The sequence below is a fragment of the Novosphingobium sp. BL-S-24 genome (assembly GCF_055521575.1).
Window position 1 is genome coordinate 288,358 of sequence record NZ_CM145488.1, and the last position, 224,164, is coordinate 512,521.

219 protein-coding genes, 4 tRNA genes, 1 pseudogene and 2 riboswitches (2 of these 226 running past the window's edge) are annotated in these 224,164 nt (G+C 60.1%); of the genes and pseudogenes, 103 read left to right on the top strand and 121 right to left on the bottom strand.

Annotated elements, in window-relative coordinates:
* Together ACZ1JM_RS06485 and ACZ1JM_RS06490 are read left to right on the top strand one after the other, a co-directional pair.
* A protein-coding gene (locus tag ACZ1JM_RS06485) for a cryptochrome/photolyase family protein (RefSeq protein ID WP_465134022.1) crosses the window boundary here: on the top strand, positions 1-137 show its final stretch. Its footprint begins 1,243 nt before the window's first position; only the last 137 of its 1,380 coding nucleotides appear in the window; its start codon lies off the left edge, out of view; it ends in the stop codon at positions 135-137.
* Between the two features lie 54 nt (positions 138-191).
* On the top strand, positions 192-1,466 hold the full coding sequence (locus tag ACZ1JM_RS06490) for a class I SAM-dependent methyltransferase (protein ID WP_465134023.1): 1,275 nt from the start codon (positions 192-194) through the stop codon (positions 1,464-1,466).
* On the opposite strand, the gene ACZ1JM_RS06495 is transcribed toward ACZ1JM_RS06490, so the two are convergent.
* The 8 genes from ACZ1JM_RS06495 to ACZ1JM_RS06530 all read right to left on the bottom strand — a co-directional run bounded on the left by ACZ1JM_RS06495 (position 1,463) and on the right by ACZ1JM_RS06530 (position 9,678).
* Entirely contained in the window at positions 1,463-2,326 is an 864-nt protein-coding gene (locus tag ACZ1JM_RS06495) for a transcriptional regulator (protein ID WP_465134024.1), read from the bottom strand. The genes ACZ1JM_RS06490 and ACZ1JM_RS06495 overlap by 4 nt on opposite strands.
* Positions 2,323-3,462, bottom strand: a complete 1,140-nt coding sequence (locus tag ACZ1JM_RS06500; RefSeq protein ID WP_465134025.1) for a GNAT family N-acetyltransferase — start codon at positions 3,460-3,462, stop codon at positions 2,323-2,325. Before ACZ1JM_RS06500 ends, ACZ1JM_RS06495 begins: the two co-directional genes overlap by 4 nt.
* 158 nt (positions 3,463-3,620) lie before the next feature.
* Complete coding sequence (locus ACZ1JM_RS06505) at positions 3,621-5,720, bottom strand: sodium-translocating pyrophosphatase (RefSeq protein ID WP_465134026.1); 2,100 nt, start codon at positions 5,718-5,720, stop codon at positions 3,621-3,623.
* Between the two features lie 176 nt (positions 5,721-5,896).
* The gene (thiL, locus tag ACZ1JM_RS06510) at positions 5,897-6,856 is read right to left on the bottom strand and encodes a thiamine-phosphate kinase (protein ID WP_465134027.1); all 960 of its coding nucleotides are present in this window, start codon (positions 6,854-6,856) and stop codon (positions 5,897-5,899) included.
* Between the two features lie 42 nt (positions 6,857-6,898).
* Positions 6,899-7,345 carry a transcription antitermination factor NusB gene (gene nusB, locus ACZ1JM_RS06515; protein WP_465134028.1) on the bottom strand — a complete coding sequence of 149 codons (447 nt, stop codon included), beginning with the start codon at positions 7,343-7,345 and terminating at the stop codon, positions 6,899-6,901.
* On the bottom strand, positions 7,345-8,634 hold the full coding sequence (gene hisD / locus ACZ1JM_RS06520) for a histidinol dehydrogenase (protein ID WP_465134029.1): 1,290 nt from the start codon (positions 8,632-8,634) through the stop codon (positions 7,345-7,347). The genes nusB and hisD overlap by 1 nt, the downstream gene beginning before the upstream one ends.
* A complete protein-coding gene (gene hisG, locus ACZ1JM_RS06525) occupies positions 8,634-9,290 on the bottom strand; it encodes an ATP phosphoribosyltransferase (protein WP_465134030.1) in 657 nt (218 codons plus the stop codon). The genes hisD and hisG overlap by 1 nt, the downstream gene beginning before the upstream one ends.
* A 115-nt stretch (positions 9,291-9,405) precedes the next feature.
* A complete protein-coding gene (locus tag ACZ1JM_RS06530; RefSeq protein ID WP_465134031.1) occupies positions 9,406-9,678 on the bottom strand; it encodes a BolA family protein in 273 nt (90 codons plus the stop codon).
* 40 nt (positions 9,679-9,718) lie between these two features.
* Here ACZ1JM_RS06530 and ACZ1JM_RS06535 point away from each other — a divergent pair, with 40 nt between their 5' ends.
* On the top strand, positions 9,719-10,309 hold the full coding sequence (locus ACZ1JM_RS06535) for a J domain-containing protein (RefSeq protein WP_465134032.1): 591 nt from the start codon (positions 9,719-9,721) through the stop codon (positions 10,307-10,309).
* A gap of 33 nt (positions 10,310-10,342) precedes the next feature.
* On the opposite strand, the gene ACZ1JM_RS06540 is transcribed toward ACZ1JM_RS06535, so the two are convergent.
* From ACZ1JM_RS06540 to ACZ1JM_RS06580, 9 genes are all read right to left on the bottom strand, one after another.
* The gene (locus ACZ1JM_RS06540; RefSeq protein ID WP_465134033.1) at positions 10,343-10,792 is read right to left on the bottom strand and encodes an SRPBCC family protein; all 450 of its coding nucleotides are present in this window, start codon (positions 10,790-10,792) and stop codon (positions 10,343-10,345) included.
* A 25-nt stretch (positions 10,793-10,817) separates the two neighbouring features.
* Entirely contained in the window at positions 10,818-11,471 is a 654-nt protein-coding gene (locus ACZ1JM_RS06545) for a glutathione S-transferase family protein (RefSeq protein WP_465134034.1), read from the bottom strand.
* Positions 11,468-11,863, bottom strand: coding sequence for a VOC family protein (locus ACZ1JM_RS06550; protein ID WP_465134035.1), 396 nt, complete (start codon positions 11,861-11,863; stop codon positions 11,468-11,470). Before ACZ1JM_RS06550 ends, ACZ1JM_RS06545 begins: the two co-directional genes overlap by 4 nt.
* The gene (locus tag ACZ1JM_RS06555; protein ID WP_465134036.1) at positions 11,853-12,356 is read right to left on the bottom strand and encodes a VOC family protein; all 504 of its coding nucleotides are present in this window, start codon (positions 12,354-12,356) and stop codon (positions 11,853-11,855) included. The genes ACZ1JM_RS06550 and ACZ1JM_RS06555 overlap by 11 nt, the downstream gene beginning before the upstream one ends.
* Positions 12,353-12,979 carry a glutathione S-transferase family protein gene (locus ACZ1JM_RS06560; RefSeq protein ID WP_465134037.1) on the bottom strand — a complete coding sequence of 209 codons (627 nt, stop codon included), beginning with the start codon at positions 12,977-12,979 and terminating at the stop codon, positions 12,353-12,355. The genes ACZ1JM_RS06555 and ACZ1JM_RS06560 overlap by 4 nt, the downstream gene beginning before the upstream one ends.
* A 71-nt stretch (positions 12,980-13,050) precedes the next feature.
* The gene (locus ACZ1JM_RS06565) at positions 13,051-13,866 is read right to left on the bottom strand and encodes a VOC family protein (RefSeq protein ID WP_465134038.1); all 816 of its coding nucleotides are present in this window, start codon (positions 13,864-13,866) and stop codon (positions 13,051-13,053) included.
* Positions 13,867-13,869: 3 nt separating this feature from the next.
* Entirely contained in the window at positions 13,870-14,241 is a 372-nt protein-coding gene (locus tag ACZ1JM_RS06570; protein ID WP_465134039.1) for a DUF1428 domain-containing protein, read from the bottom strand.
* A 3-nt stretch (positions 14,242-14,244) separates the two neighbouring features.
* On the bottom strand, positions 14,245-14,925 hold the full coding sequence (locus ACZ1JM_RS06575; RefSeq protein ID WP_465134040.1) for a glutathione S-transferase family protein: 681 nt from the start codon (positions 14,923-14,925) through the stop codon (positions 14,245-14,247).
* 23 nt (positions 14,926-14,948) lie between these two features.
* Positions 14,949-15,377 (bottom strand): VOC family protein, encoded by a 429-nt coding sequence (locus ACZ1JM_RS06580; RefSeq protein ID WP_465134041.1) that lies wholly within the window; start codon positions 15,375-15,377, stop codon positions 14,949-14,951.
* A gap of 79 nt (positions 15,378-15,456) precedes the next feature.
* Between ACZ1JM_RS06580 and ACZ1JM_RS06585 the strand changes: the two genes are divergently transcribed.
* Both ACZ1JM_RS06585 and cobS read left to right on the top strand, forming a co-directional pair.
* Positions 15,457-16,173, top strand: coding sequence for a winged helix-turn-helix transcriptional regulator (locus ACZ1JM_RS06585; RefSeq protein ID WP_465134042.1), 717 nt, complete (start codon positions 15,457-15,459; stop codon positions 16,171-16,173).
* A 62-nt stretch (positions 16,174-16,235) separates the two neighbouring features.
* Entirely contained in the window at positions 16,236-17,228 is a 993-nt protein-coding gene (gene cobS / locus ACZ1JM_RS06590; protein ID WP_465134043.1) for a cobaltochelatase subunit CobS, read from the top strand.
* A 216-nt stretch (positions 17,229-17,444) separates the two neighbouring features.
* On the opposite strand, the gene truA is transcribed toward cobS, so the two are convergent.
* A complete protein-coding gene (gene truA / locus ACZ1JM_RS06595; RefSeq protein WP_465134044.1) occupies positions 17,445-18,191 on the bottom strand; it encodes a tRNA pseudouridine(38-40) synthase TruA in 747 nt (248 codons plus the stop codon).
* Positions 18,192-18,206: 15 nt separating this feature from the next.
* Positions 18,207-19,115, bottom strand: a complete 909-nt coding sequence (gene fmt / locus ACZ1JM_RS06600) for a methionyl-tRNA formyltransferase (protein ID WP_465134045.1) — start codon at positions 19,113-19,115, stop codon at positions 18,207-18,209.
* A 59-nt stretch (positions 19,116-19,174) separates the two neighbouring features.
* Between fmt and recR the strand changes: the two genes are divergently transcribed.
* The 3 genes from recR to ACZ1JM_RS06615 all read left to right on the top strand — a co-directional run bounded on the left by recR (position 19,175) and on the right by ACZ1JM_RS06615 (position 22,024).
* Positions 19,175-19,771, top strand: coding sequence for a recombination mediator RecR (recR, locus tag ACZ1JM_RS06605; RefSeq protein ID WP_465134046.1), 597 nt, complete (start codon positions 19,175-19,177; stop codon positions 19,769-19,771).
* Between the two features lie 77 nt (positions 19,772-19,848).
* Positions 19,849-20,418 (top strand): peptide deformylase, encoded by a 570-nt coding sequence (gene def, locus ACZ1JM_RS06610; protein ID WP_465134047.1) that lies wholly within the window; start codon positions 19,849-19,851, stop codon positions 20,416-20,418.
* A 76-nt stretch (positions 20,419-20,494) separates the two neighbouring features.
* On the top strand, positions 20,495-22,024 hold the full coding sequence (locus ACZ1JM_RS06615; protein WP_465134048.1) for a DNA recombination protein RmuC: 1,530 nt from the start codon (positions 20,495-20,497) through the stop codon (positions 22,022-22,024).
* 3 nt (positions 22,025-22,027) lie between these two features.
* Here ACZ1JM_RS06615 and ACZ1JM_RS06620 read toward each other — a convergent pair whose 3' ends face one another.
* Genes ACZ1JM_RS06620 through ACZ1JM_RS06650 form a run of 7 tightly spaced genes read right to left on the bottom strand, consistent with a single transcriptional unit; the run spans position 22,028 to position 27,405 of the window.
* Entirely contained in the window at positions 22,028-22,885 is an 858-nt protein-coding gene (locus ACZ1JM_RS06620; protein WP_465134049.1) for a TrmH family RNA methyltransferase, read from the bottom strand.
* Entirely contained in the window at positions 22,866-23,144 is a 279-nt protein-coding gene (locus tag ACZ1JM_RS06625; protein ID WP_465134050.1) for an HPr family phosphocarrier protein, read from the bottom strand. The genes ACZ1JM_RS06620 and ACZ1JM_RS06625 overlap by 20 nt, the downstream gene beginning before the upstream one ends.
* Positions 23,141-23,545, bottom strand: coding sequence for a PTS sugar transporter subunit IIA (locus ACZ1JM_RS06630; RefSeq protein WP_465134051.1), 405 nt, complete (start codon positions 23,543-23,545; stop codon positions 23,141-23,143). Before ACZ1JM_RS06630 ends, ACZ1JM_RS06625 begins: the two co-directional genes overlap by 4 nt.
* A 48-nt stretch (positions 23,546-23,593) precedes the next feature.
* A complete protein-coding gene (rapZ, locus tag ACZ1JM_RS06635; protein WP_465134998.1) occupies positions 23,594-24,547 on the bottom strand; it encodes an RNase adapter RapZ in 954 nt (317 codons plus the stop codon).
* A gap of 56 nt (positions 24,548-24,603) precedes the next feature.
* Positions 24,604-25,029, bottom strand: a complete 426-nt coding sequence (locus ACZ1JM_RS06640; RefSeq protein WP_465134052.1) for an HPr kinase/phosphorylase — start codon at positions 25,027-25,029, stop codon at positions 24,604-24,606.
* Positions 25,026-26,615: a sensor histidine kinase gene (locus tag ACZ1JM_RS06645; RefSeq protein WP_465134053.1), complete on the bottom strand. Its 1,590-nt coding sequence runs from the start codon at positions 26,613-26,615 to the stop codon at positions 25,026-25,028. The genes ACZ1JM_RS06640 and ACZ1JM_RS06645 overlap by 4 nt, the downstream gene beginning before the upstream one ends.
* Positions 26,608-27,405 carry a response regulator transcription factor gene (locus tag ACZ1JM_RS06650; protein ID WP_465134054.1) on the bottom strand — a complete coding sequence of 266 codons (798 nt, stop codon included), beginning with the start codon at positions 27,403-27,405 and terminating at the stop codon, positions 26,608-26,610. Before ACZ1JM_RS06650 ends, ACZ1JM_RS06645 begins: the two co-directional genes overlap by 8 nt.
* A gap of 248 nt (positions 27,406-27,653) precedes the next feature.
* On the opposite strand from ACZ1JM_RS06650, the gene ACZ1JM_RS06655 reads away from it, so the two are divergent.
* Both ACZ1JM_RS06655 and ACZ1JM_RS06660 read left to right on the top strand, forming a co-directional pair.
* Complete coding sequence (locus tag ACZ1JM_RS06655) at positions 27,654-29,255, top strand: phosphoenolpyruvate carboxykinase (RefSeq protein ID WP_465134055.1); 1,602 nt, start codon at positions 27,654-27,656, stop codon at positions 29,253-29,255.
* 271 nt (positions 29,256-29,526) lie between these two features.
* A complete protein-coding gene (locus ACZ1JM_RS06660; RefSeq protein ID WP_465134056.1) occupies positions 29,527-29,880 on the top strand; it encodes a hypothetical protein in 354 nt (117 codons plus the stop codon).
* A gap of 42 nt (positions 29,881-29,922) precedes the next feature.
* On the opposite strand, the gene ACZ1JM_RS06665 is transcribed toward ACZ1JM_RS06660, so the two are convergent.
* A complete protein-coding gene (locus ACZ1JM_RS06665) occupies positions 29,923-31,776 on the bottom strand; it encodes a DUF885 domain-containing protein (protein ID WP_465134057.1) in 1,854 nt (617 codons plus the stop codon).
* 78 nt (positions 31,777-31,854) lie between these two features.
* Here ACZ1JM_RS06665 and ACZ1JM_RS06670 point away from each other — a divergent pair, with 78 nt between their 5' ends.
* A complete protein-coding gene (locus ACZ1JM_RS06670; RefSeq protein WP_465134058.1) occupies positions 31,855-32,067 on the top strand; it encodes a hypothetical protein in 213 nt (70 codons plus the stop codon).
* A 36-nt stretch (positions 32,068-32,103) separates the two neighbouring features.
* Here the strand turns inward: ACZ1JM_RS06670 and ACZ1JM_RS06675 are convergent, their stop codons facing one another.
* Positions 32,104-32,760, bottom strand: a complete 657-nt coding sequence (locus tag ACZ1JM_RS06675; protein ID WP_465134059.1) for an alpha/beta hydrolase — start codon at positions 32,758-32,760, stop codon at positions 32,104-32,106.
* 179 nt (positions 32,761-32,939) lie between these two features.
* Between ACZ1JM_RS06675 and ACZ1JM_RS06680 the strand changes: the two genes are divergently transcribed.
* The 3 genes from ACZ1JM_RS06680 to ACZ1JM_RS06690 are packed head-to-tail and all read left to right on the top strand — an operon-like array spanning position 32,940 to position 35,354.
* A complete protein-coding gene (locus tag ACZ1JM_RS06680; RefSeq protein WP_465134999.1) occupies positions 32,940-33,944 on the top strand; it encodes a cysteine desulfurase family protein in 1,005 nt (334 codons plus the stop codon).
* Positions 33,941-35,020: a cysteine desulfurase family protein gene (locus tag ACZ1JM_RS06685; RefSeq protein ID WP_465134060.1), complete on the top strand. Its 1,080-nt coding sequence runs from the start codon at positions 33,941-33,943 to the stop codon at positions 35,018-35,020. The genes ACZ1JM_RS06680 and ACZ1JM_RS06685 overlap by 4 nt, the downstream gene beginning before the upstream one ends.
* 1 nt (position 35,021) lies before the next feature.
* Complete coding sequence (locus ACZ1JM_RS06690; RefSeq protein WP_465134061.1) at positions 35,022-35,354, top strand: 2Fe-2S iron-sulfur cluster-binding protein; 333 nt, start codon at positions 35,022-35,024, stop codon at positions 35,352-35,354.
* Positions 35,355-35,360: 6 nt separating this feature from the next.
* Here ACZ1JM_RS06690 and ACZ1JM_RS06695 read toward each other — a convergent pair whose 3' ends face one another.
* Entirely contained in the window at positions 35,361-35,900 is a 540-nt protein-coding gene (locus ACZ1JM_RS06695; protein WP_465134062.1) for a type 1 glutamine amidotransferase domain-containing protein, read from the bottom strand.
* A 102-nt stretch (positions 35,901-36,002) separates the two neighbouring features.
* Between ACZ1JM_RS06695 and parC the strand changes: the two genes are divergently transcribed.
* Positions 36,003-38,297 carry a DNA topoisomerase IV subunit A gene (parC, locus tag ACZ1JM_RS06700; protein WP_465134063.1) on the top strand — a complete coding sequence of 765 codons (2,295 nt, stop codon included), beginning with the start codon at positions 36,003-36,005 and terminating at the stop codon, positions 38,295-38,297.
* Positions 38,298-38,302: 5 nt separating this feature from the next.
* Here parC and ACZ1JM_RS06705 read toward each other — a convergent pair whose 3' ends face one another.
* The 7 genes from ACZ1JM_RS06705 to ACZ1JM_RS06735 form a co-directional block, all read right to left on the bottom strand.
* The gene (locus ACZ1JM_RS06705; RefSeq protein ID WP_465134064.1) at positions 38,303-38,953 is read right to left on the bottom strand and encodes a retropepsin-like aspartic protease family protein; all 651 of its coding nucleotides are present in this window, start codon (positions 38,951-38,953) and stop codon (positions 38,303-38,305) included.
* 41 nt (positions 38,954-38,994) lie between these two features.
* Positions 38,995-39,627, bottom strand: coding sequence for a retropepsin-like aspartic protease family protein (locus ACZ1JM_RS06710; protein WP_465134065.1), 633 nt, complete (start codon positions 39,625-39,627; stop codon positions 38,995-38,997).
* The gene (locus ACZ1JM_RS06715) at positions 39,624-40,799 is read right to left on the bottom strand and encodes a CCA tRNA nucleotidyltransferase (RefSeq protein ID WP_465134066.1); all 1,176 of its coding nucleotides are present in this window, start codon (positions 40,797-40,799) and stop codon (positions 39,624-39,626) included. Before ACZ1JM_RS06715 ends, ACZ1JM_RS06710 begins: the two co-directional genes overlap by 4 nt.
* Positions 40,792-41,397 (bottom strand): CoA pyrophosphatase, encoded by a 606-nt coding sequence (locus tag ACZ1JM_RS06720; RefSeq protein ID WP_465134067.1) that lies wholly within the window; start codon positions 41,395-41,397, stop codon positions 40,792-40,794. Before ACZ1JM_RS06720 ends, ACZ1JM_RS06715 begins: the two co-directional genes overlap by 8 nt.
* 16 nt (positions 41,398-41,413) lie before the next feature.
* A complete protein-coding gene (locus ACZ1JM_RS06725; RefSeq protein WP_465134068.1) occupies positions 41,414-41,965 on the bottom strand; it encodes a DUF1285 domain-containing protein in 552 nt (183 codons plus the stop codon).
* 61 nt (positions 41,966-42,026) lie between these two features.
* A complete protein-coding gene (locus ACZ1JM_RS06730; protein ID WP_465134069.1) occupies positions 42,027-42,551 on the bottom strand; it encodes a GNAT family N-acetyltransferase in 525 nt (174 codons plus the stop codon).
* 38 nt (positions 42,552-42,589) lie between these two features.
* Entirely contained in the window at positions 42,590-43,777 is a 1,188-nt protein-coding gene (locus ACZ1JM_RS06735; RefSeq protein WP_465134070.1) for a PQQ-dependent sugar dehydrogenase, read from the bottom strand.
* On the opposite strand from ACZ1JM_RS06735, the gene ACZ1JM_RS06740 reads away from it, so the two are divergent.
* The 4 genes from ACZ1JM_RS06740 (at position 43,776) to ACZ1JM_RS06755 (ending at position 47,457) form a co-directional block, all read left to right on the top strand.
* On the top strand, positions 43,776-44,396 hold the full coding sequence (locus ACZ1JM_RS06740) for a ribonuclease HII (RefSeq protein ID WP_465134071.1): 621 nt from the start codon (positions 43,776-43,778) through the stop codon (positions 44,394-44,396). The two genes, ACZ1JM_RS06735 and ACZ1JM_RS06740, sit on opposite strands and share 2 nt — an antisense overlap.
* Positions 44,397-44,602: 206 nt before the next feature.
* Positions 44,603-45,736 carry a DNA methyltransferase gene (locus tag ACZ1JM_RS06745; protein WP_465134072.1) on the top strand — a complete coding sequence of 378 codons (1,134 nt, stop codon included), beginning with the start codon at positions 44,603-44,605 and terminating at the stop codon, positions 45,734-45,736.
* 46 nt (positions 45,737-45,782) lie between these two features.
* Positions 45,783-46,898 carry a dihydropteroate synthase gene (folP, locus tag ACZ1JM_RS06750; protein WP_465134073.1) on the top strand — a complete coding sequence of 372 codons (1,116 nt, stop codon included), beginning with the start codon at positions 45,783-45,785 and terminating at the stop codon, positions 46,896-46,898.
* Between the two features lie 202 nt (positions 46,899-47,100).
* Complete coding sequence (locus ACZ1JM_RS06755) at positions 47,101-47,457, top strand: hypothetical protein (protein WP_465134074.1); 357 nt, start codon at positions 47,101-47,103, stop codon at positions 47,455-47,457.
* Positions 47,458-47,528: 71 nt separating this feature from the next.
* On the opposite strand, the gene ACZ1JM_RS06760 is transcribed toward ACZ1JM_RS06755, so the two are convergent.
* A complete protein-coding gene (locus ACZ1JM_RS06760; RefSeq protein WP_465134075.1) occupies positions 47,529-48,296 on the bottom strand; it encodes an SDR family NAD(P)-dependent oxidoreductase in 768 nt (255 codons plus the stop codon).
* 38 nt (positions 48,297-48,334) lie between these two features.
* Positions 48,335-49,756, bottom strand: coding sequence for a sigma-54-dependent transcriptional regulator (locus tag ACZ1JM_RS06765; protein WP_465134076.1), 1,422 nt, complete (start codon positions 49,754-49,756; stop codon positions 48,335-48,337).
* Between the two features lie 212 nt (positions 49,757-49,968).
* On the opposite strand from ACZ1JM_RS06765, the gene ACZ1JM_RS06770 reads away from it, so the two are divergent.
* The 11 genes from ACZ1JM_RS06770 to gcvPB all read left to right on the top strand — a co-directional run bounded on the left by ACZ1JM_RS06770 (position 49,969) and on the right by gcvPB (position 60,286).
* Entirely contained in the window at positions 49,969-50,094 is a 126-nt protein-coding gene (locus ACZ1JM_RS06770) for an aa3-type cytochrome c oxidase subunit IV (protein ID WP_465134077.1), read from the top strand.
* 15 nt (positions 50,095-50,109) lie between these two features.
* Complete coding sequence (locus ACZ1JM_RS06775) at positions 50,110-51,261, top strand: NAD(P) transhydrogenase subunit alpha (RefSeq protein ID WP_465134078.1); 1,152 nt, start codon at positions 50,110-50,112, stop codon at positions 51,259-51,261.
* 76 nt (positions 51,262-51,337) lie between these two features.
* Positions 51,338-51,643: an NAD(P) transhydrogenase subunit alpha part 2 gene (locus ACZ1JM_RS06780; RefSeq protein WP_465134079.1), complete on the top strand. Its 306-nt coding sequence runs from the start codon at positions 51,338-51,340 to the stop codon at positions 51,641-51,643.
* Positions 51,643-53,085, top strand: a complete 1,443-nt coding sequence (locus ACZ1JM_RS06785; RefSeq protein ID WP_465134080.1) for an NAD(P)(+) transhydrogenase (Re/Si-specific) subunit beta — start codon at positions 51,643-51,645, stop codon at positions 53,083-53,085. The genes ACZ1JM_RS06780 and ACZ1JM_RS06785 overlap by 1 nt, the downstream gene beginning before the upstream one ends.
* A gap of 9 nt (positions 53,086-53,094) precedes the next feature.
* Positions 53,095-53,409, top strand: a complete 315-nt coding sequence (locus tag ACZ1JM_RS06790; protein WP_465134081.1) for a hypothetical protein — start codon at positions 53,095-53,097, stop codon at positions 53,407-53,409.
* 44 nt (positions 53,410-53,453) lie between these two features.
* Positions 53,454-54,614 carry a deoxyguanosinetriphosphate triphosphohydrolase gene (locus ACZ1JM_RS06795; protein ID WP_465134082.1) on the top strand — a complete coding sequence of 387 codons (1,161 nt, stop codon included), beginning with the start codon at positions 53,454-53,456 and terminating at the stop codon, positions 54,612-54,614.
* Positions 54,615-54,623: 9 nt separating this feature from the next.
* Positions 54,624-55,400, top strand: a complete 777-nt coding sequence (locus ACZ1JM_RS06800) for an NAD(P)H-binding protein (RefSeq protein WP_465134083.1) — start codon at positions 54,624-54,626, stop codon at positions 55,398-55,400.
* Positions 55,397-55,493, top strand: a riboswitch (glycine riboswitch). Its footprint overlaps the gene before it by 4 nt.
* A gap of 1 nt (position 55,494) precedes the next feature.
* A riboswitch (glycine riboswitch) is annotated at positions 55,495-55,618 on the top strand.
* 34 nt (positions 55,619-55,652) lie between these two features.
* On the top strand, positions 55,653-56,822 hold the full coding sequence (gene gcvT / locus ACZ1JM_RS06805) for a glycine cleavage system aminomethyltransferase GcvT (RefSeq protein WP_465134084.1): 1,170 nt from the start codon (positions 55,653-55,655) through the stop codon (positions 56,820-56,822).
* Positions 56,823-56,833: 11 nt separating this feature from the next.
* The gene (gene gcvH / locus ACZ1JM_RS06810) at positions 56,834-57,205 is read left to right on the top strand and encodes a glycine cleavage system protein GcvH (RefSeq protein WP_465134085.1); all 372 of its coding nucleotides are present in this window, start codon (positions 56,834-56,836) and stop codon (positions 57,203-57,205) included.
* Positions 57,206-57,317: 112 nt separating this feature from the next.
* A complete protein-coding gene (gene gcvPA, locus ACZ1JM_RS06815) occupies positions 57,318-58,688 on the top strand; it encodes an aminomethyl-transferring glycine dehydrogenase subunit GcvPA (protein ID WP_465134086.1) in 1,371 nt (456 codons plus the stop codon).
* Positions 58,685-60,286, top strand: a complete 1,602-nt coding sequence (gene gcvPB, locus ACZ1JM_RS06820; RefSeq protein WP_465134087.1) for an aminomethyl-transferring glycine dehydrogenase subunit GcvPB — start codon at positions 58,685-58,687, stop codon at positions 60,284-60,286. Before gcvPA ends, gcvPB begins: the two co-directional genes overlap by 4 nt.
* Before the next feature lie 65 nt (positions 60,287-60,351).
* Here the strand turns inward: gcvPB and ACZ1JM_RS06825 are convergent, their stop codons facing one another.
* Positions 60,352-60,483, bottom strand: coding sequence for an entericidin A/B family lipoprotein (locus tag ACZ1JM_RS06825; RefSeq protein ID WP_465134088.1), 132 nt, complete (start codon positions 60,481-60,483; stop codon positions 60,352-60,354).
* Between the two features lie 207 nt (positions 60,484-60,690).
* Here ACZ1JM_RS06825 and ACZ1JM_RS06830 point away from each other — a divergent pair, with 207 nt between their 5' ends.
* Together ACZ1JM_RS06830 and ACZ1JM_RS06835 are read left to right on the top strand one after the other, a co-directional pair.
* Positions 60,691-60,897, top strand: coding sequence for a hypothetical protein (locus ACZ1JM_RS06830; RefSeq protein ID WP_465134089.1), 207 nt, complete (start codon positions 60,691-60,693; stop codon positions 60,895-60,897).
* Positions 60,898-61,035: 138 nt separating this feature from the next.
* The gene (locus tag ACZ1JM_RS06835; RefSeq protein ID WP_465134090.1) at positions 61,036-61,650 is read left to right on the top strand and encodes a YceI family protein; all 615 of its coding nucleotides are present in this window, start codon (positions 61,036-61,038) and stop codon (positions 61,648-61,650) included.
* Positions 61,651-61,720: 70 nt separating this feature from the next.
* Here the strand turns inward: ACZ1JM_RS06835 and ACZ1JM_RS06840 are convergent, their stop codons facing one another.
* Positions 61,721-64,303, bottom strand: coding sequence for a coiled-coil domain-containing protein (locus ACZ1JM_RS06840; RefSeq protein WP_465134091.1), 2,583 nt, complete (start codon positions 64,301-64,303; stop codon positions 61,721-61,723).
* Positions 64,304-64,441: 138 nt separating this feature from the next.
* On the opposite strand from ACZ1JM_RS06840, the gene ACZ1JM_RS06845 reads away from it, so the two are divergent.
* The 4 genes from ACZ1JM_RS06845 to ACZ1JM_RS06860 all read left to right on the top strand — a co-directional run bounded on the left by ACZ1JM_RS06845 (position 64,442) and on the right by ACZ1JM_RS06860 (position 68,371).
* On the top strand, positions 64,442-64,744 hold the full coding sequence (locus tag ACZ1JM_RS06845; protein WP_465134092.1) for an Hpt domain-containing protein: 303 nt from the start codon (positions 64,442-64,444) through the stop codon (positions 64,742-64,744).
* A gap of 89 nt (positions 64,745-64,833) precedes the next feature.
* Positions 64,834-66,015, top strand: a complete 1,182-nt coding sequence (locus ACZ1JM_RS06850; protein WP_465134093.1) for a hypothetical protein — start codon at positions 64,834-64,836, stop codon at positions 66,013-66,015.
* 35 nt (positions 66,016-66,050) lie between these two features.
* Positions 66,051-66,998: a hypothetical protein gene (locus ACZ1JM_RS06855; protein WP_465134094.1), complete on the top strand. Its 948-nt coding sequence runs from the start codon at positions 66,051-66,053 to the stop codon at positions 66,996-66,998.
* A complete protein-coding gene (locus tag ACZ1JM_RS06860) occupies positions 66,998-68,371 on the top strand; it encodes a sensor histidine kinase (protein ID WP_465134095.1) in 1,374 nt (457 codons plus the stop codon). The genes ACZ1JM_RS06855 and ACZ1JM_RS06860 overlap by 1 nt, the downstream gene beginning before the upstream one ends.
* A 354-nt stretch (positions 68,372-68,725) precedes the next feature.
* On the opposite strand, the gene ACZ1JM_RS06865 is transcribed toward ACZ1JM_RS06860, so the two are convergent.
* Both ACZ1JM_RS06865 and gltX read right to left on the bottom strand, forming a co-directional pair.
* Positions 68,726-70,009 carry a citrate synthase gene (locus tag ACZ1JM_RS06865; protein ID WP_465134096.1) on the bottom strand — a complete coding sequence of 428 codons (1,284 nt, stop codon included), beginning with the start codon at positions 70,007-70,009 and terminating at the stop codon, positions 68,726-68,728.
* 12 nt (positions 70,010-70,021) lie between these two features.
* On the bottom strand, positions 70,022-71,470 hold the full coding sequence (gene gltX, locus ACZ1JM_RS06870; protein WP_465134097.1) for a glutamate--tRNA ligase: 1,449 nt from the start codon (positions 71,468-71,470) through the stop codon (positions 70,022-70,024).
* A gap of 28 nt (positions 71,471-71,498) precedes the next feature.
* Here gltX and ACZ1JM_RS06875 point away from each other — a divergent pair, with 28 nt between their 5' ends.
* The gene (locus ACZ1JM_RS06875; protein ID WP_465134098.1) at positions 71,499-73,748 is read left to right on the top strand and encodes a ComEC/Rec2 family competence protein; all 2,250 of its coding nucleotides are present in this window, start codon (positions 71,499-71,501) and stop codon (positions 73,746-73,748) included.
* Here ACZ1JM_RS06875 and lexA read toward each other — a convergent pair.
* From lexA to ACZ1JM_RS06920, 9 genes are all read right to left on the bottom strand, one after another.
* Complete coding sequence (lexA, locus tag ACZ1JM_RS06880) at positions 73,742-74,431, bottom strand: transcriptional repressor LexA (RefSeq protein WP_465134099.1); 690 nt, start codon at positions 74,429-74,431, stop codon at positions 73,742-73,744. The two genes, ACZ1JM_RS06875 and lexA, sit on opposite strands and share 7 nt — an antisense overlap.
* 105 nt (positions 74,432-74,536) lie before the next feature.
* Positions 74,537-75,739: a molybdopterin molybdotransferase MoeA gene (locus ACZ1JM_RS06885; RefSeq protein ID WP_465135000.1), complete on the bottom strand. Its 1,203-nt coding sequence runs from the start codon at positions 75,737-75,739 to the stop codon at positions 74,537-74,539.
* 14 nt (positions 75,740-75,753) lie between these two features.
* On the bottom strand, positions 75,754-76,239 hold the full coding sequence (gene moaC / locus ACZ1JM_RS06890) for a cyclic pyranopterin monophosphate synthase MoaC (RefSeq protein WP_465134100.1): 486 nt from the start codon (positions 76,237-76,239) through the stop codon (positions 75,754-75,756).
* Between the two features lie 42 nt (positions 76,240-76,281).
* Entirely contained in the window at positions 76,282-77,070 is a 789-nt protein-coding gene (gene trpC, locus ACZ1JM_RS06895) for an indole-3-glycerol phosphate synthase TrpC (RefSeq protein WP_465134101.1), read from the bottom strand.
* A 10-nt stretch (positions 77,071-77,080) separates the two neighbouring features.
* Positions 77,081-78,073 (bottom strand): anthranilate phosphoribosyltransferase, encoded by a 993-nt coding sequence (gene trpD / locus ACZ1JM_RS06900; RefSeq protein ID WP_465134102.1) that lies wholly within the window; start codon positions 78,071-78,073, stop codon positions 77,081-77,083.
* Positions 78,070-78,681 carry an anthranilate synthase component II gene (locus ACZ1JM_RS06905; protein ID WP_465134103.1) on the bottom strand — a complete coding sequence of 204 codons (612 nt, stop codon included), beginning with the start codon at positions 78,679-78,681 and terminating at the stop codon, positions 78,070-78,072. Before ACZ1JM_RS06905 ends, trpD begins: the two co-directional genes overlap by 4 nt.
* Positions 78,678-79,202 carry a phosphodiester glycosidase family protein gene (locus ACZ1JM_RS06910; protein ID WP_465134104.1) on the bottom strand — a complete coding sequence of 175 codons (525 nt, stop codon included), beginning with the start codon at positions 79,200-79,202 and terminating at the stop codon, positions 78,678-78,680. The genes ACZ1JM_RS06905 and ACZ1JM_RS06910 overlap by 4 nt, the downstream gene beginning before the upstream one ends.
* Positions 79,203-79,572: 370 nt before the next feature.
* Positions 79,573-81,084, bottom strand: coding sequence for an anthranilate synthase component I (trpE, locus tag ACZ1JM_RS06915; protein ID WP_465134105.1), 1,512 nt, complete (start codon positions 81,082-81,084; stop codon positions 79,573-79,575).
* A gap of 23 nt (positions 81,085-81,107) precedes the next feature.
* Positions 81,108-83,138: a peptidylprolyl isomerase gene (locus tag ACZ1JM_RS06920; RefSeq protein WP_465134106.1), complete on the bottom strand. Its 2,031-nt coding sequence runs from the start codon at positions 83,136-83,138 to the stop codon at positions 81,108-81,110.
* 292 nt (positions 83,139-83,430) lie between these two features.
* On the opposite strand from ACZ1JM_RS06920, the gene tpiA reads away from it, so the two are divergent.
* From tpiA to ACZ1JM_RS06935, 3 genes are all read left to right on the top strand, one after another.
* Positions 83,431-84,186: a triose-phosphate isomerase gene (tpiA, locus tag ACZ1JM_RS06925; RefSeq protein ID WP_465134107.1), complete on the top strand. Its 756-nt coding sequence runs from the start codon at positions 83,431-83,433 to the stop codon at positions 84,184-84,186.
* A 133-nt stretch (positions 84,187-84,319) separates the two neighbouring features.
* Complete coding sequence (gene secG / locus ACZ1JM_RS06930) at positions 84,320-84,730, top strand: preprotein translocase subunit SecG (RefSeq protein ID WP_465134108.1); 411 nt, start codon at positions 84,320-84,322, stop codon at positions 84,728-84,730.
* A 151-nt stretch (positions 84,731-84,881) separates the two neighbouring features.
* Entirely contained in the window at positions 84,882-86,516 is a 1,635-nt protein-coding gene (locus tag ACZ1JM_RS06935; RefSeq protein WP_465134109.1) for a CTP synthase, read from the top strand.
* A gap of 67 nt (positions 86,517-86,583) precedes the next feature.
* Here ACZ1JM_RS06935 and ACZ1JM_RS06940 read toward each other — a convergent pair whose 3' ends face one another.
* Positions 86,584-87,057 carry an Hsp20 family protein gene (locus ACZ1JM_RS06940; protein WP_465135001.1) on the bottom strand — a complete coding sequence of 158 codons (474 nt, stop codon included), beginning with the start codon at positions 87,055-87,057 and terminating at the stop codon, positions 86,584-86,586.
* Positions 87,058-87,207: 150 nt separating this feature from the next.
* Here ACZ1JM_RS06940 and grxC point away from each other — a divergent pair, with 150 nt between their 5' ends.
* The 7 genes from grxC to ACZ1JM_RS06975 all read left to right on the top strand — a co-directional run bounded on the left by grxC (position 87,208) and on the right by ACZ1JM_RS06975 (position 92,617).
* Entirely contained in the window at positions 87,208-87,492 is a 285-nt protein-coding gene (gene grxC / locus ACZ1JM_RS06945) for a glutaredoxin 3 (RefSeq protein ID WP_465134110.1), read from the top strand.
* Between the two features lie 5 nt (positions 87,493-87,497).
* Positions 87,498-88,337 carry a carbon-nitrogen hydrolase family protein gene (locus ACZ1JM_RS06950; protein WP_465134111.1) on the top strand — a complete coding sequence of 280 codons (840 nt, stop codon included), beginning with the start codon at positions 87,498-87,500 and terminating at the stop codon, positions 88,335-88,337.
* A 7-nt stretch (positions 88,338-88,344) separates the two neighbouring features.
* Entirely contained in the window at positions 88,345-88,854 is a 510-nt protein-coding gene (locus tag ACZ1JM_RS06955) for a DUF1178 family protein (protein ID WP_465134112.1), read from the top strand.
* Positions 88,855-88,923: 69 nt separating this feature from the next.
* Positions 88,924-89,000 (top strand) — tRNA-Arg (locus ACZ1JM_RS06960).
* 298 nt (positions 89,001-89,298) lie between these two features.
* The gene (gene rsgA, locus ACZ1JM_RS06965; protein ID WP_465134113.1) at positions 89,299-90,117 is read left to right on the top strand and encodes a ribosome small subunit-dependent GTPase A; all 819 of its coding nucleotides are present in this window, start codon (positions 89,299-89,301) and stop codon (positions 90,115-90,117) included.
* A 1-nt stretch (position 90,118) separates the two neighbouring features.
* Positions 90,119-90,274, top strand: a complete 156-nt coding sequence (locus ACZ1JM_RS06970) for a hypothetical protein (protein ID WP_465134114.1) — start codon at positions 90,119-90,121, stop codon at positions 90,272-90,274.
* 531 nt (positions 90,275-90,805) lie between these two features.
* Complete coding sequence (locus ACZ1JM_RS06975) at positions 90,806-92,617, top strand: DEAD/DEAH box helicase (RefSeq protein ID WP_465134115.1); 1,812 nt, start codon at positions 90,806-90,808, stop codon at positions 92,615-92,617.
* A 12-nt stretch (positions 92,618-92,629) separates the two neighbouring features.
* On the opposite strand, the gene ACZ1JM_RS06980 is transcribed toward ACZ1JM_RS06975, so the two are convergent.
* Entirely contained in the window at positions 92,630-93,094 is a 465-nt protein-coding gene (locus tag ACZ1JM_RS06980) for a GreA/GreB family elongation factor (RefSeq protein WP_465134116.1), read from the bottom strand.
* A complete protein-coding gene (locus ACZ1JM_RS06985) occupies positions 93,091-94,971 on the bottom strand; it encodes an ABC-F family ATP-binding cassette domain-containing protein (RefSeq protein ID WP_465134117.1) in 1,881 nt (626 codons plus the stop codon). Before ACZ1JM_RS06985 ends, ACZ1JM_RS06980 begins: the two co-directional genes overlap by 4 nt.
* 253 nt (positions 94,972-95,224) lie before the next feature.
* Between ACZ1JM_RS06985 and ACZ1JM_RS06990 the strand changes: the two genes are divergently transcribed.
* The 5 genes from ACZ1JM_RS06990 to ACZ1JM_RS07010 all read left to right on the top strand — a co-directional run bounded on the left by ACZ1JM_RS06990 (position 95,225) and on the right by ACZ1JM_RS07010 (position 99,446).
* Positions 95,225-95,494, top strand: a complete 270-nt coding sequence (locus ACZ1JM_RS06990; RefSeq protein WP_465134118.1) for an FtsB family cell division protein — start codon at positions 95,225-95,227, stop codon at positions 95,492-95,494.
* Positions 95,495-95,661: 167 nt separating this feature from the next.
* On the top strand, positions 95,662-96,735 hold the full coding sequence (gene pdhA / locus ACZ1JM_RS06995; RefSeq protein ID WP_465135002.1) for a pyruvate dehydrogenase (acetyl-transferring) E1 component subunit alpha: 1,074 nt from the start codon (positions 95,662-95,664) through the stop codon (positions 96,733-96,735).
* Position 96,736: 1 nt separating this feature from the next.
* Entirely contained in the window at positions 96,737-98,152 is a 1,416-nt protein-coding gene (locus tag ACZ1JM_RS07000; protein ID WP_465134119.1) for a pyruvate dehydrogenase complex E1 component subunit beta, read from the top strand.
* A gap of 216 nt (positions 98,153-98,368) precedes the next feature.
* A complete protein-coding gene (locus ACZ1JM_RS07005) occupies positions 98,369-98,923 on the top strand; it encodes a hypothetical protein (protein WP_465134120.1) in 555 nt (184 codons plus the stop codon).
* Between the two features lie 67 nt (positions 98,924-98,990).
* Positions 98,991-99,446, top strand: coding sequence for an EF-hand domain-containing protein (locus tag ACZ1JM_RS07010; protein WP_465135003.1), 456 nt, complete (start codon positions 98,991-98,993; stop codon positions 99,444-99,446).
* Here the strand turns inward: ACZ1JM_RS07010 and trmFO are convergent, their stop codons facing one another.
* From trmFO to gyrA, 3 genes are all read right to left on the bottom strand, one after another.
* Entirely contained in the window at positions 99,447-100,787 is a 1,341-nt protein-coding gene (gene trmFO, locus ACZ1JM_RS07015; protein WP_465134121.1) for a methylenetetrahydrofolate--tRNA-(uracil(54)-C(5))-methyltransferase (FADH(2)-oxidizing) TrmFO, read from the bottom strand.
* A gap of 156 nt (positions 100,788-100,943) precedes the next feature.
* Positions 100,944-101,288, bottom strand: coding sequence for a DUF952 domain-containing protein (locus ACZ1JM_RS07020; RefSeq protein WP_465134122.1), 345 nt, complete (start codon positions 101,286-101,288; stop codon positions 100,944-100,946).
* Positions 101,285-104,044 (bottom strand): DNA gyrase subunit A, encoded by a 2,760-nt coding sequence (gyrA, locus tag ACZ1JM_RS07025; RefSeq protein WP_465134123.1) that lies wholly within the window; start codon positions 104,042-104,044, stop codon positions 101,285-101,287. Before gyrA ends, ACZ1JM_RS07020 begins: the two co-directional genes overlap by 4 nt.
* A gap of 296 nt (positions 104,045-104,340) precedes the next feature.
* On the opposite strand from gyrA, the gene ACZ1JM_RS07030 reads away from it, so the two are divergent.
* Positions 104,341-105,693 (top strand): hypothetical protein, encoded by a 1,353-nt coding sequence (locus tag ACZ1JM_RS07030; RefSeq protein ID WP_465134124.1) that lies wholly within the window; start codon positions 104,341-104,343, stop codon positions 105,691-105,693.
* A 65-nt stretch (positions 105,694-105,758) separates the two neighbouring features.
* Here the strand turns inward: ACZ1JM_RS07030 and ACZ1JM_RS07035 are convergent, their stop codons facing one another.
* Positions 105,759-106,427, bottom strand: coding sequence for a carbonic anhydrase (locus tag ACZ1JM_RS07035; protein ID WP_465134125.1), 669 nt, complete (start codon positions 106,425-106,427; stop codon positions 105,759-105,761).
* Positions 106,428-106,512: 85 nt separating this feature from the next.
* On the opposite strand from ACZ1JM_RS07035, the gene lipA reads away from it, so the two are divergent.
* The gene (gene lipA, locus ACZ1JM_RS07040; protein ID WP_465135004.1) at positions 106,513-107,469 is read left to right on the top strand and encodes a lipoyl synthase; all 957 of its coding nucleotides are present in this window, start codon (positions 106,513-106,515) and stop codon (positions 107,467-107,469) included.
* 4 nt (positions 107,470-107,473) lie between these two features.
* Positions 107,474-107,920 carry a type II toxin-antitoxin system RatA family toxin gene (locus ACZ1JM_RS07045; RefSeq protein WP_465134126.1) on the top strand — a complete coding sequence of 149 codons (447 nt, stop codon included), beginning with the start codon at positions 107,474-107,476 and terminating at the stop codon, positions 107,918-107,920.
* A 14-nt stretch (positions 107,921-107,934) separates the two neighbouring features.
* Here ACZ1JM_RS07045 and ACZ1JM_RS07050 read toward each other — a convergent pair whose 3' ends face one another.
* From ACZ1JM_RS07050 to ACZ1JM_RS07060, 3 genes are all read right to left on the bottom strand, one after another.
* Positions 107,935-108,435 (bottom strand): CinA family protein, encoded by a 501-nt coding sequence (locus ACZ1JM_RS07050; RefSeq protein ID WP_465134127.1) that lies wholly within the window; start codon positions 108,433-108,435, stop codon positions 107,935-107,937.
* 17 nt (positions 108,436-108,452) lie between these two features.
* Complete coding sequence (locus tag ACZ1JM_RS07055; RefSeq protein WP_465134128.1) at positions 108,453-108,668, bottom strand: hypothetical protein; 216 nt, start codon at positions 108,666-108,668, stop codon at positions 108,453-108,455.
* A gap of 337 nt (positions 108,669-109,005) precedes the next feature.
* Positions 109,006-110,166: a bifunctional 2-C-methyl-D-erythritol 4-phosphate cytidylyltransferase/2-C-methyl-D-erythritol 2,4-cyclodiphosphate synthase gene (locus ACZ1JM_RS07060; RefSeq protein WP_465134129.1), complete on the bottom strand. Its 1,161-nt coding sequence runs from the start codon at positions 110,164-110,166 to the stop codon at positions 109,006-109,008.
* A gap of 119 nt (positions 110,167-110,285) precedes the next feature.
* Between ACZ1JM_RS07060 and dusB the strand changes: the two genes are divergently transcribed.
* From dusB to hflX, 7 genes are all read left to right on the top strand, one after another.
* Positions 110,286-111,335, top strand: coding sequence for a tRNA dihydrouridine synthase DusB (dusB, locus tag ACZ1JM_RS07065; RefSeq protein ID WP_465134130.1), 1,050 nt, complete (start codon positions 110,286-110,288; stop codon positions 111,333-111,335).
* Positions 111,332-112,453 carry a two-component system sensor histidine kinase NtrB gene (locus ACZ1JM_RS07070; RefSeq protein ID WP_465134131.1) on the top strand — a complete coding sequence of 374 codons (1,122 nt, stop codon included), beginning with the start codon at positions 111,332-111,334 and terminating at the stop codon, positions 112,451-112,453. Before dusB ends, ACZ1JM_RS07070 begins: the two co-directional genes overlap by 4 nt.
* A complete protein-coding gene (locus ACZ1JM_RS07075) occupies positions 112,450-113,892 on the top strand; it encodes a sigma 54-interacting transcriptional regulator (RefSeq protein WP_465134132.1) in 1,443 nt (480 codons plus the stop codon). The genes ACZ1JM_RS07070 and ACZ1JM_RS07075 overlap by 4 nt, the downstream gene beginning before the upstream one ends.
* 123 nt (positions 113,893-114,015) lie before the next feature.
* A complete protein-coding gene (locus ACZ1JM_RS07080) occupies positions 114,016-116,196 on the top strand; it encodes a sensor histidine kinase (protein WP_465135005.1) in 2,181 nt (726 codons plus the stop codon).
* A gap of 64 nt (positions 116,197-116,260) precedes the next feature.
* Positions 116,261-117,664, top strand: a complete 1,404-nt coding sequence (gene ntrX / locus ACZ1JM_RS07085; protein WP_465134133.1) for a nitrogen assimilation response regulator NtrX — start codon at positions 116,261-116,263, stop codon at positions 117,662-117,664.
* Between the two features lie 173 nt (positions 117,665-117,837).
* Positions 117,838-118,428: an RNA chaperone Hfq gene (hfq, locus tag ACZ1JM_RS07090; protein WP_465134134.1), complete on the top strand. Its 591-nt coding sequence runs from the start codon at positions 117,838-117,840 to the stop codon at positions 118,426-118,428.
* A 31-nt stretch (positions 118,429-118,459) separates the two neighbouring features.
* Positions 118,460-119,851 (top strand): GTPase HflX, encoded by a 1,392-nt coding sequence (hflX, locus tag ACZ1JM_RS07095; protein ID WP_465134135.1) that lies wholly within the window; start codon positions 118,460-118,462, stop codon positions 119,849-119,851.
* An 11-nt stretch (positions 119,852-119,862) separates the two neighbouring features.
* On the opposite strand, the gene mazG is transcribed toward hflX, so the two are convergent.
* The 9 genes from mazG to ACZ1JM_RS07140 all read right to left on the bottom strand — a co-directional run bounded on the left by mazG (position 119,863) and on the right by ACZ1JM_RS07140 (position 128,898).
* Complete coding sequence (gene mazG, locus ACZ1JM_RS07100) at positions 119,863-120,606, bottom strand: nucleoside triphosphate pyrophosphohydrolase (protein WP_465134136.1); 744 nt, start codon at positions 120,604-120,606, stop codon at positions 119,863-119,865.
* 264 nt (positions 120,607-120,870) lie between these two features.
* Positions 120,871-121,653 (bottom strand): MBL fold metallo-hydrolase, encoded by a 783-nt coding sequence (locus tag ACZ1JM_RS07105; protein WP_465134137.1) that lies wholly within the window; start codon positions 121,651-121,653, stop codon positions 120,871-120,873.
* A complete protein-coding gene (locus tag ACZ1JM_RS07110) occupies positions 121,650-122,441 on the bottom strand; it encodes a TatD family hydrolase (RefSeq protein WP_465134138.1) in 792 nt (263 codons plus the stop codon). Before ACZ1JM_RS07110 ends, ACZ1JM_RS07105 begins: the two co-directional genes overlap by 4 nt.
* Positions 122,441-124,000, bottom strand: coding sequence for a methionine--tRNA ligase (gene metG, locus ACZ1JM_RS07115; RefSeq protein WP_465134139.1), 1,560 nt, complete (start codon positions 123,998-124,000; stop codon positions 122,441-122,443). Before metG ends, ACZ1JM_RS07110 begins: the two co-directional genes overlap by 1 nt.
* Before the next feature lie 75 nt (positions 124,001-124,075).
* Positions 124,076-125,050 carry an AAA family ATPase gene (locus ACZ1JM_RS07120; RefSeq protein WP_465134140.1) on the bottom strand — a complete coding sequence of 325 codons (975 nt, stop codon included), beginning with the start codon at positions 125,048-125,050 and terminating at the stop codon, positions 124,076-124,078.
* Positions 125,047-125,688 (bottom strand): dTMP kinase, encoded by a 642-nt coding sequence (gene tmk / locus ACZ1JM_RS07125; protein WP_465134141.1) that lies wholly within the window; start codon positions 125,686-125,688, stop codon positions 125,047-125,049. Before tmk ends, ACZ1JM_RS07120 begins: the two co-directional genes overlap by 4 nt.
* The gene (locus ACZ1JM_RS07130) at positions 125,685-126,749 is read right to left on the bottom strand and encodes a D-alanyl-D-alanine carboxypeptidase family protein (RefSeq protein ID WP_465134142.1); all 1,065 of its coding nucleotides are present in this window, start codon (positions 126,747-126,749) and stop codon (positions 125,685-125,687) included. Before ACZ1JM_RS07130 ends, tmk begins: the two co-directional genes overlap by 4 nt.
* A gap of 192 nt (positions 126,750-126,941) precedes the next feature.
* On the bottom strand, positions 126,942-127,958 hold the full coding sequence (locus tag ACZ1JM_RS07135) for an SPOR domain-containing protein (RefSeq protein WP_465134143.1): 1,017 nt from the start codon (positions 127,956-127,958) through the stop codon (positions 126,942-126,944).
* On the bottom strand, positions 127,942-128,898 hold the full coding sequence (locus tag ACZ1JM_RS07140) for a lytic murein transglycosylase (RefSeq protein ID WP_465134144.1): 957 nt from the start codon (positions 128,896-128,898) through the stop codon (positions 127,942-127,944). Before ACZ1JM_RS07140 ends, ACZ1JM_RS07135 begins: the two co-directional genes overlap by 17 nt.
* 234 nt (positions 128,899-129,132) lie before the next feature.
* Here ACZ1JM_RS07140 and ACZ1JM_RS07145 point away from each other — a divergent pair.
* Positions 129,133-129,222 (top strand) — tRNA-Ser (locus ACZ1JM_RS07145).
* Between the two features lie 101 nt (positions 129,223-129,323).
* Positions 129,324-129,641, top strand: a complete 318-nt coding sequence (locus tag ACZ1JM_RS07150) for a PilZ domain-containing protein (RefSeq protein WP_465134145.1) — start codon at positions 129,324-129,326, stop codon at positions 129,639-129,641.
* A gap of 184 nt (positions 129,642-129,825) precedes the next feature.
* Here ACZ1JM_RS07150 and lpdA read toward each other — a convergent pair whose 3' ends face one another.
* The 4 genes from lpdA to ACZ1JM_RS07170 are packed head-to-tail and all read right to left on the bottom strand — an operon-like array spanning position 129,826 to position 133,389.
* Entirely contained in the window at positions 129,826-131,238 is a 1,413-nt protein-coding gene (gene lpdA / locus ACZ1JM_RS07155; protein WP_465134146.1) for a dihydrolipoyl dehydrogenase, read from the bottom strand.
* Between the two features lie 4 nt (positions 131,239-131,242).
* Positions 131,243-131,623, bottom strand: a complete 381-nt coding sequence (locus ACZ1JM_RS07160) for an acyl-CoA thioesterase (RefSeq protein ID WP_465134147.1) — start codon at positions 131,621-131,623, stop codon at positions 131,243-131,245.
* Between the two features lies 1 nt (position 131,624).
* Positions 131,625-132,014: an acyl-CoA thioesterase gene (locus ACZ1JM_RS07165; RefSeq protein ID WP_465134148.1), complete on the bottom strand. Its 390-nt coding sequence runs from the start codon at positions 132,012-132,014 to the stop codon at positions 131,625-131,627.
* Between the two features lies 1 nt (position 132,015).
* The gene (locus ACZ1JM_RS07170) at positions 132,016-133,389 is read right to left on the bottom strand and encodes a pyruvate dehydrogenase complex dihydrolipoamide acetyltransferase (protein WP_465134149.1); all 1,374 of its coding nucleotides are present in this window, start codon (positions 133,387-133,389) and stop codon (positions 132,016-132,018) included.
* A gap of 162 nt (positions 133,390-133,551) precedes the next feature.
* On the opposite strand from ACZ1JM_RS07170, the gene ACZ1JM_RS07175 reads away from it, so the two are divergent.
* Positions 133,552-134,007, top strand: coding sequence for a universal stress protein (locus tag ACZ1JM_RS07175; protein WP_465134150.1), 456 nt, complete (start codon positions 133,552-133,554; stop codon positions 134,005-134,007).
* 10 nt (positions 134,008-134,017) lie between these two features.
* Here the strand turns inward: ACZ1JM_RS07175 and rnr are convergent, their stop codons facing one another.
* From rnr to radA, 8 genes are all read right to left on the bottom strand, one after another.
* Complete coding sequence (gene rnr / locus ACZ1JM_RS07180) at positions 134,018-136,291, bottom strand: ribonuclease R (protein WP_465134151.1); 2,274 nt, start codon at positions 136,289-136,291, stop codon at positions 134,018-134,020.
* A gap of 55 nt (positions 136,292-136,346) precedes the next feature.
* On the bottom strand, positions 136,347-136,931 hold the full coding sequence (locus ACZ1JM_RS07185) for a DUF805 domain-containing protein (RefSeq protein WP_465134152.1): 585 nt from the start codon (positions 136,929-136,931) through the stop codon (positions 136,347-136,349).
* A 15-nt stretch (positions 136,932-136,946) separates the two neighbouring features.
* Positions 136,947-138,506: a proline--tRNA ligase gene (gene proS / locus ACZ1JM_RS07190; protein WP_465134153.1), complete on the bottom strand. Its 1,560-nt coding sequence runs from the start codon at positions 138,504-138,506 to the stop codon at positions 136,947-136,949.
* Positions 138,507-138,567: 61 nt separating this feature from the next.
* Positions 138,568-139,005, bottom strand: a complete 438-nt coding sequence (locus ACZ1JM_RS07195; RefSeq protein WP_465134154.1) for an NUDIX hydrolase — start codon at positions 139,003-139,005, stop codon at positions 138,568-138,570.
* Positions 139,006-139,022: 17 nt separating this feature from the next.
* On the bottom strand, positions 139,023-139,586 hold the full coding sequence (gene phaR / locus ACZ1JM_RS07200) for a polyhydroxyalkanoate synthesis repressor PhaR (RefSeq protein ID WP_465134155.1): 564 nt from the start codon (positions 139,584-139,586) through the stop codon (positions 139,023-139,025).
* Between the two features lie 138 nt (positions 139,587-139,724).
* Positions 139,725-140,153, bottom strand: a complete 429-nt coding sequence (locus tag ACZ1JM_RS07205) for an iron-sulfur cluster assembly scaffold protein (protein WP_465134156.1) — start codon at positions 140,151-140,153, stop codon at positions 139,725-139,727.
* A gap of 7 nt (positions 140,154-140,160) precedes the next feature.
* The gene (locus ACZ1JM_RS07210; protein WP_465134157.1) at positions 140,161-140,688 is read right to left on the bottom strand and encodes a CvpA family protein; all 528 of its coding nucleotides are present in this window, start codon (positions 140,686-140,688) and stop codon (positions 140,161-140,163) included.
* 12 nt (positions 140,689-140,700) lie between these two features.
* The gene (radA, locus tag ACZ1JM_RS07215; RefSeq protein ID WP_465134158.1) at positions 140,701-142,068 is read right to left on the bottom strand and encodes a DNA repair protein RadA; all 1,368 of its coding nucleotides are present in this window, start codon (positions 142,066-142,068) and stop codon (positions 140,701-140,703) included.
* 88 nt (positions 142,069-142,156) lie between these two features.
* On the opposite strand from radA, the gene ACZ1JM_RS07220 reads away from it, so the two are divergent.
* Complete coding sequence (locus ACZ1JM_RS07220; RefSeq protein ID WP_465134159.1) at positions 142,157-144,499, top strand: patatin-like protein; 2,343 nt, start codon at positions 142,157-142,159, stop codon at positions 144,497-144,499.
* Between the two features lie 46 nt (positions 144,500-144,545).
* On the opposite strand, the gene dnaJ is transcribed toward ACZ1JM_RS07220, so the two are convergent.
* The gene (gene dnaJ / locus ACZ1JM_RS07225) at positions 144,546-145,670 is read right to left on the bottom strand and encodes a molecular chaperone DnaJ (RefSeq protein WP_465134160.1); all 1,125 of its coding nucleotides are present in this window, start codon (positions 145,668-145,670) and stop codon (positions 144,546-144,548) included.
* Between the two features lie 80 nt (positions 145,671-145,750).
* Positions 145,751-147,658: a molecular chaperone DnaK gene (dnaK, locus tag ACZ1JM_RS07230; protein WP_465134161.1), complete on the bottom strand. Its 1,908-nt coding sequence runs from the start codon at positions 147,656-147,658 to the stop codon at positions 145,751-145,753.
* Between the two features lie 185 nt (positions 147,659-147,843).
* On the opposite strand from dnaK, the gene ACZ1JM_RS07235 reads away from it, so the two are divergent.
* The 3 genes from ACZ1JM_RS07235 to ACZ1JM_RS07245 all read left to right on the top strand — a co-directional run bounded on the left by ACZ1JM_RS07235 (position 147,844) and on the right by ACZ1JM_RS07245 (position 150,958).
* Complete coding sequence (locus tag ACZ1JM_RS07235; protein WP_465134162.1) at positions 147,844-148,413, top strand: copper chaperone PCu(A)C; 570 nt, start codon at positions 147,844-147,846, stop codon at positions 148,411-148,413.
* Between the two features lie 317 nt (positions 148,414-148,730).
* On the top strand, positions 148,731-150,590 hold the full coding sequence (locus ACZ1JM_RS07240; protein WP_465134163.1) for a recombinase family protein: 1,860 nt from the start codon (positions 148,731-148,733) through the stop codon (positions 150,588-150,590).
* Between the two features lie 173 nt (positions 150,591-150,763).
* On the top strand, positions 150,764-150,958 hold the full coding sequence (locus ACZ1JM_RS07245; RefSeq protein ID WP_465134164.1) for a hypothetical protein: 195 nt from the start codon (positions 150,764-150,766) through the stop codon (positions 150,956-150,958).
* Between the two features lie 12 nt (positions 150,959-150,970).
* Here the strand turns inward: ACZ1JM_RS07245 and ACZ1JM_RS07250 are convergent, their stop codons facing one another.
* The 8 genes from ACZ1JM_RS07250 to ACZ1JM_RS07285 all read right to left on the bottom strand — a co-directional run bounded on the left by ACZ1JM_RS07250 (position 150,971) and on the right by ACZ1JM_RS07285 (position 160,758).
* On the bottom strand, positions 150,971-152,791 hold the full coding sequence (locus ACZ1JM_RS07250; RefSeq protein ID WP_465134165.1) for a DUF262 domain-containing protein: 1,821 nt from the start codon (positions 152,789-152,791) through the stop codon (positions 150,971-150,973).
* Positions 152,792-152,806: 15 nt separating this feature from the next.
* Positions 152,807-153,946 (bottom strand): GIY-YIG nuclease family protein, encoded by a 1,140-nt coding sequence (locus ACZ1JM_RS07255; RefSeq protein ID WP_465134166.1) that lies wholly within the window; start codon positions 153,944-153,946, stop codon positions 152,807-152,809.
* Positions 153,946-156,036 (bottom strand): DEAD/DEAH box helicase, encoded by a 2,091-nt coding sequence (locus ACZ1JM_RS07260; protein WP_465134167.1) that lies wholly within the window; start codon positions 156,034-156,036, stop codon positions 153,946-153,948. Before ACZ1JM_RS07260 ends, ACZ1JM_RS07255 begins: the two co-directional genes overlap by 1 nt.
* Positions 156,033-158,846 (bottom strand): class I SAM-dependent DNA methyltransferase, encoded by a 2,814-nt coding sequence (locus ACZ1JM_RS07265; RefSeq protein WP_465134168.1) that lies wholly within the window; start codon positions 158,844-158,846, stop codon positions 156,033-156,035. The genes ACZ1JM_RS07260 and ACZ1JM_RS07265 overlap by 4 nt, the downstream gene beginning before the upstream one ends.
* Before the next feature lie 112 nt (positions 158,847-158,958).
* Positions 158,959-159,138, bottom strand: a complete 180-nt coding sequence (locus tag ACZ1JM_RS07270; protein ID WP_465134169.1) for a hypothetical protein — start codon at positions 159,136-159,138, stop codon at positions 158,959-158,961.
* A complete protein-coding gene (locus ACZ1JM_RS07275) occupies positions 159,138-159,476 on the bottom strand; it encodes a DUF3768 domain-containing protein (RefSeq protein WP_465135006.1) in 339 nt (112 codons plus the stop codon). Before ACZ1JM_RS07275 ends, ACZ1JM_RS07270 begins: the two co-directional genes overlap by 1 nt.
* The gene (locus tag ACZ1JM_RS07280; protein ID WP_465134170.1) at positions 159,476-159,934 is read right to left on the bottom strand and encodes a hypothetical protein; all 459 of its coding nucleotides are present in this window, start codon (positions 159,932-159,934) and stop codon (positions 159,476-159,478) included. Before ACZ1JM_RS07280 ends, ACZ1JM_RS07275 begins: the two co-directional genes overlap by 1 nt.
* A gap of 347 nt (positions 159,935-160,281) precedes the next feature.
* Entirely contained in the window at positions 160,282-160,758 is a 477-nt protein-coding gene (locus ACZ1JM_RS07285; RefSeq protein ID WP_465134171.1) for a hypothetical protein, read from the bottom strand.
* A 115-nt stretch (positions 160,759-160,873) separates the two neighbouring features.
* Between ACZ1JM_RS07285 and ACZ1JM_RS07290 the strand changes: the two genes are divergently transcribed.
* On the top strand, positions 160,874-161,140 hold the full coding sequence (locus ACZ1JM_RS07290) for a DUF6626 family protein (RefSeq protein ID WP_465134172.1): 267 nt from the start codon (positions 160,874-160,876) through the stop codon (positions 161,138-161,140).
* 83 nt (positions 161,141-161,223) lie between these two features.
* Here the strand turns inward: ACZ1JM_RS07290 and ACZ1JM_RS07295 are convergent, their stop codons facing one another.
* Entirely contained in the window at positions 161,224-162,330 is a 1,107-nt protein-coding gene (locus tag ACZ1JM_RS07295) for a beta family protein (RefSeq protein ID WP_465134173.1), read from the bottom strand.
* Positions 162,331-162,355: 25 nt separating this feature from the next.
* Entirely contained in the window at positions 162,356-163,669 is a 1,314-nt protein-coding gene (locus tag ACZ1JM_RS07300; RefSeq protein WP_465134174.1) for an ImmA/IrrE family metallo-endopeptidase, read from the bottom strand.
* Between the two features lie 219 nt (positions 163,670-163,888).
* Between ACZ1JM_RS07300 and ACZ1JM_RS07305 the strand changes: the two genes are divergently transcribed.
* Positions 163,889-164,443, top strand: coding sequence for a recombinase family protein (locus ACZ1JM_RS07305; RefSeq protein ID WP_465134175.1), 555 nt, complete (start codon positions 163,889-163,891; stop codon positions 164,441-164,443).
* A 23-nt stretch (positions 164,444-164,466) separates the two neighbouring features.
* Here ACZ1JM_RS07305 and ACZ1JM_RS07310 read toward each other — a convergent pair whose 3' ends face one another.
* The 3 genes from ACZ1JM_RS07310 to ACZ1JM_RS07320 all read right to left on the bottom strand — a co-directional run bounded on the left by ACZ1JM_RS07310 (position 164,467) and on the right by ACZ1JM_RS07320 (position 168,092).
* Positions 164,467-165,729: a hypothetical protein gene (locus ACZ1JM_RS07310; RefSeq protein WP_465134176.1), complete on the bottom strand. Its 1,263-nt coding sequence runs from the start codon at positions 165,727-165,729 to the stop codon at positions 164,467-164,469.
* A 61-nt stretch (positions 165,730-165,790) separates the two neighbouring features.
* Positions 165,791-167,458 (bottom strand): hypothetical protein, encoded by a 1,668-nt coding sequence (locus tag ACZ1JM_RS07315; protein WP_465134177.1) that lies wholly within the window; start codon positions 167,456-167,458, stop codon positions 165,791-165,793.
* A gap of 286 nt (positions 167,459-167,744) precedes the next feature.
* Positions 167,745-168,092, bottom strand: a complete 348-nt coding sequence (locus ACZ1JM_RS07320) for a hypothetical protein (protein ID WP_465134178.1) — start codon at positions 168,090-168,092, stop codon at positions 167,745-167,747.
* A 128-nt stretch (positions 168,093-168,220) separates the two neighbouring features.
* Between ACZ1JM_RS07320 and ACZ1JM_RS07325 the strand changes: the two genes are divergently transcribed.
* Entirely contained in the window at positions 168,221-168,691 is a 471-nt protein-coding gene (locus ACZ1JM_RS07325; RefSeq protein ID WP_465134179.1) for a vgr related protein, read from the top strand.
* 29 nt (positions 168,692-168,720) lie between these two features.
* Here ACZ1JM_RS07325 and ACZ1JM_RS07330 read toward each other — a convergent pair whose 3' ends face one another.
* The 4 genes from ACZ1JM_RS07330 to hrcA all read right to left on the bottom strand — a co-directional run bounded on the left by ACZ1JM_RS07330 (position 168,721) and on the right by hrcA (position 171,045).
* Positions 168,721-168,894, bottom strand: a complete 174-nt coding sequence (locus ACZ1JM_RS07330) for a hypothetical protein (protein ID WP_465134180.1) — start codon at positions 168,892-168,894, stop codon at positions 168,721-168,723.
* 142 nt (positions 168,895-169,036) lie between these two features.
* Positions 169,037-169,300: a glycine zipper domain-containing protein gene (locus ACZ1JM_RS07335; protein ID WP_465134181.1), complete on the bottom strand. Its 264-nt coding sequence runs from the start codon at positions 169,298-169,300 to the stop codon at positions 169,037-169,039.
* 120 nt (positions 169,301-169,420) lie between these two features.
* Positions 169,421-169,984: a nucleotide exchange factor GrpE gene (grpE, locus tag ACZ1JM_RS07340; protein ID WP_465134182.1), complete on the bottom strand. Its 564-nt coding sequence runs from the start codon at positions 169,982-169,984 to the stop codon at positions 169,421-169,423.
* A gap of 17 nt (positions 169,985-170,001) precedes the next feature.
* Complete coding sequence (hrcA, locus tag ACZ1JM_RS07345; RefSeq protein ID WP_465134183.1) at positions 170,002-171,045, bottom strand: heat-inducible transcriptional repressor HrcA; 1,044 nt, start codon at positions 171,043-171,045, stop codon at positions 170,002-170,004.
* A gap of 86 nt (positions 171,046-171,131) precedes the next feature.
* On the opposite strand from hrcA, the gene rph reads away from it, so the two are divergent.
* Together rph and rdgB are read left to right on the top strand one after the other, a co-directional pair.
* On the top strand, positions 171,132-171,848 hold the full coding sequence (gene rph, locus ACZ1JM_RS07350) for a ribonuclease PH (RefSeq protein WP_465134184.1): 717 nt from the start codon (positions 171,132-171,134) through the stop codon (positions 171,846-171,848).
* Between the two features lie 33 nt (positions 171,849-171,881).
* Complete coding sequence (gene rdgB, locus ACZ1JM_RS07355; protein WP_465134185.1) at positions 171,882-172,508, top strand: RdgB/HAM1 family non-canonical purine NTP pyrophosphatase; 627 nt, start codon at positions 171,882-171,884, stop codon at positions 172,506-172,508.
* A 4-nt stretch (positions 172,509-172,512) separates the two neighbouring features.
* On the opposite strand, the gene ACZ1JM_RS07360 is transcribed toward rdgB, so the two are convergent.
* Complete coding sequence (locus tag ACZ1JM_RS07360) at positions 172,513-173,052, bottom strand: CAP domain-containing protein (RefSeq protein WP_465134186.1); 540 nt, start codon at positions 173,050-173,052, stop codon at positions 172,513-172,515.
* 46 nt (positions 173,053-173,098) lie between these two features.
* Here ACZ1JM_RS07360 and hemW point away from each other — a divergent pair, with 46 nt between their 5' ends.
* Positions 173,099-174,253, top strand: a complete 1,155-nt coding sequence (gene hemW, locus ACZ1JM_RS07365) for a radical SAM family heme chaperone HemW (RefSeq protein ID WP_465134187.1) — start codon at positions 173,099-173,101, stop codon at positions 174,251-174,253.
* 14 nt (positions 174,254-174,267) lie between these two features.
* Entirely contained in the window at positions 174,268-175,146 is an 879-nt protein-coding gene (locus ACZ1JM_RS07370) for a tyrosine recombinase XerC (protein WP_465135007.1), read from the top strand.
* A 1-nt stretch (position 175,147) separates the two neighbouring features.
* Here the strand turns inward: ACZ1JM_RS07370 and ACZ1JM_RS07375 are convergent, their stop codons facing one another.
* From ACZ1JM_RS07375 to rsmI, 4 genes are all read right to left on the bottom strand, one after another.
* The gene (locus tag ACZ1JM_RS07375; protein WP_465134188.1) at positions 175,148-175,759 is read right to left on the bottom strand and encodes a DedA family protein; all 612 of its coding nucleotides are present in this window, start codon (positions 175,757-175,759) and stop codon (positions 175,148-175,150) included.
* 18 nt (positions 175,760-175,777) lie between these two features.
* Entirely contained in the window at positions 175,778-176,749 is a 972-nt protein-coding gene (gene gshB / locus ACZ1JM_RS07380) for a glutathione synthase (protein ID WP_465134189.1), read from the bottom strand.
* A 111-nt stretch (positions 176,750-176,860) separates the two neighbouring features.
* Entirely contained in the window at positions 176,861-177,223 is a 363-nt protein-coding gene (locus ACZ1JM_RS07385) for a YraN family protein (RefSeq protein ID WP_465134190.1), read from the bottom strand.
* Complete coding sequence (rsmI, locus tag ACZ1JM_RS07390; protein WP_465134191.1) at positions 177,220-178,047, bottom strand: 16S rRNA (cytidine(1402)-2'-O)-methyltransferase; 828 nt, start codon at positions 178,045-178,047, stop codon at positions 177,220-177,222. Before rsmI ends, ACZ1JM_RS07385 begins: the two co-directional genes overlap by 4 nt.
* A 40-nt stretch (positions 178,048-178,087) precedes the next feature.
* On the opposite strand from rsmI, the gene ACZ1JM_RS07395 reads away from it, so the two are divergent.
* The 6 genes from ACZ1JM_RS07395 (at position 178,088) to ACZ1JM_RS07420 (ending at position 185,313) form a co-directional block, all read left to right on the top strand.
* Positions 178,088-179,287, top strand: coding sequence for a penicillin-binding protein activator (locus ACZ1JM_RS07395; protein WP_465134192.1), 1,200 nt, complete (start codon positions 178,088-178,090; stop codon positions 179,285-179,287).
* Positions 179,288-179,420: 133 nt separating this feature from the next.
* Entirely contained in the window at positions 179,421-181,430 is a 2,010-nt protein-coding gene (parE, locus tag ACZ1JM_RS07400; protein WP_465134193.1) for a DNA topoisomerase IV subunit B, read from the top strand.
* A 66-nt stretch (positions 181,431-181,496) separates the two neighbouring features.
* Complete coding sequence (locus ACZ1JM_RS07405) at positions 181,497-182,750, top strand: serine hydrolase (RefSeq protein WP_465134194.1); 1,254 nt, start codon at positions 181,497-181,499, stop codon at positions 182,748-182,750.
* Positions 182,751-182,833: 83 nt separating this feature from the next.
* Positions 182,834-183,679 carry an AAA family ATPase gene (locus ACZ1JM_RS07410; protein WP_465134195.1) on the top strand — a complete coding sequence of 282 codons (846 nt, stop codon included), beginning with the start codon at positions 182,834-182,836 and terminating at the stop codon, positions 183,677-183,679.
* Positions 183,680-183,719: 40 nt separating this feature from the next.
* The gene (locus ACZ1JM_RS07415) at positions 183,720-184,115 is read left to right on the top strand and encodes a GFA family protein (protein ID WP_465134196.1); all 396 of its coding nucleotides are present in this window, start codon (positions 183,720-183,722) and stop codon (positions 184,113-184,115) included.
* Between the two features lie 16 nt (positions 184,116-184,131).
* A complete protein-coding gene (locus tag ACZ1JM_RS07420; RefSeq protein ID WP_465134197.1) occupies positions 184,132-185,313 on the top strand; it encodes a vWA domain-containing protein in 1,182 nt (393 codons plus the stop codon).
* Positions 185,314-185,415: 102 nt separating this feature from the next.
* Here ACZ1JM_RS07420 and ACZ1JM_RS07425 read toward each other — a convergent pair whose 3' ends face one another.
* Both ACZ1JM_RS07425 and ACZ1JM_RS07430 read right to left on the bottom strand, forming a co-directional pair.
* Complete coding sequence (locus ACZ1JM_RS07425; RefSeq protein ID WP_465134198.1) at positions 185,416-186,615, bottom strand: exo-beta-N-acetylmuramidase NamZ family protein; 1,200 nt, start codon at positions 186,613-186,615, stop codon at positions 185,416-185,418.
* Positions 186,612-187,148, bottom strand: a complete 537-nt coding sequence (locus ACZ1JM_RS07430) for a DOMON-like domain-containing protein (protein ID WP_465134199.1) — start codon at positions 187,146-187,148, stop codon at positions 186,612-186,614. The genes ACZ1JM_RS07425 and ACZ1JM_RS07430 overlap by 4 nt, the downstream gene beginning before the upstream one ends.
* Positions 187,149-187,250: 102 nt before the next feature.
* Between ACZ1JM_RS07430 and tyrS the strand changes: the two genes are divergently transcribed.
* From tyrS to ACZ1JM_RS07455, 5 genes are all read left to right on the top strand, one after another.
* Positions 187,251-188,480 carry a tyrosine--tRNA ligase gene (gene tyrS / locus ACZ1JM_RS07435; RefSeq protein WP_465134200.1) on the top strand — a complete coding sequence of 410 codons (1,230 nt, stop codon included), beginning with the start codon at positions 187,251-187,253 and terminating at the stop codon, positions 188,478-188,480.
* Positions 188,481-188,583: 103 nt separating this feature from the next.
* Entirely contained in the window at positions 188,584-188,922 is a 339-nt protein-coding gene (locus ACZ1JM_RS07440; RefSeq protein ID WP_465134201.1) for a PilZ domain-containing protein, read from the top strand.
* Positions 188,923-189,043: 121 nt separating this feature from the next.
* A complete protein-coding gene (locus ACZ1JM_RS07445) occupies positions 189,044-190,330 on the top strand; it encodes an MFS transporter (protein WP_465134202.1) in 1,287 nt (428 codons plus the stop codon).
* The gene (gene cysK / locus ACZ1JM_RS07450; protein WP_465134203.1) at positions 190,327-191,244 is read left to right on the top strand and encodes a cysteine synthase A; all 918 of its coding nucleotides are present in this window, start codon (positions 190,327-190,329) and stop codon (positions 191,242-191,244) included. Before ACZ1JM_RS07445 ends, cysK begins: the two co-directional genes overlap by 4 nt.
* Positions 191,241-191,945, top strand: coding sequence for a dienelactone hydrolase family protein (locus ACZ1JM_RS07455; protein WP_465134204.1), 705 nt, complete (start codon positions 191,241-191,243; stop codon positions 191,943-191,945). Before cysK ends, ACZ1JM_RS07455 begins: the two co-directional genes overlap by 4 nt.
* Positions 191,946-191,971: 26 nt before the next feature.
* Here the strand turns inward: ACZ1JM_RS07455 and hisI are convergent, their stop codons facing one another.
* From hisI to ACZ1JM_RS07470, 3 genes and pseudogenes are all read right to left on the bottom strand, one after another.
* Positions 191,972-192,355, bottom strand: coding sequence for a phosphoribosyl-AMP cyclohydrolase (gene hisI / locus ACZ1JM_RS07460; RefSeq protein ID WP_465134205.1), 384 nt, complete (start codon positions 192,353-192,355; stop codon positions 191,972-191,974).
* 337 nt (positions 192,356-192,692) lie between these two features.
* On the bottom strand, positions 192,693-193,259 hold the full coding sequence (locus tag ACZ1JM_RS07465; RefSeq protein WP_465135008.1) for a ComF family protein: 567 nt from the start codon (positions 193,257-193,259) through the stop codon (positions 192,693-192,695).
* Positions 193,260-193,289: 30 nt separating this feature from the next.
* Positions 193,290-193,433 (bottom strand): annotated as a pseudogene (locus ACZ1JM_RS07470) (double zinc ribbon domain-containing protein); the annotation flags it as partial.
* A gap of 86 nt (positions 193,434-193,519) precedes the next feature.
* Here ACZ1JM_RS07470 and ACZ1JM_RS07475 point away from each other — a divergent pair.
* Positions 193,520-194,284 (top strand): methyltransferase domain-containing protein, encoded by a 765-nt coding sequence (locus tag ACZ1JM_RS07475; RefSeq protein ID WP_465134206.1) that lies wholly within the window; start codon positions 193,520-193,522, stop codon positions 194,282-194,284.
* 22 nt (positions 194,285-194,306) lie between these two features.
* Here ACZ1JM_RS07475 and ppdK read toward each other — a convergent pair whose 3' ends face one another.
* The 3 genes from ppdK to ACZ1JM_RS07490 form a co-directional block, all read right to left on the bottom strand.
* Positions 194,307-196,970 (bottom strand): pyruvate, phosphate dikinase, encoded by a 2,664-nt coding sequence (gene ppdK / locus ACZ1JM_RS07480; RefSeq protein ID WP_465134207.1) that lies wholly within the window; start codon positions 196,968-196,970, stop codon positions 194,307-194,309.
* Between the two features lie 63 nt (positions 196,971-197,033).
* Positions 197,034-199,337 carry a glycine--tRNA ligase subunit beta gene (glyS, locus tag ACZ1JM_RS07485; protein WP_465134208.1) on the bottom strand — a complete coding sequence of 768 codons (2,304 nt, stop codon included), beginning with the start codon at positions 199,335-199,337 and terminating at the stop codon, positions 197,034-197,036.
* Complete coding sequence (locus tag ACZ1JM_RS07490; RefSeq protein ID WP_465134209.1) at positions 199,334-200,248, bottom strand: glycine--tRNA ligase subunit alpha; 915 nt, start codon at positions 200,246-200,248, stop codon at positions 199,334-199,336. The genes glyS and ACZ1JM_RS07490 overlap by 4 nt, the downstream gene beginning before the upstream one ends.
* A 126-nt stretch (positions 200,249-200,374) precedes the next feature.
* On the opposite strand from ACZ1JM_RS07490, the gene ACZ1JM_RS07495 reads away from it, so the two are divergent.
* The 5 genes from ACZ1JM_RS07495 to ACZ1JM_RS07515 all read left to right on the top strand — a co-directional run bounded on the left by ACZ1JM_RS07495 (position 200,375) and on the right by ACZ1JM_RS07515 (position 204,113).
* Entirely contained in the window at positions 200,375-201,271 is an 897-nt protein-coding gene (locus tag ACZ1JM_RS07495) for a TraB/GumN family protein (RefSeq protein ID WP_465134210.1), read from the top strand.
* Between the two features lie 6 nt (positions 201,272-201,277).
* Positions 201,278-202,138, top strand: coding sequence for a TraB/GumN family protein (locus ACZ1JM_RS07500; RefSeq protein ID WP_465134211.1), 861 nt, complete (start codon positions 201,278-201,280; stop codon positions 202,136-202,138).
* A gap of 160 nt (positions 202,139-202,298) precedes the next feature.
* Positions 202,299-202,913, top strand: coding sequence for a 50S ribosomal protein L25/general stress protein Ctc (locus ACZ1JM_RS07505; RefSeq protein WP_465134212.1), 615 nt, complete (start codon positions 202,299-202,301; stop codon positions 202,911-202,913).
* Between the two features lie 89 nt (positions 202,914-203,002).
* On the top strand, positions 203,003-203,578 hold the full coding sequence (gene pth, locus ACZ1JM_RS07510) for an aminoacyl-tRNA hydrolase (protein WP_465134213.1): 576 nt from the start codon (positions 203,003-203,005) through the stop codon (positions 203,576-203,578).
* A gap of 139 nt (positions 203,579-203,717) precedes the next feature.
* Positions 203,718-204,113: a PEP-CTERM sorting domain-containing protein gene (locus ACZ1JM_RS07515; RefSeq protein WP_465134214.1), complete on the top strand. Its 396-nt coding sequence runs from the start codon at positions 203,718-203,720 to the stop codon at positions 204,111-204,113.
* Positions 204,114-204,175: 62 nt separating this feature from the next.
* On the opposite strand, the gene ACZ1JM_RS07520 is transcribed toward ACZ1JM_RS07515, so the two are convergent.
* Positions 204,176-205,699: a tetratricopeptide repeat protein gene (locus tag ACZ1JM_RS07520; RefSeq protein ID WP_465134215.1), complete on the bottom strand. Its 1,524-nt coding sequence runs from the start codon at positions 205,697-205,699 to the stop codon at positions 204,176-204,178.
* Positions 205,700-205,838: 139 nt separating this feature from the next.
* On the opposite strand from ACZ1JM_RS07520, the gene ychF reads away from it, so the two are divergent.
* Complete coding sequence (ychF, locus tag ACZ1JM_RS07525) at positions 205,839-206,939, top strand: redox-regulated ATPase YchF (RefSeq protein WP_465134216.1); 1,101 nt, start codon at positions 205,839-205,841, stop codon at positions 206,937-206,939.
* A gap of 46 nt (positions 206,940-206,985) precedes the next feature.
* Here the strand turns inward: ychF and ACZ1JM_RS07530 are convergent, their stop codons facing one another.
* Together ACZ1JM_RS07530 and mutL are read right to left on the bottom strand one after the other, a co-directional pair.
* Entirely contained in the window at positions 206,986-207,477 is a 492-nt protein-coding gene (locus ACZ1JM_RS07530; RefSeq protein WP_465134217.1) for a hypothetical protein, read from the bottom strand.
* Entirely contained in the window at positions 207,477-209,309 is a 1,833-nt protein-coding gene (gene mutL, locus ACZ1JM_RS07535) for a DNA mismatch repair endonuclease MutL (RefSeq protein WP_465134218.1), read from the bottom strand. The genes ACZ1JM_RS07530 and mutL overlap by 1 nt, the downstream gene beginning before the upstream one ends.
* Positions 209,310-209,545: 236 nt before the next feature.
* On the opposite strand from mutL, the gene ACZ1JM_RS07540 reads away from it, so the two are divergent.
* The 7 genes from ACZ1JM_RS07540 (at position 209,546) to ACZ1JM_RS07570 (ending at position 215,604) form a co-directional block, all read left to right on the top strand.
* Positions 209,546-210,592, top strand: coding sequence for a rod shape-determining protein (locus ACZ1JM_RS07540; RefSeq protein WP_465134219.1), 1,047 nt, complete (start codon positions 209,546-209,548; stop codon positions 210,590-210,592).
* Positions 210,593-210,706: 114 nt separating this feature from the next.
* Positions 210,707-211,591 (top strand): rod shape-determining protein MreC, encoded by an 885-nt coding sequence (locus tag ACZ1JM_RS07545; protein ID WP_465134220.1) that lies wholly within the window; start codon positions 210,707-210,709, stop codon positions 211,589-211,591.
* Between the two features lie 2 nt (positions 211,592-211,593).
* A complete protein-coding gene (locus ACZ1JM_RS07550; protein WP_465134221.1) occupies positions 211,594-212,142 on the top strand; it encodes a rod shape-determining protein MreD in 549 nt (182 codons plus the stop codon).
* A complete protein-coding gene (gene mrdA / locus ACZ1JM_RS07555) occupies positions 212,139-214,217 on the top strand; it encodes a penicillin-binding protein 2 (protein WP_465134222.1) in 2,079 nt (692 codons plus the stop codon). The genes ACZ1JM_RS07550 and mrdA overlap by 4 nt, the downstream gene beginning before the upstream one ends.
* Positions 214,214-215,326, top strand: coding sequence for a rod shape-determining protein RodA (gene rodA / locus ACZ1JM_RS07560; protein WP_465134223.1), 1,113 nt, complete (start codon positions 214,214-214,216; stop codon positions 215,324-215,326). Before mrdA ends, rodA begins: the two co-directional genes overlap by 4 nt.
* 102 nt (positions 215,327-215,428) lie before the next feature.
* A tRNA-Lys gene (locus ACZ1JM_RS07565) sits at positions 215,429-215,504 on the top strand.
* Between the two features lie 24 nt (positions 215,505-215,528).
* Positions 215,529-215,604, top strand: a tRNA-Lys gene (locus ACZ1JM_RS07570).
* Positions 215,605-215,669: 65 nt separating this feature from the next.
* Here ACZ1JM_RS07570 and ACZ1JM_RS07575 read toward each other — a convergent pair.
* The 4 genes from ACZ1JM_RS07575 to ACZ1JM_RS07590 all read right to left on the bottom strand — a co-directional run bounded on the left by ACZ1JM_RS07575 (position 215,670) and on the right by ACZ1JM_RS07590 (position 222,730).
* Positions 215,670-215,927: a PilZ domain-containing protein gene (locus ACZ1JM_RS07575; protein WP_465134224.1), complete on the bottom strand. Its 258-nt coding sequence runs from the start codon at positions 215,925-215,927 to the stop codon at positions 215,670-215,672.
* 136 nt (positions 215,928-216,063) lie between these two features.
* Positions 216,064-216,258: a hypothetical protein gene (locus tag ACZ1JM_RS07580; protein WP_465134225.1), complete on the bottom strand. Its 195-nt coding sequence runs from the start codon at positions 216,256-216,258 to the stop codon at positions 216,064-216,066.
* Positions 216,258-220,526 (bottom strand): translocation/assembly module TamB domain-containing protein, encoded by a 4,269-nt coding sequence (locus ACZ1JM_RS07585; protein ID WP_465134226.1) that lies wholly within the window; start codon positions 220,524-220,526, stop codon positions 216,258-216,260. The genes ACZ1JM_RS07580 and ACZ1JM_RS07585 overlap by 1 nt, the downstream gene beginning before the upstream one ends.
* Entirely contained in the window at positions 220,526-222,730 is a 2,205-nt protein-coding gene (locus tag ACZ1JM_RS07590) for an autotransporter assembly complex protein TamA (RefSeq protein ID WP_465135009.1), read from the bottom strand. The genes ACZ1JM_RS07585 and ACZ1JM_RS07590 overlap by 1 nt, the downstream gene beginning before the upstream one ends.
* Positions 222,731-223,026: 296 nt before the next feature.
* On the opposite strand from ACZ1JM_RS07590, the gene ACZ1JM_RS07595 reads away from it, so the two are divergent.
* Together ACZ1JM_RS07595 and ribB are read left to right on the top strand one after the other, a co-directional pair.
* Entirely contained in the window at positions 223,027-224,016 is a 990-nt protein-coding gene (locus ACZ1JM_RS07595) for a YihY/virulence factor BrkB family protein (protein WP_465134227.1), read from the top strand.
* A gap of 112 nt (positions 224,017-224,128) precedes the next feature.
* Positions 224,129-224,164 carry the beginning of a 3,4-dihydroxy-2-butanone-4-phosphate synthase gene (gene ribB, locus ACZ1JM_RS07600; protein ID WP_465134228.1) on the top strand. The gene runs 1,275 nt beyond the window's last position, so 36 of the gene's 1,311 nt are visible here — the first part of the coding sequence; it begins with the start codon at positions 224,129-224,131; the stop codon falls past the right edge of the window.

Genomic DNA, 224,164 nt, shown 5'->3' on the forward strand with positions numbered 1-224,164 from the left:
CGGACGCCGATATTCACGATCCGCCGCCCGACAAACGGCCAAAGGAATATCCGGAGCGCCGCATCGATCACCGTGATGCTCGGGAGCGGGCGCTCGATGCGTTCAAACAAGCCAAGGCTGCCGCTGGAAAAGCCTAGGAAAACGCGTTTCTGCCGATTGCCGACTTTCGCATTTCATCCCATATCGACGCCATGAATGCGCATGTGCCGGGCAGAGGCGGGGAACTTGTCGAAGGGGGACGCGCCATTGGCGTTGGTCCGCAGTGGCTCGCGCGCCTATGGTCGGGCGGGGTTCACCGGATCATCGATAGGATCGATCGCGGACTGGTGCGCGGATCGATCACGGCGACCCTACCCGGCGGCGAAACACGCATGCTTGGCGGGCGACAACCCGGGTTCGACGCTGTCGTCCATCTGAAGAGTTACCGCGCATTGCTGCGTCTGGCCACGTCCGGGTCGGTGGGCTGGTATCAGGCGTGGGAAGCGCACGAATGGGATAGTCCCGACCCGGTGCCGCTATTCGCCCTGTTCATGGACAACGCGGTGGCGCTCGGCAGCGTGGCTCGCGCCCACGGACCTTGGCGGGTGCTGGCGCGTCTGGTGCATGGTCTGAACCGCAACACGCGGGCGGGTTCGCTGCGGAACATTCACGCCCACTACGATCTTGGCAACGATTTCTACACCCAGTGGCTGGGCGATACGATGCTCTATTCCAGCGCGCTGTATGGCGGGCAAGGATCTGCTTCTGAGGAGAGCGATCTGGATCGCGCGCAAGCCGCGAAGGTGGCGGCGATGATCGACCGAATGGCGGTCCAACCCGGTGATCGAGTGCTTGAGATCGGATGTGGATGGGGCACGCTCGCCGCCAGGCTGGCTGAAACCAGGCACGTGCACGTCGATGCGATCAGCCTCTCGGACGAGCAACTGGCCTATGCCCGCGACCGCTGGGACGACGGGACGCGAGGGCTGGAGTTCCGCAAACAGGACTATCGCGATGTTTCAGGCCAGTATGACGCCATTGCCTCTGTCGAGATGGTGGAAGCCGTAGGACAAGCCTACTGGCCCGCCTTCTTCGATTGTCTGGCACAAAACCTGAAGTCCGGGGGCAGGGCGGCGATCCAGTTCATCTCGATTCACGATGACGTGTTCGATCGCTACGCCCGCAGCGCGGACTTCATCCAGACCTTCATCTTCCCCGGCGGGATGCTGGTGAGCGAGGCGCAGTTCCAGGCGCTGGCCGCCGAACGCGGACTGACGTGGGAGGACCGGCAGGGCTTCGGGCAGGACTATGCGCGAACGCTGCGACAATGGCGGACGAACTTCGATCTCGCAGTCGAAGAGGGACGCTTGCCGCAAGGCTTTGACGAACGGTTCGTCCGCCTTTGGCGCTATTACCTGATGTATTGCGAAGGCGGTTTTCTGGGCGGCGGCATCGACGTGGCGCAAGTGACCTTGGTGAAAGTCTAACCCGCGCCCAGCTTGCGCGCGATCCGCCAGGCCAGCGCCTTCGTGCGGTTGGCGGCAGGCCATCGTCCGGGCGGGGACGGCGTGACCCCCAACTTGCGCAGGAAGCCATTGAAAGCGCGTGCATCCGCCTCCGCAAAGCTCCATTCAGAGCGCCAGGTTATGGAGAGCGATACGGATGGCTCCGGCCCGTTCCGCACGAAATGCGGTGCCATCACCGGGACATAGACGGCTTCACCCGCGATCAGCGGGAACTCTCGCCCCCCTGCCAGAAGGTCATCCCGCCAGCGAAGTTCGCGTCCGCCGCCAGTGTGATAGGTTTCGTGCACTTCGTCCGGTGCGTAGGTCTCATCGCCCGCCGGAAATTGGGTCATGACCTTTGATCCGCGAACCTGCATCAGGATGTTGTGCTCAGGATCGAAGTGATACGGCGTTACGCCCCCCGCCGATGTGACGAACACGAAGCCCTGCGTCTTGAGCATCCGTCCGGTACGAGCCTCTATGTCCAGGCGAATCTCGGCGAGCAGGTCGGAAAGGAGAGCGGCGTAGGCGGGGTGCTGCTCGATATTCTTGAGGACCGCCCACGACCGGGTGGTTTCGATGTGGCGGATGGTTTCGCCGATAGGAATACCGGTTGGTTCGGGCTTACCATTGACGCCGATGGGCTGGTCCGCCGCATTGTATTCGATCGATGCAATGGGCAGCGCTTCTGCCAGCGCAGCAAGGGCGTCGAGCTCCAGCAGGGGGTGTACGCCCAGCGCGTGGGTTAGCTTGTGCGGCATTTCGGGGTAACTCGCGGCGAACGTGGCGCGGGCAGATGGAGGAAACACGTCGTTCGATAGCGAAGGGATGGGGACGTTCATGAGGTGGGTCCGGCAGGTTTCTCAGCGGGATTGCGGGCCATTTCTGCACCTACGAAACGGCGGAAAGCGGCCCGCCGCACACCCCCGCCGATCGCGACGGATAGCCTGACGACCGTGCGACGCTCGCGCCAGAGATGGTCGATCATCGGATGGTCCGCACTCGCGCAGCTGTCGGTCCACTCGATGCCCTGCCGCGCCAGCATCTGCAAATTCTCCCGCTGCAGCAAGACGCCGGGGGAAAAGCGCGCGTAGTCCTCATCGAACGCGGTCTTGTACGAATAGGCGCCGGGTGGCGTCAGGAAACTGGCCAGCATCGCGATCGGCCTGCCGTCGAGGGTAAGGGTCAATCGTTCCAATCGGCCAAGCTCGGCCGCTCCTTCAAGGCTCGCGGAGAACATCGCGGCGTTAGCCGGGTCGCAACCCAGCGCCGATCCCGCCTTCCCTTTCCATCCCGATCGTTCGAGCGCGAGGAAAGTATGGCACCAGTCCTCGATGCCTGTTGCATCGGTACGCCGCTCAACCGCAACAGTTCCCTCATCGGCCAATCGATTGGCCTGACGGCGCAGTTCCTTGCGTTTTTTCCCCGACAGCGATGTGTCGAGGTAGGCGTCCGGCGAAAGATCGGACGCGAGCATGGCCCGTTCCTCGGCGTGGACGATCTCGATCTGGCGCCCTGTCGCTCCGGCTACGCCAGCAAGGGCAGTGTGCATGGGGCCGTCCAGCACCATCGCCCGCAAGTGCATGAACATGGCAGCGCCCGGCTCGGCGTCCGCCCAACGCAATACGGCTTTCCAGAAAGGGGCCTCATGGCCCCGCGCGACCAGAGGCACGCCGCAAAACGCGTTGGCGTGCAGCCAGCTTGCGAGATGAGGGATCGGCCAGCGATAGTATCGGCCTGCGCGCACCACAGGCATGAGGCCTGCCAACCGGCCTTCATGCTCATAGCGCAGCATCATCACTCCAGCGGTATCCGGAAGATGACGCAGCGATGGCAGCAGGTACCAGCTTTCGAAAAAGGGATTGGGCTCACTCGCTCGACCCCCCAGGTCATCCCACGCCGCCACTTCGCTTTCCAGCGCGGTCCAGGGTACGCAAGTCAGGCGTCCGGCGATCTCGGCGATAGTGCTGGATGCCACTTGGGCGATTGTCCCGATTGCTGGCGGATTGCCGGTTTGCAATCGAGATAATAGTCATCCATCAAGGAAATGCTAATGAAGCCTGCCCGAGCAGTGCTCGGTCGGACCCGATGCCCCCCGACAAAACGTCAGGAAAGCATCGGCCCCGGCTTGGCAGATCAGCCGGCGGCGAGAGCGGCCAGAAGCAGCAGTGCCACGATATTGGTGATCTTGATCATCGGGTTGACGGCAGGACCGGCGGTATCCTTGTACGGATCGCCGACGGTGTCGCCCGTGACCGCCGCCTTATGGGCGTCCGATCCTTTGCCGCCGTGGTTGCCGTCTTCGATGTACTTCTTGGCGTTGTCCCACGCGCCTCCACCAGAGGTCATGGAAAGCGCCACGAACAGCCCACTGACGATCACGCCCAGCAACAGGGCGCCCAAGGCAGCGAACCCGTTGGCTTGGCCTCCGACCCATCCGATCACGTAGTACACTGCGATCGGGGCCAGCACCGGCAGCAGCGATGGCACGATCATTTCCTTGATTGCGGCCTTGGTGACGAGGTCGACCGTCCGGGCATAGTCCGGCTTCTGCTCGTATGTCATGATGCCCGGCTTTTCGCGGAATTGCGCACGCACGTCGAGCACGACATCGCCAGCCGCGCGGCCTACTGCCGTCATCCCCATCGCGCCGAAGAGATAGGGCAGCAGCGCGCCGAGCAGCAGCCCGACGATGACATACGGGTTTTCAAGGCTGAAATCGACATCCAGCTCAGGGAAGAACTCCCGCAAGTCCGTGGTGTAAGCGGCGAACAGGACCAGCGCGGCAAGCCCCGCCGATCCGATGGCATAGCCCTTCGTCACGGCCTTGGTAGTGTTGCCCACCGCGTCCAGAGCATCGGTCTTTTCGCGAACGGCATCGTCCAGACCGGCCATCTCGGCGATCCCGCCAGCATTGTCGGTGACGGGACCATAGGCATCGAGCGCCACGACCATCCCGGCCACCGCGAGCATGGCAGTCGCCGCATAGGCGATCCCCAGCAGTCCGGCGAGCTGGTAGGCGATGATGATGCCCGCAACGATCACGATCGTCGGCAGCGCGGTCGCCTCAAGGCTGATCGCGAGGCCCTGGATCACGTTGGTGCCGTGGCCGGTTTCCGAAGCCTTGGCGATGGACCGTACCGGACGATAGTTGGTGCCCGTGTAGTATTCGGTGATCCAGATGATCAGGCCGGTGATCACCAGGCCCAGCAGCGCGCACCAGAACAGGTCCATGCCGCTGAACGGAAGGTCGCCGATCGGCGCATCGATGTTGCCCTGCTGCACGAACCAGATGCACCCGTAGATCGCCGGGACGGACAGGACTGCGGTAACGAGGAAGCCCTTGTACATCGCGCCCATGATGTTTGTGCCCGAGCCTAGCCGGACGAAGTAGGTGCCGATGATGGAGGTCACGATGCACACCCCGCCGATGAGCAGCGGCAACGTCATCATTGCGAGGAGATAGGCGCCGAGCCCTTTTACCAGCAGCGCCGTCAGCACCATCGTCGCGCCCACGGTGACGACGTAGGTCTCGAACAAGTCGGCGGCCATGCCTGCGCAGTCGCCGACGTTGTCACCCACGTTGTCGGCGATGACGGCGGGGTTGCGAGGGTCGTCCTCGGGGATTCCGGCTTCCACCTTGCCCACCAGGTCCGCGCCAACGTCAGCCGCCTTGGTGAAGATGCCGCCCCCTAGCCGCGCGAAGATGGAGATGAGGGAGGCGCCGAACGCAAGAGCGGTCAGCGCTTCGACGACGGTGCGGTCCGTTCCGCCAACTTCGTGCCCGGCGATCGCGGTGAGATACCAGAAGAACACTGAAATCGCGAGGAGAGCGAGGCCCGCCACCAGCATGCCGGTGATCGCCCCGGCGCGAAACGCCAAGGTTAGCCCGTCCTGCAATCCGCGCTGCGCGGCGGCCGCCGTGCGAACGTTGGCGCGAACGGATATGTTCATCCCGACGAAGCCTGCCAGTCCAGACAGGATCGCCCCGATCACGAAGCCGCTGGCCGATACCAGCCCGAGAGTAACCGCGATGATGATTGCAACGATCACGCCGACGATGGCGATCGTGGAATATTGTCGTTTCAGATAAGCCTGCGCGCCTTCCTGAATGGCGGCGGAGATTTCCTGCATCTTGGCGTTGCCGGCCGGTGCACTGAGCACCTGTCTCGATGTGATGAAGCCATAGACTATGGCCAATAGTCCCAACACAATTGCGATCGTGATCAAGTTCACTGAACGCCCCCTTCCCAATGGGTTATTGTTATTTCGGCGAGTTTTTCCCGCTCGAAGGCAATAGGGCTATAGACAAGCCATGGGGCTGGCAAGCTGCTTGTCGGAATGGGGGCGCAGTATTGGGGAGTTAACTAAGTCTCTCCTAATACAGCCGAAGGGCAGTACAGTGTCGCGCGTCAGTGCTGGTAGCCCAATCGTTCGGGCAGGGGGAGGGGGCGGCCCTGATGTGAGAGGGCGATGCCGGTGCCTTTGGTAACTTTGCCGATGGCGCTTACCCTGCATCCATAAGCAATGGCGGCATGCTGGATCGCAGCGGTATTCGCGGCGGGCGCGGTGAACAGCAGCTCGTAGTCATCCCCCGCCGTCATGGCCGCAAGGCGGGCGTCTATGCCGCCGCCAGCGAGCGCGAGATGCGCGACCGACAGAGGCACCGCGTCGGCGTCGATCGCAATGCCGCAGTTGCTGGCGGACGCGATCCTGGCTGCATCTACCAGCAGGCCGTCCGACACGTCCATCATGGCGTTGACCAGGGACGCGAGCGCAACCCCCAGTTTTGGATGAGGCGTCGGGCGGCGGTAGCGTTCGATCACGGCGGCAAGATCGTCATGCTCGCCCCGAAGCGTATCGCGGGCGGCCTGCAAGCCCAGTCCAGCATCGCCGATTGCGCCGCTCACCCAGACAGTATCACCGATGCTCGCGGAGGTGCGCGACGGGACGGGACAGCCTTTCGGGCCGGTTCCCAAGGCCGTCAGCGAAAAGCTTCTCGGCGCGCCCTGCGGCATGCGAACGGTGTCCCCGCCGAGCAACGGAATTGCGAAGTGGCGGGAGGCATCGTCCATTCCCGCGAGGAAGGCGCGGTCCCAAGCGTCATCACCAAGCGCGTGAGAATAAAGGCAGCCGACCGGCGTCGCCCCTTTGGCCGACAGGTCGGACACGTTCACCGCGATCAGCTTCCACGCGACGTCCTGCGGCGGGTCAATGGGGAGGTAGTGCACGCCCTCCACCATCGTATCCATGGTCAGGACCAGCGTTTCCGAACCAAAGGGGAGGACTGCAGCGTCATCCGCCAGCGAACGGGCCGCCGGGTCGGTGGCTATCGCGCGCAGAGCCTCGATAAAGGCAAATTCACCGGTCATGCCGCGGTGATGCCCGCCAGCCTCCGCCAAGTCCAGCGCGGCTTAACGAACCGACTTCGCCACCGAATCCAGCACGCCGTTAAGGAACTTTGTTTCCCGCGCGTCGAAAAAGGCATGGGCCACGTCTAGGTACTCGGTGATCACCGCACCGGTAGGGACATCGGCGCGCGCCAGCAGTTCGTAGGCGCCAGCGCGCAGGATCTGCAGCATCGTCTTGTCCAACCGGCCAAGCGACCAACCTTCCGACAACTTCGCTGCCAGTATTTCGTCGATCTCGTCCCGGCGGGCAATGGCGCCTTTGACCACATCGTCGAAGAACGTGACGTCGGCCTTGGCATACTGGTCCTCGTCGATTTCCATGCCCAGGCGATGGCGGTGGAATTCATCGAGCAGGACGGGCAGCAGGGTGCCTTCCATATCGAACTGATAGAGCGCCTGCACGGCGGCGAGACGGGCGGCGGCGCGCGCCTGCTTTATATTCTTTGACATTATTGGCCGAGCCTTACGGATATGGAGCGCGCGTGCGCGGGAAGCCCTTCCGCATCGGCAAGGGCCACGGCAGCGGGGCCGATAACCTCCAACGCCGCCTGGTCGAGCTGGATGAAGCTGGTCCGCTTCATGAAATCAAGGACCGAGAGCCCGGACGAAAACCGCGCCCGGCGTCCGGTCGGCAGGACGTGGTTCGGTCCGGCGACATAGTCGCCTACCGCTTCCGGCGTCAGCCGTCCGAGGAACACCGATCCTGCATGGCGGATGGCACGCATCAGCCGTTCCGGATCCTCAGTCGCGATCTCGACATGTTCGGCCGCCAGCGCATTGGCCAGCGCCGGGGCTTCGTCCAGATTGGCGACAGTGATGATCACGCCGTTTTCGTTCCAGCTGGTGCGCGCGGTTTCCTGCGTCGCAAGGCTGGCAAGTTGCTGCTCCACCGCTTGCGCCACTGCATCGGCGAACGCGGCGTCATCGGTGATCAGGATCGATTGCGATGTGGGATCGTGCTCGGCCTGGCTCAGCAGGTCGGCGGCGATGCGGGTCGCGTCGTTCCGGCCATCGGCGATGACCAGGATCTCGCTTGGCCCCGCGACCATGTCGATGCCGACCACGCCGTAGAGCTGGCGCTTGGCTTCGGCGACCCACGCATTGCCGGGGCCGGTCACCACATCGACGGGCGCTATGCGATCGGTGCCATAGGCCAGCGCGGCGACGGCATGGGCACCGCCCACGCGCCACACCTCGTCCACCCCGGCAAGATGCGCGGCGGCAAGGACCAGCGGATTGACCACACCCTTTGGCGTCGGCGTGACGACCACAAGCCGCTCCACGCCTGCGACTTTCGCAGGGATCGCGTTCATCAGTAGCGACGACGGATACGCCGCGCGACCACCGGGGACGTAAAGCCCCGCCGCGTCTACGGCATTCCATGTCGCCCCAAGGCGCACACCCGCGGCGTCGGTATAGTCGCGATTTTCGGGCAATTGCGCCTGATGATATGCGCCGATGCGCTCTGCCGCGAGTTCCAGCGCGTCTCGTAAGTCTGAATCGAGCGCATCGAATGCCGCGCGGCACTGGTCGGCATCGATCCGCCAGCCGGTGACGTCAAGCTCATGGCCATCGAAGCGAGCGGTGTACTCGGCGAGCGCTGCATCCCCGCGCTGGCGCACGGACTGAAGGATTGCCGCCACGTCCGCCGCGACATCGACCGCGCTTTCCCGGCGGTCCGATACCACGCGGGCGAAGTCCCCGGCGAAACCGGGATCGCTGCTGGAAAGGCGCAGCATCAGGCGGCGACCTGCTCTTGCGAAACCAGCGCGCGAAAGGCCTCGACCAGCGCGGCCACTCGCTCATCGGTCTTGAGAGCGGCGCGATTGACGATAAGCCGCGCCGAAATATCGAGAATACGGCTCGTTTCCACCAGTCCGTTTTCCTGCAGCGTGCGCCCGGTGGAGACGAGATCGACGATCCGGCTCGACAGGCCAAGCGACGGTGCCAGCTCCATCGCGCCGTTCAGCTTCACGACCTCTGCCTGCACGCCCAGCTTTTCGAAATGGCGGCGGGTGAGGTTGGGATACTTGCTGGCGATCCGCAGGTGCGAGGGCAGGGGGCCACCCGTCTCTCCGACAGGTTCCGCAACCGACAACCGGCAGTGCCCGATGTTCAGGTCGACCGGGGCGTAAAGGTCCGAATAGGCGAATTCCTCCACCACATCCGAACCGACGATGCCGACCTGCGCCGCGCCATGGGCCACGAATGTCGCCACATCAAACGCGCGCACCCGGATAAGGCGCATGTCGCTGTTTTCGCACGCGAATGACAGGGCGCGCGACTTCTTGTCGTGAAACTCCGCCTCGGGCACCACGCCGGCATGTGCCATCAGCGGCAGTGCTTCGTCGAGGATACGGCCCTTGGGCACGGCGAAAGTCAGGGGTGTCGGCATGGTGGGCGCATTTAGGCGCGCATGGGGCAAAGGGCAACCATGCAGCGCCGCGAAAACGCGATCCGTTTTATCGAGATGTCGCCGGCCCCGATCCGAGCGGAGCCGACACACCAGTTTACTCGCCCGGCGCGCGTGCCTTTATCGCCACCGCGTGAACCCGATTTCCGGGAATGTCGCCCAGCGCGGCATTGACCATCCGCTGGCGTTGCAGGCGCGAGACGCCCGCGAACTGGTCACTCTCTATCAAGATGGTGAAGTGCGATTCGCCGCTGCCATCATCGCCGGTATGCCCGCTGTGGCTGGCGGAATCATTGACCACGTCAAGCGCGGTGGGTTGGAAGGCTGCGGTCAGCAACTGCCGCATTTCGATTGCAAGTGGTCCGGTCATGGGGTTCCATTTAGGCGATCATTGCCCCATCTAAAAGCCGGTGAGACAGCATAGATTTCATGGCAGGTTTGAATCGACCGGGCGGGAGTGCACCTGGCCGGGTTGCAGGGAAGCGGGCGAATTCCGCGCGCCGGGGGGCCGCCCCTCCGGTTTTGACGGGCCGGGCGACTACCGCTGGTTCTGCCTGGAGCACGTCCGCCAATTCAATTCCGGGTACGATTACTTCGACGGGATGGACACCGAGGAAATCCTGCGCGCGCAGTCTCCGCTGCACGGATGGGAGACTCAGACGCGGGCCTTTCGCCCAGACGCCGGAGTGGACGAATCGCCCCGCTGGACGGATTTTGCCGATCCGCTCGAAGCGATCCATGCCCGTGCCAAGGCGCACATCAATCGCCGCCGCGCGGACATGCGCCCCGAGAACGCACGGTTCACGCCGGGCGAAAGGCGTGCCCTTGAAGCGCTGGGGCTGGACAGTGATGTCGATCGCAAGACCATGCGCCTGAGATACACGCGGCTGCTGCGCCAGTACCACCCCGATCACAACGGCGGCGACCACGGCCATGCTGTCAAACTGCAGGCCGTGGTCGAGGCATACCAACTGTTGCGAAAAGCCGCGGCATTCGCTTGATCGGGCGCCTGATCAAGCGCCCGATCGCGCCGTTCAGCCCGCTTCCTTTTCACAGATCGCCGCAAGCTGCTCCGCGCAGGCGATCCAACCTTCGGTGAACCCCATCTCGTCGTGCTGCTTGCAGGTTTCCTCGGTCCAGTGGCGAGCGGTAGCGGTGTAGCGGGTGCCGTCGCCTTCGGGGGCGATTTCCCAAATTCCGATCATGAACGGGCCTGACGGCTGAAAGTCCTCAACGATGGCGTCGGTCGTAATGAACCGTCGGCCTTCCTCGAACGCGAGATAGATACCGTTCTGAGGCATGACTTCGCCGTCAGGGCCGTACATCGTCAGACGGCAGACGCCGCCCGGTCGGCGATCCTGCACATCCACTTCCGCGCGCCATGGGGTGGGACACCACCATTCGTTCTGGCGGTCCGCCAACACTTCCCAGACTTTCGAAGGCGGGGCGGCGATGTAGCGGGTGATCGACAGTTCGTTGGACATGGAACTCTCCTTGTTGGCGCGTAAGTCAGTCCCTGTCGGGCGCACCTAGTGGGAAATACTCGCGGTATGGCCGGGCCGCTTCGACGCAACGGGACACGGGCGGCAGGCTCAGAAGATGGGTACGCCACTCGCGCAGGCGGGGCAGGGCGTCGGGGATCGGGTGGACCCAGTCGGCATAGAATAGCGACGGCGCAGCCGCGCATTCGATCAAGGTGACACGGCCATCCGACGGATAGTGCTGCAGCCAGCCTTCCAGCCAAGCGTAGCTGCGATCCAGCCTTGACCGCGCCTCGGCAACACGGGCAGCGTCGGGATTATCGGCGTCGCGAATGTATTCGTTCACGACATCCTGCATCGGTGCCATCACGTAGTTGTCGAATACGCGGTCCAGCATGCGTACCATCGTGGCGGTATCAGCGTCCGAGGGGACAAGCATGTCCGGCTCGGCATGGTGGAGCGACAAGTATTCGATGATCGACGTGGCTTCGAACATCAGGACATCCCCGTCGCGCAGCACGGGAAACTTTCCCTGCGGACCGGCTGATTGCACCACAGCGACATTTTCCGGATGGTCCGGATCAGTAATGCGAAAGTCGAATTCAAGATCGGCGGCGTAGAGCGCGATCAACGCTTTCCAGGTATAGGACGAAAACGGATGGCCATAGAGCGCGAGTGTCATGAAGCCTCCTTTGGCCAGCCGCCGTACGGGACCGTCAGCGCTTCGAGCACGTGGCCGTTGGGGTCCTCGAAATAGAGGCCCCTGCCGCCATCGTTGCGGTTGATTTCGTTGGCGCGGGTGCGGGCGGGGTCGGACCAGTATGTAAGCCCGCGCTCGGTCAGGCGGGACAGGATGCCGTCGAACGTCGGCTCATCCACCAGCATCGCGTAATGCTGCGGCGATACCGCGCCTTCCTTGTCGGCAAAGTCCAGCGAAACACCATTGCCCAGCCGCACGACCCGGAAGCGGAACAGGTCCATCGGATCAGGAAGGCCGTAGATCGTCGCGAAGAAATCGGCCGACGCAATCCGGTCCCGGCACCACACGATGGTGTGATTTAGATCAACCGGCACGGTCACTTTCCCCTGCAAAGGCTGCTTCGATCGTCGCCACGTCGATCTTCCGCATGGTCATCATCGCTTCCATCGCGCGTTTGGCGGCAGCGCGGTCGGGGCTGGACAGGGCTTGGGTAAGGATGCGCGGGGTGATCTGCCAAGAGAGGCCCCACTTGTCTCGGCACCAGCCGCACGCGCTTTCCTCGCCTCCGTTCTGGACGATGGCGTTCCAGTAGCGGTCGGTCTCCTCCTGATCATCCGTTGCGACCTGGAAAGAGAACGCCTCGGAAGGGTGGAACTGATTTCCCCCATTCAGGCCCATGCACTCTATCCCCATTACGGTGAATTCGACGACCAGCACGTCGCCCGCCGATCCATCAGGATAGTCCGTAGGCGATCGCACGATCGATTTCACGGCGCTGTCGGGGAAGACGGACGCATAGAATTCAGCGGCATCCTGAGCGTCGCCTGCGTACCACAGGCAGATGCGGTTCTTGATGGGATCACTCATTTCTTGGCATCCTCGATCAGCTTGGCATCCACGGCCTTCGCGGCCTTGTAGCCAGGCCGGGCCTGGCAGCGCTCGGCATAGGCGACGAGCGAGGGGAGGGGCGGCAGGATCCCGAACGTCAGACCCCAATCCACCGAACTGCCCACGTATACATCCGCCATCGTGAACCGATCGCCGCAAACCCAGGTCGTGGCCTGCAGCTTCTCGTCCAAAGCATGCATGGTGCGGTCGAAGCTGCCCCAGCCCGCCATCATTTCCTGATCAGGCTTGGGTTCGAACTTGAGCGCGCGCGAGGTGATGCACTGCTCGATCGGACCGGATGCGAAGAACGTCCAGCGGTAGTAATCCGCCATGTCCGCATCGTTGGGCAACAGGCCCGCTTCCGGGTGCATCTCAGAGAGGTAGAGGCAGATCGCGGCGGCTTCGGTAACGACGCGGTCGCCGCCCTGGGCGTGGTGGACGATGGTCGGCACCTTGGCCATCGGATTGGTGGCGATGAAGTCCTTCGGCTTGTCCTTCCAGTCCACCAGCACCTGCCGGTAGTCCGCGTTGACTTCGTGGAGCGCCCAGCGTGCGATCTGACCGCGCGACATCGGGTTGGTGTAGAATGTGTAGTCGGCCATTCACTCTCTCCCTCAAGGACTCGCTTGGCGGAACATTGCGGGTACAAAGCCGCGCCGTCAATCCATGACGACTAGGCTTGGCGAGGCCCGACCAACCCGAAGAACGCGCCCTGTGGATCAAAGGCATGGACGCTGTACTCGCCGCCCGGGATCTGCTGCGGTTCGCCGTGGAGCTTGCCGCCGCCGCTGGTGATGGCGGCTATGGCTCGGTCGATGTCATCCACGCCGATGTAGTAGGACCAGCCTTCCACCGGCATGACATCCGCCTTGCGCATCACCGCGCCGATGCCGACACCGCCCACCTGCAGGAACCGGTAGTCCCCCAGGGCGCCCATCGGCATCGCGCCCTCCTGCGTCCATCCGAAGTGCCTGGCGTAGAAATCGACGGCGCCATCGTCATCGGGGGTGACCAGCTCGTTCCAGCGGATGGTTTGCGGTTGGTCGACTGTAAAGACGTCGCTGCTGGCATCGGGATTGTCCTCGGGCGGCTGCGGCGTCATCAGATAGAACGTCGCGCCGAAGGGATCGGCAACCATTGCAAAGCGCCCTACGCCGTCGAGTGTCTCGGCCGGCATATGGACTTGGCCTCCATCCGCGACGATCCGCTCCACCGCGGAATCGACGTTGGGCACGTAGATGTAGCCCAACCAACCCGGCTTTGCGCCCTGTCCGATCATCTCGTCGGTAAGGGCAAGCACCCCGCCGGTGTAGCCGCACGGTCCGCCGCCGCCATCGACTCGCTCGATCATGCGGTAGTCCATGCCTTCGCCGGGCATTTCGTTGGCGCCAAACCGCCAGCCCACGACATCGCCGTAGAACGTCCCCGCCGCTTCGGGATCGCTGGTCATCAGTTCATACCAGATGAAGCTGCCTGTCGGATTGGTCATGGCTTATGCTCCCAGGGTAACGACGGGTGTGAATCCGCCGTAGATCATGCGCATTCCATCGAACGGCATCGGGTTGGTTTCCGGGTTCATGCGGGGATCAGACTTCATCAGCTCCTCGATCTTGCCCATCGCCTTGTCGCGGGTTTCCTTGTCGGGCCATTCGATCCAGCTGAAGACGACGGCCTCGTCCTCGTTCGCCTGCACCGCGCGGAAGAAGTCGGTCTGCTTGCCGTGAGGCACATCGTCCTGCCAGCATTCCAGGATGCGAGTGGCTCCTTGTTCCATGAAGATGGAGTCGCCCAGCTCGGCATGCTTGATGAACTTGTCCTTGTTGGCCTTGGGAACGGCCAGCAGGAATCCGTCTACGTAGCTCATGATTCAGGCTCCTTCCTTCTGCTTGGTCGGCTTGTTTTCGGCAAATGGCGCGATTTGGCCTTCCAGCGCGCGACGGAATGCAGTGCGCTGCTCTGCCCGTTCCACATAGGCGGCGAGGGCAGGGTGCCGCGACAGGATTTCCTCTGGAAACGGCCGCAGGATCGATGCCATCGCAATGTCCGCGATCGAGAACGAGCCGGCCAGCCACTCAGACTTGCCCAGCGCGGTTTCCAGCCGCGCGAGCCGCACCGCAATTTCCTCGACCAGCGAGGGGCGACGCTGCTGCGCCCATTCTTCCTTCGCGTTGAATACATCGATCTTGGAAAATTCCATGAGATACGGCTCGATCGAACTGAACGCCGCGAGCATCCAGCTTAGCACCGTGGCCCGTTCCTGCGTGCCCACGGGGGGCAACTGCCCCGCTTTCTCAGCCAGATGGATCAGCGTGGCGCCGCTTTCGAAAATCCGCAGTTCACCGTCCCGCATGAAGGGAACCTGCCCCCACGGCTGATCGGCATAATACCACGCGGGCCGATCGATCGCGCTGATCAGCCGAACCTTGTACGAAAGCCCGAATTCCTCGCACGCCCAGCGCGGTCGCAAGTCGCGGACCTGGCCTTGCGCGAATTTCGGCACCCATTCGAAGGCCGTGATTTCGATCTCGGCGTTGTGATCGATCGGCATCGTCTCTGTCTCCCGAAGTCCGTTCAGACGGTTGTCGGCACTTCCATTTCGCCCGAGGCCGCCGCCGGATCCATCCACATCACTTCCCAGATATGACCGTCGGGGTCGGTGAAGCTGCGACTGGCCATGAAACCATAGTCCTGCGGCGGATTGATGTCGCTCGTGCCCGCGTTGGCTCCGGCGATGTCGGCCAGCTTGTTCACCTCATCACGGCTGTCGCAAGACAGGCAGAGCATCACTTCGCTCGATCCGCTGTCAGGGATCGGGCGGTTCGTGAACGTGCGCCATTTGTCGTGAGTGAGGACCATCACGTAGATTGATTCCGACCAGACCATGCAGGCTGCGGTATCATCGGTAAAGCGCGGCTCGTTGACGAAACCGAGAGAGGAATAGAACGACTTGGCGCGGTCCAGATCGGTGACGGGAAGGTTCACGAACAGCATGCGGGTCATGTGATCTCTCCTGAATATGGGCTTTGGTTGCGAATCGCCTCTTGCACAAACCTGCGACGAGCAGTAACTAAAAGCAACCATGAAGTTACAAAAAGAAACTAAGTCAGCGCAGGCCCTCTCGAAATCCGACCAACCACACGGTCGGTGGTATGGCGATGCCTGTGGTGCTGCGTTCGGAATGGAGCTTATCGGAGAACGATGGGCCTTGCCGATCGTGCGCGAAATGATGCTCGGTCCGCGACGCTTCGGAGAGATACGGGGCGAATTACCCGGTCTGAGCGCCAAGACATTGACCGAACGCCTCGAAACGCTGGAGAAGAATGGCATCGTCCGTCGCGAAACCTTGCCACCACCGGCATCGGCTCAGGTCTATGGACTGACGAGGTGGGGATATGCGCTCGAGCCTGTCATGCAGGAGCTTGGGCGTTGGGCGGTAAGCTCTACGCTCCACGATCCGACATTGCCGATAACCCCGGTGTCGTTGATGCTGTCCATGCGCACGATGATCCGGCCCGAACGGATAGGCGATCTTGCCATCACGATTGGCTTCGATGTGGGTGACAAACATTTCATCGGCAATCTGGGGGCCGGGGAGTTGAACATTCGCACGGCCCAACCGGATGACATGCCGCCGGATATCCGCTTCATCGCGGGGAGCGCTTCGGCCTACCTGCCGGTGTTCTACGGCAAGTGGTCGATCGAGGAGGCGGGAGGCCAGTTGCGGATCGAGGGTGACGAAGGTCTGGCCCAGCGGGTGATCGACCTGTTCAGCCTTCCTGCCAATTTGACCAGCTAAAGCGTTATCATTGCCAAAGCTTATTGCGATGCTGCGCCCCGTCCATTAGGCGGTAGCCTGCAATGACAGAATCCAAGACCATCACCGCCGAAAACCGCGACGCTACCGTGCTCGCTGCCCCCGACATCGAAGTGGACGTTCGTGAAACGTTCGGCATCGATATCGACATGAAGGTGCCCGCCTTTTCGGTGGCGGACGAACGCGTTCCTGACCTAGACGAGACGTACGTGTTCGAACCGGACACCACGTTGGCGATCCTTGCGGGCTTTGCCTACAATCGCCGCGTAATGGTTCAGGGCTATCACGGCACTGGCAAATCCACGCACATCGAACAGGTTGCCGCGCGTCTGAAATGGCCGTGCATCCGCATCAACCTGGACGCCCATATCAGCCGTATCGACCTTATCGGCCGTGACGCGATCGTGCTGCGCAACGGCATGCAGGTGACCGAATTCCGCGAAGGCTTGCTGCCCTGGGCGCTGCAGCATCCGGTCGCTCTGGTATTCGACGAATACGACGCGGGCCGCCCGGACGTGATGTTCGTGATCCAGCGCATCCTGGAAACCGAGGGCAAGCTGACGCTGCTCGATCAGAACCGCGTCATCCGCCCGGACCAGCATTTCCGCATGTTCGCTACCGCCAACACGGTGGGCCTTGGCGATACCTCCGGCCTTTATCACGGCACGCAGCAGATCAACCAGGGCCAGATGGACCGCTGGAACCTGGTCGTCGCGCTGAATTACCTGCCGGCGGACACCGAAACCTCGATCGTGTCCAAGAAAGTGCCGCAGGTCGATGCCGGCACGATCGCCAACATGGTCAAAGTCGCGGACTTCTCGCGCCAGGGCTTCATGAACGGCGATATCTCCACGGTGATGAGCCCGCGTACTGTCATCACCTGGGCACAGAACTCGGCGATCTTCAACGACGTCGGGTTCGCATTCCGCCTCTCGTTCCTCAACAAGTGCGACGAGACGGAGCGGATGCTGGTCGCGGAATACTACCAGCGCGTGTTCGGCAAGGATCTGCCGGAAAGCGTCGTCGGCAAAGCCTGACAGGCTCTATTTGGTAACGTGCTAATGGGCGCGGCTTCCGGTGCGGGAGCCGCGCCCTTTGCATCTGGTCGAACGGTTCCGATGATTTTCCTACATCGCCAGCCGGTGCTATGATGCCTGTGGCTCTTTCTTGCCATCATGCGTGCAGTCCCGGTTTGGCCCTATAAGCATGCCTCGCCCGCATGACTTTCATCAACTAGACCCCTGACAGACAGGTCATTCGTCGGGGTAGGTGGCCCTCACGAAATAAAGTCCATCCGGCGGCGCATTCAGTCCCAGCGCCTGCCGATCCTTCGCTGCCAGTGCGTTGCCGACCTGATCCTCGCTCCACCGGCCCATGCCGACCAGCGCCAGGCATCCGACCATGGAGCGGACCTGATGATGCAGGAAACTGCGCGCCTCCGCCTCGATCAGCACCATTTCACCCTCCCGGCGAACACTCAGCCGATCCAGCGATTTGAGCGGAGACGCAGACTGGCAGTGGGCGGAGCGAAACGTCGTAAAGTCATGCCGCCCCACCAGCGCCTGCGCCGCCCGGTGCATCGCCTCGGCGTCCAGCGGCTTGCCAACCTGCCACGCTTTGCCCCGCTCCAAGGTCAGAGGCGCACGGCGATTGGCAATTCGGTAGATGTAGGACCGCCCAACGCAGGAAAACCGGGCATGCCAGTCATCCGCAACCTCCATGCAATCCAGCACCGCTACAGGATCAGGCCGCAGCAGCGCATTCAGTGCCTCCATCAGCCGGAATGCAGGCAGCGGCTTGGCCACATCGATATGCGCTCGCATCCCGACGGCATGGACCCCCGCATCGGTTCGCCCGGCGGCATGCATAACCACTTTCTCGCCGGTCACCGCATAGGCAGCGTCCTCCACCGCCTGCTGCACCGAAGGCCCATGCGCCTGCCGCTGCAATCCCATGAAAGGACCGCCGTCAAATTCCAGAGTAAGCGCAAAACGGGTCATTCAGGCCACCTGCCTTCAAGCAAGCTTCACACCGGCCGCGATGGGCCGCCCACGCAATAGATCAGCCGCATCCATAACCGGCTTCCCCGCCCGCTGGATGCGTGTCACCCGGATAGCCCCCGAACCGCAGGCCACTGCCAGAGCATCATCAAGCGTAATGCCAGCCTCGCCAGCACCCTCTACAACCGATGCCGAAAGCACCTTGTAACGCTCCCCTTCAAGCTCGAAGAAAGCGCCGGGAGTCGGAGTGAACGCCCGAATTTGCCGCTCCACCTCGCTCGCCGTCTGCTGAAAATCGATCTTCGCCTCGGATTTTTCGATCTTCCGGGCATAGGTCACGCCGTCTTCCGGCTGCCGGACCGCGCGATGGACCGCCAGATCCCGCAAGGTGCCGATGAGCAGCTGCGCCCCTTTTTCCGCGAGTTCGGAAGTCAGTTCCCCGGCAGTCTTAGCCTCGATCGTCGTTCGCAACGTCGCCAGCATCGGGCCTGTGTCCAGCCCGGCCTCCATCTGCATGATGGTGATCCCGGTCGTCGGATCGCCAGCCAGAATAGCACGCTGAATCGGTGCGGCTCCCCTCCAGCGGGGCAATATCGAGGCATGGATGTTGAGACACCCCAACCGCGGCGCATCCAAAACCGCTTGCGGGAGGACCAGCCCATATGCCGCCACCACGGCGATATCGGCCTCGAGCGCTGCGAACGCGTCCTGCTCGTCCGGCCCTTTGAGGGAGATCGGATACCGAACTTCGATCCCCCGTGATTCTGCTTCACGCTGAACAGGGGAGGGGGTCAATTCCTTGCCCCTCCGCCCCCCCGGCCTGGGTGGCTGGGTGTACACCGCAATCACCTCGTGCCCCGCTTCGACGAGAGCAACTAGGGCCGGGACGGCAAAATCCGGCGTTCCCATAAAAATCACGCGCATATGTGGGGAACTCTCCGACGGGCTTTCTAAGGGCGAGGGCAGGCACTATCTCTCGATTCATGGCATCGCAAGAGATAGAGACGTTGACCGCCGCGTTGTCCCGGCTGCCCGGGCTTGGACCGCGCTCGGCACGACGCGCGGTGCTATGGCTGATAAAGCGACGGGAGACCGCGCTGGTGCAATTGGTCGACGCCTTGGGCAGCGTCCGAGAAACGCTGGTGGAATGTGACGTTTGCGGAAACATCGATACCGAGAATCCTTGCGGAATATGCACCGATGCAAGGCGGGATGCGCGCTCCATATGTGTGGTGGAGGAGGTGGCCGATCTCTGGGCGCTCGACCGGGCAAAATTGTTCACCGGCAAGTATCATGTCCTTGGAGGCCGACTGTCGGCATTGGACGGCGTTCGGCCCGAAGATCTGGCGATTGACAGCCTTTTAGGAAGGGTAGCCGGGGGCGGTATTGATGAGGTGCTGCTTGCTACCAATGCCACGCTCGAAGGTCAGACTACTGCACATTACGTAGCAGAACGATTGGAACAGTTTCCCGTCAGAACGACACAGTTGGCACATGGCCTACCCGTCGGCGGAGAATTGGACTATTTGGACGAAGGCACCCTCGCCCAAGCGATCCGGGCCAGACGGCCGCTAGGTTAGAGCGCACCACGTCTTTCGCTTGGATTGACCCTAAGCTGATTCTTGCGAAAATGGGCCAATGTGATTATCTGCTGGCTATGGCTATTCGCGAAATCCTAGAAACGCCCGACCCACGCCTCAAGCAGGTGTCATCTCGGGTAGAGACATTCGACGACGAACTGCGGACCCTCGTCGCAGATATGTTCGAGACTATGTATGATGCTCCTGGCATAGGGTTGGCAGCGATCCAGGTTGGCGTGCCCCTACGCGTACTGGTTATCGATCTTCAGCCGGAAGATCGTGATGCCGAGCCCGAGGTCTGCCATTCCCATGGTGATCATCATCATACTCACCAACCGACAAAGCTCGAACCGCGCATATTTATAAACCCCGAGATTCTTGATCCGTCCGACGATGTCATGGTGTACCAAGAGGGCTGCCTTTCAGTCCCAGAAATCTACGCTGATGTGGAGCGTCCCGCTCGGATAAGGGCGCGTTGGCAAGATCTTGATGGCATTGTGCATGAAGAGGAATTGGACGGTCTTTTCGCCATCTGCCTGCAGCATGAGATGGACCATCTGGAAGGCATTTTGTTCATCGACCATCTGTCACGTTTAAAAAAACAGATGGCGCTCAAAAAGTTGGAAAAGCTTCGCAAGGCTGCCTGAGTTTTGTTAGCGAGATGGAGAACCTAATGCGGGCTTCGAACTAGCGTTCTTCAAACGTTCCTGCTAGTCGAGCGACATGGAACTGTATGTCGCAATCTTGGTCGCTGTGGGATTTGGAACCTTTTTGGGATGGCTAGCTGGGTCCCGCGTGGCTGCTCATTGGCGGACCCAGTCGGAGACTAGGGAAAGAGAAGCCCGAGAAGTAGACGCCAAATTTTTAAGGGCGTTCGCCGACTTGGAAGCGGCACGTGAACGCGCAAGCCGGGCGGACGAATTGTCTGCAACTCTGGACCGATCCCGTCAGGAACATGCTGCCGCGTTGGACTCGCTTCGGAGCGAGCACCAGTCGGTGTTAGAACGGACTAGGATCTCGCTAACAGACGCGCTGAACAACACTCGCACCGAGCATGCGGCGATGCTTGATACGCTCCGGCGCGAACAACGCGAGTTGACGTCAGAACTGGCGACGCTGCGTGAAAAGTCCGCCAATTTCGAAGAGCAGAAACGACTGCTGCTGGAGGCGCAAAATGTGCTCGGCAAGGAATTCGAAAATGCTGGCGCCAAAGTGCTGGAAAGCGCGCAAAATGCATTCCTGAAAAGCGCAGGCGCCCGTTTTGAGCAGAGCGAGAAAAGCAACGCCGAAAGGATTGCAACGTTGCTCGCGCCGGTGGGCCAACGCCTGAAAAGTTATGAAGAGCAAGTTGCTGCACTAGAAGCCAGGCGGATGGATGCCTTCGGCCAATTGAACGGCCAGATTGAAGCATTGCGTGTCGGCCAGGAATTGGTGCGTGCCGAAGCCGTCCGGCTCGGCAATTCGTTGCGTAATGCGCCGAAAGCGCGAGGCCGCTGGGGTGAGCAGCAACTCAAAAATGTACTTGAACAATGCGGGCTGACCGAGCACACAGATTTTCAGACGGAATTGTCCATCAACACTGATGAAGGGCGCCTGCGTCCTGACGCGATAGTCCGTATACCCGGTAACAAGCAGTTGGTGATCGACGCCAAGGTATCATTGAACGCCTATCAAGACGCTTTTGACGCCGAAGACGAAACCATCCGGGCGGCATTTTTCGACGCACATGCCACTTCAATGCGCAACCATATCCAGTCGCTGGGTGCGAAAAGCTATCAGAGCCAATTCGAAAATGCTCCAGACTACGTCATCATGTTCGTTCCCGGTGAGCATTTCATAGCTGCCGCTCTGGAGCATGATTCCAGCCTGTGGGATTATGCCTTCGACCGTCGCGTCCTGTTGGCCAGTCCGACCAACTTGGTGGCCATTGCGCGAACGATCGCTCAGGTCTGGCAACAGGAAGGACTTGCCCGCGAAGCCCGGGAAATCGGCAAGCTCGGCAGCGACCTGTATGATAGTATCGCCAAGACGCAGGACGATCTTGGTAAAGTAGGTACGCACCTTGGGAGGGCAGTGAACAGCTTCAACGATTTTGTCAGGACATACGAAGGTAACGTGATGAGCAGAGCCCGCAGGCTGAGTGATAAGCACATTAAGATTGGAAAGCGGGAAATTTCCGAGGAAGTGACGTTGGTCGAATCTGCCCCCCGATTTGCGGAGGTAAATGTCGCCCGGCTCGACGAGCAAGACTGATATTCAGTCAGATTTTTTAAGATATGCCAAAGCCTCGTAGGCCAGTATTGCGCCGGCCACGGCGGCGTTCAAACTGTCTGCCATCCCGAGCATTGGAATGGTAACACGCAGATCGCACGCTTCTTCATACGCAGGCGGAAGCCCTTGAGACTCGTTTCCTACCATCAGGAAGCAGGGCGATGTGTAATTCGCCTGGCGATAGTCGGTTGGGTCACGCAACGACGCAGCAACTAATTGACCATTGCCGCCACGGAGCCAGATATGGAATTCGTCCCAACGGGCAAGGGCCACTCTTTGAGTAAAAATAGCTCCCATGCTGGCGCGGACTGCCTCCACGGAAAATGGATCCGCGCAATCGTCGAGCAGTATTAACCCGCCAGCCCCGACTGCATCACCAGTGCGTAGCATCGTTCCCAAGTTGCCAGGATCGCGCAACGCCTGCGCAACCAGCCAAATTGGGGCCGAAGTTCTATCTATTTCCGTTAGACTAGTGCCGAACTCTTTGAACACGCCTGCAACAGCCTGAGGGTTTTCCTTCCCGGTGACCTTTGCCAGTATATCCAGATCCATTTCAATCACTTCGCCCCCCGCAATGAGGACAGCTTGTTCAAGTGTTTCCAATAGCGGATGAGGTGCACGGCCAATAGCCATGATAAGAATTTCGGGTAGCAATCCGCACTCGCGAGCGTCGGTCAGCAGGCGCAAGCCTTCCGCTAGAAACCGCCCCTCACGTTTACGGTGCTTCTTATCCCTGAGGGATCGCAGAAACTTCACTAGTGGGTTTGAAAATCCGGTGATCGTTCGCCGTTGAGCGGAATCACGCCAGTCTTGCGAAGACACCTTATTCCTCGCCAAATCCATTGCGAACTAAATCCGTCAGTACCGCCAACGCTGTTTCTGCACCGTCCCCGGTGCATGAAATCTGGATTGTGTCACCCTTGGCAGCACCGAGCATCATCAAACCCAGAATTGAGCCGCCGGCGGCGCTGGTTCCGTCTTTGGAAACGTTTACACTTACCGTCTGCGGTAACTCGGCAACGTGATTGACAAACTTGGCGCTGGCGCGTGCATGCAAACCCCGTTTGTTGACGATCATGACCGTATCAATGACGTCTGTCATGCGTCCTGCCCCAGATATTCGCTCGCTATCGTTATGTAATTCCGACCTGCATCGCGCGCGGCAGACACCGCTTCTTTTACCGGCAGGCTAGCACGCGCCTTTGCTAGCCGGATGAGCATCGGCAGGTTGATACCGGCAATGACTTCCACCTTACCCGCCTGCATCAAGGATATCGCGAGATTTGACGGCGTTCCACCAAACAGATCTGTGAGGATAATTACGCCGAGACCGCTATCGACACGGGCAATAGCCTCGGCGATCTCGGATCGGCGGCGCTCCATGTCATCATTCGGACCGATGCAGATGGTTGATATATCGGTTTGCGTTCCGACTACGTGTTCCATCGCATGTACGAACTCCTCGGCAAGGTTGCCGTGGGTCACCAGAATCAAGCCGATCATGTCGGGAGTGCGCTCCGAAAATCCTGCGGGTGCACCCGGACGATTGTCTCATTTTTCACGCGGCAAGGCTCCTTCAAGAAGATCTGCCGTACGTGAGCCCAGGTTGCGGTGCAGCAATGTGGGCGAAAATCCCGCGCTACGCAAGGCCACAGCGATGTGCTCAGCCGTAAATACGGAACGATGCCGGCCGCCGGTACAGCCGAAAGCTATATGAACGTAAGCCTTGCCCTGCGTCCGGTACTGCGGGAGCAGGAAAAGCAGCAAGTCTTGGATCCGGCTAACAGCGCCATCGAAGGCGGGATCCATCTTAATATGGTTACCGACATCTTCGTTCAGCCCCGTCAATGGACGCAAGTTGATATCCCAATGCGGATTGCTCAGAAATCTCATATCAAAAATCAAATCTGCGATCGGCGGCATACCTCGAGCAAAACCAAAGCTTGATAACGTGACCGTCATTTCACCTGGATCGCTCGACGCAAAACGATCGCGGATAACCGATTGAAGATCGTTGGTGGTGTATTCCGTGGTATCAATCAGGAGATCCGCCCAACCACGCAACGGACTTAGCAACTCCCGTTCGGCGCGAATGCCAGCGGAAACCGGAGTATCGGATGCCAAAGCATGTCTTCTACGCGTCTCGTTATATCGACGTTCCAATTCGCGGCTTGTGCAATCCAAGAACAATGTACTGATGGTCACGTCTATTTGAGAGGCTAGGCGCGTCGCTAAAGAGATAATTAGCTGAGCATCAAACCCCTGCGTACGTGAATCGATCCCGATGGCAATCAATCGCTGCGTAGTTGATGCTGTGTCTGTTTCGGGATGAAGCAGTGGCTCCAAAAGTCGGATCGGCAGATTATCGATGATCTCCCAGCCCAAGTCCTCCAAAGCCCGCAGGGCAGTGGTCTTTCCCGCGCCGAGCATGCCTGTCACCAGCATCACATGCTGCTTTGGACGTGTTGCTTCGGATTTATCGATGCCTGTCGATTGAGTTCCCATATGACTGCGCATTTTGCGCTTCACTGGCAGGAAAGTGAAGCAGATAACTTCGTTGGTCAGGATAACCCATAGTGCGCTAACGCCAGTTCGACCTTGATAGGCAATACGCCAGAATTTGGCCATAGGCGTACCGATGGCAATTGGATCCCGAGAACGCCAATCATCTCAGCAGCATCAATGAAGCGATCAGCATCGCCATCCAATAGCACCAAGAGCGAGACGGGCGCCGCTTCGACATATTTGTATGGTAAAAGTCCGAGGTTCCGAACTTCCATAACTCCTTGAGTTCGCGGGTGAGGGCGCGCGATCAAACGCGATCCAACAACTTCCAGTAACACGGAATCATCGCCCACCAGATCAGCGCCTCTGTCTATCAACGCCATCGCCAAGCTGGATTTGCCGCTTCCTGATGCCCCCTCGATCAGAACTCCACGGCCTAAGAGCGAGACGCATGTCGATTGCCGCGCTCGCCCTGTCATCATCGGACGGGCTCAGATTGCCACGTCGGCAAAGAGATCGTCATCATTGCCCCTTGCTGGCCATCTTTTCGATCACCGGCTGTCAGTGTCCCGTAGTGCGCTTCGACGATGGTCCGGGCAATAGCCAAGCCCAGTCCGCTGTGTCTGCCGAACTCCTCACTTGAAGGACGAAAAGAATGAAATCGTTCGAAAATCTTTTCGCGTGAGGCCGCCGGAATTCCGGGCCCCTGATCGGATATCGCTACGTTGATCCGTCTAGCATCGCAATCCAACCCAATCGAGATGGCTCCATTCGGGGGGGAAAAGGAAACCGCATTATCCAGAAGGTTTTGCAGAACCCGCTCCAAACGCGGCACGTCGCCGGCGACGATCGTTGATTTGCCGGCACTGTTGTCGATGATCGAAACAACGCAAGTTCCGTTGACGCCACGTCGATTTCTTTCTCCGGCTAGGCCAGTCACCAACTCACCAATGTCGAATGGCTCAAACGTGGTGCGGCTGAGTTGCGCATCGATGCGGCTTGCATCCGCGATTTCCGTGACCAAGAAATCGATGCGCCTTACATCATCCTGCGCGATGTTGATAAGCTGTCGTCGTAGGTGGGGCTGATCCACGCGCTCCAAGCTTTCAAGGGCGCTCCGCAAGCTCGTAAGAGGATTTTTCAATTCGTGAGCAACATCTGCCGCAAAACTCTCGACATCGTCAATTCGCTGCCGAAGCGCGCTGCTCATATCCGAGATAGCGCGTGCCAAGAGGCCGATTTCATCACGCCGGTCCGGCAGACGAGGAACAATTACGCTCCTGTCACGCCCCAAACGAACGCGGACAGCAGCGCGAACTAGTTTCCGTAATGGGTCGACTATCGTGCGAGCAAGAAACAGAGAGAGCAGTACCGAAACCCCTAACGCCCCCCCGACGATAAACGCGAGGGTTTGACGCGCCATTCGGACATTCTCGGTGATGTCGCGAGCATTCCGAGTGATCACTATGGATGATCCATCCCTGCCTACCGGCGTGGCCGCTATAATTACCGGTGTTCTGTCGGGAGCGGATTTGTGGCTTATTCTGGTAGTACCACTGGCCAGTGACGCCGCGATTTCTGGCCATGCCGAGGCATTCGCATCCCCTGGGTCATCAAAATGCGGAATGGGCGGAGCGCCCAACATAAAATCCATGCCTCGGTCTAGCATCCTGGCAGCGTCCTGATACCAAGGTTCTGTGGTTGGGTCGATCAGGGCATACGACGCTGGGGCAAGCGCAAAGCTATCACCGACCATGCGACCTTGCGGATCGAACAGGCGTAGACGTAATTTTTGTTCAACTCCGATTCTCGCGATCAGAAACAGACGACCCTCAACGCTTTCGTCAGCTAAAGCGTCCGCGGTAATATCTGCCTCGCTTTCCGCAAGTCGATACCTTTCGGCAAGCAGTTCGCGACGATAGCTGTCGATGTAGAAAAGTGAGCCAGCGAGCAATGCCAAAGCAATAACGTTAACCGCCAAGATACGGGCAGTTAGCGAAATGCTCCAAGAGACCCTTAGTTTTAACTTCCATCCGGCCCGTGGCGTGCCCCGAAGTTCATCAGCCATCGGTAAAAGAATATCCGGCCCCATAAAGGGTGTCTATTGCAGAAAATTCTGGATCAACTGCACGAAACTTGCGGCGGAGACGCTTGATATGACTATCGATGGTTCGGTCATCCACGTACACGTCTTCGCTATAGGCAGCATCCATAAGCTGATTTCTGCTTTTAACTATGCCCGGTCTCGTTGCCAGCGCTTCTAATATAAGGAATTCCGTTACAGTTAGGGATACCAGCTGCTCTTTCCACGCAACTTGATGACGGGCCGGGTCAAGCATCAGATGACCACGCATGACTCGATCCGGCAGGTCAGACGCCGATGATATATCTGGTTCAGCCTTTGCCAGCTCACTTCGCCTTAGTATCGCCCGTATCCTAGCTATCAGCAATCGCTGGCTGAATGGCTTCGCAATGTAATCGTCTGCTCCTAGGGCAAGACCCAACGCTTCATCCGGTTCTTCGTCTTTTGATGTTAAAAAGATTACTGGCAGACGTGATCGTTCTCTGAGTTCCTGCAGCAAGGTAAGACCATTCATGCGCGGCATCTTAATATCAAAAATTGCCAAGTCGGGTGGGTTTTCAAGCAATGCTTTCAAGGCAGTTTCGCCATCCGCGTAGATTCGGGTCAAAAATCCCTCGGCTTGAAGGCTTATCGACAACGTGGCGAGTATGTTCCGATCGTCATCGACCAATGCGATTGAGTACTTCCCTTCAGAAGCTGGCTCATCGGGAACCCGGTACTCGGAAACCTGATTGTCTTCCACAGTAGGGCCCGTGTGCGATTCCGCATCAGCCATTGTGATGGTGGTCCCTTGTGCGATGTCGGACCTGCAGCCGTTAACGGGTCCGCCTCAGAATTACAATCGGATCAAACCAAAGCGAAAATACGACCAAGACTGGCACGCCTATCTGCTTGACGGTTCCAATTATTACCGTTTTGGCCGAAGGGAATACAGCCTTATAGTTACCGGGCCGATTCTTGCGCAAGAATCTCGAGGCGTCGACGGGAATACCCGGATCGACTAGGTGTTTTGGAGGAAATGAATTGACTACTTCGCTTGGCTACCCGCTCGAAAAACAGGGCATTGAGACGAAGGCACAGATCTTCGCTAACCTCGGCACGGCTCCCCTCGTCGAGCAGGCGGTCAAGAACGGCGAAGGCGTACTTTCGGTGGATGGACCGTTTGTCGTAGCGACCGGCAAGCACACTGGACGATCGGCAAAGGACAAATTCATCGTCAAGGACGCCGAGACCGAGGACACCGTTTGGTGGGGCAAGACAAACGTGCCCATGACACCAGAGCATTTCGCCGCGCTCAAGCAGGATTTCCTCGCTGAGCTAGCCACGAAGGATAAGCTGTACGTCGCGGACCTGTTCGGCGGATCGCAGCCCGAGCATCGCGTGAACGTGCGGGTCATCAACGAATTTGCATGGCACAATCTTTTCATCCGCACACTGCTGGTTCGTCCGACGAGCAATGAACTTGCGGATTTTGCGCCAGAATACACGATCATCGATCTTCCCAGCTTCCGCGCCGATCCCGAGCGTCACGGTTCGCGCACCGAGACGGTTGTGGCCGTAAATTTCTCCGAAAAGCTGATCCTCATCGGCGGCACGGCGTATGCCGGCGAGATGAAGAAGTCGGTCTTCGGCATCCTGAATTACCTGTTGCCGATGAAGGGCGTCATGCCGATGCACTGTTCGGCCAATATCGGTCCTGATGGCGACACTGCTGTATTCTTTGGCCTCTCAGGCACCGGTAAAACAACGCTCTCGGCAGATGCAAGCCGTACCCTTATCGGCGATGACGAGCATGGTTGGTCGGATACGGCGGTCTTCAACTTTGAGGGCGGCTGCTACGCGAAGGTGATCCGCCTTTCGGAAGAGGCCGAGCCTGAGATCTATGCCACTACGCGTCGCTTCGGGACGGTGCTTGAGAACGTCGTTATCGATCCTGTGACGCGCAAGATCGACCTGGATGACAACTCTCTGGCGGAGAACAGCCGGGGTTCCTATCCGATCGACTTCATCCCGAACTGCTCGGAAAAGAACCTTGGTCCGGTGCCGCAGAACATCATTTTCCTGACCGCCGATGCGTATGGCGTTCTGCCGCCTATCGCGCGTTTGACGCCGGATCAGGCGATGTACCACTTCCTGTCGGGCTACACCGCGCGTGTCGCGGGGACGGAGATCGGCGTCACCGAGCCTGAAGCGACATTTTCGACCTGCTTCGGCGCGCCGTTCATGCCGCGTCACCCTTCGATCTATGGCAACCTGCTGAAGGAGCGGATCGCCAAGGGCGGCGTGAAGTGCTGGCTGGTCAACACCGGTTGGTCGGGCGGCAAAGCCACGATGGACGGCATCAAGCGCATGCCGATCAAGGCCACGCGCGCTTTGTTGAATGCGGCATTGGATGGCAGCTTGAACGATGCGGAGTTCAAGGAAGATCCGAACTTTGGCTTCGAGGTTCCCGTTGCCGTGGCAGGTGTTGATTCCAAGCTGCTCGACCCACGCGGTGCCTGGGCCGATCCGGCAGAATATGACCGTACGGCGCAGACGCTGGTCAAGCAGTTCATCGACAACTTCGCGCAGTTTGAAGAGCATGTTGATGAAGGCGTACGCAAGGCGGCTCCAATCGCTGCCTGACCTTCATAATATTTTCTGAATGATTGGCTCCGGGGCATCGGCTCCGGAGCCTTTTTTGTTCGGGTCAGGTTTAGTTGAAGAAGTGCATGCGGGGAGGGTGCTTTGCAAAGGGATGCGGCACCCTGCGAATCGATGCTCAGATTTTGACGGACGTAGTGTGACAGCTTTGGCCCATGTAGGAAAATCGCCCACAGCCACCTCCTTTCACCATTGCCCTTTTGTTTCTGTTCAATCGTCCCCATTGTCAGGGCTTCCATCAAGGAGAACGGCAATGGGAATTTTCGACGGCATTCTGGGTAAAGTCAGCGAACACGCGGACATTGCCAATCTGGCGAACAAGCTTGGCCTTGATCAGGGCGTTGCCGAAAAGGCGATCGCTGCCCTTGGTATCGCGCACCAGCAGGAAGGCGACACCGCGCAACTCGCCGCCGAGCGCACCGGGCTTGATGTCGGCACGATCCAGCAGATCATTCAGCAGATCGGTGGCGAAGGTTCGCTGACCCAGTTCGCGAGCGTCATCGCGTCTGAGCCGGGCAAGGTCGCCGGGTTCTTCGACAAGGATGGTGACGGCAGCGTGATCGACGATCTGACCGGCATGGCCAAAGGCCTCTTCGGCAAGAATTGACCGGCACACCCCGGGCCACACGGTCCGGGGTCACCCGATAGATCAGCGCCGTTTCGTGGCGGTGATGTACGCCTCCACATTCTGCGCCAGCACGTCCAGCGGGACGTTGCCGCCATCGACCACCGCCTGATCGAAATCGCGCAAGTCGTACGCTTTGCCCAGCGCCGCCTGTGCCCGTGATCGTTGGCTGACGATCTGCGAATGCCCCATCTTGTAGCCGCAAGCCTGCCCGGGCCAGGAGCAATAGCGGTCTACTTCGTTGGCTACTTCCTCGCGCTTGTTGCCGTTCTTTTCCATGAAGAACCCTACACCCGCTTCCCGCGTCCAGCCCTTGGCATGCAGCCCGGTGTCCACGACCATCCGGCATGCCCGGAAAGCCAGTGACTGCAGATACCCCAGGCGACCGACGGCATCATCGTCATAGGCGCCCAGTTCGTCCGCCAATTGCTCGCCATAGAGCGCCCACCCTTCGGAATAGGCGTTGAACGCCAAAATAGAGCGGATCAGCGGCAGGCGGTTGGCATATTCGCCCTGCCAGACGTGGCCGGGGATGGCCTCGTGGTGCACCAGCGTCGGCAAATCATATTTGCGATGCAGGTCCGTGGAGCGAAGGTTGATCCACATCTTCCCCGGCACCGTACCGTCTTTTGAACCAGCGCCTCCATACGCCGTGGGCGCACCCGGTTCCTCCGAGAGCGGCAGGCGGCGAACTTCGACATTGCCCGGCACCAGTTGACGGAACGCGCGCGGCATCTGCTTTCGGATCCAGTCCACTCGCGTCTGGATGAACGCCAGAATTTCCGCACGTCCCGGATCGCCTTCCGGGAACATGAAGCGCTTGTCGTCTCCCAGCGCGGTCATCCGCTCTCCGACCGTCCCTTTGGTATAACCAAGGCCCTTGAGGATCGGGTCCATGCGGGCGTGGAGCGCGGCGAGTTCTTCCAGCCCGCGCTTGTGGATCTCCTCGGCCGGAACGCGGGTGGTGGTGCTGGCGCGCAAGGCCCAGGAGTAATACTCGGCACCGCCAGGCCGCTCCCGCATACCGGGATCGCTTTTCGCCAGTGTCCGCTGCCGCTTCAATTCCGCCAATTGCCGCTCAAGCGCCGGGACGACTTCGGCGGCCACAATCCGTCGGGCGTCGTTAGCCCACGTTCCCGTCATGCCCTTCGTTCGTCCAGCGATCGAGGTAACCAGGCCGCCGCCATCGGCCCGCGCTTCCGCGATCGTGCTGGTCATCTGGGCAATCGCGCGATCCAGCAGAAAATCGGGAGGAATGAGGCCGTTGTCCGTCGCTGCCTTGATCCGCTCCAGCTCGCCATCAAGCTGGGCATCGAACTGGCCTAACCGGGCGATGTACCCGTCGGCATCCTGCGGAGTCTTTACCGGGTGATCGGCATCGAGGAAGCGCGGCAGATCGAGGTATGCACCCACGTTCTGGATCACGACGTAGGGAGCATTGCGCCATCCGCCCACGGCCACGTCACCGTAAGGCAGGGCAAAGCCGTCGAGCGCGGTGGAAAAGGCGCTTTTGACGACGGCAACGCTGGTTCGCGTCGAGTGATCAAGGCCTTTGGGATTAAGCGCATTGACCGCCGTTAGGCCTTTTCGCAGGTCGGCAGCGTAAGCGTCGCGACCGTCTTGCGATCGGTCTTCCAGCTTTGCGCGCAGACCGGCGTGTTCGCCGACATCGACGCCAAGGGTAGTGGCTGTCTCAGGCACATGATCAAGGAGGGTCCACGCGATGCGATCCAGCGTGGCCGTTGCATCGTTGGCAGGGGTAGAAGCGGCAAAGGCGACGTTTGCCGGCAGGGCGATAGCGGCGGTTCCGGCGGCGAGGAGTTGCAGGGAATTGCGCCGGGACAAAGGGGCGCGCGGATCGAAGGACGTTTCTTGCATTGGCCAGACGATGGCCTTGCCGCTCGATAGTGTCAAACCACCCTCGCGCGACAGCATCGGCTGGGTTAGAGGGCGATCATGGATATCGCTCTCTCGCTCCTGGTGCTGACGGTCATTGCCCTGGTCCTTGGCTCGATCGTGTTGTTCCGGCGCGGCGGCTATCGCAAGCAGGCGCTGCTGATGCTGGTTCTCGCGGCCGTGATGATCGCCAATATCGCCATCTGGACCCTGCCGACATCGGGCGGTCGCTCCTTATCGAGCGAGGCGCAACGAAATCAGGCGCCGAAGTGACCTTCGACGCCTGAATGCTTTAGAGGGGTTGGCCGATTACTTGATCGGGCAATCGGGCGCGAGGCGCATGTCGAGGTAGTTGTCGACCGACTTCATGAGCTCACCCATCTCATTTTCGAAGAAATGGTTGGCGCGCGGAATCTCGTCGTGATGGATGGTGATGTGCTTTTGGGTGCGCAGCTTGTCGACCAGCTTCTGCACTGCGTTGGGCGTCACCACGGTATCGCCGGTTCCCTGCACGATAATGCCGGATGCCGGGCAGGGCGCCAGGAAGCTGAAATCATACATGTTGGCTGGCGGCGCGACGGAGATGAAGCCGCGGATCTCCGGGCGGCGCATCAGAAGCTGCATGCCGATCAGCGCGCCGAACGACGTGCCTGCGATCCAGGTGGTCGAAGCCTCCGGGTGGATGGACTGCACCCAATCAAGAGCGGCTGCCGCATCCGACAATTCGCCGATGCCGTTGTCGAAGCTGCCCTGGCTGCGGCCAACGCCCCGGAAGTTGAAGCGCAGTGTGGCGAACCCGCGCGCGACGAACGTCTTGTACAGGTGCTGGGTGATGCGATCGTTCATCGTGCCGCCCGCCTGCGGATGCGGGTGAAGGATCATCGCCACCGGGGCGCGGGGGCGCGGAGCGGGCTGAAAACGACCTTCGAGACGACCTTCGGGACCGGGAAAGATGACTGCGGGCATGTGCTTTTGCGGCCTGACTTGCTGAAACTGCCGCGCGTCGGAGCGTTGCCGACCATCGCGGGAGTGGAAAAGGGAAGGATCGCTATATAGAAAGATCGCTTACGAAAACAACGCCGCAGGTGACTGCGCCAATCGGGACCGCCACCATCGTCTATCTTGATCACGCCGCCACGACGCCGATGCTGCCTGCCGCGCGCGATGCATGGCTTGCCGGGGCGGCGATCTGGGCCAATCCCTCCAGCCCCCATGCGGCGGGCCGCGCGGCCCGGGCGGCGCTGGAGGACGCGCGGGCGCGGGTGAGATCGGCGCTCGGTTGGGATGGCGAAGTCCTGTTCACTTCAGGCGCAAGCGAGGCGCTGGCTATCGGACTGAGCCGGGCGAAGGCCGAGCGGCGGCTGATCTCCGCCGTAGAGCATGACGCCGTGTTCCGCGCCGCCCCCGATGCCGAGGTGGTGCCGGTGGAGGACGGGACCGTCGATGCGGAAGCGCTGACTCGACTGCTCGCATCTCCGGGAAGGACGGTGACGGCGGTACAGTCGATCAACTCTGAGACCGGGACGATCCTGCTTTGCGATGATGGCGTGGTGAATGCAGTTCGCTCGGCGGGGGGGCTTCTGCTGGCCGACTGCTCGCAATCGGCGGGCAAGGCGGCGCTTCCCGACGCCGATATGATCGTCCTGTCGGCTCACAAACTGGGTGGTCCGATCGGGATCGGGGCGCTGCTGGTGCGCGATTTCGCGATGCTGGAGCCGAGCGGAGGGCAAGAGCGGGGTTACCGGGCGGGGACGGAGAACCTGCCCGCCGCGATGGCTTTTGCGACGGCGCTAGAAAGCGGCGGCGCGGATGCCTGGGCGACCACCGAGGAGCAGCGCCTAGCTTTCGGTGAAAGGCTCGCCGCATCGGGGGAGGTTCTGCGTCCTGGCCGGCAATGCTCCCACATCTTCGCAGTAGCGGCCCTGACAACATCGGCTACCGCGATGCTGATCCGAATGGATGCGATGGGCTTCGCGATATCGGCGGGCAGCGCCTGCTCCTCCGGCACGCTGAAGCCAAGTCGGGTGCTGCAGAGCTTCGGCATAGCGCCCGACCTCGCCAAGCGCACCGTGCGGGTGTCGATCGGGTGGAGCACGACACCGCAGGAACTCGACGATTTCGCCGCCGCCTGGGCGAGCACCGCGGCATGATCTACCTTGATTATCAGGCAACCACGCCCCTTGCTCCCGAGGCGCGCGAGGCGATGCTGCCATGGCTGGGCGGGGCGGAGACTAGCGGTTTCGCCAACCCCCATAGCCCCCACCGCCCCGGCCGCGCTGCTGCTGCGGCAGTGGAGGTCGCCCGCGCTCAAGTCGCCCGACTGCTGCCATCGGGAGGACGCGTCATCTTCACCTCCGGCGCTACCGAGGCGATCAACCTGGCCATGGTCGGCAGCGGCGCGCGCTCCATTGCCGCCAGCGCGATAGAGCATGCCGCCGTGCTGGACACCGCCCGCGCCATTGACCCGTCCTGCTCGATTATCCCGGTCGATGGCGACGGTCTGATCGACCCCGAGATCGCGTTCGGCCGTGGTACCAACCTCGTCGCAGCTATGCAGGTAAACAACGAAATCGGCACGATCCAGCCAGTCGATCGCACCGCCGCGCAGGCGCACGAAGCGGGCGCATTGTTCCTGTGCGATGCCGTCCAGGGCGCAGGCAAGATCGCTCCTCCGTCCGGGGCCGACCTCGTCGCCATCAGCGCGCACAAGCTATACGGACCGAAGGGCATCGGCGCCTTATGGGTGCGCGATGGGCTGGATTTGCAGCCGCTGATCCGGGGCGGGGGGCAGGAGCAGGGCCTGCGTTCCGGTACGCTCAGCCCCATGCTCTGCGCCGGTTTCGGAGCAGCCGCCGCTCTCGCTGTCGAGCGGATGGAAGCCGATTTCTCCCATGTCGAGCAGCTTTGGAGCGTGGCGCGAACGATCCTGTCGCGCTGGCAACTGAACGGGTCGCCAACGCAGCGATGGCACGGAAACCTGAACCTGCGCCTTTCCGGCCTCGACGTCGCGCGGCTGATGTCAGACCTGCGCGGTATCGCGTTTTCGGCTGGATCGGCGTGCGCCAGTGGCTCTGGCAGGCCCAGTCATGTCCTGCGCGCGCTTGGCCTTTCTGATAGGGACGCCAAAAGTTCTATCCGTCTTGGATTTGGTCGATATACTGATCGACGGGAAATAGAGGATGCCTGCGCCCAAATCGAAGCCGCTGCGGCGGCGCAGGGAGTATAACGTGGTTAACGTCCAGTTCGTCAATACAGATGGATCACGGGTGACGGCACAAGCCGAAACCGGCGATCGTTTGCTGGAGGCCGGTCAGAATGCCGGCATGCCACTAGAAGGAACGTGCGAAGGGCAGATGGCCTGTTCCACCTGCCATGTGATCGTTTCGCCGGACTGGTTTGATAAGCTGCCCCCCGCCTCGAACGAGGAGGAGGACATGCTTGACCTCGCCGCCGGGGTGGGGCGCACCAGCCGTCTTTCCTGTCAGATTATGCTGACCGATGAAATGGACGGGCTTGCGGTGCGCATCCCGGGTATCGTCCGCGATATGCAGATCGGCTAAGCCGCCTTATTCGGCGGCGACGGCCTCCTTCACTGCTTCGACAACGGCTTTCGAGAACGCCGGAATATCATCAGGCTTGCGGCTGGTGATCAAATTGCCGTCGATCGCCACTTCCTTGTCGATAACGTCGGCACCCGCATTCCGCAGATCGGTGCGGATCGACGGCCAACTCGTGACGGTTTTTCCTTCGACCACGCCAGCTTCGACCAGCAGCCACGGCCCATGGCAAATGGCGCCGACCGGCTTGCCGGATTCGACGAATGTACGGACTAGCGAGACGGCCGTCTCGTTCATGCGAAGAACGTCCGGGTTGATCTGGCCGCCTGGAAGGACCAGCCCGTCGAAGTCATCGGCGTTTACCTGGTCGAGGGTCTGATCGACCTTTACGTTGTCGCCCCAGTCCTTTTCCTTCCATCCTTTGATCTCGCCACTTTCGGGGCTGGCGATAACCGTTTCGATGCCTGCTTGGTTGAGCGCATCGCGCGGTCCGATGAGTTCGGATTGTTCAAATCCATTGGTCGCGATGATGAGTACGCGCTGACCCATGTGATAATCTCCTGATAAGGGGGTTGTTCAGGGAATGATCGGCGGAAAAGTTAGGTTCCGAAGGTTCCACTCCGGCTATCGTGTTGCTAGTGCGTTCCAGCCATGGTGACCAGGACCGACGACGAATCCGACCCGTTCGACGCCATCGTCGACGCCCCCTTCGACGCTGCGCTGTCGGAGCGTTACCTTGTCTATGCGCTTTCCACGATCACGGCGCGCTCCCTGCCGGATTTGCGCGATGGCCTGAAGCCGGTACATCGCCGACTGCTTTGGGCCATGCGTCAGCTCAAGCTTGATCCGGGCAGTGCTTACAAGAAATCCGCCCGTGTGGTCGGCGATGTCATCGGTAAATACCACCCCCACGGCGATGCATCGGTCTACGACGCGATGGTCCGTCTGGCGCAGGATTTTTCCCTTCGCTACCCGCTGGTCCAGGGGCAGGGGAACTTCGGCAACATCGATGGCGATAACGCGGCGGCATATCGCTATACCGAAGCGCGTCTGACCAAGACCGCGATCCAGCTGATGGCCGGCCTCGATGAAGGCACGGTCGAATTCGTGCCGACGTACAATGGTGAGGAAAGCGAGCCGGAGATTTTCCCCGGCATCTTCCCGAACCTGCTGGCGAACGGGGCCACCGGGATTGCTGTCGGCATGGCGACGTCGATCCCCAGCCATAACGTGGCGGAAATCATCGACGCGACGCTGCTGCTGATCGACAACCCGCAGACCGAGCACGCCCAACTGATGGAAGTCTTCCACGGGCCTGACTTTGCGACAGGCGGCCTGGTGGTGGATAGCCCGGAGGCGATCAGCCACGCCTATGAAACCGGCAGGGGTTCGTTCCGGGTGCGGGGCCGGTTCTCGACCGGGCGCAAGACCGATGGATTGTGGGAAGATACCGGCGTCGAAAAGCTGGGCGCAGGGCAGTGGCAACTGGTCGTCACCGAAATTCCCTACATGCTGGCCAAGGGCAAGCTGATCGAGCAGATCGCCGCACTGATCGGCGATCGCAAGCTGCCCATCCTTGAAGATGTGCGCGACGAGAGCGACGAGGAAATCCGACTCGTTCTGGTGCCAAAGAGCCGGAACGTCGATCCGGAACTGCTCAAAGAAAGCCTTTATCGGCTGACCGACCTCGAAAGCCGGTTCAGTCTCAATCTTAACGTACTGGATTCCCATCGTACGCCCGGCGTGCTGGGCCTTAAACTGCTGCTGCAGGAATGGATCTACAGCCAGATCGACATCCTGTTGAGGCGCACGAACCACCGCCTTGAGAAGATCGCCGCGCGGCTCGAACTGGTCTCCGGTTACATCATCGCTTACCTCAATCTCGATCGCATTATCGAGATCATCCGTACTGAAGATGAACCCAAGCCCGTCATGATCGCGGAGTTCGAACTGACCGACCGTCAGGCCGAGGCGATCCTCAACATGCGCCTCCGCTCGCTGCGCAGGCTTGAAGAGATGGAGCTTCGCAAGGAGCACGCCGAACTCCTGAAAGAGCAGGAAGATCTCAACAAACTGCTCGAAAGCCCCGCTCGCCAGCGTACCCGGATCAAGCGCGATCTAGCCAATTTGCGCAAGGACTATGCCGAGGACACACCGCTCGGACGACGCCGGACAACTATTGCTCAAGCAGCCAAGACCGTGGAGTTCTCCTTCGACGCCATGATCGAGAAAGAGCCGTTGACGGTGATCCTGTCAGCGCGGGGATGGATACGTGCCGCTCGCGGCCACGTGGCGCTCGACGGCGATTTCAAATACAAGGAGGGCGACGGCCCGGCCTTCGCGTTTCACGCCCAGACCACCGACAAAATCCTCATCGCGCTGGATAACGGGCGTTTCTACACATTGGGCGCAGACAAGCTGCCCGGCGCGCGCGGCTTTGGCGAACCGATCAGAACGATGCTGGATATCGATACCGAAGCGCATATCGTGGCGGCCATGCCATATCGGCCGAAGGCGCAGCTTTTGCTGGCCTCCAACATCGGTCGGGGCTTTGCGGCGGAGACCGATGAACTGCTGGCCGAAACCCGCAAGGGGCGCGGCGTGATGACCACGAAGCCGGGGGTCCGGCTTGTAGTAGTGCGCGAAATTCCGCTGGAACATGATCATGTCGCGGTCGTCGGAGACAATCGCAAGCTTGTCATCTTCAGCCTTGAAGAACTGCCGGTGATGAGCAAGGGGCAGGGGGTAACTCTCCAGCGCTATCGCGATGGCGGCATGGCCGATGTCATCACGCTGAAACTGGAAGATGGCCTTTCATGGGCGATGGGAGGCGAGAGCGGTCGCACGCGCACCGAAAAGGACATGGCGCTGTGGAAAGTCGCAAGGGGGGCTGCGGGACGATTGCCTCCAAACGGCTTCCCGCGCGACAATAAATTCCAGAGCTGATCGGCTCAGGTCTCGGTCGTCACTGCCTGCGGGTGATGCGGCACCAGGATCAGCGTTTTGCCCTCGACCCGCCAACTGGCCAAGCGCGACAGCAGGTTCATGCCAATAACGTTGGTATCGCCGATACCGGGCGCGACCACCGCGTCCAGCTGACGCGCGACGACGCTGCCCATGCGCAGTTCGTCGATGGTCGCCAGTTGCGCCTCGACCGTACCGTTGGCCGTGCGCATCAGGACGGATCGGTTGAGCGGATTGGCCTTGAGATCGGCAGCGTGGGCCGTTGCTGGAGAAATCGCCGTCAGGGTCGCCCCGGTATCGACGAGGAAATCGCGCTTCACGCCATTGACCGTTGCCGAGATCCAGAAATGGCCGTCAGCCTGCATCGGCACGCGAGTTTCACCGCCTTCCACGCTTTGCCGCTCGATCCCTAGCTGAGGCAGGGCGAAGTCGGCCCCTGTCGTCAGCCGCGTGACTTGAGCGATCGTCAACAGCATCGCCGCCAACAGTCCCAGATTGCCGATGCCGCGAACGAAGCCGCCGAGCAGCGGCAGCGGCCCGCGCAGCATCCCGCCCACGATGCTGACGATAATGCCTGCCAAAGCGAGCGCCAACAGTGGCTGCCCTGCCAGAAAATTCAGGATTTCAGTCAGTTCCATGGCGATGCTCTATCATGGTTCAGCTTTCGCAATGCTGACTGTCAGGCCGGCTCGGGCGTCAGGATCAGGCGGCTGCCCTCCACCCGCCAACCGCCGAGGCGCGAGAGAAGGTTCATGCCGATCACATTGGTCTCAACTTCCCCGTCAGGTCCAATGGCAACCGGTAGAGCGTTGGCTCGAATACCGCCGAAGCTCAGCATATCGGCTTGCCCCATGCGCGCGACGATCGAGCCGTTGGCGGTTTCAAGGATCACCCCGGTGTCACCTTCCGCAGGACGCAAGCCCGCTCGTCGAGCCACGCGTTGCGATACCCCGGTGTAGGTGGCCCCGGTATCGATCAGGAAATCGACCGGCGTACCGTTGAGCTGGGCCTGGACCCAGAAATGCCCATCAGCCCTCATGGCGATGACGGTTTCCTTGCCGATGATCTCAGCCGGTCGGGTTCGGTTCAGCAACAGAGCCGCATCGGACCTGCCGTTTCGGCTCGCCAGTTCGGTGACGGTCAGCAGCAAAGCCGCCACCAGACCGAGATAAGCCACGTTGCGCAGCGCATGCCCGAGCTGAGGGCGGGTGACAGCGATCATGCCGGCCCCGACCGCAAGGAGAATTGCCGCGATCGTCAGGGCGAGCAAGGGCTGTTCGAACAGGAATGCACCCAGCTCGCCCGCGTTCATGAAGGCCGTTCCGCCGCCAGAATTTCATTCAGCAAAGCATCGGCGCGGTCCGCAGAAGGAAAACCTTCCGCCACCCAGGCATCCTCGACCTGCCGCAGGATTCGTGCCACGTCAGGTCCGGCCGCAACCCCTCGCGCCACGATCTGGCCACCTTTCAACGGAAACTGCGGAACATCCCAACCGTCCAGCAAACGTGTGTCGCCCCTTGCAATCAGCAGGCGATCGAGCGCCGCATCACGGCCTAGACGGTAGGCGAGAGCCCGCGCATCGCCCGGTGCTTCCTGACGAGCGGCGGCGACAGCAAGACGCTTCTTCTGGGCCGCTGAAAGTCGAAATCGAGAGGCCACCTGTTCGGCCAACGCAGGTTGGGAAGGCAAGAGAGCCGCAAGCCGACGGATCGGATCTGGTCCATGCCCTTGTGCTTTTTCTGTTTCGATCAGCGCGGCCAATTCGTTTGGATCTGCTTCTGGCAGCACGACCTGAAGCACGCCCAGTTCCGCCATGCGGCGAAGGGTGGGAGCAGGGTCGGGCAGGGCGAGGAGGTTCGTCATCTCCATCCCGATCCGTTCGCGCGACAGTCCCTTGAGCGTTGCCGCCAGATCAGCACACGCGGACTCCGCCTCGCTATCAGCGGGCACCGATCCAAACCGGGCTTGAAACCGGAAGTAGCGCAGGATCCTCAAGTGATCTTCGCGGATACGTTGTCGTGCGTCGCCGATGAAGCGAACGCGCCGTGCTTTCAAATCATTCAGCCCGCCGAACCAGTCAAAGATCTCGCCACTTCGCGCATCGGCGTAAAGGGCGTTGATCGTGAAATCCCGACGAGCCGCATCCTCGCGCCAATCGCTGGCGAAAGCCACCGTCGCGCGCCGTCCGTCCGTGGATACGTCATGGCGCAGCGTGGTGATTTCAACCGGCCCGCCTTCGAGCACGGCGGTCACCGTCCCGTGGTCTATCCCGGTGGGAACTGTGCGGATACCAGCAGCGGCAGCCTTTTCTATTACCTCCTCAGGTCGAAGGAGAGTTGCCATATCTATGTCCTTGACGGACAGTCCCAGCAACGTGTCCCGCACCGCGCCACCAACATAGCGGGCGTTTTCGACGCCGAGCGTATCGACCAACTCGGCCAGATCGGTCCTGTGCATCCATGGCGCTCTCAGCCGCTCAGCCATGCCAGCTTAGCCTTCCTGCCAGGGTTTCGATGATCATCGCGGTGATTCCCCAGATGACATGATCCTGACGGCCATCGTTCCAGATGATCTCAAGCACGCTGTGGGTACGGTTTTTGAACTGTCTGTCGCGCCGAGTATGATTGGCGGCATCAAGCACGAAATCGACCGGAACTTCGAACCACTGGGCGACTTCCGCCGGATTAGGCCGGATATCGAGGTCGGGCGGCACGACGCCGATCACGGGCGTTATTTCGTATCCGCTGCCCGTTCGATAGATATCCGTTTGCCCCACGACGCGGACGTAGCTGCGACGGATGCCCAGTTCCTCGTTAGCTTCGCGCAAAGCCGCCTCGATCGCTGTTTCGCCTACATCGATGCGACCGCCAGGAAAGGCGATCTGGCCGGGATGAGCACGCATGGTCGAAGGACGATGAAGGAGAAGCATCCCCGGACGCTCTCGCTCAGTAATCGCAATGAGCACGGCTGCCGGAATGAAATGCTCGATCGTTTCGATACGCGGATCGTGCCAAAGCCTTGGTGGCTGCTCAAAGTGCCCTTCTTCGAACAGGCCAGCAACTCGATCGAAAACACTGCTCATAAGGCCGGCTTGGCATTCATGCGGGGATCAGCGAAAATCGCTCTCCACGGCTTTCGACGAACAGCGTCTCAGAGCTGTCCTGAATCGAAATTTCAACCAGTTGCGTGTAAGTGCTGCGATTTAGTCGAGCCCGCGTGCCATGGCGGACGCTGACGTAGATAGCGGGAGTATCGGGGTCGCCCTCTGCCACGATCGGGTGATCGGTGCCGGCGATGACCATGTCGTCGGTATTGAGCCGGAATACCAGCGCACCCTCTTCACGCTTCACGTCAGTGGCCATGAAAGCCGCGTCGTCCACTTCGATGGACAGCTTCTGCGTCGGCGTGACCAGCCAATGCTGACCGGCATCATCTCTGAACAATAGAGATGCGAAAGCGCGCACCATGGCAGGACGTTTGATTTCTCCGCCTTGATGGTACCATCTGCCATCGGCGGCGATCCGCATTTCGCTTTCGCCGGTCTCGGCCGGCGACCATTGATCGACGGGCGGCAATTTGCGCGCGGCGACAAGGTCGGCCACTTGGGCCAGGGTCAGGTTGGCGAGTTCCGGGGGCGGTTCATAAGGCATGGCTATGCGATGCCAGATAGGGCCCCGGACGCCAAGTTCCAGTGTGGACTATTCGTCAGCGTTAGCGAAGCCAGGGTCCAAGGACACCGGATTTCGGCAATACAGCGGGGTTGGCGCAGCGCACGAGCAGACGATGACGCTCGAACGGGCCAGGGACTGCCCATTCACCCGTGTGCTCGTTCGAAAAAGCCCAGAAGCGGCCATAGTATTCCGGATCGCCGATCATCACCTGCGGAAGCGGTGCACGATCGTCGATACCCGCCATACTGGCCGACATAAGCGCCTTGCCATAGCCCATGCCCTGATGTTCCGGCAGAACCGCCACCGGCCCCACCATGATCATCGGATGAGCGCGCTGCGTCTCGTCGTTCAGGGCGACAGGCCAGCACTGGATCGTGCCGACCAGCATCTCGTTCCCGTCCAGCGCGGCAAAGCTCAGGGCGGGCAACCAGTCGGTCCCCTCGCGGACTTTATACGCCGTGCGCTTGTGACGATCCGTCCCGAACGCGGAGTCGAGGAGAGCTTCGACCAGCGCCGGATCGACGTTGTCCAAAGGAATGATGGTGGCTGTATCGGACGCGTTCATGGCGCGCGCCGATACGGGGCCGGGGCCCTAATGTCGATTCAATTCGCCTGTTTGGCGACTGCCGGGGTCAGCTTGAGGAGATGGCCCGAATTGCCTTCCGCTCCATCCTCGATCAGCCAGATCGAACCATCCGTTCCCTGGGTGATATCGCGGATGCGCTTGTCGAATGGGTAGCGGGCTTCTTCCGTGGCTTTATTGCCGTCGATGCGTACGCGGACCAGTCCAGACCCCACCATGGCGGTGATCAGCACCTGTCCCTTCCATTGAGGGAACTGGTTGCCCGTGTAGAAAATGAAATCGCCGGGCGCGATGACCGGGTTCCAGGTGATCGCTGGCTGGGCAAGGTCGGGACGGGTCGAATTGCGCGGGATCGGTTTGCCATCGTAGTGATCGCCGTCCGACACCATTGGCCAGCCGTAATTAGCTCCCGGCTTTACGAGGTTCAGTTCGTCTCCGCCCGCAGGTCCGTGCTCCAGATCCCATAGTTTGCCTTGAGGATCGAATGCCAGTCCCAGGACGTTACGGTGGCCATAGGACCATATCTGATCGGTAGGCGTTCCCTTGCCAGCGAACGGATTGCCGGGGGCGGGGGTGCCGTCAGGGAGCAGGCGAACGATCTTACCAAGGTTGGTCTTCATGTCCTGTGCGGGGGTAAATTTCTGACGCTCCCCGGAACTGACGAATAGGTATTTGCCATCGGGCGAGAATGCGAGGCGATGGGAGAAATGGCCGCGTCCGGTGACCTTGGGTGATTGGCGCCAGATGACTTTCAGATCGAAGAGCTGGCAAGTAAGCGCCTGCGAGCAAACCAGATCGGCTCGTCCAACAACCGCGCCGCGCGTGTCGCTTCCGCCCGCTTCGACCCAGCTGAGGTAAACGACACGCCGATCGAGCTTGGAACTGTTCTGGCCGGGGGCAAAAATGAAATCGCCAAGGCCGCCCTGACCGCCATAATCGACTTTCGGGACGCCGCTGACTTGGCCGATTTTGCCATCGGCGGTGCGGAAGCGGATGGTGCCTTTGCGCTCCGTCACGAAGACAGCGCCGGTGCCTTGATCAAGCGCAAGTGCCCAGGGTTTTTTGAATTGAGCCACGGTTTCCACCTTGAAGGGGGAAGGCCCTTGATGCCACTTGGATGCCTGGTTTTCCCCCGTAGCCGCGCTGCCGCAGCTTGCGAGGGCGACGGCGAGCGGCGATAATGCGAGCAGGAGATTACGTGCGTTCATGCCCAGCCCAATGCTTGCCAGCCTTACCGGTTCCCTCATCATCGGCGTCGATGAAGCCGGGCGCGGCCCGCTTGCCGGGCCAGTGGTGGCGGGGGCGGTTGTCCTATGCAAACCCCGTCCATCGGGACTGGACGATTCCAAGAAACTGTCGCGCATCCGACGGGGAGAACTGGAAGCGGTGATCAAGCGCCGATGCCGGTGGGCCGTCGGCGTCGTTGACGTGGACGAGATCGACCGGCTCAACATTTTCGGCGCGACCATGCTGGCTATGACGCGAGCCGTCCATGCCCTGTGCGAACAGTTGGGCGAGGAGCCCGCCGTGGTGCTGGTGGATGGCAACTTGACCCCGGCAGGTCGCCGCGAGGAATGGCGTTGGCCGGCGCGGCCCATCGTCGGCGGCGATGCGATAGAACCGTGTATCTCTGCCGCGTCCATCATCGCGAAGGAACATCGCGATCGCCTGATGCGCGACCTTGCCGCCGCCCATCCTCATTACGGCTGGGAGCGCAATGCCGGGTATGGAACAGCCGAACATCTCGATGCCCTGAGACGGCATGGAGCCACCCAGCACCATCGGCGCAGTTTCGCCCCGGTCGCTCAGTTGGAAATGCAGCTCTGACCCGAAAAAGTTCGGGGCGAGTCCGTGTGGCCACAGGCACCACATCTTGAGTCCACGCGATTCGCAGACCATCCACATCTTGTGACGGATTCCTTTTGTTCCACTTTCTCGAAGCTGGACGCCCACGGAATTCCTGCGAGTCGCCGCTTGACGGGATATCAGCAATGACTCACTGAGGAGCATATCCACAGTTATTCGGAGCGGTCATGGGGCAGATGCTGGTAAAGGAACGGTTGCGCGCGAAAGCGCCTGCGCCGACGCCCAAAGAACTCTTGCCACTAGGCCAGATCCTGACCGGCGACTGCATTGAAGCGATGCGGACGATACCTGACGCCAGTGTTGACATGGTCTTCGCCGATCCGCCGTATAACCTGCAATTGGGCGGGGACCTTGCGCGTCCCGATGGCAGCCACGTCGATGCGGTGACCAACGACTGGGACAAGTTCGCCAGCTTCGCGACATACGACCAATTTACCCGTGAGTGGCTGGCTGAAGCGCGCCGGGTGCTCAAGCCGGACGGGTCGATCTGGGTGATCGGATCGTATCACAACATCTTCCGCCTTGGTGCGATCATGCAGGACATGGGGTTCTGGATCCTGAACGACATCGTCTGGCGCAAGGCCAATCCGATGCCGAATTTCAAGGGCACGCGTTTCACCAACGCGCATGAGACGCTGATCTGGGCCTCAATGGGCGAGAAGGCGAAATACACCTTCAACTATCGCGCGATGAAAACGCTGAACGACGAGTTGCAGATGCGCTCCGACTGGGTGCTGCCGATCTGCAATGGAGCGGAGCGGTTGAAGAAGGATGGCCGCAAGGTCCACCCGACTCAGAAGCCGGAGGCGCTCCTCTACCGTGTCATGCTGGCGACTACCAATCAGGGCGATGTGGTGCTCGATCCGTTCTTTGGCACTGGAACGACCGGCGCGGTCGCCAAGCGTCTGGGGCGCGACTGGATCGGCTGCGAGCGGGAAAGCGATTACCGCGATGCCGCGCTTGAACGCATCGAAATGGCGCTGCCGCTGGATGAAAGCGCGCTGAAGACCATGCAGTCTAAGCGCACCGCGCCCAAGGTCGCTTTCGGAACGCTGGTGGAAACCGGTTGGATCAAGCCCGGCGCGCAATTGTGGGATAAGAAGCGCCGCTTCGTCGCCACTGTCCGCGCCGACGGCTCCCTTGCTACCGGGGATGTCAATGGTTCCATCCATAGCGTCGGGGCCACGATACAGGGTGCGCCCTCCTGCAACGGCTGGACGTTCTGGAACCTGGAACATGACGGCGAGGTCAAACCGCTCGACGCCATTCGCCAGCTCTACCTGCTCGCCACTGAACCTTAAGAGCAGCCTCTATCCTCAAACAGGGGGGAGCGGGAAACCGCCGGCCATGACCCGCAAGCTCTACATCCGTCCCATCGCCTTCGCCGATAGTCCTCAAAGCGAAGAGGGGGCTGCCGTGCGCCTGGGTGGCGCGATGGTGTGGGCGAGCCGCTTTGCGCTGATCATCCGTGAAAACGGCCGGATCCTTTCGCGGGACCGGGTGTCGGCCGACCAGATGACGTCAGCGCTAAGTCGCCTGCCTGCTAACCTGGGCGCGTCAGGCGAAGCGCAATGGTCCAATCTGCGCAAAACCCATGCTCCTTTGCAATGCGGGGCGAGGACCATTGGTCTCGATCAGCCCCAAGTGATGGGCATCCTCAACATGACGCCGGACAGTTTTTCCGACGGCGGGCAGTTCCTGGACGATGCCAGTGAAGCCTCCGCACACGCCAGCGCGATGCTGGAAGCGGGCGCTGCCATCATTGACGTGGGCGGTGAATCCACTCGTCCGGGCGCTGGTGCGGTTTGGGAAGGGGACGAGATCAAGCGGGTGGTCCCGATGGTATCCCGCCTTTCCACCATGGGCGCTGCCATCAGTCTGGATACCCGTCGCCCTGCCGTGATGGAAGCAGGCCTCAGCGCTGGGGCACATGTCATCAATGACGTTTCGGCGTTGCGCTACGATCCGCGCAGCCTGGACCTTGCTGCCGCATCGGGCGCGCCCGTCATTTTGATGCACGCGCCGGGCAAGCCGGACGATCTTCATTCGCCCGCCGTCTATGACGACGTTGCACTCGGTGTGTTTGATTGGTTGGAAGCGCGACGCGACACCGCGATCGCAGCCGGTATCGCGGCCGATCGAATTCTCCTCGATCCGGGGTTTGGCTTCGGGCTGACGCTGGCTCAGAACTTGGCACTCTTCAACGCACTGCCGATGTTCCATGCATTGGGGCAGCTGCTTGTAGTGGGCGTCAGCCGTAAGCGCATGATTGGCGCTTTGTCAAACGAGGCACCGGCGCACCAGCGGCTGGGCGGCTCAGTCGCTCTCGCGGTGAAAGCGATGGACGCGGGGGCCCATATCCTGCGCGTCCACGATGTGCCGGAGACAGTGCAGGCGATCCGGGTGTGGCGCGGACTGCGTGATGCAGCCCTCACTGACTTCGGCCAATCGCCGGAAAACTGATACAAATCTGCACATCCGCTTAACTGCGGAGCGATGAACACCAGCGGCGAAGGTATGTGATCCGTTGAACATAACGGCATCACATCGCGGTTACGCTTCGCTTCATCCAAACGGTTGAGGCCAATTCTACTTCGCTCCGTTTCATCTCTCGAACTGCCGAGGCAATTCCGCCCGGCATTGGACCGCGAAAGGGGATTGACCCATGAAGCAGACCAAGATCATCGCCGCCTCTGTGCTGGCTTTTGCCGCCATTCCCACCGTCGCTACCGCCATCGTGCCGGTCATGTACGAGGAACAGTTCGCCCGCGCTGAAGAGGACCGGATAATCCAGACTCCGATCGGCGGCGTCGAAACGAAGTACTGGTTTAACTATCGCGCCAACGTGAACGAATCTCAGAAGGAGTTGGCCAGCGATCTGCGCCATGCGACCGATACGGAAGACAAGCGCGATGCCTGGGACGAGTATGGTTCGGAACTGCGCCACGAGCGTGGCACGTATGTGAAGGAAATGGCGAAGCGCGGTTATCGCGTACCCAGCGTCCACATTGAAGGGCTCTAATCGAACACCGCTTCGGCGGGGCGAAGGCCGGGTCGTGCATAGGCATGGCCCGGCCTTCCTGCGTCAGTCGGTCACAACGAATAACCGCCATCGGAAACAAGGCAGGTGCCGGTGATGGTGGCTGCGGCGTCGGACAACAGGAACACGATCTGCTCGGCGATTTCGTCCGCTTTCGCATAGCGTCCTAGCGGCGTGGCCATCTTGCCCATCGCTTCGATCGCCGCCTCTCTGCTGCCGTGCTGGGTAACGAGGTCAGCAAACATCGGAACAGCATCCCAGATCGGCGTATCGACGCCGCCCGGTGCTACGGCATTCACACGGATGCCAAGCGGCGCTCCCTCTTTCGCGGCGACTTTTGCCAGTTGAATGACACCTGCCTTGCTGGCGCCATAGGCCGCAGTCCCCGGCTCAGCCTTCATGCCGCTGACCGAAGCGGTAAGCACGATGCTTCCACCCGACGGATCAGTCTGCATCGATCGCATGGCGTTTTGCAGGGACAAAAGCATCCCATCGAGATTGGTGGATAGAACGCGTCGCCAGTCCGCAAAGTCGATGTCGACGATCGACGCGGCGCTTGCGACCCCGGCATTGAGCACGGCGAGATCGAGCTTAGTGCTGGATTTGCCAATACGCGCCCACAATTCGGGATCGGCAACGTCGCCAGCATGCCGTGTCACAGGGACCGGCACATTCATGGCCTCAAGCGCAGCCGCGTCGATGTCCACCAAAACCAGTTCGCTGACACCGCCCTCAATCAGAAGCGCAACACACGCCGCGCCGATGCCCGAGGCGGCGCCGGTGACGAGGGCACGGCGGCCGGCAAAATCGTACGGCATCATCAACTCCATAGGCTACGTTGCCGATGGAAATGGACGCCTCAGGCGGCGTTGTCGATGCCGAGTTCGCTGAGCTTGCGGTAAAGCGTAGACCGGCCGATCCCCAATCTGCGCGCCACTTCCGTCATGCGACCGCGATAAAGCCCGATGGCGAGACGGATGACGTCGGCCTCGATTTCCTCGAGCGGCCGAAGATGCCCATCCGGGGTGTAAAGCATCACACCGGAGCTTTCCTGCATCGGATTGCTGGCCGTGGATGTACCTGTGCCCAGAATGTTGAGAAGCTGTGGAAAGTCTTCCGCCGTCAAAGCGTCGCTGTCACAGAAAACGGCGGCGCGGAACAGCACGGCCTGCAATTGGCGGACATTGCCGGGCCAGTCATAGGCAGCCAATAGCGCGAGAGCGCCGTCGGTCACGCCCAACTCCCGCAGACCCGGCTGCTCGCCAATGCGGGCAAGGAAGTACCGCGTCAGGGCAGGGAGGTCGCCCGTCCGCTCGCGCAAAGCCGGAAGGTGAACTTTGGTGGCGGACAGGGCTTCGTACAACTCGGGAAGAAACAGCCCCTGACTGACCATGTCGGCCAGCGGCAGGTTGCTGGCCGTGATAATCCGAACATCCACCCGGAATGAATGGCGAGCGCCAATCGGGCGGCAGTCGCCCTTTCGAACTGCCTCCAGCAGCCGCTCCTGAACCGACATCGGCAAGCTGTCGACCTCGTCCAGCGCAAGGGTAGCCCCATCACAATGCTGCAAGGCGCCGATCTGCCGGTCGAACGCTCCGGGGAACGCGCCTTTTTCGTGACCGAAGAGGACGGATTCCAGCGAGTTGGCGGGCATCCCGCTTACGTTGATGATACGCAGCGGCATCCGCGTGCGTGGGCTGGCCGCGTGCATCGCGCGGATGAGCATTTCCTTGCCCGAACCGCTCTCGCCCTCGATCAGCACCGGCGAATGGCCGCGCGCAGCCTTGGCCGCGACAGCCAGAGCCTTACGGAAATTCGGGGACGCGCCGATCATCGATTCGAAGTCGGGGTTCGACGGCATCTTCTCCGTCAGCGGAGCAAGCTCGTCCCGCGGCGCCTCTCGCGTGGTGGCGGACCGCAGCGCGTGCATCAGACGATCGGGTGCCACTGGCTTTACCAGATAGTCCGTGGCGCCCGCACGCATCGCTTCGACGGCCAGGAGCGGGGATGTGCTCGCCGTCAGCATCAGGATCGGCAGCGCGGGTCGCCGCGTTTTCAATTCGGCGATCAGGGCGCAAGCATCGTCACCCGGCACCCACTGGTCCAGAATGATGGCGGAGAGTTGCATCCCTTGCCGGGTGCCAAGAGTCGCAATGGCCGTCTCGGCATCGCGAACGATCAGCGTACGCCATCCTTCCCGAGAGGCGAGCGCCGAGATCAGCCGGCTTTGCGCTGGCTCATCGTCGATAAGCATAAGAAGGCGTTGATCGATGTCCGCCATGGCCGCTGCGTTGCTTCGCCCCCTTTGAATGGATGGTCAGACTTACGATCAATCGGTAAATACGTGATTAAGCCTCAGACAAAGACTGACGATTATGTCAATTCACGTCGGCGAGCTTTCATTACCTGACGCTATTCTTCGCACTTGAGCGCACGCCTTGGCCCGGCTAGAGCGGGTTTTGCAAATGTAATTCTGACAGGGGATGAGATTTCATGGCTTCGGGCAACGACATCAAGGCTGCGACTGCAACGTACAACTCCTTCATCAAGGCGGCGACGTGGGGTACGGCTTTCTGCGTCGTGGTCACGGCGCTTGTCGTCGGCCTCATCGCTTCCTGATCCCGGCTCCCTGAGTTGGCCAGCACCGGGGCACCCGCCGCAGTTCCTCGCATCGCCGTTCTGAAGGAGCGCGCCGCCGGGGAAACCCGCGTGGCGATCAGCGCTGAGACGGTGAAAAAGCTTGGCGCGTTGGGCGCGACGCTCGCGATCGAGAGCGGGGCGGGAAGTTCGGCAAGCATCTCCGACGACGATTATCGCGCCGCCGGGGCTGAAGTTGGCACGGCGGAGGCTTCCGTGGCCGGGGCTGATATCGTGTTTGGCGTGCAGGCTCCCGAACCGGGGGCGCTTTCCGGCGTGAAGCCGGGAGCTATGGTCATCGCGATGTTCGACCCGTTCGGCCGCCGCTCCACTATTGATGCCTATGCCGCCGCCGGGCTGGAAGCGGTTGCCATGGAATTCCTGCCGCGCATCACCCGTGCGCAGTCCATGGACGTGCTGTCGAGCCAGTCGAACCTTGCTGGCTATAAGGCCGTCCTTGCCGCAGCGAGCGCCTATGGCCGCGCGTTTCCGATGATGATGACGGCGGCCGGCACGATCAGCGCCGCCAAATGCTTCGTTATGGGTGTGGGGGTTGCCGGGCTTCAGGCCATCGCCACTGCGCGCCGCCTTGGTGCGCAAGTGTCGGCGACCGATGTGCGATCGGCTACCAAAGAGCAGATTCAATCGCTGGGCGCTAAACCAATCTTCGTGGAAAATGTCGCGGGGATCGAGGGCGAAGGCTCCGGCGGCTATGCCACAGAAATGAGTGAGGAATACCAGCGCGCTCAGGCGGAACTGGTGTCCAGCCATATCGCCAAGCAGGATATCGTCATCACCACCGCGCTGATCCCGGGACGGGCAGCTCCGCGCTTGGTGACCGACGCCCAGATCGCCACCATGAAGCGCGGCAGCGTGATCTTCGATCTTGCCGCGCCGCAAGGCGGCAATGTGGAAGGTACGATCGCAGACCAGGTGGTCGAACGCCATGGCGTAACAATCATCGGCTATTCGAACACCCCGGCCTACCTACCTGCGGACGCTTCCGCGCTGTATTCCCGTAACTTGCTGAACTTCGTATCTGCGTTCTGGGACAAGGAACGGGGCGGCCCAATCTTGGATGAAGAGATCGGCGATGCCGTTCGCCTGACGCGCGGCGGCCAGGTCGTCAATCCAAGGCTGCTGGGGTGATCCTTCCCCTCGACACACGCCATAGACATTTCACGGACGCGACCCGGCAACGCCTTGACCCAATCGGAGCCATCTGATGGATTTCGTTTCGATCCTCTCGATCTTCGTCATGGCCTGCTTCGTCGGGTATTATGTGGTTTGGTCGGTAACCCCGGCATTGCACACTCCGCTGATGGCAGTGACGAACGCGATTTCCTCGGTGATCATCGTCGGGGCACTGGTCGCAAGTGCCGCTCAGGGTAGCCCCGCCGCCAAATGGCTTGGTCTTGGTGCGGTAGTGTTGGCCAGCGTCAATATCTTCGGAGGCTTCGCCGTCACCGAGCGGATGCTGGCGATGTACAAGAAGAAAGACAAGCCTGCGGCGAAGGGAGGCAAATCCTGATGGAAGCCCCCGCCATTCATGTCGCAATGAACCCGTGGGTCGCCGTCGCCTACCTCGTCGCCGGAATCTGCTTTATCCTCGCGCTCCGCGGGTTGTCTTCGCCCGCCACGAGCCGGGCTGGCAATCGCTATGGCATGATCGGCATGGGCATCGCCGTGGCGACTACGCTGGTGACGCATGAGATCGCCAGCTTGCCTGAAATCCTTGTTGCCATCGCCATCGGTGGCGGTGTCGGCTTCGTGATCGCCCGTCGCATTCAGATGACCGCGATGCCGCAGCTGGTGGCTGCGTTTCACTCGCTCGTCGGCCTGGCTGCCGTGCTCGTCGCCGTCGCTGCCTTTCTCAATCCCGAGGCGTTCGACATTTTGGGCGCAGATGGCAATATCCTGACCGTTAGCCGGGTTGAGATGGCTCTTGGCGCGGCCATCGGCGCCATCACCTTTTCCGGATCGGTCATCGCCTTTGCCAAGTTGAACGGCAACATGAGTGGTTCGCCGATCATGCTTCCCGGTCGGCATGTCATCAACCTTGGCACGTTAATCGCTATCCTGGCGCTGACCGCCGCCTTTGCCGCTTCCGGCGCTGCTGGACCGGGCGAAAATTCCTTGTTCTGGGCTCTGGTCGGCCTGTCGTTCGTGATCGGGTTCCTGTTAATCATCCCGATCGGCGGCGCGGACATGCCGGTCGTCGTCTCCATGCTCAACAGCTATTCGGGCTGGGCGGCGGCGGCGATGGGCTTCACGCTGCACAATACCGCGATGATCATCACCGGTGCGCTGGTCGGATCGTCGGGCGCCATCCTGTCGTACATCATGTGCCGGGCAATGAACCGCAGCTTCCTGTCCGTCATCGCCGGCGGCTTCGGCGCGGAAGCATCTGCGGGCGGCGGCGGTGACGCGAAAGAACAGCGCCCATGGAAGCGCGGCTCTGCCGAAGACGCGGCGTTCCTAATGAAGGAAGCGGAAAGCGTCATCATCATTCCGGGGTACGGCATGGCGGTCGCCCAGGCCCAGCACGTCCTTCGGGAAATGGGCGACCAGCTGAAAAACCACGGCGTCAACGTCAAGTACGCGATCCATCCGGTCGCTGGTCGTATGCCCGGCCATATGAACGTCCTGCTCGCCGAAGCCAACGTGCCATACGATGAAGTCTTCGAACTGGAAGACATCAACGGCGAATTCGCCCAAGCCGATGTCGCGTTCATCATTGGCGCCAACGACGTCGTCAATCCCGCCGCCAAGACGGACAAATCATCACCCATCTACGGAATGCCGGTGTTCGACGTGGACAAGGCAAAAACCATCTTCTTCATCAAGCGGTCCATGGGCGGTCAGGGTTATGCCGGCGTCGATAACGACGTGTTCTACATGGACCAGACCATGATGCTGCTCGCCGACGCAAAGAAAATGGTCGAGGACATTAACAAGGCGCTGGCTGACTAACGTCGTCCGATGCGCCTGATCGGTTCCCTGCTTGTGCTTGCCGTGACGTGCGTGGCGCTGTGGTTCGGCGCCCACTGTTACGCTCAGGCGCGCGTTCATGCCGGTTTTGCCGAAGCGGGGATGACGGATGAAGCCGCAGCCTGCATGGGACGTCGCCTTTCCGAACGGCTGACGCTGCCTCAGCTCTACAAGCTGACCGCTTTGAAAGATCGCGCCAACGGAGCATCTGGCTGGGTGGATGCCGTGGAACAGATGGACGATCCGCGCATCGTCAAGGTGACAAGCACTTCTGCGCTCTTGTGCAGCACAGGTCTTGCCCGCTAGGGCGAGGCCGATTGCCATTCGTCGCACACGCGGAGATCGCGCGCTTGACCCTAGCTCCCTATGCTTCCGATCCGGCTCGCTCGCGCGGTCGCGAATTTCCCATCGAGAATGGCCTGGCTCGCGGTGCACGCAGTCCGTACCAGCGCGACCGCGACCGCATCATCCACTCGATCGCCTTCCGACGACTGCGCTACAAGACGCAGGTGTTCGTCGCCCCCGATGGCGATCACTATCGCGTCCGCCTCACTCACAGCCTGGAAGTCGCGCAGATCGCACGGGTCATCGCGCGTATCCTCGGTCTGGACGAGGACCTGACCGAAGCCTTGGCACTCGCTCATGACATCGGCCACCCCCCGTTCGGCCATGCCGGAGAGGACGCCCTCGATGCCGCCCTTCATAAAGCGGGGGGGTTCGACCATAACGCGCATACGCTGCGCACGCTGATGCGGATCGATAGTCCCTATTGCGAGCATGATGGTCTCAACCTGACATGGGAGACGCTGGAGGGGCTGGCAAAGCATAACGGCCCAGTAACCACTCCCTCTTGGGCACTGGCCGAACTGGATGCGGCCTACAGCCTTGATCTGACCACCCACGCATCGCTCGAAGCGCAAGTCGCGGCGCTGTCTGACGATATTGCCTACGACAATCATGACATCGATGACGGCTTGAGGGCAGGGTTCCTCGATCTGGACGAGGTTCTGGCGCAGCCTTTCGTCGCCAAGCATTGGGCGCAAGTCGAAAGCCGTTACCCTGGTGTGGCTCTGGAGCGGCAGCTTGCGGAACTGATCCGCAGCCAGATCGGGGTGATGGTCAACGATCTGGTCGCTCAGACCACGGCAAATCTCGTCGGCGTGGGAAGCATCGACGACGTGCGCCAGGCAGGTCGAGCGCTCGTAGCGTTCTCGCCTGAAATGGCTGAGGCAGAGCGGGCATTCAAACGCTTCATGTACGACAAGCTTTATCACCATCCCGAACAATTGGAGACGGCTCGGCGGGCACGGGCGGTCTTGGCCGAACTTTACGCCGCCTACTCGCAGGAGCCGGTGCTGATGGAGGAAAGCTGGATTGACCATATGCCTCGCTTCGAGCCGGATCGCAGCCGTCACATCGCGGATTACATTGCAGGCATGACGGACCGTTTCGCCACCGCCCGACATGCGGAAATTTACGGACGCACGCCCGAAGGCCTGAGCAATGTGTAGCGTGTAACCGTGGACGACGCTGCCACTCGGATATGCCTGGTCGGAGCGACCGGACTGGTCGGTTCCGCGCTTATCGCAAAAGCGGTGGGGCATGACGATCTGCGCATCATAGGCGTAGGTCGGCGTGAGGCGATGATCCCAAGCGGTGCGCGGATGGAAATGCTGGTGGGAGAGCCGATCGATTGGCCCGAACTGATAAAGGCCGCCCGCGCCGACGTTCTGATCTCGGCCCTCGGCACTACAATCAGGACGGCAGGAAGCCGCGATCTCTTTAGAGCAATCGATTACGACCTGATCCGGTTCAGCGCCGAGGCTGCGCGAGAAAGCGGTGTGGGCAGGATGATGGTCGTATCTTCGATTGGCGCCGATGTTCTCAGTCGCAATTTCTACCTAAGCGTAAAGGGGGAGACTGAAGCGGCGCTGTCTCGATTGGGTTTCAAGCGCCTTGACATCCTCCGGCCCGGGCTGCTGCGCGGCGAAAGAGCAGAACTTCGGCCCGGGGAGCGGGCGGGGCAGGTCCTCGCACCGCTGATTGATCCATTCCTCCGCAGCGACTTTCGCCGCTACCGGTCCATCTACGCCCACGAAGTAGCCGATGCGATGATCGCGCTAACCAAGCAGCAGCAAGAGGGGCGCTTCGTGCATGAACATGATGCGATGCGACGCCTGGCTGGGGTGGTGCGTCGCGAGGATGCAACACGTCGCGGCTTCGACAAAAGCGCGGAGCTTCCATCACCCGGCGTTGACTTGGCCAGCGGTCTGAACCAAGGCGAGACCACTCGCTGACACGCGCGGGAGAGACTTTTCCGATTCGTCGGGGAAGCGCCGAAGGAGCAACCGCCCCGGAATCTCTCAGGCACAAAGGACCGCGCGGCGTCGACAGCGATACTCTGGAAAGTGCCGTCCGCGTGCTTACGTGGTAGGCCGCCGAAGGTGTAACCCGGCCCGTCCCATTCGGGATGACGCAGGGGAAGCTCTCAGGCTTCCGTGACAGAGGGGGCACCTGATGGTGTACCATGCTGCGCGCGGAGTCATGTCTTGAGCGAATATCCCATTTCCGATGAAGATGACGGCGCGGAAGAACTCGCCCCCCTGAACCTGCCGCTCAACGCCTGGCATCGCGAGCGCGGTGGCCGGATGGTGGATTTCGCTGGCTACATGATGCCGGTTCAGTACGATGGCGCGGGCGGCGGCATCATGGCCGAGCACTTGTGGACCCGCGAAAATGCCGGTCTGTTCGACGTCAGCCACATGGGACAAGTTTTCATAACCAGTGACGAAGGGATGACGCCTGCCGTAGAAGCGGCCTTGGAAGCGGCTCTTCCCATAGATCTGTCCACGTTGAAGACCGGGTCAGTCCGCTACTCCCTGCTGCTTGACGACAACGGAGGAATTCTTGACGATTTGATGGTAACTCGCTGGAACAGCGGATTTTATCTGGTCGTCAATGGGGCAACTAAATGGGATGACATCGGCACTCTGCGCGAATTGCTTCCCGATGCTGTGACGCTCAACCACCTTGACGAGAATGCTCTCCTCGCTTTGCAGGGTCCGAAGGCTTTTGCGGTATTGGATCGTCACGCCAAGGGCGAAACGCCGCTGTCCGCGTTGACGTTCATGAAGGGTGGAGAGTTTACGCTCGCAGGAGTGGACGTCTGGATCAGCCGCTCAGGCTATACCGGAGAAGACGGGTTCGAGATCGCTCTGCCAGCAGAGTCAGCCGAAAAAGTCGCTCAATTGCTATGTGAAGAACCGGAGGTAAAGCCGGTCGGGCTCGGCGCGCGTGACTCCCTTCGCCTGGAGGCTGGCCTTCCATTGTACGGCCATGATCTGTCACCCGAGCAAAGCGTCGTCGATGCAGATTTGAAGTTCGCTGTAAACAAGCGCCGCCGTACGGAAGGCGGCTTTCCGGGCGCTGATCGTGTGCTGCAAGAATTGACCGAAGGCACAGCTCGCAGCCGTATCGGGCTGCTCATCGAAGGCCGCATGGCCGCGCGTGAAGGCGCCAGCGTCGTGAAAGGTGATCAGCAGGTTGGGGTCGTAACTTCGGGTGGTTTCTCACCTACCTTACAGCGACCAATCGCTATGGCGTATATCGATGCCGCTTGCGCTGTAGATGCTACCAAACTTTCTGTTGAGATGCGCGGCAAGAAGCTCGACGCCACGGTCACAACACTTCCTTTCGTCCCGCACCGCTATCACCGCTGAGGAGCCAATCCATGACCCGCTATTTTTCCCAGGATCACGAGTGGATCGAAATTGAAGGCGACATTGGCACGGTCGGTATCACTGACTACGCGCAAGGTCAGTTGGGAGACATCACCTTCGTTGATTTACCGGCAGAAGGGACAACCGTCGGCAAGGGGGACTCCGTGTCCGTCGTTGATTCAGTCAAGGCAGCGTCGGACGTGTACACACCGGTATCGGGTACCATTGCCGAAGTGAACGGCGCTTTGGCCGACGCGCCGGAACTGGTGAACTCTGACCCCGAAACAGGCGGATGGCTGTTTCGCGTCACGCTCACCGACACCGGCGAACTTGGCGCGCTCATGGATGAAGCGGCCTACAAGACCTACGTCGAGAGCCTCTGACGCCCCGCAAGGGCATTGAACGGATCCGATCAGTTGCCTGCCTCAATGCGGCGATCGGCCATCAACAATGCATGTATCGCCGGCAATTTTCGGTCTAAATGAGAGTTTTGTCATGCGCTACCTACCCCTAACCGGGTCCGATCGACAGTCCATGCTCGACACGATCGGCGCTGCCACCGTCGACGAGTTGTTCATCGATGTCCCTCCCGCTGCAAGGCTGGCTGGGCCAATCGAAGGTTTGCCAGCCCATGCCAGCGAGATGGCCGTGGAACGGCACATGGCAGCGCTGGCCGCCAAAAACATCAGTGCCGGATCCGTGCCATTTTTCCTTGGGGCGGGCGCGTATCGCCACCACGTTCCGGCCTCCGTCGATCATCTGATCCAGCGCGGTGAGTTCCTGACCGCCTACACGCCGTATCAACCCGAGATCGCGCAGGGGACGCTGCAGGTCCTGTTCGAGTTCCAGACGCAGGTTGCGCGCCTGTTTGGAACCGACATCGCCAACGCATCGATGTACGATGGGTCGACTGCGTGTTGGGAAGCGATTCTGATGGCGGCTCGCGTAACACGCAAAGGACGGGCCATTCTCTCGGGCGGGCTTCACCCGCATTATGCCGAAGTCGTGCGGACCATGGCGAAGTTCACTCAAGACGACATTGTCAGCCTTTCCGCTGAACTGAGCGCCGAGCCGGACGATGATTCAGTTATCGCTGCCATCGAAAACGACACGTCCTGTGTCGTCGTCCAGTACCCAGATGTTTTTGGGCGCATCCCTGATCTCGATGCCATTGCGCAAGCTGCGCATGCAAAGGGCGCTCTGCTCGTGGTCGTCGTGACTGAGCCGGTGGCGTTGGGACTGATCGAAGCTCCTGGCGCATTGGGAGCTGACATAGTCGTCGGGGAGGGGCAGTCACTAGGGGTCGGTCTCCAGTTCGGCGGCCCTTACCTTGGTTTGTTTGGGTGCCGTGAGAAGTTCGTCCGACAAATGCCCGGTCGTCTTTGTGGTCAGACGGTGGACGCAGACGGCAAGCGAGGCTTCGTGTTGACCCTGTCGACGCGCGAGCAACATATTCGCCGTGAAAAGGCGACTAGCAATATCTGCACAAATTCCGGTCTTTGCGCTTTGGCTTTCAGTATTCACCTGACGCTCCTTGGAGGTGAAGGCTTGGCCCGGCTTGCGAGAGTGAACCATGCCAAGGCCCAGCGGACGTTTGACCGGCTTTCGCAAATCCCAGGGGTATCGGTGCTCAATCGCGCGTATTTCAACGAGGCAACCGTGATCCTTCCACGTGATGCTCGCGACGTAGTTCGCGACTTAGCGGATCGAAAGGTGCTCGGCGGGGTATCGCTGGGAAGGTTGTTCCCGGTCGCCGATGGCTTGCAGAACGGCCTTCTGGTCGCTGCAACCGAAACGACCACGGACGAAGACATCGAAACGTTCGCGGTCGAACTGGAAGCCGTTCTGGAAGGAGCAGCATCATGAGCGAGATCAACGCAAGCGGATGGCGTCCCTCCGTAGGCACGGGTGCAAGTGAGGTAAAGCATCCTACCAATTCAGGCGATTACGGCCTCATGTTGGAAGAAGCCCTCAGCTTTGAATTGGGATCGTTCGACAAGTGTGGTGTCGACTTGGATGAGCCTACTGCGGAACCTGCGGCCGATTTGCGGAGGTTCCTCCGCAAATCGGCCCCGCAGCTTCCTGGTTTAACCGAGCCAGAAACGGTCCGGCATTACACACGGTTGTCTCGCCAGAACTATGCGATCGATCTTGGGCCATTTCCCTTGGGTTCGTGCACGATGAAGCACAATCCACGGTTGAACGAAAAAATGGCTCGTTTGCCTGGATTTGCTGACGTTCATCCGATGCAGCCGCAAAAGACAGTCGAAGGCGCGCTCGAAGTTATTGAGCAGCTGGCGCACTGGCTGATTACGCTCACCGGAATGTCTTCGGTCGCGATGAGCCCGAAGGCAGGTGCGCATGGGGAGCTTTGCGGATTGCTCTGTATTCGCGCCGCGCTCGATGCCCGTGGCGAAAAGCGGGATATCGTGCTTGTTCCCGAAAGCGCTCATGGCACCAATCCCGCCACTGCCGCTTTTGCGGGCTTCAAGGTGGAATCGATACCCGCGACGCCAGAAGGACGCGTTGATCTTGCGGCGCTGAAGGCCAAGCTCGGTCCGAACGTCGCCGGCGTGATGATCACGAACCCTAACACATGCGGTCTTTTTGAGCCGGATATGAAGGAGATCGGGGACGCGGTTCACGCGGCAGGCGGATATGTCTACTGCGATGGCGCCAACTTCAACGCCATTGTCGGCAAAGTTCGTCCGGGCGATCTTGGTGTCGATGCGATGCATATCAACTTGCACAAGACATTCTCCACCCCGCACGGTGGCGGCGGACCGGGGGCAGGGCCTGTCGTTCTCTCAGCAGCGCTTGCACCCTTTGCGCCCCTGCCATTCGTGACCCGAGGAGCCGATGGCGCCATTCATCTGGTCGAAGAAGAAAATGCCAGCGAGGGCCATGATCAGGCGTTCGGCCGCATGGTCGCGTTCCATGGCCAGATGGGCATGTTCACGCGGGCTTTAACTTATATTCTGAGCCATGGTGCCGACGGTCTTCGACAGGTTGCCGAGGATGCCGTTCTCAACGCCAATTACATTCTGCGCTCATGCGAAGACCTGTTGCCGGCCCCATTCGCAAAGAGCGGTCCGTGCATGCATGAAGCATTGTTCAGTGATGCGGGGCTGGCGGACGGCTTTACCACGCTGGATATTGCCAAGGGCCTGATCGATGAGGGCTTCCACCCGATGACCGTGTACTTTCCGCTCGTCGTAAAGGGCGCCATGCTCGTGGAGCCTACCGAAACCGAGAGCAAGGCGGGCCTCGACCGCTTTATTGCCTCGCTGCGCAGTCTGGCCCAACGCGCGAAAGTAGGGGACGAGAGCCTGCATTCTGCACCGCACTATGCCCCACGCCGCCGCCTTGATGAGACGTTGGCTGCTCGTAAACCCATACTTGCATGGCAGGGGAAAGCCGGCGAGCCGGGTACGCCATCTCTCAGCGAGATAGGCGGAAGCTGAAGCCCGTTATAGGGGAGATATGATGCAGGCGGACCACAGCAAGCGGTCCGCCTGAAAAGTCTGGCTTAGTTGATAACCTTTTCGCCAGCCTGACCAACCGACTCAACGTCACGGCCGGCACCCTTGACCGTGTTGCATGCCGAAGCAGAAAAAACGATGCCGCCAGCGACGAGAGCGAGAACGAGCTTCTTGACCATGTTCAAAGTTCCTTTTTGGTGCGGTCCGGGGACGCCCTGTCCGCGCCCCGGTGACAACACGCATAGGCCGCTGCGGTTCCCGTACCCTGTGCGTCAAAATGACCGCAATCAAAGGATGGGCCGTTGCTGTCTCGGAGGCCGTGAAGGGTGGGCTGCTTGGATCATACATAGCAAGGGAGCTCGGGCCTCTTCGCGCGCCACTTCCTGATGGAAGATCATGTTGTAGTTGCGCTGGTCGCGGGTAGTCTTGCCGCTATCGTGGCAGCGATGGCCTGGATCGCCGATCACCGCAGACATAACCGCAAGAAGATCGACAGCGTAGGCTTCATGCCGTGGACCGCGATCTTTTTCTGGTCGCTCATGGCAGCCGTGCTGCTGCTTGGCTGGACGGCGCGGTCAGTCTTTGGGAATTAGTGCCCGCGCCAATGGGTTCGGTCAGAACAGCCAAACCCTATTCCGAATATTTGAACATAAGTGTCGACATTATCTGTGTTTGCAGCGACCCTGAAACAGCTGACAAGACAGTCGGTTCAATTTTCCGGAGACTTATTGATGAAGCGCTTCCTTACTTCCGCCGCCATCGCAAGTTCCCTTTTGCTGCCTGCCCCGATTATAGCTCAGCAGGCCAGTTCCAACGCGACGCAAGTCCAAGCGGGACAGTATGCTATTGATACCGCGCATACGCTGGTTCGGTTTTCTGTCGATCATTTTGGTATCAGCGAATACTTCGGCACGCTCCCCGGCGCATCCGGCACTCTTACGCTCGATCCGAAGAACCTAGCGGCCGCAAAGCTTGACGTCTCCGTCCCGGTGGCGAGCGTCTCGACCACTAACAAAAAGTTGGACGAAGAATTGGTTTCGGCAGACTGGTTCGATGCCGCCAAATATCCCACCGTGCGTTTCGTCTCCACGAAAGTGACGAAGACGGGCGCTAACTCCGCTGACGTAACTGGCAACCTTACGCTGCATGGCGTCACCAAACCCGTGACCTTGAAAGCCAAATTCAAGGCTGGTGCGCTTAACCCGATGAAGAAAGTTTACTCGATCGGATTCAGCGCCAGCGGAGTTATCAAGCGGACCGAATTCGGAGTCAGCAAATACGCGCCGATGGTGAGCGACGAAACCAAGATCGACATCGTGGCTGCATTCGAAAAGCAGGGCAAGTAAGCCACGCCAGCCGAAACATGCAAAAAGCCGGCGCTAATCCCGCCGGCTTTTTCATGTAATTCGTATGCAATCAGCTGCGAAGACGCTCGATCCCTTGAGCAAGGGCGACGTAAAGCTTACCCATATCCGACGATAACAGCGTCACCCCTAGGGCATTCCCGTCGCGGGTGGAGAGAATCTGTCGCAGAATAGCTTCAAAATCATGGATATAACGACTTACATTCACCCGGAAGGCGTCGTCCTTCTCGAAGACTTGCTGGACTGCCTTCGCCTCGCCCGCGTCCAAGAGGCTCACGGCGCGACGAGTGAAAATTCCACGATCTCCGCGAAGATAAGCAGCCCAGGCGGTGTCAGCGATATCAGAAGACAACACCGTGGCGATATCGATCGCGTTTGAGTTCAGCGATTCAACGATAACCGCGAAACGACGCGAGAAATCGTTATCCAATTGCTCTTCGGAACGCACACGTGCTTCCGCAATCCGTGTTTCCAGATTGCCGACAAGTTCGTCCACCTTAGCCATCTGATCACGCAACTGACCAGTCGCCTCGCGCGTCACGCCAGACGAATGGGCGACTGCCTGTTCAAGCTGCCCAGAAATCTCAGCGACCTTCGTGCGCATCGCCTTATCAATGGCCGCCGCACTGTCGCTCGCCAATGTGTCGGCAACGCGCGTGATCCGATCGGCACTGTCTTCCTCAATCGCGGTGACAGCTTCGATCAAGCTGTTGTCCAAGGCTGTGATCGCATCGGAGAGGGCAGTCCCGGCCGTATCGGCCGCCGTCCGCGTGCGTCCGTCGATTTCCGTCACCATGTCGTTCAGGCGGCCGAGCAAGGTCGCATGCTCGCTTGTGCGTTCCGACAATCCGGCTTGTCCTTGTCGGATACTAACGATCAATGCGTCGAGGTTACGGCTCGAGGCATCGATGCGGTTGGCAAGCTCCTCACCGCTCGTTCCCGAATGACGAAGCTGTTCCAACAGCCCGTCAACGCCACCCTGTAGTCGGATGATGCGATCCTCGGAAATCGCCAGCGCTTCGGGAAGGTCATGATGGGTTTGCTTGGAGCTGGCCTGTATCAATTCAAGCAAACGCAGGCTGTCTGCGGTTAGCTTTTCGACATCGCCATCGGTAGCTGACAAGGTGGCACGTGCCGCGGTAAGTCTTTGCGTCAGCGTCGCAAGGCTTGTTTCAAGGCTCTTCTCGGAGTCACCGGTGGCTTGGGCGATCGTCGCAAGGCGGATCTCGTAGCGCGACAGTTCCTCGGTTACCGCCCCCGCACGTTCGGTCAAACCAGTTGCCTGGATGCGATGACGCTCCAGACGCTCCGCTATGGCGCCATCCAGTTCACCAAGCATATGCTCTATGCGAGCAATGGCATGGCGCTCCTGCTCCACCTGACGGGACTGACGCTCCTGCGCCTCCATGGCGAGCCGTTCGGCCCTAAGACCAATGGATTCGTCGATCTCTTGTGCTTCGGCAGCAATGTTCGCAAGACGACCGGCCAGCGCATCAATTGCGGTCTGCTGAACTGCCGCGATCTGCTCGCTCGTAATCATCTGATGGTCCACCAGTTCCGACAGCGAAGTGCGAAGGGCTTCACCCGCGCGATCTTCGGCATCGCGCAACGCCCGCGACACGACATCACTCTCATCCCGGAGCGATGCCAGACGCGCACGCAAAGACGTGATGCTTTCCGCTTCATGATGATCGAGTTGATGGCGGGTCTCTTCGATTTCCAGAGACAGAGCCTTGGCGCGGGTGCGAATGGAGGCGAGCGCTTCCACCTCGTGCTTGTCCAATTGCGTGCGGAAATCATCCCCGCGCCGTGCAAGCTCGGCGAAGCGGGTAGCCGCGATGGCTTCAAGGCTTTCGCACTGTTTCGTGAATCCATCCAGGGTATCGCCCACCTGCTCACGCAGCATGGTTACCTGACGCGTGCTTGCCGCCCCGAACTCATTCAATCTATTGAAGCCGGAGACCATATCCTCAAGCTGGGCGTGAGCGGTCCTGCCGGCGTTAGCGATATTGTTGGTCACGTCTTTGGCCGAACTGGCGATTACGGGAAGCTGGCCGCGCAGTTTTTCCATGTTTTCCAATGCAGCACCGCTCACCGTGCTGATGGTTTCGACCCGGGTGTTGTTTTCTCGTACAAGGGTTTGGAGGTGTTCAGCGTGATGCGACAGTTTCTCCACCGCGATACGGCCAAGCGTTTCCAAGTCCCGTGATTGAGAGGCAACAAATTCCCGGGCCAAACTCAATTCACGATTTACCGTCGTGAGTCGGGTTTCGAGGGTGGCCGACTCTTGTGAAAGTCCACGCGCGATATCGGCAAAGCGGCGGCCTTCCTGAGTACTGTTCCGCAATGCTAGCAGCCAGCAAATGCCAATCAACACGATCGGCATGCACCATTGAGCGACCAATTCCGGCACGTCGGAGAGGGCTACCCCTGCTTCTACCTTGCTGGCCGACGCGACCGCGAAAAGCGCGGTCCACGCCGCTGCAGTTACAACCGCGCCTATCCGTATGGTCCGATGTTGTGATCCGACACCCGATAGCGATTCGCTGTCCGGATCTGGCGCAACCCAAGCATCGTTCCAGCTCTCGGTGCTTTCGGAATTTTGAGTGATCTCAGGCGTGTCCTGATCTGGCACGGAAATTTTCGAGCCGGCTGCATCATCTGCGCCAGCACCGAAAGCGATGATCCTATTTTCCCCAACCATGTCGGCTGAATATCACGACCCACAAAGGTATAAACCCCACTTTAACTCATTGCCCACTATCTTGGAGAAATGGTGTATGAAGCAGGGGCCTTGGAAGTGAACCTCGCTGCAGCCGCAGGAGGTGATCCTGTGCTGATGGCTGAGTTGAGAGGGGCTTTTGTCGAAAGCCTTGCCCGACAAATCGATTTGCTCGAACGCTCACGCTGTGACGGCAACTGGGTGATCGCTGCGATGCGATTGAAGGGCCTTGCCGCGAGTTTTCATTCCGTAAGACTACTAACACTCGCTGATCAGGCCCTCGACGCCGCTCCTGGAGAACCCATGGCGATCCGTAAACTGAAGGCGTTTATGGCAGAGTTTTCGAACGGCTGATTTACTGCGGTTCCGCTTGGCACTGGCGCTTTGCTTGCCTACATCAGGGCAAGTGCTGGAGTTAGAGTTTGCGAATAGCATTGTTGTCCATGACGGAGCCGGCGGGTGCGGGGCAGCCGTTCCCGCGTGCCTTTCTGCGCGTGGCGGGAGCAAGCGTTGCCCAGCATCAACTTGGTCTTGCGATCGCCCTTGAATGTCAGCGGATCATTTGTCTGGCTCGCGGTGTTTCGCCGGAACTCATTTCGTTGCAGCACGATGCTGAAAATGCGGGTATGCAGTTCAATATCGCTACCGTGCCCAGCCAACTGGCTGGCCTCGTAACCGCAACTGACGAGTTGATCTGTATTTCCGAGGGTCTCTTCGCACATCCCGCCCAAGCGCTGGACCTTCTCGAAGGACGCGCTCCGGTCGTACTGGTTCAGCCTATCGAGGGCGCGGTTGCCGCCGGGTTCGAGCGGATCGACATCAACAGAGCCAGCGCCGGCGTGATGAGAGTACCTGGCCAGCTAGTTGAAAGACTGCACGAATTGCCGATCGATTGCGATGTCCTGTCCTCTCTGACACGCATCGCCTTGCAGATCGGTATCGCGATGAGGGAAGTTCCGGCCAGTGCGCTGGCCGGGTCAAGTTGGCGCATGATCCGCAATGAAGCAGAGGCTTACGCGCTAGAAGAGGAGTGGCTGCGACTTCGGCTGTCTGATCTGGGTGCTGCCTCACCGGGAAGGGTAGCTGCCCGTTTTGGTGTATTGAGCTTCGGCACTTCGCTGCTGCATGCGGGCAACGCAAGCAATATGGTCTCATTCGGGGTCCTAGCGGCCTTGGCTATCTCAGCCGGGCTGGGTTGGGCAGGGCTTATCTGGGCAGGTTTCCTTTTCGCTGCGATTGCCTGGATCTTGGTCGAGGGTAGCCGGATGCTTCGCTCGGCCGAACGCCATGCATTGGCGCAGCCGCATCCGGCCATCCCGCGCGCGGACGCAATGGTTTGGCTGGTGGATCTGGTTTTTGCTGGTCTGATCCTTATGGACATGCCGCGCTTCCCCGGCGAACCGGTGCTGGCTTGGCTGTGCATTCCCGCCATGCTGATACTGCTTCTCTTGCTGCTGCCAAAGATGGCGAGCGGCGTTGCATCGGGGTGGGTCACCGACAGGGCCCTGCTGGGTTTGCTGCTCACTATCGCATCGACTTTCGGGCAGATTTTGTTAGCGGTAAGGCTGCTTTCGTTAGCTATCGTGCTCGCAGCACTTTTGCTGCCTGCACATCGAAAAACCTAACTTCGAATTAACCAGATGCACGTTAGTTAGTGAATATGATCGATCACGCCGTCCCTTCGTCGAGCTGGGCAACCCTTGAGGCTACCCTCAGCGCACAGCTCGCGCGCAGCGACGCGGTGGCGGAAAGTGTACCGCCGATCTTGCGACATCTCTTCACGACAGGGGGCATTCAGGCGCTCGACGAAGAAATCCTGGTTCGCGTTCGCGCCATGCTCGGTGATCTCTCTGTCGAGTTGTTAAATTTGCTGGTCGGTGAAACCGATAGGATTCACGCGCATTCGGCTCAAGTGGAAGTTCTGGGCGGGGCCCTGCTGGATAATCCGGAGCTGCTCGCTCACCTCCATGCACTCGCACTGGAGTGGCAATTGACCGAGCGATTGCAAGCTGGGCAATTGATCGATCCGGTCATGCCGCCGTTGGTGAGAAATTTGTGCTGCAACGGATCTTTGCAGTCTCAGGCGTCGGCGTTCATCGCGTCGCAGGCGCAATGGTGTCAGGCCCGGCGGCAAATGAAGCTGCGGCTCTCCGAACTGCCGCCACAGGTGCTAAACGTCGCGCTTTATACCTTGCAAATGCTCGCCGGAGCCGAAACCCATCTGATCGACGGAGCCAATGCGGTCGAAGCCAAAGTGCGCGGCGTTTATCGCAGTGATGCCACGCGGGATGCAATGGTCATGGCGCTGTTCGAGCAGTTGCCGGAACAACGGTCGGCTTTGTCCATAGCCGACTGCGGTGTGGCGATGTTCCTGACGGCTATTTCGGTATTAACCGGCACTCAGAGGGAGGCTGTGGTACCGTCAACGCAGGAAACGCAAGCGCTGCGTCTGGCACTCTTGCTCCGATCCTTGGGTCTCGATGCGCGTGAGATCGGCCGCCAGCTCGATTTGCTTCACCCGAATTTCGTTTCATCAAGCGACCTCGACAATGTCCCGGAACGTGCAGCCCAAGCCATGTTAGCCCGATGGTCTGGAGGCCGGCGCTGATGGGGGAAATGGGTACCGTCATCGCGCACGCCGCCAGCGACGCCGATGATCGCCTGATCGCGGCAGACGAACCGCTCGCAAGTTTGCACATCAACTGCGGCGGGGAATTGCCCGGTGTTATTGCCGTGCCGGAATTGCTCGAACTTGTCCGCCGCGCACGGGTGTCCCGGTTCACCACTGCTCGAACGATATTTGCTCAGGATGGGCAGGATACCATCAGCGCGTGGATAGATGTCGAACCAACCGGCGACGGAGAAGGGTGTGCTATCCGTGTGCGGAACTGGCATGCTTCGCCTGTTGTCCAGGAAGATGGCGCGGTAGCAGAGCGACGCCTCATGGTTGATCGCCATCTGGCTGAGATGTTCGCTTATCTTGGCCCGGCTCAGCAAATCATTGCGGTATCGGCTTTCACATCGGACCTGCAGCCGGTGGCGGCCAGCATGTCGGAAGGCAAAGGCAAGACTTGGACGGAGTTCTTGGCGCCGGAGAACATCATTCATCAGCAGCCTTTGCATTGGCGATTGCTCGACGGATCAAAGGTAGTGGTACCCGGTTCGCAGCGTCACTGGCGCGTGTCGCTGATCCCTCAATCCGTACCTGGTTCCGAGCCCGCCGGGTTTGAATTGCTGCTCATCGCGGATCGGCCTGCGACGCACAATGTCCCGGAACCAATGCCGATCACTCCGCCACCTAGGCGCGACCTGGTCGGGCGCGATCTGGCGCCTGTTCTAAAACATCCGATCGCCCGGATCATCGCCAATGCAGAAACGATCCGCACCCGTCTCGCAGGCCCGCTCCCTGATGCGTATGCAGAATATGCTGGAGAAATCGCCAGTGCGGGAAAGTTGCTACTGGGGTTGTTGGAAGACATGGCTGATCTCGAACTTGTCGAGTCGGAACATTTCTCGACCACACCAGATCCCGTGGACCTGTCGGAAGTCGCCAGACAGGCAGCAGGCATTCTGAGCGTTCGCGCCCGCGACAAGAACATCACCGTCGACCAACCGACATCCGGAGAGACAATGCCCGCGTTGGCCGAATTTCGGCGCGTCCTGCAGATCTTGTTGAACCTGATCGGTAACGCGATCCGCTATTCTCCCGAAAACTCCCGCATCGCCATAACGCTAGAGTCAGTAGGCGATCAGGCGCGCATTCATATCTCGGACGAAGGGCCAGGAATGACAGAGGAGGAACAGGCCAGGGTGTTCGACAAGTTCGAGAGGCTTGGTCGTAGCGGCGATGGCGGCTCTGGGTTGGGCTTGTATATTTCTCGCAGGCTGGCCCGCGCCATGGGCGGTGACTTGACGGTACACAGTGCTGCGGGGTTTGGCGCTCGCTTCACACTGGAAGTTCCTGCGGATCCCGACAGCTAAAGCCGGGTCAGTTTCGGCGAGCCAACCAGACGACGATGCCGCCAACGACTGCTAGAACCGCTCCACGAATTGCCCACGCTCGTTCGCTGAGCATGAAGCTATCCTTTGGCCAAAGAATTACGCCTGTTCCCTGGCCCAGAAATAGCAGGCCGAATGCAATGGCGATAATGCCAAGTATCAGCGCCAAAATTCTTAAAAACAACATACAAGGCGCCCCGTTGTTTGACCCGACAAAACGCAGGATCGGTTGCAGTATGGCGAACTACAGCCAGTCTGCACAGTCCAAACGCAAAAACGCCTCCCGCAATGCGGGAGGCGTTTTTGCTTGTCACCAACGGACGCGGGGGACGAATATCAGCGCTGTTCGACCGGGACGTAGTCACGCTGCGTCGGGCCAGTGTACAACTGCCGAGGGCGGCCGATCTTCTGGCCTGGATCAGAGATCATTTCATTCCACTGCGCGACCCATCCAACCGTACGCGCCAAGGCGAACAGCACGGTGAACATTGTGGTGGGGAACCCGATTGCAGACAGGATGATACCCGAATAGAAATCAACGTTCGGGAACAGCTTCTTGTCTACGAAGTACGGATCATTCAGGGCGATCTCTTCAAGACGCAGAGCAGTTTCGAAGAGTGGATCATCAACCTTGAGCGCATCGAATACTTCGCGCACCGTCGTCTGCATCACCGTCGCGCGCGGATCGTAGTTCTTGTACACACGGTGACCAAAGCCCATCAGACGGAACGGATCGTTCTTGTCCTTAGCCCGCTCGATGTAATGCGGGATCTTATCCGGCGTGCCGATTTCCTTGAGCATGTTGAGCGCGGCTTCATTCGCACCACCATGCGCAGGACCCCATAGGCAGGCAATGCCCGCTGCGATGCACGCAAACGGGTTCGCACCCGACGAGCCGGCCAGGCGAACAGTCGAAGTCGAAGCGTTCTGCTCGTGGTCGGCGTGGAGAATAAAGATGCGATCCATCGCGCGTTCAACGGCGGGGATCACTTCGTATTCTTCTGCCGGAACGCCGAACGTCATGCGCAGGAAATTGCCGGTATAGCTAAGGTCGTTGTCGGGATAGAGGAACGGCTGACCCACTGAGTACTTGTACGCCATCGCTGCGATGGTAGGCATCTTCGCGATAAGTCGATGCGAGCTGATCTTGCGGTGCTCTGGATCCGAAATATCGGTAGAGTCGTGATAAAATGCAGAAAGCGCGCCGACGACACCGCACATAATGGCCATAGGGTGAGCATCACGGCGAAAGCCACGATAGAACGTAGCCAGTTGCTCGTGCAGCATCGTGTGCCGTGTAATCGTATTGGAGAAATTCTCCAGTTCCGAAGCGCTCGGCAGTTCGCCATTGAGGAGCAGGTAGCTGACCTCCATGAACGACGACTTTTCTGCGAGTTGTCCAATGGGATAGCCGCGATGAAGCAATACACCTTCATCGCCGTCGATGTAAGTCAACGCGGACTCACAGCTTGCTGTCGACGTGAAGCCTGGATCGAACGTGAATTTGCCAGTCTGGGCATAGAGCTTCCGGATATCGATGACGTCCGGACCCACACTGCCTTCAAGCACCGGGTATTCGAAATCCGCGCCGCCAGCGCTCAGTTTTGCCTGATCACCCACAGTTAGTTCTCCTTAAGCCTGCGACCCAACTGGATTGTTGGCCTGCGCATAAATCCGCGCAAGGCTTTCTTCCCGGCCGAGCAATAACAGTACGTCGAAAATCCCTGGCGAAGTCGTCTGACCCGTCAAGGCCGCCCGCAAAGGTTGAGCGAGCTTGCCGAGGCCCAATCCGAGGTCCTCAGCCATTGCTTTCAGCGTTGCTTCCAATTTTTCCGACGTCCAGTCTGAAAGATCGGACAGCCGCTGATGAACCGCGGCAAGACGGCTTCGCCCCTCCTCATTGAGCAGCACTGCCGCCTTTTCGGTTATGTCCAAAGGGCGCTTTGCGAAAAGAAAAGCGCATCCTTCCGAAAGTTCGTTCACGTCCTTTGCACGAACCTTCAATACCGGCATCGCGCGTATCAACAGATCGATATCCGCATTCGAACCAGTCGTTATGCTCGGGGCGACCAGACGGGCCAATCGCTCATCATCAGCTTCCCGCAAGTAATGCCCATTCAGGTTCTGAATTTTGGCAAGATCGAAACGAGATGGCGACTTACCGACATCCACCATGTCGAACCATTCAATCGCCTGTTCACGGGAGATGATTTCTTCATCTCCATGACCCCAACCCAGGCGCAGAAGGTAGTTGAATAGGGCCTCAGGAAGAATGCCCAAGTCATCTCGATACGAATCCACGCCGAGCGCACCATGGCGCTTCGATAGTTTGGCCCCGTCTGATCCATGGATAAGCGGAACGTGCCCGTAGAATGGGACATCCCATCCCATAGCTTCGATAATGACTAGCTGGCGGAACGCATTATTCAGGTGATCGTCGCCACGCAGCACATGCGTCACGCCCATGTCGTTGTCGTCGACCACCACAGCCAGCATGTATGTCGGAGTGCCATCACTGCGAAGGATGACGAAATCGTCTATCTCGGCATTTTGGACCGTTACGGACCCTTGGACCAGATCTTCGATCGTCCTTTCGCCATCCCGCGGCGCCTTGATGCGTACGACATATGGTCGATCGCTGGGCCACGAGGACGCGTCCGCATCGCGCCATTCGCTGTCGATACGAAACGGTCGACGTTCTTCCTGCGCCTTCTGGCGACGCTCCGCCAGTTCTTCGGAAGTAAGGTAACACCGATAGGCATAGCCACTTTCCAACAGCGATGCCGCTACCTCTGCATGGCGGTCCGAACGTGCGAACTGGAAAACCGGGTCTTCATCACCTCCAAGTCCAAGCCACGAAAGGCCGTCGAAGATAGCTTCGATCGCCGGCTCGGTCGAGCGCGCGCGATCTGTGTCTTCGATGCGAAGAAGATACTTGCCGCCATGATGGCGAGCATAGAGCCAGTTGAATAGGGCCGTGCGGGCACCGCCGATGTGAAGGAAGCCCGTTGGCGAGGGAGCAAAGCGCGTGACGACGGCCTTAGCACCTGTCGCTTCGCTGCCTGTACTACCGCTTGCCATCAATTCCACCTTGTGTCCTATGCGCACCATGGGAAACCAGGCCGCACCGTCCGAAAACCCGCTCCCGGATCAAGCCGGAGCCGCTGCATTGCAGCATGCGCAATGGAACAGCGGAAGCGGATTGTCGAGGGGTTTGGCGGGCTGCGAGCGATTTCTTTCGCGCGCCGGATTCGATCGTGGGCCGTGGTTAGCGGTAGCGTTCGGGATAGGGATCGTCGTCTGGTTCGGCCTTTCATCCGCCGCCTGGTGGATTTGCTTTTGCGTCACGTGCATATTGGCAATGGGCCTCGGCGCTTGCCTCAACCGCCGGTGCAACTCATACCCTCATGTGCGCCAGGCAGTCTTTGTGTTTCCGTTGATGGCGATGGCCGGATGTCTGGTTATCTGGGCCCGCTCCACCATTGCGGGAGAACCGGCATTGGATCGTCCAATGTCTGGGGTGTTCGTGGGCAAAGTGCTGGATCTTCAAGCGCAACCTGCGAGGGACAGAAACCGGCTGATGCTGGCTGTTCGTGATCCGTCGACCGGTCGTGCGGTTCGTGTCAGGCTCAATGTGCCAAGCGGAATCAATCCGGCTCAGATAGGCATCGGCGACATTATCGAGTTCAAAGGGCGATTGATGCCGCCCGCACCACCCATGTTGCCAGGAGCCTACAACTTCGCCCGGACAGCTTGGTTTTCCGGCATTGCTGCGAGCGGAACGGCCACGGCAATCAAGATACTCACCAGAAATCCTACAAGGAGCGTGGGACTATCGGGAACTCGTCGGGCGCTGACCGACCATATCCGCCGTCGGATTGGAGATGAACGTGCAGGCATTGCCAGTGCTCTGGTGACCGGAGATCGGGGGGGGATTTCGAAAACCGATGATGCGGCGATGCGGGATTCCGGCTTGGCCCACCTCTTATCCGTAAGCGGTTTGCACGTCAGCGCGGTGGTCGGCGCAGTTTACATCCTGTTCTTGCGGCTTCTTGCGCTGATCCCCTGGCTGGCGTTAAGGATCAGGTTGCCTGTTGCGGCAGCCGCTGTGGCCGCATTGGCCGGTATCACCTACACGCTGATTTCGGGTTCGGAGGTACCGACTGTTCGCTCCTGCATAGGCGCAATATTAGTGCTGGCAGCGCTGTCACTGGGCCGTGAACCTCTCTCGCTGCGGATGTTGGCGGTGGCTGCGCTCAGCGTGATGCTGATCTGGCCAGAAGCCGTCACTGGCCCGAGCTTCCAGATGAGCTTCGGTGCGGTTCTAGCTCTGGTTGCGGTAAGCACTGCTGCCCCAATCCGACTGTTTACTCAACCGCGCGACGAAGGGATGGCGATAAAGGCGTTGCGCCAGATAGCGATGCTTTTGCTGACAGGGATCGTTATCGATCTGGCTTTGATGCCGATCGGCCTATTTCATTTTCATCGCGCCGGGATTTACGGCGCGCTGGCTAATGTGCTTGCTATCCCTCTAACGACATTCATTGTCATGCCTTTGCTTGCCGCTGCTCTTATTCTGGATATCGCGGGACTAGGGTCACCAGTATGGTGGATGGCACAGAGTGCGATTGATCTGCTCGTGGCGATCGCGCATTGGTTTGCTTCTCGACCGGGTGCCGTAACTGTGCTGCCTGCAACGGGAAATGCCGCATTTTTGACATTCGCGGCGGGGGGACTTTGGATCGGGCTATGGAATGGGCGCATTCGCTGGATAGGCCTTCCCCCAGCCCTGATCGGTGCAGGCAGTCTGGCCTTTGCTCCACCCCCTGACATACTTGTTTCAGGTGACGGCCGTCATGTTGGACTTGTCGACGAAACAGGCCAAAATCTGTTCCTTCTACGCGACGGCGGTGACGGTTATTCTCGAGACAACATGAAGGAACTCGCCGGGATGGAAGGCGATCCTATAGCGTTGACCGAGTGGCCCGGCGGTGCATGTAATCCCGATTTCTGCGCAATAACAATCAGACGCGGCAATTCCGCCTGGCGGGTCCTAATTTCCCGCGGAAGGAACTCCGTGCCTGAACGATCACTCGCCGCAGCTTGCGATCATGCCGACATCGTCATTTCGGATAGATGGCTACCCCGAAGTTGCAGCCCGACATGGTTGAAAGCGGACCGCAATTTCCTCTCAGAAACCGGCGGAATGACTATCAACTTGTCTAAAAGGAGCTTTCGTACGGTCGCACAGGATCAAGGTCAGCACGGATGGTGGCGTCCAATTGAGCGCAAACTCTATGTACGAACGAACATTCCTACAACGCCCACTATTCCCCAAGGTCCGCTTGCAAGTCAGTGATAACGACGCAGAAGCCCGGCGAGCTTACCTTGAACTTCGACCTCATCCGAACGATAGATCTGCGGCTCATAAGCGGCGTTGGCGGGATCGAGGCGGACCATTCCGTTCTCGCGCCGCAAGTATTTCAACGTAGCTTCCTCACCACGAACCAGCGCAACAATAATCTCTCCGTCACGAGCGGTACTCGTCCGTTTCACGAGCGCAAAATCCCCGTCGAGTATGCCTGCCTCGAGCATTGAATCGCCCGACACTTCAAGAGCATAGTGCTCACCCGAACCAAGCAAAGCAGCAGGAACCGGAAGCATCGACTGCCCCTCCAACGCTTCAATAGGAACGCCAGCAGCAATGCGGCCGTGCAAAGGAATCTCGATGACGTCGTTCGCCGGGCTGGGCGTATCCATTGCCGTCCGCTTATTGGCCGTATGAAGGGCTGAGGCGACAGAAGGCGCGGACGATTTAGCTCCTGCTCCATCGGATTGCCGCAGTACTTCGAGAGCACGAGCACGGTTCGGCAGACGTCGAATGAAGCCGCGTTCTTCCAAAGCCGATATAAGGCGATGAACACCCGATTTCGACTTGAGATCCAGCGCCTCCTTCATCTCTTCGAAGCTTGGCGAAATACCACTTTCTTCCAAGCGCACCTGGATGAACTGGAGCAATTCGTGCTGCTTGCGCGTCAACATGTCGCTGCCTCTTAATTGCCATCCGATATGATCATCGAATAGTGTTCCGCTGTGAACATTGAGGGAACAATTAAGCAACAAAATACAGGGGCGTCAAGCGGAGACCTACAGAATACCGCCGTTGCGGAGCATGAAAACCTGCACATTTTCGCCTTTGCCGGCTGCAGGTGCATGAGCTGCGCGATCAATCAGCACGTTGCATTCAGATAGCGCGTACAACGCGGCACTATCCTGGTTGATAAGGGGCAGCACTTCCTTGCCATCCCACCGCCCCCGCAAGAACTCACGCCTCGACCCGGTTGATCGAACCGACGCTCCTAGCATAGCGGAGACGCTATTCGGAACAGCGACGCTAGCACCGAGTAACTGACGCAACAAGGGGAGCAGGAAGAGGTAGGCAGTCACGAAACTGGAAACGGGATTGCCGGGGAGGCCAAGAATGATTTGCTTCTTCGCCGCGCTTTCACGAGTTGCGACAAGAAGTGGCTTCCCTGGCTTTATAGCCACGCGCCAGAAGTCGATAGTTGCACCCCAGCGTTCCAGCGCAGGGCGCACGAGATCATGGTCGCCCACAGAGGCGCCCCCACTCGTCACGATGATGTCCGCATCCGCCGCGGCTTCGAAGGCGTTCGTCAGGTCGTGCAAAGTGTCTGGGATTGGACCAACCGTTTTCGCATTGATTTGCAGCGGGGCGATAAGCGCGCTTAGCATCGCTCCGTTGCTGGCTGGCATTTTTCCATCAGAAGGATCGCTCGAATCCGCCGATAGTTCATCTCCGCTGTCGATGACGACGACGCGAGGCGGCTTACGCACCGTCAAATGCTTCTGGCCTGCTGCCTTGGCCAAGGCAATCTGGGCGGCACCAATCAACTGTCCCTCAAGCAGGATCTCCTGACCTTCGTGAAAGTCCATTCCTCGACGGCGGATGTGCTTGCCTGGGGGCAGGGGGGCTTCGCCGGTCAAAGCTATGGCGTCTGGTTGCCTCCCGACATCTTCTTGAAGGATGACACAGCCAGCGCCAGAAGGAATGACTGCCCCGGTGGAAATGCGCACCGCCTGGGCGTTCCCGATCGCCCCGTGGAAGGGGTGTCCCGCTGAGCTTTCGCCGACGACCTCCCAAGGTCCCCTGAATCCATCATCTGCCACGGCATAGCCGTCCATGGCAGAAAGATCGAACGTCGGTTGAGTGCGCTTTGCGAGCACCGGTTCTGCCAAATAGCGCCCAATAGCTTGGGGTATCTCGACGTGCTCGATCGCCCCGAGCCTGGCAAGCGCGAGCAGGCGGGCCTGTGCCTCTTCCAGAGGCATCGGGGGAAAATTGCTCACTCGTTCCAATCGTCAGCCCGCCAATGTCCCGATTTGCCTCCGCGCTTTTCGACAAGCCGGACGTCGCCGATCACCATGCCTTTATCCAACGCCTTGGCCATGTCATAGATCGTGATCAAGGCGATGGAGGTAGCTGTGATGGCTTCCATCTCCACCCCAGTCTTGCCAGTAAGGGACGCAGTGCCGGTGACGCGAACCGCATTTTCCTCATATGCAAATTTGATGGTGACCGCGTCGATCATCAGGGGGTGACACATAGGGATAAGATCAGCCGTCTTCTTGGCAGCAAGGATTCCGGCTATCCTAGCAGTTCCAAGTACATCGCCTTTCGGCGCGTCACCTGCGCGAATAGAGGCCAGAGCCTGCGGACTCATGGCAATCCGACCCGACGCCACTGCCACCCGGCGTGTTTCCGGCTTGTCGCCCACATCGACCATGCGCGCAGTGCCGTCAGGGTCGAGATGTGTTAGCCTCTGGGCCATTTGCGGGTATGGTCCTTTATTATCCATGCCGAACTAGACTGGTCATCCACCCGTAAGCAATGCCCGTGTCGCTCGTTCCACATCCGCCTCGCGCATCAGGCTCTCCCCAACAAGAAAAGTTCTCGCACAGGGCGACAGACGCTCAAGGTCTGCGTGGTTGTTAATCCCGCTCTCGCTAACCAGCAGAGTTCCTTCCGGTGCCCGAGGGGCGAGCCTTTCGGTAATGCCGATGTCTGTCACAAACCGCCGCAGATCACGATTGTTCACTCCAATCAACCTTGATCTCAGACGGCTTGCACGTTCCATCTCTGCCTCATCATGAACCTCGACCAAGCAATCCATTCCCCGCTCATGGGCCGCCGCTTCGATCTCCGCCATGAGCATGTCGTCCAAGGCAGCGACGATGATAAGTATGGCATCGGCTCCGATTGCCCGAGCCTCAGCGACCTGCCACGGGTCCACCATGAAGTCCTTACGGATAACCGGCAGCGTACAGGCGGCCCGAGCGTCCATCAGAAAATCCTCGTGACCTTGGAAATAAGAGGCATCCGTCAATACCGAAAGGCAGGCTGCGCCGCCTTTCTCATAAGCAGTGGCGTGCTCGGCCGGGCGAAAATCTGGTCTGATTAAGCCTTTTGAAGGACTGGCCTTTTTGATCTCCGCAATCAAGGCATAACCGTCTGCTGCGCGTTTCCGCAACGCTGCTTCGAAACCACGAGGAGCAGTTTCATGCGCGGCATGGGCGTCAAGATCGTTTATGGTCGCGATACCTTTACGGGCTGCAACTTCCTGCCGCTTCGTATCACAGATTTCGGTTAGCTTATCGGGCATATATTCCTCGTCAGCCGCGTGTTGCCGCAATCCAGCAATCCAGCAAGGCGTTGGCGAGGCCTTTGTCGATCGTCTCCGCGGCTTCTTCTACGCCATCGGCCCAGTTATCGACCTCACCTGCGACCATCAGGGCACCCGCAGCGTTGAACAGCACGGCGTCGCGGTAGGGGCTGTGTTCGCCCAGAAGAAGTTGGCGCAGGGCCTTTGCGTTATGGACCGGGTCTCCGCCACGGATCGCATCCACGGGCGCAACCGAGAGTCCGGCATCCTGAGGGCGTACCCGTCGCATCGATAGCTCGTCACCATTGATATCAGCGACTTCGTTCCCGCCCGCTAAGCTCAATTCATCCAGACCTTCGTCGCCCGAAACGACCATCGAATGATCCGTCCCCAGACGTTGCAGCGCTTCTGCATAGATGGGTACATAGGCGGGTCGGGCGATGCCGATCAATTGGCGGGATACGCGGGCGGGGTTGGCCAGCGGCCCCATCAGATTGAAGATCGTGCGCCGTCCGAGCGCCTTTCTCAAAGGCATCAAACGCCCCAATGAGGGGTGATGACGATTTGCGAAAAGGAAGCCGATGCCGATTTCCGACAGAGTCGATTCGGCTGTCTCGACTGCGCGATCGAGATCAAGCCCCAACGCCTCAAGTGTGTCGGCGGCACCAGACTTTGAACTTGCTGCGCGATTGCCATGCTTGGCAACCGGCACGCCTGCCGCCGCAACGACAAGCGACACCGCCGTTGAAACATTCAACGTATGGAAGCCGTCGCCACCCGTGCCGCAAACGTCGATGGCGTTAGCCGGGGCCTCAACCGCGATCATCCGCAACCGCATTGCGCTAGCTGCGCCTGCGATTTCACTCGCAGTTTCACCTCGCTCGGCCAAGCCAACAAGAAAAGCCGCAATATCGGCTTCAGGAACATCGCCGTCGAGGATCGCGGCGAAGGCATATTCGGCCTCGTCCTCGGCAATCGGGTGGCAGGGATCAGGAAGCTTCATGCAGCCTTCGCGGCGGCGATCACGCGATCGGGCAGGCGAGCTTCGATGCCGCACAACCGCAGGAAATTCGCCAGCATCTCATGGCCATGCTGTGTCGCAATGCTTTCTGGGTGAAATTGCACACCATGGATTGGCAGGCTGACGTGCCGAAACCCCATGACATGCCCGTCGTCGGAGCGAGCATTCACCACCAAAGCATCCGGGATGTTCTCCACGATGAGCGAGTGATAGCGTGCCGCCGTCATGGGTGAAGGAATACCCTGAAAGACGCCTGTGCCATCATGAGTGATCGCAGAGGTTTTTCCGTGCATCAGGCCACCCCGAACGACCTTGCCACCGAAATACTGGCCTATCGATTGGTGTCCAAGACAGACGCCCAGCAAGGGGATGCCCGCCTTCGCCGCGGCTCCCACAAGATCAAGACTGATGCCAGCCTCGTTTGGCGTGCAAGGGCCGGGAGAAACCAGAAAACCTTGCGGTGCCATTTCCATAGCCAGGCTCACGCTCAAGGCATCATTCCGCACGACCTGCACTTCAGCACCCAGTTCCATCACGTAGTGGACCAAGTTCCAGGTGAAGCTGTCATAGTTATCGATAACGAGGATCATCTTTTCGTCCCAGTTTTTCCGCCCATCGCGCTTTTCTCGACCACGATCAAGGGGCCAAGCGGAGGACCGCCATCGACCCTTCCATGGTCAGGGTCCCACAGCGAGGAAACGCTGCCATCAAGGTAGAGGGCGTTGGGGCATTTTAATACGTCCCGGAAGTACCGAGCAAGGCGACCGAACGAGACAGGTTCATCAGAAATGACAAAGTGCGCGGCGCCTTTCGCGTCTACGCCCACGCCGTTGCGCACCTTCAACGATTTGCCATTAGGGTCGATCTTCGGGTGCAGAACTCCGTCGATCACCAGCATTGGCCCAGACTGGGTTCCGAAATCCGGCCGATCCATGACGGTTTTCTGGAACTGGCTGGTGCTTCGGACCTCCCAGTGACCTGCCGCATCACCAAAGAACACGCCGTTGGGAAGCAGGTGGAAATTGCCCCAACCATCGTTCGTGTTCAGAGCGTGGCGCTTTTCGCCAGCTTCAACGTAATAGCCAATGGGTCGTCCATCCGCATCAAACATGCCGCCATTAATTGCGAACGCGACCTGACGACTATTGGACGGGCGATCGACCGCTAGTTGCGACAGACTGCGATAAGGCGCGCCGCCATTTGGACCTAGCACCGCATGAATGGTGTGTCGGCCCGGCACCGCCGTACAATGCGTGAAGCCAGTCCCTTCAAAGGTGGCGCTTTGGCACGGTGGCGGCGGTGGAAGTGGAGGCTCGGGCGCTGCATCGGAAGAGCAGGCAGTCACCAAAACGGCAATGCCTAATGCGATCGCGCATCTGCGAGCGAAATAGTTGGGGCCGCCGCAATGGGACATGCGGCTGCGAGATCGTGCGACCCGGATCAAGGTCAGCATGGTTCAGGTGCTTTACTGCCAGTAAGCCTCACTGGCGGAAGCCCGGTTCCCTGGCGACGCGAACAGCTTCTCTGGCTGCGGCAAAAAGCGCACCGCTCTTGGCCTCGCATTCGCGCTGTTCGTATTCTGGATTGCTGTCTGCAACGATGCCGGCGCCAGCCTGAACGTGCAACACGCCGTCCTTAAGCAAGCCGGTGCGTAGAACAATGCAACTATCCACGGATCCATCAGGTCCAAAATACCCTACGCCACCAGCATAGGGACCTCGCGTTTCCGGCTCGAGCTCAGCGATTATCTGGCAGGCTCTAACTTTTGGAGCGCCAGAGACAGTGCCGGCCGGAAATCCGGCAAGGACGGCATCTATCGCATCGTGATGCGCAGTGTCCAACTCGCCCACTACGTTGGATACGATGTGCATGACGTGGCTGTATCGTTCGATGGTGTAGCTGTCCGTCACTTCCACAGTGCCGGACTGCGCAACACGGCCTACGTCATTGCGACCCAAGTCCAGCAGCATCAGATGCTCGGCCCGTTCCTTCGGATCAGCCAGTAGACTTGCTTCGTTCGCCTTATCCTCGGCCATCGTGACCCCGCGGGGACGTGTCCCGGCTATGGGCCTGATTGTGACCTGGTCGTCGCGAACTCGTACCAAAATTTCCGGGCTCGACCCAACAAGAGCAAAACCAGGCAAATCAAGGAAGTACAGAAATGGCGATGGGTTTACGCGGCGCAACGATCGATAAAGTGCCAGCGGGGGCAATGGAAATTCACAGGTGAAACGCTGCGCCAGGACAACCTGAAAAATGTCGCCTGCCTCGATGTACTCTTTTGCTCGCAGAACCATCGCTTCATAGTCACCGGGTGACATAATCGGCTTTTGCACTGGTTCCAAGACATCGACCGACATTGATGCTCCGGGCGCCGCAGTCGCCAACTTGCGTAATGCTTCATCGATGCGATCGGCGGCGTCGGCTACCATCTGCGTGGGCTTGCCATTGCCCGGCCAGATCGGTGCGACCAAGAACAGTTCGTCTGAAAGTCGGTCAAATATCAGAATCAGCGAAGGCCGCACGAATAGCATATCTGGCACATCGACCGAGCTTTGCGGCGCTCTTGGCAGCTTTTCCACCAATGCCATCGTCTCGTAGCCAAAATAGCCGACCAGACAAGCCAGCGCCTTGGGAAGTTCATCTGGTACGTCGCAGCGACAATCTGAAACTAACGCACGCAGTTCGGAAAGGCTATCGCCACTCAGCGCTTCAAACGCATTCCGATCAGACTGCCAATTGCGATTGATCTCGCAAGATGGACCGTTGGCTCGGAAAACAAGATCCGGATCAAGGCCGATCAGGCTGTAACGCCCACGCGTTTCACCGCCTTCCACCGATTCCAGCAGAAAATCGCCGCGACCCTCAGCGAACAGCTTGAGCGCCGCGCCGACCGGTGTCTCGGTATCGGCAACCAACCGCCGCCAGACAAGCACCGGCTTACCCTGAGCAAGTTGCCCCAACGCGATCGAATGATCTGACTGACGATCCATGGCAGCGCTCCTCACCGCCAAACTCAATTCACCGAAGCCGTACCAGCAAGCTGATCGCGCACGCCTTTGATCGCTGCCGCGTTGCGCTTCACGCCAACGTCCTTACGAACGGCCTTAGCGAAAGCGTCGCCATAAGCCTGACCCAGTTGCTGACCAAGCTCGTTCTGGGTTCCTCTGACCACGTCGTCGGACTCAACCTTGCCCGGTATGACGTCCTTAAGCAGAACGACGAACCAGCCACGGCTTCCTTCGGCCGACTGCACTTTCACCGTACCCTTCGCCATGTGGAACATGAGCGATACCGGCGGAGGAACCTGACGCCCTGCGCGAAGCGCCGCGGCGAGCGTCGGGCGAGACATCCCGACCTGCTGCGGGGGAGGCAATTTCTTTCCTGAAGCAGCCATTACCTGCTCAACCGAGCGCCCCTTGCGAAGGTCTGCCTGCATCCGCAGCGCAGCCGCCTTGGCCGCTTTCGCGCCTGCGTCGATGGACCAGGCGAGCTTAACGTCATCCTTGATCTGAGCGAGCGGCGCAGGAGCGGATTGCGCGATATTGGTTACGTCGAAGATGGCGAACGTCTTGCCTCGTTCGACTTCCGCGACCTGGGGTTGTTCCTGGTCCATCGAAAATGCCGTCGCCAGAACTGGGCGCAGCTGATCGGACACAGTTTCGCCGGGCTTGAGATAGACATTGCCGTCAGCGGTTATCGGCGCGGTCTGCTGGATCTCGCCACCAACCGACTTAGCAACTTCGTTGAGGTTGGCACCATCGGCAAACTGCTGCTCGATTTTCGCCAAAGCATCGGTAAACGCCTTGCGCCGCTTCTCCGTCGCCACTTCGGTAGAAAGTTCGGATTTCACCTCGGTCAGGGTACGCGCGGGCGTCTTCTGCTCAGCGTCGACACGGATGACATGCCACCCCAGGACGCTTTTCTGGGGCGCCGCCAACTGGCCCACCGAGGCCGCAAAAACGGATTTCGCAACTGCCGGCGAGAATTGCGTAGAAAGTTGCTCACTACTGAAAAATTCCAGCGGGGCAGCCGACAATCCTTTTTCGCGGGCTGCCGTTTCGAGCGATTTTCCACCCGAAACTTCCGCCACAATAGCTTTCGCGGCAGCCTCCGTCGGAACGATTAGCTGCGTGATCTTGCGATTGTCCTTCGCCGCGTATGACGCCTTATTAGCCTCGAACCGAGCTGCAATTTCCGTATCAGTCGGACCAGATACAGTTTTGAGCGTGTCCTCGCCCAAAATCGCGTAGCGGATCGTACGGCGTTCCGGACGGATGAATTGACTGGAGTTTGCTTTGTAGAAGGCTGCCAATTCGGCGTCGGTCGGCTGTTGGCCCGGCGCGAACAGCAACGATGGCAGCGCGATGACGGTGCCGATGCGCGATTCGTCAAGCAGCGTTGCGTATCGCCGCGCGGCATACTGCGACATCATCGACCCAACTTGCGTCGGCGCAATCAGTTCACGGGCAACAAGGCTCTCGCGAATGTCATTCCTCAACGATTGCTCCGGAATGCGCTGCTGGGCCAAAGCCTGACGAAATATGTTCTGGTCGAACTTCCCATCGACACCCTGAAAACCGGGGATCTGGGCCAGTTCGCTGTCAACAAGGCGATCGCTGATCTCGATCCCATGCTTCGCCCCAAAAGCGAAGAGCGCCGTCCGGTCGATCAATTCGCCCAGCACTTGCTCCAGCCCGCCCTGGTCGAGCATGACTTTCATGGTGACGCTCGGGTTCTGCTGCTTCACACGCTCCAACGCGCGCTTCGCCCCTTGTTCAAGAGCATCGGCATTGACGCTTTGGCCTCCAACCTTGGCGACCGACGCCCCCGAACTCACGCCTCCCGAAGAGTTGAAACCGGCGATGTCACCGCTCGCGAATGCGATCGCAATGACACCGAGCACCAAAAGGCCAACGATGGCCCCGACCTTGGATTTAAGAAACGAACGAAAGAAATTGAGCATCAACCAGCCGATCAGCGAAAGCCTTGCGCGAAACCGGGGTTTCGCCTGGAAACGGTCGCAGGCTTTAGGGGGCCTTGGCACATCGTGCAATGCCGCTTTGAGCCATCAAGTCTTAAATCCAAAGGCCGCCAGAGAAAGCCTTTATGTCTTCGCAACGCGCTGTCCCGTGCTGTGACAATATGGCGATACCGGTGGGTATCACGCTCGCCATGCACGGATCACTTTTGACAATGCATAGGCTGGTGCCGTAGCTGCGCCCCGATGGCGACGACGTGATTCCCTGTCCGGCCGAAATGGCGGGTGGTGGATTTGCGAGGGGCAACTATCGAACAAAAGTCCCGAATGTCTGCTGGTATCTGATCAAGGGACTGAAATGGCTGCATTGCCTTACATCGTCGGTAACTGGAAAATGAATGGAACGCGCGCGATGCTCAATGAGGCGCGCGCCATCGATCGTTCCGCGGCACGCTTTCCAAAGGTGCAGGTCGCGATCGCACCTCCGTCGACTTTGTTATACCGGACCAGGGATGCGGTTGAACTGATCGGCGTGGGTGGTCAGGACTGCCACGCAAAGGAAAGCGGCGCTTATACGGGTGACGTTTCGGCGCCGATGTTGCGCGATGCGGGCGCGGATTTCACGATAGTCGGCCATTCGGAGCGCCGGGAATACCACAAGGAATCCAATCACGACGTAAAGTTGAAAGCCGAGGCTGCGCTGGGTGCGGGCCTGGGGGTAATCCTTTGCGTAGGTGAGACCGAGGCCCAACGCGATGCTGGCGACGCTGAAACGGTCGTCGGCTCACAACTCGAAGGATCGTCTCCGTCCATCGAGGGCGCTGCAGAGAAGCTTTCTGTTGCGTATGAGCCGGTATGGGCGATCGGCACCGGCCGCGTGCCCTCGGTTGATGATGTAGCGGCCATGCACAAGTCGATTCGCGTCAAGTTGGTTTCGATTTACGGAAGCGCAGGGGCGGACATACGGATCCTTTATGGCGGCTCGGTGAAAGCGGACAATGCTTCCGAATTGCTGTCCATTCCCGACGTCGGCGGCGCGCTGGTAGGTGGAGCTAGCTTGACGGCAGAAAGCTTTCTCGCGATCGTCGGCGCCGCTGCTTCTCTTAGCGAATAACTGAACGAAGAGCAGTCACGGGCAGGTCCAATGCCCGAAGGTAGTGGGGATGCCGGGTTGCGTCCAAGCGCTCCAGCGCCTATCTGCACGGCGAACAAAGCGGGTTTGACCCCGCCATAAGGCTGAAACGACGATGTTCCTTTTTCTCACCGTGGTCCAGGCGCTCGTTGCCGCTCTGCTCGTAGGGGTTATCCTCATGCAGAAGTCAGAAGGGGGCGGCCTCGGCGTTGGGGGTAGCCCTTCAGGACTGATGTCGGCCCGAGGAGCTGCGAATTTCCTAACCAGGGCGACTTCGGTTCTGGCCACGCTGTTCGTCGTTCTCAGCATTCTGTTAGCAGCGATGGCGGTAAACGAAACGACCGGCCGTGACATCGACACTTCTCTCCAACGCAATACTGCGCCAGCAGCGCCAGCCCGTCCGGCCGATCCACTGGCAGGGTCCGCGAATCCCGGTGCAGTTCCCGCTCCTACGCAGGCGCCTTCCGGCGCTACGACCGGTGGCGAGGTTCCTGCCGATCCGCTTTCGGGGGCTGCCAAGCAGTAATCCCGCTCGTTTGGCCGCACGCGGCTAAACGCTTTAGCGCAACCGGAATGCCGTCTGACGCGGTCAGACGGCATTTCCATGTGTTTGACCTGTGGAATGAGGCTCCTGGCGCTTGCCTGAGGGCCCCCATACAATTTAAGGCCCGACTCCCATGGCGCGGCATATTTTCATCACTGGCGGCGTGGTCTCCTCGCTCGGCAAGGGCCTCATGGCGGCAAGCCTCGCGGCTTTGCTTCAGGCGCGGGGATACAAAGTCCGCATCCGCAAGTTCGACCCTTACCTGAACGTTGATCCGGGCACGATGAGCCCGTATCAGCATGGCGAAGTCTATGTGACCGACGACGGCGCGGAGACCGATCTTGATCTGGGTCACTACGAACGGTTCACAGGCGTCTCCGCACGACAGGCGGACAACATCACGTCTGGCCGAATCTATCAGGATATTATCGCCAAGGAACGCCGGGGTGATTACTTGGGCGCGACCGTCCAGGTGATCCCGCACGTGACCGATGCGATCAAGAATTTTGCGCTGACCGAAACAGAAGACCTTGATTTCGTCCTATGCGAGATCGGCGGAACGGTAGGCGATATCGAGGGCCTCCCGTTCGTTGAAGCGATGCGCCAGTTGCGCAATGAACTTGGCCGCGAGCAGACATGCTTCGTGCATGTTACCTTGGTCCCCTACATTGCTGCCGCCGGCGAACTGAAGACAAAGCCGACGCAGCACTCTGTCCGCGAATTGACCGGTCTGGGGATTCAGCCCGACATCCTACTTTGCCGTTGCGATCGTGAGTTACCGGAAAGCGAAAGGCGCAAGATCGCGTTGTTCTGCAATGTCCGCCCGCAAGCCGTTATCCAAGCGCTTGATGCCCCGAATATCTACGCCGTTCCGTTGCAATACCACCGCGAAGGACTGGATGCCGAAGTGCTTCATCATTTCGGAATGGCCGAAGGCGCCAAGGCGCCTGAACTAGCCCGTTGGGACGACATCACTGACCGCTACCAGAACCCGGAAGGCGAAGTGACGATCGGTGTGGTCGGCAAATATGTAGGCCTCCAGGATGCCTACAAATCGCTGAACGAAGCGCTCGTCCATGGCGGTATGGCCAACCGGGTAAAGGTGAATATCCGCTGGATCGATGCCGAAGTCTTTGAACGCGCAGATTCGGAAATCGCAGCAGCGCTCGAACCGATGCATGGGATCCTCGTGCCGGGAGGATTCGGTGAGCGGGGTACCGAAGGCAAGATCGCCTCGGTCCGCTTCGCCCGTGAACGCGGTGTCCCTTTCTTCGGAATCTGCCTTGGCATGCAAATGGCGTGCATCGAAAGTGCGCGTTCGGCCGGGATAGCCAGGGCGGGATCGACGGAGTTCGGTCAGACAGAAGAGCCGGTTGTCGGCATCATCACCGAATGGATGACGAAAGACGGGCTTGAGACAAGGGCTGAGGGCGGCGACCTTGGCGGCACCATGCGCGTCGGTGCCTATCCGGCCAAGCTTTCGTCGAACAGTCATGTCGCTTCGATCTATGGCACCGAGGAAATAAGTGAGCGGCATCGCCATCGCTATGAAGTGAACGGAGCGTACCGCGAAGCGCTTGAAGGTAACGGTCTCATCTTTTCGGGAATGTCACCCGACGGGTTGCTGCCCGAAATCGTGGAGCGGCCGGACCATCCCTGGTTCGTTGGCGTTCAGTTCCATCCCGAACTAAAGTCCCGTCCGTTCGATCCCCATCCATTGTTTTCGGGATTCGTCGCTGCCGCACTGCGCCAAGCTCGTCTGGTCTGAGGCGATCGCCATGAAAAAGGCGGCCCGGTGATCCGGACCGCCCATGCGTAAGATTTCGGTTTAGTTATCAGGCAGCAGCGGTAGCGTCTCCGCTGCCGTCGTTCTCGACGACGGTAAGCCGGTTGCCGCCGATCGCGACCTTCTTCGGCTTCATTGCCTCGGGCACTTCCCGAACGAGATCTATGACGAGAAGGCCGTCGGCTAGATCTGCACCATCCACTCTGACGTAATCTGCAAGTTCGAAGCGGCGTTCGAAACCACGCTGCGCGATGCCGACGTGCAGATACTCGCCGTCGGCGTTCTCATCCGGCTTGTTGCCTTTGACCACAAGCAGGTTGGCCTGCGCGGTAATATCGATATCTGCGGGCTTAAATCCGGCTACGGCCAATGTGATGCGATAAGCATCTTGGCTTCGTCGCTCGATATTGAAAGGGGGGTACTTGTCGCCGCCTTGCGTACGGCCCTGGTTTTCGATCATGTCAAACAAACGATCAAAACCGACCATGGTGCGCCGATAAGGAGTAAAATCGATACGATTCATGACAAAAATCCTCCAATGAGCAATCTTCGCTGCAGAGGCCCGCATACCGGCGCCTCAATTTGTGAAGCCATCCCCATGGCGGGCCATGACTTCACCTCCTAGATATGGTAGCGGCGACCCCTTTCAAGGGCTGCCGATCATGTTCCGTTTATGGCGGAAAAAGGAGCAAGCGTGAGCAAGTCTAAAGTCGAAATCTACACCAAGTGGGGCTGCCCTTATTGTACCGCAGCCAAGTCGCTTCTCGATGGCAAGGGCATTGTTTACGAAGAGCATGACCTCACCATGGGCGGGCCGAAACGCCAAGAGATGATGGAACGCGTGCCAGGTGCCACAACTGTTCCGCAAGTCTTTATCGATGGCAAGGCTTACGGCGGCTTCGATGATATCAATGCACTTGATCGCCAAGGCAAACTAGATTCCGTCTTGGGTCTCTGACAACCATGCCTCGGGCCGCGCTGCTGCAGATGACCACTGGGATCAATCCGCAGGTAAACGCTGAAACAATCGTTAAGGCACTTGAGTCAGCGAGCGCCGCTGGTGCTGCGATGCTGTTCACGCCTGAGATGTCGGGCCTACTCGACCGCGATCGACAACGCGCCAGACGATCCATCCAGACCGAAGCAGAGGACCATGTTCTTGCGGCCGTGCGCAAAACGGCCATGCAAAAGGGAATCTGGGTCCATATCGGCTCCCTGGCTATTGCCCCCGATGAAGACGATGGGGCCGGAAAGTGGGTTAACCGCGCGTTTGTCATTGATGAACAGGGCGAGATACGCGCACGTTATGACAAGATCCATATGTTCGACGTCGATCTTGCCACGGGCGAGACATGGCGTGAATCCAATGCCTACCGAGCTGGCGAGACAGTGGTCACCGTGGAAACACCGCTAGGCCGGCTGGGTTTGGCTATCTGCTACGACATCCGGTTTCCGGCCCTTTTTGAAGAGCTTGGTCAGCGGAAGTGTGACGTGATCGCCATACCAGCGGCTTTCACGGTGCCAACCGGGCGTGCTCACTGGCATTTGATGCAACGCGCCCGCGCGATCGAAGCGAGCGCCTATGTCATTTCTGCCGCACAAGTCGGAAGGCATGATGATGGTCGCGAAACCTTTGGCCATTCACTTGTTGTCGACCCATGGGGGGAAGTCTTGATCGATATGGGCGGCGCCGATGACGGCGGATTAACCGGCCTTGGCTTCGTGGATATCGACCTTGAACGCGTTATGGCGGTGCGAGGACAGCTACCCAGCCTTGCCAATCGTCGCGTCATCGCCAAATAGGCGAATCATGATTGTTTACGATCTTGAATGTCGTGACTGGCAGCATCGCTTTGAGGGCTGGTTCAAGTCATCGGACGACTATTCGCATCAGCAGAGCAGGGGCCTAGTGTCTTGTCCTCAGTGCGGGTCGGTGCAGGTTAGCAAGGCCATCCAGGCCCCGCGTCTGGCCCGGAAAGGCAATCAGATCACGGAGGCAATGCAGCCTGCCCGTCGCCCGCCTTCCGTCGCCGAAACTCCGCAGCCCTCGATGCCCGGCGCCATTACCAATACATCGCTCACGCCCCAAGAGATGGGAATGATGCAGGCGTTGGTGAAAATGCAGGCCGAAGCCCTGAAAACGTCACGGTTCGTGGGTGAAACCTTTGTCAACGACGCCCGCGCCATGCATTATGGAGAGCGTGAGGCCGAAGCGATCCATGGACAGGCAACAATCGATGAAGCCAAGGAGCTTCTGGACGAAGGCATCGGTGTCATGCCACTTCCGTTCCCTGTGATACCCCCCGAACAAGCGAATTGAGCCAGCTGCTTTGCTACATCGCGGCACTGATTGCCAACGGGCGCTCCGATGTATAGGACGCCCCGGCGTGCACCCGTAGCTCAGCCGGATAGAGCACCAGATTCCTAATCTGGGGGCCATGGGTTCGAATCCCGTCGGGTGCACCACGCTTTTTATCGGAATTCGCAGGACCGGCCGTCCCTTTTCAGGCCTGTCGTCCGTTACCTGATATCCTCGGTTGAGAAAGTGGTTACCCTTCGAATGGATATGCCACCACCTCCCTTAACAGATCTGGGCTGGAAACCGTTTTTCTCGGATCAGTTCTCCCTTGACGATCATACGACATACCGTCCCGTCCGTGTCATGGCGGTTTATCGTGGCATGGTGGCCGTTATGGGCGATGGGATAGACCAACTCATATCTTCTCACGTCGCGCTGTCCCAAGGCGAAGAGGATCGGCCGACAGTGGGTGACTGGCTGCTGATCGGGCAAGTTGATTTGCAGCCTGTTCGGATCCTCACCCGGCTCAACCTGTTCAAGCGTCCCGCACCGGGCAAGGGCAGGGGGGTCCAACTAATCGCCGCAAACGTGGATACTTTATTGGTCGTCGCATCGTGTAACCAGGATTTCAGCGTTCCCCGGCTTGAGCGCTATCTGGTACTGGCGCGGGAGGTCGGCGTTACACCCGTGGTCGTGCTGACCAAAATCGACCTCGCCGATGATCCTGAACGTTATCGCGCCAAGGCGATGCTCATGCAGCCTGGACTGCAGGTTGAGCTGGTTAACGCGAAAGATCGCGATAGCGTCGGGCAATTGGCCGCGCTTTGCGGCGTTGGGCAGACTGTCGCACTGCTGGGATCATCCGGCGTCGGGAAATCGACGCTGGTAAACACCTTGCGCGGGTCTGACAGCATCGCCACGCAAGCTGTTCGCGAAAACGACGGCAAAGGGCGCCACACCACCACGGTTCGCGAGATGCATCGTCTCCACGGTGGGGGGTGGCTTATGGATACTCCCGGAATGCGAGAATTCAAAATTGCGGATGCGACATCGGGCCTTGCCGAAGTTTTTGACGATGTCAGTTTGCTCACGCTTGAATGCCGCTTTACCAATTGCACTCACAATGCAGAACCTGGCTGCGCAATTCAGGCAGCCATCGCACATGGTGACCTTGACCGCGGCAGGTTGGAGCGATGGCGTAAACTATCGGACGAAGACACCGTGAACACCGACGCACTGGTGGAGCACAATGCTCGAGCGCAAAAACCAGGCAAAAGGAAGTGATATGGCTGATCTTTATTTGAAGGCGTTGGAATCCGAACGGCGGAAGTTGTGGGCCGAATGCCGTCTGAAAGGCTTGGCCAAGGGAACACCCGAGCGATTTCGGATCGACGAGCTTGATAAGCTGCTGGCGGAGCACCGGGCTAAAAAAGCAGGCTGACCAACGGTGTATGGTCATTTTGCCGCCAGCCGATAATGCGGTAATATGACGATCGCTGCCGAATGCTTGATCGAGTTGCGCCCTGTCGTTAGCCGACCTAGCCCCCGCAGGCTCGGGGGAATTAGCAAGGGTCAGCTAACCGTGATACGCGCCAAAGTTCGTCGCAAAGGGCTTTTTCGGACTACCCTTCCTTGGCTGGGCGAATGCGCGCGAGTAGATATGAGCGCAGGCGACGCTGCGCCTTTTCTTGAGCGTGAGATGTACGTTTTGCTTGGTTTTCAACCGAGCTTCGATCTTTTGCCGGAAAGAGGGGACAACCTGCCCGAAGACCGGGCCACTGGGTTTGCGGGTGGCGGTCGTGACGCGGCTGCGGCTGCTTAAAGTCGCCAAAAGTACATAGAATTGAAATTGGTGCGCGCAAATTCGCACGGTTTCGTCTATGGGCGGCCGATTGGTGCCGTATGAAGGCGCCCCCGCAGCCCTGAATACGTTCTCCAAGGCCGGTTAAGCCGGCAGGATCCATAGCCTCTTATGACTTTTCCGCAGATCCCCCAGCCTCTTGCCGAGGCCCTCGCAGCGCATGGCTACGAAACGCTCACGCCGGTCCAGACCGCCGTTACCGAATCGGAGGCGCGTGGGCGTGACCTGGTAGTTTCCGCGCAGACCGGCTCTGGCAAGACCGTAGCCTTCGGCATCGCCATGGCGGACGAACTGGTCGAAGATGGCCGCATTCCCTATTCGGAAGGACCGCTGGCTCTGGCGATCGCGCCTACGCGTGAACTGGCGCAGCAGGTCAGTCGTGAATTGGAATGGCTGTATGCGAACACAGGTGCGCGCATCGTTACCTGCGTCGGGGGCATGGATCCCGTTAAGGAGCGCCGTCAGTTGGAGCGCGGCGCGACGATAGTCGTCGGCACTCCAGGTCGTCTGCGCGATCATCTCGAGCGCGGGAAGCTGAACCTGTCAACCTTGCGCGCCGTCGTGCTGGATGAGGCTGACGAGATGCTGGACATGGGCTTCCGTGAGGATCTGGAAGAAATTCTCGATGCGACACCGGGCGGCCGCCGCACCCTGCTATTCTCGGCCACGATGCCTCGCCCTATCGAAGCACTAGCCCAGCGTTATCAGACCAATTCCCTGCGCATTTCCACGGTTGGTGAAAACCGCGGCCACGGCGACATCGCATATAAGGCGGTGACGGTTGCGCCGTCCGATATCGAACATGCAGTGGTGAACCTACTGCGCTTCTATGATGCGGAAACGGCCATCCTGTTCTGCGCTACTCGCGACAATGTAAAACATCTGCACGCCACGCTGGTGGAACGCGGATTTTCCGCCGTCGCGCTTTCGGGCGAGCATTCACAGAACGAACGCAACAATGCCCTGCAAGCGCTGCGCGATCGCCGTGCCAAAGTATGCGTAGCAACTGACGTTGCCGCGCGCGGGATCGATTTGCCATCCCTTAGCCTGGTGGTGCACGTCGAAATACCGCGGGACGCAGAAACTCTTCAGCATCGTTCGGGCCGTACAGGGCGCGCGGGTAAAAAGGGCACCGCCGTGCTGCTCGTGCCGTATCCACGCCGGCGCCGGGTCGAAATGATGCTGCGCGGCGCGCGTATCGAGGCGGAGTGGGGCGAAGCTCCAAGTCCGGAAGCGATCCGCGCGCAAGATCGCGAGCGTCTGATGGAGAAGCTACTGGCCCCCGTCGAGGCAGAAGAAGACGATCGCGAGATCGCCCGTGTCCTCCTTGAACAGGTAAGCGCAGAAGACATCGCCGCTGCGCTTGTCCAGGCGCACCGCGCCGCCATGCCGCAGCCAGAGGAGTTGCTCGGCAACTCTCCGGAAAGCCGCGAAAAACGCGAACGCGCCGGGTTCGAGGACATTGTCTGGTTCCGCATGGACGTCGGTCGTCAGCAAAATGCCGAAGCGCGTTGGATCCTCCCGGTGCTTTGCCGTCGAGGTCATGTCACCCGCGATGCCGTGGGGCAAATCCGCATCTCATCTGACCAGACACATTTCCAGATCCCGCGCGCACTCGCTGATCAGTTCGCTAATGCCGTACAGCGGACGGCGCGTGACGATGGCGAGTACGAAGCAACCATTCGCATAGAGCGCTCGCCCGATACCCCGCGAGACGCTGCCAAGCACCGTAGCCGTGACCGTGACGGACCTCAGGGCAGGGGCCGCCGTCCTCACGGCGCCGGGCAAGGAGCACGCGGAGAGGGAGAGTTTCGTCCCGAAGGCCAGTCTTACCGCCCCCGCCCGACCGGCGCTCGCCAGGATCGTCCCGGTGGCGGGAAGCCATTTCACAAAAAGCCGCGTAAGGGCGGGCGGCCTGACTGACCTGTCTGGGTTTTAGGCCGGAGAGATTGCGAGCACTTCGATCGCATCCTCAAGGCCGTTGAAGTCGAGAGTGTCACCAGGCGCCGCTCCCATGAGCGCTCTGGCGAGGGGAGATGAGAAGCTGAGCTTGCCTGAGGTGGGTTCAGCTTCGTCATGCCCTACAATGATAATTTCGCGCTCCTTGCCGCTGAGACAGAAGCGGACCCGACAGCCGAACGCCACGTTTTCCCCTGATGGGCTCGGCTGAACGTCCGCCGTCGATAGTCTAGTCTGCCAATACCGAAGATCGCGCTTCGCCGGTTTCAGAGCCAAATCATCTTCAGGCATTGCTCGGACGAGAGCATCAATCTCAGCAACTTTCTGCCGTACTTGCTCCAGTCCCGCCGGGGTGACGAGATTGGGGCCGGGCGGCAAAGGCAGTTCGAACTTCGGCTCCAGATGCTCGTCGTCACCTTCGCGGCGGAAAGCAACGCTCATTTTCCGCGACCCATAAGAGTTTCGAGCACCTCGTTGACCTCAAGCCAGTTTTCTTCTGCCTGCTCCATCTCTACCGTCACATTGGCGTGGCGCTTGCCGAGTTCGCCGATGTTCACGCCTTTCAATTCGCCTTTGGCGCCCGCAGGATTGGCCAAGGCTGCATCCAACGCTTCGATTTGCGTTTGCAGGCGCTTCATCCGGGTTTCGGCCTCGGTGACCTTTTTCCGCAGCGCCTTCAATTCTTCACGGGCGACCGCCCCTGATTTCTTGGCAGGAAGGTCGGTCTTGTCTCCCCCATTGGCCGGTTTGGTCTGATTTCGGCCGAGAACGAAATCGATGTAATCCTCCATCGACCCGTCGTAATTGTCCGCTGTGCCATTATCGACCAACACAAGCCGGTCGGCGGCGAGTTCCACCATATGTCGATCGTGACTGACCAGTATGACCGCGCCCTCGAACGAATTGAGTGCTTGGACCAAGGCTTCGCGGGCATCGACGTCAAGGTGGTTGGTCGGCTCGTCGAGAATGAGCATATGGGGCGCATCGCGCGTCACCAATGCCAAGGCTAGACGAGCACGCTCCCCACCAGACAGGGTTGCTGTTTCCGACGTCGCACGATTGCCCGAAAAACCGAACCGTCCAAGTTGCCCCCTTACAGCAACCGGCGGCTTGCCTTCCATAGCCCGGGTCATCAATTCCAGCGGCGTCGAATTGGAAGGCAATTCTTCTACCTGATACTGCGTGAAATACCCGATGCGGATTTTTGGCGAGAAGGTGAGCGAGCCTTCCATCGGATCCAGTTGCCTCGCCAGCAGCCGGGCGAGTGTCGTCTTGCCGTTGCCGTTACGTCCCAACAACGCGATCCGGTCTTCCGGATCGATGCGCAAGTTCAGCCTGCGAAGGATTGGTCGCTCGGCTTCATACCCCACGGCCGCGAGATCAAGGGTAACAAGTGGCGGGCGCAACTCGTTGGGGCTGGGAAAGTCGAAGCTCAACGATGGATCTTCCAGCATCGCGGCGATCGGCTGCATCTTGGCCAGCATCTTGGCGCGGGATTGCGCCTGCTTGGCGGTGGACGCGCGAGCAGAGTTACGAGCCACATAATCGGCAAGCTTCTTGCGTTGAGCATCCTGGCTGGCACGCGCTGCTTCGGCCTGCGCCGCACGCTCCGCGCGCAGCCGTTCGAAACTGTCGTAGTCGCCCGGATAGAGCGTCAAGCGGCCACCTTGAAGATGAAGAATGTGATCGACCACGGTATTGAGGAGGTCACGCTCGTGACTGATGACGATCAGCGTCTTGGGATAGCTCTTCAGAAAGTTTTCCAGCCACAAGGTGGCCTCAAGATCGAGGTGGTTCGATGGCTCGTCGAGCAACATCACGTCCGGCTCTGAAAACAGCAAGGACGCCAAGGCAACGCGCATTTTCCAGCCGCCTGAAAAACTGTCCAGAGGCTGTAACTGCATTGCCTCGTCGAAACCTAGGCCAACTAGAATCCGCGCGGCCCGCGCCGGGGCCGTGTAGGCATCGATGGCGATCAATCTCTCGTGCACATCGCCCAGTCGATCAGGGTCAGTGCATGTCTCCGCCTCGGCCAGTAGCGCAGTGCGTTCGGTGTCCGCTTCAACGACGGCTTCGAACGGCGTCCTGATCCCATTGGGCGCTTCCTGAGCAATATAGCCCAACCTTGCTCGGCGAGGCATTTCCACCGAACCGCCGTCTGGCTCCAGTTCGCCGATGATCGTCTTTACGAGGGTAGACTTGCCGGCACCATTGCGGCCAATCAGACCAATCTTGCCGTTCTGTGGCAATGTGGCGGTGGCGCCATCCAGAATTGTACGGCCGCCAAGGCGTACGGTGATATCGCGTAAGGTCAACATGGCCGAGCGCCTAGCAGGCCGGACACTAATCCGAAACCGCGATCAGCCGCAGAAACAATGTCGTCGAAAGCGCGTTGGCGAGCATACAGCAGTTATCAACATCTAACGCTGATAAGGCTCTGAACGCTGATCGCCTCCGACTGTCGCAAAACGCGGCTTGGTACTAGCGATTGAACTTGAAACGCCGAATCACTTGTGATTCTATAGGGCTATGCGGACCGTGCGACAGGAATCCAACATTGCCAGGGACCGAATGGTGCAGGGCCTGGCCCTTGCCCTTCTATTGCTCATGGCTCTCTTCTGTGTTGCCGGTCCAAGTGGTTTGCTTGCCTGGGGCGAAAACCAGCACATGCTCGAACAACGTCGGCATAAATTGGCAGAGCTGCGCTTCGAACGCGACCGGTTGAAAAACCGCGTTGCCTTGCTGGATCCGAAAAAGATGGATCCAGATCTTGCGGGGGAATTGGTGCGCAGCAATCTCAATGTGGCGCGGCCTGACGAGATGGTGATGCAACTGCGCTGAACGGTCGAGCGTTACAATGCTGATGACGCGATCGTGCCGATTTTTGCAAACTCGCTTGCAAAATAGTCCACGGTCAGACGTGGTTTTCGAGCCTCAGTGCTTTCGCTTTACGCAGGGCATTCCTATACGCCCAGACAACGATCGCACCAACGATGGGGGAGCACCCGTTGCCCAAAGCCAAGACCGATGCCCCAATTTCCGATAGCGCTGATGCGCCGGAAGACTTCGCGCTGCACAGCCTTCAGCAGGCGCTGGACGCGGATCGGCGATACAATCCCAGCAAGGAAGAATTGATCCATTTTTATGAGCAGATGCTGCTCATTCGCCGCTTCGAGGAAAAGGCCGGACAACTTTACGGTCTCGGTTTGATCGGTGGCTTCTGCCACTTGTACATCGGTCAGGAAGCCGTCGCGGTAGGCCTGCAATCTGCGCTCGACGGATCCAAGGATTCCGTCATCACCGGGTATCGCGATCATGGGCACATGCTTGCCTATGGCATCGATCCGAAGGTGATCATGGCGGAACTCACAGGCAGGGAGGCCGGCATTTCCAAAGGGAAGGGCGGCTCCATGCACATGTTCTCCGTAGAGCATCGCTTCTATGGCGGTCATGGTATCGTCGGTGCCCAGGTGTCACTCGGCACCGGTCTCGCTTTCGCGCACAAGTACCGCGAGGACGGCGGTGTAGCCATGGCGTACTTCGGTGATGGCGCTGCAAACCAGGGCCAGGTGTACGAGAGCTTCAACATGGCAGCGCTGTGGAAGCTTCCGATCATCTTTGTGATCGAGAATAATGGCTACGCGATGGGGACTGCCGTAAAGCGCAGTTCGGCAGAAACTCATTTTCATCGTCGTGGGACCTCGTTCCGCATTCCCGGCATGTCCGTGGACGGCATGGACGTGCTTGAAGTGCGGAAGTCAGCCGAAATAGCGCTCGAGTACGTGCGCGCCGGCAACGGTCCCGTGGTGATGGAACTCAACACCTATCGCTATCGCGGCCACTCGATGTCCGACCCCGCCAAGTACCGTAGCCGCGAAGAGGTGCAGGGAGTGCGCGAAAAACGCGATCCGATCGATCATGCCAAGACTGAACTGATGGCCATGGGTGTGACCGAGGAAAGCCTGAAAGAAATCGACAAGCGCGTGCGTGCACAGGTCGCCCAGTCCGCTGACTTTGCCGAGAATTCGCCCGAACCGGCTCCCGCCGAACTGTATACCGACGTTCTGGTGGAGAGCTACTGAGATGGCGATCGAACTGAAGATGCCCGCTCTTTCTCCGACCATGGAACAGGGTAAGCTGGCCAAGTGGCTGGTCAAGGAGGGCGACCAAGTTTCCTCCGGCGATATCCTGGCCGAAATCGAAACCGACAAAGCAACGATGGAATTCGAATCCATTGATGAAGGAACAGTCGGCAAGATCATGGTCGCCGAAGGGACCGAAGGTGTAAAGGTCGGCACGGTAATAGCGGTCTTGGCCGGCGAAGGCGAAGATGCCTCTTCCGTCCAGGCTTCCACTGATGATTCCAAAGCAGAAGCTGCCCCAACAGATAGCGTGAAGGAAGAGCCGCAGTCGGGTGAAAAGCCGGCTGAAGACAAGAAGCCCGCGGAAAGCGGTACGGCCAATCTCCATAGCGAAATCAAGACAAGCCGTGATCCTGAGGTGCCGCGCGGCACCAACATGAAGACCTCAACCGTACGCGACGCTTTGCGCGATGCAATGGCCGAGGAAATGCGGCGCGATTCCCGCGTGTTCGTGATGGGCGAGGAGGTCGCTGAATATCAGGGCGCCTACAAAGTCACTCAGGGGCTGCTCGAAGAATTCGGTCCCACTCGCGTAATTGATACGCCGATCACCGAGTATGGCTTCGCGGGCATCGGAACTGGCGCTGCCATGGGTGGCCTGCGCCCGATCGTCGAGTTCATGACATTCAACTTCGCCATGCAGGCGATTGATCACATCGTTAACTCTGCCGCGAAGACGAACTACATGTCGGGTGGGCAAATGCGCTGCCCCGTCGTGTTTCGAGGTCCGAACGGAGCCGCATCTCGCGTAGGTGCGCAGCACTCGCAGAATTACGGACCATGGTATGCGAGCGTGCCCGGCTTGATCGTCATCGCACCCTACGATGCGTCAGACGCGAAAGGCCTGCTCAAGGCGGCGATCCGTAGCGAAGATCCGGTTGTTTTCCTTGAAAACGAACTGGTTTACGGTCGCAACTTCGAATTGCCCGAATTGGACGACCACGTCCTACCGATCGGCAAAGCGCGGATCGTGCGTGAAGGCAAGGACGTCACGATCGTGTCCTATTCGATCGGTGTAGGCCTCGCGCTTGAAGCGGCAGAAAAGCTGGCTGGTGAGGGAATCGAAGCAGAAGTTATCGATCTTCGCACGCTCCGCCCTCTCGATAAGGAAACGGTGCTTGCCAGCCTTGCAAAGACCAACAGGCTGGTCGTCGCCGAAGAAGGCTTCCCCGTCTGTTCGATCGCCTCGGAAATCTCGGCCCTCTGCATGGAAGAAGGTTTCGACGATCTCGACGCCCCGGTTGTGCGCGTGTGCAACGAGGACGTTCCCATGCCGTATGCGGCGAATTTGGAAAAGCTGGCTCTGATCGATGCTGACCGCGTTGCGGAAGCGGTCAAGAAGGTCTGCTATCGCTGACGAAGAACGGGCGGCGACATACCGCCGCCCGCTAAATATCCCGGTTGCAAGGTCGATCGGCCGCACTAGGTAAGCCATGTGACCAATTCCGGACTTGCCACTCAGCAGCTTAATAGGGCCGATCCCGTGCTGATCGATGCATTGCCAGCGGCCTCACGCCTTGCTCTTGCCTACGCTCCGAAATCCGCCCGTATACAGACGCTGGCGCTATTGGCGTTGGACGCCCGGCTGGCCGGGCTCCTTCGAAATTCGCGCGAACCAATGTTGGCGCAACTTCGGCTCTCCTGGTGGCGGGAAACCCTGTCGCAACCTGCTGACAAATGGCCTGAAGGCGAGCCGCTTCTAAGCGCACTTCGTACTTGGAATGGTCATCACGGAGGACTGGTCAGCCTCGTCAATGGTTGGGAATCGCTCACAGGCCCAGCTCCTCTGCCTGCCTTGGCGCTGAAAAGCATGGCTGAAGGCAGAGGGTCCGCATTTGCCACGCTAGCTCAGGCGTTGGGTTGCAAGTCAGAGCTTACCTCAGCTCAGATGATCGGACGATCATGGGCAATGGCTGACCTTGCAACTCGGCTCGGTCATGAAAAGGAGCGGGCGGTGGCCCTCGCTTTGGCAACTGAACACCATGAGAAAGTGCGGCTGTCTCATCCTTTGCGGCCTCTGGCGGTGTTGAATGTCCTGGCCTATCGCCGCATGAAAAAAGGGGAGCAGGCTGCTATATCACCTGCCGCCTTGATCGCCGCTCTCAGGGCCGGTCTGTTCGGGGCATGATTAAAGTCATGTAATTTTCCGGCGCCTGTCAGCATGGTTAAGGCGCTGCGGCATGAAAGACCTTGCAATCAATCGTTTTCTTCTCGGTGGCTTGGCGATGCTCGTCATGCTCACCATCGGCCTATTCTGGCTTCAGGGCCGCGCCGCTGTGGAGGCGGGAGCGCCACCGCCGTCACCAAAAGTCATCGCAACCCCTACTACGCTACCGACCGCCGACGTGGGTGACATTGTGGGACCAGCGTTGCCCGAGGCGACGGAGCAGACGCGTGAACAACGCCGTTTCGGACGTTACGACCGCGATCGGGACGGCCGCATTTCGCGCAACGAGATGCTATCGACCCGCGCCGATGGATTCCGCAAGCTCGACAAGGACGGCAATAACCTCCTGACGTTTGAGGAATGGGCAGTTGCCACCGTCGACAGGTTTGGCTCCGCCGACGCAGATCGCGACGGATTCCTGACTAGCCAGGAATTTCGCACTACCGCTCCGCCCCCCAAACCCAAGGCGAAGTGCAGCTGCTGATCAGGCCGGGACCAGACTACCGAGCCAAGGCAGAATCTCTTCTTTGGCTCGAGAAGTATAGGCTTCCTTGCGCTGCTTTTTCTTCACATCATGCAGCGGGGGAAACAGCCCGAAATTGACGTTCATCGGCTGATAGCTATCCGCCTCCGCATCACCCGTAATGTGGGAGAGTAGTGCACCGAGCGCCGTGGTGCGCGGGGGTGCTTGCCACTCCCGGCCCGCTAGTTCGGCGCTGGCCATCAGCCCCGCCATCATGCCAACCGCCGCGCTTTCGACATATCCCTCGCATCCGGTGATCTGACCTGCAAAGCGCACGTGGGGTGCGGACTTGAGCCGTAAGTTGCGATCAAGCAGGGTTGGGGAGTTGAGGAACGTGTTGCGGTGCAGGCCGCCAAGCCGTGCGAACTCCGCACCTTCCAAGCCCGGGATCGTGCGGAACAGTTTAACTTGCTCGGCGTGCTTGAGCTTGGTCTGGAAGCCGACCATGTTCCACAAGGTGCCAAGCTTATTGTCTTGCCGCAATTGCACAACTGCGTAGGGCCAGCGACCTGTGCGGGGATTGTCCAGGCCAATTGGCTTCATCGGCCCGAAGCGCAGGGTATCGACCCCGCGCTCCGCCATGACTTCGATCGGCATGCAGCCATCGAAATATGGAGTGTTCGCTTCCCATTCCTTGAACTCGGTTTTCTCCCCGGAAACGAGACCAGCGTGGAAAGCCAGGTATTGGTCGCGATCCATCGGGCAGTTGATGTAGTCCTTCGTCTCACCTTTATCCCAACGAGAGGCCATCCAGCAGACGTCCATATCGATCGTTTCGTGATAAACAATCGGGGCGATCGCATCGAAGAACGCGAGGCTGTCCGCGCCGGTTGCCCGTCCGATCGATCCGGCCAGCGCCTCGGCCGTCAGCGGCCCGGTGGCAACGATGGTCAGCCCGGCGTCAGGTAGCCTATCAATCCGCTCCCGGACAATATCGAGATTGGAGAGTGAGGCCAGCCGCGATTCGACTTCCGCAGAAAACACATCGCGATCCACCGCAAGTGCCGATCCGGCGGGGACTTGCGCCTTGGCCGCTGCAGCCATGATCACTGAATCACAACGGCGCATTTCCTCGTGCAGCAAGCCTACTGCGTTCTTGTCGCTATCGTCCGAACGAAAGGAATTGGAACACACCATTTCTGCCAGACCATCAGTGTTATGCGCTGGGCTGCGTTCTCCTTGCCAAGAAGCGGACACCCCACGCATTTCCGAAAGCCGAACGCGGACGCCCCGGCGTGCGAGTTGCCATGCTGCTTCGCTTCCGGCGAGGCCACCGCCGATGATGTGAACGTCATATGTCATGAGCAGCGCCTAGCGCCTATCTTGCCGAGGGAAAAGGCCGTGCGCTCCGGTTAACGAGAAAGGGCTATATAGTAGCGCTCCGAGCGCACACCGTGGACGCCGGACCCGATGACTATCCAGACGGACTGAGCCGACTCGTATCGTGCTCGCTTATATTCACCGGTCCGGAAGCGATACGTCGCCAGCGGCATCCCGCACCACAGGCCCATATGCAATCACTGCCGACAGCGGCAACTCTCCGTAGATATGAGGGAACAGATCACCACCGCGCGATTCCTCCCACCTCACGGCCTCGCCTAGTACGGCGAGATCTACCGTAGCTATCTGCAGATCGTCACGACCGGCGAAGTGTTTGTCCAATGTGCCCGCCAACTGAGCCGCCGTGGATAAATGAATGTAGCCGTCCGCCACATCGACCGGCGCTCCGACAAAGCTCTTCTGCGCCAGCAATAGAGAAAGCTGATCGCCGGTCAGGATCTTATAGGCGACGGCCGTGCTCATGCCTCGTCTTCAGGAGCCTCGGGCACGGCAACATTCGCAACTCCCCCGCCGACCGGCTCTCCAGCAGCAATCTCGGTTTCCGGCTCTTCATCCAAACCTACGGCGCTCACCACATGTTCGTCGTTAGAGACAGTGAACAGCCGCACACCCGCTGATCCGCGTCCGATCACGCGCAGCGAATCAAGCGGCAGCCGGATCAGTTTCGCCTGGTCCGTCACCAGCATCAGTTGTTGGGCACGCGTAGCAGGGAAGCTGGCGACCACCGGACCGTTGCGGCCGATATTGTCGATATTGGTGATTCCCTGACCGCCGCGGCCAGTGCGGCGGTATTCGTAAGCCGACGACAGCTTGCCATACCCGTTGGCGCACACAGTGAGAATGAACTGCTCACGGTTAGCCATCTCTTCCATCCGGGCTGCGGGGAGGGTGGGATCGCCGTCCTTTTCGCCCTTCCACGGCGCAAAGCGCAGATACTGCTCCCGCTCCTCGCCGTCGGTGCCTACCCGGTGGAGGATGGAGAGTGAGATTACTTCATCGCCATCCTTCAATGTCATTCCACGTACACCGGTCGATGTGCGGCTTGTGAACTCGCGGACATCGTCGCCTGCAAATCGGATGGCGCGTCCCTTGCGCGTAGCCAACAAAACGTCGTCGGCTGCTTCAAGCAAGGCTACGCCAATCAGACGGTCATCGCTGCCCTCATCGAAACGCATCGCGAACTTGCCATTGCTGGGTATGTTCGCAAACGAATCCATGGAGTTACGACGAACACTTCCCTTGGCCGTAGCGAAAACGACCGAGAGCTTGTTCCATTCCTTTTCGTCCTCGGGAAGGGCGAGGACGGTCTGGATCGTCTCGTCCTTGTCGAGCGCGGGCAGCAGGTTGACGATTGGGCGCCCCCGCGTGGTGGGGCCACCCTCGGGAAGACGATAGACCTTGAGCCGATAGACTTTCCCAGCGGTGGAGAAGAACAAGACCGGATTGTGCGTGGACGTGACAAACATCGTTGTCACTGCGTCCTCTTCCTTCGTGGCCATGCCGGCACGGCCCTTGCCACCACGGTTTTGTGCCCTGAAAGTGGAGAGGGCCGTGCGCTTGATGTAGCCGTCCATGGTGACGGTAACCACCATGTCCTCGCGCTCGATCAGATCTTCATCATCGATGCCATCAAACGCGGCGGTGATCTCGGAGACACGAGGCGTCGCATAAGAATCGCGAACCGCCTGAAGCTCCTCACGCATCACGGTGAAAAGCTTGACCCGATCAGCCAAGATCGAGAGATATTCCTCGATCGCAATGGCCAGTTGCTTCAGCTCATCACCGATCTCATCACGGCCCAACGCGGTCAGGCGATGGAGGCGCAGATCAAGGATCGCCTTAACCTGAGCTTCGGACAATCGATAAGTGCCACCCGCCTGCTCGGCATCGGGCTCGATCGCTTCTACGAGGCGTATATACGCTGCGATATCGCCAATCGGCCATTCCTTGGCGAGCAGCTTGGCGCGCGCATCGGCAGGATTGGACGCACCGCGGATGATCTTGACCACCTCGTCCATGTTGGACACGGCGACGACAAGGCCGAGCAAGATGTGCGCCCGTTCCCGCGCCTTGTTCAATTCGAACTTGGTGCGGCGGGTGATGACCTGCTCGCGAAACTGGATGAACGCCTGCAGGATATCACGCAGCGCCATGATCTCGGGCCGGCCGCCACGGATCGCCAGCATATTCGCCGGGAAGTTCGACTGTGCGGGCGTACTGCGCCAGATTTGGTTGAGCACCACTTCGGGGGAGGCATCGCGCTTAAGATCGACGACGACGCGCACGCCTTCGCGGTTGGATTCGTCGCGGATGTCAGACACGCCCTCGATCCGCTTGTCCTTTGCGGCCTCGGCGATCTTTTCAACCAGGTTGGACTTGCCGACCTGATAGGGAATGCTGGTGAGCACGATCGAGCGTGCGCCACGGCTGGCGCCGCGCGCCTCTTCGATGTGGTGACGGCAGCGCATCACGATCGACCCCTTGCCGGTCGTCGCCGCGCTACGAGCGCCGCTTTGCCCTAGGATCAACGGTGCAGTCGGAAAGTCAGGGCCGGGGATGATCTGGAAGAGTTCTTCCGACGTAATTGCCGGGTTTTCCATCATCGCAAAGCAACCGTCGATCACTTCGCCCAGGTTGTGAGGCGGAATATTTGTGGCCATCCCCACAGCGATACCGCCGGCACCATTGACGAGCAGATTAGGATAGCGCGCGGGCAACACCGAAGGCTCGCGGCGCGATCCGTCGTAGTTGTCGACGAAATCGACGGTGTCTTTGTCCAGATCGTCCAGCAACGAGTTGGCTACGCGCGCCAGTCGTGCCTCAGTGTAGCGCATCGACGCTGGCGGATCAGGATCCATCGACCCGAAGTTCCCCTGACCATCAATCAAGGGAAGTCGCATCGACCAGTCCTGGGTCATGCGCGCGAGAGCGTCATAAATCGCGCTGTCGCCATGCGGGTGATAGTTGCCCATCACGTCCCCGACGATCTTGGCGGACTTGCGATAGGGCCGGCCAGCGACGAAGCCGCCTTCCTGGCTCGCGAAAAGGATACGGCGATGGACGGGCTTCAGGCCGTCACGCACATCAGGAAGCGCGCGGCTCACGATCACGCTCATCGCGTAATCGAGATAGCTCGTCTTCATCTCGTCGACGATGTCGACGCGGGTGTATTCGCCCTCAGGGCCGATGTGCTCGTTGATGTCGGTCTCGTCGCTCACGCGGTTCTGTCGCCAGGTTGGAATGGGAGAAGGTTGATGGAACGCCCTAGGCCAAGCGTTCGGCGAATGCCACCCGAACCGTACCTGACGGTCGTCCGAAGTTCGTCATTTTCCACACATAAGGGCGGGAACCCTGAACGGGTGCGATGAATTGCATTCAATCAGCGTTCAGTGGCGATAGGCCATTGCGCTGACAAGGTTGCCAAGGTCCCAATTCGCCGCCAAACCGGCAAGGCCTGTTTTAGCGATCCTGTCATGAGGCAGGATTTGTTTTGTCTTGAGAGGAGTTAGCCTGAATGGCTCACAAGTTCCTTGTTTCGCGTGTCGCCCTTGCCGTTGCTTTGTCGAGCGGCCTAGCCATTGGTGCCGCGACCCCAGCCATGGCCGCCAAAAAAGAAAAAGCGGCTGCCGGCAAATTCTCGCCTGAGTTCATCAAAAGCGCTCAACCCATTCAGAAGGCGATGGAAGCGGCCCAAGCTAAGTTGCCCGCTTCGGGCCAGCAACCCTCTGATCTTGCCGCCGCCAAGCAAGCGTTTGACGCCGCTATCGGCGGTGACGGCAAGGCTGCATTTGAGGCAGCGGTACCTACCGCCACCACCCCGGACGACAAGAATGCGCTTGGCTCCATGATGCGCAATTACGGCATCCTGTCTCAGGATGCGGCGTTGAAGCAGCGCGGAAACATGATGCTGCTGGAAAGCGGCAAGCTGGACGCTGCTGCGATTGGCAGCACGAACTTTGACGCTGGCGTTACCGCGTATCAGCAGAAAGATTTCGCGAACGCTGCGAAGTATCTGAAGGCTGCCAAGGACGCCGGTTATCAGGATCCGCAGAACCAGTTGGATCTGATCCTTGCCGACGCGTACAAGCGCAACAACAATCCCGAAGCCGCCCTTGCGATGGCGAAGTCTGACGTGGAAGCAGCAAAAGCTCGTGGACAGGCGCCTTCGGAGGGTGCTCTGCGCAACGTTCTGCAGCAGACCTACACCGCCAAGCAGCTTGCTCCTTCGACCGAATATGCTGCGATGTTGGGACAATATTATCCTAATACCTGGAATACGGCGATATCGGTCGTTCGCCAGCTGGCATCGCTTCCGCGTGACCAGAACCTCGATCTGATGCGCCTGATGTTCGTAACTGGCGCAATGAACGAAAAGCGCGATTATCTCGAGTACATTGAGAACGTCGATCCTCGCGCGTTCCCGGGCGAAGCCGTCAAGGTGATGAACGATGGCATCGCCAAAGGTAAGCTCACCACTGCCGAAGTGGGTGAAGACAAGCGCAATGCCGAAGGCCGCATTGCGGGCGACAAGGCTTCTCTCACGGCTACAGAACGCGATGCCAACAAGGCTGGCGCAACAGGCGCCACCGTTGTCGCAGCCGGCGATGTGTTTCTAAGCTACGATCAGCCTGCCAAGGCGGAAACCTTCTATACGAAGGCGCTGACAATGCCCGGCGTGGATACCAACAAAGTCGCGCTTCGTCTCGGTATGTCGCAGACGCTGACCGGCAAGTATGCTGAAGCTGACAGCAACTTTGCCAAGGTGACCGGTACTCGCCAGCCGGTTGCGAAGCTGTGGTCTGCTTACGCAAAAAGCAAAGCATCGCCTACTCCTGCAGCACCCACAGCCCCAGCCGCCACCAACTAAGCGGCTGAACAGAAATAAGAAGGGCGGCGGGTTTTCCGCCGCCCTTTTTTGTTGGATTACCGCCCTTAGATAGCCGGGGCGAATTCGCCCGTCTCTTGGTCCATGACGTGTAGCACACCATCCGCGATGGCAAAGAATGCACCGCGTAGACGAAGTTCACCCTTCGCTACCTTGCTGCGCACGCAAGGGAAAGTCATGAGGTTATCGAGGCTGACCCGAACAGCCGCCTGTTCCATATGGCGCTCGGCTTCACGGCCTGTGGTGCCGTAGTGTTCCGCGATTGGCACACGAGCTTCGTCAAGCATCGAAATCCAGTCCGCCACAAAGCCACCCTGGCCGCGCTCGGCATCTTTCAGGTCCTGCGTCAGCGCTGCCTTGCAGCCGCCGCATAGGCCATGACCCATTACCACCACTTCCTTGACCTTCAGCACCTGTACCGCAAACTCCAGCGCAGCGGAGACGCCGTGATGGCCTGGGGTAGTTTCAAACGGCGGGACTAACGCCGCGACGTTGCGCACGACAAAAATCTCACCAGGATCGACGTCAAAGATCTGGCTGGGATCGACGCGACTGTCGGAACAGGCGATCACCATGACCTCGGGTTGTTGGCCTTGGCCGAGTTCATCCCAGCGTTCGCGGTTCTCGCTCCAGCCGGTGTCACGAAAGCGGCGGTAGCCGTCGACAAGATTATTAAGCACGCGATCGGGAGTTTCAGCAGTCAAATCGGCCTCCATTTTAGGGGGGTGAGTGAAGGGCTCCTTCCACTTAGTTTCGATATTCCTGCTGGCAAGGCCACGTGCTTATGACTATCTGGTCGGCATGAACGATCTTTCTTCCGTGCCGTCCCCCGAAGAAACGCCCCAGCGTCAGCGCAAGCCAGACTGGATCCGGGTGAAAGCGCCCACCAGCAAAGGGTATGGCGAGACGCGTCAGTTGATGCGCGATCTCAAGCTCAATACCGTCTGCGAAGAAGCCGCATGCCCCAACATTGGAGAGTGTTGGACGAAGAAGCACGCCACGGTCATGATCCTTGGCGATACGTGCACGCGCGCCTGCGCATTTTGCAACGTGAAAACAGGAATGCCGGGCCGGGTCGATCCGGCGGAGCCAGCGAACGTGGCGGAACTCGCCCTCAAAACAGGGTTGGAGCACATCGTCATCACATCCGTAGATCGGGATGATTTGCCCGATGGCGGCGCCTCTCAGTTCGTCCGGGTGATCGAAGAAATTCGCAAGGCAACGCCCAGCACGACGATCGAGATATTGACCCCCGACTTCCGCAACAAGATGCAGCGCGCCGTCGAAGCCATCGTGGCGGCACGGCCGGACGTTTATAACCATAACCTCGAGACCGTACCCCGGCTCTACCCGACGATCCGGCCCGGAGCGCGTTATTACGCGTCTCTTCGCTTGCTTGAGGAAGTGAAGCGGCATGATCCTTCGATCTTCACCAAGTCCGGCGTCATGCTAGGCTTGGGAGAGGAGCGACTGGAAGTTCACCAGGTGATGGATGACATGCGCTGCGCGGACATCGATTTTCTTACGATGGGCCAGTATCTTCGCCCGACGCCTAAGCATGCCGAGGTCAAGGAGTTCGTCACTCCACAAGCTTTCAAAGCTTATGGCGCGATCGCAAGGGCCAAGGGCTTCCTCCAAGTTGCGGCTTCGCCCCTGACGCGTTCCAGTTATCACGCCGGCGACGATTTCGTGCAGATGCGCGCCGCTCGTGAAGCGAAGCTGGCCAAGGCCACCATGCCGGCCACAACCAAGGCCTGATCCAATGCCCGGAATTCACGAAACACGGCGCATGCCTTACAGCGCCGAGCAGATGTTCGACCTCGTTGCAGACGTGGGCCGCTACCAGGAGTTTCTGCCATGGGTCGTCGCGACTAGGGTGAAGTCGGATGATGGATCAGAAATGATCGTCGACATGCTGGTTGGTTTCAAAGCGCTTCGAGAGAAATTCACCTCTCGAGTCGAGAAGGAACGCCCGCGTGAACTTCGCGTGCACTATGTCGATGGTCCGATGCGCGATCTCGACAACCGTTGGACGTTTCACCCTGTTGGCGAACAGGCATGCGATGTCGAATTTGACGTGCAGTTTACCTTCCGCAACGCCCTGTTTGAAAAGCTTGCAGGCCAGTACTTCGACAAGGCATTTCGCAAAATGGTCGCGGCGTTTGAAACCCGCGCGGCGGAATTGTACGGCGTCCCTCAGGAAGGCTGACCGCTGTTTGGCATTCAGGGCAGGAGCAATTCCAGCGCAACAATAGCTGCCTGATGACGAATGGCCGCGCGGGTACCGCCTTCGATCAGCTTCTGCTCAGCGTGTACATTATCATCATTGCGATGGGCGCAAGCGAATACCACCGTGCCCACCGGCTTCATTTCGCTGCCACCCTCGGGCCCAGCAATACCGCTGATTGCCACGGCGACATCCGCGCGGCTTTTCCGGATTGCACCCTGCGCCATTGCCCATGCAGTCGCGGGGGAAACCGCGCCGAAGGAATCGATAATGTCAGCGTGTACGCCCAGCATCTCCATCTTGGCTTCGTTGGAATACGTCACGAAACCGCGATCGAGCACCGCCGAGGATCCCGGTATCTCGGTTAATGCCGCGCATACGAGACCGCCCGTGCAGCTTTCGGCCAAAGCGACGGTGCGACCAATGGCCCTGTTCTCGTCGATGACGCGTAGGGCGAGGCCAACCAGATCACTTGGGAAAAAAGGGTTTTCGGCCATCACGGTCCTTGCCGAATTCAGTTCTGACACAGCTTGATTTTGCCAAGCTTCTGATCTGTCGTGCTCGCTACGTCGAGCGATAGGGCGATAAGGCCCGCAGTGTTTTCGGGCGGAAGTGGAGAAAGCAGATCGATCGCCAAATCCAGCTTTGAGCATGAGCCCACGGCTATGCGTTGCGATACAAAGCCCTCTACAAAAACGTCGGCAAGCTGCCGGATCGTCTCGTCTGGCATTCCCGCCATCATTCTCGCGGAATCACCGCCATCTGCGCCTAATGCCTTTAAAAATGCGGGGCGGGCTTGTGGCCAATATCGTTCTTTCTGTCCGGCATAGCGCGCGGCGAGTTGCGAACCTTGTCGGCGAAGGAACGAGTCGGCCGGCAGCGATGGCGCGCAACGCTTGGCAGTACCGTTGATTGCTTGAGGCAGCGAATAAGCGACAAGAGCCGTAGCTTCCTTACGCGTCAGGCACGTAGGAGTAGCGGCAACAGCCAGACCAGGCACCATTCCCAGCATCAAGATGGCAGTCTTCCCTATAGCTCTCACGGGCAACTCCTTTCCATGTCTGCGATCATGATCGCATCAAGCTGACCACAGCTTGGGCGGCGATCCCTTCTCGACGACCAGTGAAGCCGAGCTTTTCCGTGGTCGTGGCCTTCACGCTGATGGCTGCGTTGTCAACGCCGAGTATCTCTGCGAGGCGGACACGCATGGCTTCACGATGTGGTCCGATTTTCGGCGCTTCGCATATGATAGTGATATCGGCATTGCCAAGGCTGTATCCGGCGTTGGCAACCACACCGGCGGCGTGAGCAAGGAAGCGATCTGATGCAGCACCCTTCCACTGGGGGTCGCTGGGCGGAAAGTGTCGGCCGATGTCCCCCGCACCGACCGCACCCAGCATGGCGTCGACCAACGCATGAATGGCGACATCCGCGTCGCTATGTCCGGAAAGACCATGGGTGTGATCTATGCGAACTCCACAGAGCCACAACTCTTCACCTTCTTCCAGTGCATGAACATCGTAGCCAGTGCCGACCCGTACCGGGGGAAAGGTGGGCTCGAAGTCCGCAGCATACGTAAGCTTGTGCAAGATCTCGTCCCCGTCCACGATGCCAACCTCCATGCCCCAAGCCTGTGCCACCTGTGCATCGTCTCCGGCGTTGGTGTCGCCTTCCCACGACCGATGGGCAGAGAGGATGGCATCGAACCGGAACGCCTGTGGTGTCTGCACCCGGCGCAGATGTTCCCTCGTAGCAGGCGCGCCCATACGTCGGCCGGGTAAAACGTGTATCAGACTGTCGACCACAGGCAGAACGGGTATCACCCCGTCGCGATCCGTCAGAGCTGCAAAGAGCCGATCAATCACTGGGGGAGGCAATACGGGACGGGCAGCGTCATGGATCAGTACCCAGTCAGGCGCTGCGCCCAGTAATACCTCAAGGCCGAACCTGACCGATTCTTGTCGGGTGGTCCCACCGGATGTGAACTGGACCCCGGGGATACCAGCGAGCGCATCGCGAGCGATCGAGTCGGCATTTTCAGGGATGACCACGATAATGGGATGGCAGCCGGCGGCTGCCAGTGCTTCGACCGAATGTCGCACGACCGGCTTCCCGCGCCAGCTCGCAAACTGCTTAGGAAGCGGTTGCCCCGCACGAAGTCCTTTGCCTGCGGCAACGACTATCGCCCCTACCCGCCGGTCGTGATCGAGCGCGCCGATAGCATTCACGACACGCAATTCCGCCGGGTCTGAAACATTTTGCGACATTGTTTTGGCCGGTAATCGCTTGCTCGAGCAAGGGCAATCCATTATGCGCTGCCTGTTTTTTAGGCAGTAACATTGATCCCATGAACCAGATGTCTCATCCCCAGGCTTCACCGCCGCCACTTAAGCCAATCCAGGTGGGGCCGGTGGCTATCGATTGCCCTGTCGTGCTCGCACCGATGACTGGCGTATCGGATCTGCCGTTCCGCAAGATGGTTCGCGGGTTCGGGTCAGGTCTCAACGTAACGGAAATGATCGCCAGTCCGGCGGCAATCCGTGAAACACGCGTATCGCTGCAAAAGGCGATGTGGGACCACATCGAAGATCCGGTATCCATGCAACTAGTTGGGTGTGAGCCGGAGCAAATGGCTGAAGCCGCCAGACTGGTCGAAGATCGAGGCGCCGCGATAATAGACATCAATATGGGCTGTCCGGTGCGCAAGGTCGTCAACGGCGATGCGGGATCGGCGCTGATGCGTCAAGTTCCACTCGCAACCAGGTTGATAGAAGCAACGGTGAAGGCGGTCAAAGTACCGGTGACCGTGAAAATGCGCATGGGATGGTGTCACGATAGCCTCAACGCGCCCGAGCTGGCCCGGATCGCTCAAGACCTTGGAGCTCAGATGATCACGGTCCACGGTCGTACGCGTAATCAGATGTACAAGGGCGAAGCGGATTGGGGTTTTGTCCGCCGCGTGAAAGATGCTGTGCAGATCCCGGTGGTTGTAAATGGTGACATCTGCACGATCGCGGATGCCGCTTGTGCGCTCGAGCAATCGGGCGCCGATGGTTTGATGGTCGGACGAGGTTCATACGGGCGACCATGGTTTCTCTCGCAAGTCATGCAATGGTGGAGGGGCGAACCCGTGGCCGCCGATCCGACTGTGGGCGAGCAATACGAAATCATCCGTACGCACTACCAAGACATGCTGGATCACTACGGTAGCGACACCGGCGTGAAGATGGCTCGCAAGCATCTTGGTTGGTACATTAAAGGTGTGAAGGGCGCTGCCGAATTTCGGAACAAGGTGAACTTCATTTCCGATCCGTACGAAGTCCTGCGGGAACTGGCGGAATTCTACGCCCCTTATCGTGATGGCGGAGACCCCAGCAGGCATCTTCAAGCCGCATGATCCACATCGCCGGCATCGCCAATCCCGAAGCGCAGCGTCTGCTGGCGAGCCTTCCACAGGCGGTGCTTCTTCTGCAACCTGGGCTGAAGATCACCACACTCAACCCTGCTGCAGAGCAATTCCTGGGGCAATCTGCTCGTCGACTTGAAGGCGTAGCGCTAACGGACATCCTATCATTTTCGGATCGTCGATTGCTTGACCGGCTTGCCGACTTCGAAACGCCCGTTTCGGCTCGCGAAGTGATCATCCATCTGAAAGGTAAAGGCGCCCGCAGGATCGACATCAATGTCGCTCCGGTGGCGGACACACCCGGGTGGCAGGTGATGACCATCCACGACAACAGCGCTGCAGATGCCTTGGGCGATGACTCCGGCGGAGCCGACAACGCGGTCCTACGCGGACCAGAGATCATCGCTCACGAAATTAAAAACCCGCTTGCGGGCATCCGTGGTGCGGCGCAACTGCTTGCCCGCCGCGTGGACGACAAGGACCGAGCGTTGACCGATCTCATAACAGGTGAGGTCGACCGGATTGCCGCCCTGATCGAACGGATGCAAAAACTCAGCGGGCGGACGACACCACCGGTCGAGCCATGCAATCTTCACGAAGCGGCGCGCAGGGCGATCGATGTTCTAGATGCCGCGAATGTAGAGGGTACCCGGCGGTTCCGACTGATCGAGGAATTCGATCCATCCCTACCATCCGTTCTAGGCAGTCCGGATGGCTTGGTGCAGGTAATGATCAATCTGCTATCAAATGCTGCCGAAGCATGCCTGGGCGCTCCCGAGCCGCGCATTATCATCCGCACGCGTTTTGCCAGTGGACTTCAATTACAGATGGACCATTCCTCAGCACCGCTACGTTTACCGGTCGAACTGCGAGTAAGCGACAATGGTCTCGGCGTGGATCCCGCGATGCGCGACCATATTTTCGAACCATTTGTGACGACCAAAAAATCCGGGCAGGGTCTCGGTTTGCCGCTTGTACGAAAACTGGTTCGCGACATGAACGGTCGGATCACGCATGAACGTGACGATGATACCGGCCTGACGCATTTCAGAATTCACCTGCCCCTCGCTCCGCAGCCTCGTAACCGCACCAAGAGGGTTTCGGCATGACCGACATACTTCTGCTCGAGGATGACCTATCCATCGCCATCGTCATCACGGCGGCATTGCAAGATGAAGGCATGAAGGTCGTCCATTGTCAGACCATCGCGGAACGTGACCGCCAACTCGAACAGCGAAGTTTCGCGGCGCTGGTGACCGATGTCATGCTTCCGGATGGTGACGGCATTGAAACGATCGAGCGAGTGCGCGCCATGCGCCCGAACATGCCGATCGTCATCCTGTCCGCTCAGAACACTCTTGATACCGCCGTCCGGGCGAACGACACTGGCGCATTTGAATATTTTCCCAAACCCTTCGATATCGACGAGTTGGCCAGGACCGTGCGCCAGGCGACGGGTTCCTCGCGTAGTCAGATGGATGCCACCGGCGAAGGCCTCGTCGCTGATGGGTTGCCATTGGTAGGTCGAAGTGCGCCAATGCAAGCGGTCTTTCGGATGATAACGCGGGTCCTTCGCAATGATCTAACGGTTCTGATCCTTGGTGAATCAGGCACCGGGAAGGAATTGGTAGCCGAAGCCATCCATCAGTTGGGAAATCGCCAGCAAGGCCCCTTCATCGCCGTTAATACGGCAGCGATACCTGCCGAGCTCATCGAAAGCGAACTATTTGGTCACGAAAAGGGCGCCTTCACTGGTGCGTTTTCACGGCATGTCGGAAAGTTCGAACAGGCGGCAGGCGGAACCCTGTTTCTCGATGAAATTGGCGACATGCCGATGCAGGCGCAAACCCGCCTGCTGAGGGCGCTGCAATCTGGCACCGTCCGCCGCGTAGGCGGGCGCGAGGAAATTCGCCTCGACACGCGCATCGTTGCCGCGACCAATAAAGACCTCGTACCGGAGATCGCAGCAGGGCGCTTCCGCGAGGATCTGTATTACAGACTAAACGTGGTGCCTATCCATATGCCACCCCTGCGAGACCGCAGCGATGACATCGATGCATTGGCCATTCACTTTCTGAATCTTGCCGCCAGCGAAGGCTTACCGCGTCGACAACTTACGGCAGATGCTGCGGAACTGCTACGTCAGCAGTCTTGGCGCGGAAACGTGCGCGAACTCAAGAATTTCGTTTATCGCCTTGCATTACTCGCCCGCGAGGATCTTATCGATGCGGATACGATCCAGCCCCTGCTTATTCCCGAACCGCAACTGAGTAATCAGACGAACAGCAGCACGGCGCACATTGCCGAACTTTCGTCCGACATCGCGCAGGCCGTTGCGCGCTGGCTTACGACGGTCCGCCCGGCCAGTGGAACAATCTATGACAGCGCCATGCTCGCGTTTGAGAGACCACTGTTTTCTGAAATTCTTCGCGAAACGGCCGGCAATCAGTTGCGGGCAGCGCAAGCGCTCGGCATCAATCGAAACACATTGCGCAAACGTTTGAGCGAGTTGGCGCTAGACCCCGAAGAATTCACTCGTCGGGCATGATGGCAGGTTGGTGGATTACCTCTTGCAGCAAAGCCACAGTGCTGTTGTAACGCTGCAACGATGACCGATCAGCTCCACACCGAGCGCCCACAGAAGCGCGCATGGCCCCGATGGTGGCGCAGGATGCAGGTTGGCGCCCGGCGTGCGAACTTTTTCGCGGTCATCGAGGCACTTTCTGGATTCGCTTTCCTGTTGATGACTGCAGCCACATGGCTGGCCCTCAACGACGGAAGTGATCGACGCGAACTGCTCCCCTCCAATCTTACCGCGAGCTTGCTGATCGGCACCTTGGTGCCTGCCATGGCCATCCTTGTACTGCTTGGCCGCCGCATGGCGTTGCGCCGCGCAGCCGACAGCATTGGCGGCACAGGACGCATGCATGTGCGACTGGTGTTCATCTTCTCGCTTATCGCTGCGGTCCCAACCCTTTTGGTCGTAGTGTTCGCGTCGTGGCTGTTCCAATCCGGCGTTGAGTTCTGGTTTTCCGACAGTTCCCGCGGGTTGCTGGAAAACGCCAACAAGCTGGCACGGGGCTACTACGAGCAAACCCTACGGGACGTCGGCTATGAATCGGTGGCAATGGCGCAGAACTCGGGAGAGGCATTGGCTCAATATCCAGTCGCTAGTCGCGATTTCCAAGCATTCCTCTCTTATCAGGTAGTACGCCGGAATTTGAGCGTCGCAGCCATTATCCAGATCGACGGGCAGGGTAATCAACGCACGCCCATCATCGTCGATCCGGATGGCAAATCCGAGAACAATCGCATTAGCCAAGATGTACTTGGCCGTCTGGATAAGGGGGAGCCGTACGTCGCGACAGCCAAGGACAACCGCATCGTCGCGGCAGCGCCGATCGACCGTTCCTCGGGCGTTTACCTCCTGGTGGTTCGCAGTTCTGACCTGCTGACACTTGGCCAAGGGGAACGGGCGGAGAACATCGTTCAGGCATACGAAGTGCTGACCAGTCGTGCACGCGTATTGCAATTGCGGTTCAACGTGGCTTTGTTCGTAGCGTCGCTAGCGCTTGTGGGCTTGGCGGTATGGTTTGCGCTTAGGTTTGCTGACCGACAGGTTGCACCAATCTATGAACTCGTTGACGCGGCGCGAAGGGTGGGCGCTGGCAATTATGCCTTACGAATCGAGGGGCGCACTGGAGCCGATGAGATCGGATTGCTAAACCGTGCTTTCAATCGCATGACGGGCCAAATCGAAAAGCAGACCCAGGCTTTGCTGGGGGCGAACAGGCAGCTTCACGAACGCCGTCTGTTTATTGAAGCCGTACTGGAATCAGTGACATCAGGGATCGTGTCACTGGATGACAAGGGCCGTATTCTGCTGATGAACAGCACCGCCCAGAAATTGCTGACAGACCGGAGTGGTGAAGTGCCTGAGGGCATCACGATCGCAGAATTGGCGCCTTCTATCGCGGCCCTCGTTGAACAGGGATCTTCCGATGGCATCGTTCAATACAATCGCGGCGGCGATTTGCTAACACTAGCCGTTAAAACCAGTCGGGACGCAACGGGGCATGTCATCACGTTTGAAGACATCACGCGCCAGTTGCTGGACCAGCGAACCGCAGCTTGGTCGGACGTGGCACGCCGTATCGCCCACGAAATCAAGAACCCGCTCACTCCTATCCAGCTTGCCACCGAACGCTTAAGCCGGCGCTATAGGAAACAGATCACCGATAACCCAGAATTGTTCGAAGATTTGACTCGTACTATCATCCGTCAGGTAGGCGACCTTCGCAAAATGGTGGATGAGTTCTCGTCGTTCGCTCGGCTGCCGAAGCCTGTATTCCGATCAGAAGACCCGGTGGCCCTGACCCGCCAAGCCCTATTCCTGCAGGAAGTCGCCCGCCCCGACATAACATTCAAGTTCTCTGCAGATCGCGACATCCCCGGCATCGATTGCGACCGCCACCAGTTCGGTCAAGCGATGACAAACGTCTTGAAGAATGCGGTTGAAGCTATCGAGGCTAGAATCAAGGATGCCGGAGAGGATTATCGAGGCACTATCACGGTGGAAGTGGCTGACGATGACCTTTCGATCGCAATCCGCGTCACCGATAACGGCATAGGGTTGTCGCAGGATCGCGAACGCATCATCGAACCGTATGTGACGACACGTGAAAAAGGCACCGGCCTTGGTCTAGCCATCGTCAACAAGATCATCGAGGAGCACGGCGGCGAGATGACTTTCACTGCCGCTTCAGGAGGCGGCACGACCGTGATGATGCGCTTCGCGCACGACCCTGTGGCGCTTGAGCAGGGCCGCAGCAAGGCAGAGGCGACGCCATGAGTTCCCAGACTTCGCTAATCCCAGTTTCGCTTTCCAGTTTTCCCAAGACGAAGAAGAATAGCTCATGGCACTAGAAATCCTGATCGTCGATGACGAGCGCGACATCCGCGAACTGGTAGCCGGCGTGTTAAGCGATGAAGGTTATGAATGCCGCACCGCCGGCGATAGCGAGGCCGCAATTGCAGCCGTCGACACGCGGCGCCCGTCACTGGTCCTCCTCGACGTTTGGCTCCACGGTAGTCCAATGGATGGCCTTGAAGTACTTGACGCCATAAAGGCGCGCGAGCCCGAATTACCGGTCATAATCTTCTCGGGCCATGGGAATATCGACACGGCAGTGGCAGCAATCAGCCGGGGGGCAGTCGATTTCATCGAGAAGCCTTTCGAAGCTGAAAAGCTATTGCATCTGGTCGGTCGCGCTACCGAAACTGAGCGCCTACGACGCGAAAATGCACAGTTGAAGCAGGGGCAGGGCTTTGCCGGTGGGGAGGAGTTCACTGGCTCCAGCGGTGCGATCAATCAAGTCCGTGCTACCCTGAAACGCATCGCCAATACTGGCAGCCGACTCCTGATTACCGGCCCGGCAGGATCGGGAAAAGAAGTAGCTGCGCGTTTGTTGCATGCATGGAGCCCTCGTGCCGACAACGCATTTGTCAGCGTCAATTCCGCCCGCATTACGCCGGAGCGGTTCGAGCAGGAGTTGTTCGGCGAAGAAGCGGACGGGGCGTTGATCCGACCTGGACTGCTCGAAACGGCTGACAGCGGCACGCTGTATTTCGATGAGGTGGCAGACATGCCGCTGTCAACCCAAGCTCGCATTCTAAGGGTGCTTACCGATCAGGCGTTCGTGCGGGTGGGGGGCACCAGGCAGATACGCGTTGACGTTCGCGTCGTGTCATCAACGTCCCGCGATCTCGAAAAGGAAATTGCAGAACGCCGCTTCCGCGAAGATCTGTTCTACCGTTTGAACGTCGTGCCGGTCTCGATTCCGGCGCTGCGCGAACGGCGAGATGACATCCCAGCTCTCGTCGACCATTTTTTCGCCCGCTACGCTAGCGAGCAGGGTGTAATGCCGCCCCAAATCACGGGCGAGGCGATGACAGCGTTGCAAGCGTATGAGTGGCCCGGAAATGTGCGCCAGCTTCGCAATGTGGTGGAACGAACGGTCATTATGGCCCCACGTGAAAAACTTGATCGCATCGAAGCGGACATGCTCCCCCCCGAGATATTCAACAGTCGGGGAGGGGGGGATTCGGGAGCGCCTGTAATGATGAGCGCGCCTTTGCGAGAAGCGCGTGAAAGCTTTGAGCGCGAATATCTGCGCGTTCAGATCCGCAGGTTTTCCGGCAACATTTCAAAAACGGCGGCGTTCATTGGAATGGAACGATCAGCGCTACACCGCAAACTCAAGCTGCTCGGCATGTCGGAAAGGCGCGAAGACGATCCTGACGTCGAAGAAACGACTTGAATCAACTCGGATTGCAAAATTTGCACCTATCTGGTCGAAGTTGTAATAGTCGAGCTACAAAATGGTCGTTTACTGCACTGCAGCAAACCAGTAGCTTGATATAGATAACGGTGCGGAACCTGCCGCCCAGATTGCGGACCGCGAAGCGGCTGCCAAAAAAAAAGGAGACCACAATGGCTGGAAGAACGTTGACGGCTCGCGGAAAGAGTTCTGTAGCAGCGAATGCACCTGACGAAGGCGACGTGCCCTCCGCCGTTCCCGCGGTAGAGTCAAAAGGGCTATCGGCAGGCAAAGGTCAAAACCTTCAGGACCAGTTCCTCAATCTCCTCCGCAAAAACAAGACACCCGTAACAATGTTTCTTGTGAAGGGCGTGAAGCTACAGGGCATTGTTACTTGGTTCGACAATTTTTCGATCCTGTTGCGCCGCGATGGTCAATCCCAACTGGTATACAAGCACGCGATTTCAACGATCATGCCGTCCACCCCTGTGGATGCGCGTCAGTTCGTCATCGGTGTGGATAGCGCCAAGAAACAGCGCGTGTTGCAGGACGTGTTTCTTTCAAGCATCCGCAACGCTGGTGTGCAGGTCACTATGTTCCTGATCAATGGCGTCATGCTCCAAGGGCGAGTAGCTGCGTATGACCTCTTTTGCATGTTATTGGAACGCGAAGGCTATGTGCAATTGGCCTACAAACACGCGGTATCTACGATTCAGCCCGTGACTCCAGTAGACCTTCAGGCGCATGAAGAGGCAGAAGATTGACTTCTGACCCCAGAATTGAAGCTGAACCGATTTGACAGATGAATTACAGGGTGAGGTCACGCGCGGCGCGCGTGCCCTCGTCGTTTACCCACAAATGCGTGGCCGCTCCGATCTCGATCCGGAAGCGAGGCTCCTTGAGGCTAAGGGCTTGGCGCTTGCGATCGGTCTCGAAGTAGTGGAGGCCATGGCCATCGTCATTCGGGACGCTCGACCGGGCACGCTTTTTGGCGAAGGCCAAATCCAGAATATTGCTACAACATGCCAACTGAATGAAGCAGAATTAGTCATCGTAGATGGGTCGCTTTCTGCAGTCCAGCAACGGAACCTGGAAGAAAAGCTGAAGCGGAAAGTCATCGACCGAACTGGCTTGATCCTCGAAATCTTCGGTGAGCGCGCGGCGACGGCCGAAGGTCGTTTGCAGGTAGAACTCGCGCACCTGGACTATCAAGCAGGCCGCCTGGTTCGAAGTTGGACTCACCTCGAACGCCAACGGGGCGGTTTTGGGTTCCTTGGCGGTCCTGGTGAAACACAGATCGAAGCCGATCGACGGATGATCCGCGACCGTATGGCCAAGATCCGGCGAGAGCTCGAGCAAGTACGTCGCACACGCGGCCTTCATCGCGATCGTCGTGAAAAAGCGCCTTGGCCAGTGGTCGCCCTTGTTGGCTACACCAATGCGGGCAAATCTACTCTGTTCAACCGGCTTACCGGCGCACAGGTAATGGCAGAGGATTTGCTATTTGCGACCCTCGACCCAACAATGCGGGCGGTTCGATTACCTGGAATGGAAAAGGCGATCCTTTCAGATACGGTGGGCTTTATATCGGATCTGCCTACCCAACTCGTCGCGGCCTTTCGCGCGACATTGGAGGAGGTCACCGCGGCGGATGTCATTGTCCATGTCAGGGACATTGCAAATCCAGACACTGACGCCCAGAAAAAGCAAGTGCTTGATGTACTTGCTGATCTGGGAATCCTGCAAACGTCGACCGAAGAAAGCGCTGCCAAAAAGACGCAGGAGGACAAGCTTCTGTCATGGGAACGTAACGACGAAACTAATGATCTGGATCGGGAAATCCCAATTATCGAAGTCTGGAACAAATGGGATCTTCTAGATGCACAGCAGGCGGAGTTGCTAGCCCGAGCAGCCGCGCATCGCGATGGTGAAACGATCGTACCCTTGTCGGCTTTATCGGGCGAAGGATGCAACGATCTATTGTCCGCCGCCAGCCAGATGCTGACTGCCGATTCGAAAATCTACAGCTTTTTGATTTCAGCCGGCGATGGCCAAAGGCTCGCTTTCCTTCATGCACGCGGAGAAATGGTTTCCGAGGAAGGAGCCGGGGAGGGGGCGGACGGCCCGCAACTTAGAATCAAAGTCCGGCTTTCCGATCGCGAACTTGGCCGATTTAGCGCACTCTAACCAAAGCATCTTTAACTATCGCCTCTCTTCTCAACGCGTTTGACGGCCTGCCACCACGCTTCTTGCTCATCTAACGACAGGGCGGCAAAGTCTTCGCCCGCATGTTCGGCAAGCATCTCCATGCTGCGAAATCGGCGCTCAAATTTGGCATTCGCGGCGCGCAGTGCGTCCTCCGGAGCGATGCCATAAAGCCGAACCAGATTGGCAGCGGCAAACAGCAGATCTCCGGCTTCCTCGACCTTATCAGCCTTACTGGCCTGTTCTAGTTCGATCATTTCTTCATGCACTTTATCGGCCGCGCCACGGGGACTCGGCCAATCGAAGCCAACCCGGGCGGCTCGCTTCTGCAATTTCTCAGATCGCATTAGCGCCGGCATGGCTATCGCCACCCCATCCACTGCACTGGTGGCGCCTTTCGCTGAACGCTCCTGCGCCTTCAAGGATTCCCACTGATCTGCGAGCGGAGTAGCAGACCCATTGCTTCCAAAAATATGAGGGTGGCGAGCTTCCATCTTCGTAGAGATTGCCGCAGCCACGTCCGAAAAATTAAAGTGGCCCAGTTCCTCAGCTATCCGTGCATGGAAGACGACCTGCAACAGCAGATCTCCCAGTTCGTCACATAACGACCCCATATCGTCTTGCGCGATCGCTTCTGTGACTTCGTACGCTTCCTCGATTGTATAAGGAGCAATGGTGGCAAATGTCTGTTTGAGATCCCACTCACATCCGCAGACCGGGTCGCGCAAGCGAGCCATTATCTCCAAGAGGCGCTGCAACGACCCCGAACTCACGGGCGCACCGGTTCGATAATATGTATTATGTAAAGAAATAATCTCTTCACGGTCTGATATGATATCTGGACAATTGTATTATTACGACCAATCCCACGATGATCATCGCCCAAATCACAGCAAGCTTTATAAACTTGGCAGTTCGCAATGAACGAATGTTGGAATTTCGGCTGACGAGAAAAAGCCAACCAAGCAAGGTCCCGACTGAAACGATTGCCGCGATCTGGTTCAAGGCGTGATCACCAGTCCGTCATATCCTACGCATACTCCTGACGGAACCGACGCGCTGACAGTGACGTAATCCATGCTCTTATCGAGATGGGTCAAGACCGCTGCCTTGGCTCGACATGCTTCTATAAGTTCAAGTGACATCGCCATATGAGCATGGGTCGGATGTGGTTCTCGGCGCAGGCAATCCACGATAAGCACATCGCAGCCGTAGAACAGATCGACCATGTTGCGGGTAATTTCACTGAAGTCGGTGGCGTATCCAATTGATTTGCCATCAGCGTCGAACCGGAACCCGGTTGATTCAGCAGGCCCGTGCGGCATCTGAGTATGTCCGACGCGAAACCCTTCACACAACCGTACCGTGTCCAGATTATCCAATGACACTAATGTCGGGTACCCGAACTGGCCAGCGAAGACATAGCCAAACCTCTGCCGCATACGGCGTACAGTTTCCGACGCCGCAAATCCTGGTAAAGGGCCGGCACGACCGTAGCGCAGCGGTCGCAGATCGTCGATGCCATGACAATGGTCGGCATGATCGTGAGTCCAAAAAACGGCATCTAACCGATGTATGTCGTTCTCAAGAAGCTGAGCACGCAGATCTGTTGGCGTATCAACGAGGATCCGCGAACCCGCGTCGCTTTCCAGAAGAATCGCGACCCGCGTACGGCGATTACGGGGTTCGTTAGGATCGCAAAGGCCCCAGTCCGCTTTAGCGCCTTCGCCACCCAGCCGAGGAACCCCCGTGGACGTCCCGCTCCCTAGTATGGTGACTTTCACTTTGCCACCTCTGGCAAAGAGGCTTTTTGAAAGAGATTGAAGAAATTCCGAGTGGTTGTCTGCGCGAGCGTTTCAAAGTCAACGCCACGCAATTCAGCTATGAATTTGGCCGTATCCGCTGTGTAGGCAGGCTCACACTTGCGCCCCCGATGCGGAGATGGCGCCAGAAACGGCGAGTCCGTTTCAAGCAAAAGGCGATCTTCGGGAATAGTTGCCACTACGGCTTGCAGGTCTTTTGCATTTTTAAAAGTCACAATGCCCGAGATGCTGATGGTCAATCCTATTTCAAGCACTCGGTCAGCGAAATCCGCGCTTGCTGTGAAGCAGTGGATTAGCGCCGGAAAAGCCCCGTGCCTCATCTCATCTTCCAAAATCGCTGCCGTGTCTTCCTCGGCTTCGCGTGTGTGGATAATTATAGGCAAACCAGTCTGGCGCGCTACAGAGATGTGAGTGCGAAAGAGGTTCTGCTGAACAACGCGATCAGATTTGTCATAGTAGTAGTCGAGCCCGGTTTCTCCAATCGCGACGACGCGCGGATGACCCGCGGCTCTCAACAGGGTCCCCTCTCCCAGATCAGCATGCCCGTCCGCTTCGTGGGGATGAATGCCGATGGACGCCCAGACATCAGCCTCACGCTCTGCGGTGCTTACGACTTGTGACCACTCCCGTTCCCGGGTTGAAATGTTAAGAAAACCGCCGATCCCAGCCGCACGAGCACGATCGAGAACCGCCTGCTGCGCCTCGACCAGGCCTTCGTATTCGAGGTGACAGTGGGAATCGATCAGCATTAGCCAGAAGTTTCCTCGGGCATTTCAAGACGTGGAAATACGCCTACTGGCTTCTCGACAACATATCCAGAAGATGCCAACTCATCAAACCATTCGGTATTCGCCAACGCTGTGTAATCGCGCTGATCCGGCGCAACTCCCATCTGGTCGAGTAAGGAATCCATCGACGAAGGAACTACCGGCCTCACGGCGATTGCTAGATCCCGCACGACCCGAAACAAGGTCATAAGAACCGATGCCATGCGGGCAGGATCAGATTTGCGGAGCGCCCATGGCGCTTGCTCATCGACATACTGATTACACGCGAAAACCGCACGCATCCAGGCGTCGAGCCCATCACTGAAAGCAAGGTCATCAAATGAGCGACGCATTGCGTCAATGCCTTCGTGTACCGCAGTCTCAAGCGCCAGATCTGCATCCGACTTTGGCGAAGATGCCTTTATTGCACCATCCATGTTCTTGAAAATCATAGAAAGACTACGCTGAGCCAAATTGCCGAAGCTGTTCGCAAGTTCGGCATTGGCTCTAGTCACGATGGCCTCCGGCGACCACGATCCGTCTTGTCCAAAAGCTACTTCCCGCATGAGGAAATAGCGTACTGCATCTACACCGAAAGTGTCCGCCAATCCGATAGGATCGGTGACATTACCCAGCGACTTCGATTCTTTCTGACCACGGTTGAGCAGAAAGCCGTGCCCGAAAACTTGCTTGGGCAGTTCGAGGCCCGCGCTCATCAGAAATGCAGGCCAATAGACCGTGTGAAAACGAACAATATCCTTGCCGATAAGATGGAGGTCCGCCGGCCAAAATCTCGAATAATCTCCTGATTGTTCAGGGAAACCAAGACCGGTGATATAGTTGGTCAGCGCGTCAACCCAAACGTACATCACATGATTTTCTGATTCCGGTACCTTTATCCCCCAATCGAAACTGGTTCTCGAAACAGACAGATCGCGAAGGCCGCCTTCGACGAACCGGACAATCTCATTTTTCCGGCTTTCCGGCCGGATGAAATCGCTTGCCGAATAAAGATCGAGCAATCGATCCTGATACTTCGAAAGGCGGAAGAACCAGGTTTCCTCGACCGTCCATTCGACCGGCGTGCCCTGTGGGGATAGCTTTCCCCCGGCATCATCAGCGGTCAGTTCTTTCTCATCATAGTATGCTTCGTCCCGGATCGAGTACCATCCTTCGTATCGATCGAGGTAAAGATCGCCTGCCGCCTCCAAACGTTTCCATAATACCTGTGTAGCAGAATGATGCCGCAGTTCGGTGGTGCGAATGAAGACATCATATGCGACGTTCAGCTTGTCACACATATCACGGAAATGTTGAGACATTTCTGTCGCCAACGCGGAAGGGGTGACGGCAAGTTCCCGCGCCTTCTGAGCCATTTTCAGGCCATGCTCGTCCGTCCCGGTTTGAAACCGGACATCGAACCCTTCGGCCTTTTTGAACCGAGCGATTACGTCGGCCGCGATCGCTTCGTATGCATGGCCGATATGAGGCTTGCCATTCGGATAGCTGATGGCGGTAGTGATATAATAAGGCTCGCCCATGCGGCGTCGCGCTCTCTCTATAAGCAACTCAGAATAAGCGTTTGAAGGACGTTCCAATCGGGACCTTCAAAAACACTAGCGAACCGTCTCTCTAGGCATAGCTGCAGAGGCCAGCAACCCGCCAATCTCCATGATGAGCAAGCCAGCGTCGAAGTTGTAGGTCGCTGCCTGTGTTGAGAGTCGGCTCAGACCTGCATGGGCCTCGATAATTTTTGCCTGCTGATCATTCGATGCTTCCCGAATGGCTTGAACGAGAACCGAGCGGGCCAGATCCAGGGTAGCTACCTGGCGATCGCGAGTTGGTCTCGCCCCTAATTCTTCGGCAAGTAAGCCGCGCAGATGGAACTGCGGATCGCCGCTCTGCACGGTGCGCATCATCAACTCGTGTATTGGAGCAAGCTCATGCGCGACGATGTCCAGAGCGATCCCGGGCGATCCACGTGCTGCGGCAATCGCGGCGGCTCGCGCCGCCGGAGCAGCTTGCGACACATTCTGCTGTAGCACTTCATCCAGTTCATCGGCAGATAAGGACGCGAAACGAGCCATCCGGCAGCGTGAACGGATGGTAGGCAGCAGGCGGCCAGGATGGTCGGTAATCAGAAGAAAGTAAGTTCCTGCCGGCGGTTCCTCCAGAACCTTCAACAGCGCATTCACCGCACCTTTTTCTAGGTCGTCCGCAGAGTCAACAATGATGGCTCGTCTGTCACTCAGCGTAGGCTTCGTCGCGAGCCGGCGTATCATTTGCCGCACTTGCTCTACGGTTATGTTCCGTTTTGTCTGATATGGCTTACCATCTGACTTTTTCTTGGCCTCATCATCGTTTGCCGGCAGTGGATCGAGGATTGAAATGTCAGGATGGGTATCAACATCGGGCGCCGGTTCATCGACCGTTCTCAGCATTTCGCCGGCGGCGGCACGCGCGAACGCACGCTTCCCCAACCCCTTGGCACCAGCAAGCAGCCAAGCATGGTGCATTCGTTCTGAGTTGAGAGCGATCATCCACTCCTGCCACGCAGCGTGCTGCCCGAAGAAAGGAGCAGGTGACGTCATGACAGCAGGGAATCCAACGCGACCATTATCAACTTATGGGTAGTGATCGCATCACCATCGCCATCAATGCGAACGAAGCGGGCGGGGTCAGCCTCTGCAAATTGCCGGAATGCGGCTGACACTCGAGCGTGATATTCGCAATCCCGCCCGCCGATCCGGTCGCTGATGCCAGCATCCCGCACAGTTAGTCGGCCTTGGGCGATCATGGGCGAAACTTCGATGAGTATGGTCAGGTCGGGCAGTAACCCTTCGCTGCCAATGTCATGAAGCTTGATGATTTGGTCGTCGGACACGCCCCCGCCGCTGCCTTGATAGGCCCGGCTGGAATCCAGGTATCGGTCGCAGATAACCCACGCTCCTCGATCCAGGGCAGGCCGGATGAGACGGTGAACATGATCTGATCGCGCCGCGGCGAACAGAAGTGCCTCAGCACGCGGGTTCCAACTCGTTCCGCCATCTCCTTCGACACCGTTCAAAAGCATCGAACGAATGGCCTCCGCCCCAGCCGTTCCTCCCGGCTCGCGAGTTATGACCACGTCCAGACCTCGATCGCTCAGCGCATCGGCGAGCAGGCGTGCCTGAGTGGACTTGCCCGCCCCTTCTCCGCCCTCTAGCGCAATAAATCGTCCGGATGTCATGTGAACAGATTGGCCAAGCCGTTCCACAATCGGTCCATGGCCCCTGCCCGTCGCACATCGCGACCGGCGTAAAGCGGCACTCGACCGGGAGCCAGGCCAGCCACGCTGATCTCAAGTTCACCCACTTGCTGGCCTTTGTGAATCGGGGCGACGATCGGTCCTTTATAATGAACCTCTAGTTTGATTTTGGGGTTGGTTCCCTTTGGGATGGTGGCATGGACCTGCCGGTTGGCTACCATCGGAACCGACCGCGCATCGCCGCCCTGTACGCGGGCGCTGGAGATGTTCTGGCCTTGGTCGAAAAGATGGCGGGTATCCCACGCAGCAAATCCCCATTCCAACAACGCGCGCGCCGCGCTGTCGCGGAGTTTTGGAAGCGGTGATCCCGCCAGGACCATCACCAGCCTGCGTCCTCCGCGCTCGGCCGTACCGAGAAAATTGTATCCCGCTTCCCGCGTATAGCCCGTCTTGATGCCGTCCGCTCCGGGCACGACCCCGACGGTCGGGTCATGACTGCGCATAAAACTGTCGCGCCACGGCCAGCGCTTCTGGCCAGAAAACTCCCGGTACAGATCCGGGTAGCGGGTGATCATCGCATCAGCCAATTTAACCAGATCGCTGGCGGTGACGTAGGTATTGCCTTCGTCCATCCAGCCGTTCGGTGTGTTGTAATGGCTGCGTGTCATCCCAAGTCGACGTGCCGCATCATTCATCTTGGCGGTCCATCCGGCGACGCTGCCTGCGTAACCCTCCCCAAGGACGATCGATGCGTCATTGGCCGATGCGGTCATGATACCGTGCAACAGATCACGGGTTGTCGGATAGTCCTTCGTTGTCAGGTACATATTCGTACCCTTTGCGAACCATTCCCGCTCAGTCTCAGGGCGCTCGTTAAACTTCCGGTCCATGCTTAGACGGCCGGCACCGATTTCCTCGAACGCCACATACGCGGTCATTACCTTGGTGACAGAGGCAGGCAAAAACGGCGTGTCCGGATGCCGCTGCACCAGCACCTGCCCGGACCCGAGGTCGACAAGGATACTGACCGGAATTTTTGCCAATTCGGCCGGTGGCGCAGGGATCTTCGACAGAACTGCTGCGTGCGTCGAAGGTTCAACTGCTGGAGGGGCCGCCCCCGCCGCAGCCCACGGCAGGGATATCACAACAAGAATTTTGGCGACTTTCAATAACGACTTCAAGACCCGTACTCTCCCGCGCGGCCGGTCGGCCCCGGATATTGCGGAAGGCTCAACTCACTCCGCGCTCTGGATTCGCGCGTCGCTATAGCCTGCGCGCTTCGCCTTCTCCAGCGCCGAGGCAGCTTGTACACGGTTGCTGAATGCCCCCAACTGTACCCGCCAAAACTTGCCTGACCGGGAAGCTTTCGCGCCCAATTGTGCTGCAACTTTTCGAGCAGATTCTTCGGATGAAAACGATGCTACCTGGACTACCAAAGCGACCTTGTCGGTAGTCTTGCCTACCGGCGCGCTTGCACTTTGCTTCTTTGGTGCCGTGATGGGGGACACTGCTACAGAAGAGCTCGTCGGAGGCTCGCCGCCAGAAGATTTTGCATTCTCGGTCGGCAATAGGCTCGCCCTTTTTTCGGCACTGCTGGTTGGTTTGGTGACCTCACGAGGAATAGATTGCCGTACTGGAGCCGACACCTCAGTTGATTTAGATTGAGTACCTGCCGGAGGAGCCGAGTTTGGCGGCAACAGCGGAGCTTGATCTGCAAGCTTGCGACGCAAAACCTTGAGCAAGCCCTCCGGTGTCTCCATACGTTCCGGAGCGCGCAACCCGCTTCGCAGCAGCGCTCTTTCCTGCTCAGGCGGATTGACGCGGCGGACACGAACCGGAGCTTTTCCGGCGGCCCTAGCCCCAAGTTGTGCAGCTGCCTCTGGCGACAGTTCGATCAACGCGTCATTCGTCCTCGGACCACGCCGTTCCAGACGAAGCAAGATCGTGCGACCGGTATCAATCGAAGTTACCTCGACATAACTCGGCAGCGGCAGCGTTTTGTGTGCACCGGTTATGCCGGTGCCGGCCCCAATAGAAGCCTCTCCCACTGCGTCGTAATTCATCTGATCGACAGGGGTCCACACCGTTCCGTCGACGGTAAATGGCTCCCCTACGACCAACGGAAAATCCGCAGCCGGACCCGTGACGGGCGCGACTGCCGGGCGCATTTCCTTCGCCGAAGCCAGCGATACTGACACCGTCAAAAGGATCAGCGCCGCACACGGCAGAGTATGGTTATCGGGCAATCTCATCTGCAAGCAATCCCACGGACATGGCGTAGTAGTTGGAGCAGTTGTACTGCAGGATGACGCGATAATTACCGGTTAACAGGTAAGCGGGTGTCCCAGGTCCATCAGGCCGAAACAGCGATGTAAGCACATTGTCTGCGATCGGAGCCTGAGCCGACACGCCGAGCGCTCGCCATTGCGAAACCGTCTTCCATTGCGAGTGCCTAGCGTGGACCCGATCACACGTCGCCGGAGACAGCTTGGTGGCGTAGGAATCAACGTCGAAGCCGTTAGGTACGCTCGCCCTAACACCCCAAGGCTGACCCGGTCGCCAACCCGCGTCTCGAAAATAATTGGCGATCGAGGCGAGCGTATCTGCAGGGCTTGAGAAAATGTTGGCGCGGCCATCCCCATCGCCGTCCACTGCAAGCCTGAGATAGACGCTCGGCAAGAACTGAGGGTAACCAAAAGCGCCCGCCCAGCTTCCTTTCAGCTGCGAGCGAGGAACTCCGCGATCGACCATTTTCATGAGAGCGATCAACTCACCTTCGAACAATTGCCTGCGACGCCCCTCCCAGGCAAGCGTTGCCAAGGATCGCGCAAGGTCGAAGTCGCCGGTGTAGCTGCCAAAATTCGTCTCATGCCCCCAGATCGCAAAAAGGATGGATGCGGGCACACCATACCGCCGTTCGATTTGCGGAGTGATAGAGGACAGCGACGCGTACCGAAACCTTCCTCGTTCAACTATCGAACTGCCAACGTGTTGCGCAATATAGGGCGCGAGCGGCGGCGGTGTGGTCTGGCGGCCGGGCTGGGCCGTATCCAGTGCGATAACCCGGTCGTTTGGCGTAAGACCGGCCAGCACGCTACTGATCGAACTTTCACTTACACCTTGGCTTCTGGCACGCGCAGCCACTTGTTGCAGGTAATCCGGAAACGTTTCCGTCTGCGCGCAGGCCTGCATGGCTGGCAAGGGAGCCATCACAAAAGCCAGCGCGATGGAGGGAAATCGTAGCGAACGCATGATCGATCTGAAAGTCATCGTGGAGGAACTTCGCATAAACCGCCTTGGTTGCAAATGGCGCCCCCTCCGTGACGGTGGACAGTTGCCGCATGCAGCGCCCTCTTGGTCGTTTGCGGTAAATCCTGAATGTCCCTCTTGCACCAGCGTCACATTTGGCTATGCGCGCTGGTGAGCGGACAGGTGGCCGAGTGGTTTAAGGCAGCGGTCTTGAAAACCGCCGTGGGTGCAAGCTCACCGTGGGTTCGAATCCCACCCTGTCCGCCAATTCCTCCCCCTCCGAAAGCATTTTTCATCCGCGCCATGCTCTCGCTAACGCCATGGTAACACCTGCTGGCTCAAGCGGTCGGAGCGCCATGGAGATTACATTGCCCGATCAACCTACCGCTGCCCCTGCCGATTCCTGCGCGCCGCGTTCGACGCGGGTGGGCGTGGAGATACGGTGCGAAATCCGTCAGGGTACGCGGCCCTGGAAGATGGCTCTGTTGGAGGATCTTTCGCCGGGCGGATTTCGGATCAGCAAGTTTTCGGATGCCCGGGCCGAGGTTCCGCTGCGCATTCGCATCCCGGGTCTGCAGCTTTTGAGCGCGCGGATCTGCTGGGTGCGTGATGGGGCGGTGGGATGTGAATTCTCCGACCCGCTGCATATCGCCGTGTTCGAGCACATCGTTCGGGCGGCCGGGTAGTTTAGTTGATGAAATACATGCGGTGGAAGATTTCTTGTAAGGAAGATCGGCCGCCGCCAGTTAATGGGTTGAAACGTCCTGCCCGACTATAGCAGGCAATCGAAAAGTAGGAAAACCGAAGCACCACGAAAAAGGGCGGACCGCATGGCCCGCCCTTTCGTATGTCTGCCAATGATACCGCGCGTCAGATGTGGATCGCGCGACCATAGGCGGCGAGCGTCGCCTCGTGCATCGTTTCCGAGATGGTGGGGTGCGGGAACACGGTGTTGATCAGTTCCGCCTCGGTCGTCTCCAAGGTCTTGCCCACGACATAGCCCTGGATCATCTCGGTCACTTCCGCGCCGATCATGTGCGCGCCAAGCAGTTCGCCGGTCTTGGCATCGAACACGGTCTTCACGAAACCTTCCGGTTCGCCCAGCGCGATGGCCTTGCCATTGCCGATGAAGGGGAACGTCCCGGCCTTGACCTCGTAGCCCTCTTCCTTGGCCTTTGCTTCGGTCAGGCCGACAGAGGCGATCTGCGGGTGGCAATACGTGCAGCCCGGAATGTTGCGACGGTCGAGCGGGTGGGGATGCACATCCTTGTTGCCCAGTTCCTTTGCAATGGATTCGGCGGTGGTGATGCCTTCGTGGCTCGCCTTATGGGCCAGCCATGGCCCCGGCGTGCAATCGCCGATCGCCCATACTCCAGCAACGCCGGTGCGGCCATAATCGTCGATCTGGATGAAGCCGCGGTCCAGCTTTGCGCCAAGCTTTTCAAGGCCAAGTTCCTCGGTGTTCGGCACGATGCCGACTGCCGAGATGACATGGCTGAATTCATGGTCGGCGACTTTGCCGTCCTTGCCCTTGATCTTCGCCTTCACGCCATTCGCATCGGCCGTGATCGCTTCGACGCCAGCGCCGGTGAGAATGGTCATGCCCTGCTTGGTAAGCGCCTTTTCAAGGAACGCTGAGACGTCCTTGTCTTCGACGGGCACGATCCGGTCGAGCATTTCGACGACGGTAACATCGACGCCCATGTCATTATAGAAGCTGGCGAATTCGATGCCGATCGCGCCCGATCCCATGACGAGCAGCTTGGTCGGCATCTCGGTCGGCGTCATGGCGTGACGATAGGTCCAGATGCGCTTGCCATCAGCCTTGGCAAACGGCAGCTCGCGTGCACGCGCACCAGTTGCGATGATGATGTTCTTGGCCGAAAGCGTCTCGCTGCCCTTTTCGCCGGTCACTTCCAGCTTGCCCGGCGCGGTAACTTTGCCGGTGCCCATGTGGACGGTGATCTTGTTCTTCTTCATCAGATGCGTGATGCCCTGATTGAGCTGCTTGGCGACGCCGCGCGAACGCTTGACGATGGCGTCAAGGTCAGCGGTGATGTTGTCTGCCGCCAACCCATAATCCTTGGCATGCTTCATGTGATGCAGCACTTCGGCTGAGCGCAGCAGCGCCTTGGTGGGGATGCAGCCCCAGTTGAGGCAAATGCCGCCGAGCAGTTCACGTTCCACGATCGCGGTCTTGAGGCCCAGCTGCGCGCAGCGGATCGCCGCAACATAGCCGCCGGGGCCGGAACCGAGCACGATGACGTCGTATGTATCTGCCACTGGATCAATTCTCCTGTTCGATAGCGCGGGGCCTGCCCGCATCGTCGATAGCGACGAAAGTGAACACCGCTTCGGTGACTTTCACTTGTTCTTCTTCATGACGGTGGCGACGCCAGGCGTCGATGGCGATGGTCATCGACGACCGACCGACCTTGCGCAGTTCGCCGTAGACCGAAACCTCGTCACCCACCTTGACCGGACTGTGAAACTGCATGCCGTCCATGGCGATGGTCACGGCGCGGCCATGGGAATGGCGCGCGGCGATCAGCCCCGCGCCCATGTCCATCAGGCTCATCAACCAGCCTCCGAAGATGTCGCCATAGGCGTTGGCATCGGCAGGCATGGCAGTGGTGCGGATGACAGGCTCGCGATACCCTTCACTCATCTCAGTCCGCCTCGACCAGGGCGGCCAGCGGCTGAGGACGATCATCAGCGCCGAGAGCCACGAACGTGAACGTGCCTGTGGCGACTTCCACCTGATCCTCGCTCGCCCGCGCGCGACCGAAGCCGCGCGTGGAGACGGTCATCGACGTGCGCCCTACCCGTGCCACGCGGGCATAGACATTGAGTTCGTCCCCAACGACCATGACGCCGGGAAAGGTGAAATCAGTCGCGCCAACGACAACCGCCTTGAACCCGGTGCGCCGCGTGACCAGCGAGGCGGCGCCCAGAGCAAGCTGGCTCATCAGCCAACCGCCGAACACGCCGCCGTAGGGATTGAGGTCGGTTGGCATCGCGGTAACCCGGATGACGAGATCGCCGGCCTCTGCCTCCACGTCAGGCAACCATGCCCAGCGGATTTTCGACGTATTCGCGGAAGGCGGCCATCAGGCGTGCGCCATCGGCGCCATCGACGGCACGGTGATCGAAACTGCCTGTTGCGGTCATGATCGTGGCTACTCCCAGCTCGCCGTCTGGCATGACCCAGGGACGTTTGTCGCCTGCACCAATTGCCAGTATGGTGGCCTGCGGGGGATTGATGACTGCGGTGAACTGTTTGATCCCCATCATGCCCATGTTGGAGATGGAAGCCGTGCCGCCCTGGTATTCCTCTGGCTTCAGCTTGCCGTCCTTGGCCCGCGCCCCCAAATCCTTGGTGGCCTTGGCAATGGCAGACAGCGACTTCGCATTGGCGTCCTGAACGATCGGCGTGATCAATCCACCGGGGATGGAAACGGCAACCGAAATGTCGGCCCGCGAATACTTGATCAGTTCGTTGCCGGCGAATGTGACGTTGCATTCCGGCACTTCGATCAGGGCTAGACCCAGCGCCTTGATCAGCATGTCGTTGACCGACACCTTCACACCCTGCTTTTCCAGCGCGGTGTTGATGTCGGCACGCAGGGCCATCAGCTTGTCGAGGCGCACGTCAACGGTGAGGTAGATGTGCGGCGCTTCCTGCATCGACTGCGTCAGGCGGCGCGCGATCGTTTTGCGCATGCCGGACAGCTTTTCGACCGTATGCGGGATGCGCGCATCAAGCAGCGCCCGCGTTTCGTCAGCCATGTCGACTGTCGCTGCCTGGTCCGATGCAGAGGCAGATGCTGCAGGGGCGCCAGATGCTGCGGGAGCTTTGGCGGCAGCTCCGGACTGCGCGGCTTCGACATCGGACTTCACGATCCGGCCGTTCGGGCCCGAACCTGTCAGGCCTTCAAGATCGACGCCCTTGGCGCTGGCGATCCGCTTGGCAAGCGGCGAAGCGACAACCCGGCTGTCGGTTGAATCAGCCGACTTCGCAGCAGCCTGCGGCTTGGCAGGCTTGGCGTCATCCTTCGATGCCTTGGCCTTGGGCGCTTCCTTCTTGGCCGCGTCGTCCTTGGCCGCGTCGTCTTTGGCAGGTTCGGCCTTTGCCGGCGCTTCCTTGGCATCATCGGATTTGGCGGGAACTTCGATTGCCGAGGCATCCTCGCCCTCTTCAGCCAGAATGGCGATCACGGTGCCGACCTTCACGCCTTCGGTCCCTTCGGCGACGGTGATCTTGCCGATCACACCTTCGTCGACGGCCTCGAACTCCATGGTGGCTTTGTCAGTCTCGATCTCGGCCATGATATCGCCGGAAGAGACCGTGTCTCCTTCCTTGACCAGCCACTTGGCGAGCTTGCCTTCTTCCATGGTGGGAGACAGGGCGGGCATCTTGATCTCGATGGGCATGGAAGCGATTTCGTCCCTTGTTTTCCTGGGGGAGATATGGGTCGGCTTCTCCTTGGACAAGTTGTCGCGGACGCACAAGCGGGATAGCGTCCCTTTTTTCGCAACAGTGGTGGCTTGCACAGCACTTCGAACGGCCCGATAAGCGAGATGAGGGGAACATCGATGCGTATTTATCTGGTCATCGTCGACGATAGCGAGGAAGCGCTGGTGGCGCTGCAGTTTGCTGCGCGCCGTGCCGCAAAGACCGGCGGCACGCTGCATCTGCTGGCGTTGGTGCCGCCGCAGCCGTTCAACGCCTTCGCCGGGGTTCAGGCCACGATCGAGGAGGAAGCCCGCGCCCGCGCCGAAACGCTGGTGACGGCAGCGGCCGGAAACCTTTTGTCGCAAGGTTTGAAGATGCCGGTCATCTCCGTTCACGTCGGAGAAGACATCAAGATCGTTCGCAAATACCTGGAGGAGCACCCGGAGGTTTCGGCGCTCGTCCTCGGTGCGGCGCGCGAAGGCGGACCGGGGCCGATGGTGGCGCACTTCACCGGGGCGGGCATGGCGCACATGACCTGCCCGGTATTCGTGGTGCCCGGCGGGCTGGATTCGGAAGCGATCGAACGCCTGAGCTAAACCGAAGGCGTTATTTGCGCCCGCGCCCCTGATGGCGGATATTGCCGGGGCGGCCGCGCTTGCCGACAAGGTGCTTACCCTTCTTGGCGAAAGCGACTTGCGGGCGGCCGCGCGGTTCGATCCGGCCGCCGCCTTCTTCCAGTTCGAACTTCAGCGCGCCCGTCAGCGGGTTCGCCTCGGCCAAGCGCAGGCGGACGATCTGGCCCATGGCGTACGTGGTGCGGCTTTGCTCTCCCACCAGCACTTGCGCCTTTTCATCATAGCCGAACCGTTCGTCGCCCAGCGTCGAGACCGGCACCAGCCCATCGCCGCCAAGGCTGAGGATGGTGGCGAAGAAGCCGAACTTCTGGACCCCGGTAATGCGGCAGTCGAACACTTCGCCCACCCGGCTCGCGAGCCAGGCGGCAACGTAGCGGTCGATCGTCTCGCGCTCGGCCTCCATGGCGCGGCGTTCGGCCTTGCTGATCGCGTCGCTGATGCGACCAAGGTCCGCCCGGTCGCGTTCGGCAAGTCCTGAAGTCGGCGGCAGATCGCCCTGCGGCTTGGGCTGCTCGAGTCCATAGGCGTCCACCAGCGCGCGATGAACCATCAAATCAGCGTAGCGGCGGATTGGCGAGGTAAAGTGCGCGTACGACCCCAGCGCGAGACCAAAGTGCCCCGCATTGCTCGGGCCATAGTAGGCCTGTGTCTGGCTGCGCAGCACGGCTTCCATAATGAGCGCCTTCTCGGCCTCGTCCGCGATGTCCTTCAGCATGCGGTTGAACAGGCCGGGCGTGATGACCTGCCCCAACGCCAGCTTCTTGTCGAACGTTGCCAGGTATTCCTTGAGCGCGATGAGCTTTTCCCGGCTCGGCGTCTCGTGGATGCGGTAGACGACCGGCGCAACTTTCGCCTCCAGCGCCTTGGCCGCCGCGACGTTCGCCGCAATCATGAAATCCTCGACCACCCGGTGCGCGTCGAGCCGCTCACGCAGCGCGATCTCGGTGATACGGCCCTTTTCGTCCAGCTTTACCCGGCGTTCGGGCAACTCAAGCTCTAGCGGATCGCGAGCCTTGCGCGCGGCGGCGAGTGCCTTCCAGCAATCCCACAGATGGCGAAGATGCTCGGGAGCCCGGTCCTCGTCCACACGCGCCTGCGCTTCTTCGTAAGCGATGACCTCGTCTATCCGCACCAGCGCGCGCGTAAATCGCCATTCGGTCACGCGCCCTTCTGCGTCGATCTTCATATGACACGCCATCGCGGCGCGGTCCTCGCCCGAGCGCAGGGAACATACGTCCGCGCTCAGGACTTCCGGCAGCATAGGCACGACGCGATCGGGGAAGTAGACGGAGTTGCCACGCTTGCGAGCTTCCCGGTCGATCTCCCCGCCCGGCCGGACGTAAAATGATACATCGGCGATAGCGACAAGGGCGTCGAACCCGCCCTGCCCGTCCGGCTTGGCCCAGATCGCATCGTCATGATCGCGCGCATCCGAAGGGTCGATCGCCACGATCGGCAAATGGCGCAGGTCTTCGCGCTGCTCGTGACTCAGCGGCAGTTTCGCCGCCAGATGCGCCTCGTCCACGGTTTCCTGGGCAAACGCGTTGGGAATGCCGTGCTTGTGGATCGCGATCAGGCTGAACGCCTTGGGCGCCAGCGGTTCGCCCAGCACCTGCACCACTTTCACGGACGGGCGTGCGGACTTGCCGATGGGCTCCCCCAGCACGAGTTCACCGGTCTTCGCTCCGCCAAGGTCGGCAATCGGAGACGAATGCCGCACTCGCTTGTCGATCGGCGCGAGCCATGGCTTTCCGGCGATATCCACTTCAACCACGCCAAGCACTTGCTCCGCGCGCAGTTCCAGCTTTTTCATCGGATAGGCGCGCCACCCGCGCTCGCTCTCCTCGGTACGGGCCAGCACGCGGTCACCCTTGCGCAAGGCCGAGCCGGGAGCGCGCTTCATACCGCGCTGCTCGATCAGACGGATGCGCGGCGGCGGGCTGGCATCGTCCGGCTGCCAGGTGTCTGGCACAGCAACCGGCTCGCCTTCGTCGATGTCGATCACCCGCAGCACTGTCACTTTGGGCAGGCCGCCCATCTTGTGAAACGCGGTGCGCTTGCCGTCGATCAGGCCCTCCTCGGCCATGTCCTTCAGCAGCGCTTTCAACTGGATCTTTTCGTTGCCCTTAAGGCCAAACTCGCGCGTGATCTCGCGCTTGCCGACAGGCTCTGCCGAGTTCTGGATAAGGTCGAGGATCTGCTTGCGCGTGGGCAAGCCGGGAGCGGGCCGGTTCTTGGAAGGCATCGGCCTGCAATGGGGCGGATAGCGCGCGAATGCAATGCCCGCCGCTCAGCCCGGATCAGAGGTGGTCGGGTTCCGGCCCATAGCGGTTGTCGCCATCGCTCGATGGCCATGCGCCGAATACGATGACGAGGATCAACGGGATCCATGAGACCAGCCCGTTAGCCATCAGGGTCCCTTGTGCCTCTTGGATCTTCGTCACGTCGCCGCCTTGGATAACCAAGATAACCTCCACGGCCTTGTCGATCGATGCGATCTGCAGCGCCACGCCCGCCAGCTGGATCACCGCCGTCACCGCTGCGATCCACCCCGGCTTGTTGGAATCGTGGAGACGGCGGGTGAACGATGCCATGACCAGCCCGATCATGACCAGCGTGATCACCGCAGACGTCCACGCAGACGCCCGCATCATCCCTTCCATCCGGCCGTAGACGCGCTGCTGGATTTCCGTTTCGCTCGCCCCGTGCTGCGCGGCAGCGAAGAGGTCGCCCATCATCGGCCCGGTCATGGCGATCGACACCACGAACGAAATCGCGATCTGCGCGATGACGAGGAACAGGATGTAGAACCAGAATGTCGAGCGACCGTCGCGACCCTTGAAATTGGTCAGGTTCGCAAGATTATATTTGATCGCCGTGAGCATCTGGTTCCCCTTTGGTCAGTAAGACCGTGCTACGTATATCTTTTCCACTGCCGGGCGTCCCGTGAAAATGCAGGTGCCCGTCGCGGATGGGCCGTTCAGCGGCGTGTTGCGCATCGTCAGCTTGAGCGATTTCAGCTTTTGCACCACAGCGTCCAGCTCGTCGCCGGTGGGGCGCGCCCATTCCACTTCGACCCATCCGGGGTAGCGCTTGTTCTCCGCAAAGAACGCGGCAATCTCGTCGAAGCTGGACGCTGTCGCCATGTTCGCATCGCGCCGGGCCTTGGCTTCGGCGTAGAGTGAGGCCTGGATGTCCTCGATCTCCGACACCGCGCGCGTGAGGAAATCGTCCTTGCCCAGCCCCATGAAATTGGCCTTTGCGGTGTCGTTCCACAGGCGATCGCGGCGCAACATGGAAACCTGTCCGCCAGCGGCATCACGGCCGCCAATTTCCAGCACCAGTGGCACACCCTTCTTGACCCAGGCCCAACGCTTTTGCGTTGCTTTGCCCGGTCGCTTGTCCAGCAGCACGCGCACCGGCTCGCCTAGTGCCGACATCCCGGCAAGGGATTTGCGCAAGTCCTCGCAATAGGCCAGCAGCGCATCGTCCTCCGGCGTGTCGCGCAGCATCGGCAAGATCACGATCTGGTGCGGGGCGACGCGCGGCGGCACGCGCAGGCCATCGTCATCACCATGCGTCATGATCAGCCCGCCGATCATGCGGGTGGAAGTGCCCCAGCTGGTGGTGTGTGCGTATTGCTGCGCGCCTTCGCGATCCTGGAAGGTGATACCGGCAGCATGCGCGAACCCAGTGCCGAGGTAGTGCGAGGTGCCGGCCTGCAGCGCCTTGCCGTCCTGCATCATCGCTTCGATCGAATACGTCGCGACGGCGCCGGGAAAGCGTTCGTGTTCCGGTTTTTCGCCGGCGATCACCGGCATTGCCAGTTCGTTTTCCGCAAAGTCACGGTACATTTCCAGCGCGCGCAGCGTCTCTGCCATCGCATCGTCGCGGTCGGCGTGGGCCGTATGCCCTTCCTGCCAGAGGAACTCGCTGGTGCGAAGGAACATGCGGGTGCGCATTTCCCAGCGCACCACGTTAGCCCACTGGTTGACCATCAGCGGCAGGTCGCGCCAGGACTGGACCCAGCGCGCCATCGCCTGGCCGATCACAGTTTCCGACGTCGGACGCACGATCAGCGGCTCTTCCAGCTTCGCCTCCGGGTCGGGGACCAGCCCGCCCTTGCCATCGCCGATCAGGCGGTGATGGGTGACGACAGCCATTTCCTTGGCAAAGCCTTCGACGTGCTCCGCTTCCTTGGCGAAGTACGATAGCGGAATGAACAGCGGGAAGTAGCAGTTCTGCACGCCTGCGGCTTTGATCCGGTCGTCCATCAGGCGCTGGATGCGTTCCCACACGCCATAGCCCCACGGCTTGATGACCATGCAGCCGCGCACGCCGGATTCCTCAGCCATTTCGGCTTCGGAAACGACTTCCTGATACCACTGCGCGAAATCGTCCTCGCGCTTGGTGGAAAGGGCGTGGCGGATGGCAGGCGCCTGGGCTGTCTTCTGATTCATGGCGCCGCTGTTAGCCGCACTCTGCAAAAGGTTCAAACGCCTCGGTGGGTCTAGGTCGCCGCTACAGCAAATCGGTAAGGTCTTCAGGGTAGAACGGCTCGGTCAGGTCGGCCAGTTCATGGGGAGCGAACCAACGCCAGCTGCGCATCACCTCCCGCTCCAGGGCGGTATGACCTCCGGTGTCGATGCCATCAGAATCGCCGTCGGCCGGGAGGCGGATGCGAAAATAGCGCTCGTCTGCAAAGACCGGCACACCCTCTATGGTGATGAACTCCGCCATTTTCCGGGCGATCTGTGGGCCGGGATCGGCGGTAAGGCCGGTTTCCTCCAGCAATTCGCGCCGGGCTGCTTGCTCATAACTCTCACCCGGATCAACCGCGCCACCGGGCGTACACCAGAACGGCGGCCGGTCAGCCGGATCGAAGCGGAACAACAGCACCCGGCCAGCGGCATCGGTCAGGACGATCCGCGCGGCTGGGCGCGGCATTCGGGCTGTCATGGATTGGACGGCGCGGCTTACTTGCCCAGCGCGTCGAGCCGCTTCTGGATCTCGGCCATCTGGTCGCGCAAGGCGGAAAGGTCCCCCTGCTCCGGCGCAGCGGCTGGCGACGTCTTGGTCTCCGGCTTTTCAGCGCCCGGCATGAAGGCGGACGATGCAGCACGGAACATCGCCATGTTCTGTTCGGCGAGCTTTGCCAGCGGATTGTTGCCGAGGCTGTCTTCGAACGCCTTGGCAAGCTTGCTCTGGTTGGCGCGGAAGTTTTCCATCGACGCTTCGAGGTAATGCGGAATCAGCGACTGCATCGAATTACCGTACATGCTGATCAGTTCGCGCAGGAAGTTCACAGGCAGCATCTGCTCCCCGCTCGATTCTTCCTCCATAATGATCTGGGTCAGGATCGTATGCGTGATGTCCGTGCCCGTCTTGGCATCGAGGACTTTGTAATTCACGCCTTCGCGCGTCATCTTCGAGAGATGGTCAAGCGTGATGTAACTGGAAGATTGCGTGTTATAGAGCCGCCGGTTGGCGTACTTCTTGATGATGACGGTGTTGTCATCCTTCGGCGCCGTATCAGCCATGTTCCAGTCCCCAGTCCTTGTGGACTATAGCTTAACATCCCGCATTGTCGCGATGCAACACAATTTGCTGCGCAGCAATAGACGGAAATGTCGTGGACCAAAAGTCGTACGGTTTATGTGACCGGCAAACGACGATCTTTACTCACTTGGAAGAGACCGGAACGCCTTTGCCGCAGCGCGCCATGGCAACAGCACAGCGCCATGTCGCGCGGGGTACTCTTTCGCGGCGGATATGGTATCTAGCCCAGGCCAGTCCGGCATCGCCGCGTCGCCTGCCAGCCATGCCGCGATGGCCGCTTCAGCCTCCGCCATGTCGTTCGCATTGCGCCCGGCCGCAGCACCGGCGAAAATGGCAGCGGACGCTTGCCCGATCGCGCAGGCGTGGCTGCGCAAACCAACGCGTTCGATCACCCCGTCCGCTCCAAGCGCCAGACCCAGCACGATACTGCTACCGCAGCTCTTGGATCGCCCGTCTCCCCGAAGCGTCAGGTCGTCCGTCAAGGGATAGCGGGCCAGTTCGATGGCAAGCCCAAGCACATCAGGCGTATAGAGGATCGTGGCCGACATGGCGGGGTCAGCGATTACCGCGCGCGGCTTCTGCTGTACGCGCTTCCTGCCTGCGTTCGGCGATAACCTGCACCAGCGCCTCGCTACTGGCGTTGACGAACGGATACGTGCGCGCCTGCCTGATCCAGTCAGGCCGACCGCCCACGCCCCAGATCGTGTCGTATCCAAGCACCAGCACCGAGAACGCCAGCACGATGATGATCACGCCCTTCACCGCGCCGAAGCCGAAACCCAGCACCCGATCGATTGGTCCAAGCACCGACGCGCGGCTTTTGCTGCCTGCCCATCCGGCCACCAGCTTCACCAGCACGAACGGCACGCCAAGGCAAAGGGCGAAGGCAAGCACAGCCGCCCCCGATGCAGATCCGATGTGCGGTTCCAGCCATGCCGTCGCTGGCGTGTGCAGCATGCGGATTGCAAAGATGGCGAAAACCCACGCCGTCAGTGCCAGGATTTCCTGCACGAACCCACGAATGAAGCCGGTAATGGCGCCCAGTCCGACGATAAGCAGGACGGCGATGTCGAAGCCTGTCATATGCTGCCTGATCTAGGCATCGGACAGGATGCGGTCAACGAGGTTGGGCAGCATAGTCAATCCGGTGAAACGCAGGCCCTTCTCCGGCGGCGGACCATTGGACGGGCCAAATGCCGCATTGAAACCCAGCTTCGCGGATTCGCGCTGCCGGATAGAGCCGTGCGCCACCGGACGAATCTCGCCCGCAAGCGAGACTTCGCCGAACCACACCGCATCGGTCGACAGCGGCTTGTCCCCCAGGGCCGACACCAGCGCCGCCGCCACAGCAAGGTCGGCGGCGGGATCGCTTAGCCGATAGCCACCCGCGATGTTGAGATAGACTTCGCATGCCGAGAAATTCAGCCCGCATCGTGCCTCCAGCACAGCCAGCAGCATCGCCATTCGACCGTTATCCCAGCCCACAACCGCGCGGCGCGGCGTGGCTCCGCTCTGCAATCGCACGATTAGCGCCTGTATCTCTACCAGAACCGGCCGCGTGCCCTCCATCGCCGGAAACACCGCGCTGCCCGCCATCGGCTCGTCCCGCCCGGAAAGGAACAGCATGGACGGGTTGCCGACTTCCGCCAGACCATCCCCGTCCATCGCGAAAACGCCGATTTCATCGACCGGGCCGAAGCGGTTCTTCAGGCTGCGAAGAATGCGATACTGGTGGCTGCGCTCCCCTTCGAAGCTCATCACCACGTCAACCATATGCTCCAGCACGCGCGGACCGGCGATCGTGCCATCCTTGGTCACATGGCCGACAAGCACCATGGTGACGCCGTTTTCCTTGGCGTAACGGATCAATTCGAAAGCACAGCCGCGAACCTGGCTGACGGTTCCGGGCGCTCCTTCGATCTGGTCCGAGTGCATGGTCTGGATCGAATCGATCACTAGCAGCGCTGGCGGCTCCATCATCCCCAACGTCGTCAGAATATCGCGCACCGACGTTGCCGCCGCTAATTGGATCGGCGCATTCGACAACCCAAGCCGCTCCGCCCGTAGGCGCACCTGCCCCGCCGCTTCTTCACCACTCACATAGACGGACAAGCCGCCCGACCGGGCGATATGCGCGGAAACCTGCAGCAGAAGCGTCGATTTTCCGATGCCAGGATCTCCGCCCATAAGAATCGCGGAACCTGGCACCAGCCCTCCCCCAAGCGCGCGGTCGAACTCGGCAATGCCGCTGGCCCGCCGCCTGGGTACTTCGCCAGGTTGATCGAGCGGCGTGAACTGGATCGGCCGCCCGCCCGTCGACAGGTCATGCTTGGCGGAGAACACCGTTTGCGGCGCATCTTCTACCAGCGTGTTCCACTCGCTGCAGTCGGGGCACTGACCCTGCCAGCGGTTGGAAACGCCGCCGCAGGCTTGACACACATATCGACGTTTGGGCTTGGCCATGCCGCTTCGGTTAACCGGAACGGAAGAGGAACGCAATTGTCATTCTTCTAACATTGCCAATGCGCTTTTGCTGCGCCACTCTGCGACGATGCAGCAAAAAGAACTGCGGATCGCCCTGGTCTGCTACGGCGGGGTCAGCCTTGCGGTCTACATGCACGGCGTGACCAAGGAATTGTGGAAAGCCCTGCAGGCGAGCCGCGCCCTGTGGTCTGGCGAGAGCGCTCCGGCGGGGAGCGCTTCGGTGTATCTCGACCTCCTGCGACGGCTGGAGAGCGGCGGCAATGTGAAGCTGCGGATTCTGACCGATATCGTCGCAGGGGCGAGTGCCGGGGGCATCAACAGCATCTTTCTCGCGCAGGCCATCCATTCGGGTCAATCGCTGGAGCCGTTGACCGACCTTTGGCTGGAATGCGCAGACGTCGATGCGCTGCTGGATCCTGAAGCGCGACCCGGGTCGCGTGCGGCAAAGTTCTGGGCCAGCCCGCTTGTGACGTATCTGCTGCATCGCCCCGGCAACGCGGTCAGTGCCAGCGTTGCGCCCGAAGCACGGGCCGAAGTGCGTGAAAAACTGTCCCGCCTGATCCGCTCGCGCTGGTTCGAGCCACCATTCAGTGGAATCGGCTTTTCTCGACTGCTCCATCGCGCCCTGACGGCGATGGCCGAAGCGCCGACCGGCAAACCCCTGCTGCCCGCCGATCACCCCATCGACCTTTTCGTGACCGCTACGGACTTCAAGGGGCATCTCGAGATGCTCCGGCTGCATTCACCCAAACTCGTTCTGGAGAGCGAGCATCGCCTGACGTTCGGTTTCCATGCGCTTGCAGGACGGGAGGGGGGAGATGCTCTGGCGGCCATTCCCGAACTGGTTCTGGCCGCCCGCGCTTCCGCCAGTTTTCCCGGCGCATTCCCACCACTTCGGATCGAGGAGATTGACCGGCTGGTTGCAGAAGAGGAAGCACCCTGGCCCGAGCGCGACACTTTCCTCGCCCGAATCATGCCCGAACACGCCCGCCGAAAGGAGTTGGACAGTGTGGCGCTGATCGACGGATCGGTGCTGGTGAACGCCCCATTCGCCGATGCAATGGCGGTGCTGCGTGATCGGCCTGCCGCGCGTGAGATCGACCGGCGTTTCGTCTACATCGATCCCACGCCCGATCATCTGGGCGCTGAAATGCGGCGTGACACGACATTGCCGGGGTTCTTTCCGGTGATCTTCGGATCCTTGTCCTCCATTCCGCGCGAACAGCCCATTCGCGATAATCTGGAAACCCTTGCCCGTCAGTCCCGCGAAATGGCGACACTGCGCGAGATCGTCATCGCGATGCGGCCGCAGATCGAGGACACTGTCGACAGGCTGTTCGGCCACACGCTGTTTCTGGACAGCCCTACGCCGCGGCGCATCGCGGCGTGGCGGGCCAAGGCGCAGGCCGCTGCGTCGGAGCAGGCGGGATACGCTTACCACGGCTATGTCCAGGTAAAGTTCAGCAGCATCACGGCGATGCTGGCGCGCATGATCTTCAGCGCAGCACCGCAGTTGGAACTTCCTTCGCCCGAGCCGATCCGGCTGCAGTTGATAAATCTGTTGTCAGCGCAAGGCATTGATCGAGCGCAGGGCGTTCGCGACACCAATTCACCCGCGATGATACGGTTCTTCCGCGCCCATGATATCCCTTTCCGCATCCGCCGGCTGCGCCTGCTCGCCCGGCGGGTCACGCAGGAATGGGAGGCGGAAAGCGGCGTGACCGAGGAGGACCGTGACGCGGCGCGATCGGCGATCTATGGTGCCCTCTCGTTCTATATCGATCAGGAGCCGATCGCCTCCCTCGGAGCGGAATTTCCCGGTCTGGCGCGTTCGTTCTTTAAAGACCCACAGGCGGTGGTCGACCACATCGAGCGTAATCGCAACCTCACCGCCATCGACGATGCGGTGGACGAGCGTTTTTCAGAAGCCCTGACAGCGATGCCGCAGGCGCTGCGACGGCGCGTACTGCTCGCCTATCTGGGATTTCCGTTTTACGACATGGTGACGCTGCCCTTGCTGCGAGGAGAGGGACTGAATGAGTTCGATCCCGTGCTGGTCGATCGCATTTCGCCAGAGGACTGCTCGGCCATCCGGTCCGGCGGCACGGGTGAAACCTTGCGCGGCACGGAATTCTTCAACTTCGGCGCGTTCTTCAGCCGGGCCTATCGCGAGAATGACTACCTTTGGGGTCGCCTGCACGGCGCTGAGCGCGTGGTGGACATGATCGCCTCCACCCTCAGCGAAGAACACGCAATCTCCGCCATCGAATTAATGGGATACAAACGCCGCGCTTTTCTCGCTATATTGGACGAGGAGAAGGAGCGGCTCAGCGCCGATCCCGAACTGGTATCTCGCATCCGTCGCGAGGTATTGGCTGGAGGGAGCGCGCGGCAAACCGCCACCGCGTGATAACGAAACATCGGCCCCGAGCCCATGGCTCCGGGCCGATGTCGTATCAGGTCAGATCATTCCAGGCATCTTTGAGCCGGTCGAAAAAGCCCTTCGAGCCCGGACACTCGTCGCCCGTCTCCGTGGCCTGCAATTCCCGCAGCAATTCCTTTTGACGCGCGGAAAGCTTGGTCGGCGTTTCGACCGATATTTCGATCACCATGTCTCCGCGACCACGCCCTTGGAGAACCGGCATGCCGGCTCCGCGCTTGCGCAGTTGCTTGCCCGACTGGATGCCCGCAGGAATCTCCACCTCGATCGCATCCCCGTCAATGCCGGGAATTTCGATCGAGCCACCAAGGGCAGCCGTGGTGAACGTGATCGGCACGCGCGTGAGAAGGGTCGTACCCTCCCGCTCGAATACCCGGTGACGTTTGACGTGCAGAAAGATGTACAGATCACCAGGCGGTGAGCCGAACGGTCCCGCTTCGCCCTTGCCGGACAAGCGGATGCGGGTGCCTGAATCGACGCCCGGCGGAATGTCCACCTGCAAGGTCTGCGGCTTGTCTACCCGACCTTCGCCACCGCACGAACGGCATGGCTTTTCAATGACCTCGCCCCGGCCCTGACAGGTGGGGCAGGTACGTTCGACCACGAAGAAGCCCTGCTGAGCACGCACTTTGCCGTGGCCGGCGCACATGTTGCAGTTCCGCTTGCTGGTGCCCGGTTGAGCGCCAGTGCCATGGCAGGGCTCGCAGCTTTGCGACACTTCAATGGTGATGTCGGTCTGCTTGCCACGGAACGCCTCATCCAGGCTGACCTCCATGTCATAACGCAGATCGGCACCACGGCGTGCCTGCTGGCGACCACCGCCGCCGAAAGCGCTGCCGAAAATCGATTCGAAAATATCGCCGATGTCGCCGAAATCGCCGTTCTGGCCGCCGCCACCGCCCATGCCCTGCTGGAAAGCGGCATGGCCAAAGCGGTCGTAGGCTGCCCGTTTTTGCGGATCCTTGAGGCAATCATACGCCTCGCTGATCTGCTTGAAACGGGTTTCGGAATCCTTGCATCCCGGGTTCTTGTCCGGGTGGAACCGCATGGCGAGACGCCGGTACGAAGACTTCAGAGTCTTTTCGTCCGCAGTACGCTCACACTCGAGCAGTTCGTAGTAATCTATTTCTGTAGCCGACACGTTGTTCTTCCCCTGGGGAACAACCTAGCCGCCACCAGCACGGATTGCACTGGCGACGGCATGGTTTTCATCAGGACTGGTCAGCCCTTGTTTTCATCAACTTCGGAGAACTCGGCGTCGACCACATCGTCGTCGCCAGCCTTGGGTGCTTCAGGCGAAGCAGCCGAAGCCTGCTCCTTTTCATAGATGGCCTGCCCCATCTTCATGGCGACCTGGGTCAGTTCCTGGGCCTTGGCGTTGATGTCGGCAGCATCGTTGCCTTCAAGAGCGGTCTTGGTCGCAGCGATCGCGGCTTCGACTTCACCCTTAAGCGCGGCGTCGATCTTGTCGCCATTTTCGGCAATCTGCTGTTCGGTCGCATGGACAAGGCTGTCAGCCTGGTTGCGAGCTTCGGCAGATTCGCGACGCTTCTTGTCTTCCTCGGCGAACTTCTCGGCATCCTTGACCATCTGGTCGATGTCGGAGTCCGAAAGACCGCCCGACGCCTGGATGCGGATCTGCTGTTCCTTGCCCGTGCCCTTGTCCTTGGCGGACACGTTCACAAGACCGTTGGCGTCGATGTCGAAGGTGACTTCGATCTGCGGGACACCCCGACGCGACGGCGGAATGCCGACGAGGTCGAACTGGCCGAGCAGCTTGTTGTCCTGCGCCATCTCGCGCTCGCCCTGGAACACCCGGATCGTCACCGCCTGCTGATTGTCCTCGGCGGTCGAGTAGACCTGGCTCTTCTTGGTCGGGATCGTCGTGTTGCGATCAATCATCTTGGTCATGATGCCGCCCAGCGTTTCGATACCCAGCGAAAGCGGGGTAACGTCGAGCAGCAGAACGTCCTTGACGTCGCCCTGAAGGACGCCGGCCTGAATGGCTGCGCCCATGGCGACGACTTCGTCAGGGTTCACGCCGGTGTGCGGTTCCTTGCCGAAGAATTCCTTCACGACTTCGCGCACCTTGGGCATGCGGGTCATGCCGCCGACGAGCACGACGTCGTCGATGTCCTTTGCCGAAAGACCGGCATCGGCCAGCGCCTTGCGGCAAGGCTCCAGCGTCCGCTGGATCAGGTCGGCAACCATGCGCTCCAGATCGGAACGGGTGATGGTCTCGACGAGGTGCAGCGGAGTGGTGGCGCCGCCTTCCATGCGGGCAGTGATGAAGGGCAGGTTGATCTCGGTCGTCGCAGTGGACGACAGTTCGATCTTCGCCTTTTCAGCCGCTTCCTTCAGACGCTGCAGAGCAAGCTTGTCGGTCCGCAGGTCCATGTTTTCCTTGGACTTGAACTTGTCGGCCAGCCATTCGACCAGCTTGGAGTCAAAGTCTTCACCGCCAAGGAACGTATCGCCATTGGTCGACTTCACTTCGAAGACGCCGTCGCCGATCTCGAGAACCGAAACGTCGAACGTACCACCACCAAGGTCGTAGACGGCGATGGTCTTGCCGTCCTGCTTGTCGAGGCCATAGGCCAGCGCAGCAGCCGTAGGTTCGTTGATGATGCGCAGTACTTCAAGACCGGCGATCTGGCCGGCGTCCTTGGTCGCCTGGCGCTGCGCGTCGTTGAAGTAGGCCGGAACCGTGATGACGGCCTGAGTGACCGTCTCGCCAAGGTACGATTCGGCGGTTTCCTTCATCTTCTGCAGCGTGAACGCCGAGATCTGCGAAGGGCTGTAGTCTTCGCCGCCCGCGTTGACCCACGCGTCGCCGTTCTTGCCCTTCACGATGGTGTAGGGAACCAGCTCAGTGTCCTTCTTGGTCACCGGGTCGTCAAAGCGGCGGCCGATCAGGCGCTTCACCGCGAAAATCGTATTGTCGCCGTTGGTCACGGCCTGGCGCTTTGCAGGCTGCCCGATCAGACGCTCACCATCCTTGGTGAAAGCGACGATCGAGGGCGTGGTGCGCGCACCTTCGGAATTCTCGATAACCTTGGGCTTGCCGCCGTCCATGACCGCAACGCAGCTGTTGGTGGTGCCCAGATCGATACCAATTACTTTAGCCATTATCCCCAATCCTCACGTCAGTGGGTGACACCGCACGGATCGCCTCCCTTACACAAGGCAAGGCGGCTTGCACGGCTCGATGACGTTCCAAGTCGTCGAGCCGCGATATAGGAGCGGTTTTGCTTGGAACAAGTCTGATGCGATGGCATTAGGCGAGCGATTTTTTCCCAAGCCGAGATCAGCCCATGCCGCCCAGGATTCGCGCCCGTTCTTTCGCCCTTGTCGCCAGCCTTGCCCTGATCGCGACGCTGAGTGCATGCGGCAAGGAGCCTGACAGCCCTACCGCTTCCAACGAAGCGACGCTCTCCGGACCCGATGCTAAGCCGGGCCTGGTCGCCAGCGACGGCAAGCTGGTCCTGCCGATTATCGCCGGACGCCCCGCTGCCGCCTATTTCATTGTGCGCAACAATGGCGCTGAGCCGGTAACGTTAGCGGCGGTGAATATCGCGGGCGTGAGCGACGCCCAGATGCACCAGACCAACGGCGGCAAGATGGCCCCCGTCCAATCGCTCCCGATCGATCCCGGTGCCTCGGTCGTGTTCACCCCCGGCGGACTGCACGTCATGGCGTTTGATCTGTCCGACAAGCTTCAGTCAGGTGGGACGACCGAATTGACGCTGACCTTTACGGACGGCGATAAGCTTTCCATGCCGATAACGATCGAGAAAATGGGTGCGTCCGGTGGAGCAGCGTCGGGCACTGGAGATAACGATCACGATATGAGCGGTCATGACATGAGTGGAATGCAGCACTGACCGCGCTGACCTGCGAACCCGGCGGCGAGCGTTCCCTGACGTCGGGCGAAATCGATTTGGTGCGTTCGGTTTTCGGTGATGCGATCGGCTGTGACCCGGTACGGATCAAGCGCCGGAAATGGTTTCCATTCCAACCTCGCGAGACGGTTATGGCGCCGTGCGGCCATCTCCATTTCCATCCACGAAGCGGATCCTACGTCGCCGATTTCTCGCAGGCTTCATTTCCACTACGTGGCCTGTTCATTCACGAGATGACTGTCTAACGGAAAAGTAACGCACAACGCAGAAGCTGGGGACGTATCCCCGGGAGTTTGTGCGTGACCGATGCTGTTATCTATATCCGCTTCTCGACCAAGCGGCAGGAGAAAGGCTTCTCCAAGGAGCGGCAACTCGAGGAGTGCCAAGCTTTCTGTAAGCGCAAGGGCTGGGATGTAATCCAGATCGTTGAAGATTTGGGGCAGTCCGCATGGAAGGGGCATCACCTCAGCGTCGGCAATCTCGGCAAATGGCGTCGGAGCGTCGATGCCGGCGATGTGCCGGCGGGCACCATTCTCGTCGTTCACAAGCTGGACCGGCTCAGCCGCCTCGAACCGCGCGTTACGCAGCGGTGGATGGAAGACCTTTGCGACTGCGGCATCAAGATCGCCACGGTTGATGGCGAACGCATTTTCGATGACGCTTATCTCAAAGGTCCGATGGCCCTGATGGGCATCATGGAAATCGTGATGCACGCCACAGTCAATCACACCGAGAGCGAGAAGAAGAGCCAGCTCATCTCAGATGCTTGGCGACGGAAGCAGCAGCTCACGCGTCAGGGCAAGGTGCTTTCGGCCAAGCCGCCGGCTTGGATCGAGGTCGCTGGCGAACGGGTCGACAAGGATCACGATAACCGCCGCTATGAACTGATCCCCGAGCGCGTGGCCGTCCTGAAGCAGATATACGAATGGGCGGCGGACGGGATAGGCTATTGGGGCATTGCGAAGCGCCTGAACGATAACGGCGTTCCGAGCTGGGGCAAAGGCCGCCAGACCACGACTCGCAAAGGCTGGGGATGGAGCTACATCGGCATTCTGCTCAAGCACCCCGCCGTCGCGGGTGAATATCACCCTGCCCATGTGACAGAGAGCGGCAAGCGCCGGAAGACCGGCGAGCGGATCGAGAATGTCTTTCCTCGCGCGATTGATGCCGATTTGGTCGCCCGCGCTCGTGCCAGCGCGTCGAAACGATGGCAGACCCGTTCGGGGCGATATGCGCCCTACGCTCGCAACCTGTTCTCCACCCTCGTCCGCTGCAAACATTGCGGAGGGTTGATGGCGATGCGCGGGCGCGCGAAGAAGGATGGCGGATACTCCTACCTCCAATGCGACAGCGCCGCCCGCCACACCGGCTGCGAATATAGCCAGTTCTTCAACTACCGCATTTTCGAGCGGGCCGCGCTCGATGCCATGCTTCACCTCGCGTTGGACGAGAGGTTCTTCCAGCGTGAAGACCTGTCCGGGCCGCTCGCCATACGGCTCGCGGAGCTGAACCGCGCCATCGAGAACAAGAAGGCCGAAGCCAAGCGGCTGGTCAGGAAAATGGCGAAGTTCGATGACGACGATCAGGACGAATTTGACGAGGAACTTCGGGCGATAAAGCGAGAGCAGCGTGAGCTGGAGGCCGAGCGCGTCCGTGTGGAACGCGATCTGGAAGCAGCGCGAGGCCGGCTGGCGCCGAACGTCCACCTTCAACGAGTATGGGAGGTGCGGGGCGCTCTCGGAGACGACGCTGACATAGAAGCGATGCGCGATGCCCGCCTCAAGGTGCGCGAGGCTATCCGAAATGTCGTCGACGTGGTCTGGTGCGATCCGGTCGACAAGGTTGGCGACCTCGAAGTGCGGACGCTCACCATTCTCCTCGCTGGGGGAGCGGCGGGCATCAGGTTCGACAACGAAGGCAACACAGTCGGGACGTTCAATTTCCTTCCTGAGCTGGCTGCCGGCGGCCAATGCTACACGCTCCGGGACGGGACGGTTGTCACCACAAACGCCGAAACGTTGCGGAACGCGTTGCTGAACCAGCCAATTGCTCCGACAGCTACTGACGAAGAGGCGGAAGGGGCGCTTGCCGCTCGACAAGAAGCGGCTGACCGGCTGAACAACGCCCTCAAGCGGAGCAAGCGCAAACGCGCAGCGTGAGCCCCTGCGAGGGGTCACACAGGGTCAGAGGGAGCATCGCGTTATTTGATGCGCCCTGTGCCCCTCTCGCCCCTCAGCGGGGCGCTTTCCCCCGGGTGTGTCTCGGACCGACATTATTTGACGGATCAGCCGCACGGCGCTTGATCGAATGGCCTCAAAAGGAGGAAGGCAGGATGAGGCACGAATATCGGGATCGCAGCGGCATGTTGCGCGGTTGGCGTGAACGGTCAGGCAACCGAATAGACGGGCGCGACCGAAGCGGATATCTGGTGGGATGGTTTGATCCGGCCCGCGACGAGACGCGGGACCGGTCGGGGCGATTGGTGGGGCGCGGCGACCTGCTCGCATCCCTCGTCTGGAACGCGTAACCGCAGTCGATGCTAACGTGGCCAGATGGCAGAGGCATCTTGGAAAAGCGTCTCGGCGCGTGCCGCGATGCTCATCTCGTCCCAAGTCTCGTGGCCCTCCAACAGCCGACGATTGAGTTCCAAACGGGTATGCTTCCGCAAGGCTTCTGACTTTCCGCCTTTCGCTTCGGCATGACGCCATGCTGCGTTGGAGAGGGACGGGTTCAGCTTGCCGGCGACGAGTGTCAGATTGCCGATGCCGTGAAGCGCAAGCTCCCGTTGCTCAGGCGTGATGCCTTCGGCCAGAGGCCAATGTTCATGCCACGATTGCGGCAGGATGTGCTCGATCTGGAGCTTGGACCAATCGAACGTCATCAACGGCTCCGCCAAATGGGCGTTCGACTGATAGAAGTGCTCCAACGCGCGCAGGACCATAACGACACGCTCTCGCCGCAAGCCCCCGTAGAAGCGCCGACGCAGCCATTCCAGGCGGAACAGCTCGTCGTTGGGCCATGCGTCTGTGCCGGCTTCGGAAAGAAGCTGCTCTTTTAGCAAGTCCGCCAGTGAAACGCCTTCAGGGGCCTCAGCCAGGATTTTGTGAAGCCGCAGGGCCAGCGTGCCATAGCCGCGCGTCTGGTAGGCGCAGATCATCCGGCGAACGAGATAGCTCTCCAGCACCATGCCCAGCCGATCCAACTCTTTCGGATCGGCTTCCAGCCGGGCCATGACGTCGAGCAGGAGCGGCTGAAAGACGATCAGGTCCATCGCCTTTAGGCGCTGGAGGAACAAGTCGAAGCGCGTATCGTCGGAGGGCTTGTCGATCCGTTCAAACCGATCTGCGTCCTCGCGAATGCCGCGCATGAACGCCTCGACATCAATTCTGCCCGTCGGCGAGGCCGATTTGAGCTTGGCGGTATGCCGAAGGAACCGGTCATAGAGATGCTTGGCGGAGACAATGTTGCCAGTCTCCTTGGTCAGCCAATTTTGAAGGAAGGTGTCCACGCGTGCGCGGGCGGCATGGCCCGTGCCGACGCGCGCACGCCAATACGCATGTTCGCGGTCGAATGGCCGCCAGTATTTCTCATAGAGAGGAGCGGGATCGAGCTTCTGCCGTGCCGCCTCCCACAGCAACCAATTCTTGATGAGGTCCGCAGGCAGGAGCGGCGTGCCATGAGCATTGAGCGTTTCGAAGATCGCCTGCGGCTCATCGTTCGGGTCGAGGTCGAGAACGATCAGCTTGAGGTAATCTTTGAGCGCGGCGGCGAACCGTTGGGCACGCTGGGCCGGATCATCGCCCGAGAGATACCCGGCGAATACCTCGCGGAAATAATGGTAGGCGTCCGCCATCCTTCCGCCGCTGCCATTCACGCCGTTCACAGGCGATGCGTCGAGCACTCTCTGAAAGGGTTCACGGTCCTCGTTGGTGGGCCAAACCTTGTAGCGTTCCACGCCTTCGGCGAGGTTTTCCGTCAATGACGCGATCTGGCGCATGGCAAGACTGACCTTAGTCGCGTCGCCGTTCGCCGTAGCGGCGGCATCGTCGAGCGCATGTTCCGCGGCCTTCAATACGATCTGGAGCGTCGTGAGCCGCTGCTGTCCGTCGATGACTTCCCGCCGGGGAAGACTGCCAGTGGCGTTCTGGACCTGCTCGAGAACGATCGTTCCGAGGAAATGGCTCGCAACAGGCGCGTCGCCAATCCGATCCTCAAGCCGCTCTAGCAGCCCCGCAATATCCTCCCAAAGCGGCTCCCATTGATCCTCGCGCGTCCAGACATAGGGGCGCTGAAAGAGCGGAATGGTGTGGCGCGTCTGCGCGCTGAACAGCGTGGAGATGGAGATATAATTCGGTTGCAAGGCCCCCGCCCTTCTTCACTGATTGGCCGTATCAACAATGCCAGACTTCGGATCGAAGTAGCAGCGGGTTATTGAACCATCCTGAATACGCCGCACAACCTCCGTCACATGATCGGGGGTGGCGAAGAACCATTCGCGCGGACGGACGACGCGGCCGAACCTGTCCTTGATCTCAATATCGGCGCGCACGGGATCGAAGAACCGGTGGAGCAAATTTTCGAGCCGGGTCCGGTTGACATTATATAGCGTGAAGCTGGTGACGATCGCCGCCGGCGCCAACAGGAACGTGGGATCGTTGATCGCATCGGTAACGCGGCGGTGAACATCGCCGCCGGTCACGCCAATCTTTAGCATCCGGGGCGCGTGCTGCGCGATATGCTCGTCCTTGGAGAGCGTGCGGGCGACATAAATGTGACCCGTCTGAACGTCGCCCTCGTCCGGTTCCGGCGTGAAAAGCGGCCCAGCAACAGGGTCGGTGATCCGCCGACCGTTCTCGTCATTGTATAGGAGCGATGCGAACGAGCGGAGCAGCGGGTCGCTCTCGGTGCCATTGTCGTAGATGACGCGGAGGCGGCGATTGCGGTTCCCGAGCCGGTCCTGAAAGACCTCGCCAGCTTGGGCGACATAGGCGATCATGCCCTTCTGAATGAAGAACTGGCCCACGTCGATTTCCTGCTCGCGCGCGAACTTCCGTGCCTCGCGCCGTCCAGCGCCGAGATCCACGGCGACTGCCTCGAACAACGGCCGGAACCGCTCAAAGTCGTCGCATGGCTTGCGCGAGCCAATATAGTCGGGCTGATCGTGAACCTCACGCGGCTGAACGTGCCTCAGGTCGAAGATTGGATCATCCTCAAGCAGTTCGTCGCCAAGGATGTCGTCGATGCTGGCGGGTGGCTCAGGTTCCTTCGGGAGCAGAAGCGCACCGATTGCGGGATTACCGGATAGCCGCTTCGCCTTGGTGGCGAGAATGCGTTCCGCGATCGGTGTGCCCGGTTCACTGGAGGGTGGGCGACCGGTGCTACCAACGAACCGCTCAAGTTCCGCCAGCACCTGTGCGGTTTCACCTCCCGCCGTCGCGGCGGGACGAACATCAACTTCGAGCAGCCCGAACTCGTCATCGCTGCCCAGAACCTCGTCAAGGCTCGGACGTGGCATCAGCTTGCTGCCTCGACCACTGCATCGAGCTGCCGCCGACGCTTCGCAGCTTTCAGCCATTCCAGCGCGGCGCCAAGCCGCTTCTCAAGCTCATTGTTGGAGGCGGCATTGGGCGGTCGGCCGTGCTCCTGACGGAACCGCTGAATGCGCGGCCACAGCGCCAGCGCCTCCTCTTCGGTCATGCTGACGCGCTGACTGGCGATCGCACCATGAATTTTCGCCAGCGTCGGCGCGTCCATCTGCTTGGACAGCACCTCGTAGGCTTGCTGGAAAGGATTGATGCTGTCGATCAGATCAATGCTCAGGTCCGTGACATTGATGAAGCGGCGCACCATGTCGAGGAACTTGGTCGCGCCGTTCTGACCTGCATCGGGCGCACCGGCGTCATAGTCGAGCCGACCTTCGGCGACACGATTGCCCGATCCGCCTTCCAGCTCCAGCCGGTTTACCTCGGCGATTACGGCCATGCCAGCGAGCAGATGCTGGCGCACCTCCTCAACCTCCTCCGGCGCAAGGTGCGGATATCTTTCCTCGATCACCTTCGGCACGAGCACCTGATTGACCACCTCCGGGGCAGTCGCATCGTCGGCGACGGCGCGCGCCGCAATGCGCGGGTCCTGGCAGACATTGGCGAGCAGGTCGTTCAGGTCCTCCTGCACGATCATCCGCACGCGGTCGGTCGAGGGCTCTTTCAGGCCCTTCACGGCGATATGAACTTCGCCCGTGTCCTCGTCCACGAACATGCCGGTTCCTCTACCTCCGCTACCGAGATCGTGGGGTGGCTCGTCAGGGCGAGGATGGAAGCGGAAGCGCGGAGCCATCACCTGTTCCATGAGCATCGAGGCAGTGATCGCCTTCAGCATGTCGTTCACGGCCGTCACAACCGCGCCTAGCTCGGCCATGGGTTCGGCGACGAGGTTCGTAAACTGTGCGTGCGCCTTGTTCGGAGCATCGCGAGTTGCGCGACCAATGATTTGGACGACCTCGGTTAACGAAGCTCGATATCCGACCGTCAGCGCGTGCTCGCACCAAATCCAGTCGAAACCCTCTTTTGCCATACCCAGCGCGATAATCATGTCTATCGCATCGCGATCCTTTGCGCGGCGGAGCGAAGCCACGACCTTTTCACGGGCTTCCCCATCATCGACGAGGTCGGCAATTCGTAAAATGGCCCCGTTGGACCTCCGAACCAGTAAAAAACCGGTGTCTGGATCAGTTCTCTCGTATTCCCCAAGCAAGCCGATGATGTGGTTTACTTGCTCATATTTCGTCATTGGCGGTGATTCCGCCGCATTCACATTCGGTATGTGGATAATCGTTTTCTTGTCCGGATCGAGCACTTCACCGATCGAAGCGAGATAACCCGTGCGATCAACGCTGCGGTAAAAATGATAGCCAATGCCGAGTGTCTTCAGGTATGAATAGCCGTCCAACTGCTCGTAATAGGTGTAGGTGACGCGATCGAAACGATCCTCGTCCTCCGGCCGCATCACCGCGATCTGGTCGCCCCGGAAATAGCTGCCGGTCATCGCGACGATATGAATCTGATTGCGTTCGAGAAGCCCGCGCACCAGCTCGCCCAGGCGATTGTCCTGATCGGCGGCGGCATGGTGAAATTCGTCGACGGCAAGCAAGCAGCCGTCGAAGGCTTCCGCGCCGAACCGATCATAGGCGAAACGCAACGTGGAGTGGGTGCAGACGAGCGTGCGATCCTCACTGTCGAGGAATGCCCTGAGCGCATCGACCTTTCCACGCGCGCCGCCATTCTCGTTGACGCAGAGGTTCCAGCGATCCTCCACATGCCAGTCGGTGAAAAAGCCGTGCTGGCTGAGAGGTGCCGGATCGAAGGACGCACCGATCGAGCGTTCCGGCACAGCGACGATCGCTTTGGCGACGCCCTGATGATGGAGCTTGTCGAGCGCCACGAACATCAGCGCGCGCGATTTGCCCGACGCTGGCGGAGCCTTGACGAGCAAATTCTGGGCGTTGCGCGCCTTCCACACACGCGCCTGCATCGGGCGCATTCCCAGCTCGTCGAGCTTCTGACTGGCCCCGGATCGGCCATAGCGGACCTCGACGACATTGGTCATGCGGCTTGTTCCTCAGCATCAAGATCGAACTCGGGCGCGACTTCCTCTCCGCGTTCGGCGGCAATCATTCGCGCATAGCGGCGGAAAAGATGATTCAGACGGTCGGCATCGCTCCGGAATGGGCGGTCGGAATAAATGCGCTCCAAAGCCTCATCGTTATTACGATGCGCTTCGCGAAGAGCTTGCGGCATGTCCTCCGCATCATACAGCTCAGCGATCGTTCCCCCGAGTTCCGCTCTCATGACGAGGATGTTTTCCGCGCATTCCGTCAGTCGCTCGCGTTGTGCCGGGCTCAGGTTGGGGACAGGAAAGGTGTGCCAGCCCATCGTATTCGAATAGCGAAAGCGGGTTTCCAGTTTGCCGCAAACCGCCTCTATCCAGAGAAGGTGTAGCCGCGATGCGATCAAGCTCATCGTCCAGAGCGGAGCGTCATAGAGCGCGAACGCATTATCGGAGATGATTTCGCCGTTTGTGAGATAATCGACAGGGAGGAAGGGGCGGGCCTCCGATGAAACTTTCGGCACCACAACCGTGTTCTCGCGGGATACGCCTTGGATTTGCTTGAACCGATGTGGGTATGCGGCAAACGCTTTGGTTGAGGCGGCGGGGCTTGCCAATCGCATCGCGCGAACGCCTTCCAACCGCGTACTTATCGCGGATATCTGCGCGGCTGTCTCTGCATCTTCGTCCTCGATCCAGAGGCAGTATCTTTCGATGCCGCGTATTGCCTCCTGCGATCCCACGAACCGTCGAATGAACTGAGCCGCCTCGGGGTGTTGGGACAAGAGGGCCTGCCGCTCCTCAGGAAGGAGCAACAGATGTCCGCCGTCCTTGGGCATATTTCCCAAGCTCATCGCTGGGAGTCCAGACAAGGGAACTCGCCGTGGTTCGATAAAAATCGTGGCTGCGGGAAGGAGATACTGATTGATACCCGCACAACGCTTGGCATTGAGGCCGTCGAACAGGATTGCCTCGTCCGAATGACCCTTTCGGAGCCCAACGACTACGCATGTCACTCCGGCATTCGCCGCAGCATTGTTCACCCATTTGAAAGAGCGATGAGCAAAGCCGATCTCGACACCTAAGCCGAACAGATGGGGCCATAAGATGGTCGCATGTTCGCCTTGGCAGATCGAGTTGGTTGAAACGAACGCCACCTTTGTTCGTCTATCGCATATTTCTGCTGCTTTCAGGAACCAGCACGAGATGTAATCAAGTGAACGCCAGCTATCAGTGTAGGGGGCCGCAACTGCTTCTATGTCCCCCTTCTGCTCATGCGTCTGCCGATTATAGCCGAGGTATGGGGGATTGCCGACGAGGTAGGTTTCCACTTCTCCGTCAGGCACCGTTTCGGTGCCATGAACATCAGTGATGGTGGCGAGGTCGAACAGCTTTTGTCGATTGCGGGTGATGGTAGGCGGCGGGCAGACTTCGCGCCAATCCACCCGGAGCGCGTTATCGCAAACGATGTTGCCGCTGTCGGTGAGTGGGAGCGCGGGCGGGGCAGAACCGAACACATCCCTATGTGCCCGGTCCATCTGGTATTTGGCGATCCAGAGCGACAGCTTCGCAGTCTCCGCCGCGAAGTCGCTGACCTCGATGCCGTAGAAGTTGTGAAGCTCGATATGGCTCCAGATGCCCGGCGCGTGCCCTGTAAGGGCGCGCAGACGATCCAGCACCTCCCGCTCGATCTTCCGCAGCTCCTGATAGGCGATGACGAGAAAGTTACCCGAACCGCACGCGGGATCGAACACGCGGATTTTCGACAGACGGTTGAGCAGCCCCTTGAGCCGCGTCTTCTCGCGCGAGGCGTCGGCAAGCGGCGGACGCAACGCTTCCGCACGCAGCTCGTCGAGGAATAGCGGGTCGAGCACCTTCAAGATGTTCGGCACCGACGTGTAATGCATCCCGGTTTCGTGCCGGTGTGCCGGGTCAACGATGACCTGGATCATCGAGCCGAAAATGTCGGCGTTGATCTCGTTCCAGCGCAAGCGGGCTGCGTCCCCGAGAGTTCGATAGGCTGTCCGGCTGAACCTCGGGATCTGGATTTCGCCCGCGAACAGGCCGCCATTGACCCACGGAAAGTCGTCTGCCCATTTCGGCAGGTCGCCACGCTCGCCCTCGCGCTTGCTCATCGCGGTGAACAGCAAGGTCAGCACGCGAACCATTTCCTCGCCCGCCTGCCCGCCATGTTCATGGATCGCGCGCGAGAACTGGTTTTCCTTCGGCAGAATACCGGTGTCTTCGGCGAACAAGCAGAAGATGATCCGCGTCATGAACAAGTTCATGGTGTGACGCATGTCATCGCCAGCCCACTCAGGGTTCTCGGTGATCAGAGCGTCGTATAGACTTCTAAGCCGGTTCGCGGCCTTGACGTCGATCGGGTTTTCTTCGGCCGCTTTGTATCGCGCGTAGCCGGCGAGCGGCAGGAAGAACCCGAAGCGGTCGCCCAGCTCGTCAAAGCGGCAGAAGATCGTATCATCCGCTTTAAGGTCCCGCGCGGCGAATTCATCGCCATCGGTGGCGGCGATGAACTGGACGCGCTGGCTCGTGGTTGCGCGGCTCGCCTGTAGCTGTTCCAGCGCCGTTTCGACCTGGCCGCGCGCGCAGATGAGCAGATGGAGCTTCTGCCGCCACAACACGCCACCTTCTATATCGGAAGCGTTCTGCGAGCCGTTCCGGATACGGGTGACCGTCGCCGGCGGAGCGTCATAAGCGGCGATGAAGTCGTAGGGGAAGCTCTCGGAATTGAACGGCGCAGCCGCTATCCGGCTGACGGCTTCCTCAATGTCGGCAATATACAAACTCAACCCCCAGCGTGACGATCCCGGCGGCGTGCGGGCGCGCGGCCGGTTCGTGATCCGTTCTAGGGGCAAATCGTAAATCTTTGAAGTGAAGATGACGCCGCTGGAAGGTCGTCCGTCAGTTAATCGCCTCGCCAGTGATCGCCGTAGCCGGTTGGCGCGGCGAATAGGAGACCCGCGGCGGCCAAGCGCGCTTGCTCCTGACGACGATATGCGCCTCGGCCTGATTGAGCATCAGCAGCAGTCGCAGCGCCCGATAATGGTGTTCGGTGATGTCGCGGGCGTCGTAGCGGCGCATCAATATTCTTCCGCCAGCATGATCGTCATCACCCGCTTCGTTGTGGTAGGATCGGCCGGATCAGGATCGGTCTGACGGTTCCGATCGCGCGGGTAATAGTCAATCTTCCAGATGATCCGTTCGCCGCCTGCCGAGAGGGTCGCGCAATCATGTTCGCCATGCGGATCGTCATCGGCGGTGAACGCATCGAACAGGCGGACCGCCCGGATTACCTCGTCCTTGTTGGCGATCGGCAGAACGGCCACCCCGCGAGAGAGCAATATCCACCCGGCTTCGCCGGTGGCACGGATATGGTCATTGAGGCGGGCGATGGTCGCCCGCCTCGTTGCTTCCAGCATCACGCCGCCGCCTTCTTCGCCTTCGGCTTGAAGTTGGCCTTGCGCTCCGAGATGGCTGCCGTGAGCTGCGGGTCGAGCTCGCCGGCGTTGATCGCCTCGATGATCGAGCCGATGATCTCGGGCACTTCGTTGAGGTTCTGGACCTCGATCGCGTTCATGCCCTTGGCGAATTCCAGCGGCTTGCTGCCGTAGCGGAGCTGGAAAAACATCTTACCGCTGGCGTCGGCGAACCAGCCCTTCCGCACATGACGAGGGGCGTCCACGCGGACCTTCTCGCCCGCGTCGTTGGTGCGCGTCACGCGCCGGGTCGCGCTGAACGACGTGCCGGCAATTTCCGCCTCCGCCAGCGCCTTCTGCTCGGCGAGGTAGCGCAGCAGCTTCGTGCGGAAGCCATGTTCGGACGTGGCAGGGTTCACCGGGGCGGCAGCAGCAAGCTTGAGGGACTTAAGGATCGACATTCGCATCTCCTTTCTGGTTTCGGACAAATGCGAGCCGTAATGTCGTCGTTCGTGAGAGCGACCGAAGATTGGCGGGGAAAGTCAGAAATTCAGCCAAAAATAATTCCGCCACCATGACCACGGTTTTTGGTGCCGCTGGGGTTAGTGACGGAGTATCGCTGTTTCTGTCTATCGCTGGTTTCTTCGTGTCGCTGTTCGTATCGTCCGCCTCTTCGTCGTATTGCTCTGTCTTTGTCGCCTCCGATCTATATCATCTGGTGATATTCATCACTGCGGCCCACGATCGGTCCGCGTTGCGTGATGTATCGATGAACCGTAGAGCCTCGCGTGGCGGCAGCCCCCGACATTTATCGAGAGGGCGAGACTTCCTTTTGGCGGGGCAGGAGAAGGCGGTCGCTCGTCTCCGGCCTGAGTTCCTTCGTGATATAGTCGGCAACGCCCTCGGCGCCGTAAACGGTTTGAATATCGAGGTTGCCGCCCTTCACCAGACCTTCCCATATGCCATTGGCGATCAGGCAAAAGCGTAGCTTCTGGATTGCCGTCATCTTGAATAGTGCGTGGATGTGGATGTTGGCGTCAGGCTTTTCGACGGTCGCGATATAATCGGTTCGGTCGTTGGGTCGGCGCAGAAAGGCGCGGCCGATCAGCTTACGGTCCAAATGCCCGTGGAACTTCTCGAATATTGCCTGCGCTTCGTCCATGCTGATGCCACGGTTGAAGACGAAGGTGACGAACAGGTCGGGATCGAAATCGGTCATCCAGCGGATACATGCCGTTCGGTATATTTCGCCCTTCGTTGGGGGCTGTTGCGTGGCTTGCGCCATCTGTTCTCCTTGTGGCCGGGGATGTTAGCCGGCTCGTATTTTCTATTTATCACGCACGCCGACCGAACCCGTCCGCCGATAAATACGAGCGTTCCCGCAAACGGAGGCGCACGACATGATGCTCGACGATGTATTCCAGTTTCTGAAATCCGCCGGGCTGACGCCGACACATGCGGTCTTCTCGACCGAATATCTCGGCCACTCGCCTCGCTATTACGATTACCTTCGCTGCTCTCGCACAAAGCCCAGCCTGAAATCATTGCTCAAGCTCGCCATGCTCTTGCGCGATCTAGCCCAGACCGCTTCTTGCCCCGACGAGCAGGATGCCGCCGCCCTGCTGGCGCACCGGGTTATGGCACGCGCATTGACGCGTTGCAGATAATGGCAGAACTGACGACGCGAAGAGCGGCTATGGCGTGGCGGTGCTGTTCACCTTCCGCCGTCGAGGTTTGCTGGCGTCTGGCGTCAAGGCACCCAATCGACAAGGCTGAATTGTACCTCTTCGGAAGCGGGAGCCTTCCTGATCGAAATGCCGCGCACCTTGGCGATGTCGCTGACCACCTGCGTGATGTGATGTGTTGTGTTAAGCTGCCGCCACGTCGTCGAATTGCCGGGTTTGGCGGATGAGCTTTTCGCACCATTCGCGATAAACGCGTCGGCAATTGAGAACCCTTCACCGGCAAACGAACCGCTCTCAACAATCTCCTTGTAAACACCGTGCATCCGCTGCGCGTCTTTACCTTCTTTCACCGCGCGTTGGACGAGCCAGGCATCGGCCGTGGCGTAACGAATGTGTCGGATCGCCGGGGCGCCTCCTCCGCCGAAGGCCATCTTCGCGCAGTCCGCCGCGTAGTCGCCAAAAATCATATGCTCCGCCGTCGTCGGATCGAAGCGAACGGCTTCTCGCCATGCCAGCCACTCGTTGCGAGGCCAAACCTCAACGGTGCCGTCTTTGGCAGGATTAACTTCGGGGTAATGCGTTCCTTGGAAGATGATGTGCCGCCACTGGGCAATTTCTTGTAGGGTTTCCAGCGCCCCGCTGATGATCGGGGCGGCGATTGTTGGGTCGGACAGCTCCGCACCAGCGAAGTCCGCCACCACGGCGCAATCTGCTGCGCTCAAACCTAACGACGAAAGGATATTCAAAAGGGTCGCCCGTAACTCTGCCCCCACCAATTCATCGGACGAGACGCAAATCGCAAATTTGAGCGGGGATTGTGATGGGATGGAAGCCGTGAAAGCCGGAAGCTCCCTCTCGCCCAAGTCGGAAAGCTGCGCGATAGGAATGGCGATCCCACCGGCCGCCCAAGCCCGTTTGAACATGTTGGGCAACCATGCCGCGAGACGGTCGCGACCATATTCATCAATGATGTAAGTGGCGTCGATGAGCGCGGGGCGATCCCGCCAATGTGCCGCCAGCGCCACGCTGATGTCCGGCATTTCCGCCATTTCGATTAGCAGAGGCTCAGCGTCGTTCCGCTCCTTTTTAGGGGGAACGATGAAACGAGGCAGAACGCTATCTGCCACGTCCGGCGCCAATAGGCGGACACCTTCCAACTCGCCGGCTTTCATCCGAAGAGCACTACAATAGACCGGCCTATATGACGGGTTCATCGTTCACCTCGATAGCCTTGCCAAGGAGCTGCTTCCGAACGCGCCCTCGGCCAATCTTGTCAGAGAATATCTTGTAGTTCTGCCGCTCCATACGCAACCGGCCAAATATGATAGCGGGGGCTATCCCCAACTGTTTTGCCAGTCGCTCCACGGGTTCGGCAGTTTTGGCGATTCGAGCAGGCGACTTGATCCAAACAGCATCTGGGATGAGCATGTTCTGCGCGAAGCGGTTTGCTTCTTCCTCCATCTCGTCGATTTCGAGATGCTCGAAATCGTCGAAAAATCCGGACGCTAAGCCAGTGCGGTAATGCAGGATGACGTGACCCATCTCATGCATCAGCGTGAACCAAAAGTTGTCCACGGTGTCGAGCCGCAGGGTCAAGCCGATGACAGGGCGCTCATCTATCAAGAACGCGGCGCCATCGACCCGCATCCCCGCAATCTGAGGTTCTATGACTAGAATAATTCCCTGCTCAGAAAGCATATCCTTGGCTCGCGAGGGGCCATCGTCAAGGGCGCTAAGCTTAACAAGCTCGCTAAGCCAAGACATATTGAGAGGCCGATATTTCGGCTTTTTCCGTTGAATTTGCCGCAGCGCGTTCCGCGTAACCTGAGCCTTCCAAGCTAGCAGAAACCAGTCTTGCGTGAGATCGTGGACGTTCAACCCTGTCCGCAGCAGCGAAGGAGTTCCATATTCGCCCACATGTTCCGCGACGGTGCGACGTAGTTGGCTGATGCCGCTATCGTCGGACTGGTCTGCTTTGTCTAACCAGCCATTCTCCCGCGCGTGCTTAAGGACCTTTTGTAACTCGCTCGATGACATTTCATAAGACGGAAGCCACGGGTCTGGAACAGGCTGATCTATGTGGGCTGTAAGGCGGATGCCAAGCGTCCGCGCGACGCGCTGCAAACCGGAGAGGCTTATGCTTCGATACCGTTCAGCTTCGTATCGCTGAATTTGTTGCTCTGGCAGAAAGAGGCGGCGGGCCAATTCCTTCTGCTTCCATCCTTTTGCTACCCTAGCAGCGACCAGCAATGCTCCCAAATCGTTGCCAGCGCGCGCCTTAAGCCTCGCCACCTCGCCGCCCTGCGCGGCGCGATACGCTTCAAGGCTTTCGATCAGCTCATCCCGCTCCGCAATCAGGGAGCGCCGAACGCCATTAAGCACCTCCGGCGGCAGGCCAGCTACAATCTGTTTGAGAACTTGGTCGGAAGACAGAGCCTCGCCGATCTGCTCGATCAGGGCACTCACCTCGCGCTCTTGCCGCTCATTCGTGATAAGAAATGCACTCGCCATCGGGATCAGACTGTCACATCAGATATGATGTGTCAATGGATGTAGCTGCTCGCATGTCAACGGTTGAAGCGCGCGATCGACGCCTCTCTATGGTGGCGTTTGGGTTTACCCGCCCGAGACACCGCGCCGAGACACCCGGCCGCGTCTTGTTTCGGTTGACGCAGGGCTTCCGAGACACTTGGCGATGAGGGTCTGAACCCATCCGAGACAGGAGGTGCCATGATCGTCGGTTACGCGCGCGTCAGTTCCAGCAGCCAGAGCCTCGAAGTCCAACACGAGCAGCTTAAGGCGGCCGGTTGCGAGAAAATCTTTGCCGAGAAGCGCAGCGGGCGAACCGTTGAGGGACGTGATGCGCTGGCGGATGCTCTGGATTTCGTGCGCGAGGGTGATGTGCTGGCCGTGACCCGGCTCGATCGCCTCGCCCGGTCCGTGGTGGACCTTCACCGGCTCGTCGAGCGGCTGACGGCCAACGGCTGCGACTTCCGCGCCCTCCAGCAATCCGGCATCGACACCACGACCAGTACCGGCAAGCTCACGCTCTCGATCCTCGGCGCGGTGGCCGAGTTCGAAGCCGACATTCGCCGCGACCGCCAGCGCGACGGGATTGAGCGCGCCAAAGCTAGGGGCGTGTATCGCGGTCGCAAGCCCAGCATCGACACCGCTCGGATCGAAACGCTGATGGCGGCAGGGATGGCCCCTGCCGCCATTGCCCGCGAAATGGGCGTCGGTCGCGCCAGTGTCTATCGCCACATGAGCAAGGTCGACGCAACATAGGTCACCGCCGCATCGGCCTTCGACTATTCGCCGTCTCCCTCTATGGCCTTCCCGCCTCGGATTTTGGCGAAAGCGGCGCTCTGGCGGCGGACATGCGTGAGCGGGTCGGGATAGCGGAACATGGTCCGCAACGCTCGATAGGCCCTGATGATGTGATCGGGCGCACGCTCGCTCGACCAAGCACTCGGCATCTCCATGGTCGCGTTGGCGTCGTCAATGCCGCGCAGCAGGCTTTCGTGGTTGTGGTTGACCACAATTTCGTGCCCCAGCGCGTCCCAGCCCGCTTGCCGGGTGATCGCGGGCACGCACAAATCGCTGATCAGCAACCGCTCGGCGATCCGGCTGCTCGTAACTGGGAAAAGCGTGCGCCATTCCTGATGAACTGGATCGGCTGGCGGCCTCAAAATCGACATGACGAACGAGGTGGGTGAGATGTTCGGATAGCCATAAATCTTGCCGTTCGTCGCCAGATGCGACGGCGAACTGGTGTCGAAGGTAATGAGCAAATCATCGTCGCCCAGATGCTCGCGCAAGGCCTTCTGAAGCGCACTCAGCATGACTGCATGTGTCAGCGTGCCGACGCCGAGAAAGTGGAAGCGGTTGCGCTCGGGCGTCAACAATCCATCCGCCATCAGCCGCAGCATCATGCCCGTGATGTGAATATAGTCGGTTCGCATGGAGCCACCGAAAGCCCAGCCCTCGAACGGCTGGACCTTTACAGCGTCATACCACGCGACGGCATCCGCGCTCGTCTCGCCCTGAAGGACGGATAGGAACTTCACGTCTGACGAGCGATGGCGCGCGAAATAGCGGTTGTTATCCGCCGTGGTCGCCAAGGCGGCCGCGAAGGTGTCGAATGGGGGCGTTCCCGGCGTAATGACGCGGGTGGGCACGTCGAGCGTGATCGCCTCGTCGGCATTGGCTTCGAGGAAGCGCAACGCCCATGCGCGCGATGCGTCGCCCTGCCATTGTTTGGGGTCGCGCCCGAACTGAAGCCCGCCGCTATCGAACAGGATGGTGTTGCCGGGGCGCTTGGAGAAGGTGCCGACCGGCAGCGGCATAGTCCGCCCGATATACTGCCCTGCCGAGTGGAGCGCCCGGTCAGTGAAGAAGAACGGATTGCCGCGGTTCATGAAATCGAGATTGGACGGCGAAGCTACCCCGTCCGGCATTCCGTTAGGGCGAAGCTGGCCCGCGTTCCGATAAGGTGTCATGTGGCTCGATGCTTGGCCGGCAAAGAGATAGCGCGCGCGGTCTTTTCCGCGCGAAGCATAGTCGCGTGTCATGCGGGAATCCTCGTGTGAGAATCCCGCCCATCTGAAAAATCACATGGGCGGGAAAATTACATCAGGCGGCAGCCGCGGCCGGCGCGTCGCTCTTGGGCAGGCTCTGGACCCGCTCGCGTAGCGCGCGCGATCGGGTTGCCTGCTCACGGTTCGGTTCGAGCGTCTGGACGAAGACCCGATAGGTGGCCACCTCCGTCGCCGCCTCGATAAGCAAGAGACCGTTGGGATCGAGCCGCCATGTCAGTCCCGCCGTCATCGGCAAGGCCAGCAGCCCGACCATTGCTCGGCGCAGGTCATCGAGCATGACCTGAACCTTGGCGGCTCCCTGCGTATTGGCCTCGAACGGTGCAGCAGCGGCCTTGCCGTTGGCGAGGCTGATGCCCTTGCTCCCAACCGTGATCGTGACGGCGCGATCCTTCTGCTGCCTGAGCAGAACCTTCATGAAACTGCCGTCGAACGCGGTCACCGCCTCGGGCGACATGATTGCCGATGCTATGGGCGCGAATGCCGAGCTGGCCCGGTATGTCCAGACCGTGCCCATTTGACGCGGTTTGATAATGAAGTTGACTGGCTTGCCGTCGGCCTTGCTCGTGAAGGTCACGGTCTTGGTCTGCCCCGCAATCGTCACCGGCGCTGCGACGCCTTCTACCGGGTTCAGGCCGAACTGCGCGGCATCCGCCTCACCCACCAGACGTTCACTGACCCGGCGACGTGTGAAATTGTCGATGAAGCATTCGCCCTTCATCGTATAGCCGAGGTCGACAGACGGTATGATCTCAAGGATCAGGCCATCATCGCGGCGGGCGTGGGCGATGCTGAAACGGTCACGCTCGACCAGATACATGCCATAGGCCGGCAGCATGTCGTAGCTGTCGTTCGCCACGTCACCCTCAGGCACATCCTCGATGGGAATGTCGCTCATCTCGTCCGGCACGAACGCGGCACCCGCCAGCAGCATCGCGCGATAAAAGCGAAGATCAGCGGGCGCTGCCGTAAGCGGACATGGCGCGTAACCGGCCAAGCCGATGATCGTCGCCTTGTTCGCCGTCAGCGGGATCAACCGCAGCTTATCGCCCTCGTGCCGGAAGATCAGCACGCCCTCCTGACCGGAGGCGATTCCTGCCACCGCGTCGATTTCGAGGGCCGCGGGGTTGTCGAACATCTCGGCAACCTGCTCGTCGGGCGTTTTGACCGGGGCGTTATCGGCCTTCTTGCCGTCCACCTTCGCCGCGCGATTGGCCTCAAGGTAGTTCTTGGCGAGGCCGGAGATGCGGCCTTGCGCCTTGTACCAGTCCACGAACGTATCGTCGCTCAGATGATAGTGCTCGCCCTTCCGTGCGGTGAGGGTCGCCAGAGCGCGGGCGAGTTGCGACACTTCATGCTGGAGGGAGTCCCGGTCACCTTCGGCCGCCTCCTGAATGTTGATGTTCAGGAGCAATTGAGCGCCAAGATGCAGAACGAGTGTCGCCGCCAGGTGCTTGAAGCCTAAGCTCTCGGCATAGGCGTTGATCGACGCGACACCGTATTTCTGCACAAAACGATGCTGGTCGCGCAGCAGAAGCGCGCGACGGCGAACCACGTTGCCCTCCAATCGTGTCACGATACCGTGACGGTCTTGAAGGCGGCAGAGTTCCGCTTCGTCGGACGGGGTGAATGCGCGAGGCACTTCCGGGGCGACGGGATCACGCGCTACCAGGGCACGCCCATCGGTCGCGGCAGATGATTTCACAATTTCAGAATTTACCAACATTTCGACCTCATTCGTCGTCAGGCCGACCCAAACCGGGAAAATGCTCAATACGCTTCTGACACAGCTATGCCGTGTTTCCGTGTGCGTATTCGCGGGGTCGATCTGCCGACGAGCAAGGGATGCGACCGGAATCGCTTCGGCTCGTTGGACGGCGGCTCTTTATGAGCAGTCCATCTCGAAGGCAAGCGAATTTTCGCTCTCTTTTATTCGGAGTGTGCCCCTAGCCGGGGCGCGAACGGCAGCCCACCCAAGGTATCCGGCAAGGTCAGACAAAATGCATTTTGAACTTCGCAGCCATACCCCGCTCAGCAAAGGTTATCCAAATCCGTGACCGCGGTATCTTCCCCGGCCCTTGTTCAATTTCTCCGCCGGAAGTCACTGACCGTTCTGGGCACTTAGACAACCAGGCGTAGGCTTGCGTCTGCTTGAACGCTCCGGCGACCTTCTCAGCCGTGACCCGCCTGGTAGCTTTGGTAGCTTCCGACGGCGGCATTCCGGCTTTCAAGCCGCCAAAAAGGTTCCTCATGAACTCACCGCCAAGCTCAATCTCATCGATCGGGACGGCATAAAACCGAACGGGGTTATTGCTGTCCTGTTCGATCAGAAATTCCATTTGCCTCTCCGCTGTCTGGCTGAGTGCGCTCTGGGGCGGGAAGATAAAGGCTTGTTTAACATCAAAGCGTTGACCCATCGTGATGCAGGAGCTCTAGCGGATTTCCGAAGTCCAACCATATCTGCGCCATGTATTCTCCTGAGACAGAGCGCGCGCTAACCCAACCCGAACACGCGTTAGCGAGAAGCGTGTTCGGTGACGCGATCGATCTGGACCGCGTCCGCATCATCCGCCAGAAGTGGTTTCCGTTTCAGCCGCGCAAGGTGACGATGGCCCCACGCGGTGCGATTCACTTCCATCCGAAGGGCAGCGCCTATTGCGATTGCTTCGCGAGCAATACCGTCGGCTCCCAGGGACACCTGATCCACGAACTGGTCCACGTCTGGCAACACCAGCGTGGCATCAACCTGATCCTGCGCCGGCATCCTTTCTGCCGCTACAGCTACACCCTCAAACCGGGCTGGACGCTCGAACGCTACGGGATCGAGCAGCAAGCAGAAATCGTCCGCCACACATTCCTGCTCCGTCAGGGTTTCGTCGTTCCTGGCGCTCCGCCGCTTCCGACGCTTGAAAGCATTTTACCCTTCAAACCCGCGTAAATCTGCGGTTTTCGGCGGTGTGCGCTACTTTAGGCTATACAACCCATGTCTGGCAATGCCAACAAAAGGGACGTTTCTACCTGCCGCTGATGCGGCATCCCCTGTGCCGGTACGATTACACTTTGAGGCAGGGATGGACGCTGGATCAATATGGGTTGGAACAGCAGGCCGAGATCGTCCGCCATGTTTTTCTGCTGCGTCATGGCAGGCAAGTTCCAGGAGCGCGGCCCCTCGAACACTATAGAGGTGTTCTGCCCTTCACAGGGTCCCCGTAGGAAGTTACGAAAAAGGCGCGAACGATTGCCCATCCGCGCCTTTTAATCGATTACGCTGCGTGGGGAGCGATCAGCAGTCGCGATCCCAGTAACGATCGCCACGACGATCGTAGCGATAACAACCGCGATCGCCATCCTTGCGAACCTGCGAACCTGCGACTGCGCCAGCCGCTGCACCGATGGCAGCGCCAGTGCCTACGTCACCGCCAGCGATGGCTCCAACTGCGCCGCCAAGCGCGCCGCCTGCCAGCGCACCCTCACCGCCGTAATTGCTGGCACAGCCGGCGACGCTGAATGCACCGGCCATGAGAATGGGTAGAATTAGCTTGCGCATCGATGTTCTCCGAAAATCACCTTATGCAAAAGTGAACGGAGGTGACCGCAAGAGGTTCCTTGGCAATGAAACGACATAAAGGACAAAATGTCCCGCTTCGTCTCATTGCCATCGATGCGATCAGTCGGGCTTCTTGGCCACCGCCACCATCGCGGGGCGCAGCAGGCGGTCCTTGATCATGTATCCGGCCTGCAATTCCTGCACCACCGTGCCCGGCTCCGCATCGGCGGAGGGGACCTCGATCATCGCCTGATGCTGATTGGGATCGAGCGGCAGCCCCATCGCGGCGATCCGGCTGATGCCGTGGCTGGCGAAAACCTTGTCGATTTCCCGTCCGGTCGCTTCAAGACCGGCAACAAGGCCCTTCAGCTTTTCGTCGTCACGCAGGTCCGCCGGAATTGCCGACAGCGCTCGTGACAGGTTGTCCGAAACCGAAAGAATGTCTCGCGCGAATCCGGTTGCCGCATAGGCCCGTGTATCGGCGATGTCCTTTTCCAGCCGGCGGCGTACGTTCTGCGTTTCGGCGCGGGCGTACAGGACGTCCTGCTTAGCAGTCGCCAGATCTTCGCGCAGCTTGGCCACTTCGTCGTTCTCGCCCGCGTTATCGATGAAGTCTTCAGGCACGCCTTGCAGTTCTTCGGCCACGGCGGGGTCGTTAGTCGACTGCGTCTTGTCGTCGGTCATTTCGTGTTCTGTTCCAGCTATCCGATGAGCTTGCCCAGGCTCTGGGCGGTGAAGTCCACCATGGGCACTAAGCGCGCATAATTCAACCGCGTGGGGCCGATTACCCCCACCACGCCGACGACTCTTCCCTCCCGATCGCGATAGGGAGAGGCGATCACGGATGAGCCGGAAAGAGCGAACAACCGATTCTCCGACCCGATGAATATGCGGGTAGCCTGCGATTCGCGCGCCGTATCGAGAAGGTCCGCGACCGACTGCTTGTTTTCAAGGTCATCCAAAAGAGAACGAACACGCTCAAGATCGGTCAGCGCCGCTTCGTCGAGCAGGTTGGCCTGTCCGCGCACGATCAGAACCTTGCGCGCCATCGCATCCTGGCTCCACACGGCAAGCCCCCGCTCCACCAGCTCGCGGCTGGCGGCGTCCAGCGCCGAACGTCCCGATGAGATCTCCGCCCGCATCGCTAGTGCCGCTTCGGCCAGGGTGCGGCCACCCAGATGCGCGGAAATGTAGCTCGACGCCTCCTCCAGCGCGCCGGTAGGCAAGCCTTGAGGCAGCTCGACAATGCGATTTTCTACGCCGCCATCTTCGCCCACCAATACCGCCAGAGCCCTACCCGGGCCGAGCGGCACCAGCTGCAGGTGCATCAGACGAGGCTCGCGTCGGGGGACCATGACGATCCCGGCCCCTGAAGAAAGGCTGGAAAGCAACGCACTGGTCGCCTCCAGCGCCGCCTCGATCGGACCGGGGGCCGAAATACGGCTTTCGATCGCCTTGCGTTCTTCGATTGTAGGTTCGGCGACTTGCATGATGCCGTCCACGAACAGCCGCAATCCTGCATCGGTGGGTAATCGACCCGCGCTAGTATGCGGAGCCGCGAGCAGACCCAGCCCTTCCAGATCAGCAAGCACGGAGCGGATCGACGCGGAAGACAGGTTTACCCCGCCGGGCCCGGCCAGCGCCTTCGAGCCGACAGGGCTACCGGTGGTCAGATAGCCCTCCACCACAAGGCGGAAGATGTCTCTGGCCCGGGTGGTCAGTTCGGTGATCGGCGGCGTTGGCATCTCACTCCTCAATTTAGGCAATGCACTTGCAGCCTCAAGCCTTATGCGCCTAGGGGCGCTGCATAGTCCACGACAAGGAAATTTGCATGCGACCTTCAGGCCGTGCCCCCGACGAAATGCGCGCGATCGATATCCAGACCGGCTTTACCAAGCATGCCGAAGGGTCTGTGCTGATCTCTTTTGGTGACACCCGCGTGCTCGTCACCGCCTCGGTCGAGGAAAAGGTCCCTCCCTTCCTGCGCGGCAAGGGCGAAGGCTGGGTGACCGCTGAATACTCCATGCTGCCCCGCGCCACGCACACGCGTGGAAGCCGTGAAGCGGCCAAAGGCAAGCAATCCGGGCGCACGCAGGAAATCCAGCGCCTCATCGGCCGGTCCCTGCGCTCGGTGGTCGACATGAAGAAGCTGGGCGAACGCCAGATCGTGCTCGATTGCGACGTGATCCAAGCGGATGGCGGCACCCGCACCGCCTCGATTTCCGGCGCCTGGGTCGCGCTTCGCCTTGCCGTCGACAAGCTGATGGCCGAGGGCAAGATCAAGGACGATCCGATTCAGGCCCGCGTCGCGGCGGTATCGTGTGGCATCTGCAAAGGCACGCCGGTCCTCGACCTGGACTACATAGAAGACAGCGCTGCCGATGCTGACGCCAACTTCGTGCTGATCGAAGGCGGCAAGATCGCCGAGGCGCAGGCTACCGCCGAAGGCGCGACCTATGACGAGGAAGGCCTGCTGCGCCTTCTCCGCCTTGCCCGCATCGGCTGCGACGGCATCTTCGCCGCGCAGGCAAAGGCTGTCGGGCGCTAAGCGGCTCACAAATCCGGCGAAGGACATTCGATCGTGACACGCAAACTGGACGGCCAGCGGCTGGTCATCGCCACCCACAATGCAGGCAAGCTGCGCGAGATCGCGGCCCTGCTTTCGCCTTATGGGATAGAGTGTCTTTCCGCCGGCCAATTGGGCCTGCCAGAGCCAGAGGAAACCGGCACTACGTTTGCGCAGAATGCCCTTCTGAAGGCTCATGCCGCTGCGAAGGCTGCGCAGATCCCTGCCCTTGCCGACGACAGTGGCCTTTCGGTGTCGGCGCTGGGTGGAAAGCCGGGGGTTTACACCGCAGACTGGGCCGAACGCCAGTGGTTCGAAGGCGATCCCGGCCGCGACTGGTACATGGCGATGGGTAAAGTGGAAGGGCTGCTTGCGCAGCTGGGCCCTGACGCCGATCGTTCCTGCTGGTTCACGAGCGTACTTGCCATCGCATGGCCGGATGGGGACGAAGCTGTCTACGAAGGCCGGGTAAACGGCACCTTCGCATGGCCGCCGCGTGGGACGATGGGCTTCGGCTACGACCCGGCGTTCGTGCCGGAGGGCCGCGATATGACGTTCGCGGAACTACCTCTGGAAGACAAGCAGGCAATCAGCCATCGTGCCGATGCCTTCGCAAAACTGGTGGGGGACCAGTTCGGCTGACGGGTCAGCCCACCCGCTGACCGACGATATTGCCCATCGGTGCATAGCGGCAAACCAGCCAGTCGGCGCCTCCCCTGCTCGCCATCGCGCAACCCACTTCGCGGGTAGTTGGCCAAATGATCTGGGTGTAGTGGCTGACCCCCGACCAGGTGCCCCGACGCGCGATGGCGGGGAAGACCCCAGGCCGGAAATCGCGTCGCTCGTCGATGAAATGCCGCATCATTTCCTCAAGCGAGTACGCCCCCTGCGTTCCGCGCCACAGGTTTTCCCCCTGTCCCGGTCGTTCGACCGAATTTGAATGCTGGAACGATTCTGTTCGGGCCAGGCCACGAGCATAGCGGTCGGCCTGCTCGGCCAGATCGCGATTCCACGTAAGGGCGGGAAGGCGCAGGCGCGTGCGCTCGGCATTGTGCGAGGCGATAATCCTTTCCGCAAAGCCGGAGCGGTTGTCCGCCCGGGCGCCGTCCCACTCCTGACGGATAATGGGAGGAGAGGCGGCTGTCGCGCCAAGCGCGATCGTCAGCAACAGAAAGAGCCGTTTCATCGATCCTGACCTTGACTTCCAACCCTGAACCGCGCCTGAGAACGGCATGGCCCGCGCGCTTTATATCCATTGGCCCTTTTGTCTGGCCAAATGCCCTTACTGCGACTTCAACAGTCACGTCCGCGACAGTGTCGACCATGCTGCCTGGCAAGATGGTCTGCTGGCCGACATGCGCCACGAACACGCTGTCGCTGGGGGAGAGCCGCTCGATTCGATCTTCTTCGGCGGGGGCACGCCGTCGCTCATGCCCCCTGCCCTGGTAGCTCGTCTGCTGGATGAAGCGCAGGCGCTCTGGGGTTTTTCGCCCGGCATAGAGATCACGCTTGAGGGGAATCCCTCCTCTGTCGAAGCGGCGAATTACGCTGCGCTTGCCTCGGTCGGCATCAATCGCGTTTCGCTGGGCATTCAGGCGCTGGACGACCAGACCTTGCGTTTCCTCGGGCGCCTTCATGATGCGTCGGAAGGGCTGGCCGCGCTCGACGTGGCACAGGCCCATTTCGACCGCGTGAGCTTTGATCTCATCTACGCTCGGCCGGGGCAATCGCTGGGTGCGTGGCAGGCCGAGTTGAAACGGGCCTTGTCCTTCGGCACCGGCCACCTTTCGCTCTACCAGCTGACGATCGAGCCGGGCACCAAGTTCGAGACGATGGTGCGTAAAGGTGATTTCGTGCCCCTTGATGAAGACGCCTGCGCCGACATGTTTGCCCTGACTCGCGAGATGACGGCCAGCGCCGGGCTTCCTGCCTACGAGATCAGCAACCACGCCCGCCCCGGCGAGGAAAGCCGCCACAATCTGACCTATTGGCGCTATCAGGACTATTGCGGCATCGGCCCCGGAGCCCATGGTCGGCGAGGCGGCGTGGCGACGGTGCGACACCGCAAGCCGGAAAACTGGCTTAACGCCATCGCCGACACTCGTCATGGCATCGTTGAAGAACGACCGCTCGGGCTATCTGAACAGGCGAGCGAGGCGATGCTGATGGGCCTGCGCCTGCGCGACGGAGTGGACCTGTCGATCATGGCCGCGCGTTTCGTCCTTCCGACTGATCAGCTGTGCGATCCCGCCAAGGCCGACTTCTATTCACGCCAAGGGTTGGTGCGCCGGGATGGCTCATGGATTGGCGTGACGGAAGCGGGAATGTGCCTGCTCGACGGCTTGTTGAGCGAACTCGTCCCCGCCGCTTTGGTCGAGGCGCGGTGACAAAGGGTGATCTGATGGAGGCGTGGGGGCAGCATCTCGCGCAGGGCCGCCGCCGCAGTCCGCATACGGTTCGTGCGTATCTCGCTACCGCCTCTCGCCTACTCGATGCGGTGAAGGCCAGCGATTGGGCTTCCCTGGCTGCGCTGGACGCACCCGCCTTGCGCAATCACCTGGCAGCCCGGAGGCAGGATGGCATCGGCAACGTGTCCGCCGCGCGTGAGCTTTCTGCCTTGAAAGCCTTCCTCGTCTTTGCACGAGACAAAGCCGGAGTGGCGCAGGCGACGGCACCTAGAATGCGCGGACCGCGCATCAAGAAAGGGATACCCCGTCCGGTAACGCCCGACGAAGCGGTCAATCTCGCGGCGACTGTTGAGGAAGACGCCACCGCGCCCTGGATCGGCGCTCGCGATCGGGCGGTCCTGCTGCTGCTCTATGGTGCCGGGCTGCGTATCGCGGAAGCATTGTCACTGACCGGCGCTGCACTGCCGCTTGGCGAGACCTTGCTGGTGACTGGCAAGGGGGGGAAACAGCGCATGGTCCCGCTGCTCCCCATCGTGCATGCGGCAGTGGCTGACTGCGTCGCCAAATGCCCATGGCCGGTCGAACAAGCCGGACCATTGTTCCGCGGAGCCAAGGGTGGCCCGTTGGCGCAGGGCATGGTGCAAAAGGCGGTGGCAAGGGCACGCATCTCTCTGGGGCTGCCAGCGACGGCGACGCCCCACGCTCTTCGGCACAGCTTTGCAACTCATTTGCTTGGAGCGGGGGCAGACTTGCGATCGCTGCAGGAATTGCTGGGGCACGCTTCGCTCAGTTCGACGCAGATATATACGCGGGTCGACGCAGCCACGTTGCTGGACGTCTACCGCAACGCCCACCCGCGCGAAAGAGGCTGATTTACTGCGTTTTCTGCTCCCTTGGCCGCCATGTGGCGACCCTCCAGACGTAGCAGACCACCGCTATTACGCCCACTGCCAGAGTAGCATAGCCAAGCCACTTTTCGGCATCGGCCAGCGAATGGCCGAGCCAGCGTCCACCCATGATGAGGATAGCATTCCAGATCGCTGCACCCGCAGCGGTGAAGGCCAGGAACCGCATATGGCCCATGTGGGCCAGTCCGGCCGGGATCGAGATTACGGTGCGGAACATGGGCATGAAGCGAAACAGGAAGACGACCCAATGACCGTGCTTTCGCAAGAACCCGCCGGCGACTTCGACATCATGCCATTCCAGTGTCAGCCATCGGCCCCAGCGGTCGATGAACGGCTGTAGGCGCTCGTAACCCAGTCGGTCGGCCACCAGAAACAACACATAGTTGCCCAAGGCAGCACCGAGCGTACCCCAGAACAGCAGCGGCCAGAAATGCATGTCACCACGAGCGACGGCGATGCCGCCGAGCCCCATGATGACTTCGGAAGGGATCGGCGGGATGACGTTTTCCATCGCCATCAGGAACATGATGCCCAGATAGCCGCCCTGCCGAACGATTTCGTAAATCCATTCAGCCACGGACAGTCACCTCCACGATCACATAGAGGCGTGTCGCGCCTCTATTGCATCCCAGATGCGCGCGCCGGTGTCGGTGCCGTTGAACTGGTCGATCGCCACGATGCCGGTCGGCGAGGTCACATTGATTTCTGTCAGCCATTTCCCGCCAATCACGTCGATGCCGACAAAAACCAGCCCCCGCGCTTTCAGTTCCGGCCCAAGCGCCGCGCAGATTTCTTCTTCGGCTGAAGTGAGTTCGCTGGCTTCCGCCGATCCGCCGACCGCGAGATTGGAGCGGAACTCGCCCGCACCGGGCTTGCGATTGATGGCACCGGCAAATTCGCCGTCCACCAGAACGATGCGCTTGTCGCCTTCGGAGACGTCAGGAAGGAAGGGCTGAACCATGAAGGGTTCGACCCACGCGTTCTCAAACATCTCGATCAGCGCACCGAGATTAGATCCATCGGCGGGCACCCGGAACACGGCCTTGCCGCCGTTGCCATGCAAAGGCTTGATGACAAGGTCGCCGGGATGGCGCTGGCCGAACGCCTTCACATCCTCGATCCGGCGGGCGATGAGCGTCGGCGGCATGAAGCGCGCGTAATCCAGCACGAAAACCTTCTCCGGCGCGTTGCGTACCGACGCCGGATCGTTGACGACCAGCGTATGACCGGCCAGACGCTCCAGCAGGTGGGTAGCGGTGATGTAGCCAAGATCGAACGGCGGGTCCTGGCGCATCAGGACGACATCGATGTCGTCCACCAGATCGATGAGGCGATACTCACCGCGTTCGAAATGTGCGCCTTCCACGCGTTTGACGGTGACCGGCGCACCCCAGCAGGTCAGCCTTCCATTCGCGCCATGTGCAGTATCGTAAGCGAGCGTGCGGACGTCGTAATGGAACAAGGTATGCCCCCGCGCCTGCGCCGCGAGCATCAGGGCGAAGGACGAATCCCCGCCGATCTTGATGCTCTCGAGGGGGTCCATCTGAACGGCGACGCGTAAGGTCATGGCAGTGATCAGCCTTTGCGAAAGGGGCAGGTCTTTTGTGGTCGGCGGCGGACTTAGCCGCATCGCGCCAAAGGTGCGACGAAAATTGCGGGTTTCAAGTCGCGATCAACCTCAGCTCAACGGTTGCCACGCGTTCCTGACCCGGCGGGGCCATGTGCCCGGTGCGATCAGGATCACGTCGATGCGCAGGTCATCGCCCGGACGACCGTATTTGTGCGCGACGAGCTCGGCAGCGTCGGCCACGCGGCGCAGGCGATAGGCATCGATGGCAAATTCCAGCTCCTTTGCCGATCGCCGCCATTTGACTTCGACCGCGCAGAGCGTTCGCCCCTTCCTCGCGACGAGGTCCACTTCACCACGACGGGTCTTGACCCGGCTAGCCAGCACGCGCCATCCGGTCAGCCAAAGATAGAGTGCAGCGATCCTCTCCCCTCGTCTTCCATCCCGCTCAGCCTTGATGCGCCTGTCGCTCATTTCAACTCCATGGCGCGGGCGTAAAGAGTCTTGCGGTCCAGGCCGGTAGCCTTGGCGACTTTCGCTGCCGCCTGCGATGCCTTCGCTTCGGAAAGCGCCGCCACCAGCAAGGCATCCACATCGAATTCCTCGATCGATCGCTCGCCGGGGGGAGCGATCAGCAGGACGATCTCGCCCTTGGGTGGATGCTCCGCGTAGTGTGCAGCGAGTTCGGCCGGAGCACCACTGCGGCATTCCTCGAACTTCTTGGTCAGTTCGCGCGCCACGGCCACCTCCCGTCCCGGCAGTACGGCGGCAATCGCGGCCAGCGCCGCATCGAGCCTTGGAGCCGTCTCGTAGAAGATCAGCGTGGCGGGAACGCCGGCCAACGCCGCCAGCGTATCCTCGCGCGCCTTGGTCTTGTTCGGCAGGAAACCGGCGAACAGAAACCGGTCATTGGGAAGCCCCGATAGCGTCATCGCCACGACAGCTGCATTCGGTCCGGGCAGGCTTGTCACGGCAATACCCCGCTCCCGTGCAATGCGGACCAGCCGATACCCCGGGTCAGAGATCAGCGGCGTCCCGGCATCGCTTACCAACGCTACTGCCTCGGCTTCCATCAAAGCGAGCAGTCGGTCGCGATCGCCTTCCCCCGCGTGATCGTCGTAGCGGATGAGCCGTTGCTTTATCCCCAGATGATGCAGCAGCTTTCCTGTGATACGCGTGTCCTCGCAGGCGACCGCCGCCACGCTTCGCAGCGTTTCAACGGCGCGCAAGGTTATGTCGCCCAGGTTGCCAATGGGGGTTGCGACTATGTACAGGCCCGGCGAAAGAGTATTTTCCATCCAGAAGACTCATGGCCATAGACCAAGGGAGCGGCAAGCTATGTTCGACAAATGGGGGATCGCCCGCCTCAACAGGCGCAATCTTCTTACCGCTGCGGCAATGGCGGCACTCGCCGGATGTACCGTCGTGCCCAAGGCGCCGATGCCCAGCGCCCCGCCTGCTCCCAAGCCAGTGCCGTCGCAAAGCGAACTCCCGACCGATACCAATCGTCACAGCGTGGCGCTGCTGGTTCCGATTTCGGGCACGAACGCCGGGGTGGGCCAGGCGATCGCCAATGCGGCCAACATGGCGCTCATGGATACCGGCGCCAAGAACCTGCGCGTCACCACGTACGACACCTCGCTCAACGCGGCAGAGGCGGCTCGCCGCGCAGTGAGTGATGGCAATCAGTTGATCCTGGGCCCTCTGCTGGCGAACGACATTCCTGCAGTCTCGGGCATAGCCAAGGCCGCGAAAGTGCCGGTGATCTCGTTCTCCAATGACGCGAAGGCCGCGAACCGCGATGTCTTCATCATGGGCAACCTGCCGGGCCAGTCCGTGACTCGAACCGTGGAATATGCGCGTGACAATGGCGTATCGACGTTCGCTGCGCTGGTGCCCAAGGGCGATTATGGCGACCGCACCAGCAGCGCGCTTCTAGCGGCCGTTCGCGAAGGCGGCGGATCGGTAGTAGCACTCGAACCCTATGATCGCAGCTCGGCCTCGATCGCTTCGGCGGCGCAGCGGGTAAAGACCAAGGGCGGCTTCGATGCCCTCCTCATTGCCGATAGCGGCAGCCTGTCCGCCCGCGCGGCCATCGCGTTCAAGGGAGCGGGACGATCGGCTAATAACGGTTCGGGCGTTCGCATCCTTGGCACCGAACTGTGGAGCGGGGAACGCGATCTGACCACCACGCCAGCGCTCGCGGGGGCGTGGTTCTCGACCGTATCGGATCTGCGCTTCGGCCAGTTCGCCAAAAGCTATCGCGCACGGTTCGGCGCCCAGCCTTTCCGCATTGCGACACTTGGATATGACGCCGTGCTACTGACGCTTCGCGTCGCGCGGGACTGGAAGGTCGGGACCCGCTTTCCTGCCGATACCCTGCGGGATACCAAGGCATTTCCCGGCGGATTCCTGGGCGTTGACGGTGCTTTCCGTTTCACCCGTGCCGGTCTGGTCGAGCGATCGCTCGAAGTGCGTGAAGTACAGCCCGGAGCGGTGAAGGTCGTCAGCCCCGCCCCTGCCAAATTCGAAGACTGATCTCAGATTGGTGGACGGCCGGGGCGGCGTCATGCGACTGCCCCGGCCGTTCCGCGCAAGAGCGGAACAAAAAGCGAAGAAAACTCTGTCGGCGGCTTGATTGCCGATTCAGCTGGGCCCTATAGTCCGGCCCATGGCCGACGATCTTTTTGACAAGCTACCCACTGCCGCTGGCGAATCATACGATGGCTCCGCGATCGAGGTGCTGGAGGGGCTTGAGCCTGTCCGTCGCCGCCCCGGCATGTATATCGGCGGCACGGACGAGCGGGCGCTCCATCACTTGGCTGCCGAAGTCCTCGACAATGCGATGGACGAAGCCGTCGCTGGCCATGCCAACCGCATCGAAGTCACGCTGGAAGAGGAAGAGGGCACGCCCGGCCGCCTCACCATCACTGACAACGGGCGCGGCATCCCGGTGGACGAACATCCCAAGTTTCTCGGCAAGTCGGCGCTCGAAGTCATCCTGTCCACGCTTCATTCGGGCGGCAAGTTCTCCGGCAAGGCATACGCCACCTCGGGCGGTTTGCATGGCGTGGGCATCTCCGTTGTCAACGCGCTGTCGGTGAAGACGCGCGTGGAGGTCGCCCGCAACAAGGAGCTCTACGCGCAGGAGTTTTCGCGCGGTGTGACGCTCGGCCCTATTCAGCGCGTGGGCGCGGCCCCCAACCGGCGCGGCACGGCTGTGACGTTTACCCCGGATACTGAGATATTCGGCGACCAGAAGTTCAAGCCCGCGCGACTGTTCAAGCTCGTTCGATCGAAGGCGTATCTGTTCGCGGGGGTCGAAATCCGCTGGAAATGCGCGCCGTCTCTGGCGGTCGATGGTGTGCCGGCCGAAGCGACGTTTCAGTTCCCCGGTGGTCTGGCGGATCACCTCGCCGAGCAGATCGGCTCGCGCGAATGCGTCACCAGCCAGTCCTTTTCCGGGTCGCAGGATTTCCCCAAGGGCGATGACGGATCGGAACAGGGCAGAGTGGAATGGGCTATCGCCTGGCCGCTATACTCTGACGGCGCCTACTCCTGGTACTGCAACACCATTCCGACCCCGGACGGCGGCACTCATGAACAGGGCCTGCGCGGTGCCCTGACGAAGGGCATCCGCGCATTTGCCGATCTGGTGGGTCAGGCCAAGAAGGCAAAGGACATCACACCGGACGACGTCATCACCGGCAGCGAGGTGATGCTTTCGGTCTTTATCCGCGACCCCCAGTTCCAGAGCCAGACCAAGGACCGCCTCACCAGCCCGGAAGCGGCGCGAATGGTGGAAGCGGCGGTTCGGGATCATTTCGACCATTTCCTGACCGACAACCTCGATCGCGGCAAGGCGCTGCTGGGCGCGGTGATGGAGCGGATGGACGACCGCCTGCGCCGCAAGGCGGAGCGCGAGGTCAAACGCAAGACGGCGACCAATGCCCGCAAGTTGCGCCTGCCGGGCAAGCTGACGGACTGCTCCGGCGAAGGCAGCGGCGAAACCGAGCTTTTCATCGTCGAAGGCGATTCGGCAGGTGGCTCGGCCAAGCAGGCGCGCGATCGCAAGACACAGGCCATCCTCCCGATCCGGGGCAAGATCCTGAACGTCGCCAGCGCCACGGCTGACAAGATCCGCGCTAATTCGGAAATCGCCGACCTCGGCCTTGCCCTTGGATGCGGCACGCGCAAGGACTGCAACGCCGACAACCTTCGGTACGACCGCGTCGTCATCATGACCGACGCTGACGTCGACGGCGCGCACATCGCCACGCTGTTGATGACCTTCTTCTTTCAGGAAATGCCCGACATTGTTCGCCGCGGGCATCTCTATCTGGCGCAGCCGCCGCTGTACCGCCTGACGTCCGGCTCGACGTCCGCCTACGCGCGTGACGATGCACACCGAGCGGAGCTGGAAAAGACGACGTTCAAGAACAAGAAAGTCGATGTCGGCCGCTTCAAGGGTCTGGGTGAGATGAACCCGCAGCAATTGCGGGAAACCACGATGAACCCGAAGTCCCGGTCCCTCATCCGTATCACCCTGCCCCCAGAATATGAAGATCGCGCGGCAGTGAAGGATCTTGTCGACCGGCTCATGGGCCGCAATCCCGAACACCGCTTCCAGTTCATCCAGAATCGTGCGGGCGAGATCGATCCCGAGCTTATCGATGCATGATGACCGGCGGGCCGCCTGATTGTGGGTCGCTTGGTCGTCGCGTCACTGTGGGCTTTGATGGTGATAATGCTTGCAGGGCTTCCCGGCACTGTGTGGGCTAATGATGACAGCGCGGTACTGAAAACGCGGGCCGCCGAAGTCGTTACTGTCCTGAAAGGACAGCGTGACGCTGCATCCATCTTTGATCAGCACTTTCTCACAGATGTAAGCGCAGATCAGCTGCGGAAGCTGACGGCGACGTTGGTAGAGCAAGGCGGCGATCTTCAGGGCTTAACTGATTTTCGCATGGAAGGCCCGGGCGCGGCGACCTTCATACTCCGCTTTGCGCAGGCAAGCGCCCCGGCACGCGTAGAACTGAGCCCTGTTGCCCCCCGCAAGGTTTCAGGCTTCCGCATCTTTGCACTGACCCCGAACGATGACAGTTTCGCGCAGATCGATGCGGCGTTCTCGGCGCTCCCCGGCACGGCAGGATACGCCATACACCGGTTGGGCGATGGGAAAAAACAGCTGGTTCACGGCCAAGCCACCCAAACACCGTTCGCGATCGGGTCCGCGTTCAAACTCTATGTTCTGGCGGCGCTGGCACGGCAGATTGAGGAAGGGCATCGAAGCTGGCGTGATGTCGTTCCAGTCGCAGGAAAGTCATTCCCCGGCGGCGTAGTGCATGATTTTCCAGACGGCAGCCCGGTGACGCTGCACACGCTGGCCAGCCTGATGATCTCGATCAGCGATAATACCGCCACTGACATTCTGGTGCGGTTGCTGGGGCAGGATGCGCTCGCCGCCGAAGTCGCGCGATCCGGCCATTCCCGTCCTGAACGGCTGACGCCGATGATGACGACCGCACAGTTTCTCGCGCTGAAGAGCAAGGATACCGCCACGCAGCGCGCCTACGCTGCTGCACCGCCTCTCCGACGCGCCGATATTCTCGTGGATTTGGATTTGTCGGGCGTCGCCTCTGCCTCGCCCGGCGCGGTTCTTGGTCACACGCCCGTTGCAATAGACCAGATCGAGTGGTTCGCTTCGCCGGACGATCTCGCCGGCATCGTCGATGACATCCGCCGTATCGGCAGCCGGGAAGCTTTGGACATTCTCGCCACCAACAAGGCGATGAATACGGTCATGGCGAAACTATGGGCCTACGTCGGATACAAGGGGGGCTCTGAAGCCGGCGTGATAAACATGACTTGGCTTTTACAAGACAAGAAAGGCGATTGGAGCGTCCTGAGTGGAAGCTGGAATAATCCTTCGGCACCTTTGGACGACCAGCGCTTCGAATTGCTGATGACAAGGCTCGCTGCGTTGGCTGCTTCTCGCTGACTCGAAGCCACACGGAACGATCTTGCCTTGCTGCGCTGCAACACATAGGCTTGCGCAAACAGATAAAGCGGACAGGATGACTGATGCAGCGTTTTGAAGGCACTCGTGATTACGTAGCCACCGATGATTTAAAAGTCGCGGTCAACGCTGCGGTGCTCCTTCGCCGACCGTTGCTGGTCAAGGGCGAGCCGGGCACCGGCAAGACGGTACTGGCCGAACAGATCGCCTCCGCGCTGAATGCGCCGCTGATCACCTGGAACGTGAAGTCCACTACCAAGGCGCATCAGGGGCTATATGAATATGACGCCGTGGCCCGGTTGCGTGATGGACAGCTTGGCGACGAACGGGTCCACGATATCTCCAACTATATCCGCAAGGGCAAGCTGTGGGAGGCGTTCACTGCGCCCCAGCTTCCCGTCCTGCTGATCGACGAGATCGACAAGGCAGACATCGAATTTCCGAACGATCTGCTGGCGGAACTCGATCGCATGGCGTTCGACGTCTATGAGACGGGCGAGCACATCGCCGCCGTCGAACGGCCGATCGTCGTCATCACTTCCAACAACGAGAAGGACCTGCCCGACGCGTTCCTGCGCCGCTGCTTCTTCCACTACATCAAGTTTCCCGATCGCGAGACGATGGAGGCCATCGTCGATGTCCATTTTCCCGACATCCAGAAAACGCTGGTCCGCAAGGCAATGGAAATTTTCTACGAGTTGCGTGAAGTGCCGGGCCTCAAGAAAAAGCCGTCCACCAGCGAATTGCTTGATTGGCTCAAGCTGCTGATGAACGAGGATATGCCGCTGGACGTCCTTCAGAACCGCGATCCGGGCAAAGCGATCCCGCCCCTGCATGGCGCGCTGCTGAAGAACGAGCAGGATGTCATGATGTTCGAGCGCTTAGCGTTCATGTCTCGGCGAGGCAGCTGATATGTCGGCGCCATATTCCGGGCAATGCAACTGCGGCGCGGTGACCCTGACGATTACGGCAGAGCCGGTGACCACCCGGCAATGCTGGTGCCGACAGTGCCAACGCATCGCTGCTGGAGGGGCGACCAACAACGCCATTTTCCCGACGGACACGGTGACCGTAACGGGTGCTCGGTCCGAGCACGTGTACATCGCGGCGAGCGGCAACGCGCTCACGCAGGAATTTTGTTTTGCATGTGGCACCCCGATCCTTGGCCGATCAAGCGCGCGGCCGCAGTTTCGCACTGTCCGCCTTGGCGCGCTGGACGAAGGCCATGGACTTCGGCCGGAGATGGCGATCTGGACGGACGAAGCCCCGGAATGGGCAATGATCGCACCCGATCTTGCACACTGGCCGCAGCAACCTCCGCCGCCCGGCGCAGCCGACAAGTTATGATGGGCAAAGCGCCGGCATGTTTCTGAATTTCATCGACGAGCTTCGTGCCGCCGGTATCCAGGCGTCGCTGAAGGAGCACCTCGTGCTGCTCGAGGCGCTGGACCGGGATGTCATCGATCGCACTCCCGAAGCCTTCTATTATCTCAGCCGTGCCACATTCGTTAAGGACGAAGGACTGCTCGACCGGTTTGATCAGGTCTTCCAGAAAGTCTTCAAGGGGATCCTCAGCGACTATGGGCAGCAACCCGTGGACATCCCGGAGGACTGGCTGAAGAAACTGGCGGAACGGTATTTCTCCGAAGAGGAGATGGAAAAGGTCAAGTCTCTCGGTTCCTGGGACGAGATCATGGAGACGCTGAAAAAGCGTCTGGAAGAACAGCAGAAGCGCCATCAGGGCGGCAACAAGTGGATCGGGACCAACGGCACCTCCCCGTTCGGCCATTCAGGGTATAACCCGGAAGGCGTGCGGATCGGTGGCGAAAGTCAGCACCGGCGCGCGGTGAAAGTATGGGAGAAGCGCGAGTTCGCCAACCTCGACAACACACGCGAACTGGGCACCCGCAACATCAAGGTGGCGCTGCGCCGTCTGCGCCGGTTTGCGCGTGAAGGCGCGGCGGAAGAGCTCGATCTGGACGAGACGATCCGTGGCACGGCGAAGCAGGGCTGGCTGGACGTCGTCATGCGACCGGAGCGGCACAACGCTGTAAAAGTGCTGCTTTTCCTCGACGTGGGGGGATCGATGGATCCCTTTATCAAGTTGGTGGAGGAATTGTTCAGCGCCGCGACCGGCGAATTCAAGAACATGGAGTTCTTCTACTTCCACAACTGCCTTTATGAAGGTGTTTGGAAAGACAACAGCCGTCGATGGTCGCAGCGGACGAGTACCTGGGATCTGCTTCACAAGTATGGTCATGACTACAAGGTCATCTTCGTTGGTGATGCGGCGATGAGCCCTTACGAGATCAGCCACCCCGGCGGCTCGGTCGAACACATGAACGAGGAAGCAGGCGCGGTCTGGATGCAGCGCGTCGTGCAGACGTACCCGGCCACCGTATGGCTGAATCCGACCCCGAAACGGCAGTGGGGATACTCGGGATCGACCAGGATGATCCGCGAAATTATCGGCGATGCGATGTATCCATTGACGCTTGACGGTCTGGACAAGGCAATGCGCGAATTAACGCGTAAGAAGGGCTGACCAAATGTGCCTAACTGGATGTCAGGTCCTGGCTATGGCGAGCGGCGGGGTGATGATCACCCCGCCCCCCTTCACCCAAATGCCGGCGCGAAAGCGGCCTGCTCAGTAAAGCAGAAGGTCCGCCGTTTCATCGAGCCACGCCGCTTCATCACGGGCAGCGCAAATGTCCAGATCGGCTGGTGATGCGCCCGCATCGTCCACCCATTCGCGTAAGATCGGCCCGCCATTGATGACGTCGATGGCAAGGCGGTCGAATTCATATTCGTACGGAAAATCGCGCCATAGCGCATAGTCCGGGTAAAGACGCCGGATCGCTTTGAACGCAAGTGCCTGCAGACGCCATGGGCGGAACGCGCGATGATCGTAGAAACGGCCCTCGGCATGAATCATAAGACCGTTGCATAGGGTCTTGGCGTGTTTGTGAAACGTAGGCTCGAACCAGCATTCCCGAAGCGCCGCGCCGCCTAGCCATTGCGGAGCGAAAGCCTGCATGTCGGCAAGGATCGCTTTTGCATCGACGTCCGGTGCGCCGAACAGGACTTCCAGCGGACGGGTGGTGCCGCGTCCTTCGGATAAGGTAGTGCCTTCCAGCATGACGGTGCCCGCATACGCGCGTGCCATGTTGAGGTTCGCCGCATTCGGGCTGGGATTGATCCAGACGCGGCTCTCCGGCCAACCGAAGCCGGATGCAGCGTCGGGCTGCCAGCCGTCCATGTGGATCACGCGATAATCGACATCCAGCTTGTACTGGCGAACGAACCATTGCCCCATTTCGCCCAAGGTCAGGCCATGGCGCATCGGCATCGGGCCTGCTCCGACGAAGCTCTCCTGCCCGGCAACGAGCGATGTGCCTTCTACCGGCCGCCCGGCGGGGTTGGGCCGATCCAGCACCCAGACGCTTTTGCCTTGCGCGGCAGCTTCTTCGAGCAGGTAGAGAAGCGTCGTCACAAACGTATAGATACGGCAGCCGAGATCCTGGAGATCAAACAGGAACACATCCGCGGTATCCATCATGGCGCGCGTCGGGCGGCGCACCTCTCCATACAGGCTGAAGATGGGAATGCCGTGGACGGGATCGATCTCGTCCACCGTTTCGACCATGTTGTCCTGCTTGTCGCCTTTCAGGCCATGCTGCGGGCCGAATGCGCTCGTCACGTTGACGTCCGCAGCAATCAGGGCGTCGAGAGAATGGGTCAGATCCCTGGTGACGGAGGCAGGGTGCGCCACCAGCGAGACACGGCGGCCTTCAAGGGGACGGCGGAGAGTGGGGTCTGCGAGCAGACGGTCGATACCGAAGTTCATGCGGTGGTGGGTGCCGCAACCGTTTCCAGGAAGCAAGCCGGATCATGGAAGTCCGGCGCTTCTCCCCCATGGGACAAGGCCCAGTAGCTTTTGCGGCCGCCCGTTTCCTCGATCACCGCCGTGAAACCGCATCGCCAAGGCGCGGTCGGCAGCCCGGCGGCGGGGATCGCAGCGTCGAAGATCGCCATGTCCGTGCCCAGTCGCAGCGTACATTCCGGCTCCCGTGGCATGGCCCGCTCGGTCATTCCTTCACGCCGACCGGTAAAATCATAGACGTTCCAGCGCTCTGACGGCGAAAGGTTCAGTTCCGTGTAGCCCGCATCGCCCTCCATCTGCAAAAACATCTCGAAGCAGGTCGTCTTCCATAAACCGTCGTCCCTGCCCTTGCCCGCGAACGGGGGGACAACCAGTTGGCTGGCGCCGAGTAGCTTCCATCGTGCGCGAAGCCAGGTATCGTCGAACCTGATGATGCGGGCCTCGATACTCCGAACCGACACGGGTGGATGTAAGGGGTGGAATGAAAGACTAGCCATAAAGCCGGCCTAATCGGTCTCATCACAGACTGACAATCGGGAATCGTCATCGCGCAGTTTGCATGCTAGTCGCGCCGCTCCTCAACCAGATCGAAGCGAGCGATGAACTACACATCTTCCCTGCTCCGCCTCCTTGATGAGCGCGGCTACATCCACCAGCTAACCGATGCCGAAGGGCTCGACGCCATGGCGGCAAAGCAGGTGGTGCCGGGGTATATCGGCTTTGATCCCACCGCGCCTTCGCTGCATGTCGGCCATCTGGTCTCGATCATGATGCTGCGCCAGCTTCAGCGCGCCGGACACAAGCCCATCGTCGTTATGGGCGGGGGCACCGGCAAGATCGGCGATCCGAGCTTTAAGGACGAGGCCCGCAAGCTCCTGACGGAAGACCTTATCGCACAAAACGTCGCGTCCATTCGCCGCGTGTTCGAACGTTTTCTGACGTTCGGCGACGGCCCGAGCGATGCAATCATGGTCGACAATGCCGACTGGCTGGACAAGCTTGAGTACATCCCCTTCCTGCGCGACATCGGGCAGCACTTCTCCGTTAACCGGATGCTCAGCTTCGACTCGGTGAAAACGCGGCTGGATCGTGAACAGTCGCTCAGCTTCCTCGAATTCAACTACATGATCCTGCAGGCGTACGACTTCCTTGAACTCTCACGTCGGGTCGGATGCCGGCTGCAGATGGGTGGATCTGACCAGTGGGGCAACATCGTCAACGGCATCGAGCTTTCACGCCGCGTTGATGGCACTCAGGTGTTTGGCCTTACCACGCCGCTGCTTACCAATGCGGACGGGTCAAAGATGGGCAAGACGGTCGGCGGCGCGGTGTGGTTGAACGAAGACCAGCTTTCGCACTTCGACTACTGGCAGTTCTGGCGCAACACTGACGATCGTGACGTCGGGAAGCGGTTGCGGCTGTTCACCGACCTCCCGCTGGAAGAAATCGCCAGATTGGAAGCGCTTAAAGGCAGCGAAATCAATGCGGCCAAAATCGTCCTTGCCACCGAGGCGACGAAGCTGTGTCGCGGCGTGGACGCCTCGAAGGGAGCCGAAGCAACCGCGCAGGCAACCTTTGCGGGTGGCGGCGTGGGTGAGGACCTGCCCACGATCGAAGTCGGTTCGGACGGCGTCCGCCTTGCGGCGGCTTGCACCGCGCTCGGTTTCGTGGCTTCGAACGGTGAAGCGAAGCGAAAGATCGGTGAAGGCGCGGTGCGGCTGGATGACGTCGCCATGGACGACCCCGCAATGCTGATAACCGTGGCTGCCGGTGAATCCCGCAAGCTGAGCCTTGGCAAGAAAAAGCACGGAATTATCAAGGGAATATGATACGGATTACGCTGGTCCTATTACGTAGGGCCAGCGTAGTTTACGGATTGTTTGCCATTTGGTGGTACTCCCCTTGTTCTCGACCAATACTGAGGCAAGGACCATGAATGCAGGAGCGCAGCTCACTGTGACCGACAAACGGCGTGCCGCCCGCCATCCCGTCGACCACACCGTGATCGCCGAGCATCGCCAGCTTGGCGACCTGCCTTTGCACATCATCAACGTGTCGGCCCAAGGCTTCATGGCCAGCGGCGAGATCGGTCTGGAGCGCGGTGAACGGCTGGTGATGCGCTTACCCGTGATTGGCCGTATCGAAGCGCACATGATCTGGGCGCACGAAGGACGTTCCGGGTTTCAGTTCGAACGCATCATCCGGATCGATGATTTTCTCGATCTGGTCGACGCCATTCAACCAAATCCCCGGCTTCGCCCACGCCGGTGATACGCACTTCGTGTCGGAACGCTGATGGCCTGCAATCGTTATAGCCGGTGACGAGAGGCACGTTCAACCTCAGCAGTAAGCAATGTTTCGCGATGGCTTGGCAAGGTGGCATCGTGCTGCCATGCAGCATGGCGTGAGTCTGGACGCTTCCCCCCCATCATCGCCATTGGCAATAGCCGACTATCGCCGGTTCTGGCTGGCTCGCTTTTTTGCCGTCCTTGCCACGACCGGCACAGTGGTGATCATCGGCTACCAGCTATACGATGTCGCGCGCACGGACTATGGCATGTCCATATCTCAAGCTGCCTTTCAGCTTGGATTGCTTGGCTTCGCGCAATTCCTGCCGGTCTTTCTACTGACCCCGATCGCCGGATTTGTGGCTGACCGGGTCGATCGACGCAAAGTGGCCTCCATTGCATCGCTGCTCGATATGTGCGTCGCCATCGGGCTTGGCATCACCACTGCGATGGAACTACGCAGCTTGCCGGTACTGTATAGCTTTGCGGTGTTGCACGGCATGGTTCGCGTGTTCATCAGCCCGGCTATGTCGGCGATTGCGCCGAACATCGTGCCCCCCCAGCTCATTCCCCGTGCAATCGGCTTCAACTCGATCGCCATGCAGGCGGGGACGATTATCGGTCCGGCGGCCTATGGCTTTATGTTCGCGTCCGATCACGCGCTGCCTTACTGGTCTTCAGCAGTGTTCACGCTGGGCGCATCGATCGCGATACGCTCTATCCGTCACATGCCACCGCAGGCCCCTGACGCCCGCAAAGCGCATCCGATACGGCAAATCGTAGAAGGCTTCCGTTTCGTATCGAGCGAGCGGTTCCTGCTCGGCTGCCTTACGCTCGACTTGTTCGCGGTGCTGCTGGGCGGCGCTACGGCGCTCATGCCCGTCTTCGCGCGCGACATTCTGCACGTCGGCCCTGAGGGATTGGGCCAGATGCGCGCGGCGACGGCTGCCGGAGCTGCAGTGGTGGCGCTCTGGCTCTCGTTCCGACCGCTCAAGAGCGAGGTCGGTGTGAAGATGCTGGTAGCGGTAGTGGCGTACGGAGCGGCCACCGTAGCTTTCGGCCTGTCACGCCACTTTCTGCTATCACTTGTGTTCCTGGCCCTGCTGGGCGCTGCCGATATGATCTCGGTGTTCATCCGCAGTTCGCTCGTTCAACTGCGAACTCCCGACAACGTCAGAGGACGCGTCTCGGCCATCTCCGGCCTGGCGGTCTCAGCGTCGAACGAACTGGGTGAATTGCAATCCGGCTTTGCCGCTGCACTGCTCGGCGCGACCGGGGCGGTTGTTTTCGGCGGGAGCGCTGCCATAGTTATTACTCTTGCATGGGCGTGGCTGTTTCCGGAAATCCGCCGCGCCCGCACGTTTGAACCTCGATGGGAGCATAACGCATGAAGGCCGACAGCATCCTCGCCACGATCGGCAACACCCCGCACATCAGGCTTGCTCGCCTGTTCCCGGACCATGAAGTCTGGGTAAAAGCGGAACGTGCCAACCCCGGTGGATCGATCAAAGACCGGATCGGCCTTGCGATGATCGAAGCCGCTGAACACGACGGAAGCCTGAAACCCGGCGGATCCATCATCGAGCCGACATCCGGCAACACGGGCATAGGCCTTGCCATGGCCGCCGCCGTTAAGGGTTACAAGCTTGTGCTTGTCATGCCGGAGTCCATGTCGCTGGAGCGCCGTCGCCTGATGCTGGCCTATGGTGCCCAGTTCGATCTGACACCTCGTGAGAAAGGCATGAAGGGGGCCATCGAACGCGCCAAGGAATTGATAGAGGCCACCCCGGGCTCGTGGATGCCGCAGCAGTTCGATAACCCTGCCAACATCGACATCCACGTCAGGACGACTGCACAGGAAATCCTTGCGGACTTTGCGGACACGCCCATCGACGTTCTGATCACCGGGGTCGGCACTGGCGGCCACCTCACCGGATGCGCCGAAGCTCTGAAAGCGACGTGGCCCGACCTCAAGGCCTATGCAGTCGAACCTACCCTTTCTCCCGTGATCTCAGGTGGACAGCCCGGCCCGCACCCTATCCAGGGCATCGGTGCTGGTTTCATCCCGGGCAACCTGCATACTCAGGCAATCGATGGCGCCATCCAGGTCGACCAGGCAGATGCCAAGGATTGGGCACGCCGTTGTGCCACGCAAGAAGGGATGCTCGTCGGCATCAGCTCCGGCGCCACTCTCGCCGCGATTTCGCAGAAGCTCAAGGACCTGCCTGCCGGTAGCCGCGTGCTTGGCTTCAACTATGATACCGGAGAGCGTTACCTCTCCGTGCCGGACTTCCTCCCCGAATGAATTTGGAACCGATCCCTTACGCTCATGGCGACGTCAGCCTGACCGGGTGGCTCGCGCGTCCCAAAGACAAGCCTCGCGCGGCCGTGCTGGTTCTACCCACCATCGTCAACGCGAACGATGCGATGGAGAGACGGGCGAGAATGCTCGCCGATCTCGGGTACCTCGCTCTTATCGCAGACTTCTACGGCGAACCGGTTCCGGACTTTGACGGGTCGCGACCACTGGCAGAGAAACTGCGAGCCGATCCGCGCCATTATCGCGATCGGATCGCCGCCGGCATCAACGCTTTGAAGGCAATCCCCGATGCCAGCGGGATACCCACCTTGGCCATTGGCTATTGCATGGGCGGCCAGGCTGCTTTGGAAGCGGCACGTGACGGACAGGATTTGCTCGCGGTAGCCAGCTTCCACGGATTGCTCTCCACTGATCTGCCTGCGCAGCCCGGAGCGATCAAGGCCCGCATGCTGATCTGCCATGGAGATGCCGATCCCATGGTCCCACGCAGTCAGGTCATGGGTTTCTGGGAGGAAATGGACAATGCCGGGGGCGACTGGCATTTCCACTCTTACAGCGGCGTGAAGCACGGGTTCACTGAACCCGGCAGCGACGCGCGTGCGATGGCGGCGATTGGTTACGATGCGAGTGCAGACCGCCAGTCTTGGGCTGCACTCATCTCATTTTTCGACGAAGTAATCGGATAAGCGACATCAGACGCGGGCTGACGCCCTCAGTCCGCGTCTGAAATCCGGGCTAGCGTGTTGCCGTCAAGTTTGCGGTAGAAGCAGCTGCGTGCACCTGTGTGGCATGCAGGGCCTTCGGGGCGGACAAACAACTGCAACGCATCCTGGTCGCAATCGACTAGTATTTCATCGACCCTCAGGAAATGCCCGGACGTCTCACCCTTGAGCCAGAGCCGACCGCGCGACCGGGAGTAGAAGTGAGCCAGCCCCGTATTGCGCGTTTTCTCCAGCGCCTCGGCATCCATGAACGCCACCATAAGGATTTCTTTGGAGGTCGAATCAACGGCGATTGCAATAACCAAGCCGCTGGCATCAAACTTGGGCATGAAGGAAGACCCCAATTCGCGTTCTGCGGCGGTGGCATCGGGCATTCTACAGTCCTTGATTGCGGGTTTTGTAAACTATTGTTGCAGGATAACCACAGCCCGCACCGAAAATCCACGCTGCTTAGCGAATCCTCTTTGCAAAACGGCGGTTTCGATCAATTTTAGTCCTGCAGCTGGGGGGCTGCTACTGACCACAGGTCGCTCGCAGTAAAGTTTCTATAGCGATACTTTGCTGATGATAAAGGCGCCACGGTTCAGGGAAGCGATTATGAGGGATCAGGGCTAGGCTGGCGCAGGGGCACAGCCGAACTGCGAAAGCAGGGCCCAACAGTTTCGTCACGAGGGCGCCCGGAACCACAAGTTCCGGGCGCTTTCGTTTGTATCAGGTGGCATCCAGCGCTTCATCAAGAACGCGCGCGAAACAGGCGACCACCACTTTCGTGGCGCCCGCTTTTTTCAGCACCGAGATGCATGCATCCGTCGTTGCTCCACTTGTCAGCACGTCATCCACCAACACTACCGACTTGCCTTTCAGTACTGCGGAGCGATCGGCCCGCACGTTGATCGCGCCGGTCAAAACCCTCTTGCGGGCTAATTTGCCCAATCCGCCTAGTGATGGCGTCGGCTTTCGGCGCTCCAACGCGTCCACGCACAATCTGCCTGATGTGCGGCGGGCGACGTGTCGCGCAAGCTCGGCTGCCTGATTGTATCCCCTCTTCCAAAGGCGCCAGCGATGCAGCGGCACCGGGACGATTATCCATTCACTGTCCACGAAAGACAGCTTCGGTGTGATAAGCCCCGCCATCATCGGCGCCAGCGCCAGGCGCCCGCCATGTTTGAATGCCAGAACCAGTTTTCGCGACGTGTCGTTGTACAAGGTCGCGGCGGCAATCCCCGCGTGCTTGGGAGGATGGGCGAAGCATGGGGCGCACGTGCCACCGGGCGGCATGGTATCTCCAAATGGCCTCCCGCAGGACACGCAGGATGGATCCCCCGGGATGGCCAGCGTACTCCAACAATCCATGCACAAACCGGTCTGCGCGCTTATCCCGGTACCGCACAGGGGGCAACGCGGCGGAAAGATCAGATCGATCAACGGCAGCAGAGCTTGAGCGACGGACATGGCTCCCTATCGATTGGCCTCTCACCAGCCGCAATGACCGATCAGCACGGTTGCAAGGTTTTCATCGACGCGGCAGGAAGCCCGCCATGGATAGCAAAGCACCACCCCGCATCTTCTCTCCAACGCGCCGGATTGCCGCTCGCAAACGCATGCTGGTGTTGCAACAACATCAGCCCGATCCCGCACGATATCTGATCGACGAAATGGTCGAAGACGTGCTGGATCGCCTGTCCTTCCTGCGCTTTGAACCGGCCAGTGCCCTGATTGTCGGTGATTACAGTCATGCCCTCGCCTCCCGATTGAACAATGAGGGCGTAAGGGTCATCGAAGCGGAGCCGTGTTGTGGCTTTTCGGAAGAGCACCCGCTTCCCTTCGACGAGGGTTTTGACCTGATCGCCAGTCTAGGCACGCTGGATACGGTGAATGATCTGCCTGGCGCACTCGTTCACATCCGCAACGCTCTCAATCCGGGCGGCATGATGATCGCAAGTTTCGTTTCATCCGGCAGCTTACCGACGTTGCGTGACATCATGCTAACTGCCGATGCAGAGCGCCCTGCCCCTCGCCTCCACCCCACGGTCGATGTGCGCGCCGGCGGGCAACTGCTGCAACGCACCCGCTTTGCAGACCCGGTTGTCGATCACAGGCACATCGATGTGGCCTTTCGCGAATTCGACAGATTGATGGCAGACCTTCGTGCGCAAGCGCTGACGAACGTACTCGCTGACCCCGGGCCACCCTTGAACAAAGCAGCGTTAAAGCGCGTACATGACGCGTTTGCGGCCGCCGGTGACGGCGGCCGCACGGTAGAGCGTTTCGAGATATTGACGCTTTCCGGCTGGAAACGCTGACCGTTTCCAGCCGGAAAAGAACTCAGCCCAATGCCGCTTGCGCCGCAGCGAGGCGGGCGATTGGCACGCGATAAGGCGATGCACTGACGTAATCGAGACCGACCTTTTCGCAGAATGCGATCGAGGCCGGATCGCCGCCATGCTCACCACAGATGCCCAGCTTGAGGTTGGGATACGTCGCCCGTCCGCGTTCCGCACCCAACTGTACGAGCTGTCCGACGCCCTCAATATCAAGGCTGACGAAGGGATCGCGCGGGTAGATGCCCTTCTCGACGTATGGGCTGAGGAACCGCGCGGCGTCGTCGCGGCTGACCCCGAGCGTCGTCTGCGTCAGATCATTGGTGCCGAACGAGAAAAACTTGGCTTCCTCCGCGATTTCACCGGCCATCAGCGCCGCACGCGGCAGTTCGATCATCGTACCGACAAGATACTCGAGGCTCCGGCCCTTCTCAGTGAACACCTTTTCAGCGGTTTCGTCTACCAGCTTGCGGAGGATCTGCAGTTCGCGCTTGGTCGCGACCAGCGGGATCATGATTTCCGGCACGATCGCTTCGCCAGACGCTTCCGCAACGTCACAGGCGGCCTCAAAGATCGCACGTGCCTGGATCTCGTAGATCTCTGGAAACGTGATACCCAAACGGCAACCACGATGGCCAAGCATCGGGTTGAATTCATGCAGTTCGTCGGCGCGCCGTTTAAGCGTGTCCACGCCGATGCCGATGGTATCGGACAGTTCCGCGAACTCTGCGTCGCCGTGCGGCAGGAACTCGTGAAGCGGCGGATCGAGCAAACGGATCGTGACCGGAAGGCCCGCCATCACTTCGAAAATGGACTGGAAGTCCGCCCGCTGTTCCGGGAGCAGCTTGGCCAGCGCCGCGCGGCGACCGGCCTCATCCTCGGCAAGGATCATCTGGCGCACGGCCGAGATGCGATTGGCGTCGAAGAACATGTGTTCGGTGCGGCAAAGGCCAATGCCTTCCGCGCCGAACTGGCGAGCCATGCGGCAGTCTGCCGGGGTTTCGGCGTTGGTACGCACTTTCATGCGCCGATGCTTGTCAGCCCAGACCATCAGCGTACCGAAATCGCCTGCGAGTTCCGGTTCGATGGTCGGCACTTCGCCCGCCATGATCTCACCGGTTGAACCGTCCAGCGTGATGACATCGCCTTCTTTCAGTTCGCGATTGCCAATGCGCAAGGTGCGCGTCTTCATGTCGATCGACAGGGCAGACGCACCCGAAACGCAAGGACGGCCCATGCCCCGCGCGACGACGGCGGCGTGGCTGGTCATCCCGCCGCGTGCAGTCAGGATGCCCTTGGCCGCGTGCATGCCGTGAATGTCTTCAGGCGATGTTTCCACACGAACAAGGACCACCGCATCGCCGCGTTCCGCGCGCTTTTCGGCGTTGTCGGCATCAAGAACGATTACGCCGGACGCTGCACCCGGTGATGCGGGGAGACCCTTGCCGAGCACATCGCGCGCGGCTTTGGGGTCGAGCGTCGGGTGGAGCAGCTGGTCGAGTGCCATCGGATCGACCCGCTTGATCGCCGTGGCCTCGTCGATCAGGCCTTCTTCGACCATGTCGACGGCCATCTTCAGCGCGGCCTTGGCGGTGCGCTTGCCGGAACGTGTCTGGAGCATCCACAGCTTGTTGCGCTCAACCGTGAACTCGATGTCCTGCATGTCGCGGTAGTGCTTTTCGAGCAATTCGAACACGGCGGCGAGTTCCGAGTACGCCTTGGGCATCGCTTCTTCCATCGAAAGCGGCTTGGCACCGGCGCGTTCGCGGGCGAATTTGGTCAGGTATTGCGGGGTGCGGATGCCGGCGACGACGTCCTCGCCCTGGGCGTTTACCAGCCATTCGCCATAGTAGGCTTTCTCGCCCGTCGCTGGATCGCGGGTGAAGGCGACGCCGGTGGCTGAGGTATCGCCCATGTTGCCGAAGACCATTGCCTGGACGTTGACGGCAGTACCCCAATCGCCCGGTATGTCATTGAGACGGCGGTAAACTTTCGCGCGATCGGAGTCCCAGCTATCGAACACGGCCTGGATGGCGCCCCAGAGCTGTTCGTGGACGTCCTGGGGGAATTCGCGACCCAGTTCCTTCTGGACGATCGCCTTGTATTCCTTGACGATTTTCTGCCAATCGGCCGCCGTCAGTTCGACGTCGTTGTCGTAACCGTTGTTTTCCTTGGCGATTTCCAGGGCTTCTTCGAACAGGTGATGTTCGACACCTAAAACTACATCGGAATACATTTGGATGAACCGACGGTAGGAGTCCCAGGCAAAACGGTCGTCGCCGGAGACATTTACCAGGCCCTGCACCGTCTCGTCATTCAGGCCGAGGTTGAGGACGGTGTCCATCATGCCCGGCATGGAAACGCGCGCGCCCGAACGGACCGAGACGAGCAGCGGATCGGCGGCGTCGCCGAACGATTTGCCGACGGTCTTTTCGATGTGGGTCAGTGCTTCGGCAACATCACCGCGCAGCTGGTCGGAGAAGTTGGCGCCTTCGGCCAGGTACTTCACGCATTCCTCGGTGGTGATGGTGAAGCCGGGGGGCACAGGCAGGCCGATCCCGGCCATTTCTGCAAGGTTGGCGCCCTTGCCGCCGGTGATCACCTTGTCGCGCGAGCGAGGGTCTTCGTGCTTGACCCCGCCACCGAACGTGTAGACCTGCCTGATCATCTGTCCCCTAACTTTCCTGTAAAGGATTTGCGCAAGTTGAAACGGACCGAGGGGAAAATCCTCCTACCCCTCGATCCGCGAAAAATCTGCCACGTTGTGCACTGCAGCACGGAAACGTGCCAGCAATGCAAGACGTGACCGTCTTTTAATCCTGTCGGGATCGTTGACGATGACCCCCTCGAAGAACGCGTCGATCGGTGCCCGCAGCGATGCGAGCGCGGTCATCGCGCCCGCGAAGTCCTCGGCAGCAACGGCGGACGCAGCCTGCGGTTCCGCCGTATCGAGCGCGTCGGCCAGGCTCTGTTCGGCGGGCTCACGTGTGTAACCGCCGCCCTGCTCGACGGTGCGGCGCATTTCCATCTTGGCGGCGACCACTGCTTCCAGATCTGGATCATCGACCGACGACAGCGGGTCTTCCTCACCGGTTTCGGACAATTCCGCCTCGACGCCCTGCCAGTCCTCTTTTCGGAGAATGTTGGCGGCGCGCTTATATCCCGCCAGAAGATTGGTGCCATCTTCGGTGGAAACGAACGCCTGTAATGCGTTCACACGGGCAAGGAGGCGAACAAGATCGTCTTCGCCGCCAAGGGCAAAAACGGCGTCGATCAAGTCGTGCCGGACGCCAGCCTCGCGCTGCTGAACCTTGAGCCGGTCAGTTAGAAAATTCAGTAAATGGATTATCGACGCAGACACCTGCGCTTTTAGATCTTCGATTTCCGGTTCAGCGCCCTTCCGGTCCACCGCATTTTTGACTTGAATCTCGGACAAACCAACCAGATCGTTGGCCTTCAACAGTAGATCTTGAAGGGATGAATACTCTCGGGAGATAACATCGTTTAAATAAGGCGCCGACGCCTCAATCAACATTCTGATCATGCCAGCGTTGATCGAGCTATCAAAAAGCAGTCTTAAAATGCCAATAGCTTGCCGACGCAATGCAAACGGGTCTTTAGATCCGGTGGGCTCTAATCCTTCAAGGAAAAATCCGGTCAGCGTATCAAGCTTGTCCGCCAGCGAAACCGCTACCGTAACCGGCGCAGTTGGCACTTCGTCGCCCTGCCCGACTGGTTTGTAGTGGTCGCGGATCGCGTCGGCCACAGCATCGGGCAAGCCTTCGGCACGGGCGTAGTAGCCGCCCATCAGGCCTTGCAGTTCGGGAAACTCCCCGACCATTTCAGTGACAAGGTCGGCCTTGCACAGTTCGGCGGCCTGTCGCGCCAGCACGGGGTCGCAGTTGGGGACGATGCCTTCGCTCGCCAGCCATTCGGCCAGCTTCGCCACGCGCTCGACTTTGTCGGCGACCGTGCCGAGCTTTTCATGGAACGTGATGCGGGCCAGCTTTTCGGCTTGGACGGAAAGCGGCGTCTTCTTGTCCTGTTCCCAGAAGAAGCGGGCGTCAGACAGGCGGGCGGCCAGGACCTTGCGGTTGCCCGCGACGATGCCTTCGCCGCCGTCCACCGCGTCAATATTGGCAGTGCAGACGAACGCATTGGCAAGCTTGCCCGCATCCTCGCACACGAAATACTTCTGGTTCACGCGCGCGGTCAGCTGGATGACTTCGGGCGGAACGTCGAGGAATGCTTCGTCAAAGCGGCCCAGCAGCGGCACCGGCCATTCGGTCAGGCCTGCGTTCTCGATCACCAGCCCCTCGTCCTCGACAAGGGTAAGTCCGGCAGCGGCAGCGGCATTGCGCGCTTCGTCGCGGATCAGTTCCTGACGTTCCGCGTGGTCCACGATGACGTGGCAGGCCGACAGTTTTGCTGCGTAGTCGTCCGCGCCGCCGATGGTGATATCGCCGGGCGCGTGGAAACGGTGCCCTTTGGTCGCGTAGCCGGAGCGGATGTCGCCAACGTCGCACTCGACCAGTTCTTCACCCAGAATGGCGACGATCCCGGAAAGCGGGCGCACCCAGCGCAGCGATTCCGTGCTGATCGATGCTGCGCCCCAGCGCTGCGACTTGGGCCAGGGAAACGCCCGCACGATCGCCGGGATCGCCTCGGCCAGAACGTCCTTCACCGCCCGGCCCGGCTTTTCGACGATGGCGAAGTACGTGTCCTTGCCCTTCAGGTCGCGGATTTCAAGCTGATCCTTGGACAAGCCCGTCTTGCGCAGGAAGCCTTCGAGCGCCTGTTCGGGGGCCGTGATCGCCGGACCTTTGGTCTCCTCGCGCACCGCCTCGGTGGTTTTCGGCAAGCCGTTGGCGATCAGGGCAAGGCGGCGCGGCGTGGACCAGACGGTGATCTGGCCGAGGGTGACGCCAGCGGCTTCCATTTCCTTGCGGAACAGCTTTTCCAGATCCGTGCGGGCACCGGCCTGCATGCGGGCGGGAATTTCCTCGCACCGCAGTTCGAGAAGAAAGTCGGTCATACGGTCCACCCCGGGAACTTGGCTTCCCACTGGTTCCTGTTCTTGTCGATCCAGGCCTGGCACGATCCCTTGGCCAGATCGCGAACGCGGGCCATGTAGCTGGCGCGCTCCTGCACCGAGATTACGCCGCGCGCCTGCAACAGGTTGAACAGGTGGCTGGCCTCGATCGCCTGATCATACGCGGCGAGCGGAATGGCGGCATCGATGCAGCGCATGCATTCCGCCTCCGCCGCCTTGAAGCCGGCGAACAGGCTGTCGGTATCGGCAATTTCGAAATTGTATTTCGACTGCTGCTGTTCGTTCGCCAGGAACACGTCGCCGTAGGTGACGCCTTCGTTGTTGAACCGCAGGTCGTACACCCAGTCCACGCCCTGGATGTACATCGCAAGGCGTTCCAGGCCGTAGGTCAATTCGCCCGCCACCGGCTTGCAATCGAACCCGCCTACCTGCTGGAAGTAGGTGAACTGCGTCACTTCCATACCATCGCACCAGACTTCCCAGCCCAGACCCCAGGCGCCCAGCGTGGGGCTTTCCCAGTCATCCTCGACAAAGCGGATGTCGTGCGCCAGCGGATCGACACCGATCGCGGCGAGGCTTTGCAGGTATAGCTCCTGAAGATTCTCAGGGTTGGGCTTCAGGATGACCTGATACTGATAATAATGCTGAAGGCGGTTGGGATTCTCGCCATAGCGGCCATCCGTCGGCCGCCGGGACGGCTGGACGTATGCTGCTTTCCACGGTTCCGGGCCAAGCGCGCGCAGGGTGGTGGCGGGGTGGAAGGTGCCGGCACCCATGCGCATGTCATACGGCTGGAGGATCAAACAGCCTTGCGCGCTCCAGAAATTATGGAGCGTCAGGATCATGTCCTGGAAGCTGAGCGGCTGATCATCTGCCCTTGGCGCGGCGGTCATGCGGTTTTCCGTGAATTTCTCAAGCCGGGTGCCTTTGGCGGATCGGGCTTGCCAAATCAACCGCGCAAAGCGCCTGCGGGTAGCCTTCCATTGCGCGATGCGGCGTTCTGATCCACAGGACGCGCCATGATACCCTTGCCCACATGGCTGCGCGGTGCGGTCTGCGCCTTTGCGATCCTTTCCGCGGTGCCGGTTGCTGCCCAGACGCCCGCCACCGCGGCCGAGGTCCGTCCCGGTCTCTGGAAAGTGGCGGACGAGGATACGACGATCTGGCTGTTCGGGACGATCCACGTCCTCCCGGAAGCGGTGGACTGGCACACCGGAAAAGTCGCTGCCGCCTTCGACGAATCGCGCGAACTGGTGACGGAAATCCCCATCGACGAGACTGAGGAGTCGCAAGGCGCGATGGCTGCGGCCAGCTTGCGCAAGGACGGCAAGGCATTGCGCGCGACGCTGCCTCCTCGATTGAGGGCGAAGTACGATGCGGCGTTGCAGTCCCTGAAGCTGCCGGTCGCCGCCTTCGATCGCAACGACACATGGTTCGCGGCGCTGCTGCTTACCCTGCTGCCTCTGCGGGAAGCGGGGTACAATTCGCAGAGCGGTGTCGATGCCCAGGTCGCCGACCGCGCGAAGGCCAGGGGCATGACCAACCATGCGTTCGAGACGGCCGAGTACCAGATCGGCCTGTTCGAGAACCTGCCGCCAAACACCCAGCGTTCGTATCTGGCGGAAGTCATCCAGTCGCTCCCCACCGTCAGGCAGGACGTGGGCGCGATGGTGGCCGCCTGGAAATCGGGCGACGCCGATGAACTGGCCAAGCTGCTCAACGAGGATGAGAGCGACCCTATAGTCCGCAAGGTCCTGCTCACCAATCGCAACATCGCCTGGGCGAAGTGGCTGAAGGCAAGGCTGGCAAAGCCCGGCACGGTGTTCGTTGCTGTCGGCGCGGGTCATCTGGCTGGGCATGACAGCGTGCAGCAGCAACTCGCCGCCGTCGGTGTCGCCAGTACGCGGGTGCAATAGGCACCTATGCGTTTGCGCTTTTCATTCGCGGCGGTGCTGTTGCCGCTCGCGCTACTGGCATGCTCTCCCAAGCCGAAGGAGGCACACCCCGCATTGTGGCGGGTGGAGGATCAGAGCGGGCACGTCGGCTGGCTGTTCGGCACGATCCATGCGTCCGACCGACCGCTGGCCTGGCGCACCCCTGCCGTGACCAAAGCATTCGATGCGTCGCGCATGGTGATGGTCGAGGTTGGCAACCTTGCCGATGAGGCCGAAGTTGCCGCGACGTTTGCGCGCCTCGCTCGCAGCGAGGGCCAGCCGCCGCTATCTGCCCGAATACCAGAGCGCGATCGCCCGGCCCTCGCCACGCTTCTGAAAAAGAGCGGACATGCGGACACGGATTTCGCAGCGATGGACACCTGGGCGGCTGCCCTCACCCTGGCTCGGGCCGGTGCCCAACAGGAAGACTCGCGAAATGGCGTGGACCGGGCCGTGATCGCCGATGCCGGGCCGCGCAAGGTGGTGGAGCTTGAAGGAGCCGCGGCGCAGCTGGGCCTTTTCGATGCCCTGCCCGAGCGTGAACAGCGCGACTTGCTGGGCGCGGTCGTCGCCGAAGCCGCCGCTCCCGATCGTGACCTGGCGGAAAGCTGGCGCAGCGGAGACATGGATGCGATCGAAAAGGAAACGCGAACGGGCCTGCTTGCCGACCCGGAACTGCGCGAAGTCCTGTTCACCGGACGCAACCGGCGATGGACCGAGCGGATTGCCCGCGCAATCCGTCGAGGGGAAAAGCCGTTCGTGGCCGTTGGCGCCGCGCATATGGCTGGCCCGGAAGGCCTCCCTGCCATGCTCGACGCAGAGGGACTGACCGTAACGCGGGTGGAGTAAGTTCGGCACTACCCCTGCCCCCTTACCGCTTGCAATTTCGCGCTTCGACCGATAAGGGCCGCGCCTTCCTGTCATGGTCATCCCTGGAGGCGTGGCGGGCGGTGCAACGGCGATGAGCGTCGGCGCATCGACATCAATCCAGTTTTGAAAGGCAAGTCCTATGAGCGATACGCTTAACCTGCCGGCAGAGACGCGCGATCGGGCTGGCAAGGGAGCCTCCCGTGATCTGCGCCGTCAAGGCCGCGTCCCCGCCGTCGTCTATGGCGGCAAGGAAGAACCCTTTGCCATCCACCTCGAGGAAAAGGAACTGACCCGTCAGCTGATGACCGGCCACTTCTTCAACTCGATCGTCGAGATCGAAGTCGGCGGCAAGAAGTTCCGGACGCAGCCCAAGGACGTTGCCTTCCACCCGGTTTCCGACCGTCCGCTGCACGCTGACTTCCTGCGCGTCGCCAAGGGCGCGACCGTGCACGTCAACGTGCCCGTCGTGTTCGAGAACGAAGAGCTTTCGCCGGGCCTGAAGCGTGGCGGCGTGCTCAACGTCGTTCGCCACGACCTTGAACTCGTGTGCGATGCCGAGAAGATCCCGCACGAGATCACCGTGGACGTCACTGGTTTCGACGTCGGCGAATCGATCCACTTCAGCCACGTGAAGCTGCCAACCGGCGTGGAAAGCGCGATCACCGACCGCGACTTCACCATCGCGACGATCGCTGCTCCTTCCGCGCTGCGCAGCGCCGAGGGCGAAGAGACGGAAGCCGCCGAAGCCGAATAAGCTTCGACCGGTTCAAAACGGCCCTTCCCGCCCCGGGCTTCCGGCGTGCGGGGAGGGCCTTTTTCTTTGAGTGACGCAGGGACACCGACATGGCGACGCAGCTTTGGGTCGGACTGGGCAATCCCGGACCGCAATACGTCTTCAACCGGCACAACGTGGGCTTCATGGCCGTTGATGCCATTGCCGAAGTCCATGGCTTTGGGCCGGTGCAGAAGAAATTCCAGGGCTGGCTCCAGGAAGGGCGGATCGGCAGCGACAAGATCCTGCTACTCAAGCCTGCGACTTTCATGAACGAAAGTGGCCGCTCGGTGGGAGAAGCCCTGCGGTTCTACAAGCTGGACCTTTCCGCGCTCACCGTCTTTCACGATGAACTCGATCTGGCACCGTTCAAAGTCAAGATAAAGCAGGGCGGCGGCCATGCGGGGCACAACGGGCTGCGATCGATCGACCAGCATCTGGGCGCCGAATTTCGCAGAGTGCGCCTCGGCATCGGCCATCCCGGTCACAAGGATCGCGTTACCGGCTATGTCCTCGGCAATTATGCGAAGGCGGAGATGGACCCCCTCGCTGATATGCTCGGTGCGGTAGCCGCCGAAGCGGACCGCCTGTCCAGCGGCGACGACGTTCGGTTCATGAGCGATGTGGCTCGCCGGATGCAGGACTAAGTTCAGTGGTGTCGAATTAGTTTACATCCCAAGCCCATCGAGAGCGTCATTAACTATCATTATGGCCGTTTTCCGCGATTGGCACAGGATTTGCTGACATCTTGGTTATCAACTGGGTAACTAAACGGGGAATACCTTAATGCTGCGTAAAACACTGCTCGCGCTGACACTGACCACTGTAGCGACGATGTCTCTGAGTGCGCCGGCGCATGCAACCTGGGGCCACAAGCACTCCTGCGGATGCGGGCACCTTTCAAAGAAGCAGTGCGGGGGCGGCACCTCTTCCAGCACCTCCGGCGGGACGACCACGACATCTGGCGGCACCACGTCCACGTCCGGTGGTACGACTTCGGGCGGCACGACTTCGACCTCCGGTGGCACCACCTCGACATCGGGTGGCACAACGTCCACGTCGGGCGGCAGCAGCGGCGGATCGTCGGGCGGCACCGCCGTTCCCGAGCCTGGCATGCTCGGGATGCTTGGCGTTGGCCTGGTCGGCCTCGCCTATGCTCGCCGCCGCAAGAATCGCGCCTGAGATTAAGCAAGTCGATCGCCCTCGTGTCCAAGCATGAGGGCGGACGACCGGGCCGCTGCAGACTACCCTGCGGCGGCCTTTGCTTTGGCCAAGTCCCGCGCAATCGTCTCGTTTCGGGGATCGAGCGCCAAGGCGGCTTCAAAAAGCCTGCGCGCACCAACAAGGTCACGCCCGCCATCAAGCCGCACTTTTCCGGCGGTATAGAGGTAATCCGCACTGGCATCGTCCAGAGCGACGGCACGATCCGCATGCGTTATGGCGGCAGGTCCATCGCCCAGCCCGGATTTCGCCAGCGCCAGACGCTTCAGCACTTCAGGATCGGGGCGCTCTTTCGACAGCCGTTCATAGAGAATTGCCGCTGTTTTCCAGTCGTTGACAGCCAGCGCCTGTTCGCCCCGATCGACAAGAGACATCGTCGCTTTCAACCGGCGCGGCTCAAGCCTTGACTGAAGAAGCGTCGCCTCCGGTGCATCGATCGCCTTGGCTGCCTGCAGCGCCTTTTCTATAACCTCGGGCTGCGCAAGCGTGCTTGCCGCCAACGGGCCCAAGGTCTGCCATGCTGCGACAGCATCCCCGGTTGCCAGGAGCGCTTCGCCCAGCATCATGCGCGCATAGCGATTGCCCGGCTGCACAAGAGTCGCGCGGCGGAAGATGACTCGCGCCTGTTCGGAATGGCCCAGCCGCAGCAACGCTTCACCATACGTCATGCTGAGTGCCGAGCCGGCCTGCAGCGTGGACTCCTTGCCCTGAAGCGCAAGGCGGATCTTCTCCCACTCACCTTTTTCCGCCATGATCTGGAAGCGCATGCCTTCCACGGCACCATCGTCCGGCGCGATTTTACCCGCCTGGTTGATGAGCGTCGCCGCCGCGTCCATGTTGCCTGCGCCGTCGTACAGGCTGGCGAGCGCAAGCATTGGCGCAACCCGATCGGGAAACGCATCGATCGTCTTCCGATAGCCGACGACGGCGGCGTCGTCGCTTCCTCGAGCGACAGCCAGATCACCCGCCATCACCAGTGCTTCGTATGATCGGGGCGCCATCATCCGCAGTTTTGCGAGTACACGCCCGGCAGCATCGATATCCCCGGCCAACAGCAGGGATCGTCCATAGGCCGCAGCCAGACGCACGTCGTCGCCCACCCGCATTCCGCGCTCGAATGCTGCCCTTGCCCCCTGCTCGTCTCCAAGAGCTAGAAGTGATTCGCCGCGGATGCGCCAGCCGTCCACGGTTTCGTCCTGCCCCAGCGCAGTCAGCGCTTCGTGCGGACTTCCACGCAGCAGCGCGATATCGGCCTTAAAGCGGGCCAGCGATTTATGGGGTGCTCCGGCTCGTTCCAGGCGCCCGACAACCGCTTCGGCGCCCTCCGGGTCACCCAAGCGCACGTGGGTCTCCGCCAGCAACAACAGCATTGCGCGATCATCGGGCCGTTTGGCGAGCGCACTGACAAGATCCAGCCGGGCCTTGGTAAAATCCTGCGCGGCGAAGTGATGGCGCGCCTTTGCGAACAGTTGATCCGGCGTCTCGCCGCAGCCAGTCAGTGCAGCGAACGCCGCAAACGGCAGGACAAGGCGGATCGCGGCATTCATATCGGCCGCCTTATGCGCAATGCCTGAAATTTCCGTCAACCGTCGCTGACCGGCGAACTGGTCAAGTCATGCCAAGGCGGCTATGGGCGCGGCAACAAGGGCCGTCGTGCGGCCTGAAATCTGAATTTCGGAGTTTGTGATGGGTTTTCGTTGCGGGATCGTGGGCCTTCCCAATGTCGGCAAGTCCACTTTGTTCAATGCGCTGACGGAAACGCAGGCCGCGCAGGCGGCGAACTATCCGTTCTGCACCATCGAGCCGAACGTTGGCCAGGTCGGGGTTCCAGACCAGAGGCTCGACAAGCTGGCGGCGATCGCCGGGTCGGCCAAGATCATCCCCACCCAGCTGTCGTTCGTAGACATTGCCGGGCTGGTACGTGGCGCATCGAAGGGTGAAGGCCTCGGCAATCAGTTCCTCGGCAATATCCGCGAGGTCGACGCGATCATTCACGTTCTGCGCTGCTTCGAGAATGACGATATCCAGCACGTCGACAACAAGGTCGATCCGATCGCCGATGCGGAGACGGTAGAGACGGAACTCCTGCTGTCCGACCTTGAGAGCCTAGAAAAGCGCGTTCCTGCCGCCCAGAAAAAGGCGACGCAGGGCGACAAGGAAGCCAAGATCATCGCCTCGGTATTGGGCCAGGCGCTGGAACTGCTGCGCGATGGCAAGCCTGCCCGGCTGACCCAGCCGCGTGACGAAGACGAAGCGCGGGTGTTCGCGCAGGCTCAGCTGCTGACGGCCAAGCCGGTGCTCTACGTTTGCAACGTCGAGGAAGAAGCGGCGGCTGAGGGCAACGCGTTTTCGGCCCGCGTTTTCGAAAAGGCGGCTGCCGAAGGAGCCAGCGCGGTGATCGTATCAGCGGCGATCGAGGCGGAACTGACCGGCATGGATCCTGAGGACCGGATGGTTTTCCTGGAAGAGATGGGTCTTTCCGAGGCCGGTCTCGCCCGCATCATCCGCGCAGGATACGCGCTGCTCGAACTGCTGACGTTCTTCACCGTTGGCCCCAAGGAAGCCCGCGCATGGACCGTCCACAAAGGGGCCAAGGCTCCCGACGCTGCAGGCGAAATCCACTCGGATATGCAGCGCGGTTTCATCCGCGCCGAAACCATAGCCTATGACGACTTCATCGCGTTAAACGGAGAAGCTGGAGCCAAGGAAGCTGGAAAGCTGCGCCAGGAAGGCAAGGAATACGTCGTCCATGACGGAGACGTGATGCATTTCAAGTTCAACGTCTGATCCGAAAGTGCCCGTCCGCGTGGCGGGCACCTATTTTTCGGCCGGATCAGCTCGTGCAGGTCATCGTGCCGTCGGCCCGGAACGCTACACGCTCCTGCGCGTCGTGGACGATCAGCCTTGCCGGCCATTTCGTTTCGCCTCCACCGGTATCGCCATCCGGCAGCCGCACGAAATCGACCCAGCTGCCAAGGCCGACGTAGGATGAGCGGGCACCGCCGGACAGATCAGCGCTGGCCTCCTTCGCCGAATAGCGCTTCAGGTCCGGCCCTATCCGCATGAAGCCTTCGTCCTTGCCCGCGACAAATAGGGCATCTTCCGCGTCACCCTTGCGGAAGGTGCAGCCAGGTTTGTCGAGCCCGTATCGGGCGACGTCGTCGCTGGTGATCGCTGCTGGAATGATCGGCTGGAACGGTTCCTTGCTCATTCGCTCGACCATGGCGACATCCTTCGCCTGATCAGCCCCCTCAGTCGCCGCATTTTCGCCTTTGCATCCTGAAAGGAGGGCGAAACCGGCCAGTATCAAAATCGTCTTTCGCATCACTTTCGCCCGAACAGTTTTTCTATGTCCTGATGGGCAAGCTTAACCCACGTGGGGCGTCCATGGTTGCACTGGCCCGATCGCGGCGTGCGCTCCATTTCCCGCAGCAATGCGTTCATCTCCGCGACCGATAGCGATCGGCCCGCCCGGACCGATCCGTGGCAGGCCATGGTCGCCAGTACGAGATCAAGTTTTTCCCCCAACAACAGGGCATCGCCATTGCGCGCGAGATCGTCGGCCACATCCCGAACGAGAGATGCGGCGTCGCTTTTCGCCAGCACCGAAGGCACGGCACGGACCAGCATCGCCGCCGGGCCAAAACGCTCCAGCACCAGACCGAGACGGGACAGATCGGCGATCTTCTCTTCCACCGCATCGCACGCCGCTTCTTCCAGTTCGACTACCTCGGGCAGCAGCAATGCCTGCGACCGGTTCATGGCTTCGTCCGCCCCAGCTGCCTTCAGCTTTTCAAGAACCAGGCGTTCATGGGCGGCATGCTGATCCACGATCACCAGACCATCTTCCGCTTCGGCGACGATGTACGTTCCCGCGACCTGACCCCGCGCCACCCCCAGCGGATAGCGTAATGCTTCACCATCGGGGGTTTCCGCAGGCTCGGCGCGACCGGACGGTGCCGCCATCACGTCCGCCTCATAGGATCGCCATGCGGACCCCGCTTCGGATACGCGCGGTGAATAGGTGTTGGACGCGGCTCCATATTCGCGCGCGAAAAGCGATCCGAGCGATGCTGCCGGAACTGATCGTCCTTGCAGGTCTTGATCGGCGACTGGCTCGACCTGCCACCTGTTCATCGCTGCCGATGCGGCGGGCTGCGCGCTTTTCTGCCCTGCTCCCTCCAACGCATGCCGCAGCGCGCCGACCAGAAATCCCCTTACGAAGGCCGGATCGCGAAAACGCACTTCCGTTTTGGCGGGATGAACGTTCACGTCCACCTCGTCTGGCGGTATGTCCAGAAACAACGCCAGGACGGCGTGTCGGTCTCGCGCGAGCATGTCCGAATACGCCCCACGTACCGCACCGACGAGCAGGCGATCCTTCACCGGCCGACCGTTCACGAACAAGTATTGGTGATCGGCGACCCCGCGGTTGTAAGTGGGCAGGCCAGCGACTCCCGTCAGCCGCGCGGTGCCGCGTTCCGCGTCGATCAGTACGCCATCCTCCGCCAACTCGCGCGCGATCAGTCTCGCCACGCGGGCCGCCAACTCCTCACGTGGCTGGACGGCCAGCACCCGCCGCCCGTCGTGCTCCATCTCGAAGCCGACATCCGGCCGGGCCATGGCGAGGCGCCGTACCACATCCAGGCAGGCGGCATACTCAGACCGGGCGGTCCGCAGGAATTTGCGCCGTGCAGGGACCTTGCCGAATAGATCCTCGACCCGGATGCGTGTGCCGGGCGGCAGCGCTGCCGGGCCGTCACCGCCAACCACGCCGTGATCGATAACCCGCCTCCAGCCTTCCGCCGCGTCATGTGGACGACTTTCGATAGTCAGGCGCGCCACCGAACCGATCGATGGCAGCGCTTCCCCGCGAAAACCGAGCGTAGCGACCATTTCGATCTGCTCATTCGGCAGCTTGGACGTTGCATGGCGTTCCAGCGCCAAGGCGATTTCATCGGGCCGCATCCCGCAGCCGTCGTCCGTCACCTCGATCATGTCGAGCCCGCCGGATGCCAGCCGCACCGTTACTTGCGTGGAACCGGCATCGATGGCGTTTTCAACCAGTTCCTTCAGCGCCGACGCCGGCCGCTCGACCACTTCCCCCGCAGCTATGCGGTTGACGAGATGTTCGGGCAGGCGGCGGATCGTGGGCATCTATATCTCGGCTAATGGAGGTGCCGGTGTCAGTGGCGCGCGAAAGCGATAAGGTGCCAACCTAGCGATGAAACGCGGGTAATTCGAGACAGGCAACCCGGAATTCCCCCCGGAAAAAGTGACAAAATTTTGGCCTTTCGCGAATCGATGGGCTAAGGGGTGCCCTCCCACCCAAAAACCCCTTTCGCACTTTCCGAAACCCGATCGGAAAGCGATTGGAAAGAAACGGATTTTAGATGGCCGGCCCCTTCTCGCGATTCTTCAAACTCGGCTCCCAGAACATGGCGATCGACCTGGGTACGGCCAACACTCTCGTTTATGTCCAGGATCGCGGAATCGTTCTGAACGAACCCTCGGTCGTCGCGATCGAGACGATGAACGGCGTGAAGAAGGTCAAAGCCGTCGGCGACGATGCGAAGATGATGATGGGCAAGACACCCGACAACATCGAGGCTATCCGCCCCCTGCGCGACGGCGTTATTGCCGACATCGAAATTGCGGAAGAAATGATCAAGCATTTCATCCGTAAGGTGCACGGAAAGAAGAATCTTTTCCGCTATCCTGAGATCGTGATCTGCGTGCCTTCGGGCTCCACCTCGGTTGAACGTCGCGCCATCCGCGACGCCGCCAGCAACGCTGGGGCAAGCCAGGTGTACCTCATTCTCGAACCAATGGCTGCCGCAATCGGTGCGGACATGCCAGTGACCGAACCGGTTGGGTCGATGGTCGTCGACATTGGCGGCGGCACTACCGAGGTAGCCGTGCTGTCGCTGCGCGGTCTTGCCTACACCACGTCGGTGCGCGTGGGCGGTGACAAGATGGACGAGTCGATCGTCTCGTATGTCCGTCGCCATCACAACCTGCTGATCGGTGATGCAACGGCAGAGCGCATCAAGAAAGACTACGGAATTGCCATCATGCCGGCGGACGGCATCGGCGAAACGATCCACATCAAGGGCCGCGATCTGGTGAATGGCGTTCCCAAGGAAATCACGATCACGCAGGCCAATGTCGCGGAGGCTCTGGCCGAACCGATCGGCGCGATCATCGAAGGCGTTCGCATCGCTTTGGAAAACACGGCGCCGGAACTTGCGGCTGACATCGTGGATCAGGGCATCGTGCTCACCGGCGGCGGCGCCTTGATTCAGGGGCTGGACGCCTATCTCCGCGAAGAGACCGGCCTGCCGGTTTGCGTTGCCGAAGATCCGCTGTCCTGCGTGGCGCTGGGCACCGGCCGTGCCATGGAAGACCCCATCTATCGCGGCGTCCTGATGTCCGCCTGATCGATTGAAAGATTAGCCGGGTACGCGGGATTTCGGCCCACGTGCCCGGTGTGATGAATGTGGCAGGCCCGGTCGCCGTCAGGGTGCCACGATGATGACAGGAGTGCATGGCGCATGGCACCGCCAGCAAATCGGCGCTCCGGCTTTTCGCGCAGGGCGCAATACACGACCTTTTTCAGCTACACGGCCGGTGTGGTCGGCGCGGTCGTGGGCTTGGTATTCCTGATCGTCGCCATTGCCAGCCCCGGCTCCTTTGCCATGTTCCGCAGTGCCGCTGCCGACGCGACCGAACCAGCCGCCCAGGCGACTGCCACTGGCCGCAAGGCAAGCAAGGACTTTTTCGCCGAGGTTTCCGGTTTCTTCAAGACCGGTCGTGAACGTGTTCGCCTGGAACGGGAACTGGCCGAAGCCAAAGTTCGCCTCGCGCAGGCGCAGGCGACGAAAGATGAAAACCGACGCCTTAAGCAACTTCTCGACTTGCGCGAGGGAGATGGAACGCCTGTTGCATTCGCTCGCCTAGTTAACTCCACCAGTTCGAGCTCCAGGCGTTTCGCAACCTTGGGAGCCGGGGCTGACCGGGGCGTAATCAAGGGTATGCCGGTCCGCTCACCCATGGGACTGGTGGGCCGGGTGCTCGAAGTCGGCGCGTCCAGTGCCCGGGTTCTGCTGATAACCGACACCGAGAGCCTCGTTCCAGTTCGGCGTGCTCGCGATGGCGTCGCTGCATTCGCCCAAGGCCAGGGCGATGGGATGATCCGCATCCGCCTCGTCAATCTTGGTCTCAATCCGTTACGCAAGGGCGATGTGATGGTCACCACCGGATCGGGAGGGCTCTATCGTCCCGGCACCCCCATGGCGGTCGTCACTGAATTGCTGCGGGATGGGGCGAAGGCACGCGTCCTCAGCAACCCATCGGATACCGACTACGTGATCGTAGAAAGAGCGTGGAATCCGCCCCCGCCTCCACCACTGGCGGATCCGAAGGCTGGGGATAGCTGAACTTGGCGATACTCCCCCGTAACGACGAGGCGATCAGGCAGCGCATAAACCGCAAGCCTTCGACGGTGGTTGCGCGGTCGTTTCCATGGCTGACGATCATGCTGGGATCAATCGTGCCCGGCTGGATGTTGATCGCGTCTGCCCCCGTGCTGCCCCCTTTCGGCTTTCTGATCTTTCTGGCATGGCGGCAACTTCGGCCAGGCATCTTGCCAATTTGGGCGGGATTGCCACTGGGTATCATGGACGATCTGTTTTCCGGCGCACCGTTTGGAAGCGCCGTCCTGTTATGGTCATTGGCGGCCATTGCGCTGGATGTCGTTGAAGCAAGATTGCCCTGGCGTAATTTCGTTACCGAGTGGCTTGTGGCGATCGGATTGATCATCAGTTATATCGTGCTTGGCCTCGGTGTTTCCAACATCGCCGGTGCCGCAGCCCCGATCCGCGTTGTTGGCCCACAGGTTTTGATCTCAGTGTTTTTCTACCCGCTCGTCGGTCGTTTCGTGGCATTGGCCGATCGCATCAGGCTGACTCCCTTCGTGGTCATGCGATGAAGATCGATTTCAGGCGACTGATCCGTCAGCCGCACGTGACGAATGGCACGCTCCGCAACAGCTTCGATCGTAGAACCGTGGTGTTGGGTGGAATTCAGGGTGGGATAGGTGTCCTGCTCGCCGCCCGAATGACCTATCTGTCGGTCTTCCAGAACGAGAAGTACAAGCTTGAAGCGGAAAGCAACCGCGTCAACCTTTCGCTCATCCCGCCGCGGCGTGGCTGGATATTGGATCGCCACGGCTCCCCCCTCGCCTCCAACCGCGCCGATTTCCGCGTCGATGTGGTGCCGGAGCAAATGACGGATGGCAAAGCGACCATCGCCGAACTTGGCCGCCTTCTTTCGCTCAGTCCGATCGAACTGCAGGACCTTCAGGACAAGATCGACAAGGCTCATGGATTCGCGCCTGTCGAAGTCGCGTCAGGCCTGGACCTCGAACGGTTCTCCGCCGTGAGCGTCCGCCTTCCCGATATGCCCGGCGTGGTGACACAGCGCGGATTTTCCCGCTTTTATCCGACCGGGCCATCGGTCGGCCACCTGATCGGGTATGTCGGTGCCGCTTCGGCCGAGGAGTATGAGAAGGACCGCGACCCTGTCTTAATTACGCCCGGATATAAAGTGGGCAAGGACGCGCTGGAGAAAATCTTCGAAAAGGAGTTGCGTGGCAAACCCGGCGCTCGTCGCGTCGAAGTCACGGCGTCAGGCCGGATCGTGCGGAACCTCGATACGCGTGAGGATATTCCTGGCGAAACGGTCAAGCTGACGATCGACGCCGGCATTCAGGATTATGCCGCTCGTCGCATCGGGCCGGAATCGGCTGCCGTCGTGGTGATGGACTGCCAGACCGGTGCCCTGCTCGCGATGGCTTCCATGCCCAGTTTCGACCCGAACAGCTTTTCCGACGGCATCGGTCGTCTGGAATGGAAAATGCTGTCGGACGACGACCATGTGCCTTTGCGCAACAAGGTGCTGCGCGGCCTCTATCCCCCGGGGTCGACCGTCAAGCCGATGGTTGCGCTGTCGTTTCTCGAGGCCGGTCTGGACCCCAACGAGTCCGTTTTCTGCGGTGGTGGACTGCGAGTTGGAAATCGCGTGTTCCACTGCTGGCAGCGGCGAGGACACGGCCAGGTCAACATGGCCAAAGGCATCTACCAAAGCTGCGACGTGTATTTCTACCATTTTGCCCAGCGCATCGGCATGGATCCGATTGCCGCCATGGCGAGGCGCTTGGGTCTGGGTCAGGAATTCAAGCTGCCTGTCTTGGGCCAGTCATACGGCACCGTGCCAGATCCGGCATGGAAACTGCGTAAGTATCACAAGGAATGGCAAACCTTCGATACGGTCAATGCAACGATCGGACAGGGCTATTTTCTGGTCAATCCGTTGCAGCAGGCGATCCAGGCCGCACGGATCGGCAGTGGCCGATTGATCATGCCGCATATGGTGCATGGCTCTGAAACGAAGCCAGCGCCCTCGCTAGGTATTTCGCAGGAGCACCTTGCTTATATCCATCAAGCGATGTCAGACGTAGCCAATGGACCCGGTTCCGCTCCGAATGCCAAGCTTCCGTTTCCAGACATTAAGGTGGCGGGCAAGACCGGGACAGCGCAAGTGGTTGGACTCAACATTGGCAACGGCAAAGGCGGTTTATGGAAGCATCGCGACCATGGCCACTTCATCTGCTTCGCGCCCGCCGATAACCCGCGTTACGCCTGCTCGGTCGTCGTGGAGCATGGCGGCGGTTCCAGCGCCGCCTACCCCATCGCACGCGATGTGCTGACGTACATCTTCGATCAGCAAAAAGGCATGGATATCCTGACCGAGCTTGAGAAGAAATGGGGCGGTACGGCGAAAGAACGCCTCGATGCGCGTTACCGGGTATACGCTGCCGAGTATGGCGTGGGTGCGCCAGCCGTATCGCCCGAAGAGGAAAGCCGTAAAGTGCAGGAAGCCGAGGAGGCTCAGCAGGAGCGACAACCCATCGTCAGCGACGCGCAGTCACCTGCCCCGGAACCAGACGCCGCTGCCAGTACGGCTCCGGCCCCGTCCAACGCGTCAGGAACGGCTCCGCAATGAGCCGGTCAATCGTCCCCGACGCCATTTCACGCCAGCCCTGGCAGATGTTGATCCCGCTTTGTGGTTTGGTATGCCTTGGCGCGGCCGTGCTCTATTCGGCTGCGGGTGGCAGCCTGCAACCCTACGCGCTGAGCCATGGAATACGGTTCGTTGTTTTCCTTGTGATGGCCATCGTCATCTCGCGCCTTGGGCGGCAACTGTTCGGGATGGCTGCCTATCCGGTTTATGCCGCGATCCTGATCCTACTGGTGCTGGTCGAACTGATCGGAGCGGTTGGTGGGGGCAGCCAACGCTGGTTGAACTTGGGCTTCATGTCGCTGCAGCCATCAGAACTCATGAAGCCCGCTATCGTCCTCGTGCTTGCGCGGTTCTACGAGACGCTGCCTCACGCTATGACTGCCAGTTGGCGCGGGCTTGTGCCAGCCGGCGTGCTCATCGGCCTGCCGGCGCTGTTCGTCCTGATCCAGCCCGATCTGGGCACCGCCACCGCAATCTGCTTCGGCGGAGTGGTCACGATGTTTCTGGCGGGGCTGCCCTTATGGTGGTTCATGAGCGCGGGCGGCGCGCTGATGGTCATCGCTCCCATCGCATTTTTTACGCTACTGCACGATTACCAGCGCAATCGCGTGCTGGTTTTCCTTGATCCTGAGGGCGATCCGCTGGGCACGGGATACCACATCACCCAATCTAAAATCGCAATCGGATCAGGCGGCATATTTGGAAAGGGCTTCGGCAACGGCACGCAGAGCCACCTTCAGTATTTGCCTGAACCGCACACCGACTTCGTGTTTGCGACGATGTCGGAGGAATGGGGCCTCGTTGGCGGCCTGTTCGTGCTTATCGTGTTTGCGATCGTTCTGGGATGGGGAATGAAGGTCGCACGGCGCGCCCCGGACCGGTTTTCCAGCCTATTGGCTGCAGGAATGACGGCCACGATGTTCTTCTACGTGATGATCAATCTAATGATGGTCATGGGACTGGCCCCCGTCGTGGGCATCCCCCTTCCATTCATGAGCCACGGCGGCACTTCCATGCTGACGAACATGATCTGCCTAGGCACTATCATGGCCGTAAACAGGTGGAATCAGGGCAAAGGTTCGCTGGCCTGAAACTTTTTGAAATTGTCCCTTCCCATCTTTGAAACAGCCTTTATAGGGACCTCTCCGCCGCCGAATCAAACGGGTCGCAAGGCCCACACGGCAGGTTGGTACGGACGCATAGCTCAGTTGGTAGAGCAGCTGACTCTTAATCAGCGGGTCCTTGGTTCGAGCCCAAGTGCGTCCACCACACCTCAGACGGAACCCTTTATGGGGACGCATAGCTCAGTTGGTAGAGCAGCTGACTCTTAATCAGCGGGTCCTTGGTTCGAGCCCAAGTGCGTCCACCATTTTCAAACTGCCTTCATCATGTTCTGAATGACGACTGCCGGTTATTGGCTGTCTGGCGCTTGAGTCAAATTGCTTGCGGTTGATCGTCCAAAACGATCCCGTAAATCCGATCCAGATCGCGAACGACGCGGCTTTTCAACGATGATGTAAACTCCACACCGACTGCATCATCGTTACGCCACCGTATCTGGCCCTCGATGGGCTTAAGGTGGGCAATTCTAAGCTGAACGACTTCACCTTCGTCGAACGCACCAGCGTTGCCCACGATGCTACAGCCGCCTTCAGAAATGTTGCCAAGTTCCACAGGCAGAACATGCCACATGGACTTGCGACACCGCGCCTGAAGCAGGACCGGTCTCCTGACACTTGCTCGATCGCCATCTTCATTCGTCAGCACGACATACCTCTACTGTGCTTCGGCTGACTGTGCGGTAATCGACAGAAGTAAACTCTAGGTTTCACTGCTGTTGATCGGTGGCATCCTTGTCCACCGGCGGCACCCCTGTGGCCTGAATCTGGGAATCTATCTCTTTAGCCCGGTCGACAATTGATTTGGTTGCGGTGTCATATCGCTCATTGAAATCGGGCTCGCGCTTGCATCCTCCCAAGGTGCAAACCAATGCCAATCCCGCAAGGAATGCGCGGGATTGCATCAATAGTTCTTCTTGATGCGCACGTTCAGGCTGTTGACGCCCGATCCGCCCGCCTGGCTCAGCACCGAGAGCCACTTCGTAACACTCACTTCCAATTGGGTTGCGGTGAACCCCCGCGCATCGGTGATCAATTCGACATATATATCGTCGGTAAGATACTGGCCCGCAGCCACGGCCGTTCCACGCCCGCTGGCTTCGTCAGGGCCAAGAATGCGCAGACGATCGATGCCTGCTGCCGAGCGCAGTTTGCCCAGAGGGTTAAGCCCGCCTCCAGTGCCTCGCAGCGAATTGAGCGAGGATGCGAGTTGAACGGCTTGCAATGCCGACAGGTTGGCAATCGAACTGCCGAATAGGATGCGTGACAGCACTTCATCGTCCGGCAGACTAGGGGTCGATGAGAAATCGATCTGTGGGTTGAATGCGCGTCCGGTGACATTCACGCTGACTTCGACGTCATCGATGTCGTCTGTGGCGGTAATCGCCACCGTCGGATCGACCGTCTGACCACCATTGAACGACACCAGTCCGTTACTCAGATCGAAGGATCGGCCTGCAAAGCCCAACGTCCCGCGTATCAGTTCCACTTCGCCCGCAACCGACGGTGCAGCGCTGGTGCCGCTTACTCGAAAGTTTGCGCTCCATTCGGATTCGAGGCCCATTCCGGAAACATACAGCTTCTCCGGTGCGCGTAGCTGCAGGTCCAACCGGATGAGGCCAAAAGCACTGCTAGACTTCGGTGCCGGCTCGTCACCCGTGATGCGTTTGGGTCCGACTGGAGGCTTGAACCGTACGCCCGTCAAACGCGGTACCTGCGCGGCGCCTTCGCGGACGATCTGATACCGCGTTTCGGGCAACCTGATCTGACCCGCAAGCAGGGCCGTCTGTCCTGCTGCCTTGGTAAGGCGCAATTCACCGGTTGCAGTGGCTGATAGAGCATCACTGCGCGCGAGCCTTGCTCGGTCGAGCTTGACGCTCAAATCCATCGGGTAGCCTTGGTCGGCGGCAAGACTGACCCTACCACTCGCGCTTACTGTTCCGTCGCCTGCACGGGCAGTCAACGAGGTCAGTTCCATCGTGTTGCCGTTGAAGCGGCCGGCCAGCGCCATGGAACTCAGGCGTGTACCATAGGCCTGATTTTCGTAAACAAGGTCACGGCCCTGAACGATGCCATTGATGCAGGGGTCCGATACCCGGCACGAAAAGTCCGCAGCCAGGCCAATCGGGCCCGAAAGCGTTTGCCCCGAAAGCCCGGCGAAGGAAAATAGCGTGTCCGCCGGTCCATTATAGCGGATGCCTCCGCCGAGCGGCGCCTCCAGCAAGCGCGTGGTCCATGGTCCTTCGCCCGGAGGCAGTGGCCTGAGACTGGCGATCATGCGGCCGATGACCGTCCCGCGGCGGCGGAATACGGCTCTGGCCTCACCACCGTCTGCCAGCAATTTGCCGACAAAATTTATGTCGACTGGCTGGCTCACCGTGCTGGAACTGGTGCGCGTAAAATTGCTGAGCGTCATTCGTGCATCGGCACGCGGGAACGAAGAAGTATTTGTCTGCTCGAAATCGAAATTACCGGTGGCTTTGCCGCCGATCCCATATCCCGGCATGAATGCGTTGACCAAGGCCATGTCGATGCCTTCAAGTCGGCTCTGGATCTTCATTCCGTTGCCGTAGGACCCAGCCAGCTTGATGGTGCCCCCGCCAAAGGCAACGCTGGTTGGCAGCAATTCGTAGCTACCGCCCCTTGGTACGATGCGCGCGGGCGTTGACGTCTTGAGTTCAAGGCCGCGCACTCTGCCCTGCAGCGATACTCGCCACAGATCAGGCTGAAGATCTGCATTGAGGCCAACCCTGAACGGTACGCCGCTTACACCTTCTATCAGGCCTTTCGCCTTGCCCCTGCCATCGCGATAATCAATCAGCACCCGCGCGGCAGCCAGATCGAGCGCCCCGATGCTTGTGCCCGCGACTTGCGCGTCAGCGACGACGTAGGGCTTGTCATAAAGTACGACGCGACCATCCACGATCGCGGACCCGATCGACAGGTTAGCAGGGCCCTGGAAGTTGGCATTCTGAACCCGAAGATTGAAGTCGGCTGCCTGATACTTGCCTTCAGCGCCGAGCCTTATCAGACCGCCGACCCCATTTCCATTCGCGGTCAGCTGCCCTGTGAAAGGCCCTGCAGGGGTCTGAACCATCCGCCCGGCAAAGTCGACGCCGGACAGGCTGGCCTTGTTGATGTCGACGGATGTCGCCTTGCCCAGGCCGAGAGTCACATCAGCGGTCAATGGACCATAATTTGTGTCCGCTTTAGCATTGAGGCGATAACCTCCTTTGGCTCCCGTAATCCGTGCATCAAGATTGACGATGCCAATCCCAAGTCCAGGTTTTTCGGCCGTTATATGAGCGTCGGGGTTGGCGATCGTACCGGTAACCCTGACCCCTAGCGCCCCGTACTGTTTCGAGCTGCCACTGGCATTGAGAGCAATGCGCCCATCTGGCGACCAGCTGCCCTGGCCACTGGTCACGCGCAGAAGCGGCGCATTCAAACGAACGCCCGAAAAACGAACAACGCCGTCAGAGCCATAGCGTACGTTAGACGACGCGGAGAAGTTGCCGCCAAGATACGTTTGAAGGCTCTCGTTCAAGAGCCTGGTAGACCGGGCGCGAACTGTACCTTGCAGCGCAAAGCCCTGAGCCTCGGTCTTCAGGTCCATGTTCGTGCGAATGTTGAAAATACCGACGCTATCAAGGCGATAGTTGTCAATTTTCCCGTCAATCGCACCGGTATAAAGGCCCTTGCTCATATCCGCGACGAGGATCAGCCCGGCGTTTATCCGGTCCGATCGGATCCGCATATTGTCAGACAGGACCCGTGGCCCTTCGATCGCTAGGTCGCCATTCAATGCGACGTTGACGAGCGTCCCGCCGGCAACCGTGTCAAGCCCGGTGATGCGCCTCACCCGAGCGGAAACGGGTATCATGATGTGGTCGGCGTCGACTTTGGCAGCACCGTTTGCCGACAGACCTTCCAGCCCCATGTCATTCATGACGACGCGGTCAGCAAGTATTTGGTAATTCACCGATGGGGTGGAGAATGCGCCATCCAGCGTCAGGTTTGCTCGCCACCCTGCACCACTCAGGTTCTCGGCGACGGCTGCGGGTTTCAGCAGCACGAATGCCAGCTTAAGATCCTGAAAGGTGTTTTCACCGAGATCTACAACGCCGTTAGGCGTCAGATTAAACGCGTCGCTGGAGATCATTCCCGATACCGTCGCCCGACGTTGTTGGAACGCAGCGGTAACATCGACGTTCATGACCGACCCAAGCAAATTCGCCGAGGGACCAGTGAACATTCGCGCAATACGCGTCGGCCCTTTGATCGCGAATGTCCCGTTCCGTGCGGTCAATGTAAGGCGCGCAAGATCACCATCGCCGAGATTGGCCGATAGATTTCCGTTCCAAGCCATCCAATCGCCTTTACCGGCGATCTTGAGCGTAATCGGTTGGGTTAGACCGCCCAGGGTTGCGATCAGCCCTCCTCGGGGGGCAGCCATGTCGAGATCAATATCGAGCCGGTTGCGTTCGGGTACGGCGTCGAGATTCAGCGTGAAGCGATCACCGCCGCCCCTGCCCTCGACCGCAATCGTACCGCCCTTGGCATTTATCTGCGCACGACCGTCTGCAATGTGAGTGCGGCCACTTACCGTCATGATACGCCGTTGACCCGACACGGGAGGCTCGGCGATGAAGCGGTCGATCCGCAGGTTGCCGATATCTATGTCAAGATTCGGCAGGAGCGGAGCGTCGCTCGGTGGCGTCTCCCGAAACTGCGGCGATCGACGAAGAACGACCCGGGCGGCGGTTGCGCTGCGAACATCGACGTGATTGTCTAGGTAGGCGAATGGCCGCCAATCGACGTTGATTTCCGGCGAATACAAGAATTCGCCACGCGGGTCGCGCACGGACAGACCGCGCAGCGTCATCTTGCCGTATAGCGACCCATCGATCCGCGCGACCGAAATCCGCATGCCGTTCTCGAACTCGAGCCCGGCTATCTGATCCGCTACGAAGCGGCGGCCCGGCCCGGTATTGATTCCGAGAATGACGGCTACGAGAAACGCCAGCACCCCCAAAAGAATGAACGCGATCGTTTTCAACGCCCGGATACGAAACCGATGCGCGCGAGAGGCACCAGACGTCTCGACAGCCGTGTTTTCTGCCGAGTACTCTTGCGCCGGAGTGTCTCCACTTTGATCAATCGGATCAGTCATTAGAACGCCTGCCCGATTGAAACGTAGAGATTGAAGCGGGATTCGCCGGGCTTGCGACCAAGGGGCGTCGCCACGTCCAGGCGGACGGGTCCGAAATTAGTATAGAAGCGGCCACCGATGCCGACACCATAACGCAGATTATTGAACTGAGGTGTTGTCTCACGATAGGCTTGCCCGGCATCTACGAAGGCGACGACGCCATAGTTGCCGAAACGATAGCGCGCTTCGAAAGAGCCCTCGTTCAAGCTCCGTCCACCTACGGGGTTGCCATCCGGAGCCTGCTCTCCAAGCGCTTGATAAGCATAGCCGCGTACGGATCCGCCGCCGCCCGCATACAGTCTGCGGGATGGCGCTATGTCGAACAACCCGGCCCCCTGAATTGTCCCGAACCGGAGACGACCGGCAAGTATCAGGCTGTCATTCACCGAGAAGTAGGTGGACCCGTCGATCCTGGCTCTCACATACGGATCAAATCCGCCACGTACCGTAGCCTCTGGTTGCACAAGCGCCGTTACGCGGAAACCCTTGGTGGGATTGAGCAGATCGTCCGATGTGTCGAAACCGACCTGCCCGTTTACTCCGGCGACGTAATACGTGTTTCGCTTGCGACCACCCGTCGCGAAGTCATAGTCCGTCTCGGCCGTTCCCAGGAACTCTACGCCGAAGGCATAAGTATATCGCTTTTGCCAGATCGGCGTGGAATCCCTGGCGATGCGCGCCGCAATTCGTCCCGTGTAAGCGCTGTAAGCATCGTAGTCATTGTGGAACGCCTCAACGACCACCTCAAAAGTGCGATCCCGTTTACCCGCATTCGAACGGCGAAACGTGACGCCTGCCCCTTGCTGGCGCGTACCGGCAATAGCGTGGCCGATCAGCGCGCCCTCAGGCGGGAAAAGGTTGCGATGCGTCCAAGTCGCCTGAGCGGTGATGCCTTCACCCGCCGCATAGCCGACGGAGCCAGCAATCGTTCGAGGCGGCCCGGCGTCCTGCTTGACATGCAGCGAGACGTATTCCGTCCCGTCACCGGCATCCTCGCCGGTTTTTTCGGGCTCGACCGAAACCGTGGAAAACAGACTGGTGGCGACCAACGCTTTGCGCAGATCGTCGACCTTCCGACTGTCGTAGAGTTCCCCGCGCTTGAACCGCGAAAGTACTTGTACATGCTTGGCATTGAACGCGAGATCGCCATCGGTCGTGATCGCTCCGAAACGGCCACGCGGCCCCACGTCCACCGGCAGGGTATACACACCCTCGGCGGTGTCCTGATCCAAGAGGATATCGCGCTGGCCGACGGCGGCGAAGGGATAGCCGTTTTCCGGCAGTGCCACTGCAACTTTAGCTTCGGCACCCTGCACCCGTTCGGCGACAATTGGCTCACCGACCCGGATTGCAAAGTTATCCGCGATCAAGGTTGGCGGTACAGTAGGGTCGGCTTTGATCTTGATGTCCGAGAAAACGTAGCGCTTGCCGGGCGTGACGGAGATTACTGCCTTGAGCGCGGGATCGCCTTGGTTGGTCGACGGATCAAGACGCGTTTGGATCGTTGGGCTGTACCATCCTTCCGATGCCAGAACCGTTTCCATCAATTGGCTGTCTTCGGTAAGCCGGGCCGAAACCATGGCGGTGTTCGCCGCCTTGCCATCACCCTTCTTTAACGCTGACAGGGCATTGAACTCGCTCCGAAGGTTCGTCTCCGTTTCCTTGTCGGCCAATTCCAGGCCCTGCACGTCGGTCCGGTAACGGATCTCGACATCGCGATCGTCCTTTGGCGCGTCTTCGGCGAACTGCACGGGAGCGACTTCAAACTGGTCGATTGGTGGCAAAGGAGCATTCAGTTCCGCATCTCGAACCGGCGCGTCACCAATTGCCTCGACCGCATCACCGTCGGCCAGCGAGGGATCTCCCAAAGGAGCCTTGTCGACTGTTTCGGGGTTCGCGCGTGCCTGCTGCCCGGCCAGACGTCGTTCAAAGGCATCGATCGATTCAAGTGGCTTGCCGAGTTCGGGATCGTCGGACGCATCGAGCGAGGGAACGCTCGAATTGAATTCTTCGTCCGAGATGATCGACGGCACTTGGGGAAGTGGCGGTGCCGCTGGAGGCGGCGGCACAGGCACCTTGCCAGCTTCAAGGTCCGTTGGCTGGTCTGTTGAAACTTGTAATCCGGCACCGGCGTCATTGCCCTGCGCCTGAGCCGCAGTGCCCATCGAGCAGACCGCGAGTGCCAGTGAGATCGCCAATCTACTCGACCCGCAACTGGCGCGCAAATCAAGGGAACAAGGCGCCCTGTAGTCCATTAGCCTAGGCATGAGCAACGCGACGAACCACCCCTTTACCGGACCGAAAACACCGGCCCCTCCTGAACGTGCCTATCGCACTGCAACCGCGAAAGTTCCCCGGTTGATACAAGCCTATGATTGAAAAGGCTGATACCGTGGCCGATCCGTCACTTGACGCATCTGAAAGTGAGCAATCCGGTACTGCCGCGATAAGTCCTTGGAGTATGCCAAAAGCCGCGTGGAAGAAAGTGCTGAAACGCGTATGGGTCATGATCGGCTTCCACGAACTTGGCCTGCTGGCGGCGGGGTTGGCGTTTTACACGTTCCTGGCTCTCACCCCTTTGATCGCTGCCACCGTCATGGTCTATGGCCTCGTCGCGGATGTTGGCATGGTACGCAAGCAGATGGCGAGCATAATCGACGTCGTACCGCCAGACGTCGCCCGGCTGCTGGAAGAGCAGCTGCTGAGGATCATCACGACGAATTCAGGCGTGACCGGGCTGGCTCTGGTGATCGCATTGTTTTTTGCGATCTATGGCGGAATGCGCGCAGCAAGCGGCATGATGAGCGCGCTAAACGTTATTAATGAGGAACGAGAAACCAGGGGAGTTATCGCGCTGACGTTACGAGCGGCGGCATTGACGCTGTCAGCCATCGTCTTGGCTCTTACAGGGGTTTTATCGGGTGGCGTGTTCGCCTGGCTTCAAACGCAGACAAGCGTCTATCTTGGCGGTCTGACCGCCACGCTGTTCAAGATGCTGACATGGCTGTTCGCCATAGCGCTGGGGACTGCCGGATTCGCTCTGATCATGCGCTTTGGCCCCGATCGACGACCGGCTAAATGGCGTTGGCTGGCGCCGGGATCGCTACTCGCCACCCTGCTTTGGCTAGCTGTATCGTTCGGTTTCTCGCTCTATGTCGCTTACATCAGCGACTACAACGCGACGTATGGCTCGTTATCGGCGATTGTTGTCTTCCTCATGTGGTTGTTCCTATCGGCATATGGCGTTCTCCTTGGCGCCTTACTCAATGCAGAGATAGAGCGGCAGACTTTCTGCGACACTACTGCCGGACATGCTCGCCCTGCGGGGGAGCGAGGTGCGGTGCTTGCTGACGTCATTGACGACCATGTGCCATCATCGGAGCAATTGGCTAAGCACAAGCGGCGTCGCGCCGAGGCAGCCCGAAAGCAGGCTGACAGCAGGCAATCGTAGGACTTTTGGCGATTTCGCTGCTTTGCTTCTTGCAAGCGCAATCACACACTATTGACCTGAATGTCGAAAGCAAATAACCGCCTCACATCGAAATGTGGTGCAGGACATTGTAATGGCTTCGGATGTGATTTCCAAGGTTCGCAACTTG

What these genes read in the sequence shown, in the direction of transcription:
- cysK (WP_465134203.1), top strand. Translation starts at nt 190,327, where the DNA reads ATGAAGGCCGACAGCATCCTCGCCACGATCGGCAACACCCCGCACATC.
- ACZ1JM_RS07050 (WP_465134127.1), bottom strand. Translation starts at nt 108,435, where the DNA reads ATGGCCGAAAACCCTTTTTTCCCAAGTGATCTGGTTGGCCTCGCCCTA.
- ACZ1JM_RS07270 (WP_465134169.1), bottom strand. Translation starts at nt 159,138, where the DNA reads ATGCGCCGCTACGACGCCCGCGACATCACCGAACACCATTATCGGGCG.
- ACZ1JM_RS07055 (WP_465134128.1), bottom strand. Translation starts at nt 108,668, where the DNA reads ATGCCAGACGAGACGATCCGGCAGCTTGCCGACGTTTTTGTAGAGGGC.
- ACZ1JM_RS06730 (WP_465134069.1), bottom strand. Translation starts at nt 42,551, where the DNA reads ATGAACGCGTCCGATACAGCCACCATCATTCCTTTGGACAACGTCGAT.
- ACZ1JM_RS07030 (WP_465134124.1), top strand. Translation starts at nt 104,341, where the DNA reads ATGGCTCACAAGTTCCTTGTTTCGCGTGTCGCCCTTGCCGTTGCTTTG.
- radA (WP_465134158.1), bottom strand. Translation starts at nt 142,068, where the DNA reads ATGGCCAAGCCCAAACGTCGATATGTGTGTCAAGCCTGCGGCGGCGTT.
- tyrS (WP_465134200.1), top strand. Translation starts at nt 187,251, where the DNA reads ATGAACTACACATCTTCCCTGCTCCGCCTCCTTGATGAGCGCGGCTAC.
- ACZ1JM_RS07195 (WP_465134154.1), bottom strand. Translation starts at nt 139,005, where the DNA reads ATGACAGCCCGAATGCCGCGCCCAGCCGCGCGGATCGTCCTGACCGAT.
- ACZ1JM_RS07245 (WP_465134164.1), top strand. Translation starts at nt 150,764, where the DNA reads ATGAGGCACGAATATCGGGATCGCAGCGGCATGTTGCGCGGTTGGCGT.
- ACZ1JM_RS06625 (WP_465134050.1), bottom strand. Translation starts at nt 23,144, where the DNA reads ATGACAGACGTCATTGATACGGTCATGATCGTCAACAAACGGGGTTTG.
- ACZ1JM_RS07110 (WP_465134138.1), bottom strand. Translation starts at nt 122,441, where the DNA reads ATGCTGATCGATTCCCACTGTCACCTCGAATACGAAGGCCTGGTCGAG.
- gcvH (WP_465134085.1), top strand. Translation starts at nt 56,834, where the DNA reads ATGACCCGCTATTTTTCCCAGGATCACGAGTGGATCGAAATTGAAGGC.
- ACZ1JM_RS06615 (WP_465134048.1), top strand. Translation starts at nt 20,495, where the DNA reads ATGGAACTGTATGTCGCAATCTTGGTCGCTGTGGGATTTGGAACCTTT.
- ACZ1JM_RS07285 (WP_465134171.1), bottom strand. Translation starts at nt 160,758, where the DNA reads ATGGCGCAAGCCACGCAACAGCCCCCAACGAAGGGCGAAATATACCGA.
- ACZ1JM_RS06630 (WP_465134051.1), bottom strand. Translation starts at nt 23,545, where the DNA reads ATGATCGGCTTGATTCTGGTGACCCACGGCAACCTTGCCGAGGAGTTC.
- rph (WP_465134184.1), top strand. Translation starts at nt 171,132, where the DNA reads ATGCGACCTTCAGGCCGTGCCCCCGACGAAATGCGCGCGATCGATATC.
- ACZ1JM_RS07020 (WP_465134122.1), bottom strand. Translation starts at nt 101,288, where the DNA reads ATGAGCACGGCCGTCGCCTATAAGATCCTGACCGGCGATCAGCTTTCT.
- rnr (WP_465134151.1), bottom strand. Translation starts at nt 136,291, where the DNA reads ATGCCTTCCAAGAACCGGCCCGCTCCCGGCTTGCCCACGCGCAAGCAG.
- hisG (WP_465134030.1), bottom strand. Translation starts at nt 9,290, where the DNA reads ATGCCGACACCCCTGACTTTCGCCGTGCCCAAGGGCCGTATCCTCGAC.
- ACZ1JM_RS06875 (WP_465134098.1), top strand. Translation starts at nt 71,499, where the DNA reads ATGGGAAACCAGGCCGCACCGTCCGAAAACCCGCTCCCGGATCAAGCC.
- ACZ1JM_RS07320 (WP_465134178.1), bottom strand. Translation starts at nt 168,092, where the DNA reads ATGGAATTTCTGATCGAACAGGACAGCAATAACCCCGTTCGGTTTTAT.
- ACZ1JM_RS07260 (WP_465134167.1), bottom strand. Translation starts at nt 156,036, where the DNA reads ATGACCAATGTCGTCGAGGTCCGCTATGGCCGATCCGGGGCCAGTCAG.
- mrdA (WP_465134222.1), top strand. Translation starts at nt 212,139, where the DNA reads ATGAAGATCGATTTCAGGCGACTGATCCGTCAGCCGCACGTGACGAAT.
- ACZ1JM_RS07160 (WP_465134147.1), bottom strand. Translation starts at nt 131,623, where the DNA reads ATGAGTGAAGGGTATCGCGAGCCTGTCATCCGCACCACTGCCATGCCT.
- ACZ1JM_RS07075 (WP_465134132.1), top strand. Translation starts at nt 112,450, where the DNA reads ATGACCGACATACTTCTGCTCGAGGATGACCTATCCATCGCCATCGTC.
- ACZ1JM_RS06545 (WP_465134034.1), bottom strand. Translation starts at nt 11,471, where the DNA reads ATGACACTCGCGCTCTATGGCCATCCGTTTTCGTCCTATACCTGGAAA.
- ACZ1JM_RS06845 (WP_465134092.1), top strand. Translation starts at nt 64,442, where the DNA reads ATGGTGTATGAAGCAGGGGCCTTGGAAGTGAACCTCGCTGCAGCCGCA.
- ACZ1JM_RS06745 (WP_465134072.1), top strand. Translation starts at nt 44,603, where the DNA reads ATGGGGCAGATGCTGGTAAAGGAACGGTTGCGCGCGAAAGCGCCTGCG.
- ACZ1JM_RS07000 (WP_465134119.1), top strand. Translation starts at nt 96,737, where the DNA reads ATGGCGATCGAACTGAAGATGCCCGCTCTTTCTCCGACCATGGAACAG.
- ACZ1JM_RS07070 (WP_465134131.1), top strand. Translation starts at nt 111,332, where the DNA reads ATGATCCACATCGCCGGCATCGCCAATCCCGAAGCGCAGCGTCTGCTG.
- hfq (WP_465134134.1), top strand. Translation starts at nt 117,838, where the DNA reads ATGGCTGGAAGAACGTTGACGGCTCGCGGAAAGAGTTCTGTAGCAGCG.
- def (WP_465134047.1), top strand. Translation starts at nt 19,849, where the DNA reads ATGGCTATTCGCGAAATCCTAGAAACGCCCGACCCACGCCTCAAGCAG.
- ACZ1JM_RS07520 (WP_465134215.1), bottom strand. Translation starts at nt 205,699, where the DNA reads ATGAATGCCGCGATCCGCCTTGTCCTGCCGTTTGCGGCGTTCGCTGCA.
- trpD (WP_465134102.1), bottom strand. Translation starts at nt 78,073, where the DNA reads ATGAAGCTTCCTGATCCCTGCCACCCGATTGCCGAGGACGAGGCCGAA.
- ACZ1JM_RS07490 (WP_465134209.1), bottom strand. Translation starts at nt 200,248, where the DNA reads ATGACCGCCGCGCCAAGGGCAGATGATCAGCCGCTCAGCTTCCAGGAC.
- ACZ1JM_RS07220 (WP_465134159.1), top strand. Translation starts at nt 142,157, where the DNA reads ATGCAGCAAAAAGAACTGCGGATCGCCCTGGTCTGCTACGGCGGGGTC.
- ACZ1JM_RS06720 (WP_465134067.1), bottom strand. Translation starts at nt 41,397, where the DNA reads ATGAGCAGTGTTTTCGATCGAGTTGCTGGCCTGTTCGAAGAAGGGCAC.
- mutL (WP_465134218.1), bottom strand. Translation starts at nt 209,309, where the DNA reads ATGCCCACGATCCGCCGCCTGCCCGAACATCTCGTCAACCGCATAGCT.
- parC (WP_465134063.1), top strand. Translation starts at nt 36,003, where the DNA reads ATGGTGACCAGGACCGACGACGAATCCGACCCGTTCGACGCCATCGTC.
- ACZ1JM_RS07205 (WP_465134156.1), bottom strand. Translation starts at nt 140,153, where the DNA reads ATGTCGGCCACGATCCTCTATACGCCTGATGTGCTTGGGCTTGCCATC.
- ACZ1JM_RS07295 (WP_465134173.1), bottom strand. Translation starts at nt 162,330, where the DNA reads ATGAAAGCCGGCGAGTTGGAAGGTGTCCGCCTATTGGCGCCGGACGTG.
- folP (WP_465134073.1), top strand. Translation starts at nt 45,783, where the DNA reads ATGACCCGCAAGCTCTACATCCGTCCCATCGCCTTCGCCGATAGTCCT.
- ppdK (WP_465134207.1), bottom strand. Translation starts at nt 196,970, where the DNA reads ATGATCAGGCAGGTCTACACGTTCGGTGGCGGGGTCAAGCACGAAGAC.
- ACZ1JM_RS06530 (WP_465134031.1), bottom strand. Translation starts at nt 9,678, where the DNA reads ATGACCGGACCACTTGCAATCGAAATGCGGCAGTTGCTGACCGCAGCC.
- hisD (WP_465134029.1), bottom strand. Translation starts at nt 8,634, where the DNA reads ATGCTGCGCCTTTCCAGCAGCGATCCCGGTTTCGCCGGGGACTTCGCC.
- rsmI (WP_465134191.1), bottom strand. Translation starts at nt 178,047, where the DNA reads ATGGAAAATACTCTTTCGCCGGGCCTGTACATAGTCGCAACCCCCATT.
- lipA (WP_465135004.1), top strand. Translation starts at nt 106,513, where the DNA reads ATGAACGATCTTTCTTCCGTGCCGTCCCCCGAAGAAACGCCCCAGCGT.
- ACZ1JM_RS07175 (WP_465134150.1), top strand. Translation starts at nt 133,552, where the DNA reads ATGCGTATTTATCTGGTCATCGTCGACGATAGCGAGGAAGCGCTGGTG.
- ACZ1JM_RS06705 (WP_465134064.1), bottom strand. Translation starts at nt 38,953, where the DNA reads ATGGAACTGACTGAAATCCTGAATTTTCTGGCAGGGCAGCCACTGTTG.
- ACZ1JM_RS07515 (WP_465134214.1), top strand. Translation starts at nt 203,718, where the DNA reads ATGCTGCGTAAAACACTGCTCGCGCTGACACTGACCACTGTAGCGACG.
- ACZ1JM_RS06990 (WP_465134118.1), top strand. Translation starts at nt 95,225, where the DNA reads ATGGTGCAGGGCCTGGCCCTTGCCCTTCTATTGCTCATGGCTCTCTTC.
- ACZ1JM_RS06765 (WP_465134076.1), bottom strand. Translation starts at nt 49,756, where the DNA reads ATGGCGGACATCGATCAACGCCTTCTTATGCTTATCGACGATGAGCCA.
- ACZ1JM_RS06680 (WP_465134999.1), top strand. Translation starts at nt 32,940, where the DNA reads ATGCTGCCTGCCGCGCGCGATGCATGGCTTGCCGGGGCGGCGATCTGG.
- gltX (WP_465134097.1), bottom strand. Translation starts at nt 71,470, where the DNA reads ATGGCAAGCGGTAGTACAGGCAGCGAAGCGACAGGTGCTAAGGCCGTC.
- ACZ1JM_RS07035 (WP_465134125.1), bottom strand. Translation starts at nt 106,427, where the DNA reads ATGGAGGCCGATTTGACTGCTGAAACTCCCGATCGCGTGCTTAATAAT.
- ACZ1JM_RS06735 (WP_465134070.1), bottom strand. Translation starts at nt 43,777, where the DNA reads ATGAACGCACGTAATCTCCTGCTCGCATTATCGCCGCTCGCCGTCGCC.
- trmFO (WP_465134121.1), bottom strand. Translation starts at nt 100,787, where the DNA reads ATGACATATGACGTTCACATCATCGGCGGTGGCCTCGCCGGAAGCGAA.
- ACZ1JM_RS06825 (WP_465134088.1), bottom strand. Translation starts at nt 60,483, where the DNA reads ATGGTCAAGAAGCTCGTTCTCGCTCTCGTCGCTGGCGGCATCGTTTTT.
- ACZ1JM_RS07505 (WP_465134212.1), top strand. Translation starts at nt 202,299, where the DNA reads ATGAGCGATACGCTTAACCTGCCGGCAGAGACGCGCGATCGGGCTGGC.
- rodA (WP_465134223.1), top strand. Translation starts at nt 214,214, where the DNA reads ATGAGCCGGTCAATCGTCCCCGACGCCATTTCACGCCAGCCCTGGCAG.
- rapZ (WP_465134998.1), bottom strand. Translation starts at nt 24,547, where the DNA reads ATGGGAACTCAATCGACAGGCATCGATAAATCCGAAGCAACACGTCCA.
- ACZ1JM_RS06565 (WP_465134038.1), bottom strand. Translation starts at nt 13,866, where the DNA reads ATGACCAATCCGACAGGCAGCTTCATCTGGTATGAACTGATGACCAGC.
- dnaK (WP_465134161.1), bottom strand. Translation starts at nt 147,658, where the DNA reads ATGGCTAAAGTAATTGGTATCGATCTGGGCACCACCAACAGCTGCGTT.
- hrcA (WP_465134183.1), bottom strand. Translation starts at nt 171,045, where the DNA reads ATGCCAACGCCGCCGATCACCGAACTGACCACCCGGGCCAGAGACATC.
- ACZ1JM_RS06830 (WP_465134089.1), top strand. Translation starts at nt 60,691, where the DNA reads ATGGAAGATCATGTTGTAGTTGCGCTGGTCGCGGGTAGTCTTGCCGCT.
- trpE (WP_465134105.1), bottom strand. Translation starts at nt 81,084, where the DNA reads ATGGATCGTCAGTCAGATCATTCGATCGCGTTGGGGCAACTTGCTCAG.
- ACZ1JM_RS07280 (WP_465134170.1), bottom strand. Translation starts at nt 159,934, where the DNA reads ATGTCGATCCTTAAGTCCCTCAAGCTTGCTGCTGCCGCCCCGGTGAAC.
- ACZ1JM_RS06980 (WP_465134116.1), bottom strand. Translation starts at nt 93,094, where the DNA reads ATGAGCGTTGCTTTCCGCCGCGAAGGTGACGACGAGCATCTGGAGCCG.
- ACZ1JM_RS07325 (WP_465134179.1), top strand. Translation starts at nt 168,221, where the DNA reads ATGTATTCTCCTGAGACAGAGCGCGCGCTAACCCAACCCGAACACGCG.
- ACZ1JM_RS06760 (WP_465134075.1), bottom strand. Translation starts at nt 48,296, where the DNA reads ATGATGCCGTACGATTTTGCCGGCCGCCGTGCCCTCGTCACCGGCGCC.
- ACZ1JM_RS06955 (WP_465134112.1), top strand. Translation starts at nt 88,345, where the DNA reads ATGATTGTTTACGATCTTGAATGTCGTGACTGGCAGCATCGCTTTGAG.
- ACZ1JM_RS06860 (WP_465134095.1), top strand. Translation starts at nt 66,998, where the DNA reads ATGGGGGAAATGGGTACCGTCATCGCGCACGCCGCCAGCGACGCCGAT.
- ACZ1JM_RS07210 (WP_465134157.1), bottom strand. Translation starts at nt 140,688, where the DNA reads ATGACAGGCTTCGACATCGCCGTCCTGCTTATCGTCGGACTGGGCGCC.
- ACZ1JM_RS06650 (WP_465134054.1), bottom strand. Translation starts at nt 27,405, where the DNA reads ATGGCTGATGCGGAATCGCACACGGGCCCTACTGTGGAAGACAATCAG.
- ACZ1JM_RS07140 (WP_465134144.1), bottom strand. Translation starts at nt 128,898, where the DNA reads ATGCAGGCCTGCGCGCAGACGGAAACGTTTCCGGATTACCTGCAACAA.
- ACZ1JM_RS07425 (WP_465134198.1), bottom strand. Translation starts at nt 186,615, where the DNA reads ATGAACTTCGGTATCGACCGTCTGCTCGCAGACCCCACTCTCCGCCGT.
- ACZ1JM_RS07120 (WP_465134140.1), bottom strand. Translation starts at nt 125,050, where the DNA reads ATGACGTCACCTGCTCCTTTCTTCGGGCAGCACGCTGCGTGGCAGGAG.
- grxC (WP_465134110.1), top strand. Translation starts at nt 87,208, where the DNA reads ATGGCGGAAAAAGGAGCAAGCGTGAGCAAGTCTAAAGTCGAAATCTAC.
- lexA (WP_465134099.1), bottom strand. Translation starts at nt 74,431, where the DNA reads ATGTTGACGCGCAAGCAGCACGAATTGCTCCAGTTCATCCAGGTGCGC.
- ACZ1JM_RS07385 (WP_465134190.1), bottom strand. Translation starts at nt 177,223, where the DNA reads ATGAGCGACAGGCGCATCAAGGCTGAGCGGGATGGAAGACGAGGGGAG.
- ACZ1JM_RS06885 (WP_465135000.1), bottom strand. Translation starts at nt 75,739, where the DNA reads ATGCCTCTGGAAGAGGCACAGGCCCGCCTGCTCGCGCTTGCCAGGCTC.
- cobS (WP_465134043.1), top strand. Translation starts at nt 16,236, where the DNA reads ATGACAGAATCCAAGACCATCACCGCCGAAAACCGCGACGCTACCGTG.
- secG (WP_465134108.1), top strand. Translation starts at nt 84,320, where the DNA reads ATGTTCCTTTTTCTCACCGTGGTCCAGGCGCTCGTTGCCGCTCTGCTC.
- ntrX (WP_465134133.1), top strand. Translation starts at nt 116,261, where the DNA reads ATGGCACTAGAAATCCTGATCGTCGATGACGAGCGCGACATCCGCGAA.
- ACZ1JM_RS07135 (WP_465134143.1), bottom strand. Translation starts at nt 127,958, where the DNA reads ATGAGATTGCCCGATAACCATACTCTGCCGTGTGCGGCGCTGATCCTT.
- ACZ1JM_RS07045 (WP_465134126.1), top strand. Translation starts at nt 107,474, where the DNA reads ATGCCCGGAATTCACGAAACACGGCGCATGCCTTACAGCGCCGAGCAG.
- ACZ1JM_RS07590 (WP_465135009.1), bottom strand. Translation starts at nt 222,730, where the DNA reads ATGGGCACTGCGGCTCAGGCGCAGGGCAATGACGCCGGTGCCGGATTA.
- ACZ1JM_RS07455 (WP_465134204.1), top strand. Translation starts at nt 191,241, where the DNA reads ATGAATTTGGAACCGATCCCTTACGCTCATGGCGACGTCAGCCTGACC.
- ACZ1JM_RS06785 (WP_465134080.1), top strand. Translation starts at nt 51,643, where the DNA reads ATGGAAGCCCCCGCCATTCATGTCGCAATGAACCCGTGGGTCGCCGTC.
- ACZ1JM_RS06665 (WP_465134057.1), bottom strand. Translation starts at nt 31,776, where the DNA reads ATGCAAGAAACGTCCTTCGATCCGCGCGCCCCTTTGTCCCGGCGCAAT.
- ACZ1JM_RS06580 (WP_465134041.1), bottom strand. Translation starts at nt 15,377, where the DNA reads ATGACCCGCATGCTGTTCGTGAACCTTCCCGTCACCGATCTGGACCGC.
- metG (WP_465134139.1), bottom strand. Translation starts at nt 124,000, where the DNA reads ATGGGCGAGCCTTATTATATCACTACCGCCATCAGCTATCCGAATGGC.
- ACZ1JM_RS06985 (WP_465134117.1), bottom strand. Translation starts at nt 94,971, where the DNA reads ATGTTGACCTTACGCGATATCACCGTACGCCTTGGCGGCCGTACAATT.
- ACZ1JM_RS06855 (WP_465134094.1), top strand. Translation starts at nt 66,051, where the DNA reads ATGATCGATCACGCCGTCCCTTCGTCGAGCTGGGCAACCCTTGAGGCT.
- ACZ1JM_RS07235 (WP_465134162.1), top strand. Translation starts at nt 147,844, where the DNA reads ATGCCGCCCAGGATTCGCGCCCGTTCTTTCGCCCTTGTCGCCAGCCTT.
- ACZ1JM_RS07275 (WP_465135006.1), bottom strand. Translation starts at nt 159,476, where the DNA reads ATGCTGGAAGCAACGAGGCGGGCGACCATCGCCCGCCTCAATGACCAT.
- ACZ1JM_RS07440 (WP_465134201.1), top strand. Translation starts at nt 188,584, where the DNA reads ATGAATGCAGGAGCGCAGCTCACTGTGACCGACAAACGGCGTGCCGCC.
- ACZ1JM_RS07310 (WP_465134176.1), bottom strand. Translation starts at nt 165,729, where the DNA reads ATGACACGCGACTATGCTTCGCGCGGAAAAGACCGCGCGCGCTATCTC.
- ACZ1JM_RS06670 (WP_465134058.1), top strand. Translation starts at nt 31,855, where the DNA reads ATGGATATCGCTCTCTCGCTCCTGGTGCTGACGGTCATTGCCCTGGTC.
- ACZ1JM_RS07335 (WP_465134181.1), bottom strand. Translation starts at nt 169,300, where the DNA reads ATGCGCAAGCTAATTCTACCCATTCTCATGGCCGGTGCATTCAGCGTC.
- ACZ1JM_RS06675 (WP_465134059.1), bottom strand. Translation starts at nt 32,760, where the DNA reads ATGCCCGCAGTCATCTTTCCCGGTCCCGAAGGTCGTCTCGAAGGTCGT.
- ACZ1JM_RS06620 (WP_465134049.1), bottom strand. Translation starts at nt 22,885, where the DNA reads ATGGATTTGGCGAGGAATAAGGTGTCTTCGCAAGACTGGCGTGATTCC.
- proS (WP_465134153.1), bottom strand. Translation starts at nt 138,506, where the DNA reads ATGAATCAGAAGACAGCCCAGGCGCCTGCCATCCGCCACGCCCTTTCC.
- ACZ1JM_RS07530 (WP_465134217.1), bottom strand. Translation starts at nt 207,477, where the DNA reads ATGCGAAAGACGATTTTGATACTGGCCGGTTTCGCCCTCCTTTCAGGA.
- pth (WP_465134213.1), top strand. Translation starts at nt 203,003, where the DNA reads ATGGCGACGCAGCTTTGGGTCGGACTGGGCAATCCCGGACCGCAATAC.
- ACZ1JM_RS06975 (WP_465134115.1), top strand. Translation starts at nt 90,806, where the DNA reads ATGACTTTTCCGCAGATCCCCCAGCCTCTTGCCGAGGCCCTCGCAGCG.
- ACZ1JM_RS07410 (WP_465134195.1), top strand. Translation starts at nt 182,834, where the DNA reads ATGCAGCGTTTTGAAGGCACTCGTGATTACGTAGCCACCGATGATTTA.
- nusB (WP_465134028.1), bottom strand. Translation starts at nt 7,345, where the DNA reads ATGTCAAAGAATATAAAGCAGGCGCGCGCCGCCGCCCGTCTCGCCGCC.
- ACZ1JM_RS07360 (WP_465134186.1), bottom strand. Translation starts at nt 173,052, where the DNA reads ATGAAACGGCTCTTTCTGTTGCTGACGATCGCGCTTGGCGCGACAGCC.
- ACZ1JM_RS06905 (WP_465134103.1), bottom strand. Translation starts at nt 78,681, where the DNA reads ATGATCCTCGTTATCGATAACTATGACAGCTTCACCTGGAACTTGGTC.
- ACZ1JM_RS07395 (WP_465134192.1), top strand. Translation starts at nt 178,088, where the DNA reads ATGTTCGACAAATGGGGGATCGCCCGCCTCAACAGGCGCAATCTTCTT.
- hemW (WP_465134187.1), top strand. Translation starts at nt 173,099, where the DNA reads ATGGCCCGCGCGCTTTATATCCATTGGCCCTTTTGTCTGGCCAAATGC.
- ACZ1JM_RS06645 (WP_465134053.1), bottom strand. Translation starts at nt 26,615, where the DNA reads ATGGCTGATGAACTTCGGGGCACGCCACGGGCCGGATGGAAGTTAAAA.
- ACZ1JM_RS06695 (WP_465134062.1), bottom strand. Translation starts at nt 35,900, where the DNA reads ATGGGTCAGCGCGTACTCATCATCGCGACCAATGGATTTGAACAATCC.
- dusB (WP_465134130.1), top strand. Translation starts at nt 110,286, where the DNA reads ATGAACCAGATGTCTCATCCCCAGGCTTCACCGCCGCCACTTAAGCCA.
- ACZ1JM_RS07545 (WP_465134220.1), top strand. Translation starts at nt 210,707, where the DNA reads ATGGCACCGCCAGCAAATCGGCGCTCCGGCTTTTCGCGCAGGGCGCAA.
- ACZ1JM_RS07330 (WP_465134180.1), bottom strand. Translation starts at nt 168,894, where the DNA reads ATGACGCAGCAGAAAAACATGGCGGACGATCTCGGCCTGCTGTTCCAA.
- hisI (WP_465134205.1), bottom strand. Translation starts at nt 192,355, where the DNA reads ATGCCCGATGCCACCGCCGCAGAACGCGAATTGGGGTCTTCCTTCATG.
- grpE (WP_465134182.1), bottom strand. Translation starts at nt 169,984, where the DNA reads ATGACCGACGACAAGACGCAGTCGACTAACGACCCCGCCGTGGCCGAA.
- ACZ1JM_RS06570 (WP_465134039.1), bottom strand. Translation starts at nt 14,241, where the DNA reads ATGAGCTACGTAGACGGATTCCTGCTGGCCGTTCCCAAGGCCAACAAG.
- moaC (WP_465134100.1), bottom strand. Translation starts at nt 76,239, where the DNA reads ATGGCCCAGAGGCTAACACATCTCGACCCTGACGGCACTGCGCGCATG.
- ACZ1JM_RS06970 (WP_465134114.1), top strand. Translation starts at nt 90,119, where the DNA reads ATGGCTGATCTTTATTTGAAGGCGTTGGAATCCGAACGGCGGAAGTTG.
- ACZ1JM_RS07475 (WP_465134206.1), top strand. Translation starts at nt 193,520, where the DNA reads ATGGATAGCAAAGCACCACCCCGCATCTTCTCTCCAACGCGCCGGATT.
- ACZ1JM_RS07540 (WP_465134219.1), top strand. Translation starts at nt 209,546, where the DNA reads ATGGCCGGCCCCTTCTCGCGATTCTTCAAACTCGGCTCCCAGAACATG.
- ACZ1JM_RS07170 (WP_465134149.1), bottom strand. Translation starts at nt 133,389, where the DNA reads ATGCCCATCGAGATCAAGATGCCCGCCCTGTCTCCCACCATGGAAGAA.
- ACZ1JM_RS06940 (WP_465135001.1), bottom strand. Translation starts at nt 87,057, where the DNA reads ATGAATCGTATCGATTTTACTCCTTATCGGCGCACCATGGTCGGTTTT.
- ACZ1JM_RS06780 (WP_465134079.1), top strand. Translation starts at nt 51,338, where the DNA reads ATGGATTTCGTTTCGATCCTCTCGATCTTCGTCATGGCCTGCTTCGTC.
- ACZ1JM_RS06935 (WP_465134109.1), top strand. Translation starts at nt 84,882, where the DNA reads ATGGCGCGGCATATTTTCATCACTGGCGGCGTGGTCTCCTCGCTCGGC.
- ACZ1JM_RS07420 (WP_465134197.1), top strand. Translation starts at nt 184,132, where the DNA reads ATGTTTCTGAATTTCATCGACGAGCTTCGTGCCGCCGGTATCCAGGCG.
- tpiA (WP_465134107.1), top strand. Translation starts at nt 83,431, where the DNA reads ATGGCTGCATTGCCTTACATCGTCGGTAACTGGAAAATGAATGGAACG.
- ACZ1JM_RS07575 (WP_465134224.1), bottom strand. Translation starts at nt 215,927, where the DNA reads ATGTGGCATGTTCTGCCTGTGGAACTTGGCAACATTTCTGAAGGCGGC.
- ACZ1JM_RS06555 (WP_465134036.1), bottom strand. Translation starts at nt 12,356, where the DNA reads ATGAGTGATCCCATCAAGAACCGCATCTGCCTGTGGTACGCAGGCGAC.
- ychF (WP_465134216.1), top strand. Translation starts at nt 205,839, where the DNA reads ATGGGTTTTCGTTGCGGGATCGTGGGCCTTCCCAATGTCGGCAAGTCC.
- ACZ1JM_RS06660 (WP_465134056.1), top strand. Translation starts at nt 29,527, where the DNA reads ATGGGAATTTTCGACGGCATTCTGGGTAAAGTCAGCGAACACGCGGAC.
- ACZ1JM_RS07080 (WP_465135005.1), top strand. Translation starts at nt 114,016, where the DNA reads ATGCAGGTTGGCGCCCGGCGTGCGAACTTTTTCGCGGTCATCGAGGCA.
- ACZ1JM_RS06740 (WP_465134071.1), top strand. Translation starts at nt 43,776, where the DNA reads ATGCCCAGCCCAATGCTTGCCAGCCTTACCGGTTCCCTCATCATCGGC.
- ACZ1JM_RS07495 (WP_465134210.1), top strand. Translation starts at nt 200,375, where the DNA reads ATGATACCCTTGCCCACATGGCTGCGCGGTGCGGTCTGCGCCTTTGCG.
- glyS (WP_465134208.1), bottom strand. Translation starts at nt 199,337, where the DNA reads ATGACCGACTTTCTTCTCGAACTGCGGTGCGAGGAAATTCCCGCCCGC.
- ACZ1JM_RS06770 (WP_465134077.1), top strand. Translation starts at nt 49,969, where the DNA reads ATGGCTTCGGGCAACGACATCAAGGCTGCGACTGCAACGTACAACTCC.
- trpC (WP_465134101.1), bottom strand. Translation starts at nt 77,070, where the DNA reads ATGCCCGATAAGCTAACCGAAATCTGTGATACGAAGCGGCAGGAAGTT.
- ACZ1JM_RS07300 (WP_465134174.1), bottom strand. Translation starts at nt 163,669, where the DNA reads ATGGCGAGTGCATTTCTTATCACGAATGAGCGGCAAGAGCGCGAGGTG.
- ACZ1JM_RS06540 (WP_465134033.1), bottom strand. Translation starts at nt 10,792, where the DNA reads ATGTCCAACGAACTGTCGATCACCCGCTACATCGCCGCCCCGCCTTCG.
- ACZ1JM_RS06685 (WP_465134060.1), top strand. Translation starts at nt 33,941, where the DNA reads ATGATCTACCTTGATTATCAGGCAACCACGCCCCTTGCTCCCGAGGCG.
- thiL (WP_465134027.1), bottom strand. Translation starts at nt 6,856, where the DNA reads ATGACCGGTGAATTTGCCTTTATCGAGGCTCTGCGCGCGATAGCCACC.
- ACZ1JM_RS07370 (WP_465135007.1), top strand. Translation starts at nt 174,268, where the DNA reads ATGGAGGCGTGGGGGCAGCATCTCGCGCAGGGCCGCCGCCGCAGTCCG.
- phaR (WP_465134155.1), bottom strand. Translation starts at nt 139,586, where the DNA reads ATGGCTGATACGGCGCCGAAGGATGACAACACCGTCATCATCAAGAAG.
- ACZ1JM_RS06725 (WP_465134068.1), bottom strand. Translation starts at nt 41,965, where the DNA reads ATGCCTTATGAACCGCCCCCGGAACTCGCCAACCTGACCCTGGCCCAA.
- ACZ1JM_RS06715 (WP_465134066.1), bottom strand. Translation starts at nt 40,799, where the DNA reads ATGGCTGAGCGGCTGAGAGCGCCATGGATGCACAGGACCGATCTGGCC.
- ACZ1JM_RS06835 (WP_465134090.1), top strand. Translation starts at nt 61,036, where the DNA reads ATGAAGCGCTTCCTTACTTCCGCCGCCATCGCAAGTTCCCTTTTGCTG.
- ACZ1JM_RS07465 (WP_465135008.1), bottom strand. Translation starts at nt 193,259, where the DNA reads ATGCCGCCCGGTGGCACGTGCGCCCCATGCTTCGCCCATCCTCCCAAG.
- ACZ1JM_RS06560 (WP_465134037.1), bottom strand. Translation starts at nt 12,979, where the DNA reads ATGGCCGACTACACATTCTACACCAACCCGATGTCGCGCGGTCAGATC.
- ACZ1JM_RS07580 (WP_465134225.1), bottom strand. Translation starts at nt 216,258, where the DNA reads ATGCAATCCCGCGCATTCCTTGCGGGATTGGCATTGGTTTGCACCTTG.
- ACZ1JM_RS07500 (WP_465134211.1), top strand. Translation starts at nt 201,278, where the DNA reads ATGCGTTTGCGCTTTTCATTCGCGGCGGTGCTGTTGCCGCTCGCGCTA.
- ACZ1JM_RS06490 (WP_465134023.1), top strand. Translation starts at nt 192, where the DNA reads ATGAATGCGCATGTGCCGGGCAGAGGCGGGGAACTTGTCGAAGGGGGA.
- gcvPA (WP_465134086.1), top strand. Translation starts at nt 57,318, where the DNA reads ATGCGCTACCTACCCCTAACCGGGTCCGATCGACAGTCCATGCTCGAC.
- ACZ1JM_RS07445 (WP_465134202.1), top strand. Translation starts at nt 189,044, where the DNA reads ATGCAGCATGGCGTGAGTCTGGACGCTTCCCCCCCATCATCGCCATTG.
- ACZ1JM_RS06575 (WP_465134040.1), bottom strand. Translation starts at nt 14,925, where the DNA reads ATGCCGATCGATCACAACGCCGAGATCGAAATCACGGCCTTCGAATGG.
- ACZ1JM_RS06950 (WP_465134111.1), top strand. Translation starts at nt 87,498, where the DNA reads ATGCCTCGGGCCGCGCTGCTGCAGATGACCACTGGGATCAATCCGCAG.
- ACZ1JM_RS06495 (WP_465134024.1), bottom strand. Translation starts at nt 2,326, where the DNA reads ATGAACGTCCCCATCCCTTCGCTATCGAACGACGTGTTTCCTCCATCT.
- ACZ1JM_RS07585 (WP_465134226.1), bottom strand. Translation starts at nt 220,526, where the DNA reads ATGACTGATCCGATTGATCAAAGTGGAGACACTCCGGCGCAAGAGTAC.
- ACZ1JM_RS07255 (WP_465134166.1), bottom strand. Translation starts at nt 153,946, where the DNA reads ATGCCACGTCCGAGCCTTGACGAGGTTCTGGGCAGCGATGACGAGTTC.
- fmt (WP_465134045.1), bottom strand. Translation starts at nt 19,115, where the DNA reads ATGCGCGTGATTTTTATGGGAACGCCGGATTTTGCCGTCCCGGCCCTA.
- mazG (WP_465134136.1), bottom strand. Translation starts at nt 120,606, where the DNA reads ATGGCTCGCTTGCGCGACCCGGTCTGCGGATGTGAGTGGGATCTCAAA.
- ACZ1JM_RS06710 (WP_465134065.1), bottom strand. Translation starts at nt 39,627, where the DNA reads ATGAACGCGGGCGAGCTGGGTGCATTCCTGTTCGAACAGCCCTTGCTC.
- tmk (WP_465134141.1), bottom strand. Translation starts at nt 125,688, where the DNA reads ATGACATCCGGACGATTTATTGCGCTAGAGGGCGGAGAAGGGGCGGGC.
- ACZ1JM_RS06910 (WP_465134104.1), bottom strand. Translation starts at nt 79,202, where the DNA reads ATGTTTGATGCGGATGGACGACCCATTGGCTATTACGTTGAAGCTGGC.
- truA (WP_465134044.1), bottom strand. Translation starts at nt 18,191, where the DNA reads ATGACCCGTTTTGCGCTTACTCTGGAATTTGACGGCGGTCCTTTCATG.
- recR (WP_465134046.1), top strand. Translation starts at nt 19,175, where the DNA reads ATGGCATCGCAAGAGATAGAGACGTTGACCGCCGCGTTGTCCCGGCTG.
- ACZ1JM_RS07430 (WP_465134199.1), bottom strand. Translation starts at nt 187,148, where the DNA reads ATGGCTAGTCTTTCATTCCACCCCTTACATCCACCCGTGTCGGTTCGG.
- ACZ1JM_RS06790 (WP_465134081.1), top strand. Translation starts at nt 53,095, where the DNA reads ATGCGCCTGATCGGTTCCCTGCTTGTGCTTGCCGTGACGTGCGTGGCG.
- ACZ1JM_RS06640 (WP_465134052.1), bottom strand. Translation starts at nt 25,029, where the DNA reads ATGATGACAGGGCGAGCGCGGCAATCGACATGCGTCTCGCTCTTAGGC.
- gcvPB (WP_465134087.1), top strand. Translation starts at nt 58,685, where the DNA reads ATGAGCGAGATCAACGCAAGCGGATGGCGTCCCTCCGTAGGCACGGGT.
- ACZ1JM_RS07595 (WP_465134227.1), top strand. Translation starts at nt 223,027, where the DNA reads ATGCCAAAAGCCGCGTGGAAGAAAGTGCTGAAACGCGTATGGGTCATG.
- ACZ1JM_RS07405 (WP_465134194.1), top strand. Translation starts at nt 181,497, where the DNA reads ATGCTTGCAGGGCTTCCCGGCACTGTGTGGGCTAATGATGACAGCGCG.
- ACZ1JM_RS07290 (WP_465134172.1), top strand. Translation starts at nt 160,874, where the DNA reads ATGATGCTCGACGATGTATTCCAGTTTCTGAAATCCGCCGGGCTGACG.
- ACZ1JM_RS06755 (WP_465134074.1), top strand. Translation starts at nt 47,101, where the DNA reads ATGAAGCAGACCAAGATCATCGCCGCCTCTGTGCTGGCTTTTGCCGCC.
- ACZ1JM_RS07185 (WP_465134152.1), bottom strand. Translation starts at nt 136,931, where the DNA reads ATGCTCACGGCGATCAAATATAATCTTGCGAACCTGACCAATTTCAAG.
- ACZ1JM_RS06850 (WP_465134093.1), top strand. Translation starts at nt 64,834, where the DNA reads ATGACGGAGCCGGCGGGTGCGGGGCAGCCGTTCCCGCGTGCCTTTCTG.
- parE (WP_465134193.1), top strand. Translation starts at nt 179,421, where the DNA reads ATGGCCGACGATCTTTTTGACAAGCTACCCACTGCCGCTGGCGAATCA.
- ACZ1JM_RS07305 (WP_465134175.1), top strand. Translation starts at nt 163,889, where the DNA reads ATGATCGTCGGTTACGCGCGCGTCAGTTCCAGCAGCCAGAGCCTCGAA.
- gshB (WP_465134189.1), bottom strand. Translation starts at nt 176,749, where the DNA reads ATGACCTTACGCGTCGCCGTTCAGATGGACCCCCTCGAGAGCATCAAG.
- ACZ1JM_RS06585 (WP_465134042.1), top strand. Translation starts at nt 15,457, where the DNA reads ATGAAGTTACAAAAAGAAACTAAGTCAGCGCAGGCCCTCTCGAAATCC.